Annotated in this window: 205 protein-coding genes, 2 tRNA genes, 1 other RNA gene, 1 pseudogene and 1 riboswitch (1 of these 210 running past the window's edge); of the genes and pseudogenes, 23 read left to right on the forward strand and 186 right to left on the reverse strand. The window is 73.6% G+C overall.

Annotation, left to right across the window (positions count from 1 at the left end; all coding sequences use genetic code 11):
• Positions 1–218 precede the first annotated feature (218 nt).
• Both DYI95_RS13045 and DYI95_RS05440 read right to left on the reverse strand, forming a co-directional pair.
• Entirely contained in the window at positions 219–2,810 is a 2,592-nt protein-coding gene (locus DYI95_RS13045; RefSeq protein ID WP_116901437.1) for an ATP-dependent DNA helicase, read from the reverse strand.
• Positions 2,811–2,858: 48 nt separating this feature from the next.
• Complete coding sequence (locus tag DYI95_RS05440; RefSeq protein WP_116901436.1) at positions 2,859–3,506, reverse strand: histidine phosphatase family protein; 648 nt, start codon at positions 3,504–3,506, stop codon at positions 2,859–2,861.
• Positions 3,507–3,750: 244 nt separating this feature from the next.
• Here DYI95_RS05440 and DYI95_RS05445 point away from each other — a divergent pair, with 244 nt between their 5' ends.
• Positions 3,751–4,716 (forward strand): D-2-hydroxyacid dehydrogenase, encoded by a 966-nt coding sequence (locus DYI95_RS05445; protein WP_116901435.1) that lies wholly within the window; start codon positions 3,751–3,753, stop codon positions 4,714–4,716.
• On the opposite strand, the gene DYI95_RS05450 is transcribed toward DYI95_RS05445, so the two are convergent.
• The 8 genes and pseudogenes from DYI95_RS05450 to DYI95_RS05480 all read right to left on the reverse strand — a co-directional run bounded on the left by DYI95_RS05450 (position 4,710) and on the right by DYI95_RS05480 (position 14,510).
• Entirely contained in the window at positions 4,710–6,110 is a 1,401-nt protein-coding gene (locus DYI95_RS05450; protein ID WP_116901434.1) for an amidohydrolase, read from the reverse strand. The genes DYI95_RS05445 and DYI95_RS05450 overlap by 7 nt on opposite strands.
• Positions 6,111–6,146: 36 nt before the next feature.
• Positions 6,147–7,418 (reverse strand): adenosylhomocysteinase, encoded by a 1,272-nt coding sequence (locus DYI95_RS05455; RefSeq protein ID WP_116901433.1) that lies wholly within the window; start codon positions 7,416–7,418, stop codon positions 6,147–6,149.
• Positions 7,415–8,233 carry an S-methyl-5'-thioadenosine phosphorylase gene (gene mtnP / locus DYI95_RS12440; RefSeq protein ID WP_243149943.1) on the reverse strand — a complete coding sequence of 273 codons (819 nt, stop codon included), beginning with the start codon at positions 8,231–8,233 and terminating at the stop codon, positions 7,415–7,417. The genes DYI95_RS05455 and mtnP overlap by 4 nt, the downstream gene beginning before the upstream one ends.
• Positions 8,234–8,581: 348 nt before the next feature.
• Positions 8,582–8,863 (reverse strand): annotated as a pseudogene (locus DYI95_RS12825) (MarR family winged helix-turn-helix transcriptional regulator); the annotation flags it as partial.
• 99 nt (positions 8,864–8,962) lie between these two features.
• A complete protein-coding gene (ndk, locus tag DYI95_RS05465; RefSeq protein ID WP_006904851.1) occupies positions 8,963–9,418 on the reverse strand; it encodes a nucleoside-diphosphate kinase in 456 nt (151 codons plus the stop codon).
• Between the two features lie 236 nt (positions 9,419–9,654).
• Positions 9,655–10,059, reverse strand: coding sequence for an adenosylmethionine decarboxylase (gene speD / locus DYI95_RS05470; protein ID WP_006904850.1), 405 nt, complete (start codon positions 10,057–10,059; stop codon positions 9,655–9,657).
• A gap of 315 nt (positions 10,060–10,374) precedes the next feature.
• Positions 10,375–13,194, reverse strand: a complete 2,820-nt coding sequence (locus DYI95_RS05475; protein ID WP_243149886.1) for a hypothetical protein — start codon at positions 13,192–13,194, stop codon at positions 10,375–10,377.
• Between the two features lie 173 nt (positions 13,195–13,367).
• Complete coding sequence (locus DYI95_RS05480; protein ID WP_116901430.1) at positions 13,368–14,510, reverse strand: glycosyltransferase; 1,143 nt, start codon at positions 14,508–14,510, stop codon at positions 13,368–13,370.
• 307 nt (positions 14,511–14,817) lie between these two features.
• Here DYI95_RS05480 and DYI95_RS05485 point away from each other — a divergent pair.
• From DYI95_RS05485 to DYI95_RS05495, 3 genes are all read left to right on the forward strand, one after another.
• A tRNA-Pro gene (locus DYI95_RS05485) sits at positions 14,818–14,892 on the forward strand.
• Positions 14,893–15,032: 140 nt separating this feature from the next.
• Positions 15,033–16,691: a molybdopterin-synthase adenylyltransferase MoeB gene (moeB, locus tag DYI95_RS13240; RefSeq protein WP_371731901.1), complete on the forward strand. Its 1,659-nt coding sequence runs from the start codon at positions 15,033–15,035 to the stop codon at positions 16,689–16,691.
• On the forward strand, positions 16,688–17,170 hold the full coding sequence (locus DYI95_RS05495) for a Mov34/MPN/PAD-1 family protein (RefSeq protein ID WP_116901428.1): 483 nt from the start codon (positions 16,688–16,690) through the stop codon (positions 17,168–17,170). Before moeB ends, DYI95_RS05495 begins: the two co-directional genes overlap by 4 nt.
• Positions 17,171–17,296: 126 nt before the next feature.
• Here the strand turns inward: DYI95_RS05495 and DYI95_RS05500 are convergent, their stop codons facing one another.
• The 31 genes from DYI95_RS05500 to DYI95_RS05650 all read right to left on the reverse strand — a co-directional run bounded on the left by DYI95_RS05500 (position 17,297) and on the right by DYI95_RS05650 (position 48,531).
• Entirely contained in the window at positions 17,297–17,551 is a 255-nt protein-coding gene (locus DYI95_RS05500) for a hypothetical protein (RefSeq protein ID WP_242823405.1), read from the reverse strand.
• 23 nt (positions 17,552–17,574) lie between these two features.
• Positions 17,575–19,053, reverse strand: coding sequence for a stage IV sporulation protein A (gene spoIVA, locus DYI95_RS05505; RefSeq protein WP_116901427.1), 1,479 nt, complete (start codon positions 19,051–19,053; stop codon positions 17,575–17,577).
• Positions 19,054–19,379: 326 nt separating this feature from the next.
• On the reverse strand, positions 19,380–20,579 hold the full coding sequence (locus DYI95_RS05510) for a ketopantoate reductase family protein (RefSeq protein ID WP_116901426.1): 1,200 nt from the start codon (positions 20,577–20,579) through the stop codon (positions 19,380–19,382).
• Between the two features lies 1 nt (position 20,580).
• Positions 20,581–21,204: a glycerol-3-phosphate 1-O-acyltransferase PlsY gene (gene plsY, locus DYI95_RS05515; RefSeq protein ID WP_116901425.1), complete on the reverse strand. Its 624-nt coding sequence runs from the start codon at positions 21,202–21,204 to the stop codon at positions 20,581–20,583.
• A 67-nt stretch (positions 21,205–21,271) separates the two neighbouring features.
• A complete protein-coding gene (gene der, locus DYI95_RS05520) occupies positions 21,272–22,636 on the reverse strand; it encodes a ribosome biogenesis GTPase Der (protein ID WP_116901424.1) in 1,365 nt (454 codons plus the stop codon).
• Positions 22,637–22,807: 171 nt separating this feature from the next.
• Positions 22,808–24,070, reverse strand: a complete 1,263-nt coding sequence (locus DYI95_RS05525) for a DUF3189 family protein (protein ID WP_116901423.1) — start codon at positions 24,068–24,070, stop codon at positions 22,808–22,810.
• A complete protein-coding gene (locus tag DYI95_RS05530) occupies positions 24,067–24,717 on the reverse strand; it encodes a hypothetical protein (protein WP_147308135.1) in 651 nt (216 codons plus the stop codon). The genes DYI95_RS05525 and DYI95_RS05530 overlap by 4 nt, the downstream gene beginning before the upstream one ends.
• A gap of 195 nt (positions 24,718–24,912) precedes the next feature.
• Positions 24,913–26,589: a 30S ribosomal protein S1 gene (gene rpsA, locus DYI95_RS05535; protein ID WP_116901421.1), complete on the reverse strand. Its 1,677-nt coding sequence runs from the start codon at positions 26,587–26,589 to the stop codon at positions 24,913–24,915.
• A gap of 26 nt (positions 26,590–26,615) precedes the next feature.
• Entirely contained in the window at positions 26,616–27,224 is a 609-nt protein-coding gene (locus DYI95_RS05540; RefSeq protein ID WP_116901420.1) for a 1-acyl-sn-glycerol-3-phosphate acyltransferase, read from the reverse strand.
• A complete protein-coding gene (gene cmk / locus DYI95_RS05545; protein WP_116901419.1) occupies positions 27,225–27,893 on the reverse strand; it encodes a (d)CMP kinase in 669 nt (222 codons plus the stop codon). It lies immediately after the preceding gene.
• 194 nt (positions 27,894–28,087) lie between these two features.
• On the reverse strand, positions 28,088–28,639 hold the full coding sequence (locus DYI95_RS05550; protein WP_116901418.1) for a hypothetical protein: 552 nt from the start codon (positions 28,637–28,639) through the stop codon (positions 28,088–28,090).
• Positions 28,640–28,913: 274 nt separating this feature from the next.
• Positions 28,914–29,267 carry a gamma-glutamylcyclotransferase family protein gene (locus DYI95_RS05555; RefSeq protein WP_116901417.1) on the reverse strand — a complete coding sequence of 118 codons (354 nt, stop codon included), beginning with the start codon at positions 29,265–29,267 and terminating at the stop codon, positions 28,914–28,916.
• On the reverse strand, positions 29,264–30,142 hold the full coding sequence (locus DYI95_RS05560; protein WP_116901416.1) for a hypothetical protein: 879 nt from the start codon (positions 30,140–30,142) through the stop codon (positions 29,264–29,266). Before DYI95_RS05560 ends, DYI95_RS05555 begins: the two co-directional genes overlap by 4 nt.
• Before the next feature lie 181 nt (positions 30,143–30,323).
• Positions 30,324–30,605, reverse strand: a complete 282-nt coding sequence (locus DYI95_RS05565) for a ferredoxin family protein (protein ID WP_203530756.1) — start codon at positions 30,603–30,605, stop codon at positions 30,324–30,326.
• 89 nt (positions 30,606–30,694) lie between these two features.
• Positions 30,695–31,993: an FAD-dependent oxidoreductase gene (locus DYI95_RS05570; protein WP_116901414.1), complete on the reverse strand. Its 1,299-nt coding sequence runs from the start codon at positions 31,991–31,993 to the stop codon at positions 30,695–30,697.
• A 13-nt stretch (positions 31,994–32,006) separates the two neighbouring features.
• Positions 32,007–33,314 carry an electron transfer flavoprotein subunit alpha/FixB family protein gene (locus DYI95_RS05575; RefSeq protein ID WP_116901413.1) on the reverse strand — a complete coding sequence of 436 codons (1,308 nt, stop codon included), beginning with the start codon at positions 33,312–33,314 and terminating at the stop codon, positions 32,007–32,009.
• 28 nt (positions 33,315–33,342) lie between these two features.
• Positions 33,343–34,245, reverse strand: a complete 903-nt coding sequence (locus tag DYI95_RS05580) for an electron transfer flavoprotein subunit beta/FixA family protein (protein WP_203530717.1) — start codon at positions 34,243–34,245, stop codon at positions 33,343–33,345.
• 545 nt (positions 34,246–34,790) lie between these two features.
• Positions 34,791–36,008, reverse strand: a complete 1,218-nt coding sequence (locus tag DYI95_RS05585) for a nicotinate phosphoribosyltransferase (RefSeq protein WP_116901412.1) — start codon at positions 36,006–36,008, stop codon at positions 34,791–34,793.
• Positions 35,998–36,981 carry a pseudouridine synthase gene (locus DYI95_RS05590; protein ID WP_116901411.1) on the reverse strand — a complete coding sequence of 328 codons (984 nt, stop codon included), beginning with the start codon at positions 36,979–36,981 and terminating at the stop codon, positions 35,998–36,000. The genes DYI95_RS05585 and DYI95_RS05590 overlap by 11 nt, the downstream gene beginning before the upstream one ends.
• Positions 36,982–36,984: 3 nt before the next feature.
• Positions 36,985–37,446 carry a RidA family protein gene (locus DYI95_RS05595; protein ID WP_116901410.1) on the reverse strand — a complete coding sequence of 154 codons (462 nt, stop codon included), beginning with the start codon at positions 37,444–37,446 and terminating at the stop codon, positions 36,985–36,987.
• Between the two features lie 125 nt (positions 37,447–37,571).
• Positions 37,572–38,108: a spore maturation protein gene (locus tag DYI95_RS05600; RefSeq protein WP_116901409.1), complete on the reverse strand. Its 537-nt coding sequence runs from the start codon at positions 38,106–38,108 to the stop codon at positions 37,572–37,574.
• A gap of 25 nt (positions 38,109–38,133) precedes the next feature.
• Positions 38,134–38,958 (reverse strand): nucleoside recognition domain-containing protein, encoded by an 825-nt coding sequence (locus tag DYI95_RS05605; protein WP_116901408.1) that lies wholly within the window; start codon positions 38,956–38,958, stop codon positions 38,134–38,136.
• A 129-nt stretch (positions 38,959–39,087) separates the two neighbouring features.
• Positions 39,088–40,662 (reverse strand): DEAD/DEAH box helicase, encoded by a 1,575-nt coding sequence (locus DYI95_RS13050; RefSeq protein WP_116901407.1) that lies wholly within the window; start codon positions 40,660–40,662, stop codon positions 39,088–39,090.
• A 40-nt stretch (positions 40,663–40,702) separates the two neighbouring features.
• The gene (ligD, locus tag DYI95_RS05615) at positions 40,703–41,695 is read right to left on the reverse strand and encodes a non-homologous end-joining DNA ligase (RefSeq protein WP_116901406.1); all 993 of its coding nucleotides are present in this window, start codon (positions 41,693–41,695) and stop codon (positions 40,703–40,705) included.
• A gap of 17 nt (positions 41,696–41,712) precedes the next feature.
• A complete protein-coding gene (locus DYI95_RS05620; RefSeq protein ID WP_116901405.1) occupies positions 41,713–42,999 on the reverse strand; it encodes a DNA ligase in 1,287 nt (428 codons plus the stop codon).
• 24 nt (positions 43,000–43,023) lie between these two features.
• The gene (locus DYI95_RS05625; protein WP_116901404.1) at positions 43,024–44,196 is read right to left on the reverse strand and encodes a Ku protein; all 1,173 of its coding nucleotides are present in this window, start codon (positions 44,194–44,196) and stop codon (positions 43,024–43,026) included.
• A gap of 48 nt (positions 44,197–44,244) precedes the next feature.
• Positions 44,245–44,862 carry a GerW family sporulation protein gene (gene ytfJ, locus DYI95_RS13245; protein ID WP_116901403.1) on the reverse strand — a complete coding sequence of 206 codons (618 nt, stop codon included), beginning with the start codon at positions 44,860–44,862 and terminating at the stop codon, positions 44,245–44,247.
• A 15-nt stretch (positions 44,863–44,877) separates the two neighbouring features.
• Positions 44,878–45,756 (reverse strand): hypothetical protein, encoded by an 879-nt coding sequence (locus DYI95_RS05635; RefSeq protein WP_116901402.1) that lies wholly within the window; start codon positions 45,754–45,756, stop codon positions 44,878–44,880.
• A gap of 505 nt (positions 45,757–46,261) precedes the next feature.
• Positions 46,262–46,894 (reverse strand): SMC-Scp complex subunit ScpB, encoded by a 633-nt coding sequence (gene scpB / locus DYI95_RS05640; protein ID WP_116901401.1) that lies wholly within the window; start codon positions 46,892–46,894, stop codon positions 46,262–46,264.
• On the reverse strand, positions 46,891–47,703 hold the full coding sequence (locus DYI95_RS05645) for a ScpA family protein (protein WP_116901400.1): 813 nt from the start codon (positions 47,701–47,703) through the stop codon (positions 46,891–46,893). Before DYI95_RS05645 ends, scpB begins: the two co-directional genes overlap by 4 nt.
• Before the next feature lie 207 nt (positions 47,704–47,910).
• The gene (locus DYI95_RS05650; RefSeq protein ID WP_116901399.1) at positions 47,911–48,531 is read right to left on the reverse strand and encodes a site-2 protease family protein; all 621 of its coding nucleotides are present in this window, start codon (positions 48,529–48,531) and stop codon (positions 47,911–47,913) included.
• A 580-nt stretch (positions 48,532–49,111) separates the two neighbouring features.
• Here DYI95_RS05650 and DYI95_RS05655 point away from each other — a divergent pair.
• Positions 49,112–49,345, forward strand: a complete 234-nt coding sequence (locus DYI95_RS05655; protein ID WP_116901398.1) for a hypothetical protein — start codon at positions 49,112–49,114, stop codon at positions 49,343–49,345.
• 209 nt (positions 49,346–49,554) lie between these two features.
• Here DYI95_RS05655 and DYI95_RS05660 read toward each other — a convergent pair whose 3' ends face one another.
• From DYI95_RS05660 to DYI95_RS05940, 57 genes are all read right to left on the reverse strand, one after another.
• Positions 49,555–51,141 (reverse strand): spore germination protein, encoded by a 1,587-nt coding sequence (locus tag DYI95_RS05660; RefSeq protein ID WP_116901397.1) that lies wholly within the window; start codon positions 51,139–51,141, stop codon positions 49,555–49,557.
• A 208-nt stretch (positions 51,142–51,349) separates the two neighbouring features.
• Positions 51,350–51,703 (reverse strand): SpoVA/SpoVAEb family sporulation membrane protein, encoded by a 354-nt coding sequence (locus tag DYI95_RS05665; protein WP_006904811.1) that lies wholly within the window; start codon positions 51,701–51,703, stop codon positions 51,350–51,352.
• Entirely contained in the window at positions 51,700–53,067 is a 1,368-nt protein-coding gene (locus tag DYI95_RS05670; RefSeq protein WP_116901396.1) for a stage V sporulation protein AD, read from the reverse strand. Before DYI95_RS05670 ends, DYI95_RS05665 begins: the two co-directional genes overlap by 4 nt.
• A 167-nt stretch (positions 53,068–53,234) precedes the next feature.
• Positions 53,235–53,711, reverse strand: a complete 477-nt coding sequence (locus DYI95_RS05675) for a SpoVA/SpoVAEb family sporulation membrane protein (RefSeq protein ID WP_116901395.1) — start codon at positions 53,709–53,711, stop codon at positions 53,235–53,237.
• A gap of 32 nt (positions 53,712–53,743) precedes the next feature.
• Complete coding sequence (locus tag DYI95_RS05680; RefSeq protein ID WP_116901394.1) at positions 53,744–53,965, reverse strand: dodecin family protein; 222 nt, start codon at positions 53,963–53,965, stop codon at positions 53,744–53,746.
• Positions 53,966–54,376: 411 nt separating this feature from the next.
• A complete protein-coding gene (locus DYI95_RS05685) occupies positions 54,377–55,132 on the reverse strand; it encodes a sigma-70 family RNA polymerase sigma factor (RefSeq protein WP_116901393.1) in 756 nt (251 codons plus the stop codon).
• A gap of 12 nt (positions 55,133–55,144) precedes the next feature.
• A complete protein-coding gene (spoIIAB, locus tag DYI95_RS05690) occupies positions 55,145–55,732 on the reverse strand; it encodes an anti-sigma F factor (protein WP_116901392.1) in 588 nt (195 codons plus the stop codon).
• 71 nt (positions 55,733–55,803) lie between these two features.
• Positions 55,804–56,157: an anti-sigma factor antagonist gene (locus DYI95_RS05695; protein ID WP_006904805.1), complete on the reverse strand. Its 354-nt coding sequence runs from the start codon at positions 56,155–56,157 to the stop codon at positions 55,804–55,806.
• Positions 56,158–56,318: 161 nt separating this feature from the next.
• Positions 56,319–57,620 (reverse strand): D-alanyl-D-alanine carboxypeptidase family protein, encoded by a 1,302-nt coding sequence (locus DYI95_RS05700; protein WP_116901391.1) that lies wholly within the window; start codon positions 57,618–57,620, stop codon positions 56,319–56,321.
• Between the two features lie 62 nt (positions 57,621–57,682).
• The gene (gene selA, locus DYI95_RS05705) at positions 57,683–59,113 is read right to left on the reverse strand and encodes an L-seryl-tRNA(Sec) selenium transferase (protein WP_116901467.1); all 1,431 of its coding nucleotides are present in this window, start codon (positions 59,111–59,113) and stop codon (positions 57,683–57,685) included.
• Complete coding sequence (gene xerD, locus DYI95_RS05710; RefSeq protein ID WP_116901390.1) at positions 59,113–60,078, reverse strand: site-specific tyrosine recombinase XerD; 966 nt, start codon at positions 60,076–60,078, stop codon at positions 59,113–59,115. The genes selA and xerD overlap by 1 nt, the downstream gene beginning before the upstream one ends.
• Before the next feature lie 62 nt (positions 60,079–60,140).
• On the reverse strand, positions 60,141–61,295 hold the full coding sequence (ald, locus tag DYI95_RS05715; protein WP_116901389.1) for an alanine dehydrogenase: 1,155 nt from the start codon (positions 61,293–61,295) through the stop codon (positions 60,141–60,143).
• 479 nt (positions 61,296–61,774) lie between these two features.
• A complete protein-coding gene (locus DYI95_RS05720) occupies positions 61,775–62,482 on the reverse strand; it encodes a stage II sporulation protein M (RefSeq protein ID WP_116901388.1) in 708 nt (235 codons plus the stop codon).
• Between the two features lie 216 nt (positions 62,483–62,698).
• Positions 62,699–63,250: an NUDIX hydrolase gene (locus DYI95_RS05725; RefSeq protein WP_116901387.1), complete on the reverse strand. Its 552-nt coding sequence runs from the start codon at positions 63,248–63,250 to the stop codon at positions 62,699–62,701.
• A complete protein-coding gene (locus DYI95_RS05730) occupies positions 63,201–64,337 on the reverse strand; it encodes a DUF3866 family protein (protein WP_116901386.1) in 1,137 nt (378 codons plus the stop codon). The genes DYI95_RS05725 and DYI95_RS05730 overlap by 50 nt, the downstream gene beginning before the upstream one ends.
• Positions 64,338–64,378: 41 nt before the next feature.
• The gene (locus DYI95_RS05735) at positions 64,379–65,449 is read right to left on the reverse strand and encodes a hypothetical protein (RefSeq protein ID WP_116901385.1); all 1,071 of its coding nucleotides are present in this window, start codon (positions 65,447–65,449) and stop codon (positions 64,379–64,381) included.
• Positions 65,450–65,596: 147 nt separating this feature from the next.
• Positions 65,597–66,673: a Glu/Leu/Phe/Val dehydrogenase dimerization domain-containing protein gene (locus DYI95_RS05740; protein WP_305849880.1), complete on the reverse strand. Its 1,077-nt coding sequence runs from the start codon at positions 66,671–66,673 to the stop codon at positions 65,597–65,599.
• Positions 66,674–66,698: 25 nt separating this feature from the next.
• Positions 66,699–67,820: an amino acid dehydrogenase gene (locus DYI95_RS05745; protein ID WP_116901465.1), complete on the reverse strand. Its 1,122-nt coding sequence runs from the start codon at positions 67,818–67,820 to the stop codon at positions 66,699–66,701.
• Between the two features lie 237 nt (positions 67,821–68,057).
• A complete protein-coding gene (locus DYI95_RS05750) occupies positions 68,058–69,125 on the reverse strand; it encodes a hypothetical protein (RefSeq protein WP_116901384.1) in 1,068 nt (355 codons plus the stop codon).
• On the reverse strand, positions 69,122–69,847 hold the full coding sequence (locus DYI95_RS05755; protein ID WP_116901383.1) for a glycosyltransferase: 726 nt from the start codon (positions 69,845–69,847) through the stop codon (positions 69,122–69,124). Before DYI95_RS05755 ends, DYI95_RS05750 begins: the two co-directional genes overlap by 4 nt.
• Positions 69,844–70,713, reverse strand: a complete 870-nt coding sequence (locus DYI95_RS05760) for a copper transporter (protein ID WP_116901382.1) — start codon at positions 70,711–70,713, stop codon at positions 69,844–69,846. The genes DYI95_RS05755 and DYI95_RS05760 overlap by 4 nt, the downstream gene beginning before the upstream one ends.
• Before the next feature lie 86 nt (positions 70,714–70,799).
• Positions 70,800–71,921 carry a putative cytokinetic ring protein SteA gene (gene steA, locus DYI95_RS05765; RefSeq protein WP_116901381.1) on the reverse strand — a complete coding sequence of 374 codons (1,122 nt, stop codon included), beginning with the start codon at positions 71,919–71,921 and terminating at the stop codon, positions 70,800–70,802.
• A gap of 226 nt (positions 71,922–72,147) precedes the next feature.
• The gene (gene spo0A, locus DYI95_RS05770; RefSeq protein ID WP_116901380.1) at positions 72,148–72,960 is read right to left on the reverse strand and encodes a sporulation transcription factor Spo0A; all 813 of its coding nucleotides are present in this window, start codon (positions 72,958–72,960) and stop codon (positions 72,148–72,150) included.
• 139 nt (positions 72,961–73,099) lie between these two features.
• The gene (spoIVB, locus tag DYI95_RS05775; protein WP_243149887.1) at positions 73,100–74,659 is read right to left on the reverse strand and encodes a SpoIVB peptidase; all 1,560 of its coding nucleotides are present in this window, start codon (positions 74,657–74,659) and stop codon (positions 73,100–73,102) included.
• Between the two features lie 691 nt (positions 74,660–75,350).
• Positions 75,351–77,081 carry a DNA repair protein RecN gene (gene recN / locus DYI95_RS05780; protein WP_116901379.1) on the reverse strand — a complete coding sequence of 577 codons (1,731 nt, stop codon included), beginning with the start codon at positions 77,079–77,081 and terminating at the stop codon, positions 75,351–75,353.
• Positions 77,082–77,126: 45 nt separating this feature from the next.
• Positions 77,127–77,573: an arginine repressor gene (gene argR, locus DYI95_RS05785; RefSeq protein ID WP_006904787.1), complete on the reverse strand. Its 447-nt coding sequence runs from the start codon at positions 77,571–77,573 to the stop codon at positions 77,127–77,129.
• The gene (locus DYI95_RS05790; protein WP_116901378.1) at positions 77,570–78,430 is read right to left on the reverse strand and encodes an NAD(+)/NADH kinase; all 861 of its coding nucleotides are present in this window, start codon (positions 78,428–78,430) and stop codon (positions 77,570–77,572) included. The genes argR and DYI95_RS05790 overlap by 4 nt, the downstream gene beginning before the upstream one ends.
• Complete coding sequence (locus tag DYI95_RS05795; RefSeq protein ID WP_243149888.1) at positions 78,427–79,908, reverse strand: M20 family metallopeptidase; 1,482 nt, start codon at positions 79,906–79,908, stop codon at positions 78,427–78,429. The genes DYI95_RS05790 and DYI95_RS05795 overlap by 4 nt, the downstream gene beginning before the upstream one ends.
• 61 nt (positions 79,909–79,969) lie before the next feature.
• Entirely contained in the window at positions 79,970–80,866 is an 897-nt protein-coding gene (locus tag DYI95_RS05800) for a dihydrodipicolinate synthase family protein (RefSeq protein WP_116901377.1), read from the reverse strand.
• 209 nt (positions 80,867–81,075) lie between these two features.
• Complete coding sequence (locus DYI95_RS05805; protein ID WP_116901376.1) at positions 81,076–82,002, reverse strand: TlyA family RNA methyltransferase; 927 nt, start codon at positions 82,000–82,002, stop codon at positions 81,076–81,078.
• Between the two features lie 40 nt (positions 82,003–82,042).
• Complete coding sequence (dxs, locus tag DYI95_RS05810; protein ID WP_243149889.1) at positions 82,043–83,902, reverse strand: 1-deoxy-D-xylulose-5-phosphate synthase; 1,860 nt, start codon at positions 83,900–83,902, stop codon at positions 82,043–82,045.
• Between the two features lie 54 nt (positions 83,903–83,956).
• Positions 83,957–84,625 (reverse strand): hypothetical protein, encoded by a 669-nt coding sequence (locus DYI95_RS05815; RefSeq protein ID WP_116901374.1) that lies wholly within the window; start codon positions 84,623–84,625, stop codon positions 83,957–83,959.
• Between the two features lie 1,073 nt (positions 84,626–85,698).
• Complete coding sequence (locus tag DYI95_RS05820) at positions 85,699–86,685, reverse strand: polyprenyl synthetase family protein (protein ID WP_243149890.1); 987 nt, start codon at positions 86,683–86,685, stop codon at positions 85,699–85,701.
• Positions 86,685–87,230: an exodeoxyribonuclease VII small subunit gene (gene xseB, locus DYI95_RS13250; protein WP_371731891.1), complete on the reverse strand. Its 546-nt coding sequence runs from the start codon at positions 87,228–87,230 to the stop codon at positions 86,685–86,687. The genes DYI95_RS05820 and xseB overlap by 1 nt, the downstream gene beginning before the upstream one ends.
• Positions 87,230–88,675 (reverse strand): exodeoxyribonuclease VII large subunit, encoded by a 1,446-nt coding sequence (gene xseA, locus DYI95_RS05830; protein ID WP_116901373.1) that lies wholly within the window; start codon positions 88,673–88,675, stop codon positions 87,230–87,232. Before xseA ends, xseB begins: the two co-directional genes overlap by 1 nt.
• Positions 88,672–89,580, reverse strand: coding sequence for a bifunctional methylenetetrahydrofolate dehydrogenase/methenyltetrahydrofolate cyclohydrolase FolD (gene folD / locus DYI95_RS05835; protein WP_116901372.1), 909 nt, complete (start codon positions 89,578–89,580; stop codon positions 88,672–88,674). Before folD ends, xseA begins: the two co-directional genes overlap by 4 nt.
• A gap of 23 nt (positions 89,581–89,603) precedes the next feature.
• Complete coding sequence (gene nusB, locus DYI95_RS05840) at positions 89,604–90,215, reverse strand: transcription antitermination factor NusB (RefSeq protein WP_116901371.1); 612 nt, start codon at positions 90,213–90,215, stop codon at positions 89,604–89,606.
• A gap of 64 nt (positions 90,216–90,279) precedes the next feature.
• A complete protein-coding gene (locus DYI95_RS05845) occupies positions 90,280–90,507 on the reverse strand; it encodes a DUF2273 domain-containing protein (RefSeq protein WP_116901370.1) in 228 nt (75 codons plus the stop codon).
• A gap of 67 nt (positions 90,508–90,574) precedes the next feature.
• Positions 90,575–91,117, reverse strand: coding sequence for an alkaline shock response membrane anchor protein AmaP (gene amaP, locus DYI95_RS05850; RefSeq protein WP_116901369.1), 543 nt, complete (start codon positions 91,115–91,117; stop codon positions 90,575–90,577).
• A 220-nt stretch (positions 91,118–91,337) separates the two neighbouring features.
• Complete coding sequence (locus DYI95_RS05855) at positions 91,338–91,745, reverse strand: Asp23/Gls24 family envelope stress response protein (protein ID WP_116901368.1); 408 nt, start codon at positions 91,743–91,745, stop codon at positions 91,338–91,340.
• A gap of 199 nt (positions 91,746–91,944) precedes the next feature.
• A complete protein-coding gene (locus DYI95_RS05860) occupies positions 91,945–92,571 on the reverse strand; it encodes a SpoIIIAH-like family protein (RefSeq protein ID WP_116901367.1) in 627 nt (208 codons plus the stop codon).
• Between the two features lie 13 nt (positions 92,572–92,584).
• Positions 92,585–93,208 carry a stage III sporulation protein AG gene (locus tag DYI95_RS05865; protein ID WP_116901366.1) on the reverse strand — a complete coding sequence of 208 codons (624 nt, stop codon included), beginning with the start codon at positions 93,206–93,208 and terminating at the stop codon, positions 92,585–92,587.
• Positions 93,189–94,043 carry a stage III sporulation protein AF gene (locus tag DYI95_RS05870; RefSeq protein ID WP_116901365.1) on the reverse strand — a complete coding sequence of 285 codons (855 nt, stop codon included), beginning with the start codon at positions 94,041–94,043 and terminating at the stop codon, positions 93,189–93,191. Before DYI95_RS05870 ends, DYI95_RS05865 begins: the two co-directional genes overlap by 20 nt.
• 10 nt (positions 94,044–94,053) lie before the next feature.
• Entirely contained in the window at positions 94,054–95,646 is a 1,593-nt protein-coding gene (gene spoIIIAE / locus DYI95_RS05875; protein WP_116901364.1) for a stage III sporulation protein AE, read from the reverse strand.
• A 27-nt stretch (positions 95,647–95,673) separates the two neighbouring features.
• Entirely contained in the window at positions 95,674–96,063 is a 390-nt protein-coding gene (spoIIIAD, locus tag DYI95_RS05880) for a stage III sporulation protein AD (protein ID WP_116901363.1), read from the reverse strand.
• 5 nt (positions 96,064–96,068) lie between these two features.
• Positions 96,069–96,269 (reverse strand): stage III sporulation protein AC, encoded by a 201-nt coding sequence (gene spoIIIAC, locus DYI95_RS05885; RefSeq protein WP_006904766.1) that lies wholly within the window; start codon positions 96,267–96,269, stop codon positions 96,069–96,071.
• 25 nt (positions 96,270–96,294) lie between these two features.
• Entirely contained in the window at positions 96,295–96,810 is a 516-nt protein-coding gene (locus tag DYI95_RS05890; RefSeq protein WP_116901362.1) for a stage III sporulation protein AB, read from the reverse strand.
• A gap of 5 nt (positions 96,811–96,815) precedes the next feature.
• Complete coding sequence (locus DYI95_RS05895) at positions 96,816–97,775, reverse strand: AAA family ATPase (protein WP_243149645.1); 960 nt, start codon at positions 97,773–97,775, stop codon at positions 96,816–96,818.
• Positions 97,776–98,163: 388 nt separating this feature from the next.
• Complete coding sequence (locus DYI95_RS05900; protein ID WP_243149646.1) at positions 98,164–98,988, reverse strand: CD1247 N-terminal domain-containing protein; 825 nt, start codon at positions 98,986–98,988, stop codon at positions 98,164–98,166.
• 132 nt (positions 98,989–99,120) lie between these two features.
• On the reverse strand, positions 99,121–99,681 hold the full coding sequence (gene efp / locus DYI95_RS05905) for an elongation factor P (RefSeq protein WP_116901360.1): 561 nt from the start codon (positions 99,679–99,681) through the stop codon (positions 99,121–99,123).
• 45 nt (positions 99,682–99,726) lie between these two features.
• Positions 99,727–100,845, reverse strand: coding sequence for a Xaa-Pro peptidase family protein (locus DYI95_RS05910; RefSeq protein ID WP_116901460.1), 1,119 nt, complete (start codon positions 100,843–100,845; stop codon positions 99,727–99,729).
• 87 nt (positions 100,846–100,932) lie between these two features.
• Positions 100,933–101,583, reverse strand: a complete 651-nt coding sequence (locus DYI95_RS05915) for an adenine phosphoribosyltransferase (protein WP_371731853.1) — start codon at positions 101,581–101,583, stop codon at positions 100,933–100,935.
• A complete protein-coding gene (gene gcvPB / locus DYI95_RS05920) occupies positions 101,580–103,106 on the reverse strand; it encodes an aminomethyl-transferring glycine dehydrogenase subunit GcvPB (protein ID WP_116901458.1) in 1,527 nt (508 codons plus the stop codon). Before gcvPB ends, DYI95_RS05915 begins: the two co-directional genes overlap by 4 nt.
• A 143-nt stretch (positions 103,107–103,249) precedes the next feature.
• Positions 103,250–104,602, reverse strand: a complete 1,353-nt coding sequence (gcvPA, locus tag DYI95_RS05925; protein ID WP_116901359.1) for an aminomethyl-transferring glycine dehydrogenase subunit GcvPA — start codon at positions 104,600–104,602, stop codon at positions 103,250–103,252.
• Between the two features lie 16 nt (positions 104,603–104,618).
• Positions 104,619–105,002, reverse strand: coding sequence for a glycine cleavage system protein GcvH (gcvH, locus tag DYI95_RS05930; RefSeq protein WP_116901457.1), 384 nt, complete (start codon positions 105,000–105,002; stop codon positions 104,619–104,621).
• Between the two features lie 5 nt (positions 105,003–105,007).
• A complete protein-coding gene (gcvT, locus tag DYI95_RS05935; RefSeq protein WP_116901358.1) occupies positions 105,008–106,126 on the reverse strand; it encodes a glycine cleavage system aminomethyltransferase GcvT in 1,119 nt (372 codons plus the stop codon).
• A 317-nt stretch (positions 106,127–106,443) separates the two neighbouring features.
• Complete coding sequence (locus tag DYI95_RS05940; protein ID WP_116901357.1) at positions 106,444–106,947, reverse strand: NUDIX hydrolase; 504 nt, start codon at positions 106,945–106,947, stop codon at positions 106,444–106,446.
• 55 nt (positions 106,948–107,002) lie between these two features.
• On the opposite strand from DYI95_RS05940, the gene DYI95_RS05945 reads away from it, so the two are divergent.
• Complete coding sequence (locus tag DYI95_RS05945) at positions 107,003–107,569, forward strand: hypothetical protein (RefSeq protein ID WP_116901356.1); 567 nt, start codon at positions 107,003–107,005, stop codon at positions 107,567–107,569.
• Positions 107,570–107,887: 318 nt separating this feature from the next.
• Here DYI95_RS05945 and DYI95_RS05950 read toward each other — a convergent pair whose 3' ends face one another.
• The 10 genes from DYI95_RS05950 to cpaB (DYI95_RS05995) all read right to left on the reverse strand — a co-directional run bounded on the left by DYI95_RS05950 (position 107,888) and on the right by cpaB (DYI95_RS05995) (position 118,363).
• Positions 107,888–109,084 (reverse strand): glycosyltransferase, encoded by a 1,197-nt coding sequence (locus DYI95_RS05950; RefSeq protein ID WP_116901355.1) that lies wholly within the window; start codon positions 109,082–109,084, stop codon positions 107,888–107,890.
• Positions 109,085–109,730: 646 nt separating this feature from the next.
• Positions 109,731–110,129, reverse strand: coding sequence for a hypothetical protein (locus tag DYI95_RS05955; protein ID WP_116901354.1), 399 nt, complete (start codon positions 110,127–110,129; stop codon positions 109,731–109,733).
• Positions 110,130–111,093: 964 nt separating this feature from the next.
• The gene (locus tag DYI95_RS05960) at positions 111,094–111,606 is read right to left on the reverse strand and encodes a Tad domain-containing protein (RefSeq protein ID WP_006904751.1); all 513 of its coding nucleotides are present in this window, start codon (positions 111,604–111,606) and stop codon (positions 111,094–111,096) included.
• 334 nt (positions 111,607–111,940) lie between these two features.
• The gene (locus tag DYI95_RS05965) at positions 111,941–112,372 is read right to left on the reverse strand and encodes a TadE/TadG family type IV pilus assembly protein (RefSeq protein WP_116901353.1); all 432 of its coding nucleotides are present in this window, start codon (positions 112,370–112,372) and stop codon (positions 111,941–111,943) included.
• 17 nt (positions 112,373–112,389) lie between these two features.
• Positions 112,390–112,608 (reverse strand): Flp family type IVb pilin, encoded by a 219-nt coding sequence (locus DYI95_RS05970; RefSeq protein ID WP_243149947.1) that lies wholly within the window; start codon positions 112,606–112,608, stop codon positions 112,390–112,392.
• A gap of 278 nt (positions 112,609–112,886) precedes the next feature.
• Positions 112,887–113,573, reverse strand: a complete 687-nt coding sequence (locus tag DYI95_RS05975) for a type II secretion system F family protein (RefSeq protein ID WP_243149647.1) — start codon at positions 113,571–113,573, stop codon at positions 112,887–112,889.
• A 220-nt stretch (positions 113,574–113,793) separates the two neighbouring features.
• Entirely contained in the window at positions 113,794–114,576 is a 783-nt protein-coding gene (locus DYI95_RS05980; protein WP_116901350.1) for a type II secretion system F family protein, read from the reverse strand.
• Positions 114,557–115,816, reverse strand: a complete 1,260-nt coding sequence (locus tag DYI95_RS05985) for a CpaF family protein (protein ID WP_116901349.1) — start codon at positions 115,814–115,816, stop codon at positions 114,557–114,559. The genes DYI95_RS05980 and DYI95_RS05985 overlap by 20 nt, the downstream gene beginning before the upstream one ends.
• The gene (locus DYI95_RS05990; RefSeq protein ID WP_116901348.1) at positions 115,806–117,467 is read right to left on the reverse strand and encodes a hypothetical protein; all 1,662 of its coding nucleotides are present in this window, start codon (positions 117,465–117,467) and stop codon (positions 115,806–115,808) included. The genes DYI95_RS05985 and DYI95_RS05990 overlap by 11 nt, the downstream gene beginning before the upstream one ends.
• Positions 117,464–118,363, reverse strand: coding sequence for a Flp pilus assembly protein CpaB (cpaB, locus tag DYI95_RS05995; RefSeq protein WP_243149948.1), 900 nt, complete (start codon positions 118,361–118,363; stop codon positions 117,464–117,466). Before cpaB (DYI95_RS05995) ends, DYI95_RS05990 begins: the two co-directional genes overlap by 4 nt.
• Positions 118,364–118,498: 135 nt before the next feature.
• Here cpaB (DYI95_RS05995) and DYI95_RS06000 point away from each other — a divergent pair, with 135 nt between their 5' ends.
• Entirely contained in the window at positions 118,499–120,250 is a 1,752-nt protein-coding gene (locus DYI95_RS06000) for an S-layer homology domain-containing protein (RefSeq protein WP_116901346.1), read from the forward strand.
• 108 nt (positions 120,251–120,358) lie between these two features.
• Here DYI95_RS06000 and DYI95_RS13055 read toward each other — a convergent pair whose 3' ends face one another.
• From DYI95_RS13055 to DYI95_RS06075, 15 genes are all read right to left on the reverse strand, one after another.
• Positions 120,359–121,339 carry a type II secretion system F family protein gene (locus tag DYI95_RS13055; protein ID WP_116901345.1) on the reverse strand — a complete coding sequence of 327 codons (981 nt, stop codon included), beginning with the start codon at positions 121,337–121,339 and terminating at the stop codon, positions 120,359–120,361.
• Positions 121,340–121,368: 29 nt separating this feature from the next.
• Positions 121,369–122,472: a type II secretion system F family protein gene (locus tag DYI95_RS06010; RefSeq protein ID WP_116901344.1), complete on the reverse strand. Its 1,104-nt coding sequence runs from the start codon at positions 122,470–122,472 to the stop codon at positions 121,369–121,371.
• Positions 122,473–122,545: 73 nt separating this feature from the next.
• Positions 122,546–123,922, reverse strand: coding sequence for a CpaF family protein (locus tag DYI95_RS06015; protein ID WP_116901343.1), 1,377 nt, complete (start codon positions 123,920–123,922; stop codon positions 122,546–122,548).
• 57 nt (positions 123,923–123,979) lie between these two features.
• Positions 123,980–125,236: a response regulator gene (locus DYI95_RS06020; protein WP_243149649.1), complete on the reverse strand. Its 1,257-nt coding sequence runs from the start codon at positions 125,234–125,236 to the stop codon at positions 123,980–123,982.
• Positions 125,237–125,532: 296 nt separating this feature from the next.
• A complete protein-coding gene (gene cpaB / locus DYI95_RS06025; protein ID WP_116901341.1) occupies positions 125,533–126,243 on the reverse strand; it encodes a Flp pilus assembly protein CpaB in 711 nt (236 codons plus the stop codon).
• Positions 126,244–126,477: 234 nt separating this feature from the next.
• A complete protein-coding gene (locus tag DYI95_RS06030) occupies positions 126,478–127,404 on the reverse strand; it encodes a Tad domain-containing protein (RefSeq protein ID WP_116901340.1) in 927 nt (308 codons plus the stop codon).
• 77 nt (positions 127,405–127,481) lie between these two features.
• Entirely contained in the window at positions 127,482–127,928 is a 447-nt protein-coding gene (locus tag DYI95_RS06035) for a TadE family protein (RefSeq protein ID WP_116901339.1), read from the reverse strand.
• A gap of 151 nt (positions 127,929–128,079) precedes the next feature.
• Positions 128,080–128,286: a Flp family type IVb pilin gene (locus tag DYI95_RS06040; RefSeq protein WP_116901338.1), complete on the reverse strand. Its 207-nt coding sequence runs from the start codon at positions 128,284–128,286 to the stop codon at positions 128,080–128,082.
• A gap of 347 nt (positions 128,287–128,633) precedes the next feature.
• Positions 128,634–129,290, reverse strand: coding sequence for a response regulator transcription factor (locus tag DYI95_RS06045; protein ID WP_006904733.1), 657 nt, complete (start codon positions 129,288–129,290; stop codon positions 128,634–128,636).
• Positions 129,265–130,449 carry a sensor histidine kinase gene (locus tag DYI95_RS06050; RefSeq protein WP_116901337.1) on the reverse strand — a complete coding sequence of 395 codons (1,185 nt, stop codon included), beginning with the start codon at positions 130,447–130,449 and terminating at the stop codon, positions 129,265–129,267. The genes DYI95_RS06045 and DYI95_RS06050 overlap by 26 nt, the downstream gene beginning before the upstream one ends.
• Positions 130,450–130,633: 184 nt before the next feature.
• Positions 130,634–131,152 (reverse strand): YqeG family HAD IIIA-type phosphatase, encoded by a 519-nt coding sequence (locus tag DYI95_RS06055; protein ID WP_116901334.1) that lies wholly within the window; start codon positions 131,150–131,152, stop codon positions 130,634–130,636.
• 45 nt (positions 131,153–131,197) lie between these two features.
• The gene (gene sigK / locus DYI95_RS06060; RefSeq protein WP_116901333.1) at positions 131,198–131,941 is read right to left on the reverse strand and encodes an RNA polymerase sporulation sigma factor SigK; all 744 of its coding nucleotides are present in this window, start codon (positions 131,939–131,941) and stop codon (positions 131,198–131,200) included.
• A gap of 184 nt (positions 131,942–132,125) precedes the next feature.
• The gene (mltG, locus tag DYI95_RS06065; RefSeq protein ID WP_116901332.1) at positions 132,126–133,232 is read right to left on the reverse strand and encodes an endolytic transglycosylase MltG; all 1,107 of its coding nucleotides are present in this window, start codon (positions 133,230–133,232) and stop codon (positions 132,126–132,128) included.
• Between the two features lie 181 nt (positions 133,233–133,413).
• The gene (gene ruvX / locus DYI95_RS06070) at positions 133,414–134,409 is read right to left on the reverse strand and encodes a Holliday junction resolvase RuvX (RefSeq protein WP_116901331.1); all 996 of its coding nucleotides are present in this window, start codon (positions 134,407–134,409) and stop codon (positions 133,414–133,416) included.
• A gap of 32 nt (positions 134,410–134,441) precedes the next feature.
• The gene (locus tag DYI95_RS06075) at positions 134,442–135,137 is read right to left on the reverse strand and encodes a rhomboid family intramembrane serine protease (protein WP_116901330.1); all 696 of its coding nucleotides are present in this window, start codon (positions 135,135–135,137) and stop codon (positions 134,442–134,444) included.
• Between the two features lie 168 nt (positions 135,138–135,305).
• Between DYI95_RS06075 and DYI95_RS06080 the strand changes: the two genes are divergently transcribed.
• Entirely contained in the window at positions 135,306–135,599 is a 294-nt protein-coding gene (locus tag DYI95_RS06080; protein ID WP_116901329.1) for a hypothetical protein, read from the forward strand.
• A gap of 196 nt (positions 135,600–135,795) precedes the next feature.
• On the opposite strand, the gene DYI95_RS06085 is transcribed toward DYI95_RS06080, so the two are convergent.
• Both DYI95_RS06085 and alaS read right to left on the reverse strand, forming a co-directional pair.
• Entirely contained in the window at positions 135,796–136,071 is a 276-nt protein-coding gene (locus tag DYI95_RS06085; RefSeq protein WP_243149950.1) for an IreB family regulatory phosphoprotein, read from the reverse strand.
• A gap of 150 nt (positions 136,072–136,221) precedes the next feature.
• Complete coding sequence (gene alaS / locus DYI95_RS06090) at positions 136,222–138,894, reverse strand: alanine--tRNA ligase (protein ID WP_116901336.1); 2,673 nt, start codon at positions 138,892–138,894, stop codon at positions 136,222–136,224.
• Between the two features lie 650 nt (positions 138,895–139,544).
• Between alaS and DYI95_RS06095 the strand changes: the two genes are divergently transcribed.
• Complete coding sequence (locus DYI95_RS06095) at positions 139,545–139,976, forward strand: thioesterase family protein (protein ID WP_243149951.1); 432 nt, start codon at positions 139,545–139,547, stop codon at positions 139,974–139,976.
• 158 nt (positions 139,977–140,134) lie between these two features.
• On the opposite strand, the gene DYI95_RS06100 is transcribed toward DYI95_RS06095, so the two are convergent.
• The 22 genes from DYI95_RS06100 to secD all read right to left on the reverse strand — a co-directional run bounded on the left by DYI95_RS06100 (position 140,135) and on the right by secD (position 169,271).
• Complete coding sequence (locus DYI95_RS06100; protein WP_116901327.1) at positions 140,135–141,403, reverse strand: AI-2E family transporter; 1,269 nt, start codon at positions 141,401–141,403, stop codon at positions 140,135–140,137.
• A gap of 9 nt (positions 141,404–141,412) precedes the next feature.
• A complete protein-coding gene (locus DYI95_RS06105) occupies positions 141,413–141,625 on the reverse strand; it encodes a hypothetical protein (RefSeq protein ID WP_116901326.1) in 213 nt (70 codons plus the stop codon).
• 5 nt (positions 141,626–141,630) lie between these two features.
• Complete coding sequence (locus DYI95_RS06110) at positions 141,631–141,822, reverse strand: hypothetical protein (RefSeq protein WP_116901325.1); 192 nt, start codon at positions 141,820–141,822, stop codon at positions 141,631–141,633.
• A gap of 174 nt (positions 141,823–141,996) precedes the next feature.
• Positions 141,997–143,211 (reverse strand): tRNA 2-thiouridine(34) synthase MnmA, encoded by a 1,215-nt coding sequence (gene mnmA, locus DYI95_RS06115; protein WP_116900655.1) that lies wholly within the window; start codon positions 143,209–143,211, stop codon positions 141,997–141,999.
• A gap of 87 nt (positions 143,212–143,298) precedes the next feature.
• Positions 143,299–144,471 (reverse strand): cysteine desulfurase family protein, encoded by a 1,173-nt coding sequence (locus tag DYI95_RS06120; RefSeq protein ID WP_116900662.1) that lies wholly within the window; start codon positions 144,469–144,471, stop codon positions 143,299–143,301.
• Between the two features lie 98 nt (positions 144,472–144,569).
• Positions 144,570–144,995 carry an Rrf2 family transcriptional regulator gene (locus tag DYI95_RS06125; RefSeq protein WP_116900654.1) on the reverse strand — a complete coding sequence of 142 codons (426 nt, stop codon included), beginning with the start codon at positions 144,993–144,995 and terminating at the stop codon, positions 144,570–144,572.
• Between the two features lie 320 nt (positions 144,996–145,315).
• Positions 145,316–147,202 (reverse strand): pyrimidine-nucleoside phosphorylase, encoded by a 1,887-nt coding sequence (locus DYI95_RS06130; RefSeq protein WP_116900653.1) that lies wholly within the window; start codon positions 147,200–147,202, stop codon positions 145,316–145,318.
• A 91-nt stretch (positions 147,203–147,293) separates the two neighbouring features.
• On the reverse strand, positions 147,294–148,016 hold the full coding sequence (gene deoC, locus DYI95_RS06135) for a deoxyribose-phosphate aldolase (RefSeq protein ID WP_116900652.1): 723 nt from the start codon (positions 148,014–148,016) through the stop codon (positions 147,294–147,296).
• A gap of 152 nt (positions 148,017–148,168) precedes the next feature.
• Positions 148,169–148,819, reverse strand: a complete 651-nt coding sequence (locus tag DYI95_RS06140; RefSeq protein WP_116900651.1) for a thymidine kinase — start codon at positions 148,817–148,819, stop codon at positions 148,169–148,171.
• A 67-nt stretch (positions 148,820–148,886) separates the two neighbouring features.
• Positions 148,887–150,419 carry an AAA family ATPase gene (locus DYI95_RS06145; RefSeq protein ID WP_116900650.1) on the reverse strand — a complete coding sequence of 511 codons (1,533 nt, stop codon included), beginning with the start codon at positions 150,417–150,419 and terminating at the stop codon, positions 148,887–148,889.
• Between the two features lie 47 nt (positions 150,420–150,466).
• A complete protein-coding gene (locus tag DYI95_RS06150) occupies positions 150,467–151,507 on the reverse strand; it encodes a low specificity L-threonine aldolase (protein WP_116900649.1) in 1,041 nt (346 codons plus the stop codon).
• Positions 151,508–151,940: 433 nt separating this feature from the next.
• The gene (gene trxA / locus DYI95_RS06155; protein WP_116900648.1) at positions 151,941–152,270 is read right to left on the reverse strand and encodes a thioredoxin; all 330 of its coding nucleotides are present in this window, start codon (positions 152,268–152,270) and stop codon (positions 151,941–151,943) included.
• Positions 152,271–152,729: 459 nt separating this feature from the next.
• Positions 152,730–152,916, reverse strand: a non-coding RNA gene (ssrS, locus tag DYI95_RS06160) — 6S RNA.
• Positions 152,917–153,010: 94 nt separating this feature from the next.
• The gene (gene aspS / locus DYI95_RS06165; RefSeq protein ID WP_116900647.1) at positions 153,011–154,858 is read right to left on the reverse strand and encodes an aspartate--tRNA ligase; all 1,848 of its coding nucleotides are present in this window, start codon (positions 154,856–154,858) and stop codon (positions 153,011–153,013) included.
• Positions 154,855–156,168 carry a histidine--tRNA ligase gene (hisS, locus tag DYI95_RS06170; RefSeq protein WP_116900646.1) on the reverse strand — a complete coding sequence of 438 codons (1,314 nt, stop codon included), beginning with the start codon at positions 156,166–156,168 and terminating at the stop codon, positions 154,855–154,857. The genes aspS and hisS overlap by 4 nt, the downstream gene beginning before the upstream one ends.
• Positions 156,169–156,358: 190 nt before the next feature.
• Entirely contained in the window at positions 156,359–156,814 is a 456-nt protein-coding gene (gene dtd / locus DYI95_RS06175) for a D-aminoacyl-tRNA deacylase (RefSeq protein ID WP_116900645.1), read from the reverse strand.
• Positions 156,815–156,876: 62 nt separating this feature from the next.
• The gene (locus DYI95_RS06180) at positions 156,877–159,075 is read right to left on the reverse strand and encodes a bifunctional (p)ppGpp synthetase/guanosine-3',5'-bis(diphosphate) 3'-pyrophosphohydrolase (RefSeq protein WP_116900644.1); all 2,199 of its coding nucleotides are present in this window, start codon (positions 159,073–159,075) and stop codon (positions 156,877–156,879) included.
• Between the two features lie 61 nt (positions 159,076–159,136).
• Positions 159,137–161,509, reverse strand: coding sequence for a single-stranded-DNA-specific exonuclease RecJ (gene recJ / locus DYI95_RS06185; RefSeq protein ID WP_116900643.1), 2,373 nt, complete (start codon positions 161,507–161,509; stop codon positions 159,137–159,139).
• A 188-nt stretch (positions 161,510–161,697) separates the two neighbouring features.
• On the reverse strand, positions 161,698–164,388 hold the full coding sequence (locus DYI95_RS13060; RefSeq protein ID WP_116900642.1) for a VWA domain-containing protein: 2,691 nt from the start codon (positions 164,386–164,388) through the stop codon (positions 161,698–161,700).
• The gene (locus DYI95_RS06195; RefSeq protein ID WP_116900641.1) at positions 164,385–166,613 is read right to left on the reverse strand and encodes an AAA family ATPase; all 2,229 of its coding nucleotides are present in this window, start codon (positions 166,611–166,613) and stop codon (positions 164,385–164,387) included. Before DYI95_RS06195 ends, DYI95_RS13060 begins: the two co-directional genes overlap by 4 nt.
• A gap of 526 nt (positions 166,614–167,139) precedes the next feature.
• Positions 167,140–168,027 carry a protein translocase subunit SecF gene (secF, locus tag DYI95_RS06200; protein ID WP_116900640.1) on the reverse strand — a complete coding sequence of 296 codons (888 nt, stop codon included), beginning with the start codon at positions 168,025–168,027 and terminating at the stop codon, positions 167,140–167,142.
• A complete protein-coding gene (gene secD / locus DYI95_RS06205) occupies positions 168,024–169,271 on the reverse strand; it encodes a protein translocase subunit SecD (protein WP_116900639.1) in 1,248 nt (415 codons plus the stop codon). The genes secF and secD overlap by 4 nt, the downstream gene beginning before the upstream one ends.
• 635 nt (positions 169,272–169,906) lie before the next feature.
• Here secD and DYI95_RS06210 point away from each other — a divergent pair.
• Complete coding sequence (locus DYI95_RS06210) at positions 169,907–170,344, forward strand: hypothetical protein (RefSeq protein ID WP_116900638.1); 438 nt, start codon at positions 169,907–169,909, stop codon at positions 170,342–170,344.
• Positions 170,345–170,374: 30 nt separating this feature from the next.
• On the opposite strand, the gene DYI95_RS06215 is transcribed toward DYI95_RS06210, so the two are convergent.
• Entirely contained in the window at positions 170,375–171,679 is a 1,305-nt protein-coding gene (locus DYI95_RS06215) for an MFS transporter (protein ID WP_116900637.1), read from the reverse strand.
• Positions 171,680–171,747: 68 nt separating this feature from the next.
• Complete coding sequence (gene selB, locus DYI95_RS06220) at positions 171,748–173,790, reverse strand: selenocysteine-specific translation elongation factor (RefSeq protein WP_116900636.1); 2,043 nt, start codon at positions 173,788–173,790, stop codon at positions 171,748–171,750.
• Between the two features lie 120 nt (positions 173,791–173,910).
• Here selB and DYI95_RS06225 point away from each other — a divergent pair.
• Positions 173,911–173,985: transfer RNA gene (locus DYI95_RS06225), tRNA-Pro, on the forward strand.
• A 188-nt stretch (positions 173,986–174,173) separates the two neighbouring features.
• Here the strand turns inward: DYI95_RS06225 and DYI95_RS13065 are convergent.
• Complete coding sequence (locus tag DYI95_RS13065) at positions 174,174–174,995, reverse strand: NUDIX hydrolase (RefSeq protein ID WP_116900635.1); 822 nt, start codon at positions 174,993–174,995, stop codon at positions 174,174–174,176.
• A 103-nt stretch (positions 174,996–175,098) separates the two neighbouring features.
• Between DYI95_RS13065 and DYI95_RS06235 the strand changes: the two genes are divergently transcribed.
• Entirely contained in the window at positions 175,099–175,749 is a 651-nt protein-coding gene (locus tag DYI95_RS06235; protein ID WP_116900634.1) for a helix-turn-helix domain-containing protein, read from the forward strand.
• On the opposite strand, the gene DYI95_RS06240 is transcribed toward DYI95_RS06235, so the two are convergent.
• The 24 genes from DYI95_RS06240 to DYI95_RS06355 all read right to left on the reverse strand — a co-directional run bounded on the left by DYI95_RS06240 (position 175,688) and on the right by DYI95_RS06355 (position 201,414).
• Entirely contained in the window at positions 175,688–176,593 is a 906-nt protein-coding gene (locus DYI95_RS06240; protein ID WP_116900633.1) for a TetR/AcrR family transcriptional regulator, read from the reverse strand. The two genes, DYI95_RS06235 and DYI95_RS06240, sit on opposite strands and share 62 nt — an antisense overlap.
• Positions 176,590–177,780 carry an acyl-CoA dehydrogenase gene (locus DYI95_RS06245; RefSeq protein WP_116900632.1) on the reverse strand — a complete coding sequence of 397 codons (1,191 nt, stop codon included), beginning with the start codon at positions 177,778–177,780 and terminating at the stop codon, positions 176,590–176,592. The genes DYI95_RS06240 and DYI95_RS06245 overlap by 4 nt, the downstream gene beginning before the upstream one ends.
• Positions 177,781–177,792: 12 nt before the next feature.
• Positions 177,793–178,809, reverse strand: a complete 1,017-nt coding sequence (gene meaB / locus DYI95_RS06250) for a methylmalonyl Co-A mutase-associated GTPase MeaB (RefSeq protein ID WP_116900631.1) — start codon at positions 178,807–178,809, stop codon at positions 177,793–177,795.
• Entirely contained in the window at positions 178,806–179,258 is a 453-nt protein-coding gene (locus tag DYI95_RS06255) for a cobalamin B12-binding domain-containing protein (RefSeq protein WP_116900630.1), read from the reverse strand. The genes meaB and DYI95_RS06255 overlap by 4 nt, the downstream gene beginning before the upstream one ends.
• A gap of 17 nt (positions 179,259–179,275) precedes the next feature.
• Positions 179,276–180,919 (reverse strand): methylmalonyl-CoA mutase, encoded by a 1,644-nt coding sequence (locus DYI95_RS06260; RefSeq protein ID WP_116900629.1) that lies wholly within the window; start codon positions 180,917–180,919, stop codon positions 179,276–179,278.
• Positions 180,920–181,178: 259 nt separating this feature from the next.
• Entirely contained in the window at positions 181,179–182,153 is a 975-nt protein-coding gene (gene hemB / locus DYI95_RS06265; RefSeq protein WP_116900628.1) for a porphobilinogen synthase, read from the reverse strand.
• A 132-nt stretch (positions 182,154–182,285) separates the two neighbouring features.
• On the reverse strand, positions 182,286–183,896 hold the full coding sequence (locus DYI95_RS13070; protein ID WP_305849847.1) for a uroporphyrinogen-III synthase: 1,611 nt from the start codon (positions 183,894–183,896) through the stop codon (positions 182,286–182,288).
• Positions 183,871–184,959, reverse strand: coding sequence for a hydroxymethylbilane synthase (gene hemC / locus DYI95_RS06275; protein WP_116900626.1), 1,089 nt, complete (start codon positions 184,957–184,959; stop codon positions 183,871–183,873). The genes DYI95_RS13070 and hemC overlap by 26 nt, the downstream gene beginning before the upstream one ends.
• A 39-nt stretch (positions 184,960–184,998) precedes the next feature.
• Positions 184,999–185,922, reverse strand: a complete 924-nt coding sequence (locus tag DYI95_RS06280; protein WP_116900625.1) for an inner membrane protein YpjD — start codon at positions 185,920–185,922, stop codon at positions 184,999–185,001.
• Between the two features lie 17 nt (positions 185,923–185,939).
• On the reverse strand, positions 185,940–187,466 hold the full coding sequence (gene hemA, locus DYI95_RS06285; RefSeq protein ID WP_116900624.1) for a glutamyl-tRNA reductase: 1,527 nt from the start codon (positions 187,464–187,466) through the stop codon (positions 185,940–185,942).
• Complete coding sequence (locus DYI95_RS06290) at positions 187,457–188,221, reverse strand: class I SAM-dependent methyltransferase (protein WP_116900623.1); 765 nt, start codon at positions 188,219–188,221, stop codon at positions 187,457–187,459. Before DYI95_RS06290 ends, hemA begins: the two co-directional genes overlap by 10 nt.
• Before the next feature lie 14 nt (positions 188,222–188,235).
• On the reverse strand, positions 188,236–189,102 hold the full coding sequence (sucD, locus tag DYI95_RS06295; protein ID WP_116900622.1) for a succinate--CoA ligase subunit alpha: 867 nt from the start codon (positions 189,100–189,102) through the stop codon (positions 188,236–188,238).
• Positions 189,103–190,224 carry an ADP-forming succinate--CoA ligase subunit beta gene (gene sucC / locus DYI95_RS06300; RefSeq protein WP_116900621.1) on the reverse strand — a complete coding sequence of 374 codons (1,122 nt, stop codon included), beginning with the start codon at positions 190,222–190,224 and terminating at the stop codon, positions 189,103–189,105.
• A gap of 6 nt (positions 190,225–190,230) precedes the next feature.
• Positions 190,231–191,535 carry an NADP-dependent malic enzyme gene (locus tag DYI95_RS06305; protein WP_116900620.1) on the reverse strand — a complete coding sequence of 435 codons (1,305 nt, stop codon included), beginning with the start codon at positions 191,533–191,535 and terminating at the stop codon, positions 190,231–190,233.
• 103 nt (positions 191,536–191,638) lie between these two features.
• Positions 191,639–192,568: a malate dehydrogenase gene (mdh, locus tag DYI95_RS06310; RefSeq protein WP_116900619.1), complete on the reverse strand. Its 930-nt coding sequence runs from the start codon at positions 192,566–192,568 to the stop codon at positions 191,639–191,641.
• Between the two features lie 115 nt (positions 192,569–192,683).
• Positions 192,684–192,884, reverse strand: a complete 201-nt coding sequence (locus DYI95_RS06315) for a CcmD family protein (RefSeq protein ID WP_006903879.1) — start codon at positions 192,882–192,884, stop codon at positions 192,684–192,686.
• Between the two features lies 1 nt (position 192,885).
• Positions 192,886–193,560: a cytochrome c biogenesis protein gene (locus tag DYI95_RS06320; protein ID WP_116900618.1), complete on the reverse strand. Its 675-nt coding sequence runs from the start codon at positions 193,558–193,560 to the stop codon at positions 192,886–192,888.
• 10 nt (positions 193,561–193,570) lie between these two features.
• The gene (gene ccmA, locus DYI95_RS06325; RefSeq protein WP_158556047.1) at positions 193,571–195,250 is read right to left on the reverse strand and encodes a heme ABC exporter ATP-binding protein CcmA; all 1,680 of its coding nucleotides are present in this window, start codon (positions 195,248–195,250) and stop codon (positions 193,571–193,573) included.
• Positions 195,247–196,434 (reverse strand): hypothetical protein, encoded by a 1,188-nt coding sequence (locus tag DYI95_RS13075; protein ID WP_116900616.1) that lies wholly within the window; start codon positions 196,432–196,434, stop codon positions 195,247–195,249. Before DYI95_RS13075 ends, ccmA begins: the two co-directional genes overlap by 4 nt.
• Before the next feature lie 173 nt (positions 196,435–196,607).
• The gene (locus DYI95_RS06335; protein ID WP_116900615.1) at positions 196,608–197,012 is read right to left on the reverse strand and encodes a cytochrome c maturation protein CcmE; all 405 of its coding nucleotides are present in this window, start codon (positions 197,010–197,012) and stop codon (positions 196,608–196,610) included.
• Positions 197,013–197,181: 169 nt separating this feature from the next.
• A complete protein-coding gene (locus DYI95_RS06340) occupies positions 197,182–198,798 on the reverse strand; it encodes a PKD domain-containing protein (RefSeq protein ID WP_243149652.1) in 1,617 nt (538 codons plus the stop codon).
• 461 nt (positions 198,799–199,259) lie between these two features.
• Positions 199,260–199,820 carry a stage V sporulation T C-terminal domain-containing protein gene (locus tag DYI95_RS06345; RefSeq protein ID WP_116900614.1) on the reverse strand — a complete coding sequence of 187 codons (561 nt, stop codon included), beginning with the start codon at positions 199,818–199,820 and terminating at the stop codon, positions 199,260–199,262.
• 476 nt (positions 199,821–200,296) lie between these two features.
• Positions 200,297–200,782 carry an IreB family regulatory phosphoprotein gene (locus DYI95_RS13255; protein ID WP_203530584.1) on the reverse strand — a complete coding sequence of 162 codons (486 nt, stop codon included), beginning with the start codon at positions 200,780–200,782 and terminating at the stop codon, positions 200,297–200,299.
• Between the two features lie 41 nt (positions 200,783–200,823).
• The gene (locus DYI95_RS06355) at positions 200,824–201,414 is read right to left on the reverse strand and encodes a hypothetical protein (protein ID WP_006903870.1); all 591 of its coding nucleotides are present in this window, start codon (positions 201,412–201,414) and stop codon (positions 200,824–200,826) included.
• Between the two features lie 145 nt (positions 201,415–201,559).
• Between DYI95_RS06355 and DYI95_RS06360 the strand changes: the two genes are divergently transcribed.
• Positions 201,560–202,759, forward strand: coding sequence for a cysteine desulfurase family protein (locus DYI95_RS06360; RefSeq protein WP_116900613.1), 1,200 nt, complete (start codon positions 201,560–201,562; stop codon positions 202,757–202,759).
• A 39-nt stretch (positions 202,760–202,798) separates the two neighbouring features.
• Positions 202,799–204,013: a tRNA uracil 4-sulfurtransferase ThiI gene (thiI, locus tag DYI95_RS06365; RefSeq protein WP_116900612.1), complete on the forward strand. Its 1,215-nt coding sequence runs from the start codon at positions 202,799–202,801 to the stop codon at positions 204,011–204,013.
• 84 nt (positions 204,014–204,097) lie between these two features.
• Here the strand turns inward: thiI and DYI95_RS06370 are convergent, their stop codons facing one another.
• The 4 genes from DYI95_RS06370 to DYI95_RS06385 all read right to left on the reverse strand — a co-directional run bounded on the left by DYI95_RS06370 (position 204,098) and on the right by DYI95_RS06385 (position 208,188).
• Positions 204,098–204,634, reverse strand: coding sequence for a hypothetical protein (locus DYI95_RS06370; protein ID WP_243149653.1), 537 nt, complete (start codon positions 204,632–204,634; stop codon positions 204,098–204,100).
• Positions 204,635–204,998: 364 nt separating this feature from the next.
• Positions 204,999–206,240, reverse strand: a complete 1,242-nt coding sequence (gene queG / locus DYI95_RS06375; protein ID WP_116900610.1) for a tRNA epoxyqueuosine(34) reductase QueG — start codon at positions 206,238–206,240, stop codon at positions 204,999–205,001.
• A 133-nt stretch (positions 206,241–206,373) separates the two neighbouring features.
• Positions 206,374–206,727 (reverse strand): alpha/beta-type small acid-soluble spore protein, encoded by a 354-nt coding sequence (locus tag DYI95_RS06380; RefSeq protein WP_116900609.1) that lies wholly within the window; start codon positions 206,725–206,727, stop codon positions 206,374–206,376.
• A 156-nt stretch (positions 206,728–206,883) separates the two neighbouring features.
• Positions 206,884–208,188, reverse strand: a complete 1,305-nt coding sequence (locus DYI95_RS06385; protein ID WP_243149654.1) for a D-alanyl-D-alanine carboxypeptidase family protein — start codon at positions 208,186–208,188, stop codon at positions 206,884–206,886.
• A 753-nt stretch (positions 208,189–208,941) separates the two neighbouring features.
• Between DYI95_RS06385 and DYI95_RS06390 the strand changes: the two genes are divergently transcribed.
• Positions 208,942–209,694, forward strand: coding sequence for a hypothetical protein (locus tag DYI95_RS06390; protein ID WP_116900607.1), 753 nt, complete (start codon positions 208,942–208,944; stop codon positions 209,692–209,694).
• A gap of 219 nt (positions 209,695–209,913) precedes the next feature.
• Here the strand turns inward: DYI95_RS06390 and DYI95_RS06395 are convergent, their stop codons facing one another.
• The 4 genes from DYI95_RS06395 to DYI95_RS06410 all read right to left on the reverse strand — a co-directional run bounded on the left by DYI95_RS06395 (position 209,914) and on the right by DYI95_RS06410 (position 213,941).
• Positions 209,914–210,348 carry a hypothetical protein gene (locus DYI95_RS06395; RefSeq protein ID WP_116900659.1) on the reverse strand — a complete coding sequence of 145 codons (435 nt, stop codon included), beginning with the start codon at positions 210,346–210,348 and terminating at the stop codon, positions 209,914–209,916.
• Between the two features lie 56 nt (positions 210,349–210,404).
• Complete coding sequence (locus tag DYI95_RS06400; RefSeq protein WP_116900606.1) at positions 210,405–211,532, reverse strand: homoserine dehydrogenase; 1,128 nt, start codon at positions 211,530–211,532, stop codon at positions 210,405–210,407.
• Positions 211,529–212,719 carry a homoserine O-acetyltransferase gene (locus DYI95_RS06405; protein ID WP_116900605.1) on the reverse strand — a complete coding sequence of 397 codons (1,191 nt, stop codon included), beginning with the start codon at positions 212,717–212,719 and terminating at the stop codon, positions 211,529–211,531. Before DYI95_RS06405 ends, DYI95_RS06400 begins: the two co-directional genes overlap by 4 nt.
• 95 nt (positions 212,720–212,814) lie before the next feature.
• Positions 212,815–212,933, reverse strand: a riboswitch (SAM riboswitch).
• A gap of 102 nt (positions 212,934–213,035) precedes the next feature.
• Positions 213,036–213,941 (reverse strand): M48 family metallopeptidase, encoded by a 906-nt coding sequence (locus tag DYI95_RS06410; RefSeq protein WP_243149655.1) that lies wholly within the window; start codon positions 213,939–213,941, stop codon positions 213,036–213,038.
• A 343-nt stretch (positions 213,942–214,284) separates the two neighbouring features.
• Here DYI95_RS06410 and DYI95_RS06415 point away from each other — a divergent pair, with 343 nt between their 5' ends.
• The 3 genes from DYI95_RS06415 to sfsA are packed head-to-tail and all read left to right on the forward strand — an operon-like array spanning position 214,285 to position 216,858.
• Positions 214,285–214,722 (forward strand): cupredoxin domain-containing protein, encoded by a 438-nt coding sequence (locus tag DYI95_RS06415; protein WP_116900603.1) that lies wholly within the window; start codon positions 214,285–214,287, stop codon positions 214,720–214,722.
• Positions 214,723–214,780: 58 nt separating this feature from the next.
• Positions 214,781–215,839 (forward strand): biotin--[acetyl-CoA-carboxylase] ligase, encoded by a 1,059-nt coding sequence (locus DYI95_RS06420; RefSeq protein WP_116900602.1) that lies wholly within the window; start codon positions 214,781–214,783, stop codon positions 215,837–215,839.
• The gene (gene sfsA, locus DYI95_RS06425) at positions 215,836–216,858 is read left to right on the forward strand and encodes a DNA/RNA nuclease SfsA (RefSeq protein ID WP_116900601.1); all 1,023 of its coding nucleotides are present in this window, start codon (positions 215,836–215,838) and stop codon (positions 216,856–216,858) included. Before DYI95_RS06420 ends, sfsA begins: the two co-directional genes overlap by 4 nt.
• A gap of 95 nt (positions 216,859–216,953) precedes the next feature.
• On the opposite strand, the gene DYI95_RS06430 is transcribed toward sfsA, so the two are convergent.
• From DYI95_RS06430 to DYI95_RS13080, 3 genes are all read right to left on the reverse strand, one after another.
• The gene (locus tag DYI95_RS06430) at positions 216,954–217,862 is read right to left on the reverse strand and encodes a MurR/RpiR family transcriptional regulator (RefSeq protein WP_116900600.1); all 909 of its coding nucleotides are present in this window, start codon (positions 217,860–217,862) and stop codon (positions 216,954–216,956) included.
• A gap of 75 nt (positions 217,863–217,937) precedes the next feature.
• On the reverse strand, positions 217,938–219,272 hold the full coding sequence (locus tag DYI95_RS06435) for a Glu/Leu/Phe/Val dehydrogenase (RefSeq protein ID WP_006903854.1): 1,335 nt from the start codon (positions 219,270–219,272) through the stop codon (positions 217,938–217,940).
• A gap of 190 nt (positions 219,273–219,462) precedes the next feature.
• Positions 219,463–221,565 carry an ABC-F family ATP-binding cassette domain-containing protein gene (locus tag DYI95_RS13080; RefSeq protein WP_203530585.1) on the reverse strand — a complete coding sequence of 701 codons (2,103 nt, stop codon included), beginning with the start codon at positions 221,563–221,565 and terminating at the stop codon, positions 219,463–219,465.
• Between the two features lie 135 nt (positions 221,566–221,700).
• Between DYI95_RS13080 and DYI95_RS06445 the strand changes: the two genes are divergently transcribed.
• Positions 221,701–223,389 (forward strand): acyl-CoA synthetase, encoded by a 1,689-nt coding sequence (locus tag DYI95_RS06445; RefSeq protein WP_116900598.1) that lies wholly within the window; start codon positions 221,701–221,703, stop codon positions 223,387–223,389.
• Positions 223,390–223,525: 136 nt separating this feature from the next.
• On the opposite strand, the gene DYI95_RS06450 is transcribed toward DYI95_RS06445, so the two are convergent.
• The gene (locus DYI95_RS06450; RefSeq protein WP_116900597.1) at positions 223,526–224,494 is read right to left on the reverse strand and encodes a patatin-like phospholipase family protein; all 969 of its coding nucleotides are present in this window, start codon (positions 224,492–224,494) and stop codon (positions 223,526–223,528) included.
• Positions 224,495–224,770: 276 nt separating this feature from the next.
• On the opposite strand from DYI95_RS06450, the gene DYI95_RS06455 reads away from it, so the two are divergent.
• The 4 genes from DYI95_RS06455 to DYI95_RS06470 form a co-directional block, all read left to right on the forward strand.
• Positions 224,771–226,807 (forward strand): spore germination protein, encoded by a 2,037-nt coding sequence (locus tag DYI95_RS06455; protein ID WP_116900596.1) that lies wholly within the window; start codon positions 224,771–224,773, stop codon positions 226,805–226,807.
• 66 nt (positions 226,808–226,873) lie between these two features.
• Positions 226,874–228,061 carry a GerAB/ArcD/ProY family transporter gene (locus tag DYI95_RS06460; RefSeq protein ID WP_116900658.1) on the forward strand — a complete coding sequence of 396 codons (1,188 nt, stop codon included), beginning with the start codon at positions 226,874–226,876 and terminating at the stop codon, positions 228,059–228,061.
• A complete protein-coding gene (locus DYI95_RS06465; RefSeq protein WP_116900595.1) occupies positions 228,058–229,182 on the forward strand; it encodes a Ger(x)C family spore germination protein in 1,125 nt (374 codons plus the stop codon). Before DYI95_RS06460 ends, DYI95_RS06465 begins: the two co-directional genes overlap by 4 nt.
• Positions 229,183–229,325: 143 nt before the next feature.
• Positions 229,326–230,686, forward strand: the 5' portion of a protein-coding gene (locus DYI95_RS06470) for an MFS transporter (protein WP_243149657.1). The gene runs 58 nt beyond the window's last position; the window shows 1,361 of its 1,419 coding nt (coding positions 1–1,361); the start codon lies at positions 229,326–229,328; its stop codon lies beyond the right edge, outside the window.

Genomic DNA, 230,686 nt, shown 5'->3' on the forward strand with positions numbered 1-230,686 from the left:
GGATGGTACCACGAACCAGCTGTGGCGGCCAGCCCGCCCCGGTGCGGCCGGGCCGCCCGGATGTCCGGCCAGGGCGCCGGAGGGGACCGGTAGCTGGCCTACCAGGGGCCGCCGCGGCGGGGGCCGAGGGCCGTTCCGATACGCAAGGCGGGGTACACAGGTGCCGTGCCATGGCGCCGGTTCCGCCGGCGCCGGGACAGGCCTTCCCGCCAGGCTGTTCAACCCGTGCCGTGGTCGCCGTCACCCGCCCGCCCCGCCCGGGTGAACCAGCGGCCCACCACCTGGACGGCCTCGGACGCCGGCCCGACCCAGCGAGCGGCCGGAGGCAGGCTGTCCAGCAGCAGGGTCGCGTACCGGGAGGAACCCGGCGCCAGGCGCGGGTCCAGGACCACCACCACGCCCCGGTCCGCCGGGCCGCGGATCAAGCGTCCAAAGCCCTGCTTTAATCTGACGGCCGCGCGCGGCAGCTGATACTGGAAGAAGGCCGAGCCCCCGGCGGCGGCGATGGCGTCGCAGCGGGCTGCCGTCAGGGGGTCTCCCGGTGGGTCGAAAGGCAGGCGGGTGAGGATCACCCCCTCCAGCCGCCGGCCGGGGACGTCGATTCCCTCCCAGAGGCTGTCGACCCCCATCAGCACGTCCACCCGGCCGCCGGCCAGGGCCGCCACCAGCCGGCTCCGGGGCCCGTCGCGGTCTTGCAGCGCGGGCCGCCGGCCCAGGGCGCGGAGGGCCGGCCGCAGCTGCTCCCCTACGGCTTCGAGAGCCCAGCGGGCCGTGAACAGCACCAGCACGCCGCCGGGGATGGCGGCAATCAGGGGCAGCAGCTGGCGGGCCAGCTCCCCGGCGTAGACTTCGTCGCGATGGCTGGGCGGGCGCGGCGCGTCGGTCACCACCGCCAGCAGCGCCTGCCGGGGGAAGTCGAAGGGCGATGGGATGAACCGGCGGCGGGCCCCCGCGATGCCCAGGCGCCGGAGCCAGTGGTCGTCCCGGGGCAGGGTGGCCGAGGCCAGCACCGCCGGGACGCTGGCAAACAGGGGCTCCAGATCCGCGGCAGCCACCACAGGGGCTGCGCTCAACTGGGGGCCGGCGGGATGGGCTTCCACCCAGGCGCACAGCCCGTCCGCCGCCTGCAGCCGCGCCACGGCCGCCACGGCCTCCTGAACCCGCTGCCGCAGGCGCCGGAAGGCCAGATAGGCCCGCTCTTCCACGGGCGGGGGCTGGCGGTCCAGGGCTTCGGCCAGGGCGGGCAGGGTCTCCGCCGCCTCCGCCAGGGCCCGGGCCAGCTGCCGGTGAAGGGGCGAGCCCTGCCCCTCCGTCCAACCCTGCGGCAGCCGGGCCGCACCGCCACCGGCGGTGGCTGTCGCCGCCTCCAGCGCCGTGGCCAGCCCCTCCAGCGCGGCACGGGCGCGGGCAACCTGTGCGGGAAGGTCGTGGCCGCCGCTGGTGGAGGGCGGGACGCCCTGGCCACCCGCGGCCGGACCGGCCTGGTCCGCGGAGAACGGGCCGCCGGCCGCCTCCGGCCGCGGCCTCCCGGCCCCGGTGCCCGCTGGAGCGAAGCCCGCCGGAGGACGCCGGGACGGGGCCGCGGCCCCCAGAGCGCGGAGCAGCTCGGCGGGATTCAGCCGGCAGCCCAGCTGCTGGGCGGCCACGTCCTCCAGGTGGTGGGCTTCATCCAGGATCAGGGCGTCGCAAGCCGGGAGGAGCCGGCCCCCGGCCGCCCAGTCGGCCAGGAGCAGGGCATGGTTGGTGACGATGAGGGAGGCCTTCTGCGCGTTCTCCCGGGCCAGCAGGGGAAAGCAGCTTCGGGCCGCCGGGCAGGCTGCACCCAGGCAGGAGCCGGCGTCCACGCCGAGGCGCGGGGCCAGGCGGCTCAGGGCGGGATGGGCCAGTTCGGACAGCTCGCCGTTGGCGGTGGACTCAAGCCAGTGGGCCAGGGCGCGGGCGGGTTCGTCCGCGGGGGCGGTCGCCGCGAGGGGCTCGGGAGCGGTGCCCGGGTCGGGGACCTCGGGGTCCGGCGCCGCGCCGCCAGCCGCCGTTCCTGGCCCGGCGCTGCCCACCTCCCTCTCGTCCGGGGTACCGCGTCCCCCGGCCGCGGCCCACAGCGCCGGGCGGCCGGCGGCCAGTTCGTCCAGAACCGCCGCGGCCTGCAGGCGGCAGGCATACTGGCCAAAGCCCTTGAGCACGGCCGCCGGAACGGGCACCAGCCGCTCCACCACCGGCAGGTCGCGCGCCCGCAGCTGGTCCTGAAGGGCCACGGTATGGGTGGCGATCACCACCCGGGTGCGGTGGCGGTGGGCCCAGAGGGCGGCGGGGATCAGGTAGGCCAGGCTCTTGCCGATGCCCGTCGCCGCCTCCACCGCCAGGTGGCGTCCCTCCTCCAGGGCGGCGGCCACCTCCAGCGCCATCTCGACCTGGCCAGGGCGGTACTGGTACCCCGGTACCAGCCGCTCCAGCAGGCCACCGGGGCGGAAGGCCGCCTCCACCAGGGCGGCCAGGGACGGGGACCCGCCGGACGGGGGTGAACCCGGCGCGGACGGAGAAGCGTCCGGACCTGCGGGTCCCTCCGGTTCCTCCTCCGGCGGAGGGGTGCCCGGGGGCTGATCGACCCGGGTTCCGGGCCCTGCTGCCGCCTCCGGGCCCGGGCCAGCTTCCGGCCCACCCGCCGGCGCTCCCGCCGCGCGGGTGACGGGGAGGGCCTCGGCGATCCCCACCTGGTGTGTGCCGCTGACTGGTTGCGCGCTCTCCGCCGCGCAGGTGTCACCCGCCGGGCAGGATTCCTCCTCAAGGCCCGGAGCCGGGCTGGTGCCGTCCAAGGCGCCCCCTCCCCTTCCGCCCCGATGCGGCGCGACCCGCCTCCCGTCCTAGGCTTCTTCCGGCCGCAAGGAGCCGGGGCGGCGCAGGTGACAGGTATCGTTGAGATACCGCAGCAGGGGGGGCCGTCCCTCCCGCAGCTCGACCGCCGTCACGCCGGTGTTGTCGATCAGCATCCGCGTCCGCATGGCCGGTGGCAGCTCCAGCAGGCGGCAGAGCAGCGCCTTGACGGTACCCCCGTGGGCTACCACGGCCAGCCGCCGGAGGCCAGGGCGCCGGAGACGCTCGTCCACGGCGGCCCAGGCCCGCTCGCCCAGCTCCCGGAAGGTTTCGCCACCGGTGGGACGCCCTTCGAAGGGATCGGCCTGATACGCGGCATAGTCGTCGGCGTAACGGGCGCGGATCTCGGCCGCCGCCAGCCCTTCCCAGGCGCCGAAGTTCATCTCCCGCAGCCGCGGGTCCGTCTCCAGAGGAACGGGCGGCCGGCGGCTGCCGGCCACGGCCCGGGCGGTTTCGACCGCCCGTTTCAGGTCGCTGGCCAGCACCAGGTCCAGGGGGTGGTGGGCGAAGCGCCGCCCCAGGGCGCGGGCCTGCTGGCGCCCCCGCGGGGAGAGGGCGGTGTCCTTCTGGCCCTGGTAGACGCCGGCCCGGTTCCAGTCCGTTTCACCATGGCGGATCAGGTAGAGGGTGATGCCCATTCCCGGCCTCCTTCGTCACCCCTGGGCCACGGGCCTCCATCCCTGGGCCACGGGCCGCAGCCTGCCGGCCTGGGGCCGCGGCGGATGCCGCCCGCCGCCGCGGTGGGGTCGCGGGGGACGCCGGCCTTCCCCGCCTGGCCGGCCGCAGGATCCCGAGACCCTGGTGCGGCCGGCAACGAGGAACCGGCCGGGCCGTGGGGAATCACCAGGGCGGAACCCCGTGGCTGTGGGAGGTCGATCTGCCGTGACCCTGGAAATTCTATGTACCGTGCCCCTGACCCCCGCCCAGGCCCAGCGGCTGGCCGCAGAGGTCCCCGATGCCCGGCTCCGCCTCCTCGCCGGCCGGGTTCCTCCGGAAGAGCTCGACCGGGCTTTTGCCGTAGCCAGCGTTGCGTTCCTCTTCGGGCGGGAGCTGACGCCGGGACGGCTGGCAGCGGCGCGCAACCTGCGCTGGATCCAGTGTGCCTACGCGGGGGTCGACGCCATGCTGGCGGCCGTGCCCCAGCTGCGGGACCACCCGGTGATCCTGACCAACGCCCGGGGGATGCATGCCGCCACCATCGCCGACCACGTCTTCATGTTCATGCTGGCGTGGGCCCGGAACCTGCCCGGCTACCTGGACCAGCAGCGCCGGACCCAGTGGCGCCGCCTGCCTACCCGGGAGCTGGCGGGCGAGACCCTGGCCGTGGTCGGCCTGGGAGCCATCGGCCGGGAGGTGGCCCGCCGCGCCAGGGCCTTTGGCATGCGCGTGCTGGCCTGCCGCCGCAACCCCGAGCCCGAGGAAGGCATCGAGCTGGTGGTGGGACCGGGCGAGATCCGGCGCATCCTGGAGCCGGCCCAGTGGGTGGTCGTCAGCGCGGCGCTGACGGCCGAGACCCGCCACCTGATCGGCCGGGACGAACTGGCCGCCATGCGGCCCGATGCGTTCCTCATCAACATCGCCCGGGGCGCCGTGGTAGACGAGGAGGCCCTGGTGGAGGCGCTGCGGGAGCGGCGGATCGGAGGGGCCGGCCTGGACGTCTTCGCCGAGGAGCCGCTGCCGCCCCATCACCCGCTCTGGGGGCTGGACAACGTCCTCATCACCCCCCACAACGCCGGCGCCATGCGGGATTACACCGGGGCGGCGCTGGAGCTCTTCCTCGACAACCTGCGGCGGTTTCGCCAGGGCCGGCCCCTGCGCAACGTGGTCGACAAGGCCCGCGGCTACTGAGCCGATCTGCCCCGGGGGGACGGGCCGGCGGACTCCCCGGCTGGCGTGGACGGGTTCCGGCCGGCAGGACCTGTCCGGGCGGCCCGACCGAGGCGGGCCAGCCGCTCGGCCCGCTGCTGGGTCTCGTGTTCCACCCGTTCCAGGTCGATGGTGAGCAGCTCGCCGCCGTCCACCAGCACCTTGCCGTGGACCAGCACCGTGTCCACGTCGGCAGCCTTGGCCGAGTACACCACCAGGCTGGTCAGATCGTGCCGCGGCCACAGGTGGGGCGCCCGCAGGTCGAGAATCACGATGTCGGCCAGGTAACCCGGCGCCAGGCAGCCCAGGCGATCGAAGCCCAGCGCCCGGGCGCCGCCCACGGTGGCCATGCGCAGTACCTGCCAGGCCGGCAGGGCCGTGGCGTCGTAGCGGCTCACCTTTTGCAGGTTGGCGGCCAGGCGCATCTCTTCGAACAGGTCCAGGTGGTTGGTGCTGGCTGCTCCGTCGGAGGCCAGGCCCACCGTCACCCCCGCCGCCAGCAGCTCCGGCACCGGGGCGATGCCGCTGGCCAGCTTGCAGTTGGAGATGGGGTTGTGGGCGACGCCCACCCGGTGTTCCGCCAGCAGGGCGATGTCGGCGGCGTCCAGGTGGACGCAGTGGGCCGCCAGGGTCTCGTGCTGGAACACGCCCAGCTCGGCGAAGTGCCGGATCGGGCTCTTGCCGTACTGGGCGCGGATCTGCTCGATCTCCGCCCGGGTCTCGGCCAGGTGGGTGTGGATCGGGCAGCCCAGGGCAGCCGCTGCCTCCAGCACCCGCGCCACGTAGGGCGGTGGGCAGGTGTAGGGCGCATGGGGCGCCAGGGCGCAGCGGATGCGGCCGTCCCCCGCGCCATGGAAGCCGCTGACCAGCGCCTTGCCTTCCTCCAGTGCCCGGTCCGCCCCCGGCGCGACGCCGATCAGGCCACGGGAGAGGTGGGCCCGCACCCCCGTCTCCAGCACGGCCTGGGCCACCCGGTCCATGAAAAAATACATGTCGGCAAAGGTGGTGACACCGGCCAGCAGGGATTCGGCGATGGCCAGCAGGGTGCCCCAGTAGACGTCGTCACCAGTCAGGTGCGCTTCGGCCGGCCAGATGTGTTCCTCTAGCCAGGGCATCAGGGGCACGTCGTCGGCGTACCCCCTCAACAGGGACATGGCGTGGTGGGTGTGGGCGTTGACCAGGCCCGGCAGGATGATCTTCCCCCGCGCGTCGATGCGCCGGGTCGGCTGCCAGCTGGGATCCAGGCCCGAGGCCGGTCCCACGTAGACGATGCGCTCGCCCTCCACGGCCACGACCCCGTCACCGATAATGTCGAAGGGCCCGCTACCCTCGCCCGCGAACACCCAGCCGCCCTCGATCAGCACCCGTGACGGCATCGCCCGTCCTCCTTTCGCCGCTCGGTTGTCCCCGGCCTAGGCCGTGCCCTCCCGCCAGCCGGCCAGGTAGGCCGCCTGTTCCGGCCGCAGGGTGTCGATGGCGATCCCCAGGGCCTGCAGGCGCAGGGCGGCCACTTCCCGGTCCAGTTCGTCCGGCAGGGCAAAGACCCCTGGCCCCAGCCGCTCCGCCTCCCGGTCGACCCAGGCCAGGGCGAGGAGCTGCAGGCCGAAGGACAGGTCCATGATCTCGGCCGGGTGGCCGTCCCCACCCGCCAGGTTGACCAGGCGCCCGTCGGCCAGCAGGTGGAGGCGGCGACCGTCGGGCAGCACGTAGGTCCGGACTCCGGGCCGCGCCTCCTCCACCCGCTGGGCCAGGGCCGCCAGATCGGCCTTGGCGATCTCCACATCGAAGTGGCCCGCATTGGCCAGGAGCGCCCCGTCCTTCATGCGCCGGAAGTGGCGCTCCACCAGCACGTCGCGGCAGCCGGTGACGGTGACGAAGACGTCCCCCAGCGCCGCTGCCTCTTCCGACGGCATCACCTGGTGGCCGTCCATCAGGGCCTCGTTGGCCCGGATGGGGTCCACCTCGCAGACCACCACCCGGGCGCCCAGTCCCCGGGCGCGCTCGGCCACGCCCTTGCCGCACCACCCGTAACCGCAGACCACCACGGTCTTGCCCGCCACCACCAGGTTGGTCAGGCGCATGATGCCGTCCCAGACCGATTGCCCGGTTCCATACCGGTTGTCGAACCGGTGCTTCATGGCGGCGTGGTTGGTGGCGACCATGGGAAAGCGCAGCACGCCGTCCCGGGCCATGGCGCGCAGGCGCAGGACGCCGGTGGTGGTCTCCTCGGCGCCGCCGCGCACGCCCTCCAGCCACTCCCGGCGGCGGGTGTGCAGGTGGGCCACCAGATCCCCGCCGTCGTCCAGCACCAGGTGGGGACGGAAGGCCAGGGTCTGGTCGATGAATTCGATGTACTCCTCCGGCGTGGCCCCGTGCCAGGCGTACACCGCCACCCCGGCCCCGGCCAGGGCGGCGGCCACGTCGTCCTGGGTAGAGAGGGGGTTGGAACCGCAGATGGCCACCCGGGCGCCGGCCCGCTGCAGCGCCAGGGCCATGCGCGCCGTCTTGGCCTCCAGGTGCAGGCAGATGGCCACGCGCCGGCCCGCCAGGGTCGCCTCCTCGGCCAGGCGGCGTTCCAGCGCCGCCACCACGGGCATGCGGGGCTCGACCCAGCGGATCTTCTGCCAGCCGGATGCCGCCAGCCCGGGATCCCGGATCCGGCTCGGTGGGACGGGCGGCGTCACGGCCGGGGTTCCTCCTCCCCGCCGGTGGCCGCCGCCACCTTGAGGGGGGCAGGGCGCGCCGCGCACGGGCAGGTCGGTTCGGCCGCCAGGCGGGGCAGGGCCTCCAGGATCAGCCGCCGCAGGTTGGTCCCGTTGGCCGCCATGATCTCCAGCACCTCTTCGTGGGTCAGGGGCTGGCCCGAGATGCCGGCGGCGTAGTTGGTCACCATGGCGATGGTGGCGTAGCAGAGGCCCGCCTCCCGGGCCAGCACCACCTCCGGCACGCTGGTCATGCCCACCAGGTCGCCGCCCAGGCGCTCGAACATGCGGATCTCGGCGGGCGTCTCAAAGCGCGGCCCCTCGGTGCAGACGTACACGCCACCGTTGGTCACGGGCAGGCCCAGGGCCTTGCCGGCCGCCTCCAGGTGGCTGCGGATCTCCGGGCAGTAGGGCTCGGTGACGTCGATGTGGACGACCCCGGCCTCCCCGCCCTCGAAGAAGGTGGAGACGCGGTTCCTGGTAAAATCGAGGAACTGGTCGACCAGGACGAAGTGGCCCGGCCCGAAGGCCTGGCGCAGGGAGCCCACGGCGGCGGTGGCGATGACCCGGCGGACCCCCAACGCAGCCAGGGCATAGATGTTGGCCCGGTAGTTGATCTTGTGGGGTGGCACCGTGTGCCCGGCGCCGTGCCGGGCCAGGAAGACCACCTCCAGGCCGCGGAACTTGCCGATGCGCACGGTGGCCCGCCCGTAGGGCGTGACCACCGTCTCCTCGCGCACGTCGTCCAGGATCTCCGGATCGTAGACGCCCGTTCCTCCGATGATGGCCAGTCGCACGGGCCCGCTCCTCCCTTCCCTGCCCCCGCGGCCCTTGCCGCCGGGGGCGGGATCCTGCTCCGGGGCCTCGGGTGCGGCCTCGCCCTCCCCGGCCGGATCGGCCGCCCCGCTCCACCCGTCCGGCCGGGGGCCCGGGGAGCCGGGGCTGCCGGCCAGGGCGGGAAGCTGGCCGTTGCTCTCCCTCTGGATCGCGTCCACCAGGCGCTCCAGGGAACGCAGCAACGCCCGCCGGTCCACGGGATCCAGGTGGGCCAGCACCCGGGCCAGGTAGGCGCGCCGCGCCTCCAGCACCGCGTCCAGCAGTTCCCGGGCGCGGGGAAGGAGCCGCAACCGGATCACCCGGCGGTCGCCCGGATCGCGGACCCGCTGCACCAGCTGCTGGCGTTCCAGCCGGTCGACCAGGTCGGTGACGGTGCTGGACGCCAGGTAGAGGTGCTGGCAGAGCTCCCCCATGGTGAGGTCGGGATGCCGCATGAGCACGAGCAGGGCATCGAATTGGGGCGGCGTGATGTCAAACTGCCCCAGGATGGCCCGCCCGTGATGGCGGATCAGGGTGGCCACCGCCCGCAGGTGCTGCTCGGCGGTCGCCACCACCAGCCGATCGCCTTGTGGTTCCAGACCCCGGGTCATGAACGGCCTCCGTAGCACCCGGCAGCTCAGGCCCGGCCGGGCCGGCTCGACCCCAGGACGAACCGGTCCGGCCGCCGGCGCCCTGCCGCCGGGGATGGCTCAGCTGCGGTCGTACAGCCAGGCCTCCCTATGATTTTCCCAGTCGATGAGTTCATCCTGCCGGAACCAGAGCTCGATCTCCTGCCGGGCGCTCTCGAGGGAATCGCTGCCGTGCACCAGGTTGAAGCCGATGTCGTTGGCCAGGTCGCCGCGGATGGTGCCCGGCGCGGCCTTGGCCCCGTCGGTGGGACCCATGAGATTGCGCACCACGTTGACGGCCTCCCGGCCCTCCCAGACCATGGCCACCACCGGTGCCGAGGTGATGAAGCGGATCAGCCCCGGGAAGAAGGGCTTGCCCTCATGGGCCGCGTAGTGGCGGCGGGCCAGTTCCTCACTGACCTGGACCATCTTGAGCCCAACCAGCTTGAGGCCCTTGCGCTCCAGCCGCGCGATGATCTCGCCCACCAGGCCGCGCTGGACGCCGTCGGGCTTGACCATGACGAAGGTGCGTTCCACGGCCACTCCTCCTTACAGGCTGTGTGCTTGCAGGCTTGGCGGCCCACCGGGCCCGCCCCAGGCGCGGCCCGGCCGGCCCTTGGATGCGGACCGGCACCGGCCGGCGGCACAGCCGCCGCCCGGCCCTGGCAAGCCCGGCTGAAGGGGTACCAGTTTCAGGATGCCCTGGAGGGCAAAAAAAGAAGTGCGGGGAACCCGCACTTCTGCCGCCCCGCCCGGGGTGTGGCGGTCACCAGTCAACCCGCCGCGTCCCGGCGCAGGGCCACCGGCTGCAGCCTCGGGCTGTCCTGTTCGTCCAGAATGCCCCGCTGGGTTTCCGATGCCGCGACGCGCCCCGCCCGCAGGTGCTCGAAGATGTAGTGGCACGCGTCCCACGGATCGACGTGGTCCCCGCAGGTGAAGACGTCGATGGCGGCGTAACCCAACTCCGGCCACGTGTGGATCGTCAGGTGGGACTCCGAGATCACCACGACCCCACTGACGCCCTGGGGGGCGAACTTGTGGAAGGCGACCTGACGAATCTCGGCCCCGGCGGCGAGTGCCGCCTCTACCATGATCGACTCCACCAGATTCACGTCATCCAGCACCGCCGGGTCGCAATCGTATGCCTCGGCCAAGATGTGCCGCCCGAGCGCCCGCATGCGCCTCGCCCCCTTTTCGTGACCGAATTTCACAACCTTTCCGCCGCCTGACGGCGTCAGTTTCGGGAACCCGCCTGAAAAAGCGGATTCCCCGGCCAGGTCCATGAGAACCAGGATTCATTGTAGCAACCTGCCCCGCCGTGTCAACAACATGGCGGCACCGATCTTCACCGGTGGAGCCGGATCCGGGGCGTCAACGGCGGGGGTGGCGGTTGCCGGTCGTTGTCCTTGTCGGCGGGCGGCGACGGGCTGGCGCCGTTGAGAGATTGCTGGTGGGACTGCCGTCCTGGGGTGCGGGTGGACGGTGGGCCGGGATTACCGCCCGGGGTCGGGGGCGACGCTGCGGCTGCCCGGCGCCTGGCCCCGGCCGGACGCCACCGGCCCCCGGGATCCTGCGGGAACGGCCGGCCGCGGGGCCGGGCCGGGTTCGGGCGGGCCGCCGGGCAAGGGCGCCGCCCCGGGGCTCTCCAGCCCGGCGGCGAGGGCCAGCAGCAGGGTGGCCCCGTAGACCAGGGTGGTGGCGGCCGCCACGATGCCGCTGTCGTTCAGGAGCAGGGCCGCCAGGCTGCCTGCCGCCACGGCCGCCAGCCCCCGCACGGCTTCCGGTGCGCTCCGCTCCAGCCGGCGCACCACCGCCGCGCGCCGGTAGATGACGAAGGCATAGGCGAAGACCAGCATGACAAATAGGTAGCTCCAGTTGGTGTAGCGCATCAGCCGCAGGTTCATGCCGATCTTGCGCACCACCACGTCCGCCAGGGCGCCGGGTCCCACGCTCTCCACCTGCTCCCAGGTGGCCAAGACGTGGGTCGCTCCGGCACCCAGCTGGCGGTCCCACAGGGCCATCAGCAGCCCGGCTGCCACCGGCGCCCCCAGGAGGAGGAACCCGGCAGCCGCCCGCCGGCGCAGGCGCTGCCGGCGGGCGGCCAGGGCCGACGCCAGGGCGGGCCCGCAGGCCGCCACGGCGGCCGACAGGGCGCCGCCGAAGTTGCTGCCCAGCCGAGGGCTGGCGAGGACGGCGGCGACGGCCCCCAGGGTCAGCGGAACCCCCAGCGCCGCGGGCAGCCGCCACCAGGTGGCGAATTTCTTCGGGGCCGCCTGCCACGCCGCCGCGGCGCCTGCCGGCGGGCGGCCTGCCCTGCCGGCGGGCGGTTGGCCGGGCATGGGCGGCCGGGCCGGTTGCCACCCGGACCGTCGGCGGTGACGGGGTGCCGCCGCGGCCGCCCGCCGGCGCATCTCCGCCCAGGCGGCAGCGGCCACCGCCGCCGAGCCGATCAGCACCCCCATGTACTCGTTGCCGATGCCGTAGAAGCGCGCGCCCCCGATGGGCGAATAGCCGAAGGGCGTCAGCTGGGCCAGCCAGGCCCCGGCCAGGGCGTCGGCCACCGTCACCACCGCCGTCCAGAACCCTACGGCGCCGAAGGCCCCCAGGGTCGACCCCGCCAGGCGCCGGGCCAGGGCCGCCAGGGCGACGGCCAGGAGCGCCGCCAGCAACACCGACGGCGTCCCGGACCACCAGTTCCACCCCGGTCCGGCAGGCCAGGCCGGCAACAGGAGGTTGGCCAGGGGGAAGGCGGCCAGGGCCAGCAGGGGCTGCCCCCAGCGGCCCAGCCGGCGGCTGCGGCGCCACAGGCCGAACAGCGGACCGGCCGTCAACACCAGGCCCGCTCCCACGAAGAGGCGGATGAAGGCAGCTCGCCGCTGGTAGTTGGCCACCAGGCCGGCATCGAGCCGGTGGAGGCCGGCCAGCACCTCGGCCCCCGGCGGCCCTTCGCCGGGCACCACCAGCCAGGGCCGCCCCACCCAGGCGGGGTGGGGCGGCGCCCCCAGGTGGGCCGCGATCATGGGCGCCAGGTCGGTGTTGGCCACCACGCCGGCCCGGCGCGTGGACGGGCTGGCCAGCAGGCCGGAGCCCGCTCCCCAGGTGACGACGGGCATCAGGGTCTTGCCCGTGGCCCGGGCCTCGCTGCTGGGGGCCGGGTTCAGCAGGATCAGCCGGTCTTCGGGGCCCAGGCCCGCTCGCATGACCGCCAGGACCTGTCCCAGCCGGCGGGCCGCCTCCCACCGGGCCGTTTCCAGGGTGCCGGCGGGCAGGAGCGGCGCCAGATCCTCAAGCCGGGCCAGGTCCCCTTCCTCCACCACCACCAGGGCGGCCTGCCGGCGCGCCAGCGCCCAGGCGTCCAGAACCGTGTCCCACCGGGTCCGCCAGCCGCCAGGGAAGGAAGGATCGGGTTCGAGGGCGCGGCCGTCGACCAGGCCGAGGTCGACCCAGCCGCGGCCGTCGGCGGCCAGCAGCGCGGCGCCGGGGCGGGCCGAGGCCCAGGGACCCGAGGGCAGGTCGGCGTTGCCCAGGGCGGCCACCTTCAGGCCCGCTGCGTGCAGGGCGGCGGCCAGGGACCCCAGGGGCACGGGATGATTCAGATCCTGGTTGGCGCGCTGCAAAGCGTGCCAGCCCCAGTGCACCACAGGCGGCAGCCCGGGAAGGCCCGTGCTCGCCGCCGCCCCGCCCGCGGCCCCGTCGCCTGCGGCCTCCATCCCGGTCTCCGGCCCACCGGCCGCCTGCGCTCCGGCGTTCCTTTCCGGCGAGCCACGAACCCCCTTCGCCCCGGCGGCAGGGGCCGGGCTGCCGGCCAGGGCGGGTTCCGCCCCGAGCGGCGCGCCCCCGGGCCATGACGCCGGTGCCACAGGCGGCGTGCCGGAGGGGCCGGGCCACCAGCGGTCGAACAGGCTGGCGGCCGTCCCCGGCGCCAGCACCTGGTCGCCAGGGAGCACCCAGCCGGCCGTGGGGCCGCTGACGGCCCGCGCTCCGGCCCCCAGCGTCAGGTACGCCGCCTCGCGCCCGTAATAACCTCCGGTGTGGGCTGTCATGAGGCCTGCGGCGGCCCCCTGGAGCAGGCTCTGCCACGTGGGGTCGGTGGCCGCCAGGCGGTGGAGCAGGGCCAGGTCGAGGCCGGGGGCCGTCACCAGGGTCACCATGCGGTGCTGCGTACCCTGGCCGGGCGGCGCGGCGGGCGCGACCCACGGACGGCCTTCATCCAGGACCAGCCTCCCGGCTCCCCCCAGGGTGCCGTCCAGCTGGCGGGCGGTCAGCCCCGTTCCCACAGCCAGCAGCCCCGCCACCAGGAGAACGGCCGCCACCCGCCGGGCGGCCGGCGGGGTGCGCGGGTCGCCGGCCCCCGTCCACGACCGGGGCCCGGCGGTCGCGCGGCCGGGGGCACCCGCGGGGGACGGGCCGGGGCCGGAGGGGGAACCCGGCGCGGCTCCTTGCCAGGAACCGGCACCTGAACCTGTGCGGGCGGAAGGAGCCACGGTTACCGCCTCTCCTCCGCCGGATGGAGCCGGCCGGTGCGGCGGGCCGCGGCCGGCGGGGTTGCCAGCTGCCCGTACAGCTGCAGGTGCTGCCGGGCAACCTGCGCTGCGTCAGGCCAGCGGCTCGCCCTGGCGGCCGCCGCCCGCGCCAGGCGCTGCCGCGCCGACTCGTCGCGCAGGAGGCCGAACAGGGCCCGGGCCAGGACCACGGGATCGCCGGCGGGTACCAGGCGGCCGTCGATGCCGTCGCGGACGAGATCCTCCAGGCCGCCGGTCCGGCTGGCGACCACCGGGCACGCCGCCGCCATGGCTTCCGCCACCGCCAGGCCGTACGCCTCCTGGCGGGACGGCTGGACGTAGACGTCCACGGCCCGCAGCCAGCGGGCCGCCTCCTGGCGGTAGCCGGCCCAGCGCACCCAGGCGCCGATGCCCAGGCGCCCGGCCAGCCGGCGCAGGGCCGGTTCATCAGGCCCCGCACCGATGACCACGCAGGTCACGGGCAACCCGTGGCGGTGGACCAGGGCCACGGCGCGCAGCAGCACGTCGACGCCCTTTTCCCGGCTGAGGCGCGCGATGGTGCCCACCACCGGGCCCACGTCGGGCAAGGCCAGCTCCCGGCGGGCCCGCTGGCGCGGCAGGAGCGCCGCCCCACCGCGCGGCAGGGGCGGGACCAGGACGTGAACCTGGGCCGGCTGGCCGGGGGCCGCGGCCGGAACGATCCCCGCCACGGCGGCCCAGGTGGCCAGCGCCCGGGAGACGGCCACCACGGCCCGGCAGCGGCGCGCCACCCAGCGGGCCACCTGCCGCTGCCACCAGCCGGTGGGAAAGGTATGGAGGGTCATGACCAGCGGAACCCGGGGGCAAGCCAGGGAGGCGGCCAGGGCCGCCTTCAGGCCGTGGGCATGAATCAGGCGGGGCGAGCCGGCCTGGTGGCGCAGCTGGGCACCCAGGGCGCGCAGGGCGCCCCAGGCGGTGGACCCGCCGGCCGGCACGGTGATCAGGCGGCAGCTAGCACCGGCCGCGACCAGCTGGCGGCCCACCGCCTCCACGTAGGTCCCGACCCCGCCGGCCGCGGGGCCGGCCAGCCACCAGATGGTGCCGCCCGAGGGCGGGGACGGTTCATCCGGGAAAGGGGGCTGGTGCATGCGCTGGACCTCCCTGCCAGAAGATGCCCCCGGCCGGGCGGCTCTATGCAGCGCCCGGGCGCCGCCACTTGCACGGGGCCTGGCCTGCCAGGGGACGGGCCCGTCAGCTCCACCGGCCGGCTCCCGCGAGGTTCCACCCAGCGCGCCGTGGCGGCCGGGGCCGGGCCGGCACCGGACAGCCGCCCCGGCGCGGCGGCGACCCGGGCAGCCCGGCACCTGCCGGCGCCGGCCGTCGGCGGGTGGCGGGGTGGCAGGGACCGTGTTGCGGGATCGGGAAGCCCGTGCTAGAATGGCCTCGAGTTCGTGGCGGGCTGTGGCGCAGCTTGGTTAGCGCGCTACCTTGGGGTGGTAGAGGTCCCCGGTTCAAATCCGGGCAGCCCGACCGCAAAACCCCGCGGGTTCATCCCGCGGGGTTTTGCTATACGTTCCTCATCGCCGCGAATTCCATGTATAGTAGTCAGTGAGATTGCATTTTGGGTGGCTTCGGGCGGCGCCGCCGCCGTCGACCCCCAGGAGGGCGAGGTGTTGCGCGTGGTCGAGGTGTACATTCCCACGCCGTACCGGTCCATTACCGGGGAGGCGCGCTTGCAGGTCGAGGCGACCACCGTCCGGGAGCTCCTCGAGCAGCTGGCCCAGCGGTATCCCGACCTGCGCCCGCGGCTCTTCGAAGGCGAGGCCATTGCCCACCATCTCAACGTCTACGTCAACAAGCGGGAGATCCGGACCCTGCAGGGTGCCGACACCCCGTTGCAGGACGGCGACGAGGTGGCCCTGATCCCGGCCATGGCGGGCGGCGCCGGCGAGCCGGCCGCGGGGCCCCTCCTCAGCGAGCAGCAGATGGAGCGCTACTCCCGCCACGTCCGCCTGCCCGAGGTGGGCGTAGAGGGCCAGCGCAAGCTGCTGGACAGCAAGGTGGCCATCGTGGGGGCCGGGGCCCTGGGCTCGCCGGCGGCCATCTACCTGGCCGCAGCCGGCGTGGGCACCATCGGCATCATCGATGGCGACCGGGTGGAGGTCTCCAACCTCCACCGGCAGATCCTCTACTTCGACCATGACCAGGGGCGGCCCAAGACCCAGGCGGCCCGGCGCCACCTGGAGGACATCAACCCCGACGTGCGCGTGGTCGAGCACGGCACCTTCCTCAACTCCCAGAATGCGCTGGAGATCCTGAAGGATTACGATGTGGTGATCAACGGCAGCGACAACTTCGCCACCCGCTACCTGGTGAACGACGCCTGCGTGCTGCTGGGCAAGCCCCTGGTGGATGCCAGCATCCTGCGCTTCGAGGCGCAGGCCACGGTCTTCATGCCCGGGCGGGGCTGCTACCGCTGCCTCTTCCCCGCCCCGCCGCCGCCCGGTATGGTGCCCAGCTGCGCGGAGGCGGGGGTGCTGGGCGCCCTGGCCGGTCACATGGGGACGCTCCAGGCGCTGGAGGCCATCAAGATCCTGCTGGGCATCGGCGAGACCCTGGCAGAGAGGCTTCTCATCTACGACGCCCTCAGCGCCAGCTACCAGATCCTGCACTGGCAGCGCAACCCCAACTGCCCGGTGTGCGGGGATCACCCCACCATCACCCAGCTGATCGACTACGAGGCCTTCTGCGGCGTGCCCCTGCCGGGCAGCACGGCCCAGCGGGCCAACGGGCGCCTGGCCGCCCCGGCCGCGCCGGCGGCGGCGAACGGCTCCGGTAGCCGGCGGGCCGCAACGGGTGCGAGCCGGCCGGAGGACGAACCGGTCCCCGCTGCCGCCCAGGCGGAGGCCCGGGCGCAGCCGGCGGCAGCGGGCGCGCCCCCGGCGGGCGCGGCGCAGGTGGAATCCGCCGCGGACGGGGTGGCCGTCCTTCCCGACACCAGCCAGGGACCGGCGGAGCTCTCGCCGGTGGAGGCGCGGCGCCTGGTGGACGCGGGCCGGGTGCAGATCATCGACGTGCGGGACCCGTGGGAGTACGAGCGCGATCACATTCCGGGCGCCCAGCTCCTGCCCCTGTCCCAGCTGGGGGCACGGCTGGAAGAGATCGATCCGGAGCGACCGCTGCTCATGGTCTGCGAGGTGGGGGAGCGCAGCCGCCTGGCGGCCGAGTTCCTCCACGAAGCGGGGTTCCCGGCGGTATACAACCTCAAGGGCGGCATGATCGCCTGGCGCAATTACCGGCTGCCCGTGGAGGCGGGATCGGGGCGGTGAGCGCGAAACCCGGGCGGCCCGGGCGCGGCGGGCTGGAGCCGGGGGCGGGGGACCCTCCCCCGCTGGTCCTTCCCCCTGCGCTGGTGGCGGCCATGCTGGACCATGCTCGGGCTGAGGCGCCGCTGGAAGCTTGCGGCATCGTGGGCGGGCGCCAGGGGCAGCCCGTGGCCTTCTACCCGGCGCGGAACGCCGACCGCTCCCCCGTCCGCTACACGGTGGATCCGGAGGACCAGCTGCGGATCTTCACCACCATGGAGGAGCGCGGCGAGGAGCTGTGGGCCATCTTCCACAGCCACCCCCGCTCGCCCGCTTACCCCTCGGCCACCGACGTGCGCTACGCCTATTACCCCGAGGCATACTACCTGATCGCTTCTCTGGCCTCGGAGCCGCCGGTGCTGCGGGCCTTCCGCATCCTCGAGGGCACCATCACCGAGCACCCGCTGGTGGTCCATGGCGGCCAGGCGTCGCCGCGGGGGTGAGGACCCGGCAGGCCGCACGCCGCCGGGTTCCTCCCGACCCGGCCCGGGCCGGGGTTGGGGCTCGGGGCGGGGAGCTGGTACCGGGGTCCGGAGGGAAAAGGAGACCGAAAAGGAGACCGCCGGCCCTCATTCGCGGGGCCGGCGGTAGTACTTGACGCCGCTGTAGAGGCCCATGCTGCCCAGCCCCAGGGCCAGCCCCTGGATCAGCGCCTCGAACCATAGGGTCTGGCCGGCCACGGCGTAGCCCAGGGACAGCGCCGTGCCCAAAAGCAGCGCCACGGGCGGCGCCCACCGGGTGGGCATGCCCTGGCGCTTGAGCAGTTCCACCAGCCCGGCGATGAGGGGCACGGCGACCGCAATGCCGGTGGAATGGGGGTCCACCTGCCCCACCCCCTCTGGCGGCATCAGATGATGATGCAGATCAGGTTACCGCTGCCCTCGTTGGCGATGCGCTCGAGGGCTTCGCGGATCTTGCCCTGGGCGTTTTCGGGCATAGAGCGGATCTTGTCCTCGATGCCTTCCTTGAGCAGTTCGTCCAGGGACTTGCCGAAGATGTCGGATTCCCAGATCTTGCGCGGGTCGTCCTCGAACTTCTCCATCAGGTAGTTGACCAGCTGCTGGGACTGCTTCTCGGAGCCGATCATGGGCGCCACCTCGGTGCTGACCACGGTGCGGAACAGGTGCAGGGTGGGCGCGCTGGCCCGCAGCCGGACGCCGAACTGGCCGCCCTTGCGCACCAGCTCCGGCTCCTCGAAGACCAGGTCGTCCAGGGAGGGCATCACCACGGCGTAGCCGCGTTCGTCGGCCTCTTCCAGGCTGCGGCCGATGCGGTCGTAGACGGCCTTGGCCTGGCTGAGCTCGCGGGTCAGGCGGACCAGGGTCTCCTTGCCGCGGATCTCCATGCCGCTGATCTCGCCCAGAACCTGCCAGAAGAGATCCTCCGGCACCGTCACGTCCACCGTGGCCACCCCGGTGCCCAGATCCAGCTCCTGCAGCTCCACCTTCTCGATGTGCTGGTACTCGCCCAGCTGGTCAATGGCCCGCTCCACGTCCCGCAGGCGCTCCACATTCTGGACCGTGGCCTGGATGGCCTCGGCGTAGTGACGGCGCAGCCAGAAGTCCGGATCCAGCTCCTCCACCCAGGCCGGCAGCCGCACCACCAGCTCCCGCACGGGGAACTCCAGCAGCAGCTGCTCCAGCACCACCAGCAGGTCCCGCTCCCCCACCCGGTTGAGGGCGATGGGGATGACCTGCACGTCGTAGTCGAAGGCCAGGGTCTCGGCCAGCTGGGCCGTCTCCGGCGACAGGGGGTCCGCCGTGTTGAGCAGCACCACAAAGGGCTTCCCCAGCTCCTTCAGCTCGCGGATGACCTGTTGCTCCGCCTCGACGAAATTCTCCCGCGGGATCTCGCCGAAGCTGCCGTCGGTGGTCACCACGATGCCCAGGGTGGAGTGCTCGTTGATGATCTTGCGCGTGCCGACCACGGCGGCCTCTTCGAAGGGGATGTCCTGCTCGAACCAGGGGGTGGTCACCATGCGCGGACCGTCGGCCTCGGTGTAGCCGATGGCCCCGGGGACGGGGAAGCCGACGGAATCCACCAGCCGCACCCGCACCGTCAGGCCCTCTTTGACCTGGATCTCCACCGCCTCGTCGGGGATGAACTTGGGCTCCGCCGTCATGATGGTGCGGCCGGCCCCGCTCTGGGGAATGGCATCCTGGGTGCGCTGCCGGTCGTGCTCGTTGGCGATGTTGGGCAGGACCAGCAGCTCCACAAACTTCTTCACGAAGGTGGACTTCCCCGCCCGCACCGGACCGACCACGCCAATGTAGAGGTCGCCGCCGGTGCGCTCGGCAATGTCCTGAAAGATGTCGTAACGCTCCACGCGCCTTCCCTCCCGATGCTGCCGCCGTGCCCGCGGCTCCGGCTGGTCGGTCAGACAGCGGCCAGCCCCTGTCCGAGGCCAGTACCATGTATATGAGGGGTGGGAGGGGATATGTCGCGGGGTGGGACGAACCGGCCGGCCCGTCCGGGCCGCATGGGCGTCCGGTCCGGGGCCCCCGGGAAGCCCCTGCCGCCGGATACGGGTTACGGTCCGGGACGGTGGCCGCCGCCGTCCTCGGCGTTCCTTGGTCCGGCCCGGCGGTTCCGGGGGCCGGCCGGGCCGGGTGCCCGGCAGGCGGTCGGCCCGGCCGGCTCCTTCGGCCGCCCTCAGGCAGGCCAGGCCCCTTCCTGGCGCAGGGCGGCCAGCAGGTGATCGGGGCGGTCGCGGAAACGGGCCCGCTCGGCCGGGTCGGCAGCCGCCCGGTCCACCAGCCGGGCCAGGGCTGCGCAGAGGGGCGCCTCGCCTCCCCAGGAGGCCGCCGTCCGGGCCACCGCCCCGTGCAGCGCCTGGGTTTCCGTGGGATGCCGGCCGGCGGCCACATCCAGGGCCACGGAGGGCAGCTTGCCGCCCCGCCCGCCGGCGGCCCGGGGCCCGACCACCGTGCGGAACAGGGTTGGGGGCAGCCACTGGACGCAACGGGCAAACAAGCGCACCGGGTAACCCGGCAGGTCGACCAGCCGGGGGGCGGCCCGGCGGGCCACGGCCACCGCCTCCCGCAGGCTCCGCAGCTCGACGGCCGCCGCCAGCGGGTGGCGGAAGACCCGGTCCACGTCCCACTGCAGCAGCGCACCGACGGCGTTGCCCACCAAGTTGAGCAGCAGCTTGGACCACTTCAGGGTTGCGGCGTCGCGGGCCGTGATCACGGGCACGGGCAGGGTGGCCTGCCACCGCGCGGCCAGGGCGCGGCAGGCCAGGATCGCCTCCCGGTCCGGCCCCCCAGCGGCCGGGCCCGCCGGCCGCCGGGCCGCGGGGGCGGGCACGGGAGCCAGGCCGATGCCGCCCCGGCGGGCATTGTAGATGTGGACACGGTGGCCTTCCAGGGCGGCGCTCAGGGTGACGGTGCCCGCGATGACGCGGCCGGCGCCCAGAAGGCGTGCGGCCTGTTCTTCCGCGCCGATGCCGTTCTGGAAGGTGACCACCAGAGGAGGGCGGGAGGAGGCCGCGGGCGGCCAGGCAGCGGCCACCTGGGCCAGGACCTGGGTCAGGGCAGGCATCTTCACCGTGACCAGCACGGCGTCCGGAGCGGGGCCGCGGGCGGCCTCCCACACCGACGGGACCACGGCCACCGCCCAGGGGCCCGCCCCGGGGGCCGCGCCGGCCATCCCCGTACCGTCCCGGCCCGCTGCCGCCCCCGGTCCCGGTGGGTTGCCGGGGGCGCCGGGTAGCGGGTCCAGCACCAGCCCGTGGCGGGCCACCGGCTCCAGGCGGTCGGGCCGGCCCACCAGGATCACCTCGTGCCCCCCGGCCGCCAGGAGGCCACCCAGGAGGCAGCCGATGGCCCCGGCGCCGGCCACCACCACCCGCATGCTATTCCCTCCGCGGGTCGATCTTCAGCGTGATGGGCAGCTCTTCGCCCCGGAGCAGGCGGCGGATGTTGGCCCGGTGCCGCACCAGCACCACCAGGGCGGCGGCGACCCCGAAGACCAGGTGGGCCGCGGGGGCATGCCAGAGGGTCATCCAGAGGGGCACGCTGGCGGCGGCGCTCATGGAGCCCAGGGACGAGTACCGGCTCAGCGCCACCACCCCGATCCAGACGCCGAAGGCGGCCAGGGCCACCCGCGGGTCCAGTCCCAGCAGCACGCCCAGCCCCGTGGCGACCCCCTTGCCGCCCTTGCCGCCCAGCCAGATGGACCAGCTGTGCCCGGCCATGGCGGCCACGCCGGCCAGCACCGCCGCCGGTTCGCCGAGGCCCGCCGCCCGGGCCAGGACCACGGGCAACCAGCCCTTGGCGGCATCGGCCAGCAGGACCAGGGCGGCCACCCGCGGTCCGGCCACCCGCAGCACGTTGGTGGTGCCGATGTTGCCGCTGCCGTAGCGGCGGATGTCAACCCCCCGCGTGGCCCGCACGAGCCAGAGGCCGAAGGGCAGGGAGCCCAGCAAATAGCCCAGGACGGCCATCCCCCACCATCCCATACCCACCAAAAAACCCATGGATGGAGCGCTCTCCCCTCTTCCACCCCTGACGCCGGCTCCTGCCCCTCTCGCCGGCCGCCCGGGGTCAGTCGTCGGCGGCTGCTCCCTTGCCCCTCGCAGGCGCCCGGAAGATCAGCCGCACCGGCGTTCCCGTGAAGTCGAAGGCCTGGCGCAGGACGTTCTCGAGGAACCGTTCGAAGGAAAAGTGGACGATCTCGGGGTCGTTGACCAGGAACAGGAAGGTCGGCGGCCGATCCGCCACCTGGCGCACCCGGTGGATGCGCAGGCGCCGGCCCTTGCGGGAGGGAGGCTCGTGGACCAGCAGGGCGTCATCCAGCACCTTGCGCAACACAGGTTCGGGCACGCGGCGCCGGTGGTTCTCCGCGGCGCCGGCCAGCACCTCGACCAGGCGGTCCACCCGCTGCCCCGTCAGCGCCGAGAGGAACACGACGGGAGCAAACTGCAGGAAGTCGTACTCCCGGTACAGGGCTTCCCGGTACTGGTCGGCGGTATCGGGCCCCTTGACCACCAGGTCCCACTTGTTCACCGCCAGCACGCAGGCCTTGCCTTCTTCCAGGATCATGCCGGCGATGCGCTTGTCCTGTTCGGTGGCCGGGTCCCGGGCGTCCAGCACCAGGCAGGCCACGTCGGCACGCGCCAGGGCGCGCTGGGTCCGGAGGGTGCTGTAGAACTCCACGTCGTCCTTGACCCGGCTCTTGCGCCTCAGGCCGGCGGTGTCGATGAACCGGAACACCCGCTCGCCGCGGCGCCAGAGCACGTCCACCGCGTCCCGGGTGGTCCCGGGGATGTCGCTGACCACCACCCGCTCCTCGCCCAGCAGCCGGTTGACCAGCGACGACTTACCCACGTTGGGCCGCCCCACGATGGCTACGGCGATCTCTCCCGTCTCGCCCCAGGGGCCGCGGCCCCCGGCGTCGCCGGGTTCGTCCGCCGGAGGAGCGGGCAGCCCGCGCACCACGGCATCCAGCAGGTCGCCCACGTTGCGCCCCGGGCCCGCAGCCACCGGGATCGGCTCGCCCAGGCCGAGGCGGAAGAAGTCATACTGGACGCCGTCCCAGCGGGCGTCGTCCACCTTGTTCACGGCCAGGATGGTGGGCTTGCGGGACTGGCGGAGAAGGCGGGCGACCTCTTCGTCGGCGGGGGTGACGCCGGCCTGGCCGTCCACCACCATGATCAGCAGGTCGGCCTCCCGCACGGCCGCTTCCACCTGCCGCCGAACCTGCACGGTCAGCGGGTCGTCCCCTTCGGCCAGGCCGCCGGTGTCCACCAGGGTGAACTCCCGGCCCGCCCAGTCCGTGTCGGCGTAGAGGCGGTCGCGGGTGACGCCGGGCACGTCGTCCTCGATGGCCAGGCGACGCTCGATGATGCGGTTGAACAGGGTCGACTTGCCCACGTTGGGCCGCCCGACGATGGCCACCACGGGTTTCACGCCTGTCCTCCCCTCCCCGCCCTGCCCGTATCATCATGCCAGGGGCCGCGCGACAGCGTCAACGCGAAGCATGGCGATGCCGGGGGCGCCCTGGGGCAGGGTACGGGCCGCGCCGGCTGCGAGCCGCGCCCCCGGGCCGGCGGCCGGGGGTCCTGGGGCCCTGCCGCCCGGTCAGGGCGCCTGGCGTACCGATTCCACCAGTTCGGCCAGCCGGTGCCAGCGGCGGGTCCATGCCCGCACCTGCCAGCGCCACCGCCAGCCGCCACCGGCATTCCCTGGCGGCTCCGGCCGGGGTTTGCTGCCGCGAACGGGCGGGGTGCCGCCGTCGAACCCGGCCTCGGCGGGTCTGGCCAGCCACGGCTTCTCCCACCAAGCCAGGCTGTCTCCCACGGGGACGAACCGCCAGGCCGGCAGGGGCCCCTGGTCCAGCACGCCAGGAAGCTGCGGCGCCCCGCGGCCTCCCAGGTAACCCAGGGCGCGGAGCGAGCCGGCAGCACGTACGGCCAGGTAGTCCGGCCCGCCGGCCCCCGCCGCCAGAACCTGGCGCCCGCGAGAATCGGTTCCTACCCGGAAGATGCGCCCTGCTTCCGCCGCTTCGGGTATGGCCAGCAGGGGCAGGCCGGCCACCTCCCCGGGGCGCGGCGCCCGCCGCGGGTCGAGCCGGCCCAGGTGCAGGTAGGCTGCCAGGAGGGCCCGGTGGGCCGTTCCTCCCGCCACGTAGAACACCGCCCGGTCGCCCGGGCCGGCCGGTGCCGGGTCCACCGCGCGGCCGGGTCCGGCCGGCGGTCCGGGGGAGCGGCACGCCGGCCCGGCAACCCCGTCGTGCCGCCGGCCGGGTGCCCCGGCGGGGCGATGCTCCGGGTACAGGATACCGGCCTGGCCCTGGGCCGCCGCCCGCCGCGCCCCCTCCACCCGCTGGACCAGGTGGGGAAAGGCCGCCCGCACGCCCTGGATCAGCAGGGGCCGCGCCAGCCGGCGCCAGCCCAGCCGCCGGGAGACGAACCCGGCGATCTTCATGGCCAGGTTGACCTCCGGCAGCACGTTGACAAACAGCCAGCGGTGGGGATCGCCGGCCAGGGCCAGAAGGCCAAGACACCAGCGGGCCAGGGCATCGCCGGCCCCCTCGGCGCCCAGCACGAACACACCGTCGGTACCGCTGCCGTGGCCCATGGGCAGCAGGCGCCCGTGTTCCTCCCGCTCGTTGCGGTCGAAGAAGTCGAGCCGCAGGAGCTCGGCCGTCTCGGGGGGACGGCGCGGATCAAGCAGGTCCAGGTGCAGGGCCGCCGACACCACCGATGTGTGGGTGCCCCCGTAACAGTAGTAGACCACCAGCGGCGGGCCGCCGGCAGGCTGCCCGCTCCCCGGCCCCTTCCATGCCCCTTCCTCCGCCGCGGCCGGGAGGCGGCTGCCGGCACCACCCGGGCCTCCGGTCACGGGCGACCGGCCCCCTGGTCTCCCGCCTCTCCTGGCGGCGGGAGGTCACCGCCCAGGATGGTCATGGCTCCGGCGGTGACGGCCGCCGCGGCCAGGGCGTCATAGGCTTCGCCGCCCGCGACGGTGAAGTGCACGGGAACGGCCGCGGCGGCGGGCAGGCCACCGCCGGCCAGGGAAACGGCCAGGACGGCGGCCAGACCGCCCTGGCCCAGCACCATGCCGGCCGTGGCCAGGATCAGGCTGCCCGGGGCCGGCACGGGGATCAGGGAGGCTACCACGCCGGTGATGACGCCTGCGGCCCAGGCCGGGGAGACCCATCCCGGCAGGCTGGTGGGAAGAACCCGCAGCAGCGCGTACCCAAGACCGGCCACCAGCGCCAGGCCGGCCACGCCCCGGCGACGTTCCCGGGCGGGCAGGCGGGCCAGCCACCAGGCCGCGGCCGCCAGGGGCAAGGCAGCACCGCCAGGGCTGATCCCCAGCCAGCCGGGTCCCGCCGCCACCGGCCACGTGGCGGCCCAGGCGGCCGCGATCCAGGCCAGCCCCCAGGCGGCCAACCGCACCGGCGACACGCCCAGGCGGTGGGTGCCGGGAACGACCTCGAGGGCCAGCAACACCGCGGCCAGCGCCAGCATCCCCGTTCCGGTCAAGGCCACCACCTCGCCCTAAGCATTCCCCACGCTGCACCGCGGGGTCCCTGGCCTGGTCCCGGGCCTGCCCGGACCGCGAAAAAGCCGGGAGGGGGCGCGCCCACGGGGACACGCCCCCTCCCGGTCGACACGTACGGTTTTTGCGACCGCCTCAAAGGGCCGGGCGGCAGCCGCACCGGCCCCGTACTGGGCTCCTCATTCCCCTTCGCCTGCCAGCCGGTCGCGGGTCTCCTCCAGCAGATCGCCGAACATCTCGCCGATGGTGATCCCGCCCGCGTCACCAGCCGGGGTCGATTCCTGCGCCTGGGACTGGGGACGTTCGGGTGACCGCCGCGGCCGCTCGGTCCGGGGCCGCCGCGGCTCGGCCGGCGAGCGCATGCTCAGGCTGATGCGCCGCTCCTCCGGCTGGACCCGCAGCACCCGCACCTCCACTTCCTGACCCTCGTGGACCACCTCGTCGGGCGACTCCACCCGGTGGTCGGCCAGCTGGGAGATGTGGACCAGGCCTTCCACCCCGGGCTCCAGCCGCACGAAGGCGCCGAAGGGGACCAGGCGGACCACAGTGCCCTTGACCGTCGCCCCCACGGGGTAGCGCCGCTCCACGTCGCTCCAGGGGTCGGGCATGAGTTCCTTCAGGCTGAGGGAGATGCGGCCCCGCTCCCGGTCGACCTTGAGCACCTTGACCTGGATGGTGTCGCCTTCCTTCAGCAGGTCCCGGGGATGGTCGATGCGGCCCCAGTGCATCTCCGAGACGTGGAGCAGCCCATCCACCCCGCCCAGGTCGATGAAGGCGCCGAAGTCGGTGAGGCCCTTGACCACGCCGGTGCGCACCTGGCCTTCCTCCAGGCTGGCCAGGGTTTCCTCCGCCCGGCGCCGGGCTTCCTCCTCCAGCAGCTCCTTGCGGGAGAGGATCACCCGCCGCTTGTTGCGGTCGAATTCGATGATCTTGGCCCGCACCGTGGTGCCCACGTAATGGCTGAGGTCGGCCACGTAGCCTCGCTCCACGTGGGAGGCGGGCATGAAGGCGCGGACCCCGGCGTCGCAGACCAGGCCGCCCTTCACCTGTTCGACCACCGGCACCTCGATGGGCTCGCCGGCCTCGTAAGCCCGCCGCAGGGCGTCCCAGGCCTCCCGCTCCACCGCCCGCCGGTGGGAGAGCAGCAGGCCCCCTTCACCCTTGTCGGTGAAGCCCAGGACGACCACGGGGATCTCCTGGCCCACCTGGTAGACCTCTTCGGGTTGCTTGCCGCCCAGCAGCCGCAGCTCGTTCCGGGGGATCGTGCCGTCGGACTTGTGACCCACGTCCACCAGGACGTGATCGTCGGCCACCTGCACTACCGTGCCCGTCACCACCTGCCCGCGGCTCAGGCGGGTTGGCGCCAGCTGCTCATCCATGGTTCCGCGGGCCGCTCCAGCCGTTTCCGCAGCCGGACCCCCGGCGGGTGAGGTCGCCGCCTCCCGGTCTCCGTCGCCGGCTGCGGCCGGCCCTTCCCCTGCCGCGGCGGCTGGCGTTCCACCAGCGCCGTCGCCCTGGGGACCCGGGGTTTCGGGGACGGCACCGCCCGGCTCGCCGGCTGCAGCGGCGGGCGCCTCCCCCGGCGACCGGGCGTCGCCGGGCTCGCCCTCGGGCTGGCCCGCCGGCCGGTCGGCGCCTTCGGTCTCGGCCACGCCGGCCTCCCGCTCAGCGGCGGCCTCGGCGGATTCCTCGGCCTCCTGCTTCAGCTGCGCCAGGGCTTCCGTCGCCCCCGCGGCGGCCTCTACCGCCGCCGGGCTCAGGTGCGGCTCCGGGCTGGCGGGCGTCACCTCCTGTTCCGGCGCGGCGCCGGGAGTCCCTTCCCGGTCCGCCGCCTGTGGATCGCGGATCTGGTCCATCCTCGACACGACCCCCTTCGAACGGCTTAACCTACAGGGATGCGGCGTCGTGGCGACCCCGCCGGAGCGGGTTCATCCAGCAGCGCCGCAATGGCCTCGCGCATCCTTTCTGCCACCGCCTCGATGGTCCCCTCCCCTCCGGCCCGATCCACCCGGAAGGGGCGCCCGATGCGGACCCGGACCCGGCGGCCCAGCCGGTAGGGGCCGGTGATGGCCACCGGCAGCACCGGCGCACCGGACTTCACCGCCAGCAGGGCGGCACCCGGTTCAAAGGGCCGCAGCGGGCCCCGGCTGCGGGTCCCTTCCGGGAAGAGGCCGACCACCTTGCCCTGGTCGAGCAGGGTCAGGGCGTGGCGCAGGGCCCAGCGGTCGGGCTGGCCCCGGCGTACCGGGAACGCCCCCAGGCGCCGCAGGACCCAGGCCGCCACCGGGCTGTGGAACAGTTCTTGCTTGGCCATAAAATGCACCTTTCGCGGCAACACCGTACCCACCAGCGGCGGGTCGAGCCAGCTGAAATGGTTGGCGATCACCAGCAGCGGTCCCCGGGCCGGTACGTTCTCCAGCCCGCGCACATCCCAGCGGTACCCCAGGGCGAAGACCAGCCAGAACAGCCCTTTGGCAAACCGGTACAGCACCTACTCGCCCTCCCGGCAGTACCGCAGGATCTCTTCGACCACGGCGTCGATGGTGCGCCCCGTGGTGTCGATCTCGATGGCGTCCGAAGCCCGCTGCAGCGGCGCGGCCGGACGGGTCATGTCCTGCCGGTCCCGCTGCTGCAGCGCCTCTTCGACCTGCTCCAGGGTCACCGCGTGGCCTGCCGCCACCAGCTCCCGATACCGGCGCCGGGCCCGTTCGTCCGGCGATGCCGTGAGGAAGATCTTGAGGTCGGCCTCCGGTGCCACATGGGTCCCTGTGTCCCGGCCTTCCAGGACGACCCGGCCCCGGCGGGCCAGCTCCCGCTGGACCTCCAGCAGCCGCTGCCGCACCTCGGGGATGGCGGCCACCACGGACACCGCCTGGTCGACCCCCGGCTCCCGCAGGTAGGCCGTGACATCGACCCCGTCGAGAACAACCTGCGGGGCCCCCTCGGGCCCCGTTGCCAGCGCAATGTCCGTTTCGCGGGCCAGCTGGGCCACCCGCTGGCGGTCTGCTGGATCGATGCCATGCCGGAGCACCTTGAGCGTCATGGCTCGGTACATGGCACCGGTATCGACGTACAAGTAACCCAGGGCCGTGGCAACCCGCCGGGCGACGGTGCTCTTGCCGGCTCCCGCCGGGCCGTCAATGGCGATCACGCGTTTCAACGACGCCGGTTCCCTCCGCTTCTTCGACACCGCCCGCCGGATTCCTTGTTTCTGGATTGCTGCCTTGGGATTGCCAAGGCCGCCGCCTCCGGGTTCCGCGGCGGGTAGCGCCATTCCAATCGCCCGCAATTATACCACGGAAAGGCGCGGGCCGGCGGTCCGGTCCCGCCGGCCGTGACCCCGCCGGGCCCTGCTCACTGCCAGGCCACCGGCAGGGGCGTGCCCTGGGGGAGGGCCTGCCAGCGCGTATGCGGCCGGGGCCGGTGCAGGGGGCCTGCCACGTGGACCACCTCCACCAGGGCTGCCGCAGGACCTGCGGAGCGGAGGACCAGCCGGTCGCGGGGCCGGACCACCACCGGGCGGGTCTGGCCCGGCTCCAGCTGGGCCACCGGCACCCCGTTGAGCAGGACCAGGACCGTTCCCGGCCCGTGCCCCGTCAGGGTGAGGACCGCCTGCCCATGGCCGGGCCCGCCGTCCCGGGTTGCGGGCTCGAGGCCCGCAGCGGCCGGGAGGTATCCCCAGTCCTCCAGCACCCGGCCGTAGGTGTCCAGCGCCAGGTGACCCTGGCCTGCCATCAGGGACTGGACGACCACCAGCACCACCAGTCCGGCCACCGCAGCTCGCACCAGCCCATCCTCCACCGCCGCCAGCCAGCGCGGCCAGCCCGGAGGAAGGGGGCTGCGCCCGGCCCGCGACGGTTCCGCCTCCGCATGATGGGACGGGTCGTGCAGCGTGCTGCCCGCCATGTCCCCACCTCCCTGCCGGTCCGGCCCGGCGGACCGGCTCCGGGGCAGTGTATGCGGGATGCCGGCCGGCCTTGTGCGCGGGTGCACGGCGGGAAGCGGCCGCCCGGGGACATGGGCTCCGGCGGAGGCGGCGGCCGCCGGCAGGGAGGCCGGGGCCCGGGACTGGGGGGTTGGGCCCCTGAGCGGGGGAGCCGGACCCCAGCGGGGTCCATAAGCGCAAAAACCCCGGCGGCCGTTGCCGCCGGGCTTGCCAGCTTCTTTCAGTGCGCCCCTTTCAGTACGCCTCCAGGGGAACCAGGCGGTCAAAGACCTCCGGGTTGCCGACGTAAACCACCGCCTCCACCGGCCGTCCCGCCACCTGCACCTGGACCATGCGCCGGTAGTAGTAAGGTGGGTCCTCGTCGGCCCCCTCGTAGTGGTCGAGGTAGCCCAGGTCGGCCTCGTCGATGGTCCACACCACGCCTTGCACCCGGTGGCCCGGTTCGGGCAGGATCACCGGATAGCCGCGGCCGGTATCGTAGAGGCGGTACCCCTCCAGCACCGCCGGTACCGGCTCGTCCAGCCGGCGGCCGACCAGGGCTTCGATCCGCCCGCGGCGCCGCAGGGTCCCATAGGCGAAGAGCTTCACGGGGTCTCCTCCCTGGTGTCGTCCCTCGGTTCGTCCCGCTCGTCCAGCAGCCCCCGCTGGCGCAGGGCGGCGGCCAGCTGGCCGTGGAGCCGGGCGATGGTCCCGTAAAGCCGGTTCTCCTTCGGATCGTAGCTTCCTCCCAGGGTGGCGATCTCGCCGAGGCCCGAGAAGAGGGCGTAGAGATCGGCCCGGCACTGGCGCCCCAGGGAGGTGCGCATGGCCGCCTGCAGCAGCCACTTGCGGTCGACGGGGGGCTCGCCGTCGGCGTAGCGGCACAGCAACAGGAAATGCTCGAGCCACTGGACGAACCCGGCCAGGAAGGCGAAGGCCTGGCCCCGGCGCAGGTTCCAGGCCATGGAGGCGGTGCGCCGCCGCAGGGCGCGGTAACGCCGGGCCGCCTGCTGCCGGTACCAGTCCGGTGGCAACTGCCGCAACGGGGCCAGGCGGGCTGCCAGCCGGCCACCGGGGTCCAGCAGGGGCTCGGCGGCGCCCAGCAGGATCACCGTGGCCTCATCGGGCCGGCGGGCCGCGGCGGCCAGCTCGTCCCAGGTCAGAAGGGCCAGGTGGCCACCGCCGGCCCAGGCGGGCAGCCGGTGGAGGGAGCCGGGTCCTCCGGGCTCCCCGTGGGGCGCCAGGCGGCTGCGCAGCCGTTGCACTGCTTCCGCCGGGCCGGCGGCCACCAGGTCGAGGCGCGAGACCGTGTCCCGGAAGCCCGTGGCGCCGGAGCCGGCCAGAGCCAGGGCCCAGCCGGAATCCCCTCCGGGCCGCCTCTCGCCCCCGGCGCCGCTCCCCGCCTCCCTTTCCAGCCATTCCTCCTGCACCCGCCGGGCCAGCTCCCGAGCCCGGCGGGCCAGTTCTGCCCGCGCGATGGCCATGGTGAACCTCCTGTGGGACGTGCTGGGTCGGGGCGGGCGGCCCGTTCTTCCCCACCGGCCGGTCCCCTCCCCGCTGGCGCCCCCGCCGCGATCAACCGGGCGGCGAGCCCGGCTGCCGGCCTGGGGGAACCCGCCGGCGCGGCCTATCCCCGCGGCCTGTCCCCGCGGACCGGCCTGGCCTTCAGCCCTGGCGATACTGGACCCCGTAGCCGCCCCGCGGGTTGAGCCACTTGATGTTGCGGAAGGGGCAGCCGATGCGGCAGGTGCCGCACTCCACGCACCCCTCGTAACCGACCAGGATCTTCTGCGCCTCGTCGTCCCACTCGTAGACGTGGGCCGGGCAGAACTTGGTGCAGTACTGCTCCGGGCACTTGTTGAGGCACACGTCCGGGTCGATGATGAACAGGTGCGACTGCTTGTCGGCGTTGAACCGGTCCAGGTACAGCTTATCCTGAATCGTCATCGGCCGTACGCCGGCCGGCGCCTGCCCACCGGCGGTCTCGGGGGCTTCCGTGTCCATGGGGGCCGCCGCAGCGGCCGCAGCCCGCGCGCTCATCCGATCGCCCTCCACATGGAATAGAGGTCATAGGCGATGCGCCACAGCGGGCGCTGGCGGCGCACCATGCGCAGGATCTTGGCCTGCTTATCCCACTTGGGCGTGCTGTCGACGGTGAAGAATTCCCGCATCACCTGGCTCAGCAGCTCGGGGTAATCCCGCAGGAACTGCGGGTTCTCGTCGAAGAACTCGTTGGCGTAGTTGTACTTCCGCAGGTCCTTGAGGACGTAGGTCTCTTCCAGCCGCTGCTGGTACCGGCAGAGGACCCGGGTGGAACTGTCACCCTCCGCCAGGGCCTCCAGGGCCACCTCGCCGGCGATGCGGCCGGAGGTCATGGCCAGGTTGGAGCCCTCGCGGTGGATGGCGTTGGTCAGGCCGGCCGCGTCCCCGACCACCATCAGGCCGTCCTTGAACAGGCGGGGGATGGCCTTGTAGCCGCCCTCGGGGATCAGCTTGGCCGAGTACTCGATCACCTTGCCGCCTTCGATCAGCTTGCGCACCTTGGGGTGCTGCTTGAGCCGCTCCAGCAGCTGGTTGGGGTTCATCTGGCTGTAGACCAGGTGCTTGACCAACACGCCGACGCCGAAGGACACCGACTCCTTGTTTGTATAAAGGAAGCCCATGCCCAGCATGCCGGCCGTGGCGTCGCCCAGCATCTCCACGGTGGCGCCCTGCCCCGGTTCCAGGCCGAAGCGGTCCTCGATCTTCTCCCGGGGCAGCTCGATGACTTCCTTGACCGCCAGCGCGGCCTCGTTCATCGCCCAGTCGTCGTGGAGGCCGGCCTTCTGGGTCAGCAGGTTGTTGACGCCTTCCGCCAGGATCACCACGTCGGCGTACACTTCACCCTCCGGGCGGCCGGCCACCACGCCCACCACCCGGCCGCGGTCATCGTGGATCAGGTCGACCACGGTGGTGCGGGTGATGATGGTGGCACCCGCTTCCTCCACCTTCTTCGCAAACCAGGGGTCGAACTTGGCCCTCAGCACGGTGAAATTGTTGGGCGGGTCGCCGGCCCAGCGGGGCGTGCGGTAGCCGAAGGTGACCGCCGAATCCGGCGTGAGCAGCCAGTAGTTCTGCTCGACGATGGTGCGCTCGACGGGCGCCTCCCGCCAGGCTCCGGGCAAGAGCTCGTCCAGCTGGTGCCGGTAGAGCACGCCGCCCATGACGTTCTTGGAGCCGGGGTACTCGCCCCGTTCCAGGATCAGCACCCGGGCGCCGCCCCGGGCCAGCACCAGGCCCGCCGACAGCCCGGCGGGTCCGGCGCCCACGATCACGACGTCAAAGCGCTCTGCCACAGCCATCCCTCCGTCAGGCGCCGGCCCGGGCTGCCGCCGCCGCGCCCTGGCTTTCCCCGTCTTCCTGGCCGCCGGCGGCGCCGCCGGCCTCGGGTTCCTCCGCCAGAAGGGCATCCAGGCGGCGGGCCAGCTCGGCCTGGAGGGCAGGGACGATGGCGAAGAGGTCTCCCACCACGCCCAGGTCGGCCACCTTGAAGATCGGCGCGTCCGGATCCTTGTTCACGGCGATGATGAGTTCGGAGTTCTCCATGCCGACGGTATGCTGGATGGCGCCCGAGATGCCGAAGGCAAAGTAGACCTTGGGCCGGACGGTCAGGCCCGTCTGGCCCACCTGGTGCTCGCGACCGATCCAGCCCGCATCCACGATGGCCCGGGAGGCGCCCACCACGCCGCCCACTACCTGGGCGAAGTCGAAGAGCAGCTTGAGGTTCTTGGGGTCCTGCAGGCCGCGGCCCCCGGCCACCACCACATCAGCCCGCTCCAGCTGGGCCTGCGGGTCGGGCTCGTCGATGACGCCCAGCACGCGGGTGCGCAGGGTGCTCTCGTCCAGGTCGACCGGCACCCTGATGATCTCCCCCTGGCGGCCGGGCTGGCGCGGTGCCGGCTCCATCATCTTGGGCCGCACGGTGGCCATCTGGGGCCGGTGCTTCTTGCAGAGGATCACCGCGAGCTGCTTCTCCAGGAAGGCCGGCCGGATGGCATCCAGCAGGCGCGTCTCGGGGTCCACGTCCAGCTGGGTGCAGTCCGCCGTCAGCCCCGTCTGCAGGGTGGTGGCGATGGTACCGGCCAGGTCGCGGCCGGTGGTGGTGGCGCCCAGCAGGAAGATCTCGGGCTTCACCTCCCGGATCACCGGCGTGAGCACCCGGGCGTAGGCCTCGTTACGGTAGACCCCCAGGGCGGGGTGGTCCATGACGAGAACCCGGTCGCAGCCCCGTTCCACCGCCTCCTGGGCCACCGCCTCCACCTGGTGGCCGGCCACGAAGCCGATGAGCTCCACACCCAGCTTATCCGCCAGCTTTCGCCCGATCCCGGCCAGTTCCCAGGCTACCGGCGCGGCCTGGCTGCCGTGCTGCTCGATGAAGATGCCCACACCGCGGTAGGACTCCAGGTCGGGTGTCTCGCCGGCACCCCGGACCACGGCGGCCTTCTTCCGGCCGGCCGCGGCAGGGCCGCCGTCCCGCCCCGCCGCCGCCTCGGCGGCAGCGGCGTCACCGGTGCCCTCCAGGACGGCCCCGCCCGGCCGGGCTCCGGCTTGCTCGCCGCCCGCGGCGACCCCCTGGCCGCTGGTCCCTTCCTGCTTCACCACGGCTTCCTCGCTCACGGTCGTCCTCCCCTCCCTGGCGCGGCCGTCACTGTCCCCGGGACGAACCGGCACCGGTACCCGTCCCGGCCGCCATGGCCTCCGCCATCCTGGCGCTGCGCCGCGCGTCGACCACCGCCTTGCGGAAGGTGGGGTGGGCCAGCAGCCGATCGGCCAGCTCCCGGGCGGCCCGCTCCGGGTCGCTGCCGTCGATCAGCACCGTCTCGCGCTTCCGTTCCGGCGGCGTGAAGGACCGGGCCACGATGGTGGGGGAGCCCAGCAGGCCGACCTCGGTCCGCTCCAGCCCCAGGGTCTCCCGGTTCCACACGATGGGCTTGTGCCGGGCGGCGCGGAGCATGCCCGGCAGCGAGGCGTAGCGCAGCTCGTTGAGCTCCTTCTCGACCGTCAGCAGGGCGGGCAGGGCGGAACGGACCACCTGCCGGCCGCCCTCCACCTTGCGCTCCACCACGATGTACCGGCCCTCGGGGTTCACCTCGCGGATCCGGATGACGTAGGTGAGCACGGGGATGTCCAGGCGGGCAGCGATACCCGGCCCCACCTGGCCCGTGTCGCCGTCGATGGTCTGCCGCCCGCAGAAGATCAGGTCGACCGGGCCGAACTCCTGCTCGATGCGCCGGATCGCTTCGGCCAGCACCCGGCTGGTGGCGAAGGTGTCCGCGCCGGCCATGGCGCGGTCGCTGACCAGCACCGTCCGGTCCGCCCCGACGGCGACGGCCTCCTTGAGGGACTGCTCGAAGAAGGGCGGTCCCATGCTGACCACCGTGACCTGGCCGCCCCACTGGTCCTTGATCTGCAACGCCGCCTCCAGGGCGTGGACGTCATACGGGTTGATGATCGAGGTCACGCCCTGGCGCACCAGCGTGCCCGTCTTCGGGTTGATGCGCATCTCCGAACTATCGGGCACCTGCTTGAGGCAGACCACCATGTGCATGCTTCCACCATCCTTCCCGCGCCGGCTGGCCTCGGGGCGGCACGGCGCGAGGGGCTTCGTTTCCGGCCGGCCGCTGCAGGAGCGGCCCAGGGCGGGCCGCTACTTTGTGACACCGTTCACATACGGGCTCATGACAAACCGCTTGACACCCGGCAACCTCGGCACCGCGGATCGCTCCGCCGAAGCGTCCCGGCCGGGAGGAAGGTTCCTCATGAACCCGGCCAATGCCTGCTTCTCGCCGGCCCGCACCCGGGCCATTTTGTGCCCCGGCTGCCAGGGCCTGGCGTCAGCATCCACCTGCGGGAGAACAGCCGCCCTGCGCGAGATCCGGCTTCGCGAGGGGGTTCGCATTCTGCTTCAGACTGGGCTTCCCCGTCGCCGGGCATCACCGCCTGGGGCCGGGACCGGTCTGCGGTCAGGGCCGGTTCCACCCGGTGGTCACCTGCTGGATCCTGTAAACGTGCGCTGCGTACAGGATCCAACTTCACTGTATGCCTCTTGGGCCAGGGTTTCAATGCGGCCGCGGGACCAGAATCGGCCGCGGGTCAGAGGCGCCGGCGCAGCCGCGGATCGGGGGCGGCGCCGGGGATGCGGCCCCGCTTGGCCACGGGCCGGCCCGCCACCTCTTTGATGTCCATGGTCATGTCCACCGGAGGGGCCGCGGACACATAACTTCCCACGCCGAAGGCATCGGCCCCGGCCTCCCGCAGGGGCGGGATGCGCTCGGGGGTGATGCCTCCGGATGCGATGACCTGGACGTGGCCGAACCCCGCCTGGGCCAGGCGGGCTTTGACCTCGCGCACCAGACCTGGCGTCACACCGCCGCGTTCCGAGGGCGTGTCCAGCCGGACCGCCGCCAGGCGCCGGCCCAGGGCCGCGGCCACCCGCACCGCTTCCAGCGCCTCGTCCTGGAAGGTGTCCACCAGCACCACTCGCCGCTCCTCGGGCGGGAAGACCCGGTCGGCGGCCTGGGCCACCACCAGGGTGTCGCCTGCGATCAGCATGACGGCGTGGGGCAAGGTCCCGGCCGGGTCCCTGCCGGCCAGGCGGGCACCCAGGATGCAGCTGGCGCCGTCCATGCCGCCCACCAGGGCCGCTCGTTCCATCACCGGAGCAACGGCGGGATGCACGTGGCGCGCACCAAAGCAGATCACGGGGGTGTCGCCGGCCACGTCTTTGATGCGGCGGGCGGCGGTGGCCCAGCCGGTGGCCGACGCCAGCATGCCGAGCAGCGCCGTCTCATAGAGGCCGAAGGCGCCGTATGGCCCCTGGATCCGCATCACCACCTGGCCGGCCTCCACGGGCAGCCCCTCGTCCACGGCCCAGACCGCCACCGGCAGCCCCTGCAACAGCTGCAGCGCCTCCTCCACCCCGCAGAGGATGCCGGGCCGGTTCGCGAAGATGTCCGCCGTGACGGGGGTGTCGAGCGCGCCCAGGTGCCGCAGGACCTCGTAGGTCTTGACGAAGTACACGTCGGTGGTGGCGCCGCTGCGAATCTCCTCGTGGGTCGCCGAGTGCAGCCGGCCCGGTCCGGGCCGCACCGCCTGAAGGGCCCGGAAGGAATCCACCAGGAAGGCCCCCTGGGTCGCCGGGTCGCCACCGCCCGCCGGCCGGCCGGCCGCCGGTCCAGGCGCGGCCCCGGGCCGTCCCCCGTCGCCGGCGGCCGGCCAGGGGGCCGCGGCGCCCGGTCCCCGGCCGTGGTGGCCGTCCTGCCCGGGATGGGCCCCCTCCGGCCCCCCGGGCAGCCGCTCGCTATCCCTCATGGTTCGCCTTCCTCCTCCTGTTGCGCCCTGACGGGGGCCGCGACACCCCGCCCTGCGGCCCCTGTCCCCGCAGGGCAGGTCCTGCCGGAGCGCGGCGGGCAGTGGCCCCGGGCCGGGCGGGCCCAGGGGGCCGCCCCACCAGGCCGGCGGGAACCCTTCGCCCCCAGGCTGGCCCGCGGGCCGGCCGCCCTTCCCCTGCTTGCCGGTGGTGGGGAGCCGCCTCGCCCGGCCGGGGCGGCAGCCCCGCCGCCACCCGCAGGGACTCCACCTCCTGCCGCGACAGGGGACGCCACGCCCCCGCCGCCAGGCGGCCCAGCCGCAGGGGGCCCACGGCCACCCGCACCAGCCGCACCACCTGCCAGCCCACCGCCTGGCACATGCGCCGCACCTGCCGCTTGCGCCCCTCCCGCAGGACCACCTCGACCCAGCCGCCGCCGGGGCGGGGGCGCAGCACGCGGGCGATACGGGCGCGGGCGGGGCCGTCCTCCAGCAGCACCCCGTCGCGCAGCCGGCGCAGGCGGGCAGGGTCCAGGTCGCCGCGCACCAGTACGTGGTAGACCTTGTCCACCTCGTGGCGCGGGTGGGTCAAGGCGAAGGTGAGCTCGCCGTCGTCGGTGAGCAGCAGCAGGCCCTCGCTGTCGAAATCCAGCCGGCCCACGGGGTGCAGGCCCAGGAGCCCGTGCCGCCGGCAGAAGTCGCCCACGCTGGGCCGGCCCTGGGGATCCCGCAGGGTGGTCACCATACCCCGCGGCTTGTGAAAGAGGACGTAGCGCTTGCGGGACAGGCGCCCTGCCAGGTCGGCCAGCGGGCGGCCGTCCAGGGCGACGACGTCCCGGGCCGGGTCGGCCCGGGTACCCAGGACGGCCGGCCGGCCGTTGACGGTGAGGCGACCGGCGGCAATCCACGCCTCCACCTGCCGCCGCGAGGCGATGCCCGCCCGGGACAGGAGCTTTTGCAACCGCTCGGCGGGCACGGGTCAGCCCTCCACGCGGAAGATCGCTTCGACTTCCACGGCGGCATCCAGGGGGAGTTCCGCCACGCCGACGGCGGAGCGGGCATGGCGCCCCTGCTCTCCGAAGACCTGGCCCAACAGCTCGGAGGCGCCGTTCACCACCTGGGGCTGGCCCGCGAACCCGGGCGCGCTGTTGACGAAGCCGACCACCTTCACCACCTGGCGGACCCGGTCCAGGGAACCCGTGACCGACCGGACCACCGCCAGGATGTTAAGGGCACACAGGCGGGCCGCCTGGTAGCCGTCTTCCGGGCTGACGTCGCGCCCCACCTTGCCGCGATACACCACCTGCCCCTCCTTCAGGGGCAGTTGTCCGGAGACGTAGAGCCAGCCGTCCTGCAGAACCCCCGGGACGTAGGCGGCCACCGGCGGGGCCACCGGGGGGAGCTGGAGGCCCAGTTCTTCCAGCCGCCGTTCGAAGGACACGACGGACCCTCCTTCCGCTCTCCCCTTTATATTGGCCCGGTTTGCCAGGGTCGTCCACGGTGGCGAGGCGCCCGGCCGGGGCCCGGGCGGAGGAACCCGGCCCCGGCCGGAGGCCGGGCCGAAGCCTAGGCGAACAGGGCGCGGACCAGCAGGACGGAGGCGAGGATCCCCGCGGCGTCGGCGATCAGGCCGACGGGCAGGGCGTGGCGGGAGGCGCGGATGCCCACGGAACCGAAGTACACCGTGAGGATGTAGAAGGTGGTGTCGGTGCTGCCCTGCATCACCGTCGCCATGCGGCCGACGAGGGAATCGGGGCCGTGCTGGCGCACCAGGTCGGCCATCACCCCGAAGGCCCCGCCGCCGGAAAGGGGCCGGATCAGCGCCAGGGGCAGCACCTCGCCGGGCATTCCCAGAGGGCGCAGCACGGGCTCCGCCAGCCCCACCAGCAGGTCCATGGCCCCCGATTCGCGGAAGGCGGTGATGGCCGCCAGGATCGCCACCAGGTAGGGGATGATCTGCACGCCGATCCAGAACCCGTCCTTGGCGCCTTCCACGAAGGCCTCGTAGACCCGCACCCCGCGCAGGTAGCCATAGGCGGGGATGCCCACCAGCATGGCGGGAATCGACCAGGTGGAGATGAACTGCAGGGCGTCCCAGAACATGCCCTTCCCTCCGGCGTCCCCGGGCTCAGCCGGCCTGCCGGCCGGGCGGATTGGCGCCGGGCCGCGCAGGCCGGGCCCCCCGCCGCCGGGGCGGCTCGGATACCGGCCCTCGTTCCCGGGCGCCCGGTGCCGCGGTGCCCGGTGACCGGTGGCCTGCCGGGGCGGCGCCGGTACCCGAGGGGATAACCGCGGCCTCCGGGCCGTGACCTGCTGCACCGGGCGGCTCCTGGGGCGGCCCGGCCGGTTCCTCCCGCCCGGGCGGCGGGGGCGGCACGGGCGCCAGGGGGCGCAGCAGGCGGTCGGCCAGCAGCGCCACGCAGGTGGCCACGGTGCTGGCCACCAGGGTCGGCCCGACGATCTCCGCGGGGTGGGCCGAGCCGGCGGCGGCCCGCACGGCGATGACCGTGGCCGGGATCAGGGTGATGCCTGAGGTGGTCATGGCCAGGAAGGTCACCATGGCGTCGGAGGCGGCGTGCTTGTGGGGGTTGATCCGCTGCAGCTCCTGCATCGCCTTCAGGCCCAGGGGGGTGGCCGCCGGGCCCACGCCCAGGATGTTGGCGCTGATGCTCATCACCACGGCGCCCAGGGCCGGGTCGCCGGCGGGGATGCTGGGGAAGAGCCGGCGCAGCAGGGGCTCCAGCCACCGGGCCAGGGCGGCCACCAGCCCGGCCTCTTCGGCGATCTTCATGACGCCGAGCCAGAGGGAGGTGATGCCGAGGAATCCGATCACCGTCTCCACGGCCACCTGGGAGGAGGACATCACGGCTTCGGTCACCTGGTCGACCCGGCCGGTGGCCGCCGCCACGGCCAGACCCACCACCAGCAGGCCGAGCCAGATCAGGTCGATCACGCCGCTCCCCCCTCGCCCGTGCCGCCCGTGCCGGGGGCCTGCCGCTCGCGCCCGGAAGCGCGCCGGGGCCGTACCAGCACCATCACGCCAATCCATATGCGGGCCGGGGGGACCTCATCCCAGCGGAGCTCAGCCCGAACCCATCCAGGCCAGGGTGCGGTGCCGCACCCGCTCCATGAAGGCGGCCAGCTCGTTGCCGAAGCGCTCGAAGCGCTCGGCCATCTCGGCATCGTCACGGGAGGTGAGGGCGATCTCGGCGATGCGGGCCTCGATGGACTTCTCGCGGTCCAGGCTGCGCAGGATCAGGTCGATCTCGCCGATGACCTGGCGGAAGAGGTTGATCTTCTCGTCCAGCAGGCGCAGGATGTATTCCTCGATGGTGCGGCGGGCGTAGAGGTTGAAGACCCGCACCGTCTCCGCCTCCTGGCCCAGACGGTGGACCCGGCCGATGCGCTGCTCGACCCGCATGGGGTTCCAGGGCAGGTCGTAGTTCACCACGTTGCGGCAGAACTGCAGGTTCAGGCCCTGCCCGCCGCACTCGGTGCTGATCAGGACGCGGGCTCCCTTGCGAAAGCGGGCCTTGGCCGCATCCCGCTCGAAGGCGCCCATGGCGCCGTGGTAGACCACCGTCTCGACGCCCGCCCGGCGCAGGCGGCGGGCCAGGTAGTCCTGGGTCGCCCGGAACTCGGTGAACACCACCACCGGCTCGTCCAGCTTCTCGACCAGGCGCTCCAGCATCAGCGCCTTGTGGTTTTCCTCCACCTGGCGGGCCAGCTCCCGGACCCGCGCCCAGGCCAGCGACTGCCACCCCTCGCTGCCGGCCAGCCGGTCCAGGGTGGCCCGCAGGGCGTGGGAGCTGGAGCACACCTCCCGCTGGAGCATCAGGAGGGGCAGCACGGTACCGTTGTAAAGCCGCCGTTCCGCATACTCCTCCCGCACGGCCCGCAGCACCGCCTGGTAGAGCTCGCGTTCCTCGGGGAAGGGCTCCAGGCCCACCAGCTCCACTTCCCGGGCCGGGAAGGGCAGGTCCAGCTCGGCCCGGCGGTTCCGGATCATCACCTGCCCCAGCACCTGCTTGAGCTGGCGGGGATCCTTGGGCGTCCGCTTGTCGAGAAGAAAGTTCCGCCAGAACTCGCTGTAGGAACCAAACAGGTCCGGCCGGACCAGGCTGACCAGGCTGTAGAGCTCCGTGAGGTCGTTCTGGAGGGGTGTGGCCGACAGCAGGAGCAGGTACTTCGCCTCCAGCCCCCTGACGAAGGCGTGGACCTGGGTGTTCCGGTTCTTCAGCTTGTGGGCCTCGTCGACGATGACCAGGTCCCAGGACCGGGCCTGCAGCACCCGGCGCTGCTCGTCGCGCTTGGCGAGGTCGATGGAGATCACCAGGCGCTCCGCCTGGCGCAGGGCGGCTCCCCTCGGGTTGGCGGCCAGTTTGAGGTCGAACTTGTCCCGGAACTCGGCGGCCCACTGGCTGACCAGCGGGGTCGGGACCAGCACCAGCACGGTCCGGACGCCATCGCGGGCCATCAGCTCCCGGGTCACCAGACCGGCCTCGACGGTCTTGCCCAGGCCGACCTCGTCGGCCAGGATGGCGCGCCCCTGGAGGTCTTCCACCACGCGCCGGGCGGCTTCCACCTGGTAACCCAGGTAGTGGACACCCTTCCGCTCCCACAACTGGCGGAGCTCGGGCCAGCATCGCAGGGCCAAGGCCGTCACCTCCTTCCGGGGGCTTCACCGGGCCGGGGCTTCACCTGGACCTTGTGCCCACGGGACCCACGGGATCCGGTACGGGGCGGCATCCCGCCTCGCCCATGCCCAGCCGCCGGCAGGCGGCGGTCAGCGACCGCCGGCGGGCCACCGCGGCCGCCCACAGGTCGCCCACCCGGGCCAGGCGGGCGGGGGTCGTGCGGACGCTCCACGCCGCCGGATCGACCCCCCGCTCCAGCTCCGCCCAGGTCACCGGCACGGACACCGGGGCCCCCGGCCGCGGCCGGGGTCCGTAGACCGTCACCAGGGTCTTGCCCAGGCCGTTCTGCAGGAAGTCCAGATACACCGCCGCCGGCGGCCGGCGCGCCACGGCGCGGACGGTGGTGACCCGGTCGGGCCGCATCCGTTCCACCAGGACCGCCACCCGCCGGGCGAACTCCGTTACCACGGGATAAGGATGCTCCGGGAGGATGGGGACGAACACGTGCAGCCCGGTGGCACCCGAGGTTTTGGGAAATCCCTCCAGGTCCAGCGCCTCCAGCACCCGGCGCACCCAGAAGGCCACCTCCACCGCCAAGTCGAAGGAGGCTTGCGGCCCGGGATCCAGGTCGAACACCACCCAGTCGGGGCGGTCCGGATGGCGGATGGTGGACAGCCAGGGGTGGATCTCGATGGCCGCCTGCTGGCCGAGCCAGGCCAGGGTCGCCGGTTCGTCCGCCAGGAGAAACCGGATGACCCGGCCTTCCCGCGTCCGGTAGGGCCAGGTGCGCACCCAGGACGGTGTACCGGGCGGGGCGTCCTTCTGATAGAACCCCTCCCCCGCCGCGCCGTCCGGGTAGCGGGTGCAGACCAGCGGGCGGTCCCGCAGGTGGGGCAGCAGGTGCGGCGCCATCTGCACCAGGTAGGCAATTAGGTCCGCCTTGGTCAGCCCGTCCTCGGGCCAGAGCAGCCGGTCCAGATGGGACAGTTCCAGCTCCCGGCCCGCCACCCGGACCCGGAGCCGCTCCTCAGCCCGCGGGCGCTCGCCGGGCAACCCCATCCCTCCTCCGATCAACCCGGCCGGGGCCCCTCGCCCCCGCGGGGGGCGCCGGCCGCACCGGCCGCGGCGGATGGCCCGACCGCCTGGCGATCCGCGCCCTGGCCCGGCGAGTCCGCAGCCCGTGGCCTGTTCCCGTACCCGGGCCGGTCCCCATCCCGTGGCCGGGAACCCGGCGCGGGGGAACCGCCGCCATCTCCATCTCCCCGGCCGCCGGCTTCGCCCTGACCGTCCCCGCCGGCAGGGCCGTGGCCTGCCGCCGCCGCTGGCGGGTGCTCAAGCCCGGCGGCCGCGCGGGCGGGATGGCTGCCGGGGAGGCGGCACCGGGAGGCGGGCACGTCGTCCCGCCAGCGCCGGAAGACGGGGTGCCGCAGGTGGCCCTGGGGGGTCCACTCCAGGTAGCCCACCTGGCAGACCAGGGCCGGTTCGGCCCAGACCACCGGCTGGCCCCGGGCCCGCTCGGGGATGCGGGCGAAGGGGCAGGTCGCCCGGGGTCGGAGGCGAGCCAGAAGCCACCGGGCCTCCCCGCTGCCGAGACCCGTGCTGACATGGCCCACGTAATGCAGCGCGTCGCCGGGGCCGAACAGGCCCAGCAGCAGCGTGCCGACCCCGGCGGCGCGGCCGCCGGGGACGACTCCCCCCACCACCGCCTCCAGCTCCCGCTCGGCCTTGATCTTCTGCCAGTAGGCGGTGCGCCATCCCGGCAAATACGGGCTGTCCAGCCGCTTGGCCACCACGCCCTCCAGCCCCTGGGCCCGGACCCGGGCGAAGAGGGCCTCGCCGGCCTCGACCACGCCCTGGGAGAGTACCAGCCCCGGGGCAGCGCCGCCGGGAAAGAGCCGGGCCAGCCGCTGGAGCCGCTCGGCCAGAGGCTCCCCAAGCCGGACCCGGCCGCCGTCTCCCAGGAGGTCGAAGATCACCAGCAGGGCAGGCACCGGACCCGGCGGCCGCCGGGTCCCGGCCGGGCGGCCCAGCCGCCGTTGCAGTGCGGCGAAGGACGGGAGGCCGCCGGCCAGGGCCACGATCTCGCCGTCCAGGACGGCAGGGGCGGCCAGCAGCCGGTGCAGCACGGCCAGCTCGGGGAAGAAGGGCGTCAGGTCGTAGCCGTGACGGGACTGCAGGAAGGTGGTGCCGGACCGGGGATCGGCAAACACCAGGCACCGGTAGCCATCCCACTTGATCTCGAACCGGAAGGCGGGCGAGGAGAAGGGCTCCTGGGCCCGGCGGGCCAGCATGGGCGCGATGCGGCCAGGCTGCCACAGCTCGTCCCAGCTGCGGGGAATGGGCGGTCCCGCCGCCACCGGCGCTCCCTCCTCCGCCGCACTTCAACGGCCCCCACCGGCGTCCGGCGACCCGGGATCCGCCGGCCCGTAGGCGGGCCAAGGTACCGGCCCACGGGAACGGCTGGCCGTGGCCACGGCACCGGGGCTGTCGTGGCTGCCGTCGCCGCCTGGCACGGCCGGTTCTCCAGCGGGAGCGTTCCGGAGCGGGTGGGGCCCGCCTTCCCGGCCGCTCCCGCCACCCCGGGCTTCCACCTGCTCCAGGCTGGCGCGCAGGGCTTCCATGAGATCGAGGACGGGAGCCGGTTCGGGCGGTGCGACCACCTCTTCCCGGCCGGCCAGCTTGCGCTCGACCACGGCCAGGAGGGCTTCGCGGTAGCGGTCGCGGTATCGCCCAGGGTCGAAGGGGGCCGTCAACCGGTCGATCAGGTGAAGGGCCAGCTCCAGCTCCCGGTCCGCCGGCGGCTCTCCCGCCGGCCGGGTATCGCCAACCCGGGCTCCGGCGCCTGCAGCCCCATCCGGGGAACCCGGCAGGGCCAGGGCGGCGCCGTCCCCGTAGGCCCGGGTGGCGCCATCGCCGGCGCGGCCGCGGACCTCCCCGCCGGCGGTCACCGGAGGGCCCACACCGGTCCTGTGGCCATCGCCTCCCGCTGCCAGCGGCTCCGGGGCGCCCAGGGCTGCATAGGCCGGCAGGGCCTCCAGAGGCCGGATCTCGTCGGGATAGGCCATGGCCACCAGGGCCAGGGCCTGGTGGCGGTAGGTGCGCAGGCAGGCCAGGGTTTCCTTGTTGCGCAGGGCGACCCGTGCCACCGCCACGCAGCCCCTCAGGTCCATGGCCCGCCGGAGGAGGCGGTATGCCTTCTCCCCGCCCTCCGCAGGCTCCAGGTAGTACGTGCGCTGGAAGTAGATGGGGTCGATGTCCTCGCCGCGGACGAAGTCCAGGATCTCCACCGCCCGGGCCGTCGGCAGGGGCAGGCCCGCCAGGTCCTCGTCGCTGATCAGGACGAACCGGTCGGGGGCGTACTCGTAGCCCCTGGCCAGCTCCTCCGGCTGCACCTCCACGTCGCAGCGCGGGCACCAGCGGCGGTAGCGGATGGGAGTCCCGCAGCGGCGGTGCAGCTGCCGGAAGTGGACGGCCCGTTCCTCCACCGCCAGGTACATGCGCACGGGGATGTTGACCAGGCCGAAGCTGATCACACCCCGCCAGAGGCTGCGCACCGGCCGTCCCCCCCTTCCTGGTGGGCGCTTGCGGCGCCGGGCGGCGGGCTAGTCCAGCACCCCGCTCTCGTCGCCGATGGCACCGGCGGGCCACGGGGACCGGCTGGCAGTTCCGGCCGCGCCACCGGAGGTGCCCAGCCCCCCCGTGCCGGCGGCTCCCGCCGGCCCCGTCGCCCCCGGCTGCCCCGTGGCGCCGCCGTTCCCCCAGGTGCCACCGGTACCGGCAGCGGTCCGGGGCCGCCCGGCGGCACCGGCCTGTCCCACCGCCCCGCCGACCATGCCGTCCCGGGCTGTCCAGAAGCGGCGCACCCGCTCCAGCACCTCAGGCGCGGCGTCAATGATGCGATCCAGGAAGGCGCCCTCGGCCACGGGTAGCAGGCGCACCCGGCCCTGCCCCACCACGAGAAAGCCCACGGGCTGGACGCTCACTCCCGCCCCGCTGCCGCCCGCGAAGGGCCAGGCGGCGCCGCCGGCTTCGGTGCGCCGGGGTTCCCGGCCGTACTCTCCGCCGCCCGCCACGAACCCCACCGAGACCCGGGACACGGGGACGATCACCGTGCCGTCCTTGGCCTCCACGGCATCGCCCACCACGGTGTTGACATCGACCATCTGCTTGAGGCTTTCCATGGCCGTCTGCATCAAACCCTGGATGGGATGCTGGCTCACTCCGCCGTTCCTCCCTCATCGCCCCAGGGACCCCGGCAGGATGGCGGGAGCACCCCGGGCTGCGGATGATCCGGCCTGGGCCGGCGCCGGCGCGCCCTGGGGGCGCGGCGGGACCGGTGTCGTCCCAGGTCCCGGGCCCTCAGCCGGTCCTGGCGCTCCGGCGCCCGGACCGGCCGCTCGGGCGCCCGGTCCCGCGGGGCGGGCCCGCCGCCGCGCTCCCAGAAGGGCGCGGGCGGCGCTCATAGCCTCCCATGGGGCGACCAGGGCTATGCAGTCCAGATCCAGAGCCCACTCAGGCCTGCCGAAGGCGGGTTCCACCCGGATGTCCGGGGGCGAGGCCGCGCGCCGGGGGGCCGCCCCTGCCGCCGCGGCGGAGGCGGCCGCTGCCAGGGCCCACAGGGTTCCGGCCAGCCAGGCCGTTTGGGCCGCATCGGCCAGGCCGGCCCGGGCCTTCACCATCAGGCGCCGCAGCTGCCACCGGCCCGCCGTGACGAGCCGCACGAACTGACGGGCCGGCGTGGCCTCCGGCAAAGGCCAGGGCCACGCGGGCCGGGGCATGAGGCGGCGCCGGTACAGCACCACCCGGCGGCGCGGCAGAACCGGCGGCAGGCGCAGGGACCGGCGGAGCTGAAGGGGGCCGGGTGGTCTCCAGCCCAGGCGATATCGGAAGGCAAGCCAGGACCAGCCCACCTGGAGGGCCAGGGTGAGACGGCCATGATGCCAGCGCCCCCGGAGGCGGACGGGCAGGACCGGGCGGCGCAACAGCATGATCAGAAGGCTGGTCGCCAGCGCCAGCCCGGTCAGGGCTACCAGCAGTCGCCCTTGAAGCCCTTCCGGGACGACCGGCGCGCCGGCTGACCCGGGCAGCCAGCCGCTCCCGGCCGCCCCCGCCACACCGCCGGCTGCCCCCGCCAGGAAAAGGACGCGGGCGGCCGGGTTCCCGCGCCGGTGGGCCGGCCGGGGTGCAGCGGCGGAACGGCCGGCAGGCGGCGGCAGGGACCGCCCTGAGAAGGGTTTGCCGGATCCAGGCGCCGGTGGGCACGGCGGGCAGCTGCGCAGCGGGGGCACGGGACGCACCTCCGCCCGTAGGGTGCCCGGATCCCGGATGGGCTACCAGGGTCCGGCAACGGGGCGGCGTCCGGCGGGAACCTACGGGCCAGCCACGGGCCGGGGCAGCGGGCGTCCCCCTTGCAAAACCGCCCGCCGTGGCGCCCACGGGCCGCATGCCGCCGAGCGGCCCGCGGTACCCGCCACCAGAAACCGGCGGCCCTGCCGCCCCGGGTGCCGGCAGGGCGGGCGGTCACCGCAAGGTGCCGGCCGCGGCCACCGCTGGCGATGGCGGCAGCTACCCCGCCGGCACGCCAGGAGGCACGGCAGTCTAGGAGGAAGGCACGGCCGACTAGGAGGCCGCCCTGGGAACCGGTGGCGTACCCGGCTGGGGCTCGGCATCCGGGTGCGAGCCGGAAGGCGTGGCCGTGTCGCCGGCGCCGGCGGGCTGCTCCGGCCCCGGGCCGGCCCCCGCTGCGAAGGTGCTGGGCGGCGGCAGCTCGCTCAGGTCGCGCAGGCCAAACTGCTGGAGGAACAGCGGCGTGGTGCCGTAGAGGATGGGCCGGCCGGGGGCCTCCTTGCGCCCCACCTCACGCACCAGCCCCCGTTCCAGCAGGGCGCGCAGGCCGGCATCGGACTGGACACCGCGAATGGCCTCGATTTCCGCCCGGGTGACGGGCTGGCGGTAGGCGATGATGGCCAGGGTCTCCAGGGCGGCCCGGGAAAGGGCCTGGCGTCGCGGCTGCAGCAGTTCCTCCACGGCGCGGCTGTACTCGGGCCGGGTCACCAGCTGCCAGCCGCCCGCCACCTCCACCAGCTCGATGCCCCGCCCGGGCGCGCGGCAGGCCTGGGCCAGTTCTTCCAGGGCCTTCCGTACCACGGCTTCGCTGACACCCAGGATTTGGGCCATGCGGCTGGCGGGGAGCGGTTCCCCCGCCACGAAGAGCAGGGCCTCCACCGCGCCCCGGACCGGACCGGTGCTCATGCCGGCGTCCCCCCCGGCGCGCCGCCTGGGGCCGGGTTCGTGCCCGGCGCCGCAGGCTCCCGTTCCGGATCGAGGGGCTGGCCGGCAGCCGGCCCGGGGTACAGGACGATCTCGCCGAAGGCCCGGTCCTGGCGGACCCGGACCCGGCCGAGGCGAATGAGCTCCAGCAGGGCCAGGAAGGTGACCACCACCTCGATGCGGCGGGCGCGGCCGGAAAAGCAGGCCCGGAAGGTCACGGGACCCGCGGTGGCTGCGACCAGTTGCATGATCGCCTCCATCTGCTGGGCCACCGTGACCTCCTCCGGCTCCACCACCACCTCGGGCGATTCGCGGATGGACGCCAGGATGCGGGCGAAGGCCTGGACCAGGTCGTCCAGGGTCACCCCTTCCAGTCCCTGCAGGTCCCCCGCCAGGGGAGCGACGGCCTCCGCCAGGCGCGGGTAGCGGCCCCCGTAGCTTTCGGCCAGCTGGCTCAGGTACTGGGCCGCTTCCTTGTACCGGCGGTACTCCAGCAAGCGCCGGACCAGTTCTTCCCGGGGGTCTTCCTCGAGGGCCTCCTCGCCGTCCCCGTCCCGCGGCTCCGGCGGCAGCAGCATGCGCGCCTTGATGTCGATGAGCTGGGCGGCCAGCACCACGAACTCGCTGGTGACCTCCAGGTCCAGCTGGCGCATGGCGTCCAGGTGGGCCAGGTACTGCTCGGTGATCCGCGCGATGGGGATGTCGTGAATGTCGATCTCCTGTTTTTCGATGAGCTGGAGCAAGAGGTCCAGCGGCCCCTCGAACTGGTCAAGCCGCACCGTGTAGGCCATGGATGGATCCTCCCGGGACGAACAGGCCGCCAGGCGGCACCGCCTGGAAGAGGCGCCCGGCCGCGGGATCGTCCAGCGGCCGGGCAAGGGAATCTACCACCCGCCCGCGGTTCCGCTCACCCGCGGGACGTCCTGCCCGCGGACCGCGCCCGGCCCGGTCCCTTCCGGTCCGGGGCTGGACCTGGGGGGCGGCCGGCTCCAGGCACCTCAGCGGGCCCCTGTGATGGCGCCGGCGGCCTGGGATAGCCCCGCCAGCACCACGGTGGCGGCCGGGTGGAGCACGGCGCCCAGCACGCCGGTGGCCACCAGCAGGATCACCAGCAGCCACCCGTAGGACTCCAGGGTGTCCAGCCAGTGCCCGCCGCGGCCGAGCACGGCCCGCAGGACCCGGGACCCGTCCAGCGGCGGGATGGGGATCAGGTTGAACACCGCCAGGTAGACGTTGATCACCGCGATGTGGGTCACGGCCTCCCCCACCAGTCCCGCAGGCTGCCAGAGATACCAGGCCACCAGGGTGAGGTAGGCCAGGGCCAGGTTGGTCAGCGGGCCCGCGGCCGCCACCAGGGCCATGCCGGCCAGCGGGTTGCGGAAGTGCCACGGGTTGACGGGGACCGGTCGCGCCCACCCGAAGCCGAAGACCACCAGCAACAGGGTGCCCACCGGGTCCAGGTGGGCCAGAGGATCCAGGGTCAGGCGGCCCATGGCCCGCGGCGTGGGATCGCCCAGCTGGTGGGCCACCCGGGCATGGGCGTATTCGTGCAGGACCAGCGCCAGCAAGAGCCCCGGCGCCGCCACCAGCATTCCAATCGGGTCGAAGAGCCCCGGCACGGGCAACGCTCCCTGCAGCGGGCCGGCGCCGCCGGTTCGAGGCGGCGCCCGCTGCCCTGCAGGGGCAAGGCCCCGGGACGCCGGCTACCGCCCTCCCCGGCTGGTCGGGTGTCCACCGGAATCTGCCAGATCCGGCATGCCAGCCCGGCAATCTGGCTCGAGTCTAGCCAAGGGGTGCCCGCCGGGTCAAGGACGGCGGGGTGGAACCGCCTCCGCACCAGCAGCCCCGCCCGCAGGAAGGCCGTCAACGCCGGCCGGGCCCGTAGCATGGCCGCCAGGGTGGGAGCGGGTGGGAGGCGCGGTCCCCCGAAGGGGAGCGCCCGGCGAGGGGGTTGGCCGCCCTGTCCCCGGGTCCCGCTTCCCCTGCCCCCCTGCCGACCGGCCCACACCGTCCGGCCCAAGCTCACGCCGGTGCGTGGCGGGCACGGCGTGTTCCTCGTTCTGCGGCTCACCATGGACATGCCGGGACCCCTCCCCTGGCGGCAGGGCAGGGGGAGGCCGGGGACCGATGCGTCCCACCGGGCCGGAAGGGAACGCCTTTGGGCGGCGGTCCCATCCAGGCGGCAGGGGAGGTGGACCGGTGCTCCAGGCCCAGACCGGAACCGGCGGCGACTGCTGGTGCCGGATTGCATCGGTGGTCCTGGAAGCGTTGCTGGTCGCGGTGTTGCGACACGGTGTCCGGATCGGCCGGCCCATCCGCAGGAGCGGGCGCCCCCTCACGGCGAGCCGCCTGCGGCGCGGGACCCGAACCGGCGGCCGCCCCGGCCGGGACAACCTGCGGCGGCCGCTCCGGCACCGGCGAGTGACGGCCTGAGGGGCGGGGCCGCCGCCCCAGGTTGTCTGGCTGGCGTGGAGGTGGCGCAGGGGCTTGTTTCTGGGTGGACCGGCGGGCCCTGGGGCTGAAGCGCCCCGGGAGGCCGGCGGCCCCGGGGGAGGCCGGCCCCAAGGCGGCCGCAGCGGCGCAGGAGTTGGTGGGCGGGTGGTCCGGGCGGCAGCATCCCCGTCGCACCGGCGGCCACCCGTTCAGGCCGGCTGCGGCCCGCCGGCTTCTTCCCCCTCCCCGGCAGGTCGAGGGAAGGTTCGGTCCCGGGCCACCCGGACCGTCATGGGCTGTCTCAGCAGCATGCGGGCCAGGACCCGGCCGTCGAAGGGAACCAGCGGCCACAGGTAGGGCACCCCGAAGGAACGGGTGCCGAGCAGCAGCACCAGGGACAGCAGCACGCCGATCAGGAAGCCCGGGATCCCCAGGGCGCCGGCCAGGACCAGGAGGGCTACCCGCAGCAGCCGGAAGGCCTGGGCCAGCTCCACGCTGGGTGTCGCGAAGGTCCCCAGGGCCGCCAGGGCGATGTACAGGATGGCCTCGTTGGTGAACATGCCGACCTCCACCGCCAGCTGGCCGATGAGGACGGCGCCGATGATGCCCAGGGACGTGGACAAGGCCTCCGGGGTATGGATCAGCGCCAGCCGGATCAGCTCGATGCCCACCTCGCCCAGGATGAATTGCCACTCCAGCCCAATACCGGCCGGTTTACGAGGACCCAGGATGGAGACCAGCTGGTCGGGCAGGCCCTGCAGCTGGCCCTTGTCCAGCACCAGGGCCACCCAGAGGGGCGGCCCCAGCCACGAGAGGAGCACCCCCGCGTACCGGATCAGCCGGGCCCATGTGCCGGTGGTGGCGTTCTCGTGGAACTCCTCGGCATGCTGCAGGTGGTGGAACAGGGTGGTCGGCAGGATGATGGCCGAGGGGCTCGTGTCCACCAGAATGAGAACGTGGCCCTCGATCAGGTGGACCGCGGCCACATCGGGCCGCTCGGTGAACCGCACCAGGGGGAAGGGGTTCCACCACCGGCGCGGTCCCATCAGGTGCTCCACCACCGCCGACTCGGCCATGGGGATGGCGTCCGTCTCGATGGCCTTAAGGCGCTCCCGAACCAGCTTCACCAGCTCCGGATTGGCTACGTCCTTCAGATAGACCATGGCCACGTCGGTTTTGGAGCGCCGCCCGATGCGCAGGACCTCCGCCCGGAACTGGGGGTCCCGCAGGCGCCGGCGAATCAGGGCGGTGTTGTGGACCAGGGTCTCGGTGAACCCGTCATGGGGCCCGCGCAGCACTTTCTCCAGGGCCGGCTCGGCGATCCCCCGTCCGGGGTAGGTCCGGACGTCGATGATGAAGGCGTGGTCCAGGCCGTCCACCAGCAGGGCCACGGGCCCCATCAGCACCTTGTCGATCACGTCGTCCAGGGTTTCCGCCGGGTCGACCTCGATGAAGCCGATGCCTTCCACGAAGACCTGGGTGAACCAGAGGCGCTCGTCCTCCTGGGCCGGTTCGTCGGGCTCGAAGACGGCCAGGGCCTGCATGATGCGCAGCAGCACGTCGGTCTTGACCAGGCCGTCGATGCCCACCAGCACGGCGTCGCGCCCTGCGAAACGGGAGGGCTTGATCAAGACGTCAAAGGTCTCGCCCGCTCCCAGGGTCCGGCGGATGTACTCCAGGTTGGCTTCCAGCTCTCGCCGGATGCGGTGCTTCTGCTCCTGGTGGTGGACGGCCCGGGTGATGGACGCCGCCATCTGGCCGGCACCCCGTCCGGGCGAACCCGCCCGCTGCGTCATGGCACCGCCCTCCCTTCCGCGCCGGCCGGTGGTGATGCCGCCCCCGTGCGGCGACCTGGCGCGGGTGTCCCGGCGGCCTGGGGCCTCTCGATCCCGGCGGCACGATGGTCTCAAAGGGCGCCCTGAAGGGCGCTCGCCGCCGGGCGCCGGGCCTCGCCTTCCGGCAGGCGCCAAGCCCCTCCCACCGGGCGCACACCCCCTTGGTCGATCAACCCTTGGGATTGAACAGCAGGGCCGTGAGCAGGCCGCCCAGCACCGCCACCGTCAGGCCCAGGGCCGTCGCCGCCAGGCCGCCGGCCAGGATCCCGGCCAGCCCCTGCCCCGCGCCCTTCAGGGCACCCTCCACCAGGGCAAAGCCGAAGCCCGGCAGAGGGATGGTGGCGCCGGCTCCAGCCAGCTCGACCAGGGGCCGGTACAGGCCCAAGCCGCCGGCGATGGCGCCTAGCACCACGAAGAGGACCATCACATGCCCCTGGGTGAAGCGGGGCGGGGTCAGGTCCAGGACCAGTTGGGCCAGGGTGCAAAGGGCCCCGCCCACCACGAAGGCCCAGAAGTAGCTCATCGCCCGTCCCTCCCGCCGCCTGTTCCCCCGCCTGTCCCGCCGCGGGTGCCGTCCTGCGGGGTGCTGCTGCCCGGCTGGACGCGGTCCACCTCCAGGGCCACGGCGTGGGCCACCGTGGGCAGGCTGTCGCCCTGCTTGTAGGTGGTGGTGCTGTGCAGGCAGCCGGTGCAGACCAGGAGGATCCGGCCAAGATCGCCCTGCTCCATGCGCCGCAAAAGGTAGCCGGCACTGACCATGCCCGAACAGGCGGTGCCGCTGCCGCCGGCGTAAACCCCCTGGGAGGCGTCGTAGAGCATCAGGCCGCAGTCGGCCAGCACCCCTTCGGCGTCGTACCCCTGCTCGCGCAGCAGTTCCACCAGCAGCCGGTGGCCGTAGCGCGCCAAATCGCCCGTCACGATCAGGTCGTAATCGCCGGGACGCCGGCCCGTGTCCTGCAGGTGCTGGCGGATGGTGTCGGCCGCCGCCGGCGCCATGGCCGAGCCCATGTCGAAGGGGTCCGTGAGCCCCATGTCGATGACCCGGCCAAAGGTGGCGTGGGTGATCACCACGGGCAGGCCGCCGCCGGGCCGGTCCTCGCCCGCGGCCCTTGCCGCCGCGCCTCCGGCCGGCCGGTCCTCCTGTGAACCCGCCCCGCCCCGGTGCCGTGGGGCGGGGTCCCCTGTACCGCCGGTTGCGGGGCCGGCGTCAGGGCGTGACGTACCTCGTGCTTCCGGAGGATTCTGCCCGCCGGTCCATCCCTCCGGCAGGGGGCGGGCCTCCCCCACCAGCACGGCCGCTGCCGCCCCCGTGGCCGTCCACTGGGCCGTGGCCGGTCGCTGGTTGCCCAGCTCCGTGGGGAACCGGTACTGGCGTTCCGCCGTGTCGTGGTGACTGGAGGTGGTGCAGAGGACCCGGGCGGCATACCCCGCGTCGGTCAGCAGGGCCCCCAGGCCCAGGGCGGCGGCCCAGGTGGCGCAGGCGGCAAACAGGCCCAGATAGGGGATGTCCAGCTCGGCTGCCGTGAAGCTGGCACACGTCAGCTGGTTCATCAGATCCCCGGCCAGGTGGAGATCGATGTCCGCCGGCTCCAGCCCGGCCTTTTCCAGGGCCAGCACCGCCGCGTCGAGGGACATCCGCCGCTCCGCCCGCTCCCAGGAGCGCTGCCCCAGCAGCCGGTCGGGATAGGTGCGGTCCCAGTACGCGCCCAGGGGGCCTTCCGCTTCCTTGGGCCCGGCCACGGCAGCAGCGGCGGCGATGCGCGGGCGGTTGTGGAACACCAGGGTCTGCTGTCCGACCCGGCGGCCCTGGCCCTGCCGCCGGACCTGGCCCAGGTGCGCGCTCCGCCCCTTTTCCAGCAAGGTCGCAACAGCCGTCAGCGAAGCCACCCCCATCCCCCCTGACCCCAGCTCGATCCCGTCGCGTCGGTGCCTGGAGGCTGCCCGATGCTTTGGTGCTTGGAGCCTGGCCGATCACCGCGGGGCTGCCGTCGCCCCCACCGGGTGCCGGGCGCCAGGTACCGGACGCGCAAGGTACCGGACGCCGCTTCGCCGCGTCAGGGCCCGCCCAGGGCGGCCCGGGTGCCGCCGAACAGAGTCAGCAAGCCCGCCATCACCGTGGCGGCGGCGACGCCGTAGACGATGACCGGGCCGGCGATCTGGAACATGCGGGCCCCCAGCCCCAGCACCCAGCCCTCGCGCTTGAACTCCATGGCCGCCGAGCCGATGGAGTTCGCAAAGCCCGTGATGGGCAGGAAGGCCCCCATGCCACCCACCCTGCCCAGGTCGTCGTACACCCCCAGCCCCGTCAGGAAAAGCCCGATCAGGATGAATGCCGCCCCGGTCCAGGAAGCGGCGTCGGTTGCCGGCAGGCCGGCGTTCTTCAGCAGGTTGAGGACCACCTGCCCGGCCGTGCAGATGCTGCCGCCGACGAGAAAGGCCATCAACGCGTTGCGGGCGATGGGCTTGGGGGGCAGGATGCGCTGGACCGCCTTCTGGTACGCCTGGGTCTGCTCCTTGCTTGCCCTTGCCATGGACGTTCCCCGCGACGACCGGCGCGGCGCCCTCAGACGCCGCGCCGGCTGTTGTCGACCTTGAAGGCTACCTTGACGTTGGCCTTCCACTCGACGATCCGGCCGTTGTCCACGTTCGCCGTCAGGTTGGCAACCTCCACGCCGGAGACGTTGTCGATGGTCTTGCAGGCTTCCGCCACCGCGTTGCTGACGGCATCGGTCCAGTCCTTGGTCGATTCGCCGACCAGCTCGATGACCTTCACCACTTCAGGCACGGCGCACCCTCCTCCACTTGGGTCGCCGGGAAGCGCCGCGAGCCGGACGAACCCGGCCGACCGGCGCGGCCCGGCCGGTGTGGGCCTTGGACCGTTCCGGTGCTAGCCTTCCCGGCCTCCCGAAGCCCTATGCCGCGCCCGCCGGGCCGGCGCCGCAGGGCATGCCGCCTTGCAGCACCCGGCGCCCAAATAGCAGGGGGCCTCGAGGGAGGCCCCCTGCCTGCCTGCGCGTCAAGGCCCGTAGCTCCCGCGCGCCGGTGCACCGTCACGCTGCTGGCGTGGTCCTGCGCCCGGCCTTCGGCACGATACCGACGCGGTCCTGCGCCCGTCCCGATGGTGGCGCGGTCCTCGCTTCCCCCGGAGGGCCTGGCGCCAGCCGCCACGGCCCACCGGGACCTGCGGGTCCGGGCGTCAGCAAGGCCCGCCCCGCACGGCTTCACCCGTGGCGGCCGCGGCCACCCCCTCGCCCGCCAGCAGGCTGCGCAACTGGGCCAGGGCCATCTTCTCCAGCCGCGACACTTGGGGCTGGGAAAGACCCACCGCCGCAGCGACCTCCGCCTGGGTCAGGTCGCGGAAGAAGCGCAGGGCGATGATGGTGCGCAGCCGCGGAGGCAACTGGGCCAGGGCGGCCCGTACGGCGACGGTGTCGCTCCAGTCCGGATCTCCCGGCGCCGGCAGCCGGTCGCCGCGGGAGGCGGCGTCGGGTTCGGCGGACAGGGGCTCGTCCAGGGACACGGGGCTCTGGGCCGCTTCCAGGGCGAAGGTCACGTCGGCCACATCGCATCCCAACCGCTGGGCGACGGCGGCCGCCGGCGGCCGCCGACCCAGTTCCTGCTCCATGGCGTCCGCCACCCTGCGGATCTCGGCGACCCGCGCGCGCATGGCGCGACTCAACCCCGCCGGGTTGCTGGCCCGCAGCCAGCGGCGGATCTCGCCCAGGATGACGGGCACCGCGTAGGTGGAGAACTGGTAACCGCGGGACGGGTCAAAGCCGTCGATGGCCTGCAACAGGCCGATGGTCCCGGCCTGGATCAGGTCGTCCAGGTCGTGGCCGAAGCCGGCGAAACGGCGCGCCACATGGCGTACCAGGGGCATGTGCAGGGCCACCAGGCGCTCCCGGGCCTGCCCGTCGCCCTGGCGCGCCCGCTCCCATAACCGATCTTCCACGGCCCCCGCCCCCTAGCGGCCGGCAACGGGGCCTGCAGGGCCGGGTTCCTCGACCCGGCCTGCGGCCGCTTCCGCCTGGGACGGCGGTGCTCCGGTGGACTGGAGGGCAGCGGGGGCAGGCCCGGCAACGCCCGGGCGGGCCGGCTCGTCGGGCGTCCCGCTGCCCTCCTGGGGCCGGGGCCGCTTGTACATGCGGACCGTGGTTCCGGCGCCGGGCACCGACTCCACGTCCACCTGGTCCATGAAGGCCTCCATGAACGCGAAGCCCATGCCCATGCGCTCGGGGTCGGTGGAGAACGCGGGCTGGCGCGCCTGCTCGATGTCCGCAATGCCGCGGCCGCTGTCGGCCACCTCGACCCAGAGGCGGCGGCCGTCGTGCCCGGCGCGGACGGTCACCACGCCATGGTCGTGGCCGTAACCGTGGACGACGGCATTGGTCACCGCCTCGGAGACGGCCACCTTGATCTCTTCCAGCTCGCTCAAGGTGAAGGGCAGCTGGGCGGCGAAGGCGGCCACGGCCACCCGCGCCACCCCCACGTTTTCCGCCTGGCTGGACAGGCGCAGCTCCAGCCAGCGAGGTGCGGCGGCGCGGCGGGACATGGCCCGGCCCTCCTTCCCAGGCTGGGGTGCGGCAGCACGAGGCAGGGCATGCACGGGCTCGGCACGGCGGCTCATCCCTGAACCACCCCCCGGCCCGCACCCAGCGCGGTGGGCTCGTCGTCGTAGAGGGGAATCCACTGCAGGATCCCCGCCATCTGAAGTACCGCCCTCACGTGGGGCGGTGCGCTGACCATGCTGACCCGGGCGCCGTCTTCCCGGGCCCGCCGGTACCGGCCCAGCAGGGCGCCCAGGCCGGAGCTGTCGATGAAGTGGACCTTCTGGAGGTTCACCACCAGATGGTCGTAGGCGCGCCGGCGGACGGCGCGCTCGATCTCCAGGCGGAAGACCTCGGCCCCGTGCTCGTCGAAGTCTCCCGCCAGCCGGGCGACGAGGGTGCGTCCCGTCCAGTCCAGCTGGACCTGCAACGCCAACGCCTCCTATCGCCCTCTCTCCCCGTTTTCCCCGGCGAAGAGTTCGCCGCCGGGTGGGGCATCCCTGCCACCAGGCGGCGATCCGTGGAAGCTGGCTCTTGGGCGCGGAGATGATGCTTGGGCAGGGGCGGGCGGCCCCCGGTGGGCTAAGCTGGCTAGCGCATCGGCCAGGTCCAGCCGAAGAGGCGGGCCAGCAAGGTGGGCGGGCCGGCCCGTTCCACCGCCTGGGCGGCCACCACGGGGGCCGAGGCCAGCTCCCGCTGGCCGTCCCGGGCGACGATGCGCCCGACGCGCTGCCCGGGTGCCACCGGGGCCGGGACGGGCTCCGTTACCTCCAGGTCCCAGCGGACCCGGCCCCCCTCACCCCGGGGGACCGTCACACCAAAGACCTCTTCCACCGTCACGGGCACCTGCAACCGGCGGCCTTCGGCCACCCGTACCGCCCGCAGGGCCTGGCCGGGCTGGGCGACGGGAACGGAGTCGAAGGAGGCGAAGGCCCAGTCCAGCAGGCGGCTGGCCTCGCGCCAGCGGGTGTTGCTGTCCGGCGCCCCCAGCACCACCACGATGAAGCGATCGTCGCCCTTGCGGGCCGTGACCACCACCGACGGCCCCGATTCCTCGGTCAGGCCGGTCTTCAGGCCGTCGACGCCCTCGTACCAGGCCACCAGCTTGTTGGTGTTGGTCAGCCAGAACTCGCGATCGGTGCCCTTGCGCAGCCAGTCCTCCCAGATGGAGGTGTAGCGCAGGATCTCCGGGTGGTGGTTGATCAGGTAGCGGCTCAGGAGGGCCACGTCCCGGGCGCTCATGCGGTTGCCCGGCTGGTCGGTCAGGCCGTGGGGGTCGACGAAGCGGGTCTGCGTCATGCCCAGCTCGGCGGCCCGCTGGTTCATCCGCTGGACGAACCGGCTCACGTCGCCGCTGATGTACTCCGCCAGGGCCACGCAAGCGTCGTTGGCGGAAGCGACGGCCACGGCCTTGATCAGGTCTTCGACGGTGATCCGCTCGCCGGCCTCCAGAAACGCCGTGCTCCCCGGCGTGCCCTGGGCGCGGGGGCTCACCGTCACCTGGTCCTGCAGGCGGATCTGGCCGGCATCGATGGCCTCCAGGGTGAGCAGGAGGGTCATGAGCTTGCTGATGCTGGCCGGATGGCGGGGCTCGTCGCCGTTCTTCTCCCAGAGGATCTGGCCGCTGGCGGGGTCCATGACCAGCAGGGCGGCGGACCGGGTCGGGAAGCCGGGACCTCCTGCCTCCCCGGCATTCCCCGCCGGTGGCCGCTCGCCCGGCCCGGGGGCCGGGGCCGCCGCCACCGGAGCGGCCGGGGCGATGGCCAGCACGCTGCCTATCACCACCGCCGTCACCGCCAGGGCGGCGATGCCGCGCTTCCACCCTGCAGGCCCTTCTGGCCGTCGCTTCCCCACGGGCGGGCTCCCGCCGGGCCGCCGACGCGGCTCGGGCACCCCACATCCCTCCTCGCGGATCACGCCTTCGCTCGGAGGTAGGTTTTCCCGGGGCAGGGCCCTTATGCACGCGGCCGCAGGCGGTCCAGGGCAGCGACCACCGCGCCGGCCAGGACCCGCTCATCCCCGGGGAGCAGGGTGCGCGGGTCGAACCACAGGACCTGGTCCTGGACCCGCGCAACCACCGGCGGCTCCCCCTGGCGCAGCGCCGCCGCCAGGGCGGCTGCGGGAAGACCGGGCGCTTCGATGCCCACCAGGGTGGTGGGCCAGGGGACCTCAGGCAGGCTCCCCCCACCGGCCTGGGACTCGCCGGCGGCCAGCCGGACCCGGGCCCGGGGGCCCAGGGCGCGGCGCAGGCGGGTCGCCAGCCGCCGGGCCGCTCGGGCCAGTTCCTCCGGCGACCGGGACAGCATGGCCAGCACCGGCACCTGGCGGCGGGCTGCTTCCGGGTCGAGGTAAAGGCGCAGGGTGGCTTCGAGGGCGGCCAGCACCAGCTTGTCGCACCGCAGGGCCCGCATCAGCGGGTGCCGGCGCAGGCGGGCGATCAGGTCGGCCCGGCCGGCGATGATGCCCGCCTGGGGCCCTCCCAGCAGCTTGTCGCCGCTGAAGGTCACCAGATCGGCTCCCTGGGCCACGCTGTCCCGAACGGCCGGCTCGCTCGCCAGCCCCGCCGCTTCTGGCCCGGCGGGCGGGAGCAGGAGGCCGCTGCCCAGGTCGTCCACCACCGGCAGGGCGTGCCGCCGGCCCAGGGCCACCAGGTCGGACAGGGGGACGCTGGCGGTGAAGCCGATGATGCGGTAGTTGCTGGTGTGGACCCGCAGGAGCAGCGCCGTGTCGGGACCGATGGCGGCCTCGTAGTCGGACAGGCGGGTCTTGTTGGTGGTGCCCACCTCCACCAGCCGGGCGCCGCTGGCGGCCAGGATCTCGGGAATGCGGAAGGAACCGCCGATCTCCACCAGCTGGCCGCGGGACACCACCACCTCCCGGCCGGAGGCCAGGGCCGCCAGCACCAGGAACACGGCCGCGGCGTTGTTGTTGACCACCAGGGCGTCTTCCGCGCCGGTCAGCCGCCGCAGCAGGTGGCGCACGTGCTCGAGCCGCGAGCCGCGGCCTCCCGACCCGGTATCGTATTCCAGGGTGGAGTAGCCGCCGGCCACGGCGGCCGCGGCCTCCACCGCCTCCCGGGCCAGGGGGGCCCTGCCCAGGTTGGTGTGGAGAACCACCCCGGTGGCGTTGATGACGCGCCGCAGCGAGGGGCGAGTCAAGGCTTGCAGCTGCCGGGCGGCAAGGGCCGCCAGCTCGTCCACCGTGCGGGGTTCCTCTCCCTGCCGGCGGCGCCGGCGCTCGTCCTCCAGCACCTCCCGGACGACGCCCGTTGCCCAGCCCGCGGCAGGACCCGCGGCGGCCGCCCGCACGGCCGGGTGCTCCAGCAGGCGGTGCACCGCCGGCAGGCCGCGCAGGTCCGCCGCCGGACCGGACCGTCCGGACTCCATCACGTGCTTCCCCCTGCTCCGGACCCGGGACGGCCGTCGCCCGGCGCCATCCGGGGGTGGGCCCGGAGATAGGCTTCCAGCAGGTGGTGCCGCGTCAGATGGGTGTAGATCTGGGTGGTGGAGATGTCCGCGTGGCCCAGAAGTTCCTGCACGGCCCGCAGGTCGGCACCGCCCGCCAGCAGATGGGTCGCGAAGGAGTGGCGCAGGGTGTGGGGGCTTACGGCCCGGGGCACGCCCGCCCGCCGGGCCGCCCGGCGCAAGAGGTGCCAGACCCACTGCCGGCTGAGGCGCCCGCCGCGCTGGTTGAGGAACAGCGCCCGCTGGCCCGGCCGGCGGGCCAGGGCGGGCCGCCCGCGTTCCAGGTACTGCCGGGTGGCCTCCACCGCCGGTGCGGCCACGGGAACCACCCGCTCCTTGCCCCCCTTCCCCCGGCAGCGCAGGAGGCCATGATCCAGAAGCAGGTCGTCCAGATCGAGGCCGACCAGTTCCGAAACCCGCAGGCCGGTGGCATAGAGCAGCTCGAGCACCGCCCGGTCCCGCAAGCCCGCCGGCGAGGCGGGGTGCGGCAGTTCCAGCACCCGTTCCACCTCGTCCACCGCCAGGACCCGGGGCAGGGGCCGGCCGCCGCGGGGCGTGGCCATGCCCTCGGCGGGGTCGGGCTCCACCTTCCCCTCGCCGGCCAGGTACCGGAAGAAGCCGCGCAGGGCCGCCAGCCGGCGGGCCGCCGTGGCCCGGGACCGCCCGGCCCGCTGCAGCTGGTGCAGGTAGGCCAGGATCAGCGGGCGGGTGACACCCGCAGGCTTCACCTGCCGGGCGATGGCAAAGGCGGCGAAGTCGGCCAGGTCCCGGCGGTAGGCTGCCAGGGTGTGGGCGGCCAGGCCGCGTTCGACCCGCAGGATCTCCAGGTAGTCGGCCGTCGCTTGCTGCCAGGCCCGGGTTGCAGCGTTGTCCTCCTGTGCCGGCATGCCAGCGGCCTCCCGACAGGTCCCGGTGCGGGCTGCGCCACCCCAAGGCACCGGGGGCCGGCTCACCGCGTCCCCGCGGTGCCGGCTGCAGGTTCCAGTCCGGCTTCGGCCAGGGGGGTATAGGGCAGCTGGTGGGCCTCCGCCACCGCCCGGTAGGTCAGGTACCCCCGGTAGGTGTTCACCCCGCGGGCCAGGGCAGGATCCCGGCGGACGGCCTCCTCCACCCCGAGCCGGGCCAGATCCAGGATGTAAGGCAGGGTGACGTTGGTCAGGGCCAGAGTGGACGTCCGGGGGACCGCCCCGGGCATGTTGGCCACGGCGTAGTGGACGACCCCGTACTTTTCGTACGTGGGGTTGTCATGGGTGGTGACCCGGTCGATGGTGGCGATGGAACCGCCCTGGTCGACGGCCACGTCGATGATCACCGACCCCGGCTTCATGGACCGGACCATTTCATCCGAAACCAGCCGCGGTGCCCGGGCCCCCGGGATCAGCACGGCCCCGATCAGCAGGTCGGCCCGCCGCACGGCCTGGGCCACGTTGTACTCGTTGGACATCAGCGTGGTGATGCGGCCGCCGTAGATGTCGTCAAACCAGCGCAGCACCTCGGCCCTGACGTCCAGCACGGTGACCCGGGCACCCAGCCCCAGGGCGATGCGGGCGGCGTTGCGCCCCACGGTGCCGCCGCCGATGATCACCACGTCGGCCGGCGGCACGCCGGGCACCCCGCCCAGCAACACGCCCCGGCCGCCGTGCACCTTCTCGAGGAAGTGGGCCCCCACCTGCGGCGCCATGCGGCCGGCCACCTCGCTCATGGGGGTCAGGAGCGGCAAAGAGCCGTCGGGCCGCTGTACCGTCTCGTACGCAATGGCCGTCACGCCGCGGTCCAGCAGGGCCCGGGTCAGGGGCTCGTCCGCCGCCAGGTGCAGGTAGGTGAAGAGGGTCAGTCCGGGCCGGAAGAACCGGTATTCCTCGGGCAGGGGCTCCTTGACCTTGAGGATCAGGCTTGCATTCTCCCAAACCGCTTCGGGATCGGGGGCCAGCCGGGCTCCGGCGCGGGCGTAGTCGTCGTCGGAGAAGCCGCTGCCCTCGCCCGCACCCCGTTCCACCCAGACGGTGTGGCCCTCCCGGACCAGGGCGTGGACGCCGGCCGGCGTCAGGGCCACCCGGTTCTCGTTGCTCTTGATTTCCCGCGGTACGCCAATCACGACGGGCATGCTGCTGCGCCTCCCGCTGGACCGGGTTTCCGGCCCGCCGCGCCCCTGTCCGGGCGGCGGCAGGAACCCGCCTTTGACCTGCGGACGAACCCGGCCCACCCGGCAGGGAAGCCGCCGGACCCGGCCAGGACCCTGCCCCGGGACCCTGCCCCCGGCTCCGGTGATCCCGCGGCCGGGCGGTCAGGCCCGTCCACGGCCTGACTGCGACGCGATGGTAGCACAGCCAGGTGCTGCCGGCAAGGTAAAGGCCGGCAGGCTGACCCGGCCCGCCTGCGGCGGGGTGAGGTCCACCCGGGCGATACCGGGCGGTAAAGGGGTGGCCGCCTGCCCGGCCGGACCGTGCAGGGGTGCAGCCGGCGTCCTGTCCCTGACCCGCCCGCCGGGCAGGAGCCTGTGACGGCGGGTGGCCGCGGGGCGCCGGAGGGCAGCGAGGCCGGCCTGCGGGCCGCTTCGGCGGGTCGCGGGGCCAGGCGGCGGGGTCAGAAGGCCAGGCGCTGGGCCAGGGCCAGCAGGCGGGGGGCCAGGTAAGCTTCCACGAGCCCGGAGCCGGTGGCCAGTACGACCGCCACTAGGCCAAGGGCCACATAGGGCGACCAGGGGGAATCCAGGGCCGGCAGGGCCCGGCGCCAGCGGCTGGCGGCCACCTGCGCCGCCAGGCGGGTGGCGGCGGCAGCCACCACCAGGAGAGCAGGGACCTGCAACAGGTTGGGTGGGAAGATGCCGGCCAGGGCGATGACTAGGCCCCGCCATTGCCAGTGGGCGGCCAGGGCCCCGACGGCAAAGCCCAGGCTGTACCCGTGCAGGAAGAGCATGCCCAGGGTCACGGGCAGGCCCAGCACCAGGCAGCCCGCCCCCCAGGCCAGGACCACCTGGCGCAGGTTGCTGCCCGCCGCCTGCCACGGCAGGGAGGAACCCGGCCAGGCCCCGGCGGTCGGGCTGCCCCCTCCCGGCCCTGCGGGGTCGGGGGCGGCGCCGGCACCGGAGCCCGCGTCCGCGGAGCCTGCGGCCGCCGTCGCCAGCAGGTAGTCCAGGTACTGGCCTACCTGGGCCTGCTGCCCCGGGTCCAGCTGGGCCACGTGCAGGGCACCGGTGACGATGCCCACCACCAGGATCAGCGCCGCCAGGACCAGTGCCGCCTGGTGCTGCCGCAGGGTGAGGGCCAGAGCTCGGGGCAGGTACTGCAGCATGGGATGCCGCCCTCCCGCAGCCGGAAGTCCCCGGCCGGTCCCTATCACCCTATGCGCCGGGCGTCCTGTCCATGTGACCCGGTCTGGGAGGCGGGAGGGCCCGGCCGGCGGGGGCGGGGGGCCAGACCCGGCCCGCAGCCTCTCCGGCCCCAGGACCTGGCCAGCATCCGCCGGGCCGTCCCGTGCCGTAACGGCCGCTGCCGCTCATTGCGGCCCTCACGGCCGCTGCGGGGCGGATTCGGCCAGAAGGCCGCCCCGCTCCAGGAGCAGGAGGCCGATCAGGGTCTTGGCATCGGCGATCTCCCCGCGCTCTGCCATGGCGAGGGCTTCGGCCAGAGGTACCGCCCGGACGGCAATCTCCTCGTCGGGATCGGGGTGGCGGTGGCCCGGCTCCAGGTCCTGGGCGAGAAACAGCCACTTGTACTCGCTGGTGTACCCCGGCGAGGCGTAGAACCGGGCCAGCAGGCGCCAGGTCCGGGCGCGGAGGCCCGTCTCCTCTTCCAGCTCCCGCCGGGCTCCCGCCAGGGGGTCTTCCCCTGGTTCCCGGCGGCCGGCCGGCAGCTCCCAGAGTTCCTGCCCGGCCGGCAGGCGGTACTGCCGCACCAGGAGGACCTCCCGGCGCTCCGTCACGGCCGCCACCACCACGCTGCCCGGATGGTCGATCCAGTCCCGCAGGGCCTCCTGGCCGCCTTCCAGGCGGACCCGGCTGCGCCGTACCTCAAAGATCCTGCCGTTCCACACGGTTTCCGTCTCGAGGGGTGTCTCCACAGGCCGCCTCCTTTCCCGGCCGGTGGACCGGGACGGTACGACCGGGCTCCTGGTGCCGCGCCAGCCAGGCCGCCAGGATCCCGGCCGCCAGCCCGGCATGGAAGAAGGCGGGGTCCTGGTCGGGACCCCGGCCCATGCTGGTGACGACGGCGCCCTGGGCCCGCCACCAGGTGGCGGCCGGGGCGGTGAAGACCTCCACCGGCGTCACGGCAGCTCCGGCTGCCAGCTGTCCCAGTCGGCGGGCGGCCTCCCGTGGCAGGGGGCGCGGGAGGGCGAGCCAGGCCGGGGCTGCCAGGACCCCGAGGACGCCCGCCGTGTGGTGGCTCAGGCCCCTGTGCCGCGGCCGGCGGTCGGCCACGCTGAGCCGCGGGACCAGAACCGGCCGGCCCCCCAGGGCGGCGGCCAGACCCAGGACCCAGGCCTGATCCAGGCCCGAGTGGCCCAGGGTTTCTCCCGTCCCCAGGATGCCTGGTCCCATCCCGGCCACCACCAAGTCGGCGCCGCGTACCCTGGCGACCAGCAAGGCGGAGGCCAGGTGAACGGCCTCGTCGTCTCCGCCGAAGGCCTGCCCGGCGGTGATCACCCGCGCCAGCCACCGCCGCTCGCGAAGATCCTCCAGGAGCCGGCTGAAGGGCGCCGGCAGGGCGCCGGCGTCGGTCATGACGTAGACCGCGCCGCCCCGTCCGCCCGCCCATCGCCAGCCGGCCAGCACGGCCGGCAGCTGGCTGTGCAACTCCACGGCCACCACAGGCAAGCCGGCCAGGCTGTTGGGCAGGGGGCCCAGCCGCTCTTCCGCGGCCTCCACCCGCACCTGCAGCGGCGTGTACCGCAGCTTCATGGCCTCGCCCGTGCCGGGCGGAGGGCGCCGCCCGGGAATGGCGATGACCAGGTCGTACCCGCCCGTGCCCAGCCCCAGGTCCACCGCGGTGGTGTTAAGCCAGACCCGGTCGCCGGGCCCGGCCTTTCCGACCAGGTCGGGGAAGGCGATGGCCCGCCGCCATTCCTCGCCGGCCCGCACCAGAAGCTCCTGGCGCCTGGGAGTGCTGGCCAGCACCCGTTCCACCGTACCCCAGAGGGTGTGCAGCATGGCCGCCGCTCCTTACCTCCCCGCCCGCGGCCGCCACCGGGCTAGCGCTCCTCCCCTTCCTCCCCGCCCTGGTCCAGATGCAGCTCGGGGTCGCCGTCGTCCACGTCGGCCGTTACCGCTGCCTCGGCCGTGGCCTCCAGGTTCAGGGGTTCGTCGTCCCCTGCCCCTTCTCCGGCCGCCGGGGCCGGGGAAGGGCCCGGCTCCGGCGCTCCCTGTTCAGGGTGGTACCCGCCGGAGGCCGCCTCCTCGCCGCCGGGCGGGGACTCCGAAGCGGCGGCCGCCCGCGCCGCCGCCCTTTCCGCCTCCATCTGGGCCCGCATCTGGCGCCCCAGCTCCAGCAGGCGGTAGACCGGCGACTGGCGCACCCGCCGGTCCCGCATCTCCAGCAACTGCTCGTACACCTCAAGGAAGACCCGCGCCGCGGCCTCCACCACACCCCCCGCCAGAGGCGCCGCCCCCGCCAGGTAGGTCGCCTCACCCGTCCGGGCATTGGGCAGGCCGTACAGGCCCACCAGCAGTTCCTGGCCGGCCAGGGTCACCAGCTCGCAGTCCACCAGTTCCAGGTCCCGCTCGGGGGCCAGCAGCAGCGGCCGCAGGGCGTCCAGGACCGCCAGCAGCGCGGTGTGGGCCTGCTGCTTGCGCCGCGACCCGCCCGTGGCGGTGCCGTCCCAGCGGGCCGTTTCATCCCGGGGATCGCGGAAGGTGACCTCGATGCGGGTCTTGCCCGTGACCGCATCGGACTGGGTGACGAACCCGGCCAGCTCGGGCCGGACGGGCTCCCGCAGCGGCCCCAGGCCACGCACCTGGGCCACGCTGACCTTCTTGTGGTCGAGCCGCAGTCCGAACCGGGCCTGCAGGGCGCTTTCGATGTCGCGAACGATTTGCTTGGCACCCCGGTCCACCGTGGCCAGCACGTGGACGGTCTGGATGGCGCCCCAATCGTTCACCGAAAGGCGGACCGCCAGGACGCCCGGCAAGCGCGAGAGCAGGTCTTCGATGTCCGAGCGGCGGACCGCCGGGCGGATCGCCGGCCCCCGCCCAACCCGGCTCGCCGGCCCGGGCCGGCCGCCGGCCGCCCGGGTCCCGCCGCGCGATGGTGGCTCTGCTGCCATCCCCACGTCTCCCCCCTGGGTCCCCGTCGCTTTCGCCGGTGCGGTGCCGCGTTCCTCCCGCCGGCGCCGGCCCCTTCGGATTCGCAGGCCGGGGCCTGCCCGGTGCCTCCCGGGCAGCCGGCCCCGTCACGGCGGCCGGTACCCGGCTCAGCGCGGCCCGCGGCCGGGCATGTGCAGCCGGCGCAGCCGGGCGATGGCGTGGATGCGCTGCTCCGCCAGCCGGTCGGCGGCTTCCGCCGTGGTGATGCCCTGCTCCCGGGCCATGGTGAGGATCGCCTTCACCTTGTCGTAGATGGTCGCCACCCGGGCGTAGGCCCGGTCCCGGTCGTAGCCGCCGGGGGTGTACTCGTCGGCCACGTGGATCACGCCGCCGCCGTTGATCACGTAATCGGGCGCGTAGAGGATGCCTCGCCGGGCCAGTTCTTCCCCGTGGCGGGGTTCGGCCAGCTGGTTGTTGGCCGAACCGGCCACGATCCGGCAGCGCAAGCGCGGGATGGTCTGGTCGTTGAGAATCGCCCCCAGGGCACAGGGTGCGAAGACGTCGCACTCCACGCCGTAGATGGCGTCGGGTTCCACCACCTCGGCGCCGAAGTCCCGGGCTGCCTGCTGGGCCCGCTGGGGGTCGATGTCCGTGACCACCAGCCGGGCGCCGGCCTCATGGAGAAGCCGTGCCAGGTGGTAGCCCACGTGGCCCATGCCCTGGATGGCCACCACCCGGCCCTGGAAGGATTCGTCGCCGAAGGCTTCTACCAGGCAGGCCTTCATGCCCCGGAAGACCCCGTAGGCGGTGGCCGGCGAGGGGTCGCCCGAGCGGCCGGGCAGGCCGACCACGTGGCGCGTCTCCATGGCCACGTAGGCCATGTCGTCGGTGCCCGTGCCCACGTCTTCCGCGGTGATGTACCGGCCGCCCAGGGAATCGACGAACTGGCCGAAGGCGCGGAACAGCATTTCCGACTTGTCCCGCCGGGGATCGCCTATGATGACGCTCTTGCCGCCCCCGAAGTTGAGCCCCATGGCCGCGTTCTTGTAGGTCATGCCGCGGGCCAGGCGAAGGGCGTCGACGATGGCCTCCTCCTCGCTGGCGTAGGGCCACATGCGGCACCCGCCCAGGGCGGGGCCCAGGGTGGTGTCGTGGATGGCGATGATCGCCTTGAGCCCCGTGGCCCGGTCGTAACAGAACACCACCTGCTCGTGGCCCATGGTCTCCAGCTTGTCGAACACCAAGGCTCTCGCTCCTTTCCGGCCGGACTCAGCGGGGCGCCTGCCCGCCCGCCGGGGGCGGGCCGCCGGGCTCCGGGCCGTCCCCCGGCCGGTAGAACGTGCGCAGGGCAGCGGCCCCCGCCAGCCGCCGCCGGACCATCCATTCCGCGGCCTCCAGGGTGGTGATGGAACGTTCCCGGGCGATCCGGAAGATCGCCCGCAGCATGGGGCCGATGGCTGCGGTCTTGCGCATGACCCGGTCCCGGTCGTGCCCCTCCAGCTCGTCGGCCACCTGGATCAGGCCGCCCGCGTTGATCACGTAATCCGGCGCGTAGAGGATCTGCCGGTCCTGCAGGGCCGCCGCATGGCGCGGCTCGGCCAGCTGGTTGTTGGCCGCACCCGCCACCACCCGGCAGCGGAGGCGGGGGATGGTCTGGTCGTTGATCACCCCGCCCAGGGCGCACGGCGCGAAGACGTCGCAAGGCACGTCGTAGATGGCGCCGGGTTCCACCACCCGGGCACCATGCCGGCGGGCCACCGCCCGGGCCCGGTCCCCATCGACGTCGGTGACGGTGACCTCCGCCCCCGCCTCCGCCAGCCGGCGCACCAGCTTGCCGCCGACCTTGCCGCAGCCCTGGACCGCGACGCGGCGCCCCCGCAGGTCGCCGTCACCGTACACCTCTTCCAGGCAGGCCTGGATGCCCACGAACACCCCGTAGGCGGTGGTCTCCGAGCTGTCCCCGCTTCCTCCGTAGGCAGGCGGCAGGCCGACCAAGTACGGGGTTTCCCAGCGGGCGGCGACGAAATCCTCGGGGTTCGTGCCGGCGTCGGTGCCGGTGATCACCAGCCCGCCCAGGGTCTGGACGAACCGGCCCAGCGCCCGGAACAGGGCCTCGCTCTTGTCCCGTCCCGGGTCGCCCCAGATCACCACCTTGGCACCGCCGTAGTTCACCCCGGCCAGGGCGGATTTGGCGGTCATCCCCTGGCTCAGGCGCAGGGCGTCCTCCATCGCCTCCTCCTCGCCGGCATAGGGCCACATGCGGCAGCCGCCGAGGCCGGGGCCCAGCGTGGTATCGTGGACGGCCATGATCGCCCGCAGCCCAGCCGCCGGGTCGTAACAGAAGACCAGTTGCCGGTGGCCGCCGGCTGCCATGGCCTCGAAGACGGACACGCGCATCCCCCCGTGACGTCATCCCCCTGAGTGGTTCCCTCCCAGCATATGGGCCGGTATCCTGGGCCGGTGACCCGCGGTCCCGGGCGTGCCGCCGCGGCACGCGGCGGGCACAAGGAAGGGCCGTCCCGGGACGGGTACCCGCCGCCGTCCAGCGGCGCCGGGCTCGCGGTTCGGGACGGCCTCCAGGCCTCCGACCCCTTTCGTCAAGCGGCGCGTACCGTATCCCCAGCAAGATTACTCTTTCGGCCAGGAAGATCCTTGTGGGGTTGGGGAGGAAAGGGACTGGGTGCCCAGCCGGTCGGCCCAGCGTAAGGGTGGCAGGGCGTCGATCAGGCGGCTGAGGGAATGGAATTCACCGGCCAGATGCAGAGCCGCCAGCCCCACCAGCATCCCTGCCTGGGTGCCGGCCGGCGCGAGGGCGGCCAGCGCCCAGCCCAGGGCAGCCCCCAGGGCGTTGCTGCCGGCATCGCCCAGCATGGCCCGCTCGCCCAGGTCCAGGGGCAGGAGAACCAGGGCCGCCACGGCCACGGGCAACAGGACGAGGGCGGCGGCAGGCAGGGCAGCGGCCAGGGCCAGCCAGGCGGCAAAGAAGGTCTTGAGCGCCCGCCCCGGGCGCCGGTCCAGCAGGTTCATCCCGTTGGCGCTGGCCGCCACCAGGGCCGCCGCCAGCCCGCGGCCGGGCAGGTCCGGGGTAGGGGGCAGCAGGGTCCAGGCCAGCAGGGGGAGGATCAGCAGCTTGAGGCGCCCTCCCGTCAGGGCTTTGCCGGCGCCCAGGTGTCCTCGCCAGCCGCGCACCGGCTCATCCAGCAGGTCGTCCACCAGGCCGACCAGGGCGGTGGCTGCCACCAGGCCCAGCAGGGAGGGACCCGATGCCAGGAGGAGGGCCAGGGGTCCGGCGGGATCCGGCCCCAGCTCCCCGGGGGCGGCGGCGGGCGGACTGCTGCCGGCGGCGGCACCGCCCGGCCGTTCCGGGCTGGCGGGGCCAGGGGACGTGGGGAGGCCGCCGGCCGCAGGAACCCCCGCCGAGAGGGCCGGCAGGGACACGGAGGCGGGCAGGTCCGGGCCGGGCCGGGAACCGGGTGGCGCCGCCCACGCGGTGACGGCCGCGGCCACGGCCAGCGCAGCCAGGGGACCCGCCACCAGGGCCACCCCCAGCCCCGTTACCACCGGCCGGCCACGGTAGTTGGGACGAACCAGCCCGGCCCGGGCCAGGCGCTCCAGGAGGGCCAGGGCCAGCACCGCGGTCCCTGCCGCAGCCGCCGGTACGGCCAGGATCCAGCCCAGCTCGGCCGGGGTGGTCACGGGACCGCCACCCCTCCCCGGCGCCGGGCTGCCGTGTGCCGCCAGGCGCAAGCCGCCAGGGTCCAGGCGATGTGCACCAGCTGGTGGCCGCGGTGCAGGAAGCCGGCCAGGTCCATGCTGGTGACCCGGTGGGCGATGGGGACGGGCACCTCGACCACCGAGAGGCCGGCCCGCAGCGCCGCCAGGGTGAGGGCCACCTCGATGCCCCAGCCCCGAGGGAGGGGCTGGACCAGCTCGAGGAGGGTACGGCGCAGGATGCGCTGGCCCGACAGGGGCGCCTCCAGCACCCGGCCGCCCAGGCGGGCCAGCCCCCAGCGGGCCAGGCCTACGGCAGCCCCCAGGCCGTGGCGTCCCGGCCGCCGCGGCGGGGCGGCGATGAGCATGTCGGCCTGGCCCGCCAGGGCCCGTTCCACCAGCACGGCCAGGTGAGCGGCCGAGGGACCCAGGTCGGCGTCGGCGAACAGCAGCCACGGCGCCCGGGTTCGGGCGGCTCCGGCCAGCAAGGCATGGGCCTTGCCCCGGCGGCGCCCGAGCCGGAGGACCCGGGCGCCCGCCGCCGCGGCCCGGGCGGCCGTGGAGTCGGTGGAGCCGTCATCCACCACCCAGACGGTACCCACGGCAGGACAGCGGGCCAGGGCCCGTACCGTCTCCCCCACCGTGGCTTCTTCGTTATAGGCGGGCACCACCGCTTCCACCGCCGGCTCCGGGCAGGCCGCACTCACGGGCCCACCCCCAGACCTTCCAGCCGGTCCTGCTGGCCGGCCAGGGTGAGGATCAGGGTGACCCGGGCTGCGGCCGAGCCGGCTTCCACCAGCGGGACCCCGGCACCCGCGTAGACGGCGGCCCGCTGGCCGCCGGGAGCCGCCAGGCCGGCCACGGTGAGCCCTTCCCCTTGCAGGGCTTCCAGCAAGGGCCCCAGGATGGCTTCCGGTTCGTGACCCGCCGCGTGCACGATGACCACCCCGTCCGGCCGGGCCGGCCCGTCGCCGGGGGCCGGTTGCCAGGTCAGGCCGCCCACGGCCGCCAGCCCGGCCACCCCTGCGGGTGGCTCGGCCTTCGGACCCTGGACCAGCGCTTCCGCGAGGGCGCCGGCCACGCCCTGGACCAGGCGCTGCCGGCCGGCCCCCGGGGTACCCAGGGCAGCCGCCGCCACCTCGGGCCAGCTGCCGGCCAGCTGCGCCAGGCCGGGGTCGACCACCAGCCGGGCACCCGGGCGGGCCGCCGCAGCTTGAAGCAGTTGGGCCGCCTCCTGGGCGAGGGGCGCCTCGGCCTCGCCCAGCACCACCAGGGCGATCCTCCGGCCCGTGAGCCGGCCCTCCACCGCCAGGGAGGCCAGGGCCTGCTCGGCCTGGCCGTAGCGGGCCAGCTCGCTGCTCAGGCGCCGGTTCTCGCTGCGCAGGAGGGCGGTGTCCCGGCGCAGGGCGGCGAAGTCCTCTTCCAGGGAACGGATGAGGGCCTGCTGGCGCTCCAGCAGGGTCCGGTCGTCCAGCATCCCCGCGCCGATGAAGATTCCCACCCCCAGGGCGAGGAACACGGCCATCAACGTGAGCAGGTGATACCGCAGTCCCAGGGGACCCGGTCGTCCCACGTCGCTTCCTCCTTTGCCACCGCGCCCTGCCGGCGCCAGGCGACGGCCGGCGCCCTCTCCCGTCCCCGCTGGGGCTTGCGGCCCCTTCACCACCCCAGGGCAACCCGTGCCTGCAGCCAGACCAGTTCCAGCCAGGTGCGCAGCCAGGGGGATACGGCCACCATGGCCGCGACGGGAACCAGGGCCGCCACCACCAGGTGGGCCAGGTGCCGGCCCGTCAGCCGCGAGCGGTAGATCCGGCTGACGCCCTTGGCATCCACCAGGTGGGTCCCCACCTTCAGCCGTACCAGCAGGGTGCTGGCCATCCCCTCCCGCCCCTTGTCCAGGAAGTCCACCAGGTTGGTGTGGGTGCCGACCGCCACCATCAGGTCGGCCCCCGCCTGGTAGGCCAGCAGCATGGCCGCGTCCTCGCTGGTTCCGGGCGCGGCGAAGCGCACGGCGGCCAGCCCCAGGGAACGAAGCCGCTCCGCCCCCGGGGCCCGCCCGTCGGGGTACGCGTGGACCACCAGCTCCGCCCCGCAGCGCAGGGCCCGGTCGGAGACGCTGTCCATGTCGCCGATGATCAGGTCCGGGCGGTAGCCCTCCGCCAGCAGGGCGTCGGCGCCGCCGTCGATGCCGATCAGCACCGGCCGCACCTCTTCGATGTAAGGCCGAATGGCGGCCAGGTCTTCACGGTAGGCGGGCCCCCGCGCCACCAGCAGCACCTGCCGCCCCTCCAGCCGGGTGCGCAGCGGCGGCAGTTCCCAGCGCCCCAGCACCAGGTCCCGCTCGCGGCGCGCCCGCTCCAGGGTGTTTTCCAGGAACCGCGCCAGCTCCAGGTCCAGGTTGGCCCGGGCCCGGGCCATGCGTTCCTCCACGTACCGGCGGGTCAGAGGTGTGCCGCGGCCCAGGTACCGGTCGCCGCACCAGACGGTGGCCTCCTCCACCCGCAGGAGGTCGCCGTCGCGGATGCTGTTCAAAAGGGCCTCCCCCAGGCCGTCCAGGACCGGAATGCCGGCCGCCAGCAGGACGGCGGCCCCGGTGGCGGGGTACCGGCCCGTCAGGGTTTCTTCGGCGTTGAGGACGGCGCGGACGCCGGCGTCCACCAGCGAGCGGGCGGCCACCTCGTCCATGTCCCGGTGGGCCACTACGGCGATGTCGCCCGGGCGGAGGCGCCGCACCAGCCGCTTGGTCCGCCGGTCGACCCGCGCCGGACCGGTCACCCGCATGGGATGCCCTCCCCGTACCGGTTCCGGCACTGAATATTTCCAAATCCACCGGCTGTTATCGCAGGCCCTGGGGGATGCCTGGAATCAAGGGGGAAAAAGAAGAGCAGGGCCCCCGCCGGGGGCGGGTGGCCCTGCTCTTCTTTGGCTGTGCTCTGGCCCGGGGGCCGTGTCCTGGCCCAAGGGAGTTTCCCTGGGCGCAGCGGGCATGCGCGCAGGGACCCCGGGGCTACTTCATGTTCATCCGCAGGCGATCCGCCACCATGGCGATGAACTCCGAATTGGTCGGCTTGCCCCGGTCGGCGTGCACCGTATGGCCGAAGAGCCGGTTCACCACGTCCATGTTGCCGCGGTTCCAGGCTACCTCGATGGCGTGCCGGATCGCCCGCTCGACCCGGCTGGGCGTGGTGTCGTACTTGACGGCAATGGAGGGATAGAACTCCTTGGTCACGGCACCAAGCAGCTCGACCCGGTGGACCACGCGGAGGATGGCCTCCCGGAGGTAAAGATACCCCTTGATGTGGGCCGGGATCCCGATCTGGTGGAGCAGGTTCGTCACTTCAACTTCCAGGTTGCGGTCCCGCGCCGGCGCAGGGGCCCGGCGTGCCGGCTGCCGCCCGGCTCCCGCGACCTGGCGAATGCGGTCCGCCAGGACGTCCAGGTCGAAGGGCTTCAAAACAAAATAGCTGGCACCCAGCTCCGCCACCCGCCTGCTGACGGCCTCCTGCCCGAAGGCCGTCAGCATCACGACCTGGGGACGGCGTGGCAGCTCCATGGCCGCCAGGGTCTCCAGAACCCCGATGCCGTCCAGGTGGGGCATGATGACGTCCAGCAGGACCACATCGGGTGCGGAGGACTGGATCCGCTCCACCACGTCCTGGCCATCATGAGCAATGCCCACCAGTTCCATGTCCGGCTGCTGTTCCAGGTAGGTGGCCAGGAGCTCACAAAATTCCCGGTTGTCATCGGCGATCAGGACGCGAATCGGCTCCGCCGACAGGGCGGGCGTCGGCTGTGCCATAGCGGTTGCGGCCTGCACCATGCCTCCGTCTGCCTCCTTCAGGATCCCCGGGGTCCTTCATCGTGTTTGTCAGCCGCCCTGGCAACTCCTGCCGGAATCACAACAAAACTTGTCGACGAAATCCGACATGATGCCGCGCCGGTTCGACGCAAAGCCTGTGTTATGGAAAACCTTCGCCAGGTCCCGGGAGTTTGTGGGGCCAGGGCCCGTTTTCCCGCCAAGCCGGCGGCTCCGGCCCGGACGCCGGATGGGGTGAAAAGCCGGGAAGCCGGGACCCCTTGAGGGACCCCGGCCCCGGCGTGATCACCAGGCCGTTCCGTGCCGGTTCCTCCACCGCAGTGGCCGTGGGCGCCGCGCCAGCCGCCGGTCCCGATCGCGCCCCCGGGGATACCGCCCGCGCGTCGTCCGGTACAGGCAGGCCGCCCTGGGCGGTGGGGGCTGCGGCGGGCCCTGTCAGGTTGGCCGCCTCCAGCATTCGCTCCGCCAGCACGCCATAGCCGCGGGTGGCATCGTTGACGAAGACATGGGTCACCGCCCCCACCAGGCGGCCGTCCTGGAGAATGGGGCTGCCGCTCATGCCCTGGACGATGCCCCCCGTCCGGGCCAGCAGCTCCGGATCGGTAACCCGGATCACCAGGTCGCGGCCATCCCCGGCGCCGGTGACCCGCTGGATCTCCACCTGAAAAGCCCGCGGCTCCTCCCCGTCCAGAACGGTCAAGATCTGGGCGGGCCCGGGATGGACCTCGCCGACCGTGGCCACCGGGACCGGGTGGCGGACGGGTCCCGGGCGCGGTTCGGCCAGCAGCCGGCCGGCGATGCCGACGGGCGTGTTGCGGTCGATGGTTCCCAGGGCCGTGGCCCCGGGCGGCACCACGCCGATCTTCTCCCCTGGATCGCCCCGCCGTGACGGCTCGATGGCCGTGATCCGGGCGGGCAGGATCTGACCGTCACCCACGGGCAGGGGAACCTGGGTTTCCGGGTCCGCCACCACGTGACCCAGGGCGGCGTAACGACCGGTGCCCGGGTGGTAAAAAGTCAGGGTCCCCACCCCGGCCACCCGGTCGCGTACCCAGATGCCGATGGCAAAGCGTTGCTGGTCCCGGTTGTAAACCGGCTCGATGCGGCGCGTAAGCACCTGGTCCCCGCGCCGCACCTCAACCTCCACCGGTTCGCCCTGCCGGCCCGCCCGGTCGATCAGCCGGACGGCTTCGGCATCACTGTCCACCGGTTCCCCGTTGATGCGGGTGATCAGATCCCCCGGTTTCAGCCCGGCCTGCCGCGCCGGCTCCGCCGTGCCGCCACCGTCCAGGGGCACCGGCGCGTAGTCCACCACCAGCACGCCACGGGCCTGCACCATCACGCCCACCGCCTGGCCCCCCGGAACCACCTCGACCCGGGGCACCACCTCCACGGTGACGGGCCGCAGGGGCATCCACCCGAAGAGGTTCATCTCCAGGCGGGCCACACCGGGCCGCTGGGCCGCCAGCGACAGGGGAAGGCGGGTGGTTCCGCCGGTTCCCCCTCCCACGTCCAGCACACCCGGCGGTTCGGCCCGCACCGATATGGGGATGGGGAGGCCAGGCCCGAGCTTCTGCACCGAATCGGGCGTGAGCCGGACGTGACCGGGAATCGCCACCTGCCAGCGGGCCAGCAGTACCAGGAGGAACGCGGCCGCCGCCGCGCCCCACACCCCGGCCCTCCGGACTCGCGCTGGGTGCAAGGGCATCCCCTCCTTTTCTGGAGGGACCCCGTCCCCGCGCGCGGCCGGGTCGTGCCCCGTGGCCTCCTGCCGGGACCTTCGCTACATCCTGCCACGCCCGGGGAAAGACCGGGCGACGCAGGAAACGGCCGGTTGTTCCGTTTTTCAAGGAACGGCCGGCGGCTGCGGCTGCTCCTCAAGGAGCAGGCCGCCGCCCAGGGGTAGTGTCGGGCGAAGGGCGCGGCCGGATGTTACGGAAAGGTTGCAAGGGGTGGAAGCCGTCGCCCCGGCCTTCCACCCCCAGGCCGGGCCGGCACCGGGGACGGAGCCGGGCGAAGGCCAGCGTGAGGCGGGGCGGCACGGGGGGCGGCGCTGCTCGCGGCCCGATGGCCGGGACGCCCCGGCCTGGACGTCCCGGCCGGTGCGCAGGGCAGGGCGGGCCAGGCCTGGCGCGCGCACGCCTTCGTTTAACGCGCGGGCGGTCTGGGCGGTCCTCTTGGGGATCAAAAGACATGCGCCGGCGTGAAAGGGCGGGCGCGGGCGGGGCCGTGGTGTTGGGAGCCGGAAGCCGGGTGGTCGGGCCGCCCGGGACGGGCGCCTTGCCGGGCACCCCTGCGGGAGGCCCGGGCGCGGCGTTCAGGGCGCGGGTCCCCGCCGCGCCGGGCCGTTCCCGCCGTGCGGGGTCGCGCCGCGCCGGTCCCCGGCCGGCGGCTCATCCGGCCTGGCGAAGCTTCCGGGCGCGCTCCAGCAGCAGGCGCGCCGCCCCGGTTCCCTCCTGGCCCGAACCCGTGCCCAGCATGCGGGCCAGCTCTTGCAGCCGCTCTTCCCCCGCCAACATACGGATCGTGGTGCGGGTCCGCCTGCCGCGGGTTTCCTTGCGGACCGCCAAGTGCCGGTCGGCAAGGGCGGTTATGGGTGCCAGGTGGGTGACGCAAAGGACCTGGCGAGCCCGCGCCAGGGCCGCCAGGCGCTGGCCCACGGCCCACGCCGTCTCGCCGCCCACGCCGGTGTCGACCTCGTCGAAGATCACCGTAGGCACCTCTCCGGCCGTCACGTGCAGGCTGCGCAAGGCCAGCATCACCCGCGACCGCTCGCCGCCGGAAGCGGCGCGCGCCAGGGGCCTGGGCGGCTCGCCCGGGTTGGGGGCCAGCAGGAACTCCACCCGGTCGACGCCCCTTTCGGTCAGGCGCACCGTGCCGCCCTCCCAGGGGACGCCAGCCGGGTCGGGGACCGTCTGGAAGGCGACCGACAAGCCGGCTCCCGGCATGCCCAGGGCGGCCAGGATGGGCCGCAGCTCGCGGCTCAGCCGGCCGGCTGCCTCCCGGCGCGCCTGGTGGAGCTGGCGCGCCAGGCCGGCAGCCTCGGCCAGGATCCGCTGCCGTTCCGCTTCCAGCATGGCCACCCGCTCGGCCGCGCCCTCCAGCTCGGCGATCCGCTCCGCCACCTGGCGCCGGTAGGCCAGGATATCCTCGATGGAATCGCCGTACTTGCGCTTGAGGTCCTGCAGGCGGGCCAGGCGCTCCTCCACCTGGGCGAGAGCAGCGGGATCATGCTCGACGGCACCCGCCCTTGACCGGACGTCCCGTGCCGCCTCTTCCACCTCGTACTCCAGACCCCGCACCCGCTGGGCCAGGCCCGCCAGAGCGGGGTCAATGGCGCTTGCTTCCTCCAGGGCCCGGGCCGCTTCGCCCAGCCGGTCGGCGGCGGAGGAGCCGGCGGCGTACAGGGCCTCGTAGGCCTCGCCCAGGTGGCGGGCCAGCCGCTCCGCCCCAGCCAGCAGCCGCCGCCGGGAGACCAGCTCGTCCTCCTCGCCGGGCACCAGCTGGGCGGCATCGATCTCGTCGCGCTGAAAGCGCAGCAGGTCGAGCTCGCGCTCCCGCTCCCGCGGGTTGGCGGCCAGGTGCCGCAGGCGGGCGGCCAGTTCCCGCAGCCGCGCGACCCTGTCGGCCAGCTGCGCGCGCAGGGCCGCCACGCCGGCGCCCGCCAGGGCATCCAGCCACTCCAGCTGCTGGTCGGGATCCAGCAGGGCCTGGTTGTCGCCCTGGCCGTGAACCTCCACCAGCAGCGCTCCCACCTGGCGCAGCAGGGCCGTGGTGACCGGCCGGCCGTTGATGCGCGCCGTGCTGCGCCCGGCCCGGCTGACCTCCCGCGTCAGGATCAGCCGGCCGTCCTCGTCGGGCTGCAGCCCTGCTTCCTCCAGGACCGCCGCCAGCCTGGGACCGGGGGCCTGCCCGATGTGAAAGACGGCGTCCACCCGGCCGGATTCCGCACCCTCCCGGACCCGGTCGGGGCTGGCCCGGTCGCCCAGGGCGAGGCCCAGGGCGTCGATCAGGATGGACTTGCCCGCCCCCGTCTCGCCGGTCAACAGGTTGAGGCCGGGACCGAATTCCACGTGGGCGGTATCGATCAACGCGATGTTCTCGATCACCAGCTCCGCCAGCACCCGGCTCCCTCCCATCGACTCCCGGCGGCTCTCTACGGCCCCGCCCTACCGGGCCAGCTCCCGGAACCGCTCGGCCACCGCCGGCGCCAGTTCCCGCGAGCGGACCACCACCAGCACCGTGTTGTCTCCGGCCACCGTGCCCACGATCTCGGTCCAGCCCAGCTGGTCAATGGCCTCGCCCGCCGCGGCGGCGGTGCCGCGAAGGGTCTTCACCACCACTAGGTTCTCGCTGACGTCGATGTCCAGCAGCGACTCGCGGAAGAGCCGCCGCAGGCGCTCCCGCCCGCCGGGCGCCGCCTCCGGCAGGGCGTAACAGTAGCGGCCGTCGCCCGTGGGCGACTTGACCAGCCCCAGCTCCTTGATGTCGCGGGAGACGGTGGCCTGGGTGGCCGGGAATCCCCGCCGTTCCAGTTCCCGGACCAGTTCCTCCTGGGTTTCGATGGGCATGGTCTGGATGATCTCCAGGATCAGGCGCTGGCGCCTGGACTTCACCGGCGCCCCCCTCCTTCGGGCGTGGTAAAGAGCTTGGCCCGCAGGACCTCATAGAAAGGCCACGGGCTCCGCCGTACCAATCGCAGGGTGCGGCGGCCCAACCGGGCCACGAGCTGCTGCCCGGCGGCCAGCGGGCGGCTCTCCTGGCCGTCGGCCGTCACCAGCGCATCGCCTTCCACCAGTTCCACCGTCACCGTCCGTTGGGGGGCCACCAGAAACGGCCGCACCCCCAGGCTGAAGGAATTGAGGGGCACCACCACCAGGCATTCCAGGTCCGGCGGCACCGCCGGACCGCCCGCCGCCAGCCCGTAGGCCGTCGACCCGGTGGCGGTCGCCAGCACCACGCCGTCACCGGCCATCTCCGCCGCCAGCTGGCCGTCCACGGTCAGGCGAAGGCGCAGAAGGCGCGCGGTGGCCCCGCTGCGCACCACCAGGTCGTTCACCGCCCAGAGGTCCTGGCCGCCGGTCGTTCCCTCCAGGAGGCGGCGCTCGTCCAGGACGAACCGGCCCTCCAGCACCGCGGGCAGCATGTCCCAGACCTCGGCGGGCGACACCTCGGCCAGAAAGCCCACCCGGCCCAGGTTGACGCCGAGCAGCGGCACCGCCGCCGGCACCACCCGCGCTGCCCGCAACAAGGTTCCGTCGCCTCCCAAAGAGACGACCACGCCCGCCTCTCCCGGCAACCCCCGGGTTTCCCGCTGCCGCTCCACCCCCGCCGCCGGCAGGTGCACCACCGCCACGCCGCGACGGTCAAGCCAGGGGGCGAGCCGAGCTGCCATTTCCTGACCGGCCGGTTTCGTCGCGAACAGTCCCACCCAGCGCAGTGGCCCGTGAGATCCAGTATATTCCATCGTCATCCGGTCCCGTCCTGCCCTGAACCGGCGCCGGCACCCAAGGGGCGCTCCCCCAGGTCCAGGATCAGGCCCGCCACCAGCGCCGCGCGCCGCGGCATCGCGTCCAGGTCCACGTGCTCATCCTGGGAGTGGGCGCCGTCGCCCGTGGCACCCAGCCCGTCCAGGGTGGGCACGCCCAGGGCGGAAGTGAAGTTGCCGTCGCTGGCGCCGCCCACGGCGGTGCCTTCCACGTCCATCCCCAGCCGGCGTCCCACCGCTTGGGCCCGCCGGAACAGAGCCTGGTTGCCCGGCGTGAACTCCATGGGCGGCCGCTCGAAAGCGCCCAGCAGTTCCACCCGCGCCCCCGGGTGAACCGCCTCCCACCGGCGGAAGAGATCTTCAATGCGCCGGGCTTCGTCCAGGGTCGCAACCCGCACGTCGACGGCCGCTTCGGCGCAGCCGGCCACCACGTTGGGGCGCAGGCCGCCGCGCACCACGCCCACGTTGACCGTCGTGCCCCGGCCCGGATCGGTCAAGGCGTGCAGGCGCAGGATCTGCCGGGCCAGTTCCTCCACGGCGCTGACGCCCCGGTCCGGATCGTTGCCTGCGTGGGCTTCCCGGCCCTCCACCACCAGCCGGAAATCGCCCACTCCCTTGCGGGCCGTCTTCAGCCGCCCGGCCGCAGCCGGCTCCAGCACCAGCACCGCCTGGTGGTGCCGGGCCAGTTCTTCGATCAGTGTCCGGGAGGTGCGGCTCCCCGTCTCCTCGTCGGAGGTGAGGAGAAAGGTCACGGGCGGGGGCTCCACGGCCCCATCCGCACCTGCTGCCCCGGTGAGCGCCGCCAGCGCCTCCAGGGCGGCCAGGCCGATGACGATCCCGGCCTTCATGTCGAAGACACCGGGCCCGTAGCCCCGCCCGCCCTCCCGGCGGAAGGGCCGCCGCGCGGCTTCCCCCGGGGGCCATACGGTGTCGTAGTGGGCCAGGAGCAAGATGCCCCTCCGGCGGTGGCTCCCCGGGCCGGCCGAACCGGCCGCCATGGCCGCCTCCTCTCCTGGCCCGGCGGCTCCGCGGGTCCCGGCGTCCGGGAAGAACCGGGCCACCAGGTGGTCGCCGGCCTGCTCCTGGCGGACCCGCCGCACCCGGGCTCCCCTGCGGATCAGTTCCTCCTGGAGCCGGCCAGCCAGCCGGTCCAGCAGGGGCTTGTGGTCGCTGGGGGAGTCGTGGTTCACCAGGTCCGCCAGCAGCTCCTCCATGGCGGGGCCCGCCTCCTCGGTGAGGCGGGCCAGGCGGGCTGCCAGCCGGGCCACGGCCGGAGCCGGCTCCCCGGCGCCGGCCCCGGGCTCGTACCGGCCCGCGCCGGCCGCCAGCCCGGGGACAGCTGGCGCACCGCCGCCGGCCCGCGGCGCCGGTTCCCCGGAAATGCGCCCGCTCCCGTCCTGCCCGTGCCCGGCACCAGGCCCTTGCCCGGGGCCCCTTGCTCCACCCGCTGGTTCTCCGTTCACCTTGCCTGCCTCCACGCTTTCCTTGCCGCCGGCCAGCGTTCGGTTGCGCTGCCCCCAAGCCTCAGCATCCCAGAAGCCGCTGCTCCCGCAAGAGCAGGCGCAGCGGGTCCAGCCGGGGCTCATCGGGACGCACCAGCGGGCGGCGGGGATGGCCGCCCCGATAACCCAGCATGTCCAGCACCGCCTTCAGGGCACCCAGGCCCATACCGGCCACCATCTCGTCCACGGCCGCCACCCGGCGGTAGATCTCCGCCGCTTCGGCCCAGCGACCCGCCCGGGCGTGGTCGTACACCTCGCAGCATTCATAGGGGGCCAGGTTGGCGGCCGCCAGGATGCCGCCGGCAGCCCCGGCGGCCAGGCCGGCCAGGAGGGCCGTGGTCGACCCCACGAACACCCGGAAGCGCGGCCCGCCCTCGCGCAGGAAGGCGATGGTCTGGGCGGGCTGGCCGCTGCTGTCCTTGATGCCCGCGATGTTGGGATGGGCCGCCAGCTCGCCGACCACTGCCGGCGACAGGTTGACCCCGGTGTTCTGCGGGATGTGGTAGAGGATGACCGGCACCGGCGAGGCGTCGGCCACGGCGGTGAAGTAGTCGATCAAGGCCTCGGCCTGCATCCTGGCCTTGTAGTAGAACGGCGGCCAGACCAGCAGGGCCGCAGCCCCGGCGTCGGCTGCCCGGCGCGCCTGCTCGATGGCCACCCGGGTGGCGTGGCCGCCCACGCCGGCGATCACCGGCCGGTCATCGGCCCGCGCGGCCCGCACCACCGTTTCGATCACCTGGCCCCGCTCCTCGTCGCTCAGGTGGACGAACTCGCCCGTGGTACCCAGGGCCACGTAGCCCCGCAGGGGCGTCTGGCCGTAGAGCTGCACGTTGAACGCCAGCGCCTCCAGGTCCAGCGATTCATCCTCCGCGAAGGGGGTCACCAGCGGAGCCCAGATGCCGTCAAGCTCCAGCGCCACCCTCCCCACCTCCTGCCCCTGGCGCTCGGGGCGGCTCCGGCGGCCCGCTGCCTCGCGGCGGCCGGGAGCCGAGCCCCGGCGCCATCCCCGGGGGCCGTGGGCCGGCGCCGCCGGTGGCCGGGCGTGCGGGTGCCAGGCCGCGCCGTCGCGATATGTCTTCCCTGTCGAGTCCTCCCGTCCCTGTCGGCCCGCCGGTCCGCCGGGCGGGCTCACGGGGCCAGCTCGCCGATGCGCCGGCGGCGCGCTTCCCCGGCCAGCTCGCCACGTCCGGCCAGCGCCCCAACCAGCGCCGAACCGGGCCCCCGGGGGGCCGGGCCGGCGCCCTTCCCGCCCGCGGCGGCGGCCGGGCCGTCCGGGGGAATGACGGCTTGCGGCGCCTCATTGCTGCCCGCGGGGGCCCGCCACAGGGCCAAAAACTCCCGGTTGCCGTCGGCTCCCAGGATGGGCGAGGCGGCGAGACCCAGCAGGGTGAACCCCAGCTGGTCGGCCGCCGCGGCGACCTCCGCCAGGACCCGCCGGTGGACCGCCGGGTCGCGGACGATCCCGCCCTTGCCCACGTCGCCGGGGCCTGCCTCGAACTGGGGCTTGACGAGGGCGATCACCCCGCCCCCCGGCACCAGAATGCCCCGGACGGCGGGCAGGATCAGGCGCAGGGAGATAAAGGACACGTCCACGGTGACCAGTTCGACGGCTTCCGGCAGGACGCCGGGCGACAGGTAGCGGGCATTGACCCGCTCCATCACCACCACGCGGGGATCCTGGCGCAACCGCCAGGCCAGCTGGCCGTACCCCACGTCGATGGCGTAGACCCGGCGGGCGCCATGCTGGAGCAAGCAATCGGTGAACCCCCCGGTCGAGGCGCCGATGTCGGCGGCCACCACCCCTGCCACCGCCGCCTCCAGGTCGAAGGCGCGCAGGGCATGCTCCAGCTTGAGCCCGCCCCGGCTGACGTAGGGGATGGGGTCGCCCGCCACCTCGATCCGGGCATCGGGCGACACCGCCGCCCCCGCCTTGTCCACCACCTGGCCGTTGACCCGCACGCGCCCGGCCAGGATGGCGGCCCGAGCCCGGTTCCGGGTCGGAAAGTAACCGCGTTCCACCAGGAGCTGATCGAGCCGTATCCCTCGCGGGCTCACCCCGGCCGGCCTCCCCTTGCGCGGTGGCCCCGGCCCGCGGTCACCCGCCGGCCCGGCGCCGCCTAAGGGCGGCGGCACCCACCAGCTCCCGGGCGGCCCTGGCAATGCCCTCCGGGGTAAGGCCGAAGAGGGTGCGGAAGTGCGCCGGGTCGCCGTGTTCGACCACCCGGTCCGGCACACCCAGGCACCGGATGCGTGCATCCAGGCCGTACCGAGCCGCCATCTCCAGGACGGCGCTGCCAAACCCGCCGGCCAGCGCGTGCTCCTCGATGGTGACGGCGCAGCGGGTCGTGGCCAGCAGGTCGCACAGCAACTCCTCGTCCAGAGGCTTGGCAAACCGCGCGTTGACGACCGCCGCCTGGATTCCCTCCTGGGCCAGCTGGCCGGCGGCCTTCAGGGCGGCATGGGCCAGGGGTCCATAGGCGACCAGGGCCACGTCCCGGCCGGGGCGCAGCAGTTCCGCCCGCCCGATGGGAAGAACCCGCGGCTCCTCCAACGGGACGCCCACCCCGCTGCCCCGCGGCCAGCGGATCGCTACCGGACCGGCCTCGTAGGCCACAGCGGTCTTGAGCATGTGCTGCAGCTCGTTCTCGTCCCGGGGCGCCATGAGCACGAACCCGGGCAGCGGGCGCAGGTAGGCGATGTCGTACAGCCCCTGGTGGGTCTCGCCGTCGGCGCCCACGATGCCCGCCCGGTCGATGGCGAAGATCACCGGCAGGCGCTGCAGCCCCACGTCATGGACCACCTGGTCAAAGGCCCGCTGCAAGAAGGTGGAGTAGATGGCCACCACCGGCCGGAGCCCGCCCAGGGCGAGCCCGGCCGCAAAGGTCACCGCGTGCTGCTCGGCGATGCCCACGTCAAAGGCGCGCTCCGGAAAGACCCGGGCAAAGGTGGCGACCCCCGTCCCGTCGGGCATGGCGGCGGTGATGGCCACCAGGCGCGGCTCGTCCCGGGCCAGTTCCACCAGGGTCCGGGCGAAGACGCTGGTGTACGAGGGCGGCTCGCCCGGCCGGCCCGGCTCCATCTTGCCGGTAGCGGGGTTGAAGGGCCTCGGCCCGTGCCACGTCCACGGATCGCCCTCCGCCGGCGCGTAGCCCTTGCCCTTCTGGGTGATGACGTGAACCAGGACGGGCCCCCGCATGGACCGGGTGCTTTCCAGGACCCGGATGAGATCCCGCAGCCGGTAGCCGTCCACCGGGCCGATGTAGCGGAAGCCCAGCGCCTCGAAGAGCATCCCGGGTACCACCAGGTACTTGAGGCTGTCCTTAAAGCGCTGGAGCCAGCGCACCGCCTGGCTGCCGACCCGGGGCAGCTGCTCCAGCACCCGCTCCAGTTCCGCGCGCATGCGCTCGTAGGCGGGATCGGTACGAATCTGGGTGAGGTAGCGGGCCAGACCTCCCACGTTGGGGGCGATGGACATGGAGTTGTCGTTGAGGACGACGATCAGGTCGGTGCCCAGGTGCCCGGCATGGTTCAGCGCCTCGAAGGCCATGCCGGCGGTCAGCGCGCCGTCGCCGATGACCGCCACCACGTGATGCTTCTCCCCGCGCAGGTCCCGGGCCCGGGCCAGGCCCACGGCGTGGGAGATGGACGTGCCCGCATGGCCTGCCTCGACGATGTCGTGGGGGCTCTCGTCCCGTTTCAGGAAGCCGCTGAGACCGCCGGTCTGGCGCAGGGTGGCGAACCGGTGGAACCGGCCGGTCACCAGCTTGTGGGGATAGGCCTGGTGGCCGGTGTCCCAGATGATCCGGTCCTTCGGGCTGTCGAACACCCGGTGCAGGGCCAGGGTGAGTTCCACCACGCCCAGGCTGGCCCCCAGGTGGCCTCCCTGGCGGGCCACGGTGTCGATGATGACCCGCCGGATCTCCGCCGCCAGTTGCGCGAGCTGGGCTTCATCCATCGCCTTGAGGTCCTGCGGCCCTTGCAGCCGCGGGAGGATCTCGGCCAGCGCCGCTCACCCCTTCTCCTGCGCGATGGCCTGCGACCGGCCACCCTTTCGCTTCCTCCGCGGCCCGACCGGTTCCCGCGCCCGCCGGCGCGTGCGGCGGGGGGCCGGGTACAACCGGATCCGGGCCAGCCGCTCGATGCCCTCCAGCAGGGTTCCCAGGGTCAGCAGGATCCGCTGGTGCTCGCGCAGGGCAAAGCCCTTGCCGGCCGCCTTGCTTCCCACCATGATCCCCGCCACCAGAGCCAGCACCAGCGGCGCCACCACCAGGTGCGTCCCCAGGCCGTCCAGCCACTGGCCCAGGCGCAGCGCCACCGCGGCACCGGCGGCACCCGACAGGGTCCCCGCCACGTCGCCCACCACGTCGTTGGCAAAGGCCGCTACCCGGTCCGCGTGCCGCACCAGGCCCAGCGCCGCCCGGGCACCCGGCTTGCGCTTGGCCGCCATGGCGTGGAAGGGTGCCTCGCCGGCGGCGGTGGCCGCCACGCCGATGATATCGAACAGCACGCCCAGGGCGACGATCACCACGACGATGAGGACGGCTAGCGGCAGGTTGAGGGCCCGAACCGCCGATTCCGACAAGGGTGAGGTCACGAGGGCGATCACAAAGGTGAGCAGACCGAGCCCCACGCCCCGCTTCCAGCCCGGGGTGTAGCGCGAGGCCTGACCGCGCGCCAACCGGCCATCCCTCCGTCAACTCGTTCCTGTCCGGCACGCACCGAAAGCGACGCGAAGAGACGCGCCCATGGAGCACATAGAAACAAACGGCCCAGGCGGACCGCATCCACTGGGCCAGAAAGGCTGCCGGCCACGAGGCCAAAAGCACTGCGGGTGGCAGCACGCTGAGTAAACGTTGCGGCTTGAGGTCTAGCAGGCTTTCCCACTGGCCGACCGGGCCGTCGCCGGCCCGGCGGTTTCCCTTTGCGCGGCCAGCCTGCCGCGTCGCCGCCGGCAGGGCTAGATTGCCACTTAGCGCGCACTGTAATCCCCAGCGTGCCTTCCCGTGCGGGAAACAGCCTAGGGGTTTTCCCCGGCGGCTCCCCGGTGCTTCCTAGCCCGTTTAGCAGGCCGGGTTTCAGAGCAAGCCTCCCGGCCCGGGGGCCCTCCGGAACCGGAGGCCGTCCTGCTTCCTCCACCCGGCCCACGCAGGGCGGGCTACGCTGCACACGGTCATCCCGCATGCAGGTTCATACCCCATGCCGTAGCGGTGCGTGCAAGTCGAACCGGCCACGGCCATGGGCCTCCGCGGGGTCAGGGTCAACGCCTGCATGCCTTTGCAGATCGCCCCGGCCCCTTAACTCCCAGCAGCGACCCCCGACTGGGCGTCGGCAGCCGCCACCAGGAACTTCATCGATGTGCCCGTATGGCGGATTTTTAGGCCCGCCTTCAGAAGCACGGGTGCCGACTAGGATACTGCGCCACCCGCAGACAAAAGTTGTCAAAGAAGAATCCCGCAAAACCTGGTCGCGCCCGCCTGTTTTGCAGTGCAGGGCCTGTTCAAAGCCTATTGTATCGCAATCACCGCCGCCGGCCACCGGCACCGTCCGGGGGCGATGCCCCGCGCCACGCCCGATCACGCCCCGCCGCGCCGCAGGTCGCCTACGATACCATGGTCGCGCCGCCGGTGCAAGGACCTTTCGCCGCCGGCGACACCATTCCCTTCCAGGTGGCTGCGGCCCGTGCTCCACCCGGACTGGCGTTGGCTCCCGCCGCACCGGTCGTCCTCGCAGCGTCCACGCCGGCGCCCGCCGTCAGCGCCGGCGCTCCAGCAGGTCCCGGGCCAGCCAGGCCAGCAGGCCGGCGCGGCCGCCCAGGGGCTCGAGGCTGGCCACGGCGCGCTCCGTCGCCGCCGCCGCCAGCCGCCGGGCCGCCTCCAGACCCACCAGGCCCGGCACCGTGACCTTACCCTGGCGCGCGTCGCTTCCCACGGGCTTGCCCAGCTCCGCCTCGTCGCCGGTGACGTCCAGGATGTCGTCCACGATCTGGAAGGCTTCGCCGAAGGCGGTGGCGAAAGCGGTCAGGGCCTCCAGTTCCGCAGCCGTTGCGCCGGCCAGGCGGGCGCCCATGCGCACGCAGGCACGGAACAGGGCGCCCGTCTTCCGGCGGTGGATGGACTGCAGTCCGGCAAGATCCAGGCCCGTCGCCGTGGTAGCGGCCAGGTCGTCCACCTGGCCGCCGATCAGCCCGGCCGTCCCCGCCGCCACGGCCAGTTCCTCCACCACCGCCAGGGCGACCGCCGGATCGGCGCCCCAGCGGGGCAGCCCGGCCAGCACCTCAAAGGCCAGGGTCAGCAGCGCGTCCCCCGCCAGGATGGCCATGGCCTCGCCGAAGACCACATGGCTGGCCGGCTGGCCCCGGCGCATGTCGTCATCGTCCATGGCCGGCAGGTCATCGTGGATCAGCGAATAGGTGTGGACCAGCTCCACGGCGGCCGCCGCCCGTTCCACCGCCGGGGTAACGGCCTGGGGACCGCCCACGCAGCGCGCAGCGGCCATCAGCAGGACGGGGCGCAGGGCCTTGCCGCCCGCCAGCGCGCTGTAGCGCATGGCCTCGTGGATGCGCGACGGCGGCGCGGCCACCGGAGGGAGCACCTGGTCCAGGGCACGGCGCGCGCGCAGCACCAGCTCGTCCACTTCCCGGCGCCGGGTTGCCGCTTCCGCCGGCGAGCCGCCTGTTCCCTGGGCGGGGGCCTGCCCCGGCCGTGGAGCCGGCCGGCTCCCGTCGCGTTCTTCCACCATCACCGGTCCCCGCCTTCTCCGGCTGCCGGCTCCAGCTCCGGGGCCTCGCGGGTCACGACGGTCCCTGCCGCGTCCTCCAGCAGCCACTGGATCTTGCGTTCCATCGTGTCGAGCAGCTGGTTGCACCGGCGCACCAGGCCGATGCCGCGCTGGAACAGCGCCAGCGCCCGGTCCAGGGGCTCGTCGCCGGACTCGAGCCGCGTCACGATCGCCTCGAGCTCGGCCAGCATCTCTTCAAACGAGGCTTCACCAGGGACGGCCCCGCCGTCCGGGGCCGCGGGGGCCGCGGCTCCCTGGTCCCCGGGCCTGCCGGCGGGGTCGACCGTCCGGGTCCCGGGCCGAGCCGCCGCCGAGGGCCTGCCGGCCCCTGCAGCCGGCGGGTTCCCGCCCGCCGGCGGATCCGCTGCGGGCGCACCGGCCGGCGCCTCCGTCGAACCCGGGGGCCCCGCGTAGCCGGCCAGGGTCACCGGTGCCGGCTCGGCGGCCGGCCCGGCCTGCTCCGAGCCGCTATCCCGGCTTTCCTTGATGTTCCTCCGACGAGGCATCACCGTTCCTCCTCGACCCCACCACGGCCGGACGAACGGGTCCCTTCACCGGGCCAGCTGGCCAGCACCCGGGCATCCAGCCGGCCCCGGGCCAAGAGCACCTCCACCCGGTCGCCGGGCCGTACCTGCCCGGCCCAGGTGACCACCCGCCCGTCCGGGGTCCGGGTAATGCTGTAGCCCCGGCGCAGGACCGACAGGGGGCTCAGCGCTTCCAGCCGGCCCGCGGCGCTCCCCAGGCGCTGGCGGCCCCCGGCCACCCGCCAGCCGGCCGCCCGGGCCAGATCCTGGCGGAGCCGCTCCAGGCGCTGGCGCCAGGCGGCCACCTGCTGGGCCGGATGGCGCAGGCCGGGACGGCCGGCCAGTTCCTCCAGGCGCCGGCGCGCCCGTTCCAGCCGCCGCCGGACGCCGCCCTCCAGGCGGCCCGAGAGCTCGGCCAGCCGCCGCTCGATGGGCGCCAGCTCGGGCGCCGCCAGCTCCGCGGCCGCCGAGGGCGTGGGCGCCCGCACGTCCGCCGCCAGGTCGCACAGGGTGACGTCCACCTCGTGGCCCACGGCGGAAATGACGGGAATCCGGCTGGCGGCAACGGCCCGGACCACCTCTTCCTCGTTGAAGGCCCACAGATCTTCCCGGGCGCCGCCTCCCCGCCCGACGATCAGCACATCGGCCCGGCCCCAGCGGTTGAAACGCCGGATCGCCTCGGCGATGGCTTGGGCCGCGCCTTCCCCCTGTACGGGCACGGGTGCCACCACCACCTGGAGGCGGGGATTCCGCCGGAGAGCCACCTTCAGGATGTCTCGCAGGGCGGCGCCGTCGGCCGAGGTGATGACGCCGATGCACCGCGGCCAGGCCGGCAGGGGCCGCTTGCGGCCGGGGTCGAACAGGCCCTCCCGGGCCAGACGCTGCCGGCGCTGTTCCAGGGCCAGGTACAGGGCGCCCAGACCGGCCGGTTCCAGCGTCTCCACGTAGAGCTGGTAGGTGCCGGCGGGCTCGTAGACCCCCACCCGGCCCAGGGCCAGCACCTCCATCCCGTCCTCGGGCGTGAAGCCCAGGTGCCGGGCGGCGCTGCGGAACATGACACAGCGCAGGGTGGCCCCTTCATCCTGCAGGGTGAAGTACAGGTGCCCGGAGGAGTGGCGCTTGCAGCTGTTCACCTCGCCCCGCACCCAGACCTGCCGCAGCCGGGCGTCGGACTCCAGCCGCAGGCGGATGCGGGCGGTGAGCTCCGACACCGTCAGGACCCCGGCCGGTACGCCGCCGGAGACCAGGGCGCCTCCCGGCCAGGGTGCCGGCGGGGCTGCAGGCCAGCCGCCGCCCGGGGCGCCGGCATCCGGTTCCCGCGCCGGCCGGCCCGCTCCCCCGGAGGCCAGGGGCCCGGCTGCGGCAGCCGGTTCGCCCCCCAGGGCCGGACGGCGCCAGGCCAGGGGCCGGGGTTCGGGGCTTCTCATGACCAGGCCTCCTCCAGCCGGCCCCACGCAGCCAGGCTGTCGGGCGGGCGCCCTTCCACCCGCGCCCGGGCGGCCTCCACCGTATTGGCCAGCAACATGGCCACCGTCATGGGCCCGACGCCGCCGGGTACCGGGGTGACGCCCGCCGCCACCTGGGCCACCTCCGCGGTGCGCACGTCGCCGGTCACCCGGCCGTCGACCCGGTTGATGCCCACATCGATCACCGCCGCCCCCGGCCGCACGTGCCCCGCCCCGACAAGTCCCGGCCGCCCCACCGCCACCACCAGGATGTCCGCGGCGCGCGTCGCCTCTTCCAGCTGGGGCGTGCGCGAGTGGCAGATGGTGACCGTGGCGTCTTCCATCAGCAGCAGGCCCGCCAGGGGCCGGCCCACGATGGGGCTGCGGCCGGCGATGACCGCCCGCCGGCCGCGGGGAGAGATCCCGTAGGCGCGAAGGAGCAGCAGGATCCCCAGGGGGGTACAGGGCACCAGCCGGGGCCGGCCCCGCCAGAGGGCGCCGGTGTTCACCGGGTGGAACCCGTCCACGTCCCGGCCGGGGTCGATCTCCGCCAGCACGGCCTCGTAATCGATCCCGGCGGGCACGGGCCACTGAACCAGGATGCCGTCGATGTCCGGGCGCCAGTTGAGCCACCGGACCAGGTCCACCAGCTGGGTTTGCGGCGTTCCCGCCGGCAGGTGGTGAACCTCGGAGTACAGGCCTGCCTCCCGGCAGGCCCGGGCCTTGTTGCCCACGTAAAGCCGGGAGGCCGGGTCATCTCCCACCAGGATGGCGGCCAGCCCCGGCGGGCGGCCGGCCTGCCTGCGGAAAGCAGCGGCGCGGGCGGCCACCTCCGCCCGCACCCTCGCCGCTACGGGCCGGCCATCCCAAAGCTTTCCCGCCGTCAACCCCCGGTTCCCTCCCCCGGTTCTCAAATTGACCCGCCGGGCTCGCCCGAGCCAGGCACGGCACCTGGGGCCGGGACGGGGCCGGCGGTCATTGGGGCAGGAAGTGCCGCCCCGCTCCCGCCGTCCCCGGCGGTCACCCCGCCTGCCGGCCCATCCTGGCCCGCTGTTGCCGGCGCCGCGGCCCGGCCTTCCCCTGCCAGTCCCCGGTCCCGGGCCAGCTGGCCCAGGATCCCGTTGATGAAGCGGGCGGCGTCCTCGCTGCTGTATCGCTTCGCCAGTTCGACCGCTTCGTTGATGGCTACCGGCGGCGGGACGTCGGGGCGGCCGGCATAGAGCAGCTCGTAGATCCCCAGGCGCAGGATGTTCCGATCAACCCGGGCCAGGCGCTCCAGGTCCCAGTCGCGGGCGTAGCGGGCGATGAGCCCGTCGATATCCAGCCGGTGGCGGGTGACACCGCCGGCCAGGTCCGCGGCAAAGGCCAGGACCTCCTCCCCCGGGTTGTACTCGCCGGCCGCCCATTCCAGGCCGGCCTCCAGGGGGTTGCCCGCCGCCTCCCACTGGAACAGAACCTGCAGGGCGATTTCGCGCCCTCTCCGCCGGGGCCCGCCGGCCGGTCCACCGCTTCCCCCAGCCAAAGATGCCCTCACCTCCCGGTGGCCCGCCGCCCCGGTCGCAGTCCGGGACCGCAGGAACCGCCTTTCAAGCCCGCTTGCTCCACCGGTTCCACACCCGCTCCCAGGCCTCGGGCCATTCCCAGTCGCCCTCGTCGATGCGGCTGCCCACCTGGAGGCCCAGCCAGGCCAGGGCCAGGCCGAGCAGGGTCCATCCGAGGCCGATCCACTTGACCAGCAGGGCGATGAGGAAGCCCGCTACCGCCCCGGTCATCTTCCCGGCATGGCGCTGCCAGAACCCCCGGTCGTCCTCCACATCCCCACCGCCTTCCGGCCCGCCGGGTCCCCTTAACGCCGGCAAGGCCTCACCAGGAGCGCCGGCTTCACTCGGCCCGGCGGCGCCGTTCTGCAGCGATCCGCTCGACCACCACGCGGACCTCTGCCACCCGGGCACCCACGATGGTCTCCACCGCCTCCCGCAGCCGCGCCTGCAGCTGCGGTGCCACATCGGGAATGGGATGGTCCGGCAGGACCTCCGCCCGGACCCGGAGCCGGATGCCATCCCGCCCGGCCTGGACCCGCGGCCGGATGTCCCGCACCCCGGGGACCTGCAGCCCGGTGCGGCGTGCCAGTTCCTCCACCGCCGCGAGGGCGGTGCGGACCTCCCCCAGCTCCGTTGCCGCCGACACCGCGTCCCGGCGGCGGGGCCGCAGGGCGTGGTAGGTCACATGCAGCCCGCTCAGGACGAAGGCCAGGCCTACGGCAGCCACCAGCCACCCGCCGGGTTCGGGCGGTCCCGGCAACCAGGCGGGTGGCAGGGTGCCCGGGGGCAGCCAGCCCGCCAGGCTGGCCGCCAGCAAGACGCCGCCCACGCCTGCCAGGAGCAGGGAGTTCAACACCGCCAGTGCCGCGTTCCACGGGGCCATCGGCTGCCCCCCTCTGGGTGTGGGACCCCGCCGTCCCGGCGGGGCACGGCCGAACGGGTCGCAGGGCCTGTCCACCGCCGCCCCGGCGGGGAAGACCCGGTACCGGGGCAGGCGCCGGGTTCATCCCAGCCTCAGGTCCTCGGGCCGGCCTGGGATCCGGCCCCTGCCGGCACCGCCCGGCGACCGCAGCCGCTGCGGCCCCCCGCAGCCCCGGCAGGTCCTACCTGGCCCGGGCCTCCTGTTCCCGCTGGGCCTCCGGGAAGGCCACACCCTGAATGTGAATGTTGACGCCGCGCACTCGCAGCCCGGTCATGGTTTCGACGGCCCGCTTGACGTTATCCTGCACCCGCTCGGCCACCTGCGGGATGCGCACCCCGTAGTGGACGATCATGAACAGGTCGATGGTGCACTCCCGCTCGCCCACCTCAACCTTGACGCCCTTGCCGAGGTTCTTCCACCCCAGCATCTCCGACAGGCCGCCCACCAGCCCGCCGCTGGCCATCCCCGCGACGCCGTCGATCTCCATGGCGGCGATCCCGGCGATGACGCTGACCACCTCGCTGGCGATGCGAATGTGGCCTCCCTCATCCTCGCCCGGAAGGGGAAGAAATTCGCCCTGCTCCTCCATCCGCGCCACCTCCCGCGCCCCGGGGCCGGCTCCGGGAACCGCCGCAGCGCTGTCATTATACAGCGGCCGCGGCAACCGCGGCCAGCCGCGGTTGCCGCGGCCGCGCACGCCCGGGGCGGCGCCCCGGGGCGGGGCGCCGCCCCGGCAGCGCCGGGTTCGTCCCGGAATGCCGGCCCGCGCGGCACCATGCCAGCCCGTCTCAGCTGTTCCGCGTAACGATGCGGATGCCCTCATACCCGATGCCCGTGACCTGGCGGACGATGTCGGCGATGCGGGCGGCGTCCGCCTGGGCGAACCGGTCGGCCTTGACCACCACGATGGCGGCCTGGTCGTAGACGAACACCACCGCATCCTCATAGCCCTTGCTCTTGATCAGCTGCTCGATCTGCTGCTCGACCCCCTGGCGCTGGGTGAGCTGGACCAGGGCCTGCTGGGCCTGCTCGCGGGCGCTGGCGCTGGCGTTGGGATCGCCGGCGATGGCCTGCAGCTGTTCGATCTGACGGTCGTAGATCGCCGTGCGCTGGACCCGCAGCTCGGCGAAACTGCCCGCTTCCACGTTGGGCACGGCGCCGGCCTGGCCCCCGATGCCGCCCGCGTCCGCCGGGCCGCCCGGCGAGCCGGCGGAACCGGCTTCACCGGCAGTGCCGGTCAGATCCGTGGTACCCGCGCCCTGCTGGTCGAGGCCGGCCACACCCGAGCTGCCGTCGTACAGGGCGCTCTGGTGGTTGAAGTCGTCCCACTTGGCGGCGATGTAGGCAAAGACCACCGCCACCACCACCAGGAAGACGAGAAACCGTGCCGGCGATGCCGCCTGAGCCTTGGTCATGCTCATTCCCTCCTCATGGCCTGGGTTGCCCTGCCAGCACCATCACCCGATGCAGGGGCAGGTGCAGGTAAGTGGCCACCGCCTGGGTCAGGGCGGCGCGGACATCGGGGTCGGCGGCGCCTTCGGCGACCACCAGCACCCCTGCGATCTCCACCGCGTCGACCTCGCTGATCAGTGCCGGTTCGTCCCCCCCTCCTCTCAAGAGCTGGCGCTCATCGCGCTGCTCGGTGGTCGTCCGGCGGCCCCCGCCGGAATCCTGTTCCTCGATGCGGCGTTCGGTGGCCACCTGGTTGGCCGCGTATTCGTAACGGGGTCCCCGGGCCAGGTGCACCTCCACCTGGACCCGGCCCGCCCCCTGGACGCCGGAGAGGATCGCCTCCAGCCGCGCCGCCAGATCCGCGGCCATGGGCTGAAGCGGGTTGGTCGCCGCAGCCGTGGCGGAAGCGGTCACGGTCGGGGCCGGTGCCACCGCCGGCGCCGGGCCCGCACCTCCCTGGCGCCACTGGCCTGCCACCAGAAGCCCCACGCCCACCATCAGGGCGGCGGCGAGCAGCAGTTGTTGTCGCCGGCGGGGATCCCGCCAGTCCAGGGCCAGCGCCAGGGCGGGGCGCCGGCCGTCACCCTGGGCCACCGCCATCACCTCCCTCCACGGCTTCCACCCACACCACCCCAACGGCCGCCGGATCCAGGCCGAGGCGGGAGGCCAGCGCCTGCCGCAGGCGCTGGGCCAGCGCCTGGCGCTCGGCAGTGGGGAGCGACCAGCCGCCGGACGCCGGGTCAGGACCCGCCGGCCGCACCCCCTGGCCCTGCCGCCCGCCGCCCGGGGCAGGCGGCGTTTCGCCCCCCAGGGGAACCACCGGCGCGATGCGGACCGGTTCCACCGGGCGGATGGTGCTGCCCGGTCCGGGAGGGCCCTGGTCCGGCGCGGAATCGCCGGGGACGGCCGGGCCGGTGGACGAGCCCGGGGAAGCACCGGGCGGGCCTCCCCCCGGCGCGGGCGCCGGCCGGCGGGCCGGCAGGTGGACGGTCAGGCCGGTCACCGCTCCCCAGCGGGGCGAACCGGGGTCCGTGACCAGGTCCAGGTCGATGGCCAGGGGCTCCGTGCCCACCACCGCCCGCACCTCATCCCGGATCAGCGCCACCAGCCGCTGCCGGTGCAGGTCCAGGGCCAGGCTGCGGGTCCGGTCCCGGGCAGCCTGGAGGTCTTCGGGACCCACCGCCCCCGCCGGGCCGCCTTCCCGGCCCGGTCCGGTGCCCATGCCCTCCAGGACCTGCTGCCAGGCAGGCACCAGGGTCGCCGGCTCGCTGCCCAGCCAGGCCAGCACCGGGCGCACGATCGCCAGCAGCACCAGCAGCCCCAGCACCACCTGGACGTACCGGCGCAGGGCCCCGGTGGGCAGCGCCAGTTCCACCACCCCGGTGAGGATGAGGACCATGACCACCTGACGAACCCAGTCGCTGAGCGCCCCCATGCCGGCCCTCCTAGCGCATCATCACGGCGGCGTTGCCCGCCGCCAGCATGACCGCCATGACGATGAAGAACATCAGCCCCACCACGGCCGTGGCCGCCCCCACCAGAACCAGGTGGTCGCCCATGGACTGCAGGGCCCCGGTCACGTGCCCCGGCCCCACGGGCTGGATCGCCGCCGCCACCAGGCGGTAGACGAAGACCAGGGCCACCAGCTTGAGCAGGGGCAAGGCCACCAGGGCGAAGACCGCCAGCATGCCCAGCAGGTTGACGGCGTTCTTCAGCAGCAGGGAGGACGTCACCACCAGTTCCACCGAGTCCGACAGCATGCCGCCCACCACCGGGATGAACGTACCCACCAGGTACTTGGCCGTCCGGAGGGCGATGCCGTCGGCCACGCTGCCCGCGGCGCCCTGGATGGCCACCACCGTCAGGAACACCGTGCCCGCCAGGCCGAGGATGACCAGCGCCGCCTGGCGCAGCAGCCGGGACAGGCCGGAGAGGGAGTTTCCTACCGGGAAGTGGCCTGCGATGTCCACCACCGCCGCCAGGAAGATCAGGGGCAGGACCCACTGGCCCACGATGACGCTCACCGTATGGGCGGTGGCCACCACCAGCGGGTGGAGGATCCCGGCCGTGGCCAGGGCGCCGGTGCTGGCCATGAGGGTCAGCAGCACCGGCAGGCTGGCCAGGAGGAAGTCCACCAGCCCGCGGATGGCCTGCTGGCTGATGGTGAGGGCATCGCGAAAGCTGACCAGGGCCAGGGCGATCAGCGCCAGATAGGTCACCGCGTACGCGGCCCGGGCCACCGCCTCGTTATCGAAGGCGTTCTCGATGGCCTGGAGGACCGCCAGGAGCACCGCCAGCACCAGCAGGCGCAGCAGCAGGCCCCCGTTGGTCAACACCTCGCCGGCCAGTGCCCGGAGCAGGGCCCCCAGCAGGTCGCCGGCGCTCCAGGGCAGCTCGCCGCGCCGCAGGGCGTCCAGGGTGTGCTCCCAGTCCAGCCCGGGAATGGTCTCCCCTACCTGCTGGCGCACCCGGTCCAGGGCCTCCAGGAAACCGGCGGCGCCTTCGGTCTCCTCCCACTGCTGCCGGGCCAGCTGCTCCAGGTCCACGGCACCGGGTGGGGCGGCCGCAGCTCGGTCGGGGCCGGCCGCGGTCTCCCCGGCGGGGCTCGCCGCGGTCTCCCCGGGCCCCAGGCCTCGGCCCCCCGCCGGTGCGGCCGGCAGAGCATCAGCCCGGGCGCTCTGGACCGGTGCGGCACCGGGCGCCGGTCCGGTGGCCCACGGGAGGGGTTGCCACCGTCCCCGGCCCGCCCCCGCCGGTGCGCCCTCATCCGCCGGGGTCGGGCTCGGGCCGGCAGCCGGGGCCGCAGCGGCGGCCCCGGCAAGCAGGGCCGTCCCGGGCAGGAAGGGCAGGACCAGCAGCGCGAGGAGCGCCAGGGCACCGCGAGCCCAGAGGCCCAGCCTGGGGCCGGCGGCGGGGCCGGTGCCGGCCCGGGATGCGGCCGACCATCCCCAGGACGGAGGCCGGAATCCCCGGCGCCGGTGCCCCGTCGGCTCCCCGGCCTTCACCTGCAGCCCTTCCCCCGGCCCCTCTGCCGCCACGGTCCGGCACCTCCCCTCTTGCCAGCGTCAGGCCGGCAGAAGGCCGACCAGCAGCTCCAGCACCGCCATGAGAATGGGCACGGCCAGCAGCAGGATCACGACCTTGCCCGCCAGTTCGACCTTGGCGGCCAGGGCCGACTCGCCCGCGTCCCGGCAAAGCTGGGCGCCGAACTCGGCCAGATAGGCCACGCCTACGATCTTCAGCAGGGTGGCGGTGTAGCGGCTGTCCAGATCGGCCCGGTCCGCCACCTGCTCGAGGACGCGGATCACCGCTGCGATGTCGTCCACCAGCAGGAGGAACACGGCCACGGCGGTGACGATGCTCAGCAGCAGCGCCCACTCCGGCCGCGCCTGCCGTAGCAGCACCAGCAGAACGCTGGCCACCAGGGCGATGCCGACTATCTGGGCGATGGTCATGGCTCTCAGCCCAGATCGAACAGGTTCTGGATGGTCTCGAACAGCTCGACGATGACCTGGACCGTCATCCAGAGCACCACCGCCAGTCCCGCCAGCAGGACGGTGAAGGCGTACTCCTCCCGTCCCGCGGTCTTCAGCAGGGTGTACACCACGGTGACGATGATGCCGATGCCGGCCAGCCGCAGGATCAGGTTGGGGTCGATCACCGCCGCGCCTCCTCCCCTCGCGCCGCTAGAGCAGAAGCAGCCCGATGAAGGCCCCCGCCAGCACGCCGCCATAGCGGTAGAGCCGCCCCCACCGCTGGTCCTGATCCCGGGCCAGGGCCTCGGCAGCCTCCAGCCGGGCCATGGCCAGCCGCAGGTGGCGGACCTGGTCGTCCCGGCCGGTGGCGCCCAGGTAGGGGGCCAGGGCCCGCAGGATGCCACCATCGTCGGGGGTCAGGGCGCTCGTGCGGGCCAGGGTATCCACCGCCTCCTCCCAGGCAGCCGCCGCGGTCTGGGACCGGGGCGGCACCAGCAGGGCGGCCGCCTGCCGGAACAAGGTCGCGGCCGGTTCGGGGTAGAGCCGGGCGATGCGCCCAAAGGCCTCGGGCAGCGGCGTCACCCCGAAGGCAATCTCGCTTTCCAGGGCCTGCAGGGCGCTGCGCAGGACCCTCAGCTCCCCGGGCCGCCGGGCCAGCTCGGCCGCCCGCTGCCACCCCCAGGCCGAACAGGCCAGCAGCACCAGGGCAAAACCCAGCCACCCCATGCCCGTCACCCCCTCCCGCCGGGTGCCAGGGCGATCCAGCGGCCGCCCGGTCCCCGGGCGTAGACGGCTTCCACCGTCCCCGGCCGGGGGTGACGGGTCAGCTGGACCAGACGGCGGAAGGCGCCGGTGGCCTCCAGGGCCCGCAGCTGCCGCCGGGCCTCCAGGTCGGACACACTGCCCGCGTGGGCCGTGGCCACCACCGTGACCCCGGCGTGGACCGCTTCCGCCACGGCCGCGGCGTCATGGGGCCCCCCCAGCTCGTCGGTGACCAGAACCTCCGGGGAGAGGGCGCGCAGGGCCAGCGGGATGCCGGCCTCCTTGGGGCAGTGCTCGAGAACCGCCGTCCGGGGTCCCAGGTCGAAGGCGCCGCCGGCGGCCAGCTCGCCCCGCTCGTCCACCACCGCCACCCGCCGGCCCGCCAGGGTCCCGGGCACGCCCGCGCTGGCCAGCCGGGCCAAGTCCCGCAGCAGGGTGGTCTTGCCGCTGGCCGGCGCGCCGATCAGCAGGGTGCTGGCCAGGCACGGGCCGGGGCGGGCGGGTTCGACCAGGTAGGGGAGCAGGGGGGTCGCGCACCCGCTGACCGGGCGCGCCCGGCGAATGACCAGGCCGCGCACCCGGCGGAACCGCTCCACCCGGCCCCCTTCCACCTGGACCTCTCCGGCCAGCCCCACCCGGTGCCCGCCGGGAAGGGTGAGAAACCCCTGCCGGGCCTGTTCCTGCACCGCGTACCAGGAACTGGCCGTCATTCGGTCCAGGCATTCCGCCACCTCCGCCGGGGTCACCGCCGGGGCCTGGGCGGGAACGGGTACCAGCCGCCCGGCAGCGTCCACGAAACCCTCGCCCCCGGCCAGCAGCAGCCAGACGGGGGACCCGGCCACCACCCGGATCTCGTCGACCTGCCGGTGGACCTGGGGCGCCACTCGCCGGAGCCGCTCCGCCAGGGCGGGAGCCAGGGATTCGAGCAAGGACGCCCACGTGGCATCCGCCCCGGGAAGGGGGACGGCATCCGGACCCGAGGCGGCTCCGCCGCCCGCAACGGCGGCGGGGCCGCCAGGAATCCCGCCAGGGCCGCCGGCGGTGCCCGCTCCCCTTCCTTCCAGAGGAGGGGCGACCGCCGCGCTCCCCGCTTCCGCACCCGGCCGGGTCCGGGTGGCGAAGGTTGGCCGCCAGGCCGTGGCGTGCCGGTGCGTGGCCATGGGCTTGCCCCCCTGTCCAACCTCGTTCCCAGGTATATGAGGGGCTTGACCCCTTTAACACAGGCCGCTGGGGAGCAGGAAAAAAACGCAGCCCGGATCTGCTCCGGGCTACGGCCTGGGGAACGGGATCGGTATCAAGGGGAAACGGATGGGCGGGCTAGAAGGGGGCCACCGGCGCGGCGCCACCGGCGGGTGCGGCAGCCGTGCCGGCACCGGCCGGCGCCACCGGGGCCGCGTTCGTCCCGGGTTCCCGGCGCCCGGACCGGACCCCGGCGGCGGCGCCGTCGCCCGCAGGCCGCTCCATGGCTGCGGTTTCGCGGGCGCCCGCCTCCAGCGGGTCGTCGCTGTCGTCGGGGTCGGCGTCGGGCAGAAAGTCGTGGACCACCTCCCCGCAGTGGGGACAGACCCATTCGAACTCGTTCTCGTCTTCTTCCGGCTCCCGGTCGAACTCCAGTTCGTCCATGGCGACGGCATACTGCGTGCCGCAGTGGGGACATTCCAGCAGCAGCCCGTCCACCAGCTGCCCGTCCTCCTGCTGCGTTCGTCCGGGCCCGGTGCCGTCCTCGCGGTGACGGGTGGGGATGCCGGCGTCAAAGACCAGGGCCCCCTCAAAGTCCCCTGGGGCCGCCTCTTCGTCCTGGTCGCCGGCCTCGCCGTCCACCGGCTCCGGAAGGTCCTCTTCGTCCCACAGATCGCCGTCGCCCGTCCCTTTGCCGTTGATGGCCTCTTCCAGGTCGAACAGGTCCTGGTCCAGCTCGCCCAGGTATTCCGCCAGCTCGCCCAACCGCCCGTCGAGCCGTTCCATTTCCTCGGCCATGGCATCCAGGACCTCGATGATGCCGGCCAGCACCCGGCCTTCGGCCGACTGGGCGGACAGGTTGAGTCCCGCGGCCAGCCCGTTCAGGTAGGCTACCCGCTGGCGCAAGCGGGCCATGGCGTCGCCCCCCTTCTCATAAAAATGTGCCCGGCAGGCGGGCGACATAGTCGCGCCTCCTGCCGGGTCTGGCCCGAGGGGGAAGCGGGCGGCCGGGTAGGGCGGGCGGAGGGTACCCCAGAGGGTAGGCCGCTGGGCTCAAGCCCCGGGGTCGCGGCGGGGAACCGCGCCCTCCCCCGCTCAGGAAACCCGCTCCACGTACTCGCCCGTTCGGGTATCCACCCGGATCACGTCACCGGCGTTGACGAAGAGGGGGACCTGCACGACGGCCCCGGTCTCCAGCCGGGCCGGCTTGGAGCCGCCCTGGGCGGTGTCGCCCCGGACCCCGGGTTCCGTCTCCACCACCTTGAGGTCGACGGCCGTGGGCAGCTCCACGCCCAGGGTCTTCTCGCCCGTCTGCAGGACCTTCACCACCATGCCTTCCTTGAGGAAGTTGACCGCGTCTCCCAGCTGGGCGGCGCTCAGGCCCACCTGGTCATAGGTGTCCGTGTCCATGAAGAAGTACTGGCCGTCGGCATCGTACAGGTATTGCATCTCCCGCTTCTCGATGGGCGCCGGCGGGAAGCGCTCGTCCGGCCGGAAGGTGCGGTTCACCGTGGCCCCCGTCTCCAGGTTGCGGATCTTGGCCCGCACGAAGGCCTGGCCGCGACCGGGCTTGACATGCTGGAACTCCAGCACCTGGTGCACCTGGCCGTCGATGATCACGGTCATCCCGTTCTTGAAATCCCCTGCCTGGATCATGCCTCTAGCCTCCTTCCGGGCACGCCTGCAGGCCCCGGCCTGCCATCAGGCCACGCCCACTTCCAGCAACTCCTTGCTGACCCGGGTCAGGATCTCGCCGCCGTCGGCGGTGACGACCACCAGGTCCTCGATGCGGACACCGCCCCATCCCGGAATGTAGATGCCGGGCTCCACCGTCACCACCATGCCCGGTTCCAGCCGGTCGTCCTCGGCCAGGACCGAGAGGCGGGGACCCTCGTGGACCTCCAGTCCCACGCCGTGGCCGGTGGCATGGCCGAACCGGTCGCCGTAGCCGGCCTCTTCGATCACCTGGCGGGCGGCCCGGTCCACCTCGGCCCCGCTGACCCCGGGCCGGATGGCGGCCACGGCGCGGCGCTGGGCCTCCAGGACCACCTGGTAGATTTCCCGGTGGCGGGGCGTGGCCCGCCCGGCCACCACCGTCCGGGTGCAGTCGGAGCAGTACCCGCCCACCACGGCCCCATAATCCAGGGTGACGAACTGGCCGGCTTCGATGGCATGGTCCCCCGGCTGCCCGTGGGGCAGGGCCGAGCGCGGGCCCGAGACCACGATCAGGTCGAAGGCCGCCGCCGTCGCCCCGCGCCGGCGCATGGCGAACTCCAGCTCCAGGGCCAGCTGGCGTTCCGTGACCCCCGGCCGCAGCCCCGCCAGGACCTCCAAGAGCGCCTCGTCGGCCAGCCGCGCGGCCTCGCGGATGAGGGCCAGTTCCACCTCATCCTTCACCCGGCGCAGTTGCTCGACCCAGCCGCTGATGCCCACCAGCTCGATCTGTTCCGGCAGGGCCGCCCGCAGGCGCTGCCAGTCGCCGTAGCGCACGTGCTCGGCCTCGAAGCCGAGCCGGCGGATCCCCACCTCCTGCAGGTACCGGGCCAGGTGGGCGTACACCTGCGCCTCGTGGCGCACCACCTCATAACCCGGGGCCTCCTGGGTCGCCTGCTCCAGGTAGCGGAAGTCCGTCCACAGCTGGGCGCCGGTGGCGGTGATCAGCAGCCAGCCCGAGCTGCCCGAAAAGCCGCTCAGGTAACGGCGGTTGGCCGGGCTGCCGATCCAGACCGCTTCCAGTCCCTCTGCTGCCATGCGCTCCCGCAGCCGTGCCAGGCGCTGGGCCGTCTGGGTTGCGCGATCGGCGGGCACCGTCAAGGCCATCATGCTTCGCCTCCCATGGCATGGAATCCTCCGGCCCCTGGCCCGGGCCCCGGCCGCTGGCCCGCTCCCGGCTGCCCGATCCGCTCCTCAGGAGGGCAGCACGACCCGCACCGGGCGATCTCCCAGGCGCCGGCGGCCCCCCAGGGCAACGATCTCAATGAGGTAGGCGAACCCGGCCACCCGGCCGCCCAGCTGCTCCACCAGGGCGGCGGCGGCGGCGCTGGTTCCTCCGGTGGCCAGGACGTCGTCGACGATCAGGATCCGGTCGCCAGGCCGGATAGCGTCCTGGTGGACTTCGATGGCCGCCTGGCCATACTCCAGCTGGTATTCCTGGCGGGCCACCTCCAGGGGCAGCTTGCCCGGCTTGCGGGCGGGGATGAAGCCCTTGCCCAGGCGCACCGCCAGCGGTGCCCCCAGGATGAACCCGCGGGCCTCAATGCCCAGCACCCGGTCGAATTCGATCCCCGCCACCGCCGCGGCCAGGGCCTCCACCGCCTGGCCCAGGGCCGCCCCGTCGGCCAGAAGCGGGGTGATGTCAAGAAAGGTCACCCCAGGGACCGGATACCCGGGCACCTGCCGGATCCACGCCCGCAACGACGCCTCCACCGCACCGCCGCCCGGACCCGAGCCCGGCTCCGGCGCGGGCGCAGGGCGGCGGGCCTCTTCCCCACGGGCTCCCTGACCGGCCTCGCCGGCGTGGTCCTGGGCGCCCGGCGCCCGCTCCTCACTGCGGTTCATCGCGCGTCCTCCTCTTCAGGCCGCCAGCGCAGCACGGGCCGCCGCGCCGCCAGGGCTTCGTCCAGGCGGCTGACCGGCGTGGTGTGGGGCGCCTGCCGGACCACCTCGGGCTGCTCCTGGGCCTCCCGTACGATCCGACGCATGACGGCCACGAAGCGGTCGAGGGTCTCCTTGCTCTCGGTCTCCGTGGGCTCGATCATCAGCGCCTCTTCCACGATGAGCGGGAAGTAGATGGTCGGCGGGTGGATCCCGAAGTCCAGCAGCCGCTTGGCCACGTCCAGGGCCCGTACCCCCGTTCGCTCCTTGAGGTTGGCGGCCGAGAGGACGAACTCGTGCATGCAGGTGCGGTCGTAGGGCAGCCGGAACAGGCCGGCCAGCTGCCGCATGACGTAATTGGCATTGAGCACCGCGTCCTCGCTGACCCGGCGCAGGCCCTCGGCCCCCAGCGCCCGGATGTAGGTGTAGGCCCGGACCAGGATCGCAAAGTTGCCGTAGAAGGAACGCATCCGCCCGATGGCCTGGGGCCGTTCGTAGTCCAGGTAGAACCGGCCCGTGGCCGGGTCCCGCTCCACCAGGGGCGCCGGCAGGAAGGGCACCAGCTCCTCCTTCACGCCGACCGGGCCCGACCCGGGCCCGCCGCCGCCGTGGGGCGTGGAGAAGGTCTTGTGCAGGTTGAAGTGGACCACGTCGAAGCCCATGTCCCCCGGGCGCGAGATGCCCAGGATGGCGTTGGCGTTGGCGCCGTCGTAGTAGAGAAGCCCGCCCGCGGCGTGGACCATCTCCGCGATGCGGTGGATGTTCTCGTCAAAGAGCCCCAGGGTGTTGGGGTTGGTCAGCATGAGGGCGGCCACGTCGTCGTCCAGCACGGCCTCCAGGGCGCCGAGGTCGACCCCGCCCCGGGCGTCGGAGGGCACCTCCACCACCCGGTAGCCGGCCATGGCGGCCGTGGCCGGGTTCGTCCCGTGGGCGGAGTCGGGCACGATGACCTTGTGGCGGTGGCCCTGGCCCCGCGCGCGGTGATAGGCCCGGATCAGCAGAATGCCCGTCAGTTCCCCGTGGGCGCCGGCCGCCGGCTGCAGGGTGGCCCGGGCCATGCCGCCCATCTCGCAGAGCGCCCGTTCAAGCTCCCACATGAGCTGAAGCGCCCCCTGGGCCAGGTCGTCGGGCACGTAGGGGTGCAGCCCGGCAAAGCCGGGCAAGGCCGCCACCCGCTCGTTCACCTTGGGGTTGTACTTCATGGTGCACGAGCCCAGCGGGTAGAACCCGGTGTCCACGGCATGATTCATCTGGCTCAGGCGGGTGTAGTGCCGGACCAGGTCGACCTCCGCCACCTCCGGCAGGGCGGGGGCCTGGCGGCGCAGGAGCTCGGCCGGCACCCGTTCCTCCACGGGCCGCACCGGGACGTCGGGCTCGGGCCAGTCCATGCCCCCCCGGCCGGGCCGGCTGTAGCTGAAGATCAACGGCTCCGGCTCGGCCCCCACGGGGGCGGGTTCGGCCTGCCCGGGCGCCGTGCCGGCCGCCATGGCGGCCGGCACCGACGGTCCCGGGTCCTCCATCCGTCCCCGATTCTGGGGCCCGGCCGGTACCCCTTCCACCGCCTGGGCGCCCGCGGGCACCCCGGCGGCCGCCTGGGGTCCGCCAGGACGCTGCGGCTGGCCGTGGTCCATCATTCCCTCACCCCCCAGGCGGCCAGGAGGCCGTCCATCTCCTCGCGGGTGCGGCGCTCGGTGACCGCCACCAGCAGCTGTCCCCGCCGTTCGGGCTCCCAGCGGCCCAGGTCGGGCCCCACCAGGTAGCCGGCCGCCAGGGCGGCGGTGGCGGGGTCGAAGTCCGGCCGCTCGTAAGCCACGGCGAACTCCTTGAAGAAGGGGGCCTGGAACACGCGGCGGAACCCGGGGAGTCCTTCGATCCGCTCCGCCAGGTAGTGGGCCTTGTGCAGGCAGATCTCGGCCAGCCGCCGGAGGCCCCGCGGGCCCAGGGCCGCCAGGTGGATCGTGGCGGTCAAGGCCATCAGGCTGTGGTTCGTGCAGATGTTCGAGGTGGCGCGGTCCCGCCGGATGTGCTGCTCGCGGGTCTGGAGGGTCAGCACGTACCCTTCCCGCCCCTCGCGGTCGAGGGTCCGCCCGACGATGCGCCCCGGCAGGCGCCGGACGTACTCGCCGCGGCAGGCGAGATACCCGAAGTGGGGTCCTCCGTAGGCCATGGGCAAGCCCAGGCTCTGGCCGTCGCCGACCACGATGTCGGCACCGTAGCGGCCGGGCGCCTCGAGAAGCCCCAGGCTGACGGGATCGGCACTGACCACCGCCAGGGCGCCTGCCGCCTTGGCCCGGCGCACGATCTCGGGCGCAGGCTCCAGGCACCCGTAGAAGTTGGGCTGCTGCAGGAGCACGCAGGCGCTGTCGCCCGCAGCCAGCACCTCGTCTAGGGCCTTGAGGTCCGTGGTGCCCCGGCTGGGGTCGACGGGCACCACCGTGACGGGCAGGTTCTGCCCGCCGGCGTAGGTCTCCAGCACCTGGCGCGCTTCAGGGTGCACGCCGCCCAGGACCACGATCCGCTCCCGGCGGGCGATGTTGACGGCCATGAAGGCGGCCTCGGCCAGAGCCGTCGCTCCGTCGTACATCGAGGCGTTGGCCACGTCAAGCCCGGCCAGCTCGGCGATCATGGTCTGAAACTCGAAGATGGCCCGCAGGGTGCCCTGGCTGACCTCGGGCTGGTAGGGCGTGTAGGCGGTGGCGAACTCCCCCCGGCCGGCCAGGTAAGGGACCACCGACGGGATGAAGTGATCGTAGACGCCGCCCCCCAGGAAGCAGACCTTGGCCGCTCCGCTGTTGGCGGCGGCCAGTCCTTCCAGGTGGGCCACCAGCTCGGGTTCGCTGAGGGCGGGCGGCAGGGCCAGGGGCCGCTGCAGCCGGAGATCCGGTGGAATGTCCGCAAACAGCTCTTCCACCGACCGGATGCCCAGGGCGGCCAGCATGGCCTGCCGGTCCTCGCCGGTGTGGGGTATGTAGCTGATCGCCATGATGGCTTTCCCTGCCTTAGCTGGTGCGCTGGCGGTAGGCCGCGGCATCCAGGAGCCCGGCCAGCTCGTCCCGGTTGAGAATCTGGATGCGGACAAGCCAGCCCTCGCCGTAGGGATCCTGATTGACCAGTTCGGGCCGGTCGGCCAGCGCTCCGTTGACGGCCACCACCCGCCCCGAAACGGGCATGTACACGTCGGAGACCGTCTTCACCGATTCCACGACGCCGAAGGCCTCCTTGGCCCGGTACTCGGCGCCCACCTGGGGCAGTTCGACGAAGACCACATCCCCCAGCTGGTCCTGGGCGTAGGCCGTGATGCCGACCACGCCCTCCTCGCCCTCCACCCGCAGCCACTCGTGCTCCTCGGTGTAGTACAGGCCTTCCGGCACCTCGTGAGCCACCCTCATCAACCTCCCCGCCGCCGGCGATAGAAGGGGGTCTCGACCACCTGGGCCGCCACGGCCCGCCCGCGGATGCCCACCGCCAGGCGCCGGCCCGGCGCCGCCAGGGACGGCGGCACGTAGGCCAGGGCCAGGCTGGCCCCCAGCGTCGGCGCCACTGTGCCGCTGGTCACCCGGCCCACCTCCCGGCCCTGCTCGTCCAGGACCGGGTAGCCGGTGCGGGCCACCCCCGGCTCCAGCAGCCGCAGGCCCACCAGCTTCTTGCGCAGGCCCTGCTCCCGCTGGCGCAGCAGCGCCTCGCGGCCGATGAACGGCCCCTTGTCCCATTTCACGACAAAGTCCAGCCCGGCCTCAAGCGGGCTGGTGTCCCGGTCCAGCTCCTGGCCGTACAGGGGAAGGCAGGCCTCGAAGCGCAGGGTGTCCCGGGCGCCCAGGCCCGCCGGCACCAGCCCCTCGCCCTGGCCGGCCGCCAGGATTCCGCGCCAGATGGCGGGGGCGCCGTCCCAGCTGAGGAAGATCTCGAAACCGTCTTCCCCGGTGTAGCCGGTGCGCGAGATCATGCCCTCCCAGCCGCCCACAAAATGGAAGGGGCGGAGGGACTCCAGGTCGACGTCGTCGGTCACCCGGGCCAGGATGGCCTGCGCCCGCGGCCCCTGCAGGGCGATCAGGGCCGTCTCCAGGCTGCGGTCGGCCACGGTCACCTGGGGACCCGCCACGTGCTCCCGCACCCAGTCCAGGTCGGAGGCGGTGTTGGCCGCATTGACCACCAGCATGTAGCGCTGCTCGCCCACCTGGTAGACCAGCAGGTCGTCGACGATGCCCCCCTCGGGGGTGCACATCACCGTGTACAGGGCGCGGCCGGGAGCCAGCCGCTCGACGTCGTTGGTCACGAGCCGCTGGAGCGCCTGGCGGGCGCCAGGCCCCGATATCTCGATCTCGCCCATGTGGCTTACGTCGAAGAGTCCCGCGGCCTGGCGGACGGCGCGATGTTCCTCCATGATGCCGGTGTATTGCAGCGGCATGGCCCAGCCGGCAAAGGGGACTATGCGCGCCCCCAGCGCCAGGTGCTCGTCGTACAGGGGGGTGCGGCGCAACCCGCCCGCCGCGGTGCGATCCCCGCTCAAAGGACGCCCTCCTTCCTGGCCTCCGGCGGTTCCGGGCGGCGGTTGGGCCCGGACCGGACCGGCCGGAACGGCACTGCCATTCGACAGCCCGGAGCGGTTCCCTGCCCGGGGCCGCCACCCTCGCCAGGAGGGCCCGGGCTGCACCCGGCTCCGGGACGGTCCTTCCGGGTCCCCACCGGTGCACCCCCCGCCGGTTGGCGGCTCCTCCAGTAGCCCGGGACCGGCTCGCGCCCGGGGCCGGCCGTTCCTGAAGCTCGCAGCCGGGCCTACCGGCGGAGGCGTCCCGCCCCGCCGCCCCGGCCACGCGGCGATGTCCCTCACCGCCGGCCCGCGGCCCTGTGGACAGCCTTCTCAAGGATCTCCCGATCCCCTGGGGCGAAGGCGTCGGCCGGCGCGGTGGCCAGGTCGACCCAGGAGACCTCCGTCACCTCGCCGGGCTCCGGGGTGAAGGTGGCACCTGCGGGAACCCGGACCAGGTAGTAGAACCGCAGGGAGTGGAACGGGTGGTTGAAAAAGGCGAAGAAGTTCTCGGTGAAGTGGAAAAGCTCGATGGGCTCGGGTTCGACCCCGGTTTCCTCCCGGAACTCGCGGCGCAGGGCCTGCTCCAGCGACTCCCAGGGTTCGACGGCGCCGCCCGGAATGTCCAGCCGGCCCGTGAAGGCGGATCGTCCCAGCAGCACCCGGCCCCCATCCACCGCCACGCCGTAGACGGCCGGGCGAAACCGCACCTGCTCGGCGGGATAGCGGCGCCGCTGGCCATGGAGGGTCCAGCACTCAACCTCCGCCGGTGGAACCGGGCCCGCCGTTCCGGGTCCTGCCATGCCGGGTCCCCCTTTCCCGTTCGCGGTGTACACTTAGATTCAGGAGGCGAGGGAGATGGAGCGGCAACGGGAAAAGATGATCGCCCTGATGAACCTCTCGCGGATGCTCCCCCAGCACCCCGGCCTCATGATGTTGGTGGGATTTTTAGCCGCGCGCCTGGATCGCCTCCACTTCGTCGCCGCCGCCGAAGGGGCCGACCCGGCCGCAGCGCGCATCGTCCTGGCCACCCCCCATGCCCGCATCTGGACGGGGCGCTGGTTCCGGGCCTGGGTCGGCACCACCGAGGTGCCCGACCCGGTGCTGCTGATCTCGGTCCTGGCGGATCGGGACATCGACATCTACCTGGCCCTGGATACCGGCCCGCGGCCCCCGTGGCTGGAGGCGGTCCTGGACCCGCACGAACCGGCGGCCACCTCCAGTCCCCGGGAGCGGCTGGAGGAACTGCGGGAGCGGGTCGACCGTGCCCTTGACATCTACAACGAATGCCGCCGCCAGCTGGAGCAGGGTGACCCGCAGCGCCGCGAGGAGCTGGAATTCTTCCTCGACCTGGCCCGCCGCGAGGTGGAGGAACTCGGACAGGAGCTTCAGCGGCTGAAGGAAACCCTGCCCGATACCGAGTGACCCGCAGCGGTTGCTCGCCCGCGCCGCTCCGTTTGGCGGTGCCGCCGCGCATGGCAACCGGGTCCGGGCGGCGCCTCCGACTCACGCCCGCGCCGTGGCGCCCCGCGCCGCCTCCCTGCGCGCCGCGCCAGCCGCCCCGGGGCAAGCAGCGTCTCCGAAGACGGCGTACCGGCCGCCGCGTTTCGGGCGGCCGGCGGACCGCGGCGCCCGGGCCGCCAGGCCACTGCACGGCGAGGGCGGGTTCACGGCACCCGGCCGCCGGCCCAGGCCGCGGCACGGTACCTGCCGGTCCGCGGTGCCATGGCCGAGGCCCGTCACTCACGGCACGGCGGCAGGTCGCCGGTGGGTCGCCGCCAGAAGCTCCTGGTACAGCTTCAGGATGCGCGCCAGGATGACATCGCTATCGTATGCCTGGGCCGCCTGCTGGGCGGCCCGGCCCATTCTGGCGCGCAGGGCGGGGTCGTCCACCAGGCGCCGGCAAGCGGCGGCCAGCTCGCCCGCCTCTTCTGCCACCATCAGTCCCGCTTTCCCTGCCGCCACCACCTCGTGGGACACCTCGCTGGCCACCGCGACCACGGGCAAGCCCGCGGCCATGGCTTCGATCACCACAAGCCCCTGGGTCTCGGTCACCGACGGGAACACGTAGACATCGGCGGCGCGGTAGAACGCGGCGATCCGCTCAGGCGGTACGGCCCCTGGAAGCCGGACCCGGCCCGACAGGCCCCAGGCGCCCACCGCCCGCTCCATGCTCTCCCGCAGGGGGCCGTCGCCGACCAGCACTAGGCGTGCCTGCGGCCGCTCGGCCGCCAGCAACCGGAAAGCCTGCAGGAGCAGGGGCAGGTTCTTCTCGCGGCTCAGCCGTCCCGTGTAAAGCAAGACGACGTCCTGGCTGGCGAACCCCAGCTGGCAACGCAGCCGCATCCGTTCGGCGGGGTCGACCCCCGCGAACCGTCCTACGGGGATGCCCGTGGGCACGACCTCGATGGGCGCCTGTACCCCCAGGCCGGCCACCTCCCGGGCGATGGCCCGGGTGGGCGCAATCACCAGTTGGCACGCATTGCAGAAGCGGCGCACGTAGGCGTTCAGCGCCGGGGCCAGAACGGAGCCCGCGCCGGGTGCATAGTGGCGCAGGTAGACGTCATAGCGGGTGTGGAAGGTGAAGCAAAGGGGCCGGTTCAGCGTGCGCGCCGCATCCAGGGCCATGCGCCCCATGACGAAGGGCGTGTGGGTATGCAGGATGTCGAGGCCCAGGCGTGCCACCGCCTCCCGCACCCGGCCCTGGCGCGGGACAGGGATGCGAAACTGGGGATACAGGGGTGCGGCTACCGAGGGGAAGCGGACCACCCGCGATTCCTCCTGGGGGTCACCCGGACCGCCCAGGGCCGCCGGATAGCGCGGGCCAAACACGTACACCTCGTGGCCCGCCCTTTCCATCCCCTGTCGCAGGGTCTGGATGGAGCGCACCACGCCGCTGATGTACGGCGTGTAGCTGTCGCTGAACATCCCGATTCGCATGAAGGCGGTTGCGGCCCTCCTTTGCCGCCGGTGCCCGGCGGGGCCGGGGGTGCGCCGCCGGGCTGCGGTGCGGTCCCCGGCCTGCCGCGGTTCCCCGGCGCTGCCGGCGTTTTGGGCAACCCGACGGCACCACCGGGTGGACCGGCATCGTCCCGCGGCAGCGGCCGAACCGGGCCCCGCACCAGGGCGCGCAGCGGCTTCCGGCCCCCGGCGCCCAGGGTGCGGCGCGGGCCCAACGGGCCACCAGCAGCCCTGCCTGCACCAGGTGCCACACCCCGCACCGGGTGTCAGCTTCCCGGCCCCGCGCCAGATCCAGGATATCATACCACCACGGAGGGGCCGCCCCACCACCGCCGGAGGAGGCCGGCGGCGCCCCGGTGCGGCATGGCGCTAGGCCTCGCCAGGTGCCATCCTCGCCAGCCGCCCACCCGGTGAAACGGGGCGACGCGCACCCGCCCGCGGTTTTGAGAGCATGGAGGACCGCGCGGCGAGGCGGGTAGCGAGCATCAAGCATCACCGCAGCGGTCCTCCACGTTCAACGTAGACGGGTGATTGAACTCCGGGGTCTAAGCGCCACTGCTGGCCGGCCGGGGCCCTGCCGGGCCCGGCACGCCAGGGTTCCGGAGTTCCGGCCAGGTCCCCGCGGTTACGCGCTCGCCCGGGCGGTGCGGCGCCGGCGGGGCGTGATGGCCTGGGCCTCCACGGAGAGATAGCACTTGGCCCGCTTGTTCCATTCCATAATGTAGCGGCCCTGGCCGAAGCCCTTCTCCGCCAGCAGGGCAAGCAACTTCTTGTTGTGGGTGCGTCCTGTCTTGGGGTTGAAGTACCACGCATCCCGATCGTCGGGCTGCGCCTTCACCAGGGCCAGCTTCTGGCCCTTGACGCCGAACAGCACATAGACGCCGGGCTTCTTTCCGTTAGCCGACATGAGTTCTTCCCGCAGGCTGGCCGAAAGGCTCACCGCGTTGGGAAGAATGTGAACAGCCAGCGCACCCGCATTGCGGGTTTCCCGCTCGTCCGACTTCCGGATCCATTCAATGGCCACGTACCATCACGCTCCTGAAGGATATTGGACCCGCTGCGTATATTATACGTGACTTTCAAGGTTAACAAGGGGTATGCCATCACCCATGCAAAAGGCCATGACGAAGTCTGGGAACTTGGCGGGCTCACTTCAGTTCCGGACTGTCCCCCTACGTTGGTTCAAAGGATCCGATCTTCGGAACCTGGGGCACAACACGGCCGGAAAGTGGATTTTCGTCGATGTCCCACGACGCCGGGATACATGTCCTGTGCAAATCCTGCCCATCCGGTTGCCGCACGACCGCCGCAGCAAGGCAGAACACGGCTGGACGAGCCCTTCGCTGGGCCGTCCCGCCCGCAGGCTGAAAGGGCGGTGCCTTGCTGGTCAGGAAATGGGCGCGGCGGTCAAATGGGATTTGATGGCGGGATCAGGGCACGTTTTGTGGCTGCCATGTGCATCGGGTCACCGGACTCCCATGATGCGGGCCTTTGGGGAAGGCTACCACCGTGTCCCCGCGGTGGTGACGGTTTCCGGCCGCGCTTCTCGAGGCGTCGGGAGGCCGTCGTCCTGGCGTTCCCGTGTATAGATCGTTCTGCAAATGTTTCCCTTACAATGGCCCCCTGGGTTCATATGTCCCATCGTACGACATCCCGTCGCGTAGGACCCTCAAACCGGTCCCATATCACCCGGAATCCAATGCTACTGTCTCGACGGTTTCGGCTGTTTCGTTCCTCCCATTTGTGCCTTGTGACGGTCGAGGTCGATTCAAGTCCATCGTCACCATGCCGTGGCAGTCATGGCAAGGTATTGAACGGGCCCGCCCTGGCCACAGGGGCCAAGGAAGATGGCGCTGCGAACCGGCAGCGCAGCGGCAGCGGGGCGGGGAGTGCCGCCCCGTGGATGCCGCTGCCTTTCGCCCGGTTCTACCCGGCCCGGCTCTGCCCTCCCGCCTGGACTGAAAGACCTCGTGCCGCCGCCCTCACGATCAAGGCGCCCGGGCCACGCTGGCGTCTGCCGCCACCGTGAGGCGCACGGCACCGGCCGCTGGACGCCAGGCCAGTGCCACCGGAACGACCAGCCGCACGCCCACGGTGGGTTCCTCCACCCTGCGTCCCGACCAGGGATGCCGGCGGGGTTGGGAGGGCGAGCCGTTGATAACCACCACCTCGATCACCGCCCGCCGAGCCACTTCCTCTCCAAATGCCCGCCGCAACCCGCTTTCCGCCCAGAGGCGCGCGGTGGCCGCCGCTGCCCCCGCCCGCAAGGCCGGCTCGCCGCGGGCCAGGGCCTCTTCGTCGACCTCCTGCACCCCAGCCAGGCTGGCGAAGTCGGCCACCGCCTGGGCGTGGGCCCGGGTCAGCACCAGCCGGCTCCCGTCCAACACCAGACCAAGGGCAGCCAGAATCACCGGCAAAAGGAGCAGGAAGGCCGCGCCCACCGCCCCACCCTGCGGGTCCCGCCCGGCGGTGGTCCGGCACCGCCCTCCAGGTGGTTCCATGGCCGATCCCCCCGTGGGAGGCCTCTTCCGGTCTCCTCAGCCCTCGCTTCCCGGCCGGCCGGCACCGGCGAAGGGGCACGTCCCGCAGCCCTCGTCGCCGGGCCGCCGGCGGCACGGGCCTGCAGCCGGCACGAAGCGCCGCTCTACCTGGCACCCGTCGCCCCAAGACGTCTCCGGCCCGCCGGTGGGTCCCGGCCGGTTCGAAGAACCGGCCGGGACGACGTACCGGCTGGGGGCGCTCCTCTTCTGCCGCCGCGGTCCTCCCCGGAGGTCTGACGGCCGCCCCGGGCCTGTCCCGCCCGGGCCCCCTCGGGCCGGGTGGGCGACCCGGGGTTCATGTCCCCGGCGGCCGGATGCGCTCGTTGCGCCCGTCCATCTCGACCTGCAGGGGTACACCACTCTGCAGGAACCGGCGCAGGACGGGCGTGACCGGACGAACCGTCAGCTGCAGCCGGACCGTCAAGGGGCTGCCATAAGCCGGGCGCCGCGGTTCGATGGCCACAGCCACGGCGGCGGGGTCGATTCCGCCCGCCCGCAGCTGCCGGGCAATGACCTCGCGCACTTCCGGCGTGTCGCCACCCTCCACCATGGCGCGGCGGACACCCTCCCGCGCCGCCTGAACCAGCACGATTTGCCGGTTGAGCAGGACCGTCAGGTCGAAGAGGCCGAACACCAGCAGCGCCAGCAGGCCGGCCACCAGGGCAAACTCTGCAGCGGCGGCCCCCCGTTCCGCCCGGCGCCGCACGATCCCGCGATCGTGGGCCACCCGGCCCGGTCGGGTTGTCAGCCGCCCGCCCCGGTCAGGGCATCGGTAATCCCCTCCAGGCGGGCCTGAATTGCAGCTCCCAGGTCGGTGAGGGCCGTGATGAGCACGATGACCACCAGGGCCAGCAGAAGGGCGTACTCGGCCGAAGCGGCACCCTCCTGGCCGCCCCGGCGGACCCCAGGCTTGCGCCACCACCGGATCCGGCCCAGCCAGGCCGGCAAGGTTCGCATCGCCATCCATGCCACCGGTTCCTACCTCCTCCGTCCAAGGGTGATCGGTGGCCACGCAACAGCCCGCCCACCATCCGGCCGCGGGGGCCACCCGGCCGCGGCCGGGGATTCGGTCGAGGGCTGGGCCCGCATCACCCCCTTTCCCGCCCCGGAGAACCCTTTGGGTCCCCGCCATAGCGATGTGTGTGACCGGTGGTAACACCCAAGAGCTGCCCCCTCCGGCAGGGGCCTGGCTGGTCCGGCCGGACTCCGCAGGACCGGGTGACCAACCTCTACGGTTCAGGCTAGTGGTAGAGCCGCAGGAACTGGATCACGTTGGGCAGCAGGACCACAACCAGGACCGGGGGCAACAACAGCCCCATGGTGATCACCGTGAGCCAGAACGGAAGGCTGTCGGCCTGGCGCTGCCAGCGCCGGGCCAGGAGGGCCCGCATCAGGCGCACGTGCTCATCCAGGGTTTGGGGCAAGGGAAGGCCACGGACCTCGGCCTCCACCAGGGTGCGCAGGGCTACGGTGACCTCGGGATGGGGGTAGAGCTGGGCCAGTTCCAGCAGGGGCTGGCGCAGGGGCTGTCCGGCGCGAATGCGGGCAAAGGCATCCCGGGCGTCGTCGACCAGCGGCCCCTCCCCCACGTCGTTCGCCACCTCGATGGACTGGCGCAGGCTGAGGCCGCCGCGTGCGGCCAGGGCGATGTCCTCCAGCCACCCGGGCAAACCCACCCGAACCCGGGTGGCTCGCCTCCGGCCGGCCGCAGCCAGCAGGACAAGCAGGCACCGGCGGCCGGCCAGATAACCCGCGGCCGGCAAGAGCCAGGCCGCCGGGCCGAACCGGCCGCTCGCCAGCACACCGAGGGCCACCAGCCCTCCCGCCAGGGCACCCGACCAGGCGGCCACCCCCAGGGCGCGGCAGGCCCAGGCCAGCGGGTCGTCCCCGGCCCAGCGGTGCCACCCGGCGCGACGAAGCAACAGCACCAGGTCCGCGCCGGCCGGCGGGCGCGAAGGCCAAGGCCAACGCTCCGCCCACAGCGCCACCAGTGGCCGGGCGGCCGGGCCTGGCAGCCACCTCCCGGGCCCCATCCTGAAGCCGCGGCGCCACCGCTGCCGGGCTTCCGCTCCCCACTCTGAGAGCCACCAGGAGGAAGTGCCGCCTGCCAGGGCGGACAAGATAGCCAGAAGATAACCGGTCATGGGATCATTCCTCCCCCGCGCCGTTCAGGGCAGCGGTGAGCCGGCGCAGCAGGTAGAGACCGGCCAGCCATGATGCGACGGCATACAGCAGGCCCCCGCGGCCTAGCGGATCTTCCCACAGCGGGCCCAGGAAGGCCGGGTCCATGGCTAGCGCGTACGCCGCCACCGCAACCGGCAGGAGGGCCAGCAGGCGGGCGGACAGGCGAGCTTCCGCCGTCCGCGCCGCTACTTCAGCCCACGCCAGGCGCTGCTCGCGCAGGCTTTGAATGACCGCCAGGGTCGGACCGGTGACGTCGCCGCCGGTACGGCGGTGCGCCGAGGCAACGGCCTGGCACCGGCGCAGGGCCCGCAGGCCCGTCTGGCCGTGCCACAGCCCTAGTGCCTCTTCCAGGGGCAGGCCTGCTCCCAGGGCCGCCAAGAATTCTCCCTTGGCCGGTTCCAGCACGGGGGCCGCCACTTCCCGGGCCGCCTCAATCCACGCCTGGCGTAGAGGGCGGCCGGCTTGCAGGTGGGCAATGACCGTCACCAGCAATCCCTCCAGCGCCTCGGCGGCCCGCTCCGTTCCGCTCCCCGACGGGCGGCCCCGCGCCGGGTTCGCGACGGTGAACCGGCCGGGGACGATCCGCCAGGGCCGGTGCAGCTTGCCCCGCCAGGCCTGGAAGGCACCGCTCCGCCGTTGCCGGACCGCATCCTGCAGTTCGGGCCATGCCCCGGCGGCAAGCCAGGCTGCAAGCCCCACCGACAGGGCACAGGCCAGGGCGCCCATGCTAACCGGAACGGGACTCACCCGATGCCCCTCCTTCCTGCCGAACCTCGGCAGATACACCCCCTGATTGCGGCAGAACCGCCCGGGCTCGGGCTGGGAGCGCGGCCGGCAGCACGGGCTCGACGCTTCCTTCAGGACGAACCCGGACGATCTCGGCCACCACACGCCGGCCCGAAGACAGCCGCACCTGATGGACCACCAGGTGGATCGCCCGGTAAACCTGCTCCCGCACCAGTTCCGGCGGCCAGTTCTCCCCCGCCATGAGCACCAGTTGCTCAAGGCGGCGCAGGGCGTCCAGGCTGCTGTTGGCGTGGATGGTCGAAACCGAACCCAGATGACCCGTGTTGAGGGCCTGCATGAGATCGGCGGCCTCCTCGCCGCGGACCTCCCCCACCACCAGCCGGTCCGGCCGCATGCGCAGTGCGTTGCGCAGCAAGGTGCGCAAGGGCACGGCACCGTGTCCATCCAGGCCCGGGGGCCGCGCCTCCAGGCGCACCACATGCCGGTCCGGGCCCAGGTCGATCTCGGCCGCTTCCTCCAGTACGATGATGCGTTCCAGCGGGTGGGTCGCAGCCCGGAGCAGGGCGATGAGGGTGGTGGTCTTGCCGGAGCTGGTGGCTCCCGCGATCAGGACGTTGCGGCGGCTGCGCACGGCACCGGCCAGGTATCGCGCCGCTGCGGCCGGCAGAGTTCCCATCCGGACCAGTTCCTCAAGGGCGGGGCGCTCCCGCCGGAAACGGCGAATGGTGAGAACCGGACCGTCGACCGCCAGCGGCGGCACGATGGCGTGAACGCGGTCGCCCGATGGCAGGCGGGCGTCAACAAAAGGATGGGCGGGGTCGACCCGGCGCCCCAGGGGAGCGACGATGCGGTTGATGGTCTCCACCAGGTGATCGGCGTTACGGAAGCGGCCGCCGAAAGGTTCGATCCGTCCCTCCCGCTCCACGAAGATGCGATGCGGGCCGTTGACCATGATCTCCGTTACGCCGTCGTCATCCAGTAGCCGGTCAATGGGCCCCAGCCCCACCATTTCGGCCGCGATGGCCCGCACCAGGGCAGGCGTCACCAGGGATGCGGGCAGGCCCCCGGGCCGGGCCAGGACCTGGGTGATGAACGCCTCGAGACGCCGCCGCAGGTCGGGCCCAGGCGGTTCGCGCAGCAACTGGGGGCGCTCCCGCAGCAGGCGCTCCCGAACGGCTTCGACCAGCTGGAGAAACCGCCTTTCGTCCCAGGTGATGATCGACTGCGGTTCAGCCGGCATGAGCCGTCACCCCCTCCCCCGTGACATCCCCGGCCTGCCGGCTTCCCGCCCGCCAGCGCCGCCACAGCCGGGCCAGCCTCCCGGGGCGGGGTCCGGGAAGGGGTTGCCCCAGCAGCTGGGCCAGGAGCGTGCCCACACCCCGGGCCGCGGGGTGGCCGGGCTCCGCCAGCACGAGGGGGAGGCCTGCGGCCGCCGCCTGCTGAACCCCTCGCGGGTCGTCCGGGATCCAGGCCGTGACGGGTACGCCCAGGTAGCTTTCAGTGGCCTGGCGGGATCCATGGGAACCGGACCAGCGGTTGACCACCACGCCCCAGGTCCCATCGGCCCTCCCGGCCAGGGCCGCTTCCTCCAGCCAGAGGCGGGTCCGGCGCAGGGCCGCCGCGTCTGGTGTGGTAACCAGAATCCCCAAACCCGGGCAGCCGTGAAGGCCCGCGCCTTCCAGCCAGGCTGGAGCGGCCGGCGTGTCGACCACCACCAGGTCGAAACATCCCAGCGCCCGCCGGATCACCCGCACCAGGGTCTGGGGTTCCACCAGCCCCGCCAGGTCCGGCCGGGGGGGTGCGGCCAGGACCCGCAGGCCGGATCGAGGGTGAACCAGCCACTGGTCCAGCCACGCCTCTTCCGGGCCGTCCAGCAAGGGCTGCAGGTCGAGCACGGTTGGGCCGGCCGGCAGGTCCAGTACCACCGCCGCATCGGCCGCCGTCCAGTGAGCGTCGATCAGGGCCGCCCGCAGTCCACGGGCTGCGGCGGCCACCGCCAGCTCGCAGGCGAGCCACGTCCGGCCGGCGCCACCCTTGGCACCGGCCACCGCGACCAGCACCCCGGAAGCCGTTCCGGCAAGGCCGGCGGCGGGAGACCCGGCGCCCGGGTCCGGGGACGCGGGGGCTGCAGGCGGCCGGCGGGCTGCTGGCGATTCGCTGCTGACAGCACCCCTGGCGGCATGATCCGCCTGCCGAGGGCCCTCAACCGGTGGCAGGTTCCGGGCGGGTGAAGCTGGCTCCGGCGGACGGGCAGGCCGTTCGGCCAGACCGGAATCCGGCACCGCGAGCCGCTGTCCGGATGCCGGCTCCGCGACCCAACGGCGGTTTCCGGGCGTGGCCGCCTCTCCGGTGCGTCCCTCCGGCAGGCCGCCCAACCGGGTTGTCCCGATCCCCGGACGGCTTGTCTCGGCGGGCACCCTGTACGTGGCCTCGGGACCGCCAGGCGCTGGACCTGAGGGGTGCCCGTCACGGCCCGCCACCTGGGGGTGGTGTACCGGTCCCCGGCCGGTGATGCCCGGTGTCATGCCGGCCAGGAGGCTGGGTTCGGCCAGCGCCTGGTCCAGCGAGGTGACGACCCGGACCGACGGCTCGCTGCCCAGCAGGGCGGCGGCTGCCGCCTGCCAGACGTCGGCCGGCGCCTCCGGCGGGGGCAGGAGCCACAGGGAACCTTCCCGGTGGCGGCTGCGGACCAGCCGGCCACAGCGCAACGCTTCCGCCAGGTCCGGCGCCTGCAGCAGCCATACATCCACCGGCTCCCGCGGGGCGGCCACTGTGTCGGCAGCTCGGGCCAAGCCAGCAGGTTCCCAGCCCGGGTGGCGGGCCAGCCGCTCGATTTGGCCGGGCCGGAGGCCGATGCCGTACCAGAAAATGGTGCCGTTGTTCCCCGTCATGGCCCATCCGCTCCTTCCTCCATCCACTGGGGGTCCACCAGGGGGATCGCAGGTTCCGGGCCGCTGGCCTCGGCGGAGTCCTCGCCGGACTCCAACGGCGGGGATTCGGCAGGCCCGGCACCCGGCGGGGGAACGGCACCCGGGGTTGGCTGAACCGGACGGGCGGGAGGAGCCGGCGGGGAGCCCGCCGCCGGCCCGGTGGCCGGTGTCGCAGCGGGCCCTGCATCTTTGAGGTCATCGGGGAAGAGGAACAGGTTGTCCCAGGTGACGCCCGATCCGCCCCCTACCGCGCCGCCGGCAGGAGCCAGGGCAAGATAGACCCGCCCGTAGGTCAGGGCGTACGCAAGCCGTTCTGCCTCGGCCGGGGTGACACCCACCAGCACGCCCAGGGGACGGCCGTCCTCATAACGCCGGCCTTCCTCATCCCGCACCTGCAGCACCGGGAGGTTTTCCAGCAGGGTGCGCGCCACCGCGCCGGGACCTTCCCCGCCGACGAAGATCACGTCCACCCGGTCGCCGGGTTCGACGGCGCCGCCCAGTCCCTGTTCGAGCCGGGTGGGGATGAAGAAGGCCTGCTGGTGCTCTTCCAGAAAGTCGGAAAGACCTGCCCCTTCGCCCGCCACCACGTCGGCCTCCAGTAGCGGCTCGCCGGCCTCCACGTCCCGGCGCAGGACGTGGCCGATGACGCGGGATGGATCCCCCACGGCCCGGGGATGAACCGCCGCGGCAGGCAACGGCACCACGGACACCATGTCCGCCTCCACCTTGAGGGGTGCCTGGAGCGGGCGGGTAGCCACCACCACAGGCAAGGATGCGGTGGCGTCCAGGTAGATCAGGTAGGCGGTGGTTCCGGCCAGAAGGGCCACCCCAAGACTGGCTGCAGCCCGCCACGACATTCGCGGCACGCCCTCACCCCCCTTCCACTAATTGGCGTATCTGGACACAAACTACCATGTCCCAACCTGATAAGTAAATACTTTCCAACGCAACCGTAGTGTGGTAGATTCCTTTCGTCAGGAGGTGATGCGGGCATGCCGGTGCCGGACGGGCCGGGCAATCGGGGTACCGGGAGACGCCTGGGGGGCGAGAGAGCGGACAGGCGCGTGACGGCGGGCAGGCCTGGCACGGCGGCGGTCGCCGTCGCGACAAGGATCGTTTTGCCGGAAGGAGGGGCGCTCGCTGCCCGCCGGTGCACCGGGGCTGGTTCGCCCGGCAGCCCGCGCCGCCGGCCCCGGTGCCACCATCTACTCGTTCTTTTCCTTTTTCTGTTGTCGCTGGCCCTCCCGGCCGAGGCGGCCGATCCGTGGTACGCGGACCTCAAGGGGCACTGGGCCGAGGACGAGGTCCGCGTGCTGTGGGAGGAAGGGGTCACCGACGGCTACCCGCGGGAAGATGCCCTCGGACGCTGGCAGTGGCTTTTCCTGCCCAACGCCTTCATGGAGCGGGCCCAGTTTGCCGTACTCCTGGCGAAGGTCATGGGCCTGGCCCCCGACCCCCAGGGTCCGCCCGTCTACCGGGATGTACCGCCGGAGTACGTGGCAGGCGGCGGCCTCGAGGCCTTTCCCTGGATTCAGGCCGGTGGCCGAGCCGGCATCTTCTCCAATGAACCTGGCGGGCGCTTTCGCCCGGCCGAAGGGATCCGCCGGGATGAAGCCGCGGCCATGCTGGTTCATGCCCTGGACCTGGGCTGGTACGCCGACAGCCTTCCGGAGGACCGGTTGCAGGGTTTGCTGGGACGGTACGTCGATGCCCAGCGGGTCCGGCCGGAATTGCGGCGGGCCGTAGCGGCCGCCCTCGACCTGGCCATCATGGTGGGTTACGGCGATGGTTACCTGCGCCCCGACCGCCCTTTGACCCGGGCCGAGGGCGCAACGCTCATCTACAAGTCCGCGCTGATGCGGGTAGGAGCCGAGCCGCCCGTCTTTTCGCCCGACGGCGACGGCCAGGATGAGCAGACCACCCTCGAAGCCCAGGCCCTCCTCAACCGGAACCAGGTGTCCTGGCAGGTTGAGCTGCTGGATGTCCACGGGACGGTGCGCTATCGCTGGACGGGCACCCGCCTCCCGGCCCGCTGGTCGTGGGACGGGCACGACGAGCAGGGACGGCCCTTGCCGGCCGGACTCTACCTTCTGCGCGGCGTTCTGACCGCCCGCCAGGGAGCTCGCTTCCTATCTGCCGTCGAGCCCGTACAACTGGTCTACCACCGCCTGGCCGCCACGGCCTCTCCCGTGGTGGTGGAACCCGGCGAGCCCGTTCGCGTCACGGCCCTCACCGAAGGTCCCGTCCAGCAGGTCGCCCTGGAGCCGCCGGGCACCGGGGCCCGGCCCATGATCCCTGTGGCGCCCGGCCGGTGGGAGGCGGCCTGGACGGTCCCCGCGGCCCTGCACCCTGGAACCTACCCGCTGGTGGTCCGGGCTGCCTTTCCGCCGGTCCACCGGCAGCAAACCCTCTACGTCCAGGTTTTGCCCACTCTCTGGATCCGGGGTTGGGCGGAACCCAACCCCGCGGCCCCGGGGTCCGCGGTCACCGTCCGCGCCGAAACACCGGCCGGCGCCACCCGGGTCGTCCTGGACGCGCCTGGGGAGGTTCGCCCCATGGAACTCGAACCGGACGGCCCAGGGCGCTGGATCATCCGCTGGACCGTACCGGCGGGAGTACCGCCCGGGACCATCCTGGGACTGGGGCTCGAGGCCCACCGCGGCAGCGCCACGGCCCGGACGACCCTGCCCCTTGAGGTCGGCGGCACCCCTCGGGGCGAGCCCGTCTTCCATCTGTCCCACTGAGGGCCGAAACCCGGGGCGGCGGGCCTGCAGGATTTCCCCCGGAAAGCCCGCATCCCCGCCCCGGGGCCTCCGGAGCGCGCCCCGGGGACGGTGACCGCCCCGGGGGTCCTAGCGTGCGAAGGCACTCAGGATCTGGATCAAGGCCGGGCCCAACAGCACGATGAACAGCGTGGGAAAGATGAACAGGACCAGCGGCAGTAGCATCTTGATGGGCGTCTTCATCGCCTGTTCTTCCGCCCGTTGCTTGCGCTGGAAGCGGAGCTGTTCCGCCTGGACCCGCAGCACGCGGGCCAGGCTTACGCCCAGGCGGTCCGCCTGGATGACGGCGGCGGCAAAGCTGCGCAACTCCGGCAGCTCTGCCCGGTCGGCCAGCGAGCGCAGGGCCTCCTCCCGGCTCACCCCGAGCCGCAGTTCCTTGAGGTACTGGCGAAACTCCGTGCTCACCGGTGCGGGAAACTTTTCCGTCACCTTCTGTACCGCGCCGTCGAGGCCAAGGCCTGCCTCGACGGCGACGCTGAGAAGATCCATCACGTCGGGCAGGGCCCGGGCCAGCTGCCGCTTGCGGCGGTTGGCCCGGGCCTTGAGGGCGGCGTCCGGGAGGATCCAGCCCGTGGCGGCTCCCAGCACCGCCACGACCGGCTGGAAGGCCGCTCCGGCCGCGCCGGCCCCCGAGGTCCCTGCGGCCAGCCATCCCCCGGCGACCCACCCTGGCACCAGGCCGGCCGCGGCCCCGGCCGCCTTGAGGCAAGCCAGGGTCCCCAGCCCCAGGGGCCGGCCGGCCGCAGCCAGCAGGCGTTCCCAGCGGGCGGCCACCCCCTGGGGCGTCCACCGCTCGGCCGCTTCGACCATCCGCTCCCAGGCCGGCCGGAGGACTCGCTGGCTGAAGGGCCGGGCCAGTTCCTCCTGCTCGGCCTGGTCGGGTGGTACACCCCGCAGGCGCAGATCCCGGAGCCGCTTCCGGGCGATGTGCTCCGCTTCCGAGGGAGCCAGCAGGGCCAGGGTCGTCAGGGCCACGATCATGAAGACAAGCCAGAGGAGCACCGGCTCCACCCAGCCATGGGCCGCCAGCCCGCTCCATCCGCCTGCCACGCCGATCCCCCCTCCGCCTCCCACGGGCGTCAGACGTCGACCCGAATCAGGGCCCGGATCACCAGCACGCCCGCGGCCTCCATCACCACCCCGGCCCCCAGCAAGGTCCAGCCCAGCGGGGTGGCCAGGAGCGGCTGCAAGTAAGCCGGGTTCATGGCACTGAGCAGTACCAGCAGGGCCACCGGCAAGGCACCAACGATCCAGCCCGACAGCCGGCCCTGGGCCGTCAGGGTGCGGATCTGCCCCTGCAGGCGGACCCGCTCCCGGATGGTCTCGGCCGTCCGCTCCAGGACCCCTGCCAGGTTGCCGCCCACCTGCTTCTGGATCAGGACCGCCGTGACCACCAGGTCCAGGTCGGCGCTGGGCACCCGGTCCAGCAGGTTGGCCAGGGCGTCCTCCAGGGGGATGTTGACCCGGGTCTCCTTGACCAGCCAGGCAAACTCGTCCGCGATGGGCGGCGGCATCTCCCGAGCCACCACGTCGGCGGCTTGAAGAAAGGAGTAACCCGACTTGAGGGCATTGGCTATCAAGGTCAGGGCGTCGGGCAACTGGCCATCGAAGGCGCGCAGGCGCTGCTGGTAACGCCGGGCCAGGTAGGCGTCGGGCAGAAGGATGCCCGCGACGGTCGCCGCTAGGGCCAGCGGCCACCGGCCTCCCATGGCCAGGCCCAGGAGCCCCCCGGCCAGGCCGGCACCCGCCTGCAGGGCCACGAACTCGACAGCCCGCCAGCGCAGCCGGGCACGGTTCAACTTCCGCTGCACGCCGTCCAGCCAGCGGGTGCCCCGCAGGCGGGCTTCGGCCCGCTCCACCAGCTGCTGCCGCCACGATCGGGCTTCCCGGGCCGCCGGGGCGACATCCTCCATGGCCAGCATGGGTGCCAGGCGGAGGCCCCGCTGCCGGCTGTGGCGGTGTACGGCTTCCAGTCTCCGCGCCACCCGGGCCCCCCGCCAGCCGTCCCATGCCTGGAGAAGCCCCCACACCAGGTAGGTCGACCCCAGAAACACCCCGAGCAGCAGCCAAAAGCCCCAGTCCCCCGCCACCACCAGCGCCTGCCAGGCCGCCTCCAGGCCGTCCCTGGCCGCGGCCCCCAGGCCGCCCAGCATCGGGCCGAGCTCCTGCCAGAAGCCCCGCATGTTACCCTCTCCCTTCCGCCGGGGCCGTTCCTGAAAGCCCCCGCCCGTCCGGCGGCTCCGTCCCCGAACCGGTTCAGTCGAAAAGCCCCGGCGGCAGGACGATTCCCGCCGCTTCCAGCCGCTCCTGGCATCGGGGCCGGATGCCCGTGGCGACGAACTCGCCCATCACCCGGCCGTTGGCGTCCACCCCGTACGCCTGGAACAGGAAGAGGTCCTGCAGCACGATGACGTCTCCCTCCATGCCCTGGACCTCGGTGATGTGGGTGATCTTGCGCGTGCCGTCCTTGAACCGGCTCTGGTGGACGATGAGGTCGATGGCCGACGCGATCTGCTCCCGGATGGCCCGCACCGGCAGGTCGATTCCGGCCATCAGCACCATGGTCTCAAGGCGCGACAGCAGGTCCCGCGGGCTGTTGGCGTGGGCCGTGGTCAGGCTGCCGTCGTGGCCGGTGTTCATGGCCTGCAGCATGTCCAGCGCCTCGCCCGACCGCACCTCACCCACCACGATCCGGTCGGGGCGCATGCGCAGGCTGTTGCGGACCAGTTGCCGGATGGTCACCTCGCCCCGGCCCTCGATGTTGGGCGGGCGGGTCTCCAGGGACACCACGTGCTCCTGGCGGAGCTGCAGCTCGGCGGCGTCCTCGATGGTGATGATCCGCTCGTCCGGCGGGATGAAGGACGAGAGCACGTTGAGGGTCGTGGTCTTGCCCGAGCCGGTTCCGCCGGAGACGATGATGTTCAGCCGGCCGCGGACCGCCGCCTCCAGGAACACGGCCATCCGGGGACTGAGGGTGCCAAACCGGATCAGGTCGTCCACCTGCAGCGGGTCGCGGCTGAACTTGCGGATGGTGAGGCACGGCCCGCGCAGGGCCAGGGGCGGGATGATGGCGTTGACCCGGGACCCGTCGGGCAGGCGGGCATCCACCATGGGACTCGCCTCGTCGATCCGCCGTCCCAGGGGGGCGACGATCTTTTCAATGAGATGCAGGATCTGCCGGTCGTCCTCGAACTGGACCGGCGCCCGTTCCAGCCGGCCCCGCCGCTCGACGTAGACCTGGTCCCGGGCGTTGATCATGATCTCGCTGATCTCCGGGTCCTGCAGCAGCGCTTCCAGCGGCCCGAACCCCAGGATCTCCGCCATGAGGGTTTCGGCCAGGCTCTCCCGCTCCAAGGGCGAGACGGACTCTTCTTCCGCCAGGTACTCCAGGATCTTGGCGCGGATGGCCGCCCGCTGTTCCTCGCTGGGACCTTCCGGACGAACCAGCGCCCGGGCGTCCACCTCGTCGATGAGCCGCAACTGGATTCGGTTTTTCAACGCCCGGTGGGGATCGTCCGCTGCCGGCCCGTCGCCGCGGCCACCGTCCCGGCTCCGGGACGACCGTTCCGCCTCCAGTTCCACCGGCGGCTCCCAGGGCTTGTCCTTAAGGCGCTGGTAGAGGCTTGAACCCACAGGCATTCCCCCCTTGGCCGGCCTGAACCGGCGCCTCCGAACGTTCCACGCCCGGGACTAGAACAAACCCAGCAGCGAAAGGCGGCGCCCCGCGGGCCGGACCGGCGCGCCCAGGACCGAAGGGGCCAGCTTCTCGGCCAGGCCCTCGACGGCATCCCCTAGAGGCGAGCGGGTCCGGCGGGCGCAAAAGGGTACCCCCGCGTTGGCCGCCTGCACCGCCACCGGATCCCGGGGCAACACGTGGGCCACCGGGAAGTTGAGGCCGTGGGCCACCTCATCGGGCGTCAGACCCGAGGGTTCATGCAGGTTCAGGACGACCCGGACCTTTTCCTCGGGGTACTCCAGCTTCTGGATCAGCAGGTCGAGGCACTTGGCGGTGTTGGCTACCGCCGGAATGTCGCTGGTCGTCACCACCACCAGGAGGTCCGACATGTCGAACGCCGTCAGGTTGGAATCCCGGTAGTTGGCCGCCGTGTCCACCACGACGAAATCGTGGGTTGACCGCAGGGCTTCCAGCACCTCCGCCGTGTAGTTGCGGGCGGGATCCCGCCGGCCCTCGCCTTCGATTTCCGCCGCCTCGTGGGGAAAGAGGGGTGCGGGCAGCAGGGACAGGCGGAACCCGCTGACGGGATGCAGGGCGGGCGCCACGGCCTGCGGGTCCAGAGCACCCTCCCGGCGGCAGAGATCGGCCAGGGTGGCCCGCGGACGGATCCCCAGCAGCATGGCGGCGCTGCCCAGCTCCAGGTCCAGGTCGACCAGGACCGTGCGCCGGTCGGGCCGCTTGGCCAGGGCCACCGCCAGGTTGACCGCCAGGGTGCTCTTCCCCACGCCGCCCTTGGCGGAGAAGACGGTGATCAGCCGGCCACGGCCTCCCTGAGGGGTGACCAGGGCCGGTTCGCCGGCAGGGGGCACCGCCCGCCGCACGGCCTCCGCCAGGGCATCGGGGGAGAAGGGCTTGACCAGGAAATCGCAGGCGCCCGCCTGCATCGCCCGCCGGAAGTACTCCGGCCCGTTCTCCACGGACACCATGACGATGCGGGTATCCAGCTGCCGCAGGATCCGCTCCGCCGCCGCCAGCCCATCCAGGCGCGGCAGGTTGATGTCCATCAGGATGACGTGGGGACGCAGGTCCGCCGCCATGGCGGCCGCCGCTTCCCCGTCGGCGGCCTCCCCGACCACGTGGAAGTCGGGTTCCATCTCCAGCATCTCCACCAGGCTGCGGCGCACGGGTTCGGCGTCTTCCACCACCAGGACACGGATCCGCTCCGGCCGCGGGGCAGGTACCGGCCCGGCCCCTGCCCCGCCCCCCGGCATGGGGCCGGGCGCCTTGCCCGGCCCGGGCACCGGGTCCCTGGCGCCCCCCTCGGCCGGAACCGGTCGTTCAGGGTGGCGGCGATCCGCGGGTCCGGCCGCTCCTCTTCCGGCCTCCCGGCCGTTCGACCCAAGGCCCATCCATCCCACCATCCCGCTTTCCCTCCCCTCCCTGCGCAGGCATTGAACTCGGCCCACCCCGCCTCGCTGCCGGGCCGGCTGGACGGGCGGCGGCGCGGGGGGACCGGCGCGGCACCCCCGCTTTCCGGTCCGCCGGGCACGCCATGGTCGGGCACGCCCTAGCGGACCAGGTCGGCCAGGCGGGCCGTGACGGCTCCGGCGGGCCGGCCGTCCCCGGCGGGACGCAGCAGGAGCCGCAAGCGGCCCTCCTGCTCGGCCAGGACGATGGCGGCGGCGTGGGCCGGCGCCACGGCCAGCGTCAGGTGGGTCAGCCCGTCGCCGGCCGGTTCCCCCTCGGCGGCCGTGTCCTGCTGCACGGCCAGGACCAGCACGTTCTCCACCAGGATCCGGGCTTCCGGCTGTTCGACCCCCGGCTTCCCGCCGGGCAGGCCGATCAGCACGTCCACCCGGTCTCCAGGCTGGACGAACCCGCCCACCGCCAGGACCGGGTCGGCGGCAATGGTGAGGGCCCGGGTCCCCTCGGGCAGGCGGTAGGCCAGGCCATCGCTGCCATCGCCGCGCGCCAGCTTGCTGGTCAGGACGAACTCGCCTTCGGCCAGGGGCACCTTGGTCACCTTGCCGGCGGCCTCTTCGATCCGGCTGACGGCACCCCGGCCCACCACATCGGCCGGCACCTGGCGCACGGCCAGCATGTCGGCCTGCAGGGGGGTCTGGGCGGGAACGGGCCGGGTGGCCACCACCACGGGCACCCTCGGCTCCTCCCCCGCCTCCCCTGCCGGCACCCGGACGTAGAAGGCCACCAGGATGGTCACCGCCAGCCCGGCCAGCACGGGCAGCAGCAGGTAGCGCACCATTCGTCCACGGCTCACGATGCTCCGTCTCCTTCCCGCGGGACCGCGCCTTGCCCCCAGGCTGCGGTCCACCCCCTGTCGCCCGGCCCCGGCCCGAACCGGCAGCCGGACCGCCACCCTGCCCCGGGCCGGCGGGCCGTCCCCGCGCCCCCGCCGGCAGGACCGGACCCCCCTCGGGGGCGGGCCGGTTCGACCCCGGGACCGGCGGCGGCGCTGGGGAAGCGGGCGGCCCGCCCCGCCCGCCCACCCCGGCTAATCGACCAGGCGAACCACCCGCACCCCCGCGCCCTCCGGATCGCCCCCGGCCTCACCCTCCACCCACAGGCGGATGAAGCGGCCCACCACCTGGCCCTCGCCTTCCCGAGCCTCCTCCAGGAAGAACGCAGCAAAACCGGTCACGGTGACCCGGTCGCGGCCCGTGGCGGCGTCGAAGCCGCGAATCACAGGAACGATCACCACCCGCGGCGAGTCGGCGCGGAAGTTTTCGTAGGTGCTGTGAGGATCGGCCTCAAGGCGTTCCCGGTAGGCGGCCACCGCACCCGTATTGCGCCCGGGTTCGGTCTCGAGCTCATCGCCGGCCCGCACCCAGCCGGGGTAACCGTGGCGGATGTTGTCCCGTACCGTGTCGGCCCCGCGCCCCCCCAGCGCCAGCAGGTGAAAGTTGCCGGGGGAGCCGGGGCGGTCCAGCACCAGGGTGTACCGGTGGCCGGGCAGGAACACCTGCTCGTCCACACCGTAGGGCTGAACCCCCCGCACCGCCCGGGCGGCGGCCACCGCCGCCGTGGCGGCCGCCCGCACGGGCACGGCCTCGGGACCCAGAACCCGGGCCAGGCCCAGGGGAACCGTGGCCGCCGCCTCCACCCGCAGGGTGCGGCCGCCGGGCCCGATCTGGATCCGCGCGCCGCCGGCATCGACCCCGTTGCGGCGGAGGTACTCCTCCGCCAGGTCCCGGGCCCGGGCCGGTTCCTCCGGCAGGGCGGCGGCCCCCGCCAGGGCGGCGGCGTCGGTGGCCGCCTGCAGGCGGGCCCGCTCGGCGTACAGGCGGCCTCCGTCCACGGCCAGGCCGGCCATCCCCAGGAGGACCGCCAGGCTAATGGCCACCAGGACCGCCACGCCGCCCTGCTGGGAACGGCTCCCGTCGCCGGCCCCGGGGAAGCCCACTCGGCGGTGACATCTCATCCCCCTGCGGCCTCCCCTCGCCCCGGGATGGGGAAACCCGGTCCGGATACGGACGGGTCCCGCCCCGGCCCCCGGGGTCACTCGATGCGGACCACCACGGCCGCCTGAAGGAGGTGCTCCTCTCCCACCAGGCCGGCCAGCGGCGTGATGAACTGGAACGGGTAGCGAACCAGGACGGTCAGGGGCTCCCCCACCCTGCGCTGCGCAGGCTGCGGATCCACCTGAACCACCAGGTGACCGGCATCGAGGCCGGTGGCGGCGGCCTCCACCCGCTGGCGAATCCCCGCGTCGTCCCCGGGGTGGACGGCGCCGTAACGGGCGCCCTCCCGCGCGGCATGGCGGACGGTCAGGCCCGCATAGAAATAACGCCCGAAATCCAGAACCCCCATGAGGATCAGCAAGAGGACGGGCAACAGCACGGCCAGCTCGACCAGGGACTGGCCCTGCTGGTGGCGGTCCAGGCGACGCCCTGCTGGCCGGTGCCGATGGCCGCTTCTTTTGCAACCAGCCGCCGGGAACGGCAAGGTGATCCGAACCTCCCTGGATAGGGAGCGCGGCGGCGGGGCGCGGGCCTCAGGCCGCGGCCCCGCCGCCGCGCGGGGGGAGTCCTATGATGGGGTGGGGGGAAAACTGGGTTGCAGCTTTCTGCGTCGCGGCGCCGGTGAGACCGCTGCCTCAGTTGCCAGTGGCACCCTGAGGGTTGTTCAGCGTATCGGCCACGCCGTTGAAGATGTTGCTCAAACCGCCCTGCATGGCCACCAGCGCACCGATCAGGACCACCGCAATGAGCGCAATGATCAGCCCGTACTCCACCATGCCCTGTCCCGCCTCATCCCGCATCCGGAACTTCACGCCCTCCCACCAGGCCATGAGCCGCAGCATGGCACCGCCCTCCTTTCCTCGCCGGCGGACCACCGGGCTTCCTTGCGCCACCCGTCGTCCCGGTCACCGCGCGGCGTGTCCTGCTGATTCCAGCCTACGGGGCGGGCCAGGGGCGGCCAATGGCCTGAAGGTCGCGTTTCGGCGGTCCCCAGGTCCCAATCGGGGGCCGGGACCCGGGTCCCAGGGGGCCACCCGCGCGGGCCATGCGGGGCGGCTTCCCGGCGGTTCCCGCCGGCAGGGGCTCCGGTGGGACCCGGCCAGGCTGGCCCCAAGCAGCCGGGCGGCCGGCCCCCTCCGGGCCGGCCGCCCGCAACCCGCCGGTTCATCCCCCGTTCACCGCGCCCCGCCTAGACCTTGACCCAGCCCTCCCGGATGGCGTGGATCACCGCCTGGGTGCGGTCGGCGACGCCCAGCTTGCGGAAGATCGAGGTGATGTGGTTCTTCACCGTCTTTTCGCTGATGAAGAGCCGCTGGCCGATCTCCCGGTTCGAAACGCCCTCGGCCACCAGCTGCAGCACCTCGAACTCCCGGCGGGTCAGGGGCTCGGGGATGCCCCCGCCCAGCGGCGTCCACCGCTCCCGCCGCCGCGTACCCAGATTGAGCACCCGGGCCGACAGGGTGGGGTGGACGTAGCCCTCGCCCCGGCAACAGAGGCGCACCGCCTCCACCAGCGTGCGGGGCTCCACATCCTTCAGGACGAACCCGCTGGCCCCGGCGGCAATGGCCTCCAGCAGGTACTCCTCCTGGTCGTGGATGGTCAGCACCAGCACCTGGGTCGAGGCGGAAGCCGCCCGGATCTGCCGGGTGGCCTCGATGCCCGACATGTCGGGCAGGTTGATGTCCATCACCACCAGGTCGGGCCGCAACCGGGCGGCGTGGCGGACGGCCTCGGCCCCGTTGCGCGCCTCGCCCACCACCTCGATGTCCGGTTCCAGGTGGAGCACCTGGCGCAGGCCCTCCCGCAGGAGGGCGTGGTCGTCAGCGATCAGGACCCGGATCGGCATGGCCGTCTTCTTCCCTCCCCAGCGGGATCTCAAGGCGCACCCGCGTGCCCTGCCCCGGGCGGCTCTGGATGTCGATGCGGCCGCCCACCATGGCCACCCGCTCCTGCATGTTGGCGAGGCCAAAGCGGTCGGCACCGCGGGGCGCGGCGGGGTCGAACCCGCAGCCGTCGTCGGCCACTTCCGCCCACAGCCGCCGTGCGGCAAACTCCACCCGCATGACCACCCGGCTGGCGCCGGCATGCTTCCACACGTTGTTCAGCGCTTCCTGAAGGATGCGGTAGACCGTGATCTCCACGGCGGGGTCGAGCCGGCGGGCCGCCCCGCGGGTCACCAGCTCCACCTCGAGGCCGGTCTTGTCGACGAAGCCCGCCACATACTGCCGGAGGGCCGGGATCAGCCCCAGGTCGTCCAGGGCCATGGGCCGCAGATCGAAGATGATCTTGCGCACGTCCTGCAGGCTCTCCCGGGTCAGGGCCTTGAGGCGCTCCAGTTCCTCCCGGGCGCGGCCCACGTCCTCGTCCAGCAGCCGTTGGCAGACCTCCACCCGCAGCACCACGTTGGCCAGCATCTGGGCGGGACCGTCGTGGATGTCCCGGGCCAGCCGCCGCCGCTCCTCCTCCTGGGCCTTCAGCAGCATCAGGCCCACCTGCAGCCGCCGCTGAAGGTCCGCCGCCTGGCCCAGGAGCTGCCCCAGCTTGCCCGAGAGCAATTCCAGCGCCAGGCGGATGTGGCCCGCCAGCTCTTCTGCCCGCCGCACCGTCTCGCCCAGCCGCCGCAGCCGCCGCTCCAGCTCATCCCGGCGCTGGCGCAGCTGCGCCTCCCGTTCCTGGGCGCGTACCCATTGCTCGTGGAGCTGCATCGCCTCCTCATAGGCTTCGCGGTAGGCCTCCTCGCCGTAGCGCTGGAAATGGCGGGAGATCTCCACCAGCCGCAGCCGGGCCCGCTGCTGGCGGCGGGCCAGGTCGTCCACCTGGGCGATGAGCTCCGCCACCTGGGCCCGGACCTCGTCCAGCTCGCGAGCCGCTTCCCGGTATTCCTCCCGGGCCTGCTCGGCGATGAAGAAGACCTGTTCCCGCCCGCGCTCCACGGCCGTCAGGGTCTCCCGCAGGACCCGGTCCAGCGCCACGGGGTCGAGGGAACCCGGGACCGCCGCCTCCACCCGCACCACCGCCGGCCGGCACCGGACGCCGGCGGGCGCCGGTGCCGCGTTCTTCCCAAGTTATCGGAACAGGGGAAAAGCGATTAAGGGTGCGGGCAAGGCGAGGCCGCCGGCCGGGTGGAATCAGCGCGGATCGCCACCCCGATCCGCAAGGGGTCCTGGGCGCCCGGGCCCCTGGGTCGGCTCAGGTCCGCGGCCCGCCCGGCTGAGCCAGCCGGCGCAGGACCCATCGCTCCACCACCCGGACCAAACGGGTGCCGATGAACTCGCGGCCGGGCAGGGGCGTGACCAGCACCGTGACCATCCCCAGGCGGTTGCCGCCCAGGACGTCGGTGAAGATCTGGTCGCCGATCACCGCGGCCTGGGAAGGTTCGGCACCGATGGTCTGGAGGGCGCGGAGGAAGGCGCGCCGGCGGGGCTTGGTGGCCGAGTGGACCGCGGGGACGCCGCAGGCCCGCGCGAACCGCTGCACCCGCTGCTCCAGGTTGTTGGAGAGGATGCACACGGCAAAGCCCTGCTGCCGGGCCTCGTCCAGCCAGCGGCGCAGGGCCTCGTCGGGCAGGGGCTGATCGCGACGGGCCAGGGTGTTGTCCAGGTCGAGGATCAGGCCCCGCACCCCGCGGGCGCGCAACTCATCCCAGCGGATGGCATAGATCGAGGGGGCCACCAGATCCGGCGTCAGCAGCCGCCACAACCGCCGCACAGCAGGGGCTCCTTTCCCAGCATCCCGCCCCATTATACGGCGATTCTAGGGCTCGTCACCGTCGCCGGCGGCCTCGGGCAAGGGACCGGGTTCGTCCAGCACGTGACGGGTCAGCTTGCGCACCGCCCGCTTCTCGATGCGGGAGACGTAGGACCGGGAGATGCCCAGCACCCGCGCCACCTCCCGCTGGGTGTAGCGGCGCCTGCCGTCCAGGCCGAAGCGGAGTTCCAGCACCCGGCGTTCCCGCGGGCCCAGCTCTCTGACCGCCTCGCGGATCCTCCGGGCCAGGAGGCGGCGGCCCACCGTCTCCTCCACGGCGTCATCGTCGGCGGGCAACATGTCCATCAGGGTCACCTCGTTGCCTTCCCGGTCGACGCCGATGGGGTTCTGCAGGAACACCTCCCGGCGGTTGCGGCGGGTGGCCCGCAGGTGCATCAGGATCTCGTTCTCGATGCAGCGGGCGGCGTAGGTGGCCAGCCGCGTGCCCTTGGAGGGGTCGTAGGTGTCCACCCCCTTGATCAGGCCGACGGTGCCGATGCTGATCAGGTCCTCGGGATCTTCGCCGGTTTCGTCGAACTTCTTGGCGATGTGGGCCACCAGCCGGAGGTTGCGTTCGATCAGCACATCCCGTGCCCTCTCGTCACCACAGCGCATGCGCTCCAGGTAGTGGGCCTCTTCCTCGGGGGAAAGGGGCTGGGGGAAACTGCGGCCGGTCTGCAGGTAGCCGACCAGGTAAAGCAGGCCGCGCACCAGCGCAGCCCCCAGGAGCAGCAGCCATCCGGGTCCCATGGCAGCGCCTCCTTGTACGGGTAAGGCCCCCGGTTCCGGGTCGCGCCGGGCGGGGGCGGCGGTTGTTCCCGTTCGCTGGACGAACCGGCCGGCTGCGAGCCGCCGGCCAGCAGGCGGGGCACTGCCACGCTATGCATGCCGGGATGCCGCTGTACCTGTCCCGCGGCGGATTTGGGCGATGGCCTCAGCGGTCCGGGTTCCGGTCCTGGTCCGCCGGCGGGTCCCGCTCCTGGAGGGACTGGCGGTAGGCACGGACGTTGCGGTTGTGCTCCGCCAGGGTGCGGGCGAACTGGTGCCGCCCCGAACCGTCCGGGCGCAGGACGAAGTACAGGTAGTCCACGTTGGCCGGGTGGAGAACGGCGCGGATGGCGGCCTCCCCGGGGGCACCGATGGGGCCCGGCGGCAGGCCGGGGTAGCGGTAGGTATTGTAGGGTGAGTCGACCCGCAGGTCGGCATAGGTGAGCCGGCCGGAGGCCCGGCCCAGGGCGTACAGCACGGTGGGGTCGGCATCCAGCGTCATGTTCCGCTCCAGGCGGTTGAGGTACACACCGGCGATGACCGGCCGTTCCTCCGCCACCCGGGCCTCCCGCTCCACGATGGAGGCCAGGGTGATGACCTGGTGCACGCTGAAGCCCATCTGCCGGGCCCGGGCCTCCTCCTCCGGACCCACCACCTGCCGGAACCGGTCCAGCATGAGCCGCACCACCAGGGCCGGATCGGCACGGCCATGCTCGTCCACGGGCACCCGGTAGGTGTCGGGGAAGAGGTATCCTTCCAGGGGTTCCTTCAGGGCGTTGCGGGTGCCGGCATCCCGGGGCAGGTAGGGCCAATCCGCGGCCGCCCGGTCCAGCGCGGCGCGGAAGCCTTCCCGGGTCACCAGGCCCTCGGCCGCCAGGTGTTCTACAACCTGGGCTACCGTCCAACCTTCGGGAATGGTGAAGCGGGCGGTGAGGATGTCGCCGCGAGCCAGCTTGTCCAGGACGGCTGCGGCCGGCATGCCGGGACTCAAACGGTAGACCCCAGCCCGCAGGCGCCCGTCGTACCCTTGCAGCCGGACCAGGATGCGGAAGGCGAGAGGATCGCGGATCAATCCCTGCCGGTGGAGGAGGCTGGCGATCTCAGCGGTCGAAGCCCCCCGGGGTACCCGCACCACCGTGGTGACGGGCGATCCCGGCAGGGGCGGCTCCAGGGCGTTGACATACCGATGATAGAGCCAGCCGGCCGCCCCGGCGGCCAGCACCAGCGCCGCCGCCAGGACCGCCCCCAGGACCCGCCAGATGGTGCGCCGCACCGCTCGCCCTCCTCACCTCCCGCAAGGTTCGTGACAGGCGCCGGGCCTCCTGCCGGGGCGCCGCGGCAGGAGGCCCCCTGGCGCCGCCGCCGCTGCCGCACCTCCCCGGTGAGCGGGGAGCGGCAAGGCCCCGCGGGCTACCCGCGGGGCCGGCACCCGGTCGCCCCGCCGTGGGGCGTGGTCAACGCCGCCGCCCGGAAGAGCCGCCTCCGTCCTCGTCGTCGCCGTCCTCATCCTCGCCCGGCTCCTCGTCGTCCTCCTCGTCCAGGCCGTCCAGCTCCTCCAGGTCGTCCAGATCCTCGTCGTCAAGGGCGTCGTCGTCGTCCAGGTCCTGCTCGTCCCAGTCCTCTTCCTCCCACTCGTCCTCGTCGGGACCGAGGATCTCGTCGGCGTAGGCTTCGTCTTCTTCCTCGGCCACCATGTCTTCCCAGGCTTCGGCGACGGCGTCCCACTCCTCGTCGTCCTCGATCTCGACCAGGACCGGCGTGCCGTCATCCTCGTGGAGCAGGCGGAAGATGAAGGCCTCCTCCTCGTCGTCAGGGTCGGCAACGATGGCATACTTGCGGTCGTTCATTTCCACCAGGTCGATGACGACGAACTGCTGCTCCTCGCCGTTCTCGTCCCGGAAGGTGACGATCCGGCGTTCCTCCGGCAGGTCCATCACTGCCCCACCACCTTCCTCCACAGGCTGCTGGCTGAGACATTCACCGCCGCTGGGCCGTTGCCTGCGTGCCCCGCGGGGAGATTCGCCACCGGTTGCCCGTTGCCTGCGCTGCGCTTCGAGAAAGGCCTGCAGGATCACCGTAGCCGCCATGCGGTCGATGATCGCCTTGCGCCGGCGCCGGGAGAGGTCGGCGTCGATCAGCACCCGCTCCGCCTGGACGGTGGACAGCCGCTCGTCCCATAGGGTTACCCGGGGAACGCCGGCCGCCTGCAACCCGGCGGCGAACTCCTCGGCCGCCTCCGCCTCCGGGCCGCGCCGGCCGTCCAGCCGCCGGGGCCAGCCCACCACGATGCCTTCGGCGCCGTGTTGCCGGGCCAGTTCGACCACCCTGGCGATGTCCCGGTCATCACCCTGCCGGGGCAAGCTTGCCAGCGGACGCGCCAGGATCCCCTCGGGGTCACTGATGGCCACACCGATGACGCGGCTGCCCAGATCGAGCCCCAACCAGCGCATGGCCGTTCACCCGCTTGCGGCCGGCCGGCCCCTCACAGCCAGCGCGGCTCCCGCCGGCGGGGCGCCAGGAGAAGCCAGCCGGCAGCCCCAGCCACAAAGCCCGCCACGTGGGCCCACCAGGCCACCAGGGTCACATTGGGGGCGCCCAGGGCGGCCAGCCCGTTCAGGACCTGGAGCCCGAACCAGACCAGCAGAAAGACCCAGGCGGGCACTTCCGCTACCGTAATGAAGATGAAGAGAAAAATCAAGGTGACGATGCGCGAGCGCGGGAAGGCGAGGAAATACGCCCCCAGGACGCCGGCCACCGCGCCGCTGGCACCGATGGTGGGGATGGTGGAATCGGGGTTGGCCGCCACGTGGGCGTAGTTCCCCAGGAGCCCCGCAAGCAGGTAGAACAAGAGATAGCGGCCCCGGCCCAGCCGGTCTTCCACGTTGTCGCCGAAAACCCAGAGGAACAGCATGTTGCCCAGCAAGTGGACCAGGCTGCCATGGAGGAACATGGCGGTGACAAGGGACAGGTAAGGCTCCAGGCCGACCTGGGGCAACAGGGCCAGGGGCGGGATGCGGGCGGGAACGACCCCAAACCTCTCCGCCAGGAGGCCGATCCCCGCCTCCGGCGTGGGGCCGGTGGTCCATTCCACGTAAAACACATAGACATTGAGGGCGATCAGCAGTACGGTGATCCACGGGAAGCGCCGCGAGCGAATGGTGTCGCGTAACGGGATCATGGCTTGCTCCTTCCTGCCGGTCCGCGCGGAACTGGGGCGGCGGTACGAACCGACCCGGGAGAGCACTTGTCACCGCAACGGTACGAACCCCTTTGACGGGAACGCCCGATGCCGACCCGCGTCCGATCCTTGCGCCGGATGCTTTCCGGGCAAAGCGAGGTGAACCCCGTGACCCAGCCGATGGTTCCCGCGCCCCGCCCCCGCCCACCCCGGCTGCGGCGCAGGCGACGGCCGGGCCGGCCGGTGCGGCGCTACTACGGGGGCCCCGGCACGTATGGGGCGCCCATCCCCCCGGAGCCTCGCCCTGGAGCCGGCTGGTGGGAGCGATTCAAAGCCGAGCTGGCCTACGTGGCCAGCCTCAAGACCCTGTGGCTGGCGGTGGCCCTGGGCGGCCTGGTGGCGGGGTTCCTCCTGGGGACCTGGTTCGGTCACCAGCTGGCTGCCGCCGCCCACCTGCGCTGACCCCCGGGCGCCGGACCCCCGATCCTGGGCCGCCCGCTCCCGGCCCACCCGCCGGCGGCCCGGCACGGAACCGGCCAACTCCCGAGGCGGGGCGGGGTGCGCTTCCCGCCCGCTCAGCCCCTTGCGTTGCCGGAAGCCGCGCCCCTGGGCCCCCACGGCTCCCGGCCGCGCCTTCCCCGGCGCGGGGAGCCCGCCCTCAGGCCTCGCGCCGGGCCGCCCGGGCCCGCAGGCCCGCCACGTAGGTGCGGACCAGTTCCGCCAGCAGCTGATCCCGTTCGATGCGCGCCACCAGCGCCCGGGCACCCCGGTGGCTGGTGATGTACGCCGGGTCGCCCGAGAGCAGGTAACCGGCCAGCTGCCGCACGGGATCGTAGCCGCGTTCCTCCAGCGCCTCGTAGACGGCGGCCAGGATGGCCGCCGGGTCGGCCGGCCGGCCGGAGCCGGATGCGGCCAGGGGCAAGCCCCCGTACATGGTGGGCTGGCCGTCCGTCACCGGCCGGGCCGGTTCCGCTCCTTGGTGCACACCTTTCGCCTCCGCTCCTGGCTTCTACCTCCGGCTGCGCGCCACCCCGCCGGCGCCCCGGCGCCCGCGGCGCCCACGGCGACCGGCGGGCGGCTGGGCTCAGCTGGGGCTGGCCCCCGTCGCCCCCCCGGCCAGCTGTTCCATCCAGAGGCGCCGGCCATACTCCAGCGCCTCCGGCAGCCGGCCGGGATCGCGGCCGCCCGCCTGGGCCAGGTCGGGACGCCCGCCGCCGCCACCGCCCACCTGCCGGGCCACCTCGCCCACCAGGCGACCGGCATGCAGGCCCCGCTGCTGGGCACCAGGCGTCACCGCCGCCACCAGCAGCGCCCTCTCGCCAGCCCGGGCCCCCAGCAGGACGGCGGCCTCCCCGGCCCGCTGGCGCAGGTAGTCGGCCGTCTCGCGCAACACCTCGGCGTCGTCCACCGGTAGTTCGCCCGCAATCACCCGGACACCTGCCAGCTGGGGCGCCGCTTCCAGCAGGCCGTCCGCCGCCTGGCGGGCTAGCCGCCTGTGCAGCTGGCGCAGCTGGCGTTCCAGCTCCCGGTGGCTTTCCACCAGCGCCTCCAGGCGGGCGGGAAGATCGTCCACCGGCACCCGCAGGGTTCCGGCCAGGCGGTCCAGGACCGCCTCCTGCCGCCGCAGGTACTCCAGGCTGCCCCAGCCCGTCACCGCCTCCACCCGGCGCACGCCGGCGGCCACGCTGCCCTCGGCGGTGAACTTGAACAGGCCGATGTCGCTGGTCGAGGCCACGTGGGTGCCGCCGCACAGCTCCAGGCTGTAGTCGCCGATCTGGACCACCCGCACTTCGCTCCCGTACTTTTCCCCGAACAGCGCCATGGCACCCGCCTCGAGGGCCTCCTCCAGGCTGGTCCAGTACCAGCGCACCGGGATGCCCCGCAGGATCTGCTGGTTGATCTCATCCTCGATGGCCCGCAGCTGGCCGGCCGTCGGCGCCTCGAAATGGGTGAAGTCGAAGCGCAGGCGATCGGGCGCCACCAGCGAACCCGCCTGGTTGACGTGATCGCCCAGCACCCGCTTCAGGGCCGCGTGCAGCAGGTGGGTGGCGGTGTGATTGCGCATGATGGCCGCCCGCCGGGCCGCGTCCACCCGGGCGCGGGCCCGGTCACCCGCCTGCACCGTCCCCTCCACCACCCGCGCCTTGTGGAGGATCCGTCCGCCGGGCAAGAGCTGGGTGTCCAGCACCTCCAGGCGCGCCCGGGGCGTTTCCAGCCAGCCGGTATCCCCCACCTGGCCGCCCCGCTCGGCGTAGAAGGGCGTCCGGTCCAGGATCACCCCGACCTCCTCGCCGGCCCCTGCCCGCTCGGCCGGTTCGTCCCGGCGCACCAGCAGCCGCACGGTGCCCTCGTCCTCCAGGCGCTCGTAGCCGGTGAACTCCGTGGCCGGTTCGTCCGCCAGGGCCAGGGCCAGGGGGGAGCCGGGATCCCAGCCCTCCTCCACCTCCCGCGCCGCCCGGGCCCGCTGGCGTTGCACGGCCATGGCCCGCTCGAAGCCCTCCCGGTCGACCCGGAGGCCGGCTTCTTCGGCGGCGTCCTCCGTCAGGTCCAGGGGAAAGCCGTAGGTATCGTAGAGGACGAAGGCCTCCTCGCCGTGGATGAGGCCGTCGCCCCGCTGCCGGGCGCGCTCGATCACCTCGGCCAGGATCGCCATGCCCTGGTCCAGGGTGCGGAAGAACCGTTCCTCCTCGCCGCGGATCACCCGGCGCACATAGTCCGCCCGCTGGCGCACCTCGGGATAGGCGTCGCCCATCACCTCGCCCACCGTATCCACCAGCCGGTAGAGGAAGGGTTCCGCCAGGCCCAGGATCCGCCCGAAGCGCACGGCCCGGCGCAGGATGCGCCGCAGGACGTGGCCGCGGCCCTCGTTGCTGGGCAGCACGCCGTCGGCAATGAGGAAGGTGCAGGCCCGGGCGTGGTCGGCGATGACGCGGAAGGGGAAGCCGGCCTCACCCCCCTCGTAGGGGCGGCCCGTCAGGTCCTCCACCGCCCGCAGCAGCGGCCGGAAGAGATCAGTGTCGAAGTTGGAGCCCACGCCCTGCATGACGGAGGCGATGCGCTCCAGGCCCATCCCTGTGTCGATGGAGGGCCGGGGGAGCGGCTCCAGGCGGCCGCTCTCGTCCCGGTTGAACTGCATGAACACCAGGTTCCAGATCTCCAGCCAGCGGTCGCAATCGCAGGCGCCGATGGCGCAGGTCTCCGCGCCGCAGCGGAACTCCTCGCCCCGGTCGTAGACGATCTCGCTGCAGGGTCCGCAAGGGCCGGTATCGCCCATGGCCCAGAAGTTGTCCTTCTCGCCCAGGCGGACGATGCGCTGCGCCGGGATGCCCGTGACTTCCTGCCAGAGGCGAAACGCCTCGTCGTCGTCCCGGTAGATGGTGGCCCAGAGCCGGTCGCGGGGCAGGCCCAGTTCCTCCGTCAGGAAGGTCCAGGCGAAGTGGATGGCCTCCCGCTTGAAGTAATCGCCGAACGAGAAGTTGCCCAGCATCTCGAAGAAGGTGTGGTGCCGGGCGGTCTTGCCGACGTTCTCCAGGTCGTTGTGCTTCCCCCCGGCCCGCATGCACTTCTGGGCCGTGGTGGCCCGCCGGTAGGGCACCTTCTCCTTGCCGGTGAACACGTCCTTGAACTGCACCATGCCGGCATTGGTGAACAGGAGCGTCGGATCGTCCTTGGGAATCAGGGACGAACTCGGCACGATGGTGTGGCCATGGCGCTCGAAGAAGCGCAGGAAGCGCTCGCGGATCTCCGCCGCCGGCATCCCCGCAGGATGGGGGCGGCCGGCCGGTGTCACGGTCGCCGCCACAGGCTGGCACCTCCCCTCAGGATCCCGCCAGGATCCCGCTGCCTTGGCAAAGAAAAAACCGCCGCCGGCCCAGGGCCGGGGCGGGCATGCCGCGGTACCACCCGGATTCACCCCGCCCTCACGGGCGGGGCCTCGGTGGGTCGGCGGGCCCGTGCCGGGCTGGTGCAGGCTACGAGCCCTGCCGATCCGCGCGGTAACGGCGCGCCGCCGGGTGCACTTGGGAAGCCGGGCCCCGGGCCGGCCGGCGCCCGGGCGCCGGCGTCCGGCCCCATGGGGGCCGAGCCGGCCCCCGGGCGGTGGGGCCCGCGTCTCTCAGGGCGTGCCCGTCCGTCATGGGGGGCCGCTTCCTTGGTGCACCGGGCTCCGGGATGGCGTGCTCGCCTCCGCCCGGGAACCTCGCAGCCTGGGGCTCCCTCTCTGCAGGGCGGGCGGGCGGCTTGGTCCCGTCATCGCCGGGGGTTGCCGCCTGCAGGGGCGGCAGCCCCATGGAATCACCGGCATTTTGCCATTTCCGGTGGGGCTCGTCAACTCGCCGGGGGCGGTGTCCCGCCCGGCACCCCGCCGGCAGGGGCCCCGGACCCGGCGGCGAAGGGGTCTGCGAGGTGATGCCGGTGAAACCCGGGTTCGTTCCCGGCCTGCGGGCCGAGGTGGAGGTCACCGTTGATGCCAGCATGCAGGCCGCCTTCGACGGGCGGGTGATCCACCCCCTTTACTCCACCTGGTCGCTGGTGCACCACCTGGAACATGCGGCGCGGCGGGTGCTAGAGCCCTATCTGGAGCCCCATGAGGAAGGGGTGGGCTACGCCGTGGAGGTGCGGCACCTGGCCCCGACCCCCGTGGGCGCGAGAGTGCGGGCCGTGGCCGTTCTCGAGGCGGTGGAGGGCAACCGGGTGATTTGCCGGGTCGAGGCCTACAATGATCTGGAAAAGATCGCCGAAGGCCGGCAGGTGCAGGTGGTGCTCGAACGGGACGCCTTCCGCCGCCGCATTGAAGTGCTGCAGCAGCGCCTGGCCCGCCAGGATTCTCCGTCCCGCTGAGGGCGGTGCGGGGCGGCAGGGGACCGGCCAGGGCCGGGGCTGCTTCAGCCGGAGCCCGCTGCGGGCAGGCCTGATCGTAGGGCGGCCCGCAGCGCCGCGCCCGCCCACCGTGGCGCCCGGCCGGCCGCGGGCCGCCCGCCGCCCCCTCGCCCCCACCCTTACTTCGGCGCGGGCGCCCGCTGGCGGCGGCGGCGACCCGGGAGGCGGCGGGAACCGGCGGCATCGGGTGCCATCGGACCCGCAGCAGGGGGCGGACCGGCAACCTGTCCCGCGCCGGTGGCCGGCGCACCGGGCCGCTCGGGTCCCCGATCCTGGCTGGGGGCCGGGGCGGTGGGAGGGCATTCACCGTGCCCGGCGGGGAGGGGACCGGGCTCCGGATTCCGGCGAATTAGCCGGTCGAGCCCGCCCACCCAGTCCGGCCAGGCGAAGGCCAGCAGGACGTGGGCCAGCCCGGCCACGGGCACCGCGAACAGCAGGCCCGCCAGGCCGAAGTGGTGGCCGCCCACCAGCAGGGCGCTGATCACCACCAGGGGGTGGACCCCCACCCGCTGTCCCAGGATCCGCGGCGACAGCACGCTGTTTTCCACCCACTGGACGAGCAGCAGGGCGACGGCCACCTTGAGGGCGGTGGCCGGGGACTGCAGGGCCGCCATGGCCAGGACCGGCACCGCGCCGATGATGGGACCGAAATAGGGGATCAGGTCGGCCAGGGCCGCCAGCGCCCCCAGCAGCACGGCAAAGCGCAAGCCGAAAAAGGTGGCCACGGCCGTGACCATCAGCCCCACGAAGCCGGCCACCAGCAGCTGGCCCCGGATGAACCCGCCCACCACCTGGTCGACGGCCCGCACCAGATCAAGCCAGCGGCGGCGGTGCCCCCGCCCCAGCCGGTCCTGCGCCCAGCGGCGGAGCCGCGGCAGGTCGTCGAGCAGGTAGAAAGCCAGCACCGGAGCCAGCAGCAGCGGGGCCGCCCCCAGGAGCCCCTCCACCAGGCCGCCGGTCAGGTCGGCCAGCCGGGCCGTCACCCATCCCTCGGTGCGGTCGATCTGCTGCAGCACCGCCTGGCGCACCGTAGCCGGAAGGGTGGCCCGGGCCGCATCCTGGCGCACCCCCTCCACCAGCAGCCGCAACCGGCGGGCGTACCCCGGCAACTGCGTCCCCAGGCGGTTCAGCTCGTCCAGAAACCCGGGCAGAAGGTAGACCAGCGCCACGGCAGCGGCCAGGGTGATGAGCAGGTAGAGCAGGAGGATGGCCGTGGCCCGCCGTAACCCCTGGGCTTCCAGGAAATCCACGGCCGGCGCCAGCAGGTAGGTCAGGACCAGGGCCAGGACGAAGGGCGGCCAGGTGCCCCGCAGCAGGTAAAGCAGGCCCAGGCCCGCGGCGATCAGGGCGGCCCCGCCCAGGATCCTGCGCCAGGACACCGGCGGCATCGGGCCGGCCTAGCGCGCGCCGGCCCTGGCCAGCAGCCGCTGGGCCCGCGGCCTGATCCACCGGACCAGGCGGCGGCGCTGCCGCGGCACCTGTGCCTCCAGCCACTGCTGGCTCCACCGGCCGGCCCGCGCCAGCCACCGGCCCGGCCGCATCCCCGCGCACTCCAGGGCCGCCATCGCCAGGCCGCCCACCACCACGCCCGCCCAGAAGCGGCCGCCCATCCTGCTCACCCCTCCACGGGCTCGGCCGCCGCCGGAGCCCCGGCCGCCAGCCGCACCCGGTTCCCCTCTGAATCGAGAACGAAGCAGTCGACCCGTCCCGACCCCAGATCCTGAAACTCGATGCAGCAGTCCCAGCAGTACCATTCATTCTGGCCGATGCGCCCGGTGGCATTGCCCGCGCAGACCGGACAGCGCATGGTGCCGTCCCCCCTCGGCTTCTTCCTTAATCTGCGCGGGCAGGGGAAGGGCCATGCGGCGCCGGGGCCCCGGATCGGAGGGATCCGGGGCCCCGGCGCCGCTTCTGGGAAGGCTTGGTGAACAGGCCCTGGAAGCCCGTTCGGCCTCGGGTTCAGCCTCGGGTTCCGCTGGCTCTACGCAGTGGCACCGCGCCCGGCCGCCACGGGCTGAGCGCCGCCCGGCCGCTCCCCGGTCTCGGCGGCGGAGCCGGGCCCGGTGTCGTCCAGGTCGCCGGGCGCCACGGGATCCAGTACCTCCGCGATCACGCCGCCGCCGGCCACCCGGTCCCCGTCGTAGAAGACCACGGCCTGCCCGGGGGTGATGGCCCGCTGGGGCTCCTCGAACCAGACCTCCACCGCGTCCTGCCGGCCCGCCAAGGTCCGCACCACCGCCGGCGCCTCGGGCGACTTGTACCGGACCCGGGCGGTGACCGGCGCCTCGCCCGCAAGACCGGGCCAGGAGACCCAGTTGACCTCCACCGCGCGCAGGCCCCGGGCGTAGGTGGCGGTGTCCGGGCCCACGATCAGCGCGTTCTTCTCCGGCAGGATGCGGACCACGTACATGGGCCGGTCGCTCTGGATGCCCAGGCCCCGGCGCTGCCCCACGGTGTAGTAGGCCAGGCCGCGGTGGGTCCCCACCCGCCGGCCCCGGGTGTCGTAGATGGGCCCGGGCCGGATGCGGTCGCCGGCCCGTTCCTCCAGGAAACGGCGGTGGTCGTTGTCCTTGACGAAGCAGATCTCCTGGCTCTCCGGCTTGCGCGCCGTCACCAGGCCGTAGGCCTCGGCCAGCTGCCGGACCTGGCTCTTCTCGAAGCGCCCGATGGGCAACAGGGTGCGGGCCAGCTGCTCCTGGGTGAAGTTGTAGAGCACGTACGTCTGGTCCTTGCGCCGGTCCACCGACTTGCGCAGGATGAACCGGCCCAGCGCCTCGTCGTACTCCACGATGGCGTAATGCCCGGTGGCGACGTAGTCGCAGCCCAGGGCTTCGGCCCGGCGCAGGAACTCGTCGAACTTGATGTACCGGTTGCAGGCGATGCACGGGTTGGGCGTGCGGCCCCGCAGGTACTCGCCGACGAAGTAGTCGACCACCTTCTCCTCGAAATCCTGGCGCATGTTCATGACGTAATAGGGGATGCCGAGCCGCTCCGCCACCCGGCGGGCGTCGTCGACGGCGCTCAGGGAGCAGCAGCCCCCGTACCGGGCCTCGTCCTCGGGCTCCATGGCGGGCCACGTCTGCATGGTGACGCCGATGACCTCGTAGCCCTGGTCCCGCAGCAGGGCCGCCATCACCGAACTGTCGACCCCGCCGCTCATGGCCGCCAGCACACGCCCCTTCCTTCCCTGGCTCACGCCGCCACCCCCTTTCTCGCCGTTCTTTGCCGCAAGCGAACCGGCACTCGATCCCTCGGTGTACCCGCCACTGCCTCCGCAAGTGGCCTAGCGGCCGGCCACCAGCCCCAGGCTTTGGGCGCGGCGCGCCCGTTCCACCACCCGGGGCAGGACCTCCAGGACCCGGTCCACGTCCTCCTCGGTGGTCCCGTCGCCCAGGGAAAGGCGAATGGCGCTGAAGGCTTCCCGCTCCGACAGGCCCATGGCCTGGAGCACGTGGGAGGGCTCCGGCGTGCCCGCGCTGCAGGCGGCGCCGCTGGAGGCTGCGATGCCCTCCAGATCCAGCTGGATCAGCACCGTGTCGGCCGTCACCCCGGGCAGCCCGATGCTGCTGATGTGGGGCGCCCGCGGCGCCCCTGCGCCGTGGATGCGCGCACCGGGGATGCGGGCCACGATGCCCTCCTCCAGGCGCCGCTGCAGCGCCGCCAGCCGCGCCGCCTTGCCCTCCCGCTCCCGGGCGGCCAGCTCCGCCGCCAGGCCAAAGCCCGCGATGGCCGCGGTGTTCTCGGTGCCTGCCCGCAGGCGGCGCTCCTGCCCGCCGCCGTCCAGCAGGGGCAGCAGCTGGGTGCCGGCCCGGACGTACAGCGCACCGGCGCCCTTGGGCCCGCCGATCTTGTGGGCCGAGAGGCTCAGCAGGTCGACCCCCAAAGTCTCCACGTCCAGCGGCAGCACGCCCGCCGCCTGGACGGCGTCGGTGTGGACCAGCACCCCGCGCGCCCGCGCGGCCCGGGCGATCTCGGCCACGGGCTGGACCGTCCCCACCTCGTTGTTCACCAGCATGACCGACACCAGGATGGTGTCGGGTCGCAGGGCGGCCAGCACCTGCTCCGGGTCGACCCGGCCCTGGCCGTCCACCGGAACATAGGTGACGGCAAAGCCCTGCCGCTCCAGGGCGGCGCAGGCGTGGAGCACCGCATGGTGCTCAATGGCGGTGGTGACGATGTGCCGGCCGCGCCCGGCGTGGGCCAGGGCGACGCCCTTCAAGGCCAGATTGTCGGCCTCGGTGCCGCCCGAGGTGAAGACGATCTCCCGCGGCCGGCACCCGAGGAGCCCGGCCACCTGGGCCCGCGCCTCGTCCAGCACGGCCCGGGCCGCCCGCCCGGCGTAGTGGAGGCTGGACGGGTTGCCCCAGGCTTCCGCCAGCACGTCGAGCATGCGCCGTTGCACCTCCGGCCGCACGGGCGTGGTGGCGGCATGGTCCAGGTAGACGCGGCGGGTCACCGTCACCACCTCCTTCCCCCTACCATGGGTGCCGGTGTCTTCCCCAGGAATGGGCTGCAAGCAGCTAACTAGCGGCAACTGACTAGGCGACTTACCAATTAAATGTAAAACATGTAGCCCCGGCGCTGGCGCTCTTCCGCCTGGCGGCAAAGATCGGCCAGGGTGGTGCCCTCCAGGACCCCGGTGATGGCGCGCCGGACCTCTTCCCAGACCGGGTCCGCCACCGAGGGGGTTCCCGTGGCCTCCTGGTCCGTTTCCGGGCCGATGGGGCCGTCCAGCAGGCGGACGATGTCGGCTACGGTGATCTGGGCGGGATCCCGGGCCAGCACGTAGCCGCCCTGGGCGCCGCGCACGCTCTGCACCAGCCCGCCCTTGCGCAGCGGCGCCATCAGCTGCTCCAGATAGTTCTCCGGCAGGTTCTGGGCGTCGGCCACTTCCCGCAGGGGCACCGGCCCCTGCCCATAGCGGCGCGCCAGCTCGTACATCGCCCGCACGCCGTAGCGACCCCGCGTGGAAAGTTGCATGACCTGACCCTCGCAGTCGTGCACAGTGCGCGCCCGGCCGGAAAAACCGGCCGGGCGTGCCAATTCCCACTGATTCACTGGGTTTTCTCACGGCCATGCTAGCATGCCGCGGCGGGCCCTGTCAAAGGCCCGTCGCCGGGATGCCGCGGGGCTGTGGCCGGTGCCCCCCGTTCCCTCAGCGCCCGCGCAGGATGTAGTGGACCGTCAGGGTGCCGCGATAGGACTGCGGCCCGGTCAGGTAACCGCCGGCCATCACGCGGTAGGTACCGGCCGGCAGCGTCTTCTGGTCCCTCCCGCCCTGGCCGGCCCCAGGACGGCCGTCAGCGTTGCAGGCGGAAGCCGTGGGGCAACAGGGCCTCGATGGGCTGGGGGGCCGGCTGGCCGTCGACCCACACCGCCAGGCCCGGCGCGTACTCGAACAGGAGCTGCCGGCAGGCGCCGCAAGGGAAGGCTGGTTCGGGCCCGTCGGCGGTGATGACGATGCGCCGGAACTGGCGCACCCCCTCGGACAGCGCCTTGAACAGGGCCACCCGCTCCGCGCACATGGTCAGCCCGAAGCTGGCGTTTTCGATGTTGGCACCGGTGAAGATCCGGCCGTCCGCCGCCTCCAGCACCGCCCCCACCCGGTAGCGGGAGAAGGGGGCGATGGCCGACTGCCGGGCTGCCCGGGCCAGCTGCACCAGGGGCTCCCAGCCGGAAGGTACGGCGGCCGCACCCGTTGCGCCCGCCGCGGCCCCTGCCCTGACCGGATCGGACGACCCGGCCGCCGGGGCCACCTCCGTCACCCGGATCGCCGCCGGCGAGGCACCCGTCACCCCGGCCGCCACGCCCGCCCCAGGAACCCCGCCGGACCCCGCGGCCGCGGTCGATCCCGGCACCGCCGGGCTCCCCGGCGCCAGCTCCGCGCCTACCACGGCATGGATCAGGGGCGGCACGGGGGCCGGTTCGTCCGCGAGGGTGAAGGCCCGCTCCAGCCAGCCGCGGGCCGCCTCCAGCCGCGCGGGGTCGTTGAAGTGCAGCTCCACCAGCGGCTCGCCCGCCTCCACCCGCTGGCCCAACCGCCTGAGCATGACCAGGCCGGCGGCCAGGTCGATGACGTCGTCCTTGCGGGCGCGGCCCGCCCCCAGGACCATGGCGGCCGTCCCCACCGCCTGGGCGTCCATGGCGGTCAGGTACCCGCTGCGTGGGGCGGTGAACACCTGGCGGTAACGGGCCTGGGGCAGGCGCTCGGGGTCGTCGACGGCCCGGGGGTCGCCCCCCTGGGCCTCCACCAGCCGGCGCAGCATGGCCAGGCCGTCGCCCGCCTCCAGGTGCCGGGCCAAGAGCCGGCGCCCCGCCTCGGGATCCGGCACCCTGCCGCCCAGCCAGGCCATGGTGCCGCCCACGGCCAGGCAGAGTTCCACCAGCTCCGCCGGCCCCTGGCCCCGCAGGGTGGCGATGGCCTCCCGGACCTCCAGGGCGTTGCCCACGGCGCGCCCCAGGGGCTGGTTCATGTCCGTCACCAGGGCGACCACCCGGCGGCCCAGGTGGCGGCCGATGTCGACCATCAACCGGGCCAGCTCCAGGGCGCCGTCCAGGGATTTCATCAAGGCGCCCGAGCCCGTCTTGACGTCGAGGACGATGGCGTCGGCGCCGCCGGCGATCTTCTTGGACATGATGCTGGCAGCGATCAGCGGGATGCTGTCGACCGTCGCCGTCACGTCCCGAAGGGCGTAGAGCCGCTTGTCGGCTGGCACCAGGTCGGCCGTCTGGCCGGCCACGGCGATGCCCAGCTCCCGAACCTGGCGGGCGAACTCGTCCCGGCTCAGTTCCACCCGGAAGCCCGGGAAGGATTCCAGCTTGTCCAGCGTGCCGCCCGTGTGGCCCAGGCCGCGCCCCGACAGCTTGGCCACCGGGATGCCCGCCGCCGCCACCAGCGGCGCCAGCACCAGGGTGGTGGTGTCACCCACGCCGCCCGTGCTGTGCTTGTCGACCTTGACGCCGGGGATGCCGCTGAGGTCGACGGTCTCGCCGGAAAAGGCCATGGCCCGGGTCAGGTCCGCCGTCTCCCGGGCATCCATGCCGCGGAAGAACACGGCCATGGCCCACGCCGCCACCTGCTCGTCGGGGATGGTGCGGCGGGCGATGCCATCCACCCACCACTCGATCTCCTCCCGGGTCAGGGTGCCGCCGTCGCGCTTCTTCAGGATCAGATCGTAGGCTCGCAACCGCCCCGCCTCCCTCGCCGCTCTCGGGCGCGCCCGCACCTGGGGCCCGGGCACCGCCCTGCCTGCACCGCCCGCCCCGGCGGCTGGCGGCCTAGGCTGGTTCGTCCGGCGCCCCGGCCAGGATGGCCAGGCTGGCGCTGGCACCGATGCGGTTCGCGCCGGCCGCCACCATCCGGCAGGCCGCCTCATAGTCCCGAATGCCGCCCGAAGCCTTGACCCCTTTGCCGGGCCCCACCGCCGCCCGCATGCGGCGCACCGCCTCTTCCGTGGCCCCGCCCGGCCCGAAGCCGGTGGACGTCTTGACGAAGTCGGCCCCCGCCTCCAGGGCCAGCCGGCAGGACAGGTCGATCTCCTCGGGACTCAAGAGGCCCGTTTCCAGGATCACCTTGACCAGCGCTCCCGCCGGGCGGGCCGCGGCCACCACGCCGTGCAGGTGGGCCACCACCTCCCGGTGGCGCCCCGCCTTGAGGAGGCCGATGGGCTGCACCACGTCCAGCTCCCGCGCCCCGGCGGCCAGGGCCGCCTCGGCCTGGCGGGCCTTGTCGGCGGCCGACCCGGCACCCAGGGGAAAGTCGATCACGGTGCACACCACCGGCCCCGCCCCAGCCAGGAGCTCCGCGGCCAGGGGGACGTACACCGGGTTGATGCACACCGAGGCGAAACCGTGTTCCACCGCCTCCCGGCAGAGCTGCTCCACCTGCTCGGGCGTGGCCTCGGGCTTGAGCAGGGTGTGGTCGATCAGGCCCGCCAGCTGCCGCCGGCCGAGGGCCGGCGGCGTCGCGCCCGCCGGTGCACCCGAACCCCGGTCCTCCATAGGCGCCCTCCTCTCAACCCTTCTCCCCGCGCCCGCCGCGCGGCGCCGTCCCTCCCTGCCGCCACCAGGCGGACAAGCCCGCGGGCTCGGGGGTCCACCGCGGGCGGCAAGGGACGTCGCTCCCGCCGTCGCCGGCGCCGGCGGCCTCCGGTCTACGGAGACCGGAGCCCGCCGGTGTTATCCGCCGGCCCCCGGTCCCGGGCCGGGGCGGCCTGCCGGCCGGCGGCCGCTTGGGGCTCGCCCAACTGGTGGTGGCGCCGGCACCGGGGCTCGTACGACTCGTGGCCGCCGATCAGGATCACCGGGTCGTCGGGGGCCGCGGGCCGGCCGCCGATGAGCCGCTGGGTGAAGGTGGCGGGCTCCCCGCAGACCACGCAGATGGCCTTCAGCTTGAGCACCTCGTCCGCCAGGGCCATCAGCTCGGGCATGGGGCCGAACGGGCGGCGGGCGAAGTCCATGTCGAGCCCCGAGACGATGACCCGCAGGCCGGCGGCGACCATGTCCAGCACGGCCTGGACGATGGGCGGTGCGAAGAACTGGGCCTCGTCGATGCCCACCACCTCCGCCGCCGACCGGGCCGCCAGGACGGGGATCTCCTGCGGGCGGCCGGCGGGCACCACCACGGCCGCCAGGTCGCGCCCGTCGTGGGAGGCGACGGCGTCCCGCCGGTAGCGGTGGTCCAGGTCGGGCTTGCACAGGAGGACCCGCCGCCGGGCGATGCGCGCCCGCTGGACCCGGCGCAGCAGCTCCTCCGTCTTGCCCGAGAACATGCCGCCGGTGATCACCTCAAGATAGCCTGCCATCGCGATCGCCGATGCGCTCCTTCCCCGGCCGGGGCCGCTGCTCGCCGGGCGGGCCCCGGCCGCCGGGCTACTCTTCGCGGGGCGTGAAGGGCGTTCCTCCGCCCTCAGGTTCCCCGTCCGCGGAGGGTGCCTGCGCCCCTCGAGGCTGCCCGGCCCGCGACCTCCCTTGCCGGGACGGGAGGTCTTCCTCATCGGCCCGGCTCGGCCCCCGGGCCGGCTGTCCCCGCGCCGGTCCGGCCGGCCCCCGCCGGGCTTCGATGACGGGCGCCAGGCGGCCCTCATACCCCTGGTCGCTGGGGACATAGAAGCGGGCGCCCAGAAGCTCGTTCGGCAGGTACTGCTGCCGCACGAAATGGCCCGGGAAGTCGTGGGGATAGCGGTACCCTTGGCCGTGCCCCAGGGCCCGGGCGCCCCGGTAGTGGGCATCCCGCAGGTGCCGGGGCACCCCGGCGATGGCCTGTTCTTCCACGGCTCTCCAGGCCGCGTCCACGGCCCGGATCACCGAATTGCTCTTGGGTGCCGTGGCCAGGTAGAGCACGGCTTCCGCCAGGGGGATGCGGGCTTCGGGCATGCCCACCTGCTCCGCCGCCGTGGCCGCCGCGGCCGCCACCTGCAGGGCCCTCGGATCGGCCAGGCCCACGTCCTCCGCCGCATGGACCAGCAGGCGCCGGGCGATGGTGCGGGGATCCTCGCCCGCATAGAGCATCCGGGCCAGCCAGTAGACGGCGGCATCGGGGTCGGAGCCGCGGATGCTCTTGATCAGGGCCGACATGTGGTCGTAGTGCTCGTCCCCTGCGGGGTCGTAGGCCAGGGCCCGCCGCTGGATGGACTCCTCGGCCACCGCCAGGGTGATGCGCCGCACCCCGTCCTCACCCGGCGGCGTGGTGAGCACGGCCAGCTCCAGGGCGTTCAGGGCCGTGCGGGCGTCCCCGCCGGCCACCCTCACCAGGTGTTCCAGGGCGGCCGGGTCCACCTCCACGCGGTACCGCCCCAGGCCCCGCTCGGAATCGGCCAGGGCGCGCATCAGAAGCTGCCGCATGTCGTCATCGGAAAGGGGCTCCAGCCGGAAGATCCGGGCCCGCGAAACCAGTGGTGGGACGCAGGCGAAGTAGGGGTTCTCCGTGGTGGCGCCGATCAGGGCCACCAGGCCGCTCTCCAGGTGGGGCAGCAGGGCGTCCTGCTGGGCCCGGTTCCAGCGGTGGACCTCGTCGACGAAGAGCACCGTCGAGCGGCCCTGCAGGGCCCACCGCTCCCGGGCCTCCTCCACCACCCGCCGCAGGTCGCCCACCCCCGCGGTGACGGCGTTGAGGGGCTCGAAGTGGGCCCGGGTGGTGCGGGCGATGATCCGGGCCAGGGTCGTCTTGCCCGAGCCGGGCGGGCCCCAGAGGATGATCGACCCCAGGCGGTCCGCTTCGATGGCCCGCCGCAGCAGCCGCCCCGGGCCCACCAGGTGCTGCTGGCCCACGAACTCCTCCAGGGTGCGGGGCCGCATGCGCTCGGCCAGGGGCGCTTGCTGCCGGGCCCGTTCCTCCGCCGCCCTGGCAAAGAGGTCTTGTTCCGGCTTGTCCTTGCCGGCTCCAGGCGTGCCCTTTGGCACCACCCTCGCCCCGCTCCTTCCGGGCGGCCTTCCCGGCCGGGCCGCCCGCGTCAGCCTTGGGTCAGGATCCGGTGGAAGATGGCCAGCGCCCGGTCCGCGTCGGCCGGTCCCACGTCCTTGTGGGTGACCCAGCGCAGCCGGTGGGCGTCCACGGCGTTGACCTTGACCCCGGCGGCCGCCAGCTCCCCGGCCAGCTGGTAGGCCGTCCGGCCCGTGCCGCTGACGTCGGCCATCACCATGTTGGTCTGGACCGTCTCCATGTCGACCCGGACCCCCGGCAGGCTGGCCAGGCCCTCGGCCAGCCGGCGCGCCAGGGCGTGGTCTTCGGCCAGGCGGTCGATCATCTCGTCCAGGGCCACCAGGCCCGCCGCCGCCAGGATGCCCGCCTGCCGCATGCCGCCACCCAGGGCTTTGCGGTAACGGCGCGCCTCGGCGATGAACTCCCGGTCACCCACCAGCACGGAGCCCACGGGGCAGCCCAGCCCCTTCGACAGGCTGAACATCACCGAATCGGCCGGGGCCGCCAGGCGGTCGGCCGGCACCCCCAGGGCGACCGCCGCGTTGAAGATGCGAGCCCCGTCCAGGTGGACCTTGAGGCCGTGGCGGTGGGCCACCTCGGCCACGGCGGCCGTCTCTTCCGCCGTCATCACGGTGCCGCCCCAGCGGTTGTGGGTGTTCTCCAGGCAAAGGAGCCGCGGCGGCGGGAAGTGGATGTTGGCGGGCCGGATGGTGGCCTCGACCACCGCCGGATCCAGCACCCCGCGCCGGGACGGAAGGGGCCGCACCTGGCAACCGGCCAGCAAGGCCACGCCGCCCACCTCGTAGTAATAGATGTGGGATTCTTCCTCCAGCAGCACCTCGTCGCCGCGGCGCGTGTGGGCCAGCACCGCCGCCTGGTTCGCCATGGTGCCGCTGGGGAAGAACAGCCCGGCCGCCTTGCCCAGCCGCTCGGCCGCCACCTCTTCCAGGCGCCGGACCGTGGGATCCTCGCCGTAGACGTCATCGCCCACCTCCGCCTGGGCCATGGCCCGGCGCATGGCGGGCGTGGGCTGGGTGACGGTGTCGCTGCGGAAGTCGATGATGTCCGCCACGGCTGCTTCTCCTCTCCCGACCGCCTCCCGGGCGGTCAGCAATCCTGTCCTCAGGTGGGGTGGAACCCGCACCGGGGGCAGAGCCATCCCCAGGGCCGGCGCGAAAGTTGCGCTCCGCAGGCGGGACAAGGGAATGCGCCCGCCGGCGACGGTGGGGCCGCCGGAGCCGCGGGCGCGCCGCGGCCGCCGGCACCGGCCCGGGAAGGGCCGGACCGGTGTAACGGAAAGCCGCTGCGGCCGGCCCGGCTCCCTGGCGACTCGCCCCCCGCTGCGGGCGGTGGCCCCGCCCCTCTCCCCCGATCGTGCCCGCCCATGGCCCAGCCTCCCGCTCCGGCCCCCACGCCCCCGGGTTCCAAGGATCCCCGCCGGCCCGCAATACACGGGCGGGGCTGCGGCCCTGGCGACCGCAGCCCCGCGGCGTGGCCGGTTCCCCTCAGCCGATGGCCTTGAGGATCTCCTGCTCCAGCTCTTCCTTGGGACGGAAGCCCACGATGCGGGCCACGGGCTGGCCGCCCTTGAAGACCAGGAGGGTGGGAATGGACATGACGCCGTAGCGGCCGGCGATGACGCCGTGGTCGTCCACGTTCAACTTGGCGACCTTCAGCCGGCCGGCATATTCCTGCGCAATCTCCTCCACGATGGGAGCGATCATGCGGCACGGGCCGCACCAGGGCGCCCAGAAGTCGACCAGCACCGGCTGGTCGGACTGCAGTACCTCCGCGTCGAACTGGTCGGCGGTGAGATCCAGAATGCCCGCTGCCATGCCTGCGCCTCCTTCTTCCTGACCCTGGGGCCGCTGGCTGGCGCCTGCCGGCCCCGGGGGCCGGGCGCCGCCAGCGGCGGTGCCGGCCTATCCCCAGCCCCGCACCCCGGGACCCGCAGCCCGGGCCCTGCACGCCAGGGGAAAACCCGGGGAATCGCGGCGGGCCGAAGCCGCGGGCGCCACCGGCGAGCCATGGGCGGCACCGGCGCCCGGACCGCGAGGACCCGGCACCGGCGTCCGCCCCGCAACCGGCGGTCCCGACGCCGGGGGTCCCGAGGCCGGCGCCGATCCTGCCGGCCGGTCTGGGTACAGCACCATCTTAAACCACAATGGCCGGGCCGGGACAACGGCCCGGCCACCGGCGCCACCGGGCTCTCCCCGCCAGGGCACCGCCCGGCGGCACGCCGTACAAAACACAAAACCGGCCGGGCCCTTGCCCGGCCGGATGCCTTTCAAAAGGCACACCCCGCGTGTGCCGTGGCGCCAGAGTCTTTGAACCCGCTCCCCCACAGGTGGGTGCCCTCCCACGACCGTCTTGCCCGTCCCCTGACCGTGGGGGCATGGACGCAGGCCGCGGAGAGCCGGGCTCCCTTTGTCTTGGTGTTGGATCAAGACTTCTTGCACACCACGCGCACCGCAGGGTGGCTCGTGCCGCTCCGCTCGTGCGCCTTCATCGTAGCACGGGCCCCCGGCCCCTTCAACGGTGAAAGGCTGGAGATGGCCGGCGCCGCGGGCCGGGCTTACCGCTGCTGGATGCGCAGGTGCAGCTCCTCCAGCTGGCCGGGGTCCACCTCCGCCGGGGCGCCGGTCAGCGGGTCGACCGCGCGGGCCGTCTTGGGGAAGGCGATGACGTCCCGGATGCTGGACGCCCCCGCCGCCAGCATCACGATGCGGTCGAAGCCGAAGGCGATGCCGCCGTGGGGCGGCGGGCCGTACTCAAAGGCTTCCAGGAGGAAGCCGAAGCGCTCCCGGGCCTTCTCCGGGGGCAGGCCGATGGCCCGGAACACCCGCTCCTGCACGTCCCGCCGGTGGATCCGGATGCTGCCGCCGCCGATCTCGTAGCCGTTGAGCACCAGGTCGTACGCCCTGGCGCGCACGCCGGCCGGATCCGACTCCAGGCGGTCCAGATCCTCGTCCCGGGGCGAGGTGAAGGGGTGATGGCGCGCTACGTAGCGCTGCTCGTCCTCGTCCCACTCCAGCAGGGGGAAGTCCACCACCCAGGCGAAGGCCCATTCCTTGACCCGCGGCCACTCCAGCCGCTCCGCCAGCTGCAGACGCAGCTTGCCCAGCACCACCGAGGCCCGCTCGGGCTCGTCCGCCGCCAGCAGGACCAGGTCGCCCGCCTTGAGCTCCAGCCGGCCGGCCAGGGCGGCTCGTTCCTCCGGAGTGAAGAACTTCACCACCGGACCCCGCCAGGTCTCAGGATCGGGTTCCGGCACCGCGATCCAGGCCACGCCCGGGCTGCCCGCGGCCCGGGCCGCCTCGTTGAGGGCGTCCAGCTCCTTGCGGGACAGGGCCGCACCGCCCGGTGCGCGCAGGGCCCGCACCGCCCCGCCGGACGCCAGGGCCGCCTGGAACCCGCGAAAGCCGGTCCGGACGAACACGTCGCTGACGTCCACCACGGCAGGCTCGTAGCGCAGGTCCGGCTTGTCGCTGCCGTACCGGGCCATGGCCTCGGCGTAGGTCAGCCGCGGCAGGGGCAGGGGGACCTGAACGCCCAGCAGCTCCTGCCACAGCTCGGCTATCATGCCCTCCGCCATGGCCAGCACGTCCTCCACGTCGACGAAGCTCATCTCCACGTCGATCTGGGTGAACTCGGGCTGCCGGTCGGCGCGCAGGTCCTCGTCCCGGAAGCAGCGCACGATCTGGAAGTAGCGCTCGATCCCGCCCACCATCAAAAGCTGCTTGAACAGCTGGGGCGACTGGGGCAGCGCGTAGAAGCGCCCGGGATACAGGCGGCTGGGCACCAGGTAGTCGCGGGCCCCCTCGGGCGTGCTCCGGGTGAGCATGGGGGTCTCCACCTCGAGGAAGCCGTTGCGGTCGAAGTACCGGCGCACCACCTGGTAGGCCCGGTGGCGCAGCCACAGATTGCGGAACATGGCCGGCCGCCGCAGGTCCAGGTAGCGGTAGCGCAGCCGCAGGCCCTCGTCCACCTCGGCGGCGGCATCGAGCTCAAAGGGCGGCGTCTTGCTGGTCGCCAGGATCCAAAGCTGGGCGGGCACCAGTTCCACCTCGCCCGTGGCCAGCCGCGGGTTGACCGCCTCCGGCGCCCGGCGGCGCACGGTGCCCCGGGCGGCGACGACGAACTCGGCCCGCAGCCCTTCCGCCGCCTGCACCACCTCCGGCGGCGCTTCCGCCCGGTTGATCACCAACTGCAGGCGCCCCGTGCGGTCGCGCACCTCGACGAAGCGCAGCCCGCCCAGGTCCCGCACCCGGTGGACCCAGCCGGCCACCGTCAATGTCCGGCCCACGTGCTCCGGTCGCACCTCGCCGCATCCCAGGTCCCGGCCCATGCGATCCCCCCGCCAGGAACTGAGGGCCGGCGCCAGGGCGGCCCCTTCCCGGCCGGATTCGTCCATCGCCGTCATGCCCGGTCCACCTCCGCCGATCCCCTCGTCTCCGCCGCGCCGGCCTCGACCCCCGACCGGAGGACCGCGGCCAGCTCCCCCAGGGGCACCGGCCGCTGCCGGCCCGACGCCAGCTCCCGCACCGCCGCCTCGCCGCGGGCCCACTCGTCATCCCCCAGGATGACGGCATAGCGCACTGGGAGCCGCCCGGCGGCCCGCAGCTGGGCCTTGAGGCTCCGGCCTACATGGTCCATGTCCACGGCCAGGCCCTGGCGGCGCAGCTCCTGCACCAGGGCCAGGACCCGCGCCCGCGGCACCTGGCCCGTCACCGCCACGAAGGCGTCCAGGGGCCGGCGGGCCCCCGGCTGGCGACCCGCCGCCTCCAGGGTGAGCAGGAGGCGCTCCAGGCCCATGCCGAAGCCCACGCCCGGCGTGGGCGGCCCGCCCAGGAGCTCGATCAGGCCATCGTAGCGGCCGCCGCCGCAGACGGTGTCCTGGGCGCCCAGGCCGCCGTACTTGATCTCGAAGACGGTCCGGGTGTAGTAGTCCAGCCCGCGCACCAGGCCGGGGTCGAGCCGGTAGGCGATCCCCAGGGCGTCCAGTGCCGCCTGCAGCTCGTCAAAGTGGGCCCGACAGTCTTCGCACAGGTAGTCCACCGTGCGGGGCGCCCCGGCCTTGTGGGGCTGGTCCGCCGGCAACTTGCAGTCCAGCAGGCGCAGCGGGTTGGTCTCCAGCCGCGCCCGGCAGTCGGCGCACAGCTCCGCCGCCCGGGGCCGGTAATAGTCCAGCAGCGCCTGCCGGTAACGGGGGCGGCAGGCGGGGCAGCCGATGCTGTTGAGGTGCACCTCCAGGCCCTCCAGCCCCAGCTCCGCGAAGAGGGTCATGGCCAGCGCGATCATCTCCGCATCGGCCGTCGCCTCCCCCGCCCCGAAGATCTCGGCGCCGAACTGGACGTGCTGGCGGTAGCGCCCCGCCTGGGGCCGCTCGTGGCGGAACATGGGCTGGATGTAGAAGAGCTTGACCGGCTGGGGGCCGTTGTGCAGCCCGTTTTCCAGGTAGGCCCGCACCGCCGCCGCCGTGCCCTCCGGCCGCAAGACCAGCTGGCGGTCGCTGCCCGGCGGGGTCAGCACGTACATCTCCTTCTGGACGATGTCCGTCGTCTCGCCCACCGTGCGCTGGAACAGCTCCCGCGCCTCGATGACGGGCGTGCGCAGCTCGCCGAAGCCGAAGCGGGCGGCCACGTGGCGGATGCGGGCCTCAAGGGCCTGCCACCGCGGCGCCTCTTCCGGGGTCACGTCATAGGTGCCTCGGGGTCGCTGGATGCGCTCCAAACCTTTCCCTCCTCGGGCCCGCCGGCCGGTACGCCCGGCGGGCCGGCCATCGCCTGGCTGCCGGCCCTGGGGGCCGGTTCCTCCGGCCGTACCCGCTGCCCCCTACCCGGTGCCGGGCCCGCGCACCCCCCGCCCCGGCGGGCCGCCGGTGGGGCTCCAGCTGCCCGCCGGGCGAGCCCGCCGGCCGGCCCTACGCCCGGCTGTCGAGCCATAAGGTCACCGGCCCGTCGTTGACCAGTTCCACCTGCATGTCGGCGCCGAACCAGCCCGTCTGAACGAACAGGCCCCGCGCCGCCAGGGCCTCGGCCACCGCCCGGTAGAGGGGCTCGGCCTCCCCGGGGGGCGCGGCGGCGCTGAAAGAAGGCCGCCGCCCCCGCCGGCAATCCCCCAGCAGGGTGAACTGGGACACCACGAGGACGTGGCCCTCCGTGTCCTGGAGGGACCGCTCGAAGTGCTTCCCGCCCGCCGCGCCTTCGCCGGGAAAGATGCGCAGGTTCGCAATCTTTTCGGCCATCCACTCCACGTCGGCCGGCCCGTCGCCCCGTTCCACCCCCAGCAAAACAACGACCCCTCGACCGATGGTGCGAGGGGCTTGTCCGGCGGTGTGCACCGAGGCCCGGGCCACCCGCTGGATCACGGCCCGCATACCCGACCTCCGTTCCCGCTGCTGGTCCCCCGCGGTCCGGCGGCCGCCACGGCCCGCGGCCCTTACCGGTTGACCACCCGCTCCACCCGGATCACGTCCCGCACCCGCTCCAGCTGCCGGCGCAGGTGGTCGAACTGCTCCAGGTTCTGGACCTCCACCACCAGGTCGATGGTGGCCGTGCCGTCCCGGTGGGTGCGGGTGCGCGCCGCCAGGATGTTGCGCCGCGTATCGGCCACCACCGCCGCGATGTCGGACAGCAGCCCCACCCGGTCGTAGCAGTCGATCTCCACCGCCACCGGGAAGGACTGCCCCGCCACCTGGTCCCAGCTGACGTCGATCAGCCGCTGACCGGCCTCGGGGCTCGCCTTGAGCATATTGCAATCGGCCCGGTGGATCGAGACCCCCCGGCCCCGGGTCACGTATCCCACGATGGGGTCGCCGGGAACCGGGTTGCAGCAGCGGGAGAAGCGCACCAGGACATGGTCCAGGCCGCCTACCCGCACCCCTGCGCCGCGCGCCGGTGCGGGCCGGGACCGCCGCACCTCCTCGGGCACGGCCGGGCCGGCCTCGACCCCTTCCCGCGGGGCCCCCTGGCGGCGGTACAGGTCCCGCAGGCGACCCGCCACCTGGCCCGCCGCCACCCCGCCGTAGCCGATACATACCAGCAGTTCCTCGCCGTCCGGCAGGTTGTAGCGGGCGGCCACCTCATCCAGCCAGTCCTTGCGCCAGACCTCCTTCACCGGCAGGCCGTGGGCCCTGAGCTCGTGCTCCAGCATGAGGCGCCCGCGCTCCAGGTTCTCGTCCCGCCGCTGCTTCTTGAGCCACTGGCGGATCCGGCTGCGGGCCGTGGAGGTGCGCACGAACTGGAGCCAGTCGGCGCTGGGACCGCTGGATTGCTTGCTCGTCAGGATCTCGACGATGTCCCCGTTCTTCAGCCGGTAGTCCAGCGGCACGATGCGGCCGTTGACCTTGGCGCCCACGCAGCGGTGGCCGATCTCCGTGTGGATCCGGAAGGCGAAGTCCACCGGGGTGGAACCCGCCGGCAGGTCGATCACGTCCCCCTTGGGCGTGAAGACGAAGACCTCGTCGGAAAAGACGTCGATCTTCAGGGACTCCATGAACTCCCGGGCGTCGCCCAGGTCGTTCTGCCACTCCAGCACCTGGCGCAACCAGGCCAGCTTGGCGTCGAAGTCCTTGTCGGTACGCCCCCGCTCCTTGTACCGCCAGTGGGCGGCGATGCCGTACTCGGCGGTGCGGTGCATGTCCCAGGTGCGGATCTGGATCTCGAAGGGCTCGCCCTGGGGCCCGATCACCGTGGTGTGCAGGGACTGGTACATGTTGGACTTGGGGGTGGCGATGTAGTCCTTGAAGCGGCCGGGCAGCGGCCGCCAGATGGTGTGGACCACGCCCAGCGCCCCGTAGCAGTCCTTCACCGTGTCCACGATGACCCGCACGGCGATCAGGTCGTAGATCTGGGACAGGTCCTTGCCCTGCTCGTACATCTTGCGGTAGATGCTGTAGAAGTGCTTGGCCCGCCCCTGGATGTCCGCCCGGATGCCGGCCTCGGTCAGCTTGGCGCGTAGGGTGCGGATGATCACCTGGGCCAGCTCTTCCCGCTCCGCCCGCTTGCGGGGGATGCGCTCGGACAGCTCCCGGTAGCGCTCGGGCTCCAGGTAGCGCAGGGCCAGGTCTTCCAGTTCCCACTGGATCTGGGACATGCCGAGGCGGTGGGCCAGGGGCGCGAAGATCTCCAGGGTCTCCCGTGACTTGGCGATCTGCTTCTCCCGCGGCACCACGGCCAGGGTGCGCATGTTGTGCAGGCGGTCGGCCAGCTTGATCAGCACGACCCGGATGTCCCGGGCCATGGCCAGGAACATCTTGCGCAGGTTCTCCGCCTGCTCTTCCAGGCGGGTGCGCCACTCGATCTGGTTGAGCTTCGTCACCCCGTCCACCAGCAGGGCCACTTCGGGGCCGAACTCCCGCTCCACCTGTTCCAGGGTGACCGGGGTGTCTTCCACGGTGTCGTGGAGCAGGGCCGCCACCAGGGTGGCGGCATCCAGCTCCAGATCGGCCAGGATGAGGGCCACCGCCAGGGGGTGCTCGATGAAGTCCTGGCCCGAGGCCCGCTTCTGCCCCTGATGGGCCGCCTTCCCGAACTCGAAGGCGCGGCGCAGCCAGTCCAGGTCCTCCGGGCCGAGATACCGCCCGGCCCGGCGGATCAGCTCATCGGGTGTGACGGAAGGCTGCAGCTCCACGGCCACGGGCCTGCACCCCCTTTCCTCCGGCCAGGTCGCCCGTCCGGCCGTTCCGGCGCCCGCAGGCTCAGGCGCCGCCCGGCGCGTCTTGTCCCCCGGGACCGCCCCGGCTCCCTGCGCCCGGCCCGTTGATGCTTCCCCGCAGCCCTTTGGCGTTTCTTATCAGTTCATTGTATCCCAGAGGGAGCGGTACAGCCAGAGGCTGGGCCAGCACCTCTTCGGCTTCCCCCCAGCGGCCTGCAGCCAGCGCGGCGGCCACGCGGTCCAGCACCTGGCGGCGCAGGGTCCCGGTGCGGTAGCGGGGGCTGCGGTTGAGGTCGAAGGCCTTCTGTCCCCGCGGTGCCAGCACCCACGCCCCGCCGGCGACCGCCGCTGCCTCCGGCCCGGCACCCGAAGGTACCGCCGGCGGGGGACTGCCTGCAGGCCCGCCGGGTGGCCGTCCCGGCCCGCCGCCGGCGCCGCCCGCCGGTGCCAGGACCCCGGCTTCCCGCAGGATCTCCAGGGCAGCCTGCAGGGTATGGCGCGGCCACCCGGGCAGCCGGGCGGCCAGGGCGTCCAGGAGGGCCCGAGGCCCCGCAGGCAGGAGCCAGCCCCCTGAGGTTGGGGCCGCCTGCCCTTCCCTTGCGCGGGCGACTTCCTCCAGGGCGGTGTAGACCTGTACCAGGGCCGCACGGTCAGGGTAAAGCTCGGCCGTCCATCGCCGCCGCCGCTCCAACTCGGCGGCCAGCCACGCCGCCCGGGCAGGTTCGGCCGGGCGCAGGTCCTGGACCCTGAGATCGACCCGCAGGTTGCCACGGTAAGCGTCGACCCGGGGCCGCACGGCCACCTCCACCTGGGGCACCTGGGCCACCTGGCGTGCCAGCTCGCCCAGACCGAAGGCCACCGCCGACCAGCCGCCCGGCCATTCCAGCCGCAGGTGCTCGCCGCCCCCCACCACCCGGGCCACGGCGGGCGGCAGATCCGCCAGGGCGATCACGGGTTCGGGGTTGCCTTCCCCGAAGGGGGCGAGCCGCTCCAGCTGGCGCACGGCCTCCAACGTCAGTTCCTCCGGGCGGGCCACGGCGTCCACTTCCACCAGCGGCACTCGCTGGGCTGGGCTCAGGGACCGGCGCGCCTCCGCCGCCAGCCGCTCCCCCAGCTCGCGCCACCGGGCGGCCGGCAGGGTGAACCCTGCCGCCTGGGCATGGCCGCCGAAGCGGGCAAAGAGCCCGGAGCAAGACGCCAGCGCCCGGAACAGGTGGAACCCGGCGATGCTGCGCCCCGAACCGGTGATCCATTCGGCCTGCTGGCGGCCCACCAGGGCCGGGCGGTGGAACAGGTCGACCAGGCGGGACGCCACGATCCCCAGCACCCCCTGGTGCCAGCCCGGGTGGGCCAGGGCGATCACCTCGTCGCCGTACAGCCCCTCGCCCCGCTCCAGGCGCTGCAGGGCCTGCCCGAGGGCCAGGTCTTCCTGCTGGCGGCGCAACCGGTTGAGCTGGTCGACGGCCAGGGCCAGGGCCCGGGCCCGCTCCCGCTGGTCGGTGGCCAGGAGCTCCCACGCCTGGTAGGCGGAGCCCATGCGGCCGGCCGCGTTGAGGCGCGGCGCCAGGATGAAGGCCACCCCGTGGGCGTCGAGCCGCGTGTCCCCCAGGCCCGCCACCTCCGCCAGCGCCGCCAGCCCCGGCAGGGGCGACGCGGCCAGCTCGGCCAGACCCCGCTGCACCAGGGTCCGGTTCTCGTCCTGGAGGGGGACCACGTCGGCCACCGTGGCCAGGGCAGCCAGCTGCCACCAGACGGGGGAAGCCGGTTCGTCCCCCAGCAGGGCCTGCAGCAGCTTGAAGACCACGCCGGTGCCGCAGAGGCCGCGCCAGGGGTAGCGACTGTCCGGACGGTGGGGGTTGATCACCGCCAGGGCCGGCGGCAACTCGCCCTGCAGCTGGTGGTGATCGGTGACGATGACGTCCAGCCCCCGGCGCGCCGCCTCGCCCAGCGGCCCGTGGGCCGCGATGCCGTTGTCCACGGTGATGAGCAGGGACGCGCCCATGGTCTGGGCGGCCTCCAGCGCCCCCGGCGGGACGCCGTAGCCCTCCCCGTGCCGGTCGGGGATGTAGACCTGCACCCGGGCGCCGGGCTCGAAATCCTGCAGGCCGCGGTAGAGCAGAGCCGCCGCCGCCACCCCGTCCACGTCGTAGTCGCCCACGATCAGGATCCCCTCGTCCCGGGCCAGGGCGGTCCGGATCCGCGCCACCGCCGCCTCCATACCGGGCAGCAAGAAGGGATCGTGCAGCAGGGGGTAGCCGTCCAGCAGGCGGCGGGCGGCCGCCACGTCCGTCCAGCCGCGGGCGGCCAGCACGCGGGCCGTCAGGGGAGCCACCTCCAGGGCCCGGGCCAGCCGCTGGGCAGCGGCCGGATCGGCCGGACGAACCTGCCAGCGGCGGCCCACCAGGGGAACCCTCACCGGTCCCGTCCCCCGCGGCGGCGGCCTCGGCGCCGGTCTTGACGCGGGTCTTGAACCCTTCCTGCCAGACTCGAGGTGCCAGAAGATGGCACGGGCATCGCCTCCACAGGGAGGCGGTCTTCGACAGGCAGGGGGGTGTTCCTGCGCCGGGCCCCTTGCGGGTGCGCCGGAGCCCCTCGGGCCGGAGGTCAGGGCCGGGCGCGCTCCTTCCGCTGGGCCCGTTCCCGGTGGACGATGGAGATCAACGTATCCCGCTCCAGCTCGTCGACCACATAGAGCCGCCCGCCGGCCACCCGCACCAGTTCCCGCAGGTACCGCTCGTTGGGCTGAAGGCCGATGCAGGTGAAACCCACCCGGCCGAAGCGCCCCGCGCCCAGCTGCCGGGCCACCTGCACCGCATCCTCCAGCGGGTTCGCCGTCCGGTAGGGGACGGTGGGGATGCCGTCGGTGACGAGCACCAGCAGGGGGTTGCGCGCCCGGCTCTGGGCGAGGTAGAGCAGGGCCACCTCCAGGCCCTGCGCCAGGGGGGTCAGGCCGTAGGGCTGGATCTGGCTGAGGCCGCGTTCGACCCGGCTGGTGTTGCGGGTCAGGGGCACCTGGACCTGCACCACCCGCTCCTGGAAGGTGATGACCGCCACCCGGTCGCGGGTGGAGACCAGAAGCTGCTGGGCCAGGTCCTTGGCGGCCCGGATGCGGTTTCCCGCCATGCTGGCGCTGGCGTCCAGCACCAGGCAGACGTCCACGGGGTGCCGGCGCAGGCGGCGGTACAGCCGCAGATCCTGGGGCTGGACGCGCAGGGGCAGGCCGCCCCGGGCCAGGGCCGCCATCACCGACTCGGCCACGGCCAGGCCGTCGCCCCCGGCTCCCGGTTCCCAGGGGCGCACCACCCGCCGGTTGGCCTGCCGGCCCCGCTCGTCGTCGTATACCGTGACCGGGCTGTGGCCAGGTCGCGGATCGGGCCGCGCCGGCCGCACCCGCAAGAGCCGTCGCAGGGCGGTGCGCACGGTGCCCGGCTCCTCCAGCAGGTAGGCCAGCAATTCCCACCCCTGGGGGCTCAGGCGGTAACGCTCCCCGTCCCGCTCCACCAGCCCCGCCTCGCGCAGGTCGTTGAGCCAGCGGCGCAGGTCCTCGTAGCTGGCGCCGGGAAGCTGCAGGTCCCGCATGGAGGCGCCCGGCCCCAGCCGTTCCAGCAGGGCGGCGCCCAGATCGACCCCCGTCTCCCGCAGCCAGCTCAGGGAGCGCGCCAGCAGGCGGTGGCGGCGGGCCAGCCCCCCGGGGCTCGCGGCAGCTCGGGACAGCGGGCCGCCCGCGCCGGAAACCGCCTCCCCGCCGGACGAACCGGCCGCCGGCCCGCCCCCGGGTCCCTCCGAGCCGGGCCCGGGGGCGGGCCCTTGCCGATTCGCCAGGCCCGATCCGGTGCCGGTGCCCTCCGGCGGCCGCGGCCCGCCCCCCGCCGTGGGGTGGGCGGCGCCGTTCCGGGGAAGGCTACCCGGGGAGGAGGAAGACCCGCCCTCTCCCGGCGTCCGGTGCCGTCCGGGCACCCCCCGGAACAACGGGGTTTGGGACCCCCACGGGTCCGGGTGCCCCTCCGGCCCGGTCCCCGCGCTCGGCTCCCCAGCCGCCGGCAGGAACCCCTCGGGGAGGCCGCCGGTGCCGGCCGGGCGGGCGAGCGGGCCCCGCACCGGGCCGGCGGTGGGACCGGTCCCGCCGCTGTCCTCCTCCGCCGGGCCGCGCCGCCAGGCGCGCCAAAGGGCCCGCCAGGGCCCTGGGCCTGCCCGGCCTCTCCCGCTCCGGCCGTCCCGGAAACCCCGCCCGCTGCTCCCCCAGACCGCGTCCGGGCCGCCGACGGGGACTTCCCGCCAGGAACCGGCGCCCCGCAGGCCGGGCGCCAGGTGCCGGGAGGCGCCTCCGTCCCCAGGCTCCCCGGGGTCACCGGTGCCCCCACGGCCCCGCCAGGGCGCGGGACCGCGCAGGATGATCTCCTCCCCCGGGGGAGCCCACCCGTCGGGCCCGCCACCGCCCGGGCTCCCCCCGGTCCCGCCGCCGCGTCCACCGGCCCCACCGACCCCGCCTTCCCCGCCGGCACCGGCGGCACCACCCCATCCCGGCGACCCGGGGGCCCCCTGGGCGCCCCGGGGCGAGGTGCCGCCGCCAAAATCGCCCCACGCACCGCCCCACGTCCCGTTGCCTGCCCCCGGCCGGGGCCGTCCCTCCTCCCGGAGATAGGAGTCGGAAGCCGTCTCGTAGTCGCTGAGGTCCAGGGGCGTCCCGCCGCGACCGCGCACCAGCTCCACCGCATCGACCCTGCGCAGCTCCAGACCGGTTTGCAGCACCGCTTCCTCCACTGCGGCCACGGCGTACACGGCAAACCCCCAGAGGGCGCGGGGCAGGCCGATGGCCAGGTGGACGTGGTTGCGGTGGGCCAGGCGCAGGGACAGCCGGCGACCGTAGATCAGCGACCCCGACGCCCGCCCACCGCCGGTACCGGTCTGCAGGTCGATGAAGTCGGGGATCTGCTCCACGGGCAGGCCGGCCACCCGGTAGGAACCGGCATCCCGCGCGAAGATGCGGGCGGCCCGGCTGAGCTGGCGGGCGACCAGGCGGTGGTCCACCTCCCCCTCGGCATGGAAGATGTCGATGTGCAGGATCTGGCCGGGGTGGGAGCGGCCGTAGAAGACCCGGCCGGCATCGGCGTCCTCCAGGACCTGGACGACCCCCGGCCTGCCCACCACCAGCAGGTGCACGCAGGTGCTGGCCACGGCCGCCTCCCCGATGCTGGCCGCCCCCCGGGGAAGGGCCTGCATGAGGCGGGCCGTCAGGTCGGATTGCCGGCCCAGGCGCTCCGTCAGCCGCTCCAGGCCGGCCACCAGGGGCGTCACGGGTGGCTCCAGGACCGGATGGCCCGGTCCCGCGTCAGTTCCAGCAGTGGCCGGGCCCGGTGGGGCGGCGTGGTGCCCTCCCGGGCGCCGGGCCGGACGGGCCCGACGCCCGGCCCGCTGTAGGGGCGGCCGCTGCCGGCGGGGTGAGCCGGCAGTAGGCCGGCGGAGGCGCCCGCGCCGGAGCCGGGGGCGGGGGCGCCCCCGGCTCCGGCAGCGCTGCCGCGGATTCCGCCGCCCCCGGCGGCGGAATCCGCGGCGGGCCAGGCCCCGGCGGCGCCGTCCCGGCCGGAAAGGCCCGTCGCGCCCGCCGCCGCCGGCCCCCCCGGGCCGCCGGCACCGTGGCCGGCGGCCCGGGAGAGCATCTCCCGCAGCCTGCTCCAGACGCCGCCGGGGCCGGTATCGCCTCCCGCCGCCCCTGGGGCGCCCGCCCTCCATGGGGTTCCTCCCTGCACGGCCGGCGCCCCGGCTTCGTCGAGGTCTTCCGCCCGGGCCCACCCGGCCCCGTCCCCGGGCATCCTGGCCACCGCACCGCCGCCGGGCACCGCCTGCCAGGGCAAGGCGCCGTAGCCCGGGCCTGCACCCGGGGCCGGACCGCCCTCGCCGCCCGGCGGCTCGCCGCGGTGCCGCCCGCCGGTGCCGTCGTTCCGGGTCCCGCCGTCCTCCGCGGCGCGGGCCAGGTACTCGAGGATCTCGCTCAGAACCCCGGCTTCCACCCGGTGACGCAACACGGCGGGCGCGATCTCCAGGACATCGGCCCGCAGCACCTGCCGGCGCCCGGCCCGGGCCGCGTAGAGGGCGGCCCCGTGGCGCCAGGCTTCCAGAGCCCTCAGGCTTTCCAGCCGGAACTGGACGTAGATCTCCGCCAAAAGCTCCAGCAGGGGCTCGGGGAACTCCGGCCGATGGGCGGCGGCTTCCCGCCAGCGGCGGTCCCAGGGGTCGTCCACCGCCCCGGCGCCGGCAGGCCCCCGCTCCCCTCCCCCGCCTGCCATCAGGCCCCGGGCTGCCTGGGGCGCACCCTGCACGGCCGCGGCCGCCACCTCCCCGGCGTCAACCTCCCCGCCGGCCGGACCGCGCTGCACCTCGGCCTTGCCGGTTCCCAGCCCGTTCCACCGCGCCTCGCCTTCCGCGCCGGTCTCCCCGGCGCCCGCCGAGGCGGCCAGATGGCGCGGGGCGGCGGCCCTGGCGGCCCCGGAGGCCGTGTTCAGGTCCCGGCGCGGGCCGGCCCCCGCGACGGGCCGGGCTGCGGGCGTCCCCCCCTCGAGCCGAGCCCTGGACTCCGCCTCCTGCCGCCCGCCACCCGGCTGCCCGGTCTCCTGCTGCCCGGTCTCGTGCTGCTCGGCCTCCTGCTGCCCGGCAGCGGCGGCCCCTTCCCGCGGCGCGGGGGCGCCACCCGCCTCCTGCCAGGGTAGGGCGGTCGGCCGCGCCTCGCGCCCCGGAAGCCCAGCGGCCCGGTTCGGCCCGGTATCCGCCCAGGCGGCCCGGGCCGCTTCGGCCAGCGCCCGGGTGCGGGCTTCGCCCAGCAGCAGGATGCGCTTCACGAGCCACGGCTCTCCTGGCCGCCGCACGTCCAGCACCAGGTCGAACCGGTCGGACAGCTGGCGGCGGATCTCCTCCAGGGGCCCCGGTTCCTCGTCGGGGTTGGACGCGGCCCAGACGGCCACCCGTACGGGGATCTCCACGGGCGGCAACCCCGTCTCCTCGATCTGCAGGCGGCCGGGCTTGGTACCCATCACGTCCAGCAGGCAGTCGGCCAGTTCGGGCGCCACATCGGCCAGGCGGTTGATCTCGTCCACCAGCACGATGCCGCGGTGGGCCTGGGCCAGGGTGCCGGGCAAGAGGGCCGCCTCGGGGCGGCCGGGATCGGTCAGCCGTCCCAGGTCCAGGCTGCCCGTGACCGTCCCCACCTTGGCGGAGGGCGAGATCTCCCGGAAGGGCATGGGAATCCATTCGGTGCCGTGGGCGGCGATCTGGTCCGGGGTCCAGTGGGCGTGCAGCGGGCAGTGGGGGGCCTGGGGATCGCAGTTGTAAGGACAGCCGCGGATGCGCTCGATGCGCGGCAGGATCCGCCGGGCCGCGCGCAGGATGGTGGTCTTGCCCGTCCCCCGCACGCCCTCGGCGTGCAGGTGGAGGGGTTCGCCCCACAGCTGGGCGATGATGGACATCTCCACCGCTTCGAAGAGCTGGCGATTGCCCTCGTGCCGGATGAGGGACGCGTAATCCTGCATGCAGCCACACCCCCGCCCGCCGTGATCGGCATCCCGGAGCGGCGGCTCGCCGGGCCCTCCGTGCCCGGACGAACCCGCCCGGTCCGCCCGCCTCGCCGCCGGGCTACCGGGCGCCGAACACCCGCCCGGAGCCGGACGTGCCGCCTGCCTCCCCGCCCGGCCACCGGGCGTTGACCACTCACCCAGGGCCGACCGGACCGCCCGCCCGCCGGCCCGTCCCAGGGAGGCCCCACCGTCCGGGGCCCCTTCGGCGGCAACGGCTGCGGGTTACTCCCGTACGCAACCTGCGGGGCCACCAGGCCGGAACGGCGGATGCCGGCGGCGCAGGTTAGTCTGGCCGCGCCCTCAAGAAAAAAACCACCGGACCGGAAGGCCCGGTGGTGGCCACGTTTTTCCGTTGTCCGGACGCCGCACCGCGGCCCGGCGGCCGGTGGGTCCGTCCGCCGGGCCGCCCGGCCGGCCGGCAGAACCCCCCAGCCGGGGGCCGCACGCGGCCGGGAACGGCACTGCCGGCCCCGGCCGGTCCCTACCCCGCCGCCCGGGCCTGGGCCTGCCGTCGGGCCGCGCGCTGGCGCAGGACGTACCAGAGGGGGCTCGCCACGAAGATCGACGAATACGTGCCGAACAGGATGCCGAAGAACATGGCGCCCGCGAAGGCCCGGATCGTCTCGCCGCCGAAGGCGAAGACGGCGGCCAGGGCCATCAGGGTGGTGGCGCCGGTCAAGAGCGACCGGCGCAGCACCTGCCGGATCGACCGGTCGACCAGTTCCTCCAGCGGCTCCTTCCGCCGCAGCCGCAGGTTCTCGCGAATGCGGTCGAAGACCACCACGGTGTCGTTGATCGAGTAACCGAACACCGTCAGGATCGCGGCGATGAAGGAGGAGTCGACCTGCCACTGCAAGAGGGCAAAGAGGCCGACCACCATGAACACGTCGTGCAGCATGGCCAGGATGGCCGCCACCGCGAACCAGAACTCGAAGCGCACCGTCATGTAGATGATCATCCCGACGGTGGCCAGCCCCAGAGCCAGCAGGCCCTTTTCCTTAATTTCGCGCCCGATCACCGGGCTGATGCTGTCGAACTGCTCCAACTGGACCGGTGCCACCTGCTTGCCCAGGGCCTCCAGCACCTTCTGCTGGGTGGCCTGGTCCACGTGGGGGGTGCGCACCAGGACGACCCGGCCGCCCTCGGCCAGCTGGACGATGGGGTCTTCCAGGCCCTGTTCCTTCAGCACCGACCGCACCGGACCCGCTTCCACCGGCCGCTCGAAGCGCAGGGTCCAGGCCGCGCCGCCGGTGAACTCCACGTTGTAGTTCAGCCCGCGCACCGCCCAGGCGATCATGCCGGCGGCCAGCAAGAGCAGGCTTAGGGCAAAGGCCACGCCCCGGGTGCGCACGAAGGAGAAGCCCTTCACCGCGCCTCACCCCTCACGCCGAACAGCCGGCCGGGCTGCCGGAAGAGCTCCGCGTCCACCAGGTTCCGCAGGAAGAACCGGGTCAGGGTGATGGCGGTGAACATGCTGGCCACCACGCCGACGGCCAGGGTGACGGCAAAGCCGCGCACCGGTCCGGTGCCCAGGCCGTAGAGGACGGCGGCGGCGATCAGGGTGGTCAGGTTGGAGTCCAGGATCGCCGAGAAGGCGTTGCGGAAGCCGGCATCCAGGGCCGCCCGGATGGTCTTGCCCGCCCTGAGCTCGTCCTTGATGCGCTCGTAGATCAGCACGTTGGCGTCCACGGCCATGCCCACCGACATGACGAAGCCGGCGATGCCGGGCAGGGTCAGGGTGGCGTTGAGCCCGTAGAGGGCGCCGGCGGTGATCAGCATGTAGACGGCCAGCGCCACCACCGCCCAGAAGCCGGGGATCCGGTAGATCACCAGCATGAAGGCTGCCACCGCAGCCGCGCCGACGATCATCGCCTCGACGCTGCGCTGGAGGGAGTCGCTGCCCAGGGTGGCCGACACGGTGCGGTTCTCCACCACCTGCAGGTCGACGGGCAGGGCGCCGTAGCGCAGGGCCACGGCCAAGCGCTGGGCCTCCTCGAAGGTGGGGATGCCGGTGATCTCCGCCCGGCCGTTGGTGATCACGGCACGAACCTCGGGCGCCGAGATCACCTGGTCGTCCAGCACGATGAAGATGGGTCGCTCGAAGAACTTGCGGGTCGCCTCGGCGAACTTCTCCGTGCCCTCGGCGTTGAACTGCAGTTGCACCACGGGGCGGCCGGCCTGGTCGGCCCCCACCTGGATGCCCCCGGCCACCAGCTGGTCGCCGGTCACCACCACGCTGCCGTCGGGACCGCGGAATTCCAGGCGCGCCGTGCGCCCGATGGTCTCGATGGCCTTCTGGGGATCGTCGACGCCGGCCAGCTCGACCACGATGCGGTCCTCGCCCTGGCGCTGGATCACCGGTTCGGCCACGCCCAGGGCGTCCACCCGGTTCCGGATGATCTCCACCGCGTCGTCGATCTTCTCCCGGGTCACGGGGTTGCCGGGCTTGTTCACGCCCTGGAGCACGACCCGCACCCCGCCGGCCAGATCCAGGCCGCGGTTGATGCGGTTCTGCAGCTTGAAGTCCAGCAGCGTCCACGCGGCGATACCGCCCAGGACCGCCAGGCTGGCGATCAGGGCCAGCACCGCCCGCCACCTGCGGCGCGCTCGCATGCCGCCGCCCCCTCCCTGCAACGACTTGGGCCCGAAGCCGCCCCAAGGCGGCCCCGGCTCGCAGCCATACCCGCCGGCACAAAAAAGCGGCCCCGGCCGGGGTCTCCGGTGGCCGCGTCCCCCATGCACCCCGCCCAGTCTCGCCGGAGCCCGGGTCCGGCTGGACGCCACCCCCGGGCCGCCTGCGGCCGGACCGGTCCGCCTTCGGGCCGGGCCTGCGTTCGGGCCGGGGCCCCAGGCGGGGCACCAGCCCCGGGAACCCGGCGCGCCCAGGGCGGGACCCTCGCGGCGCTCCACCCGGCGGCCGCTGCGGAAGGCGGCGGCCGGTGCCGGCGGCCATCCCCCGCGAGCCGCCGCGAGCGGCGGCCGGCGCTACCGCGACCGGCGACGGCCGGCGGAAAAACCAGGGGCCGCAAAATCCGAAGCCGATTATAACACCGCACCCCGGGCCCTTGAAGCCGTGGTTTCCCAGGGGGGTCCGCAGGGGAACCTTGTGACCAGCGGAGGGCGGCCGGGGACCAGGCCCCCGGCAGCCCCTCGCCCCGCCGGCCGGCGTCCTCCCTCCGGGCGGTGCGCGCCGGCCCGGAGCCCGGCGGCGCCCCGGCGGAGAAGCTGCCACCAGGAGGAATGGAACCATGACGCCACCCGATCGGTCCGGAAACCCCGCGCGGGAGGACCCGTCCGGAGGAGCCCCCGTCCCCCGGCCCGGCGCCCTGCGGCGGGAGCCCCACTTCCAGCAAGCGGCCGTCCTGGCGAGCTTCCGCGACCCGGATGGTGCGCAGCGCGCCGCCGAGGCGCTGAAGGCCGCCGGCTACCGGAACGTGCAGATCGACCGGCTGCAACCGGTCCGGGAAGAACGGGGGAACCAGTGGGACCAGCCCGTACCGGATACCCTGACGGGCGCCATGGACCGAGACCGGCGGGCCCTGGCCGCCATGTCCCCTACCGTCAGCGGCTGGTCGGACGATGAGCTGGTGGGGGACATGCCCTACCTGCTCACCGTACCTCTGGAGCCGGGGCAAAGCCGGGACGAGGCGGCCGCCATCGTGCGGCAGCACGGCGGCCGGGTCTAGGGCAGGGCGCCTTGGGCCGGGCGCAGCCCCTCAAGCCCCGCTGGCCGCACGGGCCGGCGCCGGCGCGGGCGCCTGCCGCAGGGCGGGGTGCACAAAGGAGAGGACCGCCGGCACCAGAAACAGCACCGAAATCCCCCACATGGCGCCCGGCAGGGACCCCAGGGCCTGTTCCAGCCAACCCGCCAGCAGCGGGCTGGCCGTCATGCCCACGTAGATCAGGGCGTTGCGCGTGGCCTCGACCCGCCCCAGGTAGGCCGGATCGGTGGCCTCCTGCACCCAGGCCACCTGGGGGGCCAGGAAGGCGGCGTTGCTCACGCCCATCAGGACGTAGGCCGCCATGGCGACCTCGAAATCCCGGGTCCCCGCCAGGATCACCAGGGCCAGCCAGGCCCCCAGGTAGCCCGTGCCGATGATGACGCGGCGCGGCCAGATCTTGCCGCGCCGGGCCACCATGGCATTCCCGGCGATCATGCCGGCACCCATGGCGGCCAGCAGCACCCCCCAGCGCTCGGGGGGCACCCGGAGCAGGGCCGGTACGGCCTTCTGCATCAGGGCGTTGGCACCGTTGGCGCCCCAGGCGAAGCTGCCCATCAGCAGCAGCAGGGCCCACACCGTCCGGTTCTGGCGGTGGTAGCGCAGTCCCGCCACCACGTCCTGCCAGACGCCGGCCGCCCCGCGGGCCGGAGCCCGCCCGGCTCGGGCCCTCTCATCCAGGGGCAGGCCGGCCAGCTGCCACGCCGAAATGAGATAGGACAGGCTGTCCAGCCAGAAGGCCGGCGCCATGTACAGCACGGGGTGAAGGGCGCGCCCCGCCGCAATCAGCGCCGTGGCGCCCACCGGCGCCAGGATGTCGATGAAGGACCGGGTCGCCGAATGGTAGGCGTTGGCCTCCAGAAGCGCATCCCGGCTGACCACCGCGGGCAACGTGCTCCGCCAGGCCGGGAAGAAGAAGGTGCTGGCCGTGCCCAGGGCCAGGGCGGCCAGATACACCTGCCACAGCTCGTCTGCAAAGGGCACCAGGAGCACCACGGCGGCGCGCACCAGGTCGCTGGCCACCATGACCCGCCGGCGCGGCCAGCGGTCGGCCAGGGCGCCGGCCAGCAAGCCGAAGACCGCCTGGGGCAAGTGCTGCATCATCAGCACGATGCCGATGGCCATGGGCTGGTGCGGAAAGCGGTCCAACACCAGCGTGGCCAGGGCGACGGCGCTGAACCGGTCGCCCGCCCAGGACACGGCCATGGCCAGCCAGTAGCGGCGGTAGGCATGGAACCGCTGGAGCATCTCAAAGAACCCGTACGACTTCACGCCACCTGGCGAATCCCCCGCTTGACCCAACGGATCCGTCCTCCCCACTGTCCCTTGGTGCTTCCCGCCATGGGATTCGGTGTCGCCAGTGACACTTCCTACCTGTTCAGGTCCCGATTTGGGGAGGGATCCCACTGCCCTCCCGTCCCTGGCGGCCCCGCCGCCGGGACCGCGCCGCCTCCGGCCGGCTCTTCGGGCCCGACCAGCAGCTGGCGGCGGTCGCCCTCCCTCCGGGTCCAGCGCCGCCGGTCAAAGTACTCCAGCAGCGGCAGCGCCCACTTGCGGGTCACGCCCAGGGCATCCCGCGCCTCCGCCACGGTGAACGGGCCCACCCGCCGTTGCAGATCCGCCAGCCGGTTCCGGGCATCGGCAAGGGCCGCAGGGGTGAGCCAGAGTCCGGGTGCCACGCGCACCAGCCGGCCGCGGTGCTCCAAAAGGGCCAGCAGGGCCTCCACGTCTTCCTCCGGAAGCCCCGCTGCGGCCGCCGCGGCCTCCGGCCGGTCAGGCGGCGCCAGGTGCGCCTCGCGGTAGACGGCCTCCAGGCGCTCCAGCCGGGCTTGCACACCGGGGTCTCCACCGGGTCGCCAGCCGGGCCGGTGGAACCGGTCCTCGTCGAGGGCCAGGCGGCCCTCCGCCAGCCAGTGTTCCAGCAGCGCCTGGCCGGCGGCGGGATCGCCTCCGGCCTGCAGGGCGTGGAGCAGGGCATCCCGCCGCATTCCCCGGTCCAGGGGATGCTCCTGGTGATAGGCATCCAGCACCTCCGCCAGCCGGCGCGCCAGGCGGTCCAGGGCGCCCGGGTGGATCCAGACCCCCTGCCCCAGGGAGCGCGCGTCGCCGGCCCGCCGGGCGGCCTGCAGCCAGGCTTCCACCCGGGGTGCAGGCTGGCCGGTTTCGCGTGCCAGGCCGGCCACCGTCACGGGGCGCCCGGCCCAGGCCAGCCGGGCCGCCAGGGCGCGGGCCGGTTCGTCCGCAAGAAAGGCATCGAGCCAGCGGGCCGGGCGCTGGCGCCGGGTCCATTGCCGGCCGGTGTCGGCCACGATGCCGCCGCCCGCGGTGCGCGGGGGAGAGTAGGTGCGCAGGAGGAAGCGGTCGCCCGGGGCCACGACCAGGGGTGCCTCCAGCCGGATCGCCACCCAGCCTTCCTCGCCCGGCGCCCAGGGATGGGCGGGCTCCAGCAGGCGCACCCGGCCCAGCACCTCGGCCGCACCGGCGTGGACCCGTACCCGTTCCTGGTGGCGCAGGGGCCAGGGTGCCCGGGGCAGCCACCGGGCGCGTCCCGCCAGCCATGTGGTGGCGGCCAGCGTCCCGGGTTGCAGGACCACCTGGCCGCGCTGCAGCCTGTGGTGGTCGACCCCGGCCAGGTTGACGGCCACCCGCTGCCCGGCCACGGCCCGTTCCACCGCCCGGCCGTGCACCTGCAGCTGGCGGATGCGCGCCTCCTGGCCCCCTGGTTCGATGACCACCCGCTGGCCGGCCTCCAAGGTGCCGGAGACCAGCGTGCCGGTGACCACCGTCCCGAAGCCGGCGACGGTGAAGACCCTGTCGATGGGAAGGCGCGGCAAGCCGCCGGCATCCCGGACGGGGACGCGGGCCGCGGCCTCCTCCAGCGCCGCCAGGAGCCGGTCCAGACCGGTGCCGGCCGGTGGTGCGACCCGCACCAGCGGCGCCCCCTCCAGGAACGTCCCCCGCAGGGCCGCGCGGATGTCCTCCTCCACCAGGTCGAGCCAGGCAGGGTCGTCCACGGTATCGATCTTGGTCAGGGCGATGAGCCCGTGGCGCACGCCCAGGAGCTCGAGGATGTCCAGGTGCTCGACGGTCTGGGGCATGACCCCCTCGTCGGCGGCCACCACCAGCAGCACCAGGTCCATGCCGTGCACGCCGGCCACCATGTTGTGGATGAAGCGCTCGTGGCCGGGCACGTCGACGATGGCCGCGGGCCGGCCGCCGGGCAGCCGGAAGGGCGCGAAGCCCAGATCGATGGAAATGCCGCGCCGCTTCTCCTCCTGGAGGCGGTCGGTGTCCACCCCGGTAAGGGCGCGGACCAGGGTGGTCTTGCCGTGGTCCACGTGGCCGGCCGTGCCGATGACGAAGGGCAACAGGCCGTCGGACGGTTCGGCGTGGGGTTCAGCGGTCGGGATCATGAATGCCATCCTTCCTCGCCAGGGCTGGTGTTCCTCGCACCGGTCTTCGTTGACACGGTGCGGCGCCGCCTCTATAATGCCAGTTGCGGTTGCACGCCGCCTTGTGTTTTTTGGGAGCCGCGGGCCGTAGCGCAGCTTGGTTAGCGCGCCACGTTCGGGACGTGGAGGTCGCCGGTTCAAATCCGGCCGGCCCGACCGCTCAACACGGCCAGAAACGAGGCCAGGAGGCCGGACCCCGATGGGGTTCCGGCCTCCTGGCCTTCAGGCGTCCGGCCTGGTGAACCCGCCCGGTCCCCGGGCCGTTCCCCTGCGGCCGCCTTGCGCCAGCGCCCACAAAAGAACGGCCGGAACGGGCCGCGCAGCGCCACCATGGAGCCCGCTGTCTATCCCTGGGGCCCGCTGCCCGGAAGGGCCGGACCGCCGGCACCCACCCGCTCGCCCTCTTCGCCGCCCCCGGCGGCCGGCCCGGTACCGGCCTGGGCCGCAGGCAAGCCTTCCGGTGCGGCAGGCCCTTCCGCGGAGCCTCCTCCGGCGCCCGCCCCCGCCGGCTCAGCGGCCGCCGCCGCGCCGGATCCTGCCTGGCGTTCCCCCTGGGTGCCTTCCTCGGGGGAGGGGGCCGCGGCCTCCGGTGGAGCCCCGGCTGGAGCCGGGCCTGCAGGGGCATCCGCCGGGCCGCGCGCCTTCACCCGGGCCGGTGCCTCCGGTTCCGCCGGGCGCGCGGCCAGCTCCCGGCGCGCCGCCTCCAGGGTGGGCACCAGGTTTTCGTAGGTGCAGCGGCGGATGGCCTCGTCCAGCGGCAGCCACTGGGCGTCCCGCAGTTCCTCCCGCTGCACCCGGATGCCGTGGTTCAGCGCCCTCACGAGAAAGTAGTGGACCGTCTTGTCCACTTCCTCATCGCCGTCCCGGAAGCGATAGCGCACCGGCGGCAGGCGCGTCTCCAGGGCCCCGACGATTCCCGTTTCCTCCCGGATCTCCCGCAAGGCGGCCGCTTCCGGTGTCTCGCCCGCTTCGATGCCGCCCTTGGGCAAGGCCCAGTGACCGTAAGCGTCGAGGATCATGAGGACCTCTACGGCCGGCTCGGGCCGGCGGTCCCCTTCACCGGACGAACCCGGTCCGGTCGCATCCGGCCCCGGCGCTCCGCCGGCGCCTGCGGGGGCACCGGCACGCCGGTACACCACGCCGCCGGCGGCCTGCCGTTCGATCATCGCCCATCCCTCCCACCGGGCGGCTGGCCCGCCAAAGGATGGATATGCCTCATGCTATAATGGTAAACGAACCCGCCGGCTGGCAACCGCCGAGGTGAGCCCCGTGGAGGTTGGCAAGCGGATCCGGGATCTGCGCCGGCAACGCGGGATCAGCCTGCGCGACCTGGCACGCCGCTCCGGGGTGTCCAAGGCCTACCTGTCCCAGCTGGAGAACGATCCTGCCCGCAAGCCTTCCGTCGACGTGGTACTGCGCATCGCCGCCGCCCTTCAGGTGGATCTGGCGGAACTGGTAGGACCCGCCACCGGTGGCGGTGCCGCCGGTGAGCAGGCGCCCGGGGCTGGAGGCGCCCCTCCGGGCGAACCCGACTCCCCGCTGCGGTGGGAAGGGGCGGCCCGTGCAGAAGTGGCGGCGGCCGGGGACCGCGCCCTGGCACCGCTTTCCCCGGCTCCGGGTTCGGCCGGTGCGCCGCCCGCTACCGGACCCCGTGCATCGCGGCAAACCTCCGAGTTCGCGCCCGGCCCCCCGGAGGGCGGCCCCAGGATCCCGGAGGGAACCCCGATACCGGAGGGATCCCCGCCGGCCCTGGATCAGCTTCCCTGGGCGCTGCGGGTCTTCTGGCAGGAACACCCCGAGGTGCCTGAGGAAGAAATCCGGTCCCTGGCCACCATCACCTGGAAAGGCAGGCGCCCCTTCACGCCCACGGATTACTGGGTCCTTCACCAGGTCCTGACGGGAATGACACGGGGACTCTAGGTCCGGCGGCCGCCGGCTCCCCCGCCGGAGGCCGTCCCAGCCCGTACCAGAGCCAGTCCAGGTCCCCGGCACAGCCCGCCTGCCAGAGCCCGACCGCTGCAGCCACGACCGCTCGGGCCGTCGCCGTGGCGGCAGCCCCACCCTGGGCGACGGTGCCGCCCCCTGTACCCGGCCGGCCCGGCCGCAGGCTCCCGGCCCCCCGCAAAGGAGCGGCTGGGAGTCCGCCGCCGCCCGGGACGGGCGGTTCAGGCCTGCCGGGCTCTCCGGTCCCGGGTCCGCACGGTTCGGCTCCGGGACCGGGCGCCCCACCTTCCTGCAGCAGCCGCGCCTCACCGCGCCGGGCGCCCTCTTCCAGCAAGCGGGCCAGTCCCTGGACCAGAAGGGCCGTCACCGGCCAAAAAGCCGGCAGGTCCCCGGCGCCGGCCGTCCCCCGGCCCGCTGCGCGGCCGGCGGCCTGGGTTTCGACGGCAGCTTCCGCCTCGCAGGCCAGCCAGGGCAGGGCCTCAGCCAGCACCTGCCGGAAGGCCGCCCAGCGCTCTCCGGCGGGAAGGCCCGGGGTCAGGTGGACCCGTGCCAGCTGGCGCCCCAGGCGGGTGGCCTGTTCCTCCAGAACGGCCCGCAGCAGGGAAGGCTTGTCCGGAAAGTGGGCGTACACCGTGCCCACGGCCACCCCGGCGGCCGCCGCCACCTGGCGCAGGCCCGTGGCGTGGTAGCCCTGCTCCCGGAACAGGCCGGCCGCCGCCCGCCGGATGCGGCCGGCGGCACCGGCCCCCGGGGCGGCGTCCTGCTGCACCTGTGAAGGGATCCCCCGGACCCGGGCGCCGCCGTCTCTGGCCGGGCTCATGCCAGAGCTTCCACCGCCTGGCCCGCTTCCGCCAGGAGGGCCCGGGCGATGACCATGCGCTGGACCTCGGAGGTTCCCTCGTAGATCTGGGTGATCTTGGCGTCCCGCATCAGGCGCTCGACCTCGAAATCCTGGAGGTAACCGTAACCGCCGTGGATCTGGACCGCCTCGGTGGTCACCTTCATGGCCACCTCCGAGGCAAACAGCTTCGCCATGGCGATCTCCTTGCTGGCCCGCCGGCCCGTGCGCACGCTCTCGTCGTAGAGCACGGCTGCCCGGTAGACCAGCAGCCGGGCCGCCTCCACCTGGGTCGCCATGTCGGCCAGCTTGAACTGGATGCCCTGGAAGCTGCCGATGGGACGTCCGAACTGGCGCCGCTGGCCGGCGTAGGCCACCGCCCGGTCCAGGGCCGCCTGGGCGATGCCCACCGCCTGGGCGCCGATGCCCACCCGGCCGTTGTCCAGGGTGGCCAGGGCGATCTTGTACCCCTGCCCCTCGCGGCCGATCAGGTTCTCGGCGGGCACCCGGACCTGCTCCAGGATCACGTCGGTGGTGGCCGAGGCGCGGATGCCCATCTTCTTGAAAGGCTTGCCGAAGGAGAGGCCGGGCGTGCCCTTCTCCACCAGGAAGGCGCTGATGCCCCGGGAGCCGGCCGCCGGGTCGGTGACGGCAAAGACCACGTAGAGGCCCGCCACGCCGCCGTTGGAGATGAAGGTCTTGCGCCCGTTCAGCACGTAGTGCTCCCCGTCCCGGACCGCCGTGGTCTTGAGGGCAGCCGCGTCCGAACCCGCGTCGGGCTCCGTCAGGCAGAAGGCGCCCAGCTGTTCGGCCCGGGCCAGGACGGGCAGCCAGCGGGCCTTCATCGCCTCGCCGGCCCAGCGGTTGATCAGCTCGCCCACCAGGCTGTTGTGGACGTCCATCACCACGGCCGTCGCCGCACAGGCCCGCGCCACCTCCTCCAGGCAGATGGCGTGGGCCAGGGTGTCCATGCCCCCGCCCCCGTAGGCCTCGGGGATCATCATGCCGAGATAACCATGCTCCGCCAGCCGGCGCACGTTTTCCCACGGAAACTCGCCGGACTCGTCGTAGGCCGCGGCCCTGGGCGCCAGCTCGCGCTGGGCGAACTCCCGCACCGCAGCGCGGATCTCCTCATAGGTCGGATCCAGCAGAAAAGGAGGGCTCCCCATCTCCCTGCCTCCTCAGGTGCCGTGGAACCGAATGGCGTCGGGTGTCGCTCCCGAGGATGCCGGCCCCGGGCGGGCCGGATCCTGGCGGAGGAATGCCAGCAGCCGTTCCGCGGCCTCCCCCGGGCTCAGCTGCCGCCCGGCCACGGCGCGGGCCAGCTCGTCCCAGCGGCCGCCGGCCTTGAGGCGCTCCCACAGCCGGGCCAGCACCTGCTGCCGCAGCGCTTCTTCCGCCTGCCAGCGATGGCGCAGGGCGCCGGCTGCCGTGCTTTCCAGGTGTTCCCGGTGCCGCCGCAGGGTCCGGACCAGCTCGTCCACGCCCGTCCCGGCGGCCGCCACCGCCTCCAGCACCGGCGGTCTCCACCCGGGATCCCGGGGCGCTCCCAGGTCCAGCATCTGGCTCAACTCCTGCACCGTCCGGGCCGCGCCGGGCTGGTCCGCCTTGTTGACCACCAGGATGTCGCCCACCTCCAGGATGCCGGCCTTGGCGGCCTGGACATCGTCCCCCAGGCCAGGGGCCAGCACCACCACCACCGTGTGGGCGTAGCGCATGATCTCCACTTCCGACTGGCCGGCTCCCACCGTCTCCACCAGCACCGTGTCCATGCCGGCGGCATCCAGCAGGTGGATGACGTCTCCCGTGGCCCGGGAGAGGCCCCCCACCTGCCCCCGGGATGCCAGGCTGCGGAAGAACACGCCGTCATCCACGGGCCCGTGGCTGAAGCGGATGCGGTCGCCCAGCAGGGCGCCGCCGGTGAAAGGGCTGGAGGGATCGACCGCCACCAGCCCCACCCGCTGGCCGGTGTCCCGCAGCTGCCGCGCCAGGGCGGCGGCCAGGGTGCTCTTCCCCACCCCTGGCGCGCCCGTCAGGCCCACCACATGGGCCCGGCCCGTACGGGGATAGACCCGCCGCAGCAACTCGTCGGCGCCGGGGTGGCGGTTCTCGACCCAGGTGATGGCCCGGGCCAGGGCGCGCCGGTCCCCCGCCAGCACTCCCTCGGCCAGCTGATCGGGCCGGGCCGCCCGGCTCACACGGTCTCCCCCCGTCGGCGGGCCACGGCGTCCCGGGTGAAGGCCACGATCTCCTCGGTGCTGGAACCCGGACCGAAAACCCGCTCCACGCCGGCCTCCAGCAGCCGGGGCACGTCCTCGGCGGGGATCACCCCGCCCACCAGCACCACCACGTCATCCCGCCCCACGTCCCGCAGGGCCTGGCAGACCCGGGGGATCAGGGTGTTGTGGGCGCCGGAAAGGATGCTCAGCGCCACCACATCCACGTCTTCTTCCAGCGCCGCCCGGGCGATCTGCGCCGGCGACTGGTGGAGGCCGGTATAGATGACCTCCATCCCCGCGTCCCGGTACGCCCGGGCGATCACCTTGGCACCCCGGTCGTGGCGGTCCATGCCGGGCTTGGCCACCAGCACGCGGATGGGGCCGTGGGCGCCCGGCGCCTCGTTCACCGTCACCGGTGTGGTTTCCATGGCCTCTCCCGCCTCGCTCAAAAGATCGCCCGGTCGCGATACTCGCCGAAGACCTCTCGCAAGGTGTCGCACATCTCGCCCAGGGTGGCGTAGGCCCGGGCGCACTCCAGCAGGCGCGGCATCAGGTTCTCGCCGCTCCGCGCCGCCGCCTTGAGATCGCGCAGGGCCTGGCTGACCCGCCGGTTGTCCCGGGTGCGGCGGATGTCCCGCAGCCGCTGGATCTGCCGCTGCTGGACCTCGTCGGGCACCCGCAAGATCTCGGGCTGCTCTTCATCTTCCAGGACGTACTTGTTGACCCCCACCACGGTGATCTCCCCGGACTCCACCTGCTGCTGGTAGCGGTAGGAAGCGTCCGCGATCTCCTTCTGGAAGAACCCGGCCTCGATGGCGGGGATCACGCCGCCCAGCTCGTCGATGCGGCGGAAGTAGTCCCGGGCCCGCCGCTCCATCTCGTCGGTCAGCCACTCCACGAAGTACGAGCCGCCCAGGGGATCGACGGTGCTGGTCACGCCGCTCTCCTCGGCGATGATCTGCTGGGTCCGCAGGGCGATGCGCACCGCCTTCTCCGTCGGTAGGGCCAGGGCCTCGTCGAAGGAGTTGGTGTGGAGCGACTGGGCGCCCCCCAGCACCGCGGCCAGCGCCTGCAGGGTGACCCGGACGATGTTGATCTCGGGCTGCTGGGCTGTCAACGTGCACCCCGCCGTCTGGCAGTGGAACCGCATCTTCCAGGAGCGGGGGTCCTTGGCCCCGAAGCGCTCCCGCATCTCGACGGCCCAGATGCGCCGCGCCGCCCGCAGCTTGGCGATCTCCTCGAAGAAGTCGTTGTGCACGTTGAAGAAGAAGGAGAGCCGGGGCGCGAAGCGGTCCACGTCCAGCCCCGCCTCGATGCCCGCCCGCACGTACTCGAAGCCGTTGGCCAGGGTGAAGGCCAGCTCCTGCACCGCCGTCGACCCGGCCTCGCGGATGTGGTAGCCCGAGATGCTGACCGTGTTCCACTGGGGAACGTGGTCGGCGCAGAAGGCGAAGATGTCGGTGATGATGCGCATGGAGGGGCGCGGCGGGAAGATGTAGGTGTTCTGGGCGATGTATTCCTTGAGGATGTCGTTCTGGATGGTCCCCCGCAGCCGGTCGAAGGGCACCCCCTGCTTCTCGGCCGCCGCCAGGTACATGGCGAAGATCATCGCCGCCGGCCCGTTGATGGTCATCGACGTGGACACCTGGTCCAGGGGGATGCCGTCGAACAGGATCTCCATGTCCGCCAGGGTGTCCACGGCCACCCCCAGCTTGCCGACCTCGCCCTCGGACATGGGGTGGTCGGAATCATAGCCCAGCAGGGTGGGGAAGTCGAAGGCCACGCTCAGCCCCGTCTGGCCTTCCCTGAGCAGGTACTTGAACCGCCGGTTGGTCTGCTCGGCAGTGCCGAAGCCGGCAAACTGGCGCATGGTCCACAGCCGGCCCCGGTACATGGTGTCGTGGATGCCGCGGGTGTACGGCCACTGGCCCGGCACGCCCAGCCGCTGGGCGGCCGCCGCGTCGGGCACGTCTTCGGGCCCGTAACAGCGCTTGACCTCGATTCCCGACAGAGTCTCAAAACGCGGCCGCCGCTCCCGCCCCGGGGCCGCGGCCTCCGCCGGGGCGCCCGCTGCCGGTTCCTTCGCCATCCCGGTTCACCCCTCTCCCAGCCTCCGGGCTCCGGGACCGGGTGGATCCCCGATCCCGTCGCCTCTGCCGCCGCAACCCGGGCCGGATCGGGACGGTCCGCGCCCGGACCCCGCGCCGTGCAGGCTGGCCAGGCGGTCGTCGCCCGCACCGCCCCGCAGCCTTCCCGGCCATTTGCGGCCCAGGTCGTGCCGCCCCGCCCCCGCATGGCCCCCTTCGCTGCGGCCGGCGGAGCCAGCCGCCATCACCCTCCGCCAGAAGCTAAGCCAGCCAGCGGGCCACCTCGGGCGCATGATACGTGATGATGGCATCCGCTCCCGCCCGGCGCATGGCCGTCAGGGTCTCCAGCACCACGGCCCGCTCGTCGACCCAGCCCTGGGCCGCCGCCGCCTTGATCAGGCTGTACTCGCCACTGACATTGTACGCCACCACCGGGACCGGGAACTGCTGGCGCACGGCGCGGATCACGTCCAGGTAGGCCAGAGCGGGCTTCACCATCACCAGGTCGGCCCCCTCCTCCAGGTCCAGAGCCACCTCCCGCAGGGCCTCCCGGACGTTGGCCGGGTCCATCTGGTGGGTCCGCCGGTCGCCGAAGGCCGGTGCCGAGTGGGCCGCCTCGCGGAAAGGCCCGTAGAAGGCGGACGCATACTTGACGGCGTACGAAAGGATGGCCGTGTCCTGGAAGCCGTGCTCGTCCAGCACCCTGCGCACGGCACCCACGCGACCGTCCATCATGTCCGACGGGGCGACCCAGTCGGCACCCGCCCGGGCGTGGGACAGGGCGACCCGCGCCAGCTGCTCCAGGGTGGCGTCGTTGTCGATGCGGCCGTCGGGGGTCAGGATGCCGCAGTGGCCGTGGCTGGTGTACGCGCAGAGGCACACATCGGTGATGACCAGCAGGTCCGGCAAGGCCTCCTTGAGGGCGGCAACGGCCTGCTGGACGGCGCCGTCCGGGTCGGCGGCCTCGCTGCCGCGGTCATCCTTCTGCCGGGGGAGTCCGAACAGCAGCACCGCCCGGATCCCCAGCCCATAGACCTCCCGGGCCCGCTCCACCGCCCGGTCCACGGAACGGTGCTCCACCCCCGGCATGGAAAGCACGGGTTCCACCACGTCCCTGCCGGGAACCACAAACATGGGGTAGATCAGCCGGTCGGCGGTGAGGTCCGTCTCGCGCACCAGGCTGCGGACCACGGGGGTGGCGCGCAGCCGGCGCGGCCGGTGTACGGGGAACGCCATGGAAGTCACCTCGGATGCGCGTCCGGCGCCCGGCCGGGCTGGTCCGTGTCCAGCCCCCGCCGCAGCGGCCAGGGCCGGGCATCCCGCCGGGAGCCGGGATCTGGCCGGCCGGAACTCCGCCCATTGGGCGTTTTAAGCCTTTCCGCCAGCCGTTTTCATTTCGAGGAGAGCTGCCACGAGTCCTGCCGCCGTGTAGCGGAGCGGCACGCCGTCCACCGGCAGCCCCAGGGCGGCCGCCCGTTGGGCCGTGCGGGGGCCGATGCACACCACCCGGGGCCGGCCCGCCCCATCCCCCTGCCCATCACCGCGGAAGAACCGGCCCGGCCCCCCGGGGCCCGCTGCCTCGGCCAGCGCCTCGGCGGCGGAGGGGCTGGCCAGGGTCACCACGTCCACCTGCCGGTTCGCCAGCAGCTCGATCAGCACCGCCGCCTGATCATGCCGCAGCACCGTCCGGTAGACCACCGGAGCCCGCAGGTCCCCGCCGGCCGCCTCCACCGGCCGGGCGGCAGCCAGGCCGGCCCGGTCGCCCCGGGGCCAGACCACCCGCTGTCCCGGGGTGATGCGGCGGGCCAGTTCGTCCCACAACCGGGCGCCGGTGAACTCCGCCGGCATCAGATCCGGCCGGAGCCCCAAAGCCTCCCGCACGAAGCGGCGGGTTGCCTCCCCCACCACCGCCACCCGGGCGCCTGCCAGGGCGCGCGCATCCCGGCCCAGGGCGTCCAGCCGGCGGGCCAGGGCGGCGGCGCCGTTGCGGCTGGTCAGGACCCACCAGCTGCCGCAGGCAGACTCCAGCTCCCGGTCCAGCTCCCTCTCGCCGGCGGCGGGCTCCACGCCGATCAGGGGGACTTCCACCACCGTGGCCCCCAGCTGCCGCAAGAGCTCGGCCAGGCCCGCGGCCTGTTCGGGAGCCCGGGTGACCGCCACCCGCCATCCGGCCAGGGGCGGGGCCACCCAGCCGGCCACCGCGGCCGGCGCCCCGGTGCCGGAAGGCACCTCCCCGCTGCCGGCACCGGCGACCGCGTCCGCCGCCTCGGACCCGGCGGCCCCGCGCGCCGCCTGAGCCCCGGCGGCCGCCAGCCCACCCGGGCCACCCGGTGCCGGGGCCTCCCCGGGGGCAGGGCCGCCGCCGGGCGCGGGCAGTCGACCGGGCCAGGGCACGGGAATGAGCCCCACTCCCGCGGCAACCAGAGCTTCCATCTCCCCGCCCGGTAGACCGCCCCGCACCAGCCGGACGACCCGCAGCCCGGCCCGTGCCCACCGGGCCAGGCGCTGGGGAAGGTGCTGGGGCGGCAGCCGGCCCGCCGCCTGCAGGCGTGAAGGAAGGGGCACGGAGCCGGAAGCGGCGGCCGCTGCCGCTGGCACCACCCACAGGGCGGCCGTGGGGGACCGCCACGCCTCGACCACCGCCTCCAGGCCGGGATCGGCCACCACCACCTCCGCCGCCTGCAGGATCCGGCTGGCCCGCACCGTCACCAGCCCGGGATCGCCCGGTCCCCCATCCACGATGTAGATCCAGCCCGGGGGCGCCCACAGGTCGGGGGCGCCGTCGTCCCCACCCCCTACCATGGAGGAGGGCAGGACGGCCTCCCTTCCCTGCGCCGGGCCCTGGTCCGGTGCAGGGACCTGCGCCCGCGGCCAGGCCGCCTCCGGGGGCACCCAGGCCCCGGCCGGCTCCTGGGACCCGGCGGGGCCGGCCGGATCCTTCCTGCGGTGCCCCTCATCCCCCGTCGCCGTCACCGCCACCCGCTCCCCCTTCCCGGGAGGCCGGCCCCCCGGGGCCGCCCGCTCCGGCCGCCGGCCGCGACGCGGCCTCCACCATGACCCCCGCCTGGGCCAGGACGCCGGCAGCTCCCTTGGCCAGCAGCTGTTCCGCCAGGCGGCGCCCCGTGCCCTCCGGATCGGACAGGGACCCTTCGCCACGACCGGTGAGCCAAGGGCTTCCCGCGGGGCCGGCTACCATGCCGTCGATGACGAGCCGGCCGCCCTCCACCCGCGCCCAGGCCCCCAGGGGCACTCGGCACGTGCCCCCCAGTTCGGCCAGGAAGGCCCGTTCCGCCCGCACCGCCCGGCTGACCTCGGGCCGGTCGAGCACCTGCACCCGGCGGCGCACCGCCTCATCCCCGGCCCGGATCTCCACGGCCAGGGCCCCCTGGCCGGGGGCCGGCAGCAGTTCCAGGGGCGGCACCAGCGCGGAGATGCGCCCGGCGAACCCCAGGCGGCGGAGACCGGCGGCGGCCAGCAGCAGGGCATCCCAGTGGCCTTCGTCGAGACGGCGCAGGCGGGTGTCCAGGTTGCCGCGGGCCGGCTCGACCGCCAGGTCCGGGCGGCGGGCCCGCAGCCAGGCTTGGCGGCGCAGGCTGCTGGTGCCCACGCGAGCGCCCGGCGGCAGGGCCGCCAGCAGGTCACGGGCCTCGCTGTCCGGCGGCTCCTCTCCGCCGTGGCCCATCACCGAGAGCCGGCCGGTCGCCGCCCGGGGGAGGACCAGGGCGTCGGCCGGGTCTTCCCGCTGGGGAAAGGCCGCCAGCTCCAGGCCCTCGGGCAGTCGGGTGGGGACGTCCTTGGCGCTGTGCACGGCCAGGTCGATGCGCCCCTCCAGCAGCGCCTCCTCCAGTTCCTTGACGAAAGCGCCGGGGCTGCTGAGGGCGTACAGGGGCCGCGACCGGTTGCGGTCTCCCAGCGTCGTCACGGGCACCAGCTCGACCTGGAGGCCGGGATGGTGGGTTTCAAGTTGCCGGGCCACCCACTGTGCCTGGATGCGTGCCAGGGCGCTGGCGCGGGTGCCGATGCGCAGGACCGCTGCTGTCAACCTCGTCCCTCCCCCACGGCTCCGGGCCGCCGGGCCGGTTCAGAACACGTGGCGTGCCGACCAGTGCGGCCCCACCACCAGGTAGTTCACCAGGATGACGGCAAAGCCCAGCAGGGACAGGTAAGCCAGCCGGCGGCCCCGCCAGCCGGCCCATGCCCGCAGGGCCAGGCAGGCAGCGTAGAACAGCCAGACGCCGGCGCTGGCAAGGACCTTCCCGTCACGGGCCCAGGGCCCCTCCCAGAGGCGGCCGGCCTGCAGGGTGCCACTGGCCAGGGCCAGGGTGAGCAGGGCGAAGCCGCTGCCCACCAGCCACCAGCAGGCCCGGTCCATCTCCTCCAGGGCGGGCAGGTGGCGGTAGAGCCGACTAAAGGCCTTGACCCGCAGCTGCCGCTCCTGGAGCAGGTACATGGCGGCCAGGGCCGAGGCCAGGCCGAAGGCTCCGTAGCTCAGAAGGGCGATGGTGGCGTGGAGCCAGACCCATGGACCGGCGCCAAGCAGCGGGGACTCGGCGGTGCCCGGGGCAGGTGCCGCCGGCACCTGCCCCGGGGCAGGCGCAGGTCCCAGCACCCCGGCGCCGGCTGCGGTACCGGCCGGCAGGCCGGCGGCGAGGGCGCCGCCGGGGGCCGGCGGGGCGCCCGCCGCCATCAGCACCAGCAACACCACCACGGGGGGCAGCATGAAGGCTCCCAGGGGTCGCAAGGGCAGCAGCGCCTCCAGCAAGATGCCGTTGAGGATCCATGCCCAGCTCAGGAAGAACACCGATCCCTGGGGACTGACGAAGGGGATGTGCCCGGTAGCCAGCGCCCCGCCCAGCAACGCAGTGTGGGCGCACCACGTCACCCAGACAAGCCACCGGGCCGGGCCGTCCCGGGCAAAACCCGCCAGGGCCCAGGCGTGCCAGGCCGCGGCCGCCACGTAGCCCAAGGTGATGCCCACGTACCCCCACGCGAGCCAGCCCTGCACCCGGCCTCACCTGCCGCTCATGCCCGGGCGCTGCCGCTTTCCCCGAACCGACGGCGGGGCAGGGCCAGCACCGGATCACCGGACGCGGAACCGGCCGGGCCCGCGGTACCGGTGCCCCCTCCCGGCGCGGGCTCCGCGCCGTCTCCGGCGGCGGCCTGTCCCCGCCGGGCCTGGCGACCCGCCGTGCCCTCCGGCCCGCCGGCGGCCGGCTCCGCCCCGGCCGACTCCGCACCGGCCGGCCCCGCCTGTGGCGCCGGGCGGCGTCCGGCGGGGCCGGGTTCGTCCAGGGCGAAGAGCTCGGTGAAAGCCTCATCCAGGTAGACGGGGCCGCGCCCTCCGGCCACCGCCTCCTTCAGGCGCACCATGGGATCGTTCAGCAGCTTGTTGACGATCAGCCGGGTCAGGCCGTCGATGACCTGCCGGTCCCGCTCCGACAGATGGGGCAGCTTGCGCAGGGCGCGGGCCAGCTCTTCCTGCCGCATGGCCTCGGCCTTGGCCCGCAGGGAGCGGATCAGAGGCACCACGTCCAGGCTGTGCAGCCACCCCTCAAAGCCCCGGACCTCGTCGTCGATCATGGCCTCGACCCGGGCCGCCTCCTCCCGCCGCAGCCGGAGGTTGGCTTCCACCACCGCCTGCAGGTCGTCGATGTCGTACAGGAACACCCCGTCCAGCCGGCCCGCCGCCGGCTCGATGTCGCGGGGCACGGCGATATCCACCAGCAGCAGCGGCCGGCCCCGCCGGCGGCGCATGGCGTCCCGCACCATGGCGGCGGTGATCAGGGGCCGCCCGGCGCCGGTGGAACTGATCACCACGTCGCAGCGGTCCAGGGCCGCCGGCAGCTCGCCCAGCGACACCGCCTCGCCGCCGTAAGCGGCGGCCAGTTGCCGGCCCCGCTCCAGGGTCCGGTTGGCCACCACCAGCCGGCAGCCGCCCTCCTCGGCCAGACTGCGGGCGGCCAGTTCCGCCGTCTCGCCGGCGCCCACCAGCAGCACCCGCCGCCCGTCCAGGTGGCCGAAGACCTTGCGGGCCAGTTCCACCGCCACATAACTGACGGACACCGCATGCTGGCTGATGGCCGTCTCCGTCCGGGCCCGCTTCCCTACCGCCAGGGCCTGCTGGAAGAGACCGTGCAGCACCTTGCCACAGGTTCCCGCGGCGGCAGCCCCGTGGTAGGCTTCCCGTACCTGGCCCAGGATCTGGCTCTCCCCCAGGACCATGGAGTCCAGGCCCGCCGCCACGCGGAACAGGTGCCGCGCCGCCGCGGCATCTTCCCGGACATAGAGATAGGTCTCCAGCCGGTCCGGGTCCATGCCGGCCCAGCGAGCCAGCACGTCCCGCACCTGGCGCCGGCCCTGGCCATGGTGGGAGGCCGCCGCGTACACCTCCACCCGGTTGCAGGTGGAGAGCAGCACCACCTCATCGAGGGCCGGGCAGGCTGCCAGCTCCGCCAGGGCCGCCGGCAGCCCCTCACCGGCCACCGCCAGGCGCTCCCGCACCGCGACCGGAGCCGTGCGGTGGTTCATGCCGAGCACGATCACGCCCATCGGGGTCGCCGCCCCTCATGCAAGCAGACGATGCCCGCCGACATGCGCCAGAAGCGGACGCCTTCCAGGCCGGCCGCCGCCATGCGGCGGGCCAGTTCCTCCGCCCCGGGAAACCCCCGCACCGACAGGGGCAGCCAGGCGTAGGGATCGGGACCCGGCCCCCGCCAGCGGCGGGCGGCCCACCGCCCCATGGCGGGGACCACCCGCTCGAAGTACCAGCGGAAGGGCACCCTGACCCAGGGCCAGGGACTGTGGGAAAGCTCCAGGATCAGCACCCGGCCGCCGGGACGGGTGACCCTGGCCATCTCGGCCAGGGCGCGGTCGAGGCTGGCCACGTTGCGCAAGGCGAAGCCCATGGTCACCAGGTCGAACTGGCCCGCCGCAAAGGGCATGTCCAGGGCGTCGCCCTGCACCAGGTCGACCCGGCCGGAGAGGCTCAGCGCCTCGAGCCGGTGCCGGGCAACGGCCAGCATGCCCGGGGAGAAATCCAGGCCGGTGACCCGGCCGGCAGGTCCCACCCGCCGGGCCAGCATGGCCGTGATCTCGCCGGTGCCGCAGGCCACGTCCAGGACCCGCGCCCCGTCCAGGGGCAGCTCCTCCAGCCGCCGGCGCAGCCGCCACTGCCAGTAGCGCCACTGCCCCAGGGTCATCAGCAGGTTCATCCGGTCGTAGCCGGGCGCAATGGTGTCGAAGAGCTCCCGGATGTAGGCGGCCTTGTCGGCGCCCCGGCCCGGGGCCGGGCTCTGAGCCCCCATGCACGTCCCTTCCTCTATCGCAGTGCCTCCCGCACCAGGTCGGCCACCTGCCAGGGCAGGGCGGCCACCCGGGCTCCCCCCGCCTCCAGGGCTTCCACCTTGCTCTGGTACGTGCCGCGGCCGCGCTCGATGATGGCCCCCGCGTGGCCCATGCGCTTGCCGGGCGGGGCATGCTTGCCCGCCAGGTAGGCCACCACGGGCTTGCTCATCCCCTTGATGTACTCCGCCGCTTCCTCTTCCGCGGTACCGCCGATCTCCCCCACCAGGACCACGGCCTCGGTCTCCCGGTCCTGCTCGAACATCTTGAGCACGTCGATGAAGGAAAGGCCCACCACCCGGTCGCCGCCCATGCCCACCACGGTGGACTGGCCGAAGCCGGCCTGGCTCAGCGACGCGGCGATCTCATAGGAAAGGGTACCACTGCGGGCCACGATGCCTACCCGGCCGGGGGTGTAGATCTGATTGGGCATGATCCCGATCTTGCTCTTCCCCGGCGAGATCACCCCGAAGGTGTTGGGGCCGATGATGGTCGCACCCTTCAGCCGGGCCCGGGCCATGATCTCCATGGCGTCGTGGAGGGGCACGTGCTCGGTGATGACCACCACCAGCTTGATCCCCGCCTCCAGGGCCTCCAGCACGGCGTCCTTGGCGAAGGGAGCGGGGACGAAGATGACGGAGGCCGTGGCCCCGTGCTTCTCCACCGCCGCTTCCACGGTGTCGTAGACGGGCACGCCCTTGACCTCCTGGCCCTCCTTGCCCGGCGAGACGCCCGCCACCACGCGGGTGCCGTACTCAATCATCTGGCCGGTGTGGAAACTGCCCTGGTGGCCCGTGATGCCCTGGACCACCACCCGGGTACGCTCATCGATCAGGATGGCCATTCACCGCTCCCCTCCCTGCCGGGCCAGCTCGACCGCCTTGCGGGCGGCCTCGCCCATGTCCCGGAAGGCCTCGATGCCGTGCTCGCGCAGGATCGCCACGCCCTTGTCCTCGTTGGTACCCACCAGGCGCACCACCAGGGGCACGGGGATCCCCTGCTGCCGCTTGACGGTGACGATGGCGTTGGCCACGTCGTCGCAGCGCGTGATGCCGCCGAAGATGTTGACGAAGATGGCCTTGGGGTTGGTCGAAACCAGCACCGCCATGGCCTTCGCCATGGGCTCGACGGCCGCTCCGCCGCCCGCGTCCAGGAAGTTCATGGCCCGGCCGCCGTACTCGGTCAGCACGTCGATGGTGGCCATGGTGATGCCTGCGCCGTTGGCCATCACGGCGATGTCGCCGTCCAGCTCCACGTAGGACAGCCCGATCTCCCGCACCCGCCGCTCCAGTTCGGTGGCCTCGCTGACCTCGGGCAGGTCCTCATGGCGGAAGCGGCTGTCGTCGTCGATGTTCAGGCGCCCGTCGGCGGCAATCAGGCGGTCGCCGGAGATCACCAGGGGGTTGATCTCCACCAGCTCGGCGTCGTAGTCCCGGAAGATGCGGTAGAGGCGGGTGAGCAGGTCGGCAAACTGGCGGGCGACGGCACCCTCCAGGCCCAGCCGCCGGGCGATCCCCCGGGCGAAGTACGGGTAGAGGCCCAGGGTGATGTCCACCGGGCGCTTGACGATGTCCTTCTCGGGGACCTCCTCGATGTTCACGCCGCCGTGGACCGAGGCGATGACCAGCGGCAGCTTGCGGCCGGTGTCGACGGCGATGCCCAGGTAGAGCTCCCGGTCGATGCGCAGCTTCTCCTCCACCAGCACCCGCTCGACCCGGTAGCCCCGCACCTCCTGCCCCAGCAGGTCCGCCGCCACCTGCCGGGCCTGGTCGGGCGTGTCGGCGAAGCGGATGCCGCCGGCCTTGCCCCGGCCCCCGGCCAGGACCTGGGACTTCACCGCCACCGGCCCGCCGACCTCTTCGGCCACCCGGGCGGCCTCATCGGGCGTAGCCGCCACCCGGCCCCGGGGCGTGGGAATGCCCCGCTCCCGGAAGACCTCCTTGGCCATGTACTCGAAGAACTTCAACCGATCTCACCTCGCAGGGAGGTTGTTGGACGAACCGGCCGCCAGGCGCGCCCGGACGGCTTCCACCCGGGCGGCCGTCTCCCGGCCCACCTCGCCCGGATCCCGGGGGATCCGGGCCACCCCCGTGGCCACCGCGGCTTCCGCCACCGCGGCCGCCACCGCCGGTGCCACCCGCGGGTCCCCGGCTTCCGGGATGATGTAGCCCGCCGACAGGCGGTCCGGCTCCACCAGGGCGGCGATGGCCCGCGCCGCCGCCAGCTTCATCGCCTCGTTGATCTCCCGGGCCCGAACGTCCAGGGCACCCCGGAACACCCCGGGGAACGCCAGCACGTTGTTGATCTGGTTGGGGAAGTCCGAGCGGCCCGTGCAGACCACCTGGGCCCCCGCAGACGCCGCCTCGTCCGGGAAGATCTCCGGCGTGGGGTTTGCCATGGCCATGACGATCGCCCCCGGCGCCATGCTGCGCACCATCTCCGGAGTGACGGCCCCCGCCCGGGAGAGGCCGATGAACACGTCGGCCCCCGCCAGCACGCTGGCCAGGTCGCCCCGCAGGCCTGCGGGGTTGCTGCGCTCGGCCACCCGCTGCTTGTACGGGTTCATCCCGTAGGGCCGGCCGGGATAGATGGCCCCCCGGCTGTCACACAGCACCAGGTCCCGGGCACCCATGTCCAGCAAGAGCTGGCTGGTGGCGATCCCCGCCGCCCCGGCCCCGTTCACCACGATGCGGACCCGGTCGAGTTCCTTCCCCACCACCCGCAGGGCATTCAAGAGCGCGGCGGCGGTGACGATGGCCGTGCCGTGCTGGTCGTCGTGGAACACGGGAATGTCCAGCTCCGCCCGCAGCCGGGCCTCGACCTCGAAGCAGCGGGGGGCTGCGATGTCTTCCAGGTTGATCCCGCCGAAGCTGGGAGCCAGGGCCGCCACCAGTTCCACCAGGCGGCCCACTTCCCGCGCCTGGACGCAGAGGGGCACCGCGTCGACGGCGGCGTAGAGCTTGAACAGGATCGCCTTGCCCTCCATCACGGGCAAGGCGGCCGCGGGACCGATGTCCCCCAGCCCCAGTACGGCCGATCCGTCGGACACCACCGCCACCAGGTTGCCCCGTGCCGTCAGCTCGAAGGCCTCGTCGGGGTTAGCGGCGATGAGGCGGCAAGGCTCCGCCACCCCGGGCGTGTAGGCCAGGCTGAGATCCCGGCCATCCCGCAGGGGCACCTTGCTGGCGATCTCGATCTTCCCCCGGGCCTGGCGGTGCAGCGCCACCGCCTGGGCCCGCAGTCGCTCGTCATGATCGTGGGAAACCGGTCCGGCCAATGCCGTGCATCCCCTCTTGGCCGCGTGGGCCGTCCAGCCCGCCAAGCCGCCAGGCTGCCAGGCCGCTAGCCCGCCACGCTGCCAGGCCGCCCGGTCGGCGGGCCTAGAGTTCCAGCCTGGACAGGGTCTCCCGCACGTCGGCCGCCGAGCGGGCGAAGGCCTGGCGTTCTTCCTCGGTCAACTCGATCTCCAGGATCCTCTCGATGCCGCCGCCCCCCAGCACCACGGGCACGCCCATGAAGATACCCGACTCGCCGTATTCTCCCTCGAGATAGGCCGAAACCGGCAGGACGCGCTTGCGGTCGCGCAGGATGGCCTCCACCATCTCGGCCATGGCGGCGCCGGGGGCGAAGAAGGCCGAACCCGTCTTCAGCAGGCGCACGATCTCGGCACCGCCGTCCCGCGTCCGCTGCACCAGCTCGTCGATCTTCTCCTTGGGGAGCAACTGGGTCACGGGGATGCCGCCCACGTGGGTATAGCGCGGCAGGGGCACCATGGAGTCGCCGTGGCCGCCCAGCACCAGGGCGTGGACGTCTTCGAAGGAGACGTTGAGCTCCCGGGCGATGAAGGTGCGGAAGCGGGCGGAATCCAGGATGCCCGACTGGCCCATCACCCGGTGCTTGGGGAAGCCGCTGACCTTGTAGGCCACGCAGCACATGACGTCCAGCGGGTTCGTCAGCACGATCAGGTAGGCGTCGGGTGAGTACCTGGCCACCTGCGCGGTGATGTCGCGGACGATGCCGGTGTTGATGTTCACCAGGTCGTCCCGGCTCATGCCCGGCTTGCGAGCCGCACCGGCGGTGATCACCACCACGTCGGAGCCCGCCGTATCGGCATAGTCGTTGGACCCGGTGAGAATGGTGTCAAAGGCCTCCACGGGGGCCGCCTGCATCAAGTCGAGGGCCTTCCCCTGCGGCATGCCCTCGACCACGTCCACCAGGACGATGTCGGCCACCTGCTTGATGGCCAGCCAGTGGGCCAGAGCGGCGCCCGTGTTCCCGGCGCCGACGATGCTGACCTTGGGTCGCTTCAACCTAGCCTCCCCCTCTGCGACGGAACTGTGGGTGGAACCGGCCGGACCCGCCGCGGCTCAGCCGCCCCCGGCACGGGCCGCCGGCCGGGCAGCGGGCCGTTGCATCCGCCGGGCGCTAGGCGCCGGCACCGGTACCGGGTGCCCGCGGGGCCGGTCGTGAACCCGGGGCCTGCAGGCGGCCCAGTTCCCGCTCCAGCTCGCCCAGCCGGCGCACCAGGCGCCAGACGTAGGCGAAGAGCAGGCCGAACGCCACCGTGTAGGCCCAAAACAAATAAACCAGAAGTTGTTGATCCAGTTCCGGGGTGATGGGCGGCACCTTACCCCTCCTCCGTCCCGGCCCGGGCTTGCCGCACGCCATCGGCCAGGCGGGCAAGCCGCAGCCTCTGGTTGAGCAGCAGGAAGAACAGCAGGGTGAAGGCGGCCACGGCCGCCTGCAGGGCCAGGCGCATGGCCGGGTCCAGGTTCATGTCGCCGCCGCCCCGCAGGACGGGATGGATGGACGTCCACCACACCGACGACATGTAGACGATGGGCACGTTGAGGAACCCGGCGATGCCCAGGACCGCCGAATACCGGCCCCGGGCGGCCGAATCGTCCACCGCCGCCCGGATGAGCAGGTAACCGGCGTAGAGGAACCAGAGGATCAGCGTGGTGGTCAGCTTGGGATCCCAGGTCCACCAGACGCCCCAGACGGCGCGCGCCCAGAGGGAGCCCATGATCAGGGTGATGGTGGTGAAGAGGACCCCCAGCTCGGCGGCCGACTCTGCCAGCCGGTCCCAGCGCCGCTGCGAGCCCCGCAGGTACGCGATGGAGGCTGCGAAGACGATGGCGAAGGCCAGGAAACCGACCCAGGCCGCCGCCACGTGGAAATAGAAGATGCGCTGGACGTTGCCCATCACCCGTTCGGGCGGTGCGTAGCGAAAGGCCATGTAGAGGGCCCCGACCAGCGCGCCGTAGGTTGTCACCGTCCATGCTGCCGCCAGGCGTGACATGGCTCGCCTCCTAGCGGGCTACCACATAGTCGAACAGCAGGGCGCCGGCGACCAGGAACATGGTATCATACACCGCCAGCACCCGAAACCAAAGGGCCGCCTGTTCGGGGGCCCCGGACAGGGCGGCACCGGCGGCCTGCACCGACGCCAGCAGCACCGGCGCCGTCAGGGGGAAGAACAGCACGGGCAAGAGGGCCTCCCGCCCCCGCACCGCAGCCGTCAAGGCGCCCAGCAGGGTGCCCACCACCGCCAGCCCCGCCGTCCCCAACCCCAGGACCAGGAGGAAGCCGTCCCAGCGCGCCGGTCCCTGGAACCCCAGCCAGGACATGACCACCGGTGCCAGCACGAGCTCCAGGGCCAGCAGTTGAAGTCCCTGGGAGACCACCCGGGCCAGGTAGATGGCGCTGCGGTCGGCCGGGGCCAGCAACAGGCCGTCCAGGGTGCCCCGGTCCGCGTCCCGGGCAAACCCCCGGCCGAAGAGGAGGACGGCGGCGAAATAGAATGCCACCCACACCAAGCCCCCCATGAGGGGCGACAGGTCGTGGCGGCCGGGATCCAGGGCGAAGGCCAGGGCCAGCCCCACCAGCAGGACGAAGGTGGCCAGGTTGGCCAGGCCCTCCCGCCGACGCCATTCCTGGCGGAGATCAAGCTCCACCAGGGCCCTCAGGACGGCTCCCGCCGGCGGTTGGGGCGGCTCGGGCAGCCGCGCCGGAACCGCCAGGTCCGCCGCCGGAGCCGGGCCCGCCTGCGGCAGCGGGCGCGCGTCCGACGCCGGCGCCGGCGACCCCGCCGGCATGGACCGCCGGGAGCCGGCCTCGGGTCCGCCGCCGGAGCCGGAGCTGCCCGCCGCGGGTGCGCCCCGGCGGCCCGGCCAGCCGGCCGGCGGAACCAGGCCGTCACCGGCCCACCCCGGCTCCTGGGCTGCCCGGGCAAGCCAGGCCTCCAGGTCCGCCATTCCGACGCCCGCCGCCGGGAGGTCGTGGCCGGACCCGCCCGCCAGCAGGAGCAGCCGGCCGGCCAGGCGCAGCGCCCGGGCCGGCTCGTGCAGGACGACCACGGCCGTCCCGCCGGCCGCCGCGTGTTCCTCCACCAGGTTTTCCAGAAGCCGGGCAGCACCGGCGTCCAGGCCGGTAAAGGGCTCGTCCCACAGCCAGAGGAGCGGCCGGTGCATCATGGCCCGGGCCACTTCCAGCCGCTGGGCCAGCCCACGGGAGAGGTGCGCCGCCGGCCGGCCGGCGACGGCGACCAGGTTGAGCCGGTCCAGAAGCTCCCGGGCCCGCTCCTCGGCCTCCTGGCGGGGCATGCCGTAAAGGCGGCCGAAGAAGATCAGGTTCTCCCAGACCGACAGCTCGGGAAAGGCCAGGGGACGATGGCCCACGTAGCCCACCCACCGCCGCCAGGCGGGCTCCGCCGGCCGGGCGGGGGCACCGGCCACCCGCACCGTGCCCGCGCTGGGCCAGAGCAGGCCGGCCACCACCTGCAGCAGGGTGGTCTTGCCGGCACCGTTGGGTCCCATGACGGCGCCCACTTCGCCCGGGCCGAGCCTCCAGTGAAGGGACCGGAAGATGACCTGGTCGCCGTGGGCCCGTTCCAGGCCGGCCAGCTCCAGCACCGGGGCGCCGGGACCGGGCCGGGAGCCGGGCGCCGGGTCACCGGCCGGCAAGGCCGGCCGGGGCGCCACCTGCTTCACCGGGCCGTCGCCTCCCCTCGGGGGGCTTCCGCAGCGACCGCCTCGCCGGCTCCCGGAAGGCGGGGGCCACCGGCTGCCCACGCCCGCCGGGTGGCCGCAACCGCCGCCTCCACCAGGCGCCGGCGCTCCTCCCGGTAGAGGGCCTCCGGCACCTCACCGGCGGCATAGGCCCGGTCCAGGTCCACAATGGCCTCGATCAGGAGCCGGCGGCGCAGCCACCAGCGGCGCGGGCTCCGCCGCCAGCGGGCAGCGCCCACCAGCGCCAGGGCTGCCACCGCCCCGGCCGCCACCAGGGCGGCGGCCCCCACCCAGCCCCCGGTGCCAGCCCCGCCTGGGCCGGCGCTCCCTCTTGCCGCCGGGCCGCCCTGGCCCGGGATGCGCCCGCTCCCTGGCGCGCTCCCCTGGCTGCCCGTCCCCGGTGCCATCCCGCCACCCTCACCGGTCCCGGACCGGTCCGGGCCGCCCGCCGCTTCCGCGGCCATTCCCGCCGGCATGAGGAGGATGGTATAGGTGCCCGGCTCCAGGGGACCTGCTCGCCACACCGCCAGGTCGGTGCCCGGCATGCCCAGTTCCGTTCCGGACACGGTGCCGGCGGGCTGCAGCCCGCTGCCGCTGGCCTCCAGCGTTCCGGCCACCGTCATCACCAGGAGCTGCTCCACGGCCGCGGGCAGGTCCACCGCCAGCCGCCCCTGGCTGGCCCGGGTATCGGCGATGAACGCATACACGTAGTCGCGGCTTTCTCCCGGCGGGGGCGGCGACGCATCCTCCAGGGCCTCCCCCGTCCAGCGGAGGCCTTCGGGCAGCGGCCGGGAAGGCTGGGCCAGCCGCAGCGACGGCAAGGCCAGGGCCCCGGCGGTACCGGCGCCCGGCCCTGGCTGGCCGGGCCAGCGGGCCAGCACCAGCACGGCCATGCCCTGGCCGGAGGGATCGGGGTGGACCACCAGGGTGACCCGTTCCCAGGTCCCCGGCGTCCCCGCTGCCGCCCTTGCCTCTTCCCCCCGCGGGGTGCCGGCCTCGGGGCCAGCCGGCACCTGGCCGGCACGCGGTGCAGCCCCTTCCGCCGCCGCGGCGGGGCGAGCTCCTCCTCCGGCCAAGGCCAAGGCAAGCCCCAGCACGAAGACCGCCACCAGCACGGTGGCGGTCCAGGCCTGCGTCCGGCGATCCGCCAGCTTCTTCGCCGCCACCCCGGCGGAGGGGCGGTCTGGACGCCCCGGGCTGGGGTGCCGGCTGCCCCTGGCGACGGCTGTCTCCCTACCCGTTCCTCGCATTCTTCCGTTCCAGCCCCTACCGTTCACGCCCTCGCCTGGCCATCCGGCCGGGACCGGTCCCGCCATGGAGACGGTCCCGGGCCGCTTGATCACCGGGCCGCCTGGGTCCCCGCCGCCTCGTACTTGGACGGGCACTTCACCATCACCCGGTCGGCCACCAGGGTCGCGCCCTGCAGGCGCCCTTCCACCACCACGTCCACGCCGTCCTGAAGCAGATCGGGCTTCACGCCCTTGTAGACCACGGGCATGGCCCGCCCCGACTCCCCGGTCATGGCAAACCGGAGGGTCACCTGTTGCACGGCCCAGTCCACCGTTCCCGGTTCCACCTTGCCATGGACCCGGACGAACCGGTCGCCCAGACCGGCGGCCTGGTCCAGGGCCTGATCCACGGAGAGGTAGTAGGTCTTGGCGCTCTGAAAACCCATCAAGGAGAGGTAGGCGATACCCGCCACCACCACCAGCACGGCTGCGGCCACCTTCACGCGGATGGACAACGCCGTCACCGCCCTGTGCAGGTCTAGCCACGGTCACCCGATTATAGGCGCAGCCCGGGTGGCGGTACAACCGGGCGCCGGCCCGAGGCCGGCGCCTGCGCCCCGCCCCGGGCACGCCCGGCACCGGCCGGCCGGCCACCGGGCAGGGTGCCCCGTGTCGCGGCTCGTCCTACTCCTCCAGGTGGAGGGCATGCACCTCCACCTGCCGGCGGGTGCGGTAGACGTGGCTCAGGGCCAGAGCCTGGCCGTAGATGCGGTAGTAGACCCGCACCCGTACCGCACCGTCTACGGTATAGATCCCCGGGCGCCGCCAGCGCACCGAGAACACTGGGGCCGGGTCGTAATCCACCTGCACCCGCTCCGTGAAAGGCGGGTTCTGGATGTCCGCCTGCAGGCGAAACACGGCGGGCCGGCCGGTTACCCAGTCCTGGGGCCCCTCCAGGCGGAGGGTCACCCGGGGTGCCTGGGGTGCGGCGGCATTGAAGATTCGCCACAAGGCCATTTCCTGGGCCGCCGCCAGCACGGCGTCGTCCACCATCCCCGGCACCGCCGCTCCCACGGCCCGGGCCACCGCCTCCGCCGGGGGGATCACCACCCGCCACCGGTGACGGATCAGCGCCCGGCCCGTGACGTCGTAGGATGTGGCCTCCACCTGATACGTGCCCGCCCTGGGAAACCGGTGGGGCTGGCGGACGGTAGCATGGGAGGGCAGGGGATCAACCCAGGACGAACCGTCGCCGAAGGACCAGCGCCACAGGACATGGCCCCGCTCGAGGGGCTTCCAGTGGGTGGTCTGGAAGGTAGGCAGGGTGACCTCGAAGGCGGGAATGCCGGGCGGCAGGTCCAGCACCCCCTGGCCGGGGAGCGGCGGGATCCCCGGGGGCCGGTTCGGGCCCTGCCCCGTGCGCCCATCCACCTGCGGCGCCCGCCGGGGAGCCCGCTGTAGGGGCGCGGCCGGAGGCGACCACCGCGGCCGTTCCACCGCCTCCGGGTCCAGGCCGGGGCCGGCCAGCCAGGGATCGGCCGCACCGCCGGCTGCCCCGGGCTCCGCCCCGGTGCCTCCCGGCCCCACCCAGTCCGGCGCCGGCGGAAGGACGCGGCCCGCGGGGCTCCCCGGTCCCGCGACGCCTTCGTCTTGCCAGCTGACCCGCCACGCCAGGGCGGGGGGTGCTTCCCCTGCGTCGGGCTCGCCGTGCTCCGCCGCCGGACCGCCCGGACCGGGAGCGCCGGGACCGGTCCCGGCGCCGAAGCGCACCTGGGTGTAACCTGCGTCACCGGGAACCCGGAAGACCCAAGCGTCCCCTTCCCGCTGCCCCTCCAGGAACAGCCACCGGCCGGAGGTGTCCCGGCCCGCCGCCCAGGCCACCTCCAGGCTACCGCCGCCGGCGGCCCGCAGCTCCAGGCGCCAGTGGCCGCGCAGCAGGGGCAGGCCGGCCGCCGCCCCCGTCGCCGCCGGGCCCCCTCCCGGCGCGGCCTGCGGCACCGGTACCGCCAGCCCCGCGCCACCTGGAGGCGCACCGTCCCAGACCACCGGCGCGGCCTGGGCCACCCCCGCCACCACGAGGGCGGCGGCCGCCGCCCAGGCGAGCCGGAGGGTCGCACCGCGCCGCCCCCCCATCATGCCTCCCCCCTCACCGGTTCCGCCCCGGGTCCGCCGGGCCGGAGAGGCCACGCCCCGGACCGGCCGGCCGGTGGCATCGGGCCCGGCAGCGCGCCGGTCCCGCTGCTGGACGGGCCGCTCCCGCGCGCCGACCTTGCCCACGACGGGCAGTCCCCGCCGCGCCACCGCCACCCCTCCCCCTCCCCGGTGGATCCGGCCGGCGGGCAGCACCACCCGCGACAACCAGATTATGGCACAATCACCTATGGGGTGGCAATATCTGACATTCGGTAGGCGCGCCTGCGCAGCCGGGATAGGCCGTACGGGAGCGGGCCCTGGCGGCGGGAGCCGGTTGTCGCAGCGCGAGACGGGTGCGGGCGGGCCTTCATGTCCAACCGGTCGGGCCGCATCTTTTCCGGGGAGATCCGGGAAAGGGGCCGGCGCAGCGCCGGGCGCCTTTGGGTCAACGTGCCGGCCGCCTTTGGGTCAACGGAACGACGAAGCCCCCGCGTGGCAGGCCGCGGGGGCGAAGGATCCCAGGAGCGTTCCTTGGCCACCAGGTCCGGGCGGGCGGCGGGCCAACCTGTGTGGAGCGACTTGGGGCGCGAGGCACCCGCCCGGCAGGGCGGCCGGGCCGTGGCAGCGGCCTACTCCTCCAGGTGGCGGGCGATGAAGCCGGCGGCCGTCTCCGCCAGCTTGAGCTCCAGCGTCCCCGTGTCCCGCCCCTGTTCTCGGGAGGCGATGATCACCGCGCCCACGGGGTCGCCGCCGACCACGATGGGGGCGATCACCTCGCTGGCAAAGGGGCACGGCTTGTCCTCGTCGGCCCCAATGAGCGGCCCGGGGTGGCGGTGCCGGTCGGATGTGAAGTGCAGCACCTGGCGCTGTTCCATGGCCTGGTAGACCACGGAGCCGATGGGCTTGCCGGCGAACTCCCGCGGTGCGGCGCCGGCCACGGTCACCACCTGGTCCCGGTCCGTCACCATGGCGATGAGGCCCGAGGCGTCGGCCAGGGACTGGGCGATGCCACTGACCATCTCCTCCAGGTCGGCGATGGCCGAGTACTTCTTCAGGATGACCTCGCCGCCCTTATCAACAAAGATCTCCAGGGGATCACCGTCGCGGATGTTCATGCTCCGGCGGATCTCGATGGGGATCACGATCCGCCCCAGGTCGTCGATGCGCCGAACCACCCCAGTGGCCTTCATGGCGTCACCTCTTCTGCCGTGGTGTGGAAGAACCGGCCCGGCGCCCAGGCCGCGGTGGTTCCGTGGCAGCCCCATGGGCCGGGGCCAGCGGCCTGGGGCCCGCGCCACCTGGCGGCAGCCGCCACGGAGCCCGGCACCGGAACGCCGGCCCGGCGCCACCGGGGCCGGCAACGAGGCGTAACCGGCCCGCCAGTTTGCGGCCTTCGGGCCATGGGCACTGGTGGGGTTAGTATGCAGTTCCGCCCTGGCCGCTTATTCGACGGGCCAGCCAGAGATGGGAGAAGCTGTAAGCAGGACAAAAACAGGGGAGGCGGCTTGACCGCCTCCCCCGGCGGGGTCACAAGCGCCTCGGCACCCGATCCGGATAGGGAACTTGTGACCCGCGCAGCCATACCTTGTCCCGCCGGGCAGCGCCCCACACAGCCACATCCTGCCATGGCCGGCGGTGGCCGGGGGTGCTGGCTGCCCGGCGGCTTCTACCGGCCGGGCGGCCCGAACCCGCCGTCGAGATAGGCTCGCACCAGGGCTTCGACCACCCGCACGCGATCCAGCTTCTGAATCAGCACCCGCGCGCCGCGGTGGGCGGTGATGTACGCCGGCTCGCCGGTCACCAGGAAGTGGGCCAGCTGCCGCGCGGGGTCGTATCCCCGTTCCCGGAGGGCTGCCAGCACCTGGGCCAGCAGCTGCCGCTCCTCCTCTTCCAGGGCGGCCCCGCCGCCCGGGGAAAGGAGCGGCAAGCGCCGGGTTCCCTCGCTGCCCACCGCGGGGATCCAGGCCGCCCCGTGCGCAGGCACCGGCGGCACCGCCGGCTCGCGGGCCGCCGCCTGCTCGTCCCCGGCAGCGGCCGCCCCACCGCCGCGCGGGTCATGGCCCCCGCCGGGGCCGGCGGAACCCGCCGGCCCCGGCGTCCGGGCCGGGTGCTGGTTCACCGGTTCGTCCCCGGTGTCCCGCTTGTGTTCCATGACGGTACGCCTCCCGCCGGTGGCCGCGCCCGCGCCCGGCGCTAGAGCAGCATCTCGCCGGACTTGGGAAAGTAACCCGAGCCGATCAACGCCTCCATGATGCGGTGGACCTCCGCGAACATCGGCTCCACGTCGGGTTCCTCGCTGCAGTCCACCTGCCAGACGTACACGGCGTACGCTTCGTGCACCGCCACCCGGCCGTCGGGAAGCACCGAGATGACGAACTTCACCTCGGGGATGTTGTCGTGCTCGATGTGCTCGAACAGGATCTGCTTGATGGAGTTGGCCAGCGGCGGCACCTGCTCGGCCGACGGCACGTCGAACACGTAGCGGATCTCCACGTCGACGGTGAGGTCGGGCTGCCCCTCCTTGTGGGTGCAGTCGTCCTCTTCTGCATGATACAGGCCGCAACTGCCCCCGTAGACCGTCTCCGCCGTCAGCACCGAATCCCAGGTGAAGCTGATTTCCGCCCGGACCCGGTGGGGCGGCTCGTCCCCTTCCGGGACGCAGACGAACAGGCAGTGGCGGTCCATGGTCTGGGTTTCCACGTGGTGCTCGACGCGCCGGATCTCCAGGCCGGCAGCTTCCGCCGCGTCGAAGAGCACGTCGCACAGGTCTTCGTAACGCAACATCAGGCGGTGCCCCTTCCGGAGTGAACCACTCCCTAAGGCATGGAGCGCCGGGGCCTTTCGCCCCGGGCTCCGTCAGAGGAAAAGTATAATACTTTTGCCGGAAGGGGGGGCCGGTTTTGCCGCCCTTCCGCCGAGGAGGGTTGCTATGGCCACCCAGCCTGCACCGGGGGCGAGCCCCGGCGTCTACCTGGACAACGCCGCCACCACCCGGGCGCGCCCGGAGGTGGTCGAGGCCGTGGTCGACGTCCTGCAGAACCGCTTTGGCAACCCCGCCTCCCTGCACACGGCGGGGCTGGAGGCGGAGCGGCTGGTCAAGGAGACCCGGGCGGTGCTGGCCCGTGCCCTGGATGTTCCGGCCGACGACCTCTACTTCACCTCCGGCGGCACCGAGGCCAACAACTGGGCCCTGCGGGGGGTGCTGGCCGCCTACCCGCGCCTGGGGCGCCACCTGGTCACCACCGCCATCGAGCACTCGTCCATCCTGACCACGGCGCGCCGGCTGGAGCAGGAAGGCTACCGGCTCACCGTGGTGCCCGCCGACGGCCGGGGCCGGGTCGACCCCGAGCGGGTGGCCGCGGCCGTCGCGCCCGACACCGTGCTGGTCAGCGTCATGCTGGTCAACAACGAGATCGGGTCGATCCAGCCCATCGCCGACATCGTCCAGGCGGTGCGCCGGCGGCGGCCGGAGGTGCTGGTCCACGTGGACGCCGTGCAGGCCTTCGGCAAGATGCCGGTGCGCCCCCGGGCCTGGGGCGTCGACCTGCTGACACTGAGCGCCCACAAGATCCACGGGCCCAAGGGCACCGGCGCCCTGTACGTACGCCGCGGCGTGCGCATCCAGCCCCTGCTGACGGGCGGCGAGCAGGAGGGCGGCCTGCGGCCCGGTACCCACAACGTGCCGGGCATCGCCGGCTTCGGCGTGGCGGCCCGGCTGATCCTGGCCGAGCAGCCCGAGCTGGGCCGCCGGCTGCAGGCGCTCAAGCAACGGCTGGTGGAGCGGGTTCAGGCGGAGATCCCTGAGGTGTATGTCAACGGGCCCGACCCGGCGGAGGGTGCGCCCCACATCGTCAACCTCTCGGTGGTGGGGGCCCGGGGCGAGGTCCTGGTCCACGCCCTGGCCCAGCGGGGCGTGTACGTGTCCACGGGATCGGCCTGTACCTCGCGGCGCACGGCCCCCAGCCACGTTCTGCAGGCCCTGGGGCTTCCGCCGGCCCGGCTGGATTCGGCCCTGCGCGTGAGCCTGAGCCGGGAGACTACCGAGGACGATGTGGAGCGCTTCGTCGCGGCCCTGCGGGAGGCAGCCGCCGAGGTGCGGGCGGTGGCGTCGGTGCGCGCCCGCCACTAACCGGCCGATTCGTCCCGGCCGGTCCGGAGGAGGCACACCTTGGATTCCGTCCTGCTTGTCCGCTATGGCGAGATCGGTCTGAAGGGGAAGAACCGGCCCCAGTTCGAGCAGGCCCTGGTTCGCCAGATCCGGCGGGCCCTGGCCGCCTGGCCCGGGGTCGCCGTCTACCGCACGCCGGGCCGGGTCTGGGTGGAGCCGCCGCCCGGCACCGATCCGGAACCCCTGCTGGAGAGCCTGCAACGGGTCTTCGGCATCGTGGCCGTGGCGCCGGCCGAGCGGGTGGACCTCCACCTGGAGGCCATCGCCGCGGCGGCCGCCCGGGTTCTGGAGGCCGCCCTGGCCGCTGGAGCCGGGGCCGCCGGGGTTGGGACCGGCGGGACGCCGACCTTCAAGGTGGAAGCCCGGCGCTCCAACAAGCGGTTCCCCCTGACGTCCCTGGACCTGAACCGCGAGCTGGGCAGCCGGCTGCTGGCGGCCCGTCCGGAGCTGAAGGTTGACGTCCAGCGTCCCCAGATCACGGTGCACGTGGAGGTGCGCCACGACGGGGCTTATGTGTATGCGCGGTCCGTGCCGGGACCCGGCGGCCTGCCCGTCGGGGTGACGGGTCGGGCCTGCGCCCTGCTCTCGGGCGGGATCGACAGCCCGGTGGCCGTGTGGATGGCCATGAAGCGGGGCCTTGTCCCCATCTGCGTCCACTTCCACAGCCCGCCCTTCACCAGCGAGCGGGCCCGGGAAAAGGTGGTCGACCTCGCCCGGGTGCTGGCGCGCTGGGGTGGACCGCTGCCCCTCTGGGTGGTGCACTTCACCGAGGTCCAGCGGGCGATCCAGCTGGACTGCCCGCCGGAGCTCACCATCACCCTGATGCGGCGGATGATGTTCCGCCTGGCCGAGCGCATCGCGGCTCGGGAGCGGGCCCTGGCCCTGGTTACGGGCGAGAGCCTGGGGCAGGTGGCCAGCCAGACCCTGGAAAGCATCCGCACCATTTCGGCGGTGACGACCCTGCCCGTGCTGCGGCCGCTCATCGGCATGGACAAGGCGGAGATCGTCGAGCGGGCCCGGGCCATCGGCACCTACGACATCTCCGTGCTGCCGTATGAAGACTGCTGCACCCTCTTCGTTCCGGCCCACCCCGCCACCCGGCCCCGGCCCGAGCAGGCGGAGCAGGCCGAGGCGGTGCGGGATTGGGAGCCGCTGCTGGCAGAGGCTCTGGAGCGCAGCGAGCGCTTGGTGGTCGAACCGGCCCAGGGGCTGTAAAGGCGCTGCCCTCAAAGAGCGGCGGGCCAGGGTCCATCCAAGGGTCCCCGGCCCGCCCCTTCCTTCTCAGGCCTGTACCGGCCGTCAGCCCGCACCGTTGGCGCTGGCCTGTCCCCCCGGGGCGCTCCCCTGGCGGCCCGCCCCAGGATGGGCGCGGTGACGCCCCCGCCGGTTTCCCCGCCGCCGGCCGCGCCGCCGCCGGCGCCCCTCCCCCCGCTGGGGATGGGTCACGCCGTTGGCCCCGGCCGCCTCCATGCCCATGGCCGGGGTGCCGGCCGGCCGCCCGCCCGCCGGCTGGCCCGCCGCCAGGCTGCTGGCGGCGGGCCGCACCGTGCCGTTGGTCCCGTGGGGTGCACCGGTGGCCGCCACCTCCCCGGCGGCGGGCCGCGCCGGTCCCGGCCGGAAGCCGCCCGGCCCTTCCACCGTCAGGCGCAACCCCTCTTCCAGGACACCCCCCAGGCCCAGGCGGTTGCCGTGGCGGTCGGTCACCACCAGCTTCCCCGCCACCGTGTCCTGGTAGACGGTCTCAGAATAACGGAGCAGTGCATGGCGCACGCTGGCGCCCGGATAGACGTCCACCGGATGGTTGTTGACAAATACCCGCACGGCCGACTTCACCACCTTCCCGCGGGCCTCGCGGCCCGTGCCGTGCCCTGTCGAAATTAACCTGAACCGGTTCCCCGCCGGTATATCCACCGGCGGGCCCCTTTTTGCCAGCCCCGTGCCCGTGCTGCGGGCCCCGCATGGCCACCCCCGGGCTCGCGTCCCCGGGTCGCGCCGGCATCCGGCCCACCGCCGGCGGCGCCGCCGGCGCGGCGGCTGCGGGTCCGCTGGCCCGAGGAGCCGGTAACCTAATTGGTTCGTCAAGAAGGCCGCCGCGTCCTGCGCGTCTGGGCCCGCGCCCGGCGGGGGCGTGGCCCTCCTCGGGGCGGTCTTCGTGCCGGGCGACGGAGGGCCCTGAACCCGCTGCCCTGAACCTGCTCCCTCAATCCGGCCCCTTCACGGCCCGAGCCCCTTCCGCCAGGGCCCTGGCCGCTGCCTGGCGGACGGCCGCATCCCGGTCTTTCGCCCGGGCTCGCTCCAGGGCTTCCCGGGCGGCATGGCCGCCGATCCGGCCCAGGGCCCACGCAGCCAGGGCGCGCAGGTCGGGCCGCGGGTCCCCCAGGAGCACACGGGCCAGGGCCGGAACCGCAGGCCGGGCCGCGGGACCCCGGTTGCCCAGGGCGACGATGGCGTTGCGCTGCCAGGCCTTGCGGCCCCGCCATGCCCCCGTCAGGGGCCGGTATCTCGACTGAAACGCTGCGCGGCCCATGGCCAGAAGGTCCGGCAGAAGGGGAGCCGCCGGGTCCTCGGGGTCACCGGGCCGCGGTCGCAGGGCAGGATGGCCCGGTACGGCCCGGCGATTGAACGGGCACACCGCCTGGCATGCATCGCAACCGTACAGGCTCTGGCCGAGGGCAGCCCGTTCCTCCTCATCCAGCATGCCCGGCTTCTGGCTCAAGAAGGAGATGCAGCGCCGGGGATCCAGCTGCCGCGGCGCAATGAAGGCGCCCGTGGGGCAAGCCCGCAGGCAGAGGTCGCAGCCGGCGCAGGCATCGGCCAGGGGCTGATCGGGGGGAAATTCCACGTCGGTGACCAGCTCGCCCAGGAAGACCCAGGACCCGGTGCCGGGCACGATCAGGCACGCGTTCTTGCCAATCCAGCCGATCCCCGCCTGCTGGGCCCAGGCCCGGTCCACCAGCGGCCCGGTGTCCACCTGCACGGCCCACCGGCAGCCACCCGGCACCGTGGCTTCCAGCCAGCGGCCCAGCGCTTGGAGCCGCCGGGTCATGACGTGCTGGTACGAGCGGGTCCGGCCCGCCGCCGCCACATAGCCCCGCAAGGCGGCGCCCCGCAGGGCGGCCGGATCGCGGCTCTCACCGCGGTGGCCGGCGCCCTCCCGGGGGCTCCGCCCCTCCGGCGCCCGGCGCCGGGTGCGGGGCGGGTCGTAGGCCATGGCCACGGCCACCACCGAGCGGGCACCCGGCAACAGGCTGGAAGGGTCCGTTCGCCGGCCCGGGTCCGGATCTTCCCAGGGGGTGGCCATCCCCTGCGCCTGGCGCCGCCGCAGGAGCCACTCCAGGTCCACCTGGGGGGCGGCGGCCGCCACGCCGGCCGCCACGAAACCCAGCCGGCGCGCCTGGGCCAGGAGAGCCCGCTTGAGGCCGGCCGGATCGGGACAAGCCATGGGCATCCCTCCCCTCGGGGCCCGGTCCCGGCGCGCCAGGGAGAGCGCGCAAAAAGGCGGCCACCCGGTTGTCCGGGTCGCCGCCCGACCCCGTCTTTCCTTCATTGTACCGTCTACCGACCGGGGTGCCGACTCACCAGCTTGGACCGGTCGTGGGCGGGCTTCCCGTCCCTGCCAGCTGTTGCTCGGCCAGGGCGATCATCCGCCGGACCATCTGGCCGCCCAAGCGGCCGCCCAGGCGCCCGCCGATGGCGCCGCAATCCCGGGTCGTCATCTCACCCCAGCCCACCTGGCGGATCCGGTCGGCCAGGCCGAGTTCCTCGGCCACCTCCCACTTCTGCCGGTCCAGGGCCGCGTCGTAGGCATGGGGCGAGGCCGCGCCGGGCGGCACCAGGCCGATTTCCTGGGCGACTTCCATCTTCAAGCGGTCCAGCCCCGGCTGCGCGCCGGGAACCAGCAGGTCGCCGGCGCCGCGTCGTCTGGCCATGCAGGCACCACCTCGGGTTCGGTGTTCGGCCGCGAAAGACGGGCCATTTGTAGTGTGAGAAGGCCCGCCGGGCCGATACCCCCGATGCCTGGCGCCGGTGGGGCAGGCTGCCGTCCGGCACGCGGCCGGCCCGCCGGGCGCCTGCCCGCTGACGCTTCAGTCAGCTCCCGGATCCCGCGCGCGAAAGGCGTACCACAGCGGGTCGAACGCCGCCACCCGGCGCCGCCAGCGACGCCGCGCCAGCATGGCTCGCCGCCGGCGCAGGACCGCCCAGGCCGCGGCCAGCAAGGCCAAGCCCCAGGCGTAGGGCCAGGGCTGCCGCGCCCTGACCGCCCGGGCCGCCGCCTCCCAGGCCGTGAGAGGCTCGACCGCCGCGGCGCTGAGCAAGGGAATCCGGTCGACGACCTGGTCGCCCACGCGCACCACCAGGGTGCCGACCCGCGCGCCCTCGCCCACCGGCGCCTGCAAGGCCTGCTCCAGCTCCACCTGGCGCCGGACCGGCGGCGCCGGTTCGTCCCGAGGAACCAGCCACCGGGCGCCGTAGGCGGCGACGGCCGCCACGCTGTCCTGCCGGCCGCCCCGTACCGGCACCTGCCCCACCCGCTCGCCGGCCTGCACCAGCGGCAGGGGCTCAAAGCGGGCGAAACCCCAGTCCATCAGGGCCGCCATGTCCCGGTACATGCCCGTGGGATGGGCTCCCAGCAGGACCCCGACCAGCTCGATGCCGTCGCGCTGCGCCGACGCCACCAGGGCTCCACGGGCGGCGCTGGTGTAGCCGTTCTTCACACCCGTGGCGCCGTCGTGCCAGAGGAACCGGTTGTGGTTGTAAAGCACCCGCTCCGAGTTCTTTTCGGGCCAGGGCATCCGGTACTCCCTGGTTCCCACGACGCGCCGGAAGGTGGGATTGGCCAGGGCTACCCGGGCCAGGGTGGCCAGGTCCCGCGCCGAGGTGTAGTGGTCCCGGCTGGCGAGCCCGTGGGGATCGGCGAAGCGGGTGTGTTCCAGGCCCAGTTCCCGGGCGCGCTGGTTCATCCACTGGACGAAGGTCTCCACGGACCCGGCCAGGCCTTCGGCGATGGCCACCGCCGCGTCGTTGCCCGACTGGAGCATGAGCCCGTAGAGAAGCTCTTCCAGGGTCCGCTGCTCGCCTAGGGCCAGGTAGAGGCTGGACCCCTCGACGCCGAAGGCCCGCTGGCTGGTGGTGATGACCTGCTGCAGGTCCCCTCGCTCGATGGCCAGCAGGGCCGTCATGATCTTGGTCGTGCTGGCCATGGGCATGGTGGCGTCGGCGTTGCGCGCGTAGAGCACCTGCCCGGTGGCCGCGTCCACCAGGATGGCCGCCCGGGCGTCTTGGGATGGCGGCTGCTGGGGTGCGGACCCTTCCGCCCGGACCCGGGCCGCCGGGACCCAGGGGACCGCGCCCGCCAGGACCGCCAGCCCCAGGGCGACGGCAAGCAGCACGAACCCGCCGCGCCGCACCGCTTGTTGCCACGGCGCGCATCCCCCCGCCTGCCGGCGCCCTCCATGACCGCCCCTCCCCCACCGGCCTGCGGAGGGCCGCCGGTTGGTTGCAGCCGGCAACCTGCATGGCACCTCCTTGCTGCCGTACGCCGAAGACCGGTCTCCAGCCTTCGGGCGCCTGGTCCGGCGCCAGGCCACCAGCGGGCCTGGGCCGCAGCCCATCCGCTGCCCGGGCCGCGGCAAGTCCAGCGGCCCTGCCTTCCAGTCCGGCGGCGTCGCCGGCCTCTTGACGCGCCCGGCCGCCGCCCTGGCAGGGACGCCCGGGCCGCCGGCCCGCCGCCCGCCCGGACCCCACAGGGGCCCGGGCGACACGGTATATCCTTCAGGCTTTTGGCCAAGGACCGGGGGGGTTCCTCCCGCCGGCTCAAGACCCAGGGATGGTGAATCGTTCCGCCGCCCCTGGCTTCGCAGGACCGCGCCCGGGTGTGGACGGCCCCTGGGGCCGGAGGCGGCGGGGCCCTGGGCTCGACGGAGGGGTGCGCGCCCGTCCGGTACGGGTGTCAGCCACGCCGGGCGGCGGCTGACGGAATGGAAGCGGGCGTCGCACCACCGGCAGGAACGGGGTGGGGAGTCCGCATAGACTAAGGGATAACCAGGGCCACCCCGGTGGCGGCGCCCCGCGGGCCGGCCACCCCGCCAGGGCCGCCCGCTGGAGCCGCCGGCGGTGGCCGGGAACAGCGGGAGGTTGGCCTGATGGGCGCGCAGGGACAGCTGGCCATCTCCGTGGAGACCCACCCCTCGGAGTTCCAGCGGGTGCTGGAGCGGGAGCGGCTGGTCTATACCGTGTTCCGGTCGCGCCAGCGGTGGGTCTTTTTGACCGAATACGTGCCCCAGCCGGCGGCCCAGGCCGCGTCCCACTTCGTGCACCAGGTCCTCTTGCCGGAGATGCTGCTGGAGCACCTGGATTCCCGCTACGCGGCAGTCGACCCCGATGCCCGGCTGCAGGTCTGGAAGCAGAGCCTCCCCCTGCTGGCCCAGCCGCCCCTGGCCCGCGGAACGGCGGCTCTGCTGCTGCCCGAACTGGTCCAGCACGGTCGCCTGAGCATTCTGGGCTGGCTGCGCTTTCGCGGCGAGCGGTTCTTGCGCAGCCTGGTGGGCGAGCTGGCCCGGACAGGCTTGCAGCAGCTCTGGTTGGAGCGGGCCCTGGAGCAGTTCCTCGGCACCCTGCGCCCGGCGGAGCAGGGGCCCGAGGAGCTCTGGGTGGAAGGGCAGGGACGGGACCTGGTCATCCGGGAGCCCGGCGGGCCGCCCCTCTACCGCGAGTTTCTGGAGGGGCACCTGGACCCGCGGGTACCGCTGGAGCGGGAGGACCTGGCCGCCGGCCTGCTCAAGGCGCTAGGCCCCCGCCGCATCCGGCTCAGGGGGACCCGGCCCGAGCTGGCGGCCCGGCTGCGGGAGGCAGGCCTGGCCGTGGAACCCGGCGACGGTCCGGAGGAGGGCGCTTGAGGGCGCGGCCGGGCGGGAACCTCCGCTTGAGGCTCCCCATGCCCCTGGGGTTCGCCATGGCGCCGGGGCCCCAGGCGGCGCCGGGCCCGCAAGCGCACTCGAGCGCACCGGAGGGAAGCGGCCGGAAAGGACGCGGGACGAAGCAACCGGCGGCGGGATACCCGCCGCCGGACCATGTGTACCCCGGTGTCGGTACCCAGGCCGCTTGGGTGTCGCGACCTAGGCCGCTTGATCCCGCCGGTTCCAAATCCAGGCCGCTCCTGCCAGGTATACCAGCCACTCGACCGGCCAGGAACCGGCGTCCACCTGTTCCCAGGCCACCTGCGCCGCCGCGGCCGCGGCCACCACGGCCACCAGGCGCAGGAGCTGGTGCCACCGCCGCCAGGTCCAGCGGCTCCGCCAGGACACCGGCCCGCCCCGCCGCGCTTGCCGCCAGCCCAGCCGCCAGCGCCCGCTTCGCGGGCCCGGCCGCGCAGCCCGCGGCCGGGCCGCGGGCGCCACCCCCCAGCCGTAGCGGGGATCCTTCCCCCCCGGCAACACCCGGAACCGGCGCCGCTGTTCCCGCTCGCACTCCGGGCAGTAGCGGGCCCCCCGGCGGTCGGCCTCGAAGGTGCGCCGGCAACGATAGCACTGGGCGAGATGCCTGGGGCCCATGCCGCTCCCCCCTGCCGCGGCCGCCCGGCCGCGGAGCCCGGCGGCCGGCGAGCCGTTCAACCTTCCGTCAACCTCAGTTTAACCGCCGCAGCCGCCGGATCCTGCCACTCGGTGTCGAACCCGGCGCGGGGCACGGCCGGCGAGGGCTCCACGGCCACGGACCGGCCGGCCTCCAGGTCCGGCAACGGCAGGCGGTCGCCCCGCCAGATGGCGATCAGGTCGGCCAGGACGGCGCTGGCGGTGGCATCGCCGCCGGCCCCGGGCCCGGCAAACCGCACCGTGCCCACCGGATCCGCCTCGATCAGGATCATATTCTCCACCCCCGCCGCCTGCAGCAGGGGGTCGTGGGGCGGCAACATCTGCGGCTCCACGGCCAGCCGGGGGGCGGGCCCCGTCCACTCGGCGGTGGCCACCAGGCGCCAGCGGGCCGGGCCGCCGCCCTGGCGAGCCGCCTCACCCCCGCCCCCTCCCTCCTGCAGGGCACGGCGAAAGGCCGGGTCGTCCAGCCCGCGACAGGCCACGGCGGTCCAGGCCACGGGCTCGCCCGTCACCAGGGTCGCCAGGATGGCCAGTTTGCGGGCCGCGTCGCGCCCCGACAGGTCGTCGCTGGGATCGGCTTCCGCATAGCCGGCGGCCTGGGCGGCACGAACCGCGTCCTCCAGGGTGGCACCCTGCTCCACCTGGGTGAGGACGAAATTGCAGGTGCCATTCAGGACCGCCCGCAGGCGGCGCACCCGGTTGGCCGCCAGGCACCTTAGCAGCGGGCGAATGATGGGCACCCCGCCGGCCACCGCCCCTTCGAAGGCCAGCTCCACCCCGTGCCGGCGGGCCACCGCCGACAGGGTCGCCAGGGATTCGGCCAGAAGGGCCTTGTTGGCGGTGATCACGTGGCGGCCGGCTTCCAGGGCCCGCAGGACGTACTGGCGGGCCGGTTCGACACCGCCGATGAGCTCGATCACCACGTCGACCTCAGGATCGCCCAGCAGCTGGTCGGCATCGGTGGTGAGCAGGCTGCGGTCGACGGCCGCCGGCCGCGGCTTGCCGGGGTGGCGTACCAGGATCCCCTTCAGCCGCGGCACGCCACCCAGCCGCGCCACCAGCCAGGGTGGCGGGTTGACCAACCGGCGCGCCACCGCACTGCCCACGGTGCCCAGACCCAGCAGCGCCACCACGGGACCCTTCACGGGCGCCCCTCCCCCACCGCCGCCACTGCCCCGGCCTGCGCGGGCGCGGTGGCAGCACCGGGTTCTTCCAGCCAGTCCATCACCCGGCGGGCCACCCCCGCGGAGTCCACGAGGAAGCTGTCGTGGCCCCAGGGAGCCTTCCAGACCTGCCACGTGACATTCTTGCCCGCCCGGCGCAGGGCCTGGACCAGCCGCCGCTGCTCGTCCACGGGGTAGAGCAGGTCCGAGGTGATGCTGAGCACATACATGCGGCCCTGGACCCGGGCCGCGGCGCCCTCCAGCCCGCCCCGGCCCCGGCCTACGTCGTGGAGATCCATGGCCCGGGTCAGGGTCACGTACGTGGCGGGGTCAAACCGGCGCACCAGCTTTTCCCCCTGGTAGTGCAGGTAGCTTTCGATCTGGAACCGGAAGGCCTCGGCCGGGCCCGCCGGCGCGGTGGCGTACGAGCCCAGCCGCTGGGCGACCGGGTCGGCGCCCGCCGGGACCTCTTCCCGGCCAAAGCGCGCCTCCCACTCCTCGCGACCCCGGTAGGTGGTCATGGCCAGCATCCGGGCCAGGGCCAGCCCGCGGCGGGGTGGGCGGGCGGCGGGATAGTCGCCGCCCTGCCAGGCGGGGTCTGCGAAGATCGCCTGGCGCTGCACCTCGTTCCAGGCGATGGCATGGGGCGAGGCGGCCGGCGGCGCCGCCAGGACGGCCGCCGCTCCCACCCGCTCGGGGTAGGTGACGGCCCACTCCAGCGCCTGCATGCCGCCCAGGGAACCGCCCACCACCAGGGCGAGCCGCCCGATGCCCAGCGCATCCAGAAGCCGGCGCTGGGCATGGACCATGTCCCGCACGGTGATCACGGGAAACCGCCCGCCCCAGGGCCCGTGGCCGGCCTCCGCAGGACTGGCCGGGCCTGTGGACCCGTAACAGCCTCCCAGCACGTTGCTGCAAATGACAAACCAGCGGCGGGTGTCGATGGGCCGGCCCGGGCCCACCGCCGCCTCCCACCAGCCCGGGCGGTCGCCGGGATGGTGGGAGGCCACGTGGGCGTCGCCCGTCAGGGCGTGGCAGATCAGGATGGCGTTCTGGCGCTGGGGGTCCCAGCGACCCCAGGTCTCGTAGGCCAGTTCGGCCCGGGGCAGGTGGCCGCCCTGCTCCAGGGGCAGGGGGCCCACCTCGACATGGCCGCGACAGGGGATCACCGCGTCCCCCTCCCTCCCGCGCCCGCTCCCCGAAGGGGTCCCGGATAAGAAACTACCCCTCCCGAGAGGGAAGGGCCGAAAGGATTTCCGGCGCCCTCTCATCTCTCAGGATCCGCACGGATCCTGCAGGAGTTGGCACCTTACCGGCCGTCCAGGCACGGCCGGCGGTTGCCGGGCTTCATCGGGCCAGTCCCTCCGCCACTCTGGATAAGAGAGCAGACGCGCTCTGTGATTGTTGAAAGTGATGCTATCATGCCGGCTCCGGCAGGTCAACGATCCCGGCCCCCGGCCAGGACGGCCTTGCGCGCCGGTGCCCTCACAAGCCGGCATCGGCCGGGGAAGGGCCGATGGAGCGCGCCGGCCGCAGCCAGGCCGGCACATAACTCCAGGCCGCCCGGAGCTGGCGCCGGTGTTCCGCCGCCCGGGGATCATGCCGTTCCACCAGGGCCCAGAAGGCGGGGCCGTGGTTGAGGTGGACGGTGTGACAGAGCTCGTGGATCAGCACGTGCTCCACCAGCTCGGGCGGCAGGAAGAGCAGCTTCAGGCTCAGGCGCACGTGGTGCCTGGCGGAACAGCTGCCCCAGCGGGTCTTGGGGCAGCCGATGGACGAACCCGCCAGGCGAAAGCCCCGCTCCCGCGCCAGCCGTTCCAGCCAGGGCAGCAGGGTCGCCCGTGCCCTGGCGGCCAGCCAGCCCCTGAGGGGAGGCCCCCAGGCGGCGGGCTCCTGCTCCCCGGCTCGGGCCGGTAGACGGATCTGCCCGGCCAGGCGTGCGCCCGCAGGCGGCGGTTCCCCCTGTTCATCCGTGGCCCAGCCTGTGAAGAGGGTCCGCTGCGGGGACGGGCCGGCGGCAGCATTGCGCCCCCCGCTGGCGGCGTCGTTCAGGGTGGGCCGGCCCGCCGGCACCACGGCCCACACCTCCCCTAGCGCCCGCAGCCAGAGCCAGGCCGGAGGAGCCAGGCCGGCGCCATCCCGCCGGAGCAAAGGATCACCCGCCCCGCCGCCGGCAGCCCGGGCCTGCTGTTCCAGCCGCTGCCGGGCCCGCTGGATCCAGGCCGCATGCTGGGCCACCACCTGGGGCACCCGGTGCAGCCGGTATCCGGGCGGAACGACGACCACCAGGCCGTCGGCCGGCGACAACACCAGCCGCACCCGGCGCGCCCGGGCGCTGACCCGGACGGTATAGGGGGGCAGGCCCTCCGGTCCGGCTCCGCCCGGCCTCATGCCCCCCGGTGGCCGCTGCCTCCGGCCCCTGAACCCCTCCCCCATGCATCGCCCTCCCTTTCCTTGCCGACGGCTGCCTCCGCCTGCCCAGGTTCCCGCCCGGCCGCGCCGCGTGCCCGGGCGGGCAGGCGGACCCGCCCCCGGCCGCCCTGGAAGTCCGCATCGCGGTCGCTCTGTCCTGGTTCGCCCGGCCGTTGCCCGCCCCCTTGTGGACAACCGCTGCCCGGCCCCGGCGGCCGCTGCGCATGGAGAGTCACCAGGTCGGCATACATTGGTTCCGTAAGGGCGCCCGGCCGCCGCCCCCAACCGGCCGGGAAACGGCCCCTTGCGGGGAGGTGCCATCGTGTCCGACGGGGCTGCACCGGGGCCCGCTGCCCGCTCGGTGATCGCCCTGCTTGTGTCCGCCGCCCTGCTGGCCGGCGCCCTGGGCCTGCACCTGCGGTCGACCCGCCCCGGCGTGGCCAGCGTCACCGCACCGGGGCGGCCCGTGGCCGACCGGGTGATCCGGCTGTCGGAGTACGCCTACCAACCGGCGGTCATCGAGGTCCGGCAGGGGGCCCGGGTGCGCCTGACCCTGATCAATACGGGGCGGGAAGAACACGAGCTGGAGATTGACGGCTATGGCATCGAGGTGGCCGGCCTGCGGCCGGGAACCAGCGTCCGGCTGATCTTCAATGCCGATCTTCCAGGCCGTTTCGAGCTGGCCTGCCACATGCCCGGCCACTACGAGAAGGGGATGCGCGGGATCCTGGTGGTCCACCCGGCCGATACCCAGCGCTAGGCGCCGCGGCACCCTGTGCCGGGCCCGGCGTGGTATGGTGTTGCCGGGAGGAAACGCCATGCCCGCAAAGGATGCCGTGAAATGGGATGGGCCCCGCCCGCGCAGCCGGGTGCTGGCGGCCCTGCTGGCCGCCGGAGGGAAGCCGGTCTCGGGCGCCGCCCTGGCGGAGGACCTGGGCATCAGCCGCACCGCCCTCTGGAAGCACATCGAAGCCCTGCGCCGGGACGGCTGGCCTGTGGGCGGCCGCCCCCACCAGGGCTACACCCTGGACCCCGGGGCCGCCCGCCAGCTGGCAGCCCGCCGGTTCGTCCCCGACCTGCTGGAGGCCCGCCGCGCGGGAGCGCGCCTGGGCCACACCGTCCACTGGCTCGCCGAGGTGGGGTCGACCAACGACGTGGCCCGCCGGCTGGCGGAGGCGGGCGCACCCGAGGGCACCATGGTGGTGGCGGATCGCCAGGTGGCCGGGCGGGGGCGCCTGCGCCGGGCCTGGTGGAGCCCGCCCGGTGGCCTGTGGATGTCCCTGATCCTGCGGCCCGCCCTGCCCCCGGAACACCTGCCCCTTTTGACGCTGGCCGCCGCGGCGGCAGTGGCCGAGGCGGTGGAGGGCCTGGCCGGCCGGCCGGTCCAGGTGAAGTGGCCCAACGACGTGCTGGTCGACGACCGGAAGGTGGCCGGCATCCTGCTGGAGACGGTCAGCCACCCCCACGGTGCCGAGTACGTGGTGGCAGGCATCGGGGTCAACCTGGACGTGGAGGGCGAGCCGGTGCCGGCCGAGCTGGCCGGCCGCCTGACCTGGCTGGCCCGGGAGGCCGGCCGCCGGGTGACGCGGAACGAGCTGGCGGAGGCGATCCTCCAGCGGCTGGAGGAACGTTACGCCCAGCTGCACCAGGAAGGTCCCGGCCCGGTGCTGGCCGCCTGGCGCAGCCGTGCCGCCTGGCTGGGGGAGCCGGTGCGGGTGGCCTTGCCCGCCGGTGAGGTGGCCGGCATCGCCCTGGACGTGGCACCCGACGGTTCCCTGGTGGTCGAACAGGCCGGCGGCCGGCGCCAGCGCATCCTGGCCGGCGACGTGCAGCGCCTGCGGCCCGCCGGGACTCCTCCCGGGGCGGGATCGGGGTGAGCGGCCCGGTGAACGTCGCCCTGCCCTGGCCTTCCCCCCTGGTGCCCGTGACCATCCTGCGGCGCCTCAACCGCTTTGCGGTGGAGGCGGTTCCGGCCAGCCCCGGCGCCGGCGACCCGGCGAGCGGCCGCGCCGGAACGGACCAGCCCCGGGACAGGCCCTGCGGGCCGGGCCATGCCGCCGGCAGGACCGCTGCCGCAGCGGTTGGCGGGGCCGGCGACGGGGCCGCAGGCAAGGTCCTGCGGCTGCACCTGCCCAACTCCGGCCGCATGGCCGAGCTGCTGGTCCCCGGCACCCCCGGCCTGGCATGGATTCCCTCCGCGACCCCGCAGCCGGAGCAGCAGGCGGGCGGCACCCCCGCCGCCTCCCGCCGGCAGGCCCGTGCCCCCCTGGGCCCGCCGCAGCCTCTGCCTGGCCCGGCCAGTCCGGCGGTACTGCAGCTCCCACCCCCCTCCGGAACCGCGGGACGGGCGGGATCCGCTGCGGCGGGCGGCCGGCGGACGGCGGGCGATCTGCTGCTGGTGTCCTTCAACGGGCGGTGGGTGTCCGTCGACGCCCGGATGCCCAACCGGCTCTTCGCCGCCGCCCTCGACCGGCGGGCCCTGCTGCCCTTCGCCGCCTACCGCCGCTGGCAGACCGAGGTTCCCTGGGGCGCCGGCCGGTTGGACTTTCGCCTGGACGGGGCCGGAGCACCGGTCCGGCCCTGCCTGGTGGAGACCAAGTCGTGCAACCTGGTGGAGGACGGCACGGCCCTTTTCCCCGACGCCCCCACCGCCCGCGGCGCCCGCCACCTGGAGGAGCTGGCCCAGGCGGTCCGCCAGGGCTGGCGGGCCGCCGTGGTCTGGTTCGTCCAGCGGGACGACGCCGCCCGCCTGGCACCCCACCGCCGGGCGGACCCCCACTTTGCCGCCGCCCTGGCCCGGGCCCGGGCGGCCGGGGTCGAGGCGTACGCCTACCGCTGCCAGGTGAGCCCCGCCGGGATTTGCCTTCTGGGACCCATTCCGGTGGTGCCGGAATAGGGGGCGAGGAGGCGCCGGGGCCGGCTGGCTCCCGCAACCCGCCCCCCAGCGTCCCGGCCGGCGCCCCTGGCCGGCGGGCACGGCGGGCGGGCACGTCAGGGCCCGGCGTCGCCGCCTGCCTCGCCAGGCCCGACGATCCGGTCGGAGCGGCGTTCTTCCTTCAGGTAGGTGCCCTGGCGGTCCCAGAGGTCTTCCAGTTCCCGCAGGGCGGCCCGCACCTTCTCGGGCTGGGTCAGGGCGACGGCGGTGATGAGGGCGTTGATGACGCTGAGCGGCGCCACCAGCGAGTCGGCGAAGGAGGGGGACTCGGAGCGGGCAGGAAGCACGATGGCGGCGTCTTCCACCAGCGGCGAGACTACGCTGTCGGTGATGAGGACGGTGCGCGCTCCCCGCCGGGCGGCCAGGCGAAAAGCCTCGGCGGTGGCCCGGGCGTAGCGGGGAAAGGTGACGGCCACCACCACGTCGGCCGGGCCGGCCGCCATCAGCTCCTCCAGGGCGGTCCCCGCGTGGGTAAGGGTGCGGGCATTGCGCAGCATCAGCTGGAGGTAGTACCCCAGGTAGTGGGCCAGCGCCGCGGCGCTGCGGTGCCCCACCACGTAGATGGCCCGGGCGCGCTGCAGGGCGCTGACGGCCTCGGCAAAGCGGTCCCGCGGCAGCGAGGCCAGGGTGGCGCGGATGTTGTCCATGTCGGTGCGGAGGACGGTGTCCAGGATGGTCTCCGCCCGCTCGCCCCGCTCCTCCGCCAGCACCAGGCGGTCGGCGGCGGACAGGCGGGCCCGAAGCTGGTCCTGCAGGTCCCGCTGCAGCTCGGGGTAGCCGCTGTAGCCCAGGGCGATGGCGAACCGCACCACCGTCGATTCGCTGACCCCTACCGCCGCCCCCAGGCGGGCGGCGGTCATGAAAGCCGCCCGGGGCTCGTTCTGCAGGATGAACTCGGCCAGCTGGCGCTGGGCCCGGCTTAGCCGCCCCGCCCGCTTGCGCAGGCGCTCCGCGAAGCTTGCCATGACCGCCTCCCTGCGCGGCAAGGGCCGGCCGCGGCGGGCCGGCCCCACCCGACTCCCGCACGTTCTGCTTCAACGTTACACCGGCGTGGCGGGCTCGCGAAAGACGTCGACGGCCGCTTCCGCCGGCTCCGGCTGGGGCACGTGGTGGTAGTCGGTGGCGGGCACCCAGCCCCGGGCGATCAGCGCCTCGGCCAGGCGGTCGATGGCCACCATGTAGGCCGCCAGGCGCATGGGGACGGACTCTTCCACATGACAGCGGTAGACCGCCTTGAAGGCGCCGACCATGAGGCGCTCCAGCTGCCGCACCACCTGTTCTTCCGACCAGTAGTACTGCATCAGGTTCTGGACCCACTCGAAGTAGGAGACCGTGACGCCGCCGGCGTTGGCCAGGATGTCCGGCAGCACGAAGATGCCCCGCCGGTAGAGGATCTCGTCGGCCTCCGGGGTGGTGGGGCCGTTGGCCCCTTCGGCGATGATGCGCGCCTGGATGTGGGGCGCGTTCTCCTCGGTGATCACGTTCTCCAGGGCGGCGGGAACCAGCACGTCCACCGGCAGCCGGAACAGGGCCTCGTTGTCGATGGGCTGGCCGCCCGGGAAGTCGCGCACCGTCCCGTTCTGGCGGCCGTAGGCAAAGAGCGCCTCGACGTCGAGCCCCGCCGGGTTGTAGACGCCGCCGTAGGCGTCCACCACCGCCACCACCCGGGTGCCCGCGCGGTGCAGGTAGCGGGCCACCCAGCTGCCGACCTTGCCGAAGCCCTGGATGGCCGCGGTCATCTGCTGCATGTCCATGCCCAGGACCCGGGCGGCCTCCCGGATGGTGACCACCACGCCCCGCCCTGTGGCCTCGCCCCGGCCGCGGGAACCGCCCAGGACCAGCGGCTTGCCCGTGATCACCGCCGGGTTGGGGTGGCCGGTGATCCGGGAGAACTCGTCCAGCATCCAGCCCATCACCTGGTCCGACGTGTTGACGTCGGGTGCCGGGATGTCCCGGTCGGGACCGATGAACCCGGCCAGCGCGCGGATGTAGCCGCGGCTGAGTTCCTCCAGCTCCCGCCGGGAAAGCTCCCGCGGATCGCAGATCACGCCGCCCTTGGCCCCGCCGTAGGGGAGCCCCAGCAGGGCGCACTTGAAGGTCATCCAGATGGCCAGGGCCTTGACCTCGTCCAGGTCGACCCGGGGGTGGAAGCGGATGCCTCCCTTGGTGGGTCCCAGCACGTCGCAGTGCTGGGCACGATAGCCCTTGAAAAGCTTGAGCCGGCCGTTGTCCATCCGGACGGGAATGGACACCTCGATGACACGGGCCGGCTCTTTCAGCAACTCATATACGTCGGGCCCCAGCCCCAGCCGCTCGACCACGGCGGCCAGCTGCTTCTGGGCAGCCCTCAGAGGCGAGTGCTGTGCCTCCGGCATGGTGCGCTGTTCCCCCTCGCGGGCTCGTGCTGGCCACTCCGACCCGCTGCATACCGGTGAATGCGCGGTGAAGCGCACGGAGCAAGTCTTCCGTCAGCATTATACGCCGCTGCAGGATCACCGTCATCGATGGCCGGCAGCCCGGAAGGGGCGTCCCGGGCCATAGACCGCGCCTGTCACGGGCCTGGCGTCACTGCAGGGCGGCGGCGCCGCCGCCCTCGCGCCCCCGCCCCGGCACGGCGGCTTGTTCCAGCAGCTGGCTCAGGCCCTCCCATTCCGCCAGGCGCGCCTCAAGCTCCCGGGCCAGGCTTTCCGCCCGGCGGGCCGCGGACGCCACCGCCGCGCCACCCCGGGCCAGGAAGGCGGGGTCCGAAAGCTTTTGCACCAGGCCGGCCTGCTCCTGCTCCAGCTGGGCAATCACCTCTTCCAGCGACCGGACCTGCTGGACCAGCCGGCGCAGCCGGTCGCGGGAGAGGTTACCCGCCGGCGCTGGCCGGGACGGCCCGCCCTCGGCGGCTCCGCCCTTCGCTTGTCCGGCGACGCCGGCGGCCGGCCCCCGGGGCGGCGGCTGGATCAGGGTGGTACCGGCCTCCGGCCCGGCGGGTTCCGCCCGCTGGCTCAGGCGGGCCGCCAGCCAGCGGCTGAGAGGTCCCGGCGCCTGCTCGACCCGGCCATCTTCCACCCACCAGATGGTCTCTACCAGAGGCTCCAGAAAGGCGCGATCGTGGCTTGTCACCACCAGCGTCCCGGGGTAGCGGGCCAGGGCCTCTTCCAGGACCTCCCGGGTCTCCAGGTCCAGGTGGTTGGTCGGCTCGTCCAGGATCAGCACGTTGGCCCGCAGGGCGGCCAGCCGGGCCAGGATGAGCCGGCTGCGCTCGCCACCGCTCAAGGATCCCACCGGCTGGTGGACGGCCTCCCCGCGGAAGAGGAAGCGCGCCAGGGCGTGACGGGCCTCGGCCACGGTCATGCCCGTGGCCGCCACGTACTCTTCCAGGACCGTGCGCCGGGGATCGGTCAGGCCCAGAAGCTGGTCCAGGTAACCCAGCCGGACGCCGTCGCCGCGCACCACCTGGCCCGCCACGGGTTGCAGGTCGCCGGCCAGCAGCCGCAACAGGGTCGACTTCCCGGCCCCGTTGGGCCCCAGCACGCCGATGCGCTGTCCCCGCCGCACCACGGCGCGGAGGTTGCGGAAGAGCCACGGGCCCTCACCGTAGCGGTGGCCCACCGCCTCCAGGCGGAACACCACCTCGTGGGATGGGCTGCCCGCGTCCAGGCGGATGCGGGGCAGCGGCGGCGGTGGCGGCGGCGGTGGGGGCGCCTCCCGCTCCAGGCGCTCCAGCTTCTTTTCCCGGTCCTTCGCCTGGGTGGCCCGGTTACCGGCCCGGTACCGGGCCACGAAGCCCTCCAGCCGGCGGCGTTCTTCCTGGTAGGCGCGGTAGTCGGCAGCCGCCTGCTCGCGGCGCAGGCTGCGCTCCCGGCGGTAGGCGTCGTAGTTTCCCGCGTACAGCTCCAGCCGCCCGTCCACCAGCTCGGCCATGCGGTTGCAGGCCCGGGCCAGAAGGCCCCTGTCATGGGACACCAGCACCACGGCCCCGGGGTACGCGGCCAGGTGGTCCTCCAGCCAGGCCGCCGCCGCCACGTCCAGGTGGTTGGTCGGCTCGTCCAGGAGCAGCAGCTGCGGGCGGGCCACCAGGACCCGGGCCAGGCCCAGGCGCACCCGCTGGCCGCCGCTGAGGGACGCCGGCGGGCGGTCGAACTCGGCCGGGCGGAAGCCGAGCCCCAGCAGGACCTGGCGCGCCCGGGCCTCCATGGCGTAGCCGTCCTGCTGCTGGAACCGCTCCTGGAGCCGCCCGTACCGGTCCAGCAGCCCCTGGAGGGGTTCTCCCTCCGGGCCGGGCGCCCGCGGGCCCCGCGCCGCCGGGGACGGCCGGGAGGCGGTGCGGGCGATGCGGTCTTCCAGTTCCGCCAGCTGGCGGCGCAGGGCCAGCAACTCGCCGAAACCGTCCAGGACCGCTTCCAGGACGGTGCCCCCCTGGGTCGCCGCAGGATCCTGGGGCAGGTAGCCCACGGCCAGGCCCTGGACCCGGTGGACCCGGCCGCCGTCCGGCTCCAGCACCCCGGCCAGGATGCGCAGCAGCGTGGACTTGCCGGCGCCGTTGGGACCCACCAGTCCCAGGCGGTCGCCGGCCCGCACCCGCAAATCGACTCCCCGGAGGATCTCCCGCCCGCCCAGGCTGCGGGTCACGCCCTGGACGTCCAGCAGCACGGCCCCCGGATCCCACCCGCCCGCCACGGCCCTCACCTCCTCCCTTCTTGTACAGGCTGGCCGGCAGCCTGTCGAGGGCGGGGCGGGTTCTTCCATCGCCAGGAAATCCTGCCGCCGCCGGCGAACCACGGTGGCGGATACCACGTCCGAGGGGGATGCGCCATGGGGACCTTTCGCATCGAGGTGCCCGAGCGGTACAACTTCGCCCGCGATACCGTCGACCGCTGGGCGGAAGACCCCGAACGGCTGGCGATGCTGTGGGTGGACGACGAGGGCGGCGGCCATCCCTATACCTTCCGCCATTTCGCCGAGCGCTCCCGCCGGGTGGCGGGACTGTTGCGCTCGCTCGGCATCGGCCGGGGCGACCGGGTGCTGGTGGTGCTGGGCCGGGAGGTCGCCTGGTGGGAGGTCATGCTGGGCCTGATCCGGCTGGGTGCCATTCCCGCCCCGGGGACCACCCTGCTCACCGCCCGGGATCTGGCCTACCGGATCCGGCGTACGGAGGCGGCGGCCATCGTGGCCGATCCGGAGGTGGCGGAGCGGGTCGACACCATCGCCGGCCAGAGCCCTTCCCTGCGGGTCCGCATCGTAACCGGCGGGACGCGGCCCGGCTGGATTCCCTACGAGGAGTCCGTGGCCGCGGCCGGCCCCGACGAGGGGGAGGACACCGCCGCCACCGACCCCATGCTGATCTACTTCACGTCGGGCACCACCGGCTATCCCAAGATGGTCCTGCACGAACACGGCTATCCCCTGGGCCACCGGGTGACGGGCGAGCTCTGGTGCGGCCTGCGTCCCGGCGACCTGCACTGGAACGTCTCCGATACGGGCTGGGCCAAGGCCGCCTGGTCCAGCTTCTGCGGGCCGTGGGTGGCCGGGGCCCAGGTGCTGGTCGACCACAAGCCGGGCAAGTTCGATCCCCAGCGGACCCTGCGGCTCATCGAGCGCCACCGGCCGCAAAGCCTCTGCGCGCCGCCCACGGTGTACCGCCTGCTGGTGCTGGAACCCCTGGACCGCTATGACCTCTCCAGCCTGCGCTCCTGCGTCTCGGCGGGCGAACCCCTGAACCCCGAGGTGATCCACATCTGGCAGAGGGCCACGGGCGTCACCATCCGGGACGGCTACGGCCAGACGGAAACGGTGTGCGTGGTGGCCAACTGGCCCGATCTGCCGGTCAAGCCGGGCTCCATGGGCAAGCCCTCGCCCCATGCCGAGGTGGCCATCATCGACCAGGAGGGACGGGTGCTGCCGCCGGGCCAGGAGGGCGACATCGCCATCCGGGTCGAGCCCCGGCGCCCGGTGGGCATCTTCCGCGAGTACTGGAAGGACCCGGAGGGTACGGCCTCCCGCCGGATCGGCCCGTGGTACATCACCGGGGACCGCGGCATCATGGACGAGGACGGCTACTTCTGGTTCGTCGGCCGGGCCGACGACGTGATCATCAGCGCCGGCTACCGCATCGGCCCCTTCGAGGTGGAAAGCGCCCTGGTGGAGCACCCTGCCGTGGCCGAGGCCGCCGTGGTGGCTAGCCCCGACCCCGTCCGCGGCAGCATCGTCAAGGCCTTCGTGGTGCTGGCGCCGGGCTACGAGCCCAGCACCGCCCTGGCCGCCGAGCTGCAGGAGCACGTGAAGAACACCACCGCACCCTACAAGTACCCGCGGGAGATCGAGTTCGTGCCCGACCTGCCCAAGACCATCTCCGGGAAGATCCGGCGGGTGGAGCTGCGGGAACGGGAAATGCAGCGCAAGGCGGGCCAGGCGCCCGGCGCCGCTGGCGGCACGGGCGGGGCGCCGGGCGCAGCAGGTCCGGCGGGTGGAACGGGTGCCACGGGCAGGACGGCCCAAGGCTAGGCCGGCAGGACGCCAGCGGTGCAGGGCGGTCCGCCACCGCCGTGTCTTCGCGACGAACCGGCCGCAGGCGCGGCCGGCGGGCGGCACGCCGTGCTCAGGCAGGCCAGGCCACCGGCGGGGCCGAGGGCGGTGCCGCCTACACCGCCAGCGGCCCCGCCTGGCCGCGAAAGGCCTGCTTGTAACGGCCGAAGTCCCACTGGCGGAAGAACCGGGCCGCCGCCTCCCGGCCCGCCTGGTACAGGCGGCGCCGCATGGCCGGGTCCAGGTCGAAGTCGGTGGTCCGCACGCCCAGGGTGGGCACGGCCACGGTGCGGGCCGCGGTGTGGGCGTTGGCCAGCTCCTCCCGTGCCTCCAGGGCCGTGCTGACCAGGGCGATCAGGTAACCCACGGGGCCGTCGAAGGGGACGGCCTGGTCCACCGGGTCGGCCAGCCGGAAGCCGAAGGTGGGCCAGGGCGGCACGCCTTCCACGTCGAAGAGCCAGACCGGGAAGTTGGCCACCAGGCCCCCGTCCACCACCAGGCTGGTCTCCGGGCCGTTCGGCCCCGGGTAGACCAGGGGGACAGGCTCGTAGAAATAGGGCAGAGCTGCGCTCATGCGCACCGCCCGGGCCACGGAAAACCCGGCGGGGTCCAGGCCGTAATCCGGCAGGTCGCGGGGCAGCACCAGCAGGCGCCGCCGGGTGACATCGGCCGCCACCACCTGCAGCCGGTAGCGGAAGCGGGGATCGTCGCCGGCCAGGGCGGCGGGCAGCTCCAGATCGCCGAAGGTGCGGACGCCCTTGCGGGCCAGGAGGTCTTCCAGCCACGCCTCCAGGGCCCGGCCCTCGTAGAGCCCGTTCTCCAGCAGCAGGCTGAGCAGGGTGCCCGCCAGGGGCACCCGGTCCAGGGCATCCCGGTCCCGGAACCGGCTGAAGTCGGTGGACTCCATCAGCTGGCGCATCTCGGCCGGCGTGTAGCCGGCAGCGCGCAGGGCGGCCACGATGGCGCCCCCCGAGGTGCCGCCCAGGTTGACCCAGCAGTAGCCCCGTTCTTCCGCCACTTCCAGGGCGCCGACGAGGGCGATGACCCGGACACCGCCCCCTGACAGAACCGCATCGGCGTTCATGACCTGCCTCCCTCTCCCTTGCCGGATTCCCTGGCCGGAGTCGCCGGCCTCGGTCCCTGATCGGAGCCCCTGGCGGGGTCCTGGACCGGGCGCCCGCCCCGCCCGGCCCGCGACCGATCCGGCACCGGAAGACCGCGACCCCGCCGTGCCAGGATATGCAGGGCATCGCCCCGCCGGTCCCCTGCCCCCCACCGCCCCTGCCCCCTGACCCCGCCACCGCCCGGGTGAAGAGGCAGCCGGCCGGAAAAGCTATCCCACGGTCAGGAGGTGGGGACCGTGGGCCGCAGGCTACCGTGGATCCACCGGTGGTGGCCGGGAAGGGACAGCACCCCGGATGCCGGTGCCCGGCCACCGCGTCCCCGGGCCCAAGCCGCCCGTCAAGCGGCGGGTACCACGGAGATCCGGTATGACGGCCCGGCCGGTTGGTGGGCCGTGGCCAATATGCTCGCACCGGCCCCTTCCGATGGGGGCAAGCGGCGGGACACGCCGCCGACCCGCGTCGACCCGGCCTCCCGGAGGGCGCTCAAGCTCTTGCGGCGCCATACCCGCCGGACCCTGGCGGCCATCGACACCCTCCTGGGTCACGCCCGGGAGGCTCCCGGCGGCTACCGGCGCCTCGACGGCCCCGCCCGGCGGGACCTTGAGCGGGCGCGGCGCCAGCTTGCCTATTACATCGGTCCCAGCGACGACATCGTTTACAGGCCCTTCCATTTCGGGCTGTTGCGGGGGCTGGTGGTCTACGCCGAGGGCGTGGTGGATCCCCAGTTTGTCAGCGAGGCAGTGCTGGAGCCCCTGCAGCGCCTGACCGCCGCCCGCTGGGCCGCGGGTGCGGCCGCGGCCGCCGGCGCCGGCAGCGCCGGCGAACACCCCGGCGCCGCTCCCACCACCCCGGGCGGCGCGGAGGTCCGCGGGCCCGCGGTCCCGCCCGCCGGCCTTCGGGAAGCCCACCGGCCCGCCAGCGGGGGTGGCCAGCCGGAGCCGGAGCCTGCGCCCGAATGGGGACGAGGTCCGGCATCCCGCCCTCCGCAAGCCCCGACCCTCCAGCAGGCGGGGCGGTCTGCCCGCCAGCGCGTCCTGCCGGCCGAGCAGGCCGGCCGCCTCGGCCGGCAGCTCCAGCAGGCCCTCACCATCGCCACCGAGGTCCGGCGCACCCGGTCCTACCGCCAGGCGGCTCAGGCCGTGGTCGAGGGCAAGGCCGTCCTGGTGGTGGCGGGGGTGCCCGACATGCTGACCTTCGGCGCCGAGGGCTGGCCCAAGCGCCAGCCCGACGAGCCCGAATCGGAGCGCACCATCCGAGGGCCGCGGGAGGGGCTGGTGGAGACCCTTTCGGACAACCTGGCCCTGATCCGGCGGTTCATCCGGGACCCGTCCTTGCGGGTGCGGAAGATCAAGCTGGGCAAGCTCACCCGCACCCCGGTGGCCATGGTCTACATCGAGAACCTGGCGCCCCAGGCCACCGTAGACGAGGTGTGGGAGCGCCTGCAGAGCATCGACGCCGACGCCATCATCGAAAGCGGCACGGTGGAGGAGTACCTGACGGGCCGGAAGGCGTCCATCTTCCCGCTGGTGCACGCCACCGAACGCACCGACAAGGTGGCGGCCGCCCTGCTGGAGGGACGGGTGGTGGTCCTGGTGGACCGCAGCCCCTTTGCCCTCTTCGTGCCCACGTCCCTGGCCGAGCTCTACCAGAGCCCGGACGACTATTACGTCAACTTCTGGCAGGGCACCGCCGTGCGGCTGCTGCGCATCGTGGGCCTGTTCATCTCCCTGGCCCTGCCCGGGCTGTACATCACCCTGGTGGGGTTTCACCCCGAGCTGATCCCCACCAAGCTGGCCCTGGCCAGCGCCGGCATCCGCCAGGGCACGCCCATGCCGGCAGCCGTAGAGCTCCTGGCCATGGAGTTGCTCTTCGAGCTCTTCCGGGAGGGCGGCCTGCGCCTGCCGGCGGCCGTCGGCCAGACGGTGGGCATCGCCGGCGGCGTGGTGCTGGGGACCGCCGCCGCCCAGGCCGGGTTCGTCTCGGGCATCGTGATCGTGGTGACGGCGGGGACCGCCATCGCCTCCTTTGCGATCCCCAACTACTTCCTTGGCCTGACCTGGCGCATTCTGAAGTTCGCCCTGATCGCCCTGAGTGCCACCTTCGGCCTGACGGGCCTGGTGGCCGGCATGCTGCTGGTGGCGGCCCACCTGGCCGCGGCGGAGTCGGCCGGCGCCCCCTACATGACGCCCTTCGGGCCCATGCGGCCCAAGCGGCTGCTGCGCATGGCGGTGCGGCCGCCCCACTGGGAAAAGGGCGTGGCGGCCCGGCCCTGAGATGCCGGCAGCGATCTGCGCAGGACCCGGCCGGCGGCCCGCACGGGAGGAGGCGAATTGGAACGCATGGCCCAGCAGGCAGGGAGCCGGGTTTCAGCTGCCCCTTCGCCGGCAAGGGCGGCGGCCGGGCCGGCCGCCGTGGCGGGCGCCAGCCGGGCGGGCGTACGGATTTCCGGCCGCGGCCTGGTGGCGCTGTTCTTCTTCACCCTGTTCCAGTTCCAGCTGCTGGACGGGCCCATGTGGCTGGCGCGGGCGGCCGGGCGCTTCGGCTGGCTGGTGGAGCTGCTGGGCGCGCTGATGGGCCTGCCCCTGGTCCTCATGATGGTCGACCTGGCCTCCCGCTTTCCCGGCCAGACCGTGTACCAGTACGCCCGCGTCCTGCTGGGACGCCCGGTGGCCTTCATCCTCAACGGCTTGAGCCTTCTCTACGGCATCATCTTCCTCGGCTACTTCCTGCGCCAGTTCGTCATCGTGGTCCAGACCTACCTGCTGCCCCGCACCCCCATCTGGGCCATCACCGGCCTGGTGGTGGCCGGCATCGTGGTCGTGGTGAGCCTGGGGCCGCTGGCCCTGAACCGGCTGGCCCAGATGCTGCTCATTCCGGTGGTGGTGGCCTCCGGGGTCGTGCTGGGCCTCGCCATGCGCAACGTGGACCTTCTGCTGCTCCAGCCCCTCTGGCCCGTCCCCGCTGCCGTGCTGGCGGCCGCGCCCACGGCCGGATTCCTCCCCTTCGTGCCGATCAAGCACCTGCCGGTCCAGCTGGCGGTGCTGCGGCAGCCCCGGCGGCACGGGCGCTCCCTGGTGGCGACCTACCTGGCCGTGGCCCTGTTCAAGGTCATCGCCACGGGGACCACCCTGGCCATCTTCAGCCACCACGGGGTCGCGCTGATGGCCTGGCCCACCCTGGAGATCCTGCGGGTGGTCCAGGTCCCCCTGGCCCTGCTGGAGGAACTGGGACTGCCCGGCCTGGTGGTGTACCAGGCGGTGCTGTTCGTCTCCAGCGCGGTGTTCTTCGTCACCGATTATGTCGGCCTGCCGGTCTGGCTCGGGCTCGGCCCGCGGGCCATGCCCTGGCTGCTGCCGGTGCTGGCCGCGGCCGTCACCGCACTCTGCCTGGCCCCCCAGGACGAAACCCAGCTCGATCTCATGCGGCAGGTCGTGATGTACGGGGGGCTGTACAGCGCCGCCTTCTATCCCGCGCTGCTCTGGCTGGTGGCCCGCTGGCGGCGGCCGGGGGTGGGGGCGGCCTCATGAGGGGCGCCAAGACCCGCCTGCTGGTCCTCCTGCTGCTGGTGGCGGGTATGCTGACGGGCTGCTGGGACCTGGAGGAGATCGACCGGCGGACGGTGGTGCTGGGGCTCGCCTTCGACACGGACCCGCGCGGGGGCCTCCGCATGGTGGCCTCGCTGCCCGACCCCCGCGCCCTGGTGCCCTCGGGGGGTACGGTGATCGGCCCCCAACCCCAGGAGCCCGCCTTCGTGGTGCTCGAGACCCGGGGCCGCACGGCATCGGACAACCTGGCGGCCCTCCGCGAAGTGACCAGCCGCGACCTGTTTTTGGGCCAGATCCTGGTGGTGGGAGTATCCGAGCGCCTGGCGCGCCAGGGCGTGAGGTCCCTGCTGGAGTTTCTCATGAACAACACCGATATCCCCCGGGCCGCCTGGTTCGTGGTAGCCCCGGGGGACCCTGCGCAGGTCCTGGGCATCAAACCGCCCCAGCAAACCTTCCCCGAGTTCTATCTGGACGACGTGTTTCGCGCCCGGGGCAAGCCGGCAGGTATTCTGGCGATCCCCTACTGGCGGGTCTGGGTGGATACCCTGCTGCCCGGGCGGGATGCCCTGGTGCCGGTGGTCACGCCAGGCCCCCAGCAGCAGATGCGTGTGGCCCAGGCCGCCGCCTTCCGCGGGAGCCGCCTTGCCGGTATCCTCACGGAACGGGAGACCCGCCTCCTCGCCCTGCTCCGGGATGCCCGCAGCACCCTCTGGCAGGTCGACCTCGAGGAGGGCCGCCGTCGTCTTGCCCTGCGCGCCCTGGGCACCGGTGTCCGCATCGTCCCCCTCCCGCCCGGTGCCGGTGGCACGCCCCGCTTTCGCTTCGATGTCACCCTCAACATGACGCTGGTCGAGGTGTACGGCGGCACGCCCGGTCCCACGGAAGAGCTGGAACGCGAGGCCCGCCGCGACCTCACCCGCTCCCTGACCCGGCTGGTCCGGCGACTCCAGGCCATGGGCAGCGACCCCCTGGGTTTCGGCCAGCGCTGGCGCATCGCCTTCCCGAGGCGGTTTGCGGAACAGGACTGGCACCAGCTGTGGGCGCGGGCGCGGGTGGAGGTGCGGGTGCGGCTGACCATCAGCCGCGGCGGGGCTTTCCATTGACGCTCCCTTCCCTCCACCCCGGCAATGTGGTATGCCGGTGTACGGAAATGGTTCGAGGCACGAAGGATTGGAGACGCTCCGGCGTGCCCTGCGGCGGGAACGGTGTGCTTCGCGAGCCGCGGCGGAGGAGGGCCAGGGCGGTCGTGGAGACGGTGCAGAGGAGGGGTACCCCCGGGACAGGTCATCCCGGAACGGCGGGGGGCGATACCGGGTTGCCCGCCCGGCACCCGACCCATGACGATCCGGCCCCGCTGGCGCGCCGGCAGGTGCGCGAGACCCTGTGGCGCGTCAACGTGCTGGCCGCCCTGACCTTTGCCGTCGTCACCATGTCCCGGCCGCTGTTCTCCGTCTTCGCCGTGCAGGGGCTGGGGGCCGGGGCCACCTGGCTGGGCGTCATCGCGGGCGCCTACGCACTGGTGCCCCTCTTCCTCTCGCTCCCCGCGGGCGGGCTGGTGAGCCGCTGGGGCGAGCGGCCCCTGATGATGGCCGGTTCCGCCGGCCTGGCCGCCGGCCTGTGGATGGCCGCCGCCAGCCCGTCGCTGCCCTGGATGGTGGCCGCCTCCCTGGTGGCGGGCATGGCCCAGATGCTGATGGTGATCTGCACCCAGACCCTGGTGACCAGCCTAGGGGAGCCCCGGGAGCGGGAACAGCACCTGGCCTGGTTCACCACCGCCACCTCCGCCGGCCAGCTGGTGGGGCCGCTGGGCGGTGGCCTCCTGGCGGACCACGCCGGTTTCCGCGCCACCTTTGCCGTGGCCGGCCTCCTGTGCCTTTCTGGCATTTTCCTGGCGCGGCGGGTCCACGTGCCGCCCACGCCGGGGGCGGCGCCGGACTGGCGGGCCCAGGCCGGCCGGGCGCGGGAGCTGCTGGCCCTGCCGGAGATGCGACTGGCCATCCTGGCCGCCTTCTCCCTGATCTTCTCCCTGGGCGTCAACCAGTCGTTCTACTCGGTGTACGTCACCCGGGTGCTGGGATTCAGCACCGCGACCCTGGGCATGCTGCTGGCCGTACGGGCCGTGATGGCCCTGGCCGTGCGGGCGTACATGGGACCGCTGGTGGCCCTGGCGGGCGGGCGCTTCCGGGTCCTGTTCCTGGCCATGACGGCGGGCGCCGTCGCTCTCGGCGTAACGCCGCTGCTGCGGGACGTGGCCTCCCTGACCCTGGCCGCCGCCCTGCTGGGCCTGGCCACGGGCCTGACCATGCCCCTCAGCATGCTGGCGGCGGCCAACTCGGTACCCGCCGCCGAGCGGGGCCTGGCCATGGGGGTGCGGCTGACGGGCAACCGGCTGGCGGAGCTGACAAGTCCCCTTCTGTTCGGCCCCCTGGCCGAATGGGTGGGGCTTGGACCCGCCTTCCACGGTGCCGGGCTCCTGCTGCTGGCGGCCGCCCTGCTTTCCCTCCGCTGGCGCCACGGGCTGGACGACGCCGACCGGCTGGCGGGAGAGGACCGGCCCCCGCGGGCCGGTGGGGCCGGCCGCTTCAGCACCCCGGCGTTCCCGATGTG

It is taken from the genome of Thermaerobacter sp. PB12/4term, assembly GCF_003403315.2.
Taxonomy (GTDB): domain Bacteria; phylum Bacillota; class Sulfobacillia; order Thermaerobacterales; family Thermaerobacteraceae; genus Thermaerobacter.

Coding starts and splice junctions, on each gene's coding strand:
- DYI95_RS05440 (WP_116901436.1), bottom strand. CDS start 3,506: ATGGGCATCACCCTCTACCTGATCCGCCATGGTGAAACGGACTGGAAC.
- DYI95_RS05450 (WP_116901434.1), bottom strand. CDS start 6,110: ATGCCGTCACGGGTGCTGATCGAGGGCGGCTGGGTGTTCGCGGGCGAG.
- speD (WP_006904850.1), bottom strand. CDS start 10,059: ATGCGGGCGCTCGGGCGGCACATCTTGGCCGAGGCATACGATTGCGAC.
- DYI95_RS05480 (WP_116901430.1), bottom strand. CDS start 14,510: ATGCACCAGCCCCCTTTCCCGGATGAACCGTCCCCGCCCTCGGGCGGC.
- DYI95_RS05510 (WP_116901426.1), bottom strand. CDS start 20,579: ATGCGGGTGGTGGTGGCCGGCGCCGGGGCCATCGGCTGCCTCCTGGGT.
- plsY (WP_116901425.1), bottom strand. CDS start 21,204: ATGGGTTTTTTGGTGGGTATGGGATGGTGGGGGATGGCCGTCCTGGGC.
- rpsA (WP_116901421.1), bottom strand. CDS start 26,589: ATGGACCAGATCCGCGATCCACAGGCGGCGGACCGGGAAGGGACTCCC.
- DYI95_RS05550 (WP_116901418.1), bottom strand. CDS start 28,639: ATGGCGGGCAGCACGCTGCACGACCCGTCCCATCATGCGGAGGCGGAA.
- DYI95_RS05560 (WP_116901416.1), bottom strand. CDS start 30,142: ATGGCCATCGCGCGGGCAGAACTGGCCCGCCGGGCTCGGGAGCTGGCC.
- DYI95_RS05565 (WP_203530756.1), bottom strand. CDS start 30,605: ATGACGATTCAGGATAAGCTGTACCTGGACCGGTTCAACGCCGACAAG.
- DYI95_RS05580 (WP_203530717.1), bottom strand. CDS start 34,245: ATGCACATGGTGGTCTGCCTCAAGCAGGTGCCCGATAGTTCGGAGATG.
- DYI95_RS05585 (WP_116901412.1), bottom strand. CDS start 36,008: ATGAGGGATAGCGAGCGGCTGCCCGGGGGGCCGGAGGGGGCCCATCCC.
- DYI95_RS05600 (WP_116901409.1), bottom strand. CDS start 38,108: ATGTTCTGGGACGCCCTGCAGTTCATCTCCACCTGGTCGATTCCCGCC.
- scpB (WP_116901401.1), bottom strand. CDS start 46,894: ATGAGCACCGGTCCGGTCCGGGGCGCGGTGGAGGCCCTGCTCTTCGTG.
- DYI95_RS05645 (WP_116901400.1), bottom strand. CDS start 47,703: ATGGCCTACACGGTGCGGCTTGACCAGTTCGAGGGGCCGCTGGACCTC.
- DYI95_RS05660 (WP_116901397.1), bottom strand. CDS start 51,141: ATGACGCAGCGGGCGGGTTCGCCCGGACGGGGTGCCGGCCAGATGGCG.
- DYI95_RS05665 (WP_006904811.1), bottom strand. CDS start 51,703: ATGAGCTACTTCTGGGCCTTCGTGGTGGGCGGGGCCCTTTGCACCCTG.
- DYI95_RS05675 (WP_116901395.1), bottom strand. CDS start 53,711: ATGGCAAGGGCAAGCAAGGAGCAGACCCAGGCGTACCAGAAGGCGGTC.
- spoIIAB (WP_116901392.1), bottom strand. CDS start 55,732: ATGTCCCGCCGCGCCGCCGCACCTCGCTGGCTGGAGCTGCGCCTGTCC.
- selA (WP_116901467.1), bottom strand. CDS start 59,113: ATGGAGTCCGGACGGTCCGGTCCGGCGGCGGACCTGCGCGGCCTGCCG.
- xerD (WP_116901390.1), bottom strand. CDS start 60,078: ATGCCGGCACAGGAGGACAACGCTGCAACCCGGGCCTGGCAGCAAGCG.
- ald (WP_116901389.1), bottom strand. CDS start 61,295: ATGCCCGTCGTGATTGGCGTACCGCGGGAAATCAAGAGCAACGAGAAC.
- DYI95_RS05720 (WP_116901388.1), bottom strand. CDS start 62,482: ATGCTGCAGTACCTGCCCCGAGCTCTGGCCCTCACCCTGCGGCAGCAC.
- DYI95_RS05730 (WP_116901386.1), bottom strand. CDS start 64,337: ATGCTGCACACCCTCTGGGGTACGGTGGAACGGGTGCTGGCCAGCACT.
- DYI95_RS05735 (WP_116901385.1), bottom strand. CDS start 65,449: ATGGCAGCAGAGCCACCATCGCGCGGCGGGACCCGGGCGGCCGGCGGC.
- steA (WP_116901381.1), bottom strand. CDS start 71,921: ATGCGGGTGACCGGTCCGGCGCGGGTCGACCGGCGGACCAAGCGGCTG.
- spo0A (WP_116901380.1), bottom strand. CDS start 72,960: ATGGTGCAGGCCGCAACCGCTATGGCACAGCCGACGCCCGCCCTGTCG.
- DYI95_RS05790 (WP_116901378.1), bottom strand. CDS start 78,430: ATGACGATGGAATATACTGGATCTCACGGGCCACTGCGCTGGGTGGGA.
- dxs (WP_243149889.1), bottom strand. CDS start 83,902: ATGGATGAAGCCCAGCTCGCGCAACTGGCGGCGGAGATCCGGCGGGTC.
- DYI95_RS05820 (WP_243149890.1), bottom strand. CDS start 86,685: ATGGTGGAAGAACGCGACGGGAGCCGGCCGGCTCCACGGCCGGGGCAG.
- xseB (WP_371731891.1), bottom strand. CDS start 87,230: ATGCCTCGTCGGAGGAACATCAAGGAAAGCCGGGATAGCGGCTCGGAG.
- xseA (WP_116901373.1), bottom strand. CDS start 88,675: ATGAGAAGCCCCGAACCCCGGCCCCTGGCCTGGCGCCGTCCGGCCCTG.
- amaP (WP_116901369.1), bottom strand. CDS start 91,117: ATGGCCCCGTGGAACGCGGCACTGGCGGTGTTGAACTCCCTGCTCCTG.
- DYI95_RS05855 (WP_116901368.1), bottom strand. CDS start 91,745: ATGGAGGAGCAGGGCGAATTTCTTCCCCTTCCGGGCGAGGATGAGGGA.
- DYI95_RS05860 (WP_116901367.1), bottom strand. CDS start 92,571: ATGACCAAGGCTCAGGCGGCATCGCCGGCACGGTTTCTCGTCTTCCTG.
- DYI95_RS05865 (WP_116901366.1), bottom strand. CDS start 93,208: ATGGCGGTGGCCCAGGGTGACGGCCGGCGCCCCGCCCTGGCGCTGGCC.
- DYI95_RS05870 (WP_116901365.1), bottom strand. CDS start 94,043: ATGGGGGCGCTCAGCGACTGGGTTCGTCAGGTGGTCATGGTCCTCATC.
- spoIIIAD (WP_116901363.1), bottom strand. CDS start 96,063: ATGACCATCGCCCAGATAGTCGGCATCGCCCTGGTGGCCAGCGTTCTG.
- DYI95_RS05890 (WP_116901362.1), bottom strand. CDS start 96,810: ATGGGGTGGCTGGGTTTTGCCCTGGTGCTGCTGGCCTGTTCGGCCTGG.
- DYI95_RS05900 (WP_243149646.1), bottom strand. CDS start 98,988: ATGTCGCCCGCCTGCCGGGCACATTTTTATGAGAAGGGGGGCGACGCC.
- efp (WP_116901360.1), bottom strand. CDS start 99,681: ATGATCCAGGCAGGGGATTTCAAGAACGGGATGACCGTGATCATCGAC.
- DYI95_RS05910 (WP_116901460.1), bottom strand. CDS start 100,845: ATGGCCTTGACGGTGCCCGCCGATCGCGCAACCCAGACGGCCCAGCGC.
- DYI95_RS05915 (WP_371731853.1), bottom strand. CDS start 101,583: ATGAACCGCAGTGAGGAGCGGGCGCCGGGCGCCCAGGACCACGCCGGC.
- gcvPB (WP_116901458.1), bottom strand. CDS start 103,106: ATGGCGGCCGGCACGGCGCCCGGGCAGGCCGAACCCGCCCCCGTGGGG.
- gcvPA (WP_116901359.1), bottom strand. CDS start 104,602: ATGGCGATCAGCTACATACCCCACACCGGCGAGGACCGGCAGGCCATG.
- DYI95_RS05940 (WP_116901357.1), bottom strand. CDS start 106,947: ATGGCAGGACCCGGAACGGCGGGCCCGGTTCCACCGGCGGAGGTTGAG.
- DYI95_RS05945 (WP_116901356.1), top strand. CDS start 107,003: ATGGAGCGGCAACGGGAAAAGATGATCGCCCTGATGAACCTCTCGCGG.
- DYI95_RS05950 (WP_116901355.1), bottom strand. CDS start 109,084: ATGCGAATCGGGATGTTCAGCGACAGCTACACGCCGTACATCAGCGGC.
- DYI95_RS05960 (WP_006904751.1), bottom strand. CDS start 111,606: ATGGAACCACCTGGAGGGCGGTGCCGGACCACCGCCGGGCGGGACCCG.
- DYI95_RS05970 (WP_243149947.1), bottom strand. CDS start 112,608: ATGGCGATGCGAACCTTGCCGGCCTGGCTGGGCCGGATCCGGTGGTGG.
- DYI95_RS05985 (WP_116901349.1), bottom strand. CDS start 115,816: ATGCCGGCTGAACCGCAGTCGATCATCACCTGGGACGAAAGGCGGTTT.
- DYI95_RS05990 (WP_116901348.1), bottom strand. CDS start 117,467: ATGACGGGGAACAACGGCACCATTTTCTGGTACGGCATCGGCCTCCGG.
- cpaB (WP_243149948.1), bottom strand. CDS start 118,363: ATGTCGTGGCGGGCTGCAGCCAGTCTTGGGGTGGCCCTTCTGGCCGGA.
- DYI95_RS06000 (WP_116901346.1), top strand. CDS start 118,499: ATGCCGGTGCCGGACGGGCCGGGCAATCGGGGTACCGGGAGACGCCTG.
- DYI95_RS06010 (WP_116901344.1), bottom strand. CDS start 122,472: ATGCGGGGCTTCTGGCAGGAGCTCGGCCCGATGCTGGGCGGCCTGGGG.
- DYI95_RS06020 (WP_243149649.1), bottom strand. CDS start 125,236: ATGCCGGGGGGCGGGGCAGGGGCCGGGCCGGTACCTGCCCCGCGGCCG.
- DYI95_RS06030 (WP_116901340.1), bottom strand. CDS start 127,404: ATGAGATGTCACCGCCGAGTGGGCTTCCCCGGGGCCGGCGACGGGAGC.
- DYI95_RS06040 (WP_116901338.1), bottom strand. CDS start 128,286: ATGCTGCGGCTCATGGCCTGGTGGGAGGGCGTGAAGTTCCGGATGCGG.
- DYI95_RS06045 (WP_006904733.1), bottom strand. CDS start 129,290: ATGCCGATCCGGGTCCTGATCGCTGACGACCACGCCCTCCTGCGGGAG.
- sigK (WP_116901333.1), bottom strand. CDS start 131,941: ATGGGACCCGGATGGCTGCTGCTCCTGGGGGCTGCGCTGGTGCGCGGC.
- ruvX (WP_116901331.1), bottom strand. CDS start 134,409: ATGCGCTGGTTGGGGCTCGATCTGGGCAGCCGCGTCATCGGTGTGGCC.
- DYI95_RS06075 (WP_116901330.1), bottom strand. CDS start 135,137: ATGATCCCGTTACGCGACACCATTCGCTCGCGGCGCTTCCCGTGGATC.
- DYI95_RS06085 (WP_243149950.1), bottom strand. CDS start 136,071: ATGTACGGGGGCTTGCCCCTGGCCGCATCCGGCTCCGGCCGGCCGGCC.
- alaS (WP_116901336.1), bottom strand. CDS start 138,894: ATGCCGGCGGCGGAGATCCGCGAGCGCTTCCTGCGCTTCTTCGAGCGC.
- DYI95_RS06095 (WP_243149951.1), top strand. CDS start 139,545: ATGCCGGTGAAACCCGGGTTCGTTCCCGGCCTGCGGGCCGAGGTGGAG.
- DYI95_RS06100 (WP_116901327.1), bottom strand. CDS start 141,403: ATGCCGCCGGTGTCCTGGCGCAGGATCCTGGGCGGGGCCGCCCTGATC.
- DYI95_RS06105 (WP_116901326.1), bottom strand. CDS start 141,625: ATGGGCGGCCGCTTCTGGGCGGGCGTGGTGGTGGGCGGCCTGGCGATG.
- DYI95_RS06110 (WP_116901325.1), bottom strand. CDS start 141,822: ATGCGCTGTCCGGTCTGCGCGGGCAATGCCACCGGGCGCATCGGCCAG.
- DYI95_RS06125 (WP_116900654.1), bottom strand. CDS start 144,995: ATGCAACTTTCCACGCGGGGTCGCTACGGCGTGCGGGCGATGTACGAG.
- deoC (WP_116900652.1), bottom strand. CDS start 148,016: ATGGAGGACCGGGGTTCGGGTGCACCGGCGGGCGCGACGCCGCCGGCC.
- DYI95_RS06140 (WP_116900651.1), bottom strand. CDS start 148,819: ATGGCAGGCTATCTTGAGGTGATCACCGGCGGCATGTTCTCGGGCAAG.
- trxA (WP_116900648.1), bottom strand. CDS start 152,270: ATGGCAGCGGGCATTCTGGATCTCACCGCCGACCAGTTCGACGCGGAG.
- aspS (WP_116900647.1), bottom strand. CDS start 154,858: ATGACGGCGATGGACGAATCCGGCCGGGAAGGGGCCGCCCTGGCGCCG.
- dtd (WP_116900645.1), bottom strand. CDS start 156,814: ATGCGGGCCGTGATCCAGCGGGTGGCCCGGGCCTCGGTGCACACCGCC.
- DYI95_RS06195 (WP_116900641.1), bottom strand. CDS start 166,613: ATGCAGGATTACGCGTCCCTCATCCGGCACGAGGGCAATCGCCAGCTC.
- secD (WP_116900639.1), bottom strand. CDS start 169,271: ATGCGAGCGCGCCGCAGGTGGCGGGCGGTGCTGGCCCTGATCGCCAGC.
- DYI95_RS06210 (WP_116900638.1), top strand. CDS start 169,907: ATGACGCCACCCGATCGGTCCGGAAACCCCGCGCGGGAGGACCCGTCC.
- selB (WP_116900636.1), bottom strand. CDS start 173,790: ATGATCCCGACCGCTGAACCCCACGCCGAACCGTCCGACGGCCTGTTG.
- DYI95_RS13065 (WP_116900635.1), bottom strand. CDS start 174,995: ATGATCGAACGGCAGGCCGCCGGCGGCGTGGTGTACCGGCGTGCCGGT.
- DYI95_RS06240 (WP_116900633.1), bottom strand. CDS start 176,593: ATGAGCCCGGCCAGAGACGGCGGCGCCCGGGTCCGGGGGATCCCTTCA.
- DYI95_RS06245 (WP_116900632.1), bottom strand. CDS start 177,780: ATGGGGAGCCCTCCTTTTCTGCTGGATCCGACCTATGAGGAGATCCGC.
- DYI95_RS06255 (WP_116900630.1), bottom strand. CDS start 179,258: ATGGAAACCACACCGGTGACGGTGAACGAGGCGCCGGGCGCCCACGGC.
- DYI95_RS06260 (WP_116900629.1), bottom strand. CDS start 180,919: ATGGCGAAGGAACCGGCAGCGGGCGCCCCGGCGGAGGCCGCGGCCCCG.
- hemB (WP_116900628.1), bottom strand. CDS start 182,153: ATGGCGTTCCCCGTACACCGGCCGCGCCGGCTGCGCGCCACCCCCGTG.
- hemA (WP_116900624.1), bottom strand. CDS start 187,466: ATGGGCGTGATCGTGCTCGGCATGAACCACCGCACGGCTCCGGTCGCG.
- DYI95_RS06290 (WP_116900623.1), bottom strand. CDS start 188,221: ATGGGGGCTCAGAGCCCGGCCCCGGGCCGGGGCGCCGACAAGGCCGCC.
- sucD (WP_116900622.1), bottom strand. CDS start 189,102: ATGGCCATCCTGATCGATGAGCGTACCCGGGTGGTGGTCCAGGGCATC.
- DYI95_RS06320 (WP_116900618.1), bottom strand. CDS start 193,560: ATGTCACGCCTGGCGGCAGCATGGACGGTGACAACCTACGGCGCGCTG.
- DYI95_RS06345 (WP_116900614.1), bottom strand. CDS start 199,820: ATGAAGGCCACTGGGGTGGTTCGGCGCATCGACGACCTGGGGCGGATC.
- DYI95_RS13255 (WP_203530584.1), bottom strand. CDS start 200,782: ATGGAACACAAGCGGGACACCGGGGACGAACCGGTGAACCAGCACCCG.
- DYI95_RS06355 (WP_006903870.1), bottom strand. CDS start 201,414: ATGTTGCGTTACGAAGACCTGTGCGACGTGCTCTTCGACGCGGCGGAA.
- DYI95_RS06360 (WP_116900613.1), top strand. CDS start 201,560: ATGGCCACCCAGCCTGCACCGGGGGCGAGCCCCGGCGTCTACCTGGAC.
- queG (WP_116900610.1), bottom strand. CDS start 206,240: ATGGCTTGTCCCGATCCGGCCGGCCTCAAGCGGGCTCTCCTGGCCCAG.
- DYI95_RS06380 (WP_116900609.1), bottom strand. CDS start 206,727: ATGGCCAGACGACGCGGCGCCGGCGACCTGCTGGTTCCCGGCGCGCAG.
- DYI95_RS06390 (WP_116900607.1), top strand. CDS start 208,942: ATGGGCGCGCAGGGACAGCTGGCCATCTCCGTGGAGACCCACCCCTCG.
- DYI95_RS06395 (WP_116900659.1), bottom strand. CDS start 210,348: ATGGGCCCCAGGCATCTCGCCCAGTGCTATCGTTGCCGGCGCACCTTC.
- DYI95_RS06410 (WP_243149655.1), bottom strand. CDS start 213,941: ATGAGGCCGGGCGGAGCCGGACCGGAGGGCCTGCCCCCCTATACCGTC.
- DYI95_RS06420 (WP_116900602.1), top strand. CDS start 214,781: ATGCCCGCAAAGGATGCCGTGAAATGGGATGGGCCCCGCCCGCGCAGC.
- DYI95_RS06430 (WP_116900600.1), bottom strand. CDS start 217,862: ATGGCAAGCTTCGCGGAGCGCCTGCGCAAGCGGGCGGGGCGGCTAAGC.
- DYI95_RS06435 (WP_006903854.1), bottom strand. CDS start 219,272: ATGCCGGAGGCACAGCACTCGCCTCTGAGGGCTGCCCAGAAGCAGCTG.
- DYI95_RS06445 (WP_116900598.1), top strand. CDS start 221,701: ATGGGGACCTTTCGCATCGAGGTGCCCGAGCGGTACAACTTCGCCCGC.
- DYI95_RS06450 (WP_116900597.1), bottom strand. CDS start 224,494: ATGAACGCCGATGCGGTTCTGTCAGGGGGCGGTGTCCGGGTCATCGCC.
- DYI95_RS06460 (WP_116900658.1), top strand. CDS start 226,874: ATGGCCCAGCAGGCAGGGAGCCGGGTTTCAGCTGCCCCTTCGCCGGCA.
- DYI95_RS06465 (WP_116900595.1), top strand. CDS start 228,058: ATGAGGGGCGCCAAGACCCGCCTGCTGGTCCTCCTGCTGCTGGTGGCG.